Annotated in this window: 213 protein-coding genes and 2 tRNA genes (2 of these 215 only partly in view); 66 read left to right on the top strand and 149 right to left on the bottom strand. The window is 41.1% G+C overall.

Features of this window, described 5'->3' with window-relative positions; translation table 11 throughout:
- The 14 genes from TW85_RS03560 to TW85_RS03495 form a co-directional block, all read right to left on the bottom strand.
- Positions 1–577, bottom strand: the 5' portion of a protein-coding gene (locus TW85_RS03560) for an acetyltransferase (protein WP_046015685.1). Its footprint begins 77 nt before the window's first position; 577 of the gene's 654 nt are visible here — the first part of the coding sequence; it begins with the start codon at positions 575–577; its stop codon lies off the left edge, out of view.
- A complete protein-coding gene (gene neuB, locus TW85_RS03555; protein WP_046015684.1) occupies positions 570–1,643 on the bottom strand; it encodes an N-acetylneuraminate synthase in 1,074 nt (357 codons plus the stop codon). Before neuB ends, TW85_RS03560 begins: the two co-directional genes overlap by 8 nt.
- On the bottom strand, positions 1,640–2,308 hold the full coding sequence (locus tag TW85_RS03550; protein WP_046015683.1) for a PIG-L deacetylase family protein: 669 nt from the start codon (positions 2,306–2,308) through the stop codon (positions 1,640–1,642). The genes neuB and TW85_RS03550 overlap by 4 nt, the downstream gene beginning before the upstream one ends.
- Before the next feature lie 17 nt (positions 2,309–2,325).
- Positions 2,326–3,495 (bottom strand): UDP-N-acetylglucosamine 2-epimerase, encoded by a 1,170-nt coding sequence (gene neuC / locus TW85_RS03545; RefSeq protein WP_046015682.1) that lies wholly within the window; start codon positions 3,493–3,495, stop codon positions 2,326–2,328.
- Between the two features lie 13 nt (positions 3,496–3,508).
- Positions 3,509–4,186: a WbqC family protein gene (locus tag TW85_RS03540; RefSeq protein ID WP_046015681.1), complete on the bottom strand. Its 678-nt coding sequence runs from the start codon at positions 4,184–4,186 to the stop codon at positions 3,509–3,511.
- A complete protein-coding gene (locus tag TW85_RS03535) occupies positions 4,183–5,328 on the bottom strand; it encodes a DegT/DnrJ/EryC1/StrS family aminotransferase (protein ID WP_046015680.1) in 1,146 nt (381 codons plus the stop codon). The genes TW85_RS03540 and TW85_RS03535 overlap by 4 nt, the downstream gene beginning before the upstream one ends.
- Positions 5,318–6,232 carry an NAD(P)-dependent oxidoreductase gene (locus TW85_RS03530; RefSeq protein WP_046015679.1) on the bottom strand — a complete coding sequence of 305 codons (915 nt, stop codon included), beginning with the start codon at positions 6,230–6,232 and terminating at the stop codon, positions 5,318–5,320. Before TW85_RS03530 ends, TW85_RS03535 begins: the two co-directional genes overlap by 11 nt.
- Positions 6,233–6,298: 66 nt before the next feature.
- Positions 6,299–7,450 carry a LegC family aminotransferase gene (locus tag TW85_RS03525; RefSeq protein ID WP_046015678.1) on the bottom strand — a complete coding sequence of 384 codons (1,152 nt, stop codon included), beginning with the start codon at positions 7,448–7,450 and terminating at the stop codon, positions 6,299–6,301.
- A gap of 12 nt (positions 7,451–7,462) precedes the next feature.
- The gene (locus TW85_RS03520; RefSeq protein WP_046015677.1) at positions 7,463–8,653 is read right to left on the bottom strand and encodes a UDP-N-acetylglucosamine 4,6-dehydratase; all 1,191 of its coding nucleotides are present in this window, start codon (positions 8,651–8,653) and stop codon (positions 7,463–7,465) included.
- Between the two features lie 129 nt (positions 8,654–8,782).
- A complete protein-coding gene (gene glmS / locus TW85_RS03515) occupies positions 8,783–10,615 on the bottom strand; it encodes a glutamine--fructose-6-phosphate transaminase (isomerizing) (RefSeq protein WP_046015676.1) in 1,833 nt (610 codons plus the stop codon).
- 108 nt (positions 10,616–10,723) lie between these two features.
- Positions 10,724–12,091, bottom strand: coding sequence for a bifunctional UDP-N-acetylglucosamine diphosphorylase/glucosamine-1-phosphate N-acetyltransferase GlmU (gene glmU, locus TW85_RS03510; RefSeq protein ID WP_046015675.1), 1,368 nt, complete (start codon positions 12,089–12,091; stop codon positions 10,724–10,726).
- Positions 12,092–12,208: 117 nt separating this feature from the next.
- Positions 12,209–13,048: a LysR family transcriptional regulator gene (locus tag TW85_RS03505; protein ID WP_052701817.1), complete on the bottom strand. Its 840-nt coding sequence runs from the start codon at positions 13,046–13,048 to the stop codon at positions 12,209–12,211.
- 38 nt (positions 13,049–13,086) lie between these two features.
- On the bottom strand, positions 13,087–13,689 hold the full coding sequence (locus TW85_RS03500) for an SCO family protein (RefSeq protein WP_046015674.1): 603 nt from the start codon (positions 13,687–13,689) through the stop codon (positions 13,087–13,089).
- Positions 13,690–13,751: 62 nt separating this feature from the next.
- Positions 13,752–14,237, bottom strand: coding sequence for a hypothetical protein (locus TW85_RS03495; protein WP_046015673.1), 486 nt, complete (start codon positions 14,235–14,237; stop codon positions 13,752–13,754).
- A 274-nt stretch (positions 14,238–14,511) separates the two neighbouring features.
- Here TW85_RS03495 and gshA point away from each other — a divergent pair, with 274 nt between their 5' ends.
- Positions 14,512–16,098 carry a glutamate--cysteine ligase gene (gshA, locus tag TW85_RS03490; RefSeq protein WP_046015672.1) on the top strand — a complete coding sequence of 529 codons (1,587 nt, stop codon included), beginning with the start codon at positions 14,512–14,514 and terminating at the stop codon, positions 16,096–16,098.
- Positions 16,099–16,157: 59 nt separating this feature from the next.
- Here gshA and TW85_RS03485 read toward each other — a convergent pair whose 3' ends face one another.
- Positions 16,158–16,562, bottom strand: coding sequence for a flagellar basal body-associated FliL family protein (locus tag TW85_RS03485; protein ID WP_046015671.1), 405 nt, complete (start codon positions 16,560–16,562; stop codon positions 16,158–16,160).
- 95 nt (positions 16,563–16,657) lie between these two features.
- On the opposite strand from TW85_RS03485, the gene TW85_RS03480 reads away from it, so the two are divergent.
- The 5 genes from TW85_RS03480 to trmB all read left to right on the top strand — a co-directional run bounded on the left by TW85_RS03480 (position 16,658) and on the right by trmB (position 20,022).
- On the top strand, positions 16,658–17,203 hold the full coding sequence (locus tag TW85_RS03480) for a disulfide bond formation protein B (RefSeq protein ID WP_052701815.1): 546 nt from the start codon (positions 16,658–16,660) through the stop codon (positions 17,201–17,203).
- A gap of 171 nt (positions 17,204–17,374) precedes the next feature.
- A complete protein-coding gene (locus tag TW85_RS03475; RefSeq protein WP_046015670.1) occupies positions 17,375–17,845 on the top strand; it encodes an Rsd/AlgQ family anti-sigma factor in 471 nt (156 codons plus the stop codon).
- 4 nt (positions 17,846–17,849) lie between these two features.
- On the top strand, positions 17,850–18,818 hold the full coding sequence (locus TW85_RS03470) for a hypothetical protein (RefSeq protein WP_046015669.1): 969 nt from the start codon (positions 17,850–17,852) through the stop codon (positions 18,816–18,818).
- A 1-nt stretch (position 18,819) separates the two neighbouring features.
- Positions 18,820–19,221, top strand: coding sequence for a DUF423 domain-containing protein (locus TW85_RS03465; protein ID WP_046015668.1), 402 nt, complete (start codon positions 18,820–18,822; stop codon positions 19,219–19,221).
- A 63-nt stretch (positions 19,222–19,284) separates the two neighbouring features.
- The gene (gene trmB, locus TW85_RS03460; protein WP_046015667.1) at positions 19,285–20,022 is read left to right on the top strand and encodes a tRNA (guanosine(46)-N7)-methyltransferase TrmB; all 738 of its coding nucleotides are present in this window, start codon (positions 19,285–19,287) and stop codon (positions 20,020–20,022) included.
- 51 nt (positions 20,023–20,073) lie between these two features.
- Here trmB and rfbF read toward each other — a convergent pair whose 3' ends face one another.
- The 28 genes from rfbF to TW85_RS03320 all read right to left on the bottom strand — a co-directional run bounded on the left by rfbF (position 20,074) and on the right by TW85_RS03320 (position 51,254).
- Positions 20,074–20,838, bottom strand: a complete 765-nt coding sequence (gene rfbF, locus TW85_RS03455) for a glucose-1-phosphate cytidylyltransferase (protein ID WP_046015666.1) — start codon at positions 20,836–20,838, stop codon at positions 20,074–20,076.
- Between the two features lies 1 nt (position 20,839).
- Positions 20,840–21,259 (bottom strand): hypothetical protein, encoded by a 420-nt coding sequence (locus TW85_RS03450; RefSeq protein ID WP_046015665.1) that lies wholly within the window; start codon positions 21,257–21,259, stop codon positions 20,840–20,842.
- A 9-nt stretch (positions 21,260–21,268) separates the two neighbouring features.
- Positions 21,269–22,363: a CDP-glucose 4,6-dehydratase gene (gene rfbG / locus TW85_RS03445; RefSeq protein ID WP_046015664.1), complete on the bottom strand. Its 1,095-nt coding sequence runs from the start codon at positions 22,361–22,363 to the stop codon at positions 21,269–21,271.
- Entirely contained in the window at positions 22,363–24,192 is a 1,830-nt protein-coding gene (locus TW85_RS03440; RefSeq protein WP_046015663.1) for a hypothetical protein, read from the bottom strand. The genes rfbG and TW85_RS03440 overlap by 1 nt, the downstream gene beginning before the upstream one ends.
- Complete coding sequence (locus tag TW85_RS03435) at positions 24,182–24,907, bottom strand: hypothetical protein (protein ID WP_046015662.1); 726 nt, start codon at positions 24,905–24,907, stop codon at positions 24,182–24,184. The genes TW85_RS03440 and TW85_RS03435 overlap by 11 nt, the downstream gene beginning before the upstream one ends.
- A gap of 3 nt (positions 24,908–24,910) precedes the next feature.
- Positions 24,911–26,101, bottom strand: coding sequence for a Gfo/Idh/MocA family oxidoreductase (locus TW85_RS03430; protein ID WP_046015661.1), 1,191 nt, complete (start codon positions 26,099–26,101; stop codon positions 24,911–24,913).
- Positions 26,098–27,912 (bottom strand): hypothetical protein, encoded by a 1,815-nt coding sequence (locus TW85_RS03425; protein WP_046015660.1) that lies wholly within the window; start codon positions 27,910–27,912, stop codon positions 26,098–26,100. The genes TW85_RS03430 and TW85_RS03425 overlap by 4 nt, the downstream gene beginning before the upstream one ends.
- Positions 27,905–28,615 (bottom strand): glycosyltransferase family 2 protein, encoded by a 711-nt coding sequence (locus tag TW85_RS03420; protein ID WP_046015659.1) that lies wholly within the window; start codon positions 28,613–28,615, stop codon positions 27,905–27,907. The genes TW85_RS03425 and TW85_RS03420 overlap by 8 nt, the downstream gene beginning before the upstream one ends.
- 154 nt (positions 28,616–28,769) lie before the next feature.
- Positions 28,770–29,819, bottom strand: a complete 1,050-nt coding sequence (locus TW85_RS03415) for an Ldh family oxidoreductase (protein ID WP_046015658.1) — start codon at positions 29,817–29,819, stop codon at positions 28,770–28,772.
- Between the two features lie 11 nt (positions 29,820–29,830).
- Positions 29,831–31,555 carry a hypothetical protein gene (locus tag TW85_RS03410; RefSeq protein ID WP_046015657.1) on the bottom strand — a complete coding sequence of 575 codons (1,725 nt, stop codon included), beginning with the start codon at positions 31,553–31,555 and terminating at the stop codon, positions 29,831–29,833.
- A gap of 11 nt (positions 31,556–31,566) precedes the next feature.
- Complete coding sequence (locus TW85_RS03405; protein WP_046015656.1) at positions 31,567–32,793, bottom strand: oligosaccharide flippase family protein; 1,227 nt, start codon at positions 32,791–32,793, stop codon at positions 31,567–31,569.
- 151 nt (positions 32,794–32,944) lie between these two features.
- A complete protein-coding gene (locus TW85_RS03400; RefSeq protein WP_046015655.1) occupies positions 32,945–33,592 on the bottom strand; it encodes an HAD hydrolase-like protein in 648 nt (215 codons plus the stop codon).
- Positions 33,589–34,329 (bottom strand): 3-deoxy-manno-octulosonate cytidylyltransferase, encoded by a 741-nt coding sequence (locus TW85_RS03395; RefSeq protein ID WP_046015654.1) that lies wholly within the window; start codon positions 34,327–34,329, stop codon positions 33,589–33,591. Before TW85_RS03395 ends, TW85_RS03400 begins: the two co-directional genes overlap by 4 nt.
- Positions 34,330–34,338: 9 nt before the next feature.
- Positions 34,339–35,940 carry an aldolase catalytic domain-containing protein gene (locus TW85_RS03390; protein WP_046015653.1) on the bottom strand — a complete coding sequence of 534 codons (1,602 nt, stop codon included), beginning with the start codon at positions 35,938–35,940 and terminating at the stop codon, positions 34,339–34,341.
- Positions 35,941–35,976: 36 nt separating this feature from the next.
- Complete coding sequence (locus TW85_RS03385; protein WP_046015652.1) at positions 35,977–37,032, bottom strand: NAD-dependent epimerase; 1,056 nt, start codon at positions 37,030–37,032, stop codon at positions 35,977–35,979.
- A gap of 96 nt (positions 37,033–37,128) precedes the next feature.
- Complete coding sequence (locus TW85_RS03380) at positions 37,129–37,683, bottom strand: sugar transferase (RefSeq protein ID WP_046015651.1); 555 nt, start codon at positions 37,681–37,683, stop codon at positions 37,129–37,131.
- A gap of 11 nt (positions 37,684–37,694) precedes the next feature.
- Positions 37,695–38,630: an SDR family oxidoreductase gene (locus tag TW85_RS03375; protein WP_046015650.1), complete on the bottom strand. Its 936-nt coding sequence runs from the start codon at positions 38,628–38,630 to the stop codon at positions 37,695–37,697.
- Positions 38,627–39,838, bottom strand: a complete 1,212-nt coding sequence (locus TW85_RS03370) for a glycosyltransferase family 4 protein (RefSeq protein WP_046015649.1) — start codon at positions 39,836–39,838, stop codon at positions 38,627–38,629. Before TW85_RS03370 ends, TW85_RS03375 begins: the two co-directional genes overlap by 4 nt.
- Positions 39,839–40,969 (bottom strand): UDP-N-acetylglucosamine 2-epimerase (non-hydrolyzing), encoded by a 1,131-nt coding sequence (gene wecB / locus TW85_RS03365; RefSeq protein ID WP_046015648.1) that lies wholly within the window; start codon positions 40,967–40,969, stop codon positions 39,839–39,841. It abuts the gene before it with no gap.
- A gap of 1 nt (position 40,970) precedes the next feature.
- Positions 40,971–41,846, bottom strand: a complete 876-nt coding sequence (locus TW85_RS03360; protein WP_046015647.1) for an SDR family oxidoreductase — start codon at positions 41,844–41,846, stop codon at positions 40,971–40,973.
- Entirely contained in the window at positions 41,839–42,870 is a 1,032-nt protein-coding gene (locus TW85_RS03355; RefSeq protein WP_046015646.1) for a polysaccharide biosynthesis protein, read from the bottom strand. The genes TW85_RS03360 and TW85_RS03355 overlap by 8 nt, the downstream gene beginning before the upstream one ends.
- 93 nt (positions 42,871–42,963) lie before the next feature.
- Positions 42,964–44,010, bottom strand: a complete 1,047-nt coding sequence (locus TW85_RS03350; protein ID WP_046015645.1) for a glycosyltransferase — start codon at positions 44,008–44,010, stop codon at positions 42,964–42,966.
- Between the two features lie 55 nt (positions 44,011–44,065).
- Positions 44,066–46,243, bottom strand: a complete 2,178-nt coding sequence (locus tag TW85_RS03345) for a peptidoglycan bridge formation glycyltransferase FemA/FemB family protein (protein ID WP_046015644.1) — start codon at positions 46,241–46,243, stop codon at positions 44,066–44,068.
- Entirely contained in the window at positions 46,240–47,580 is a 1,341-nt protein-coding gene (locus tag TW85_RS03340; RefSeq protein ID WP_046015643.1) for a hypothetical protein, read from the bottom strand. Before TW85_RS03340 ends, TW85_RS03345 begins: the two co-directional genes overlap by 4 nt.
- Positions 47,580–48,428, bottom strand: a complete 849-nt coding sequence (locus tag TW85_RS03335; RefSeq protein ID WP_046015642.1) for a polysaccharide deacetylase family protein — start codon at positions 48,426–48,428, stop codon at positions 47,580–47,582. Before TW85_RS03335 ends, TW85_RS03340 begins: the two co-directional genes overlap by 1 nt.
- Positions 48,425–49,357, bottom strand: a complete 933-nt coding sequence (locus TW85_RS03330) for a glycosyltransferase (RefSeq protein WP_052701809.1) — start codon at positions 49,355–49,357, stop codon at positions 48,425–48,427. Before TW85_RS03330 ends, TW85_RS03335 begins: the two co-directional genes overlap by 4 nt.
- Positions 49,347–50,261 carry an NAD(P)-dependent oxidoreductase gene (locus TW85_RS03325; RefSeq protein ID WP_046015641.1) on the bottom strand — a complete coding sequence of 305 codons (915 nt, stop codon included), beginning with the start codon at positions 50,259–50,261 and terminating at the stop codon, positions 49,347–49,349. Before TW85_RS03325 ends, TW85_RS03330 begins: the two co-directional genes overlap by 11 nt.
- 597 nt (positions 50,262–50,858) lie before the next feature.
- Positions 50,859–51,254, bottom strand: a complete 396-nt coding sequence (locus tag TW85_RS03320) for an H-NS histone family protein (RefSeq protein WP_046015640.1) — start codon at positions 51,252–51,254, stop codon at positions 50,859–50,861.
- Positions 51,255–51,524: 270 nt separating this feature from the next.
- On the opposite strand from TW85_RS03320, the gene TW85_RS03315 reads away from it, so the two are divergent.
- The gene (locus TW85_RS03315) at positions 51,525–53,681 is read left to right on the top strand and encodes a Tex family protein (protein ID WP_046015639.1); all 2,157 of its coding nucleotides are present in this window, start codon (positions 51,525–51,527) and stop codon (positions 53,679–53,681) included.
- 47 nt (positions 53,682–53,728) lie between these two features.
- Here TW85_RS03315 and hisF read toward each other — a convergent pair whose 3' ends face one another.
- The 3 genes from hisF to hisB are packed head-to-tail and all read right to left on the bottom strand — an operon-like array spanning position 53,729 to position 55,836.
- A complete protein-coding gene (hisF, locus tag TW85_RS03310; protein WP_046015638.1) occupies positions 53,729–54,502 on the bottom strand; it encodes an imidazole glycerol phosphate synthase subunit HisF in 774 nt (257 codons plus the stop codon).
- A gap of 52 nt (positions 54,503–54,554) precedes the next feature.
- Positions 54,555–55,217: an imidazole glycerol phosphate synthase subunit HisH gene (gene hisH, locus TW85_RS03305; protein WP_046015637.1), complete on the bottom strand. Its 663-nt coding sequence runs from the start codon at positions 55,215–55,217 to the stop codon at positions 54,555–54,557.
- Positions 55,218–55,242: 25 nt separating this feature from the next.
- Positions 55,243–55,836 carry an imidazoleglycerol-phosphate dehydratase HisB gene (gene hisB / locus TW85_RS03300; RefSeq protein ID WP_009834134.1) on the bottom strand — a complete coding sequence of 198 codons (594 nt, stop codon included), beginning with the start codon at positions 55,834–55,836 and terminating at the stop codon, positions 55,243–55,245.
- Between the two features lie 304 nt (positions 55,837–56,140).
- Between hisB and mutY the strand changes: the two genes are divergently transcribed.
- Both mutY and TW85_RS03290 read left to right on the top strand, forming a co-directional pair.
- Positions 56,141–57,190: an A/G-specific adenine glycosylase gene (mutY, locus tag TW85_RS03295; protein WP_046015636.1), complete on the top strand. Its 1,050-nt coding sequence runs from the start codon at positions 56,141–56,143 to the stop codon at positions 57,188–57,190.
- Between the two features lie 100 nt (positions 57,191–57,290).
- A complete protein-coding gene (locus TW85_RS03290; RefSeq protein ID WP_046015635.1) occupies positions 57,291–57,575 on the top strand; it encodes an oxidative damage protection protein in 285 nt (94 codons plus the stop codon).
- 76 nt (positions 57,576–57,651) lie between these two features.
- Here TW85_RS03290 and yihA read toward each other — a convergent pair whose 3' ends face one another.
- Positions 57,652–58,287 carry a ribosome biogenesis GTP-binding protein YihA/YsxC gene (gene yihA, locus TW85_RS03285; protein ID WP_046015634.1) on the bottom strand — a complete coding sequence of 212 codons (636 nt, stop codon included), beginning with the start codon at positions 58,285–58,287 and terminating at the stop codon, positions 57,652–57,654.
- A gap of 203 nt (positions 58,288–58,490) precedes the next feature.
- Here yihA and TW85_RS03280 point away from each other — a divergent pair, with 203 nt between their 5' ends.
- The 10 genes from TW85_RS03280 to TW85_RS03235 all read left to right on the top strand — a co-directional run bounded on the left by TW85_RS03280 (position 58,491) and on the right by TW85_RS03235 (position 67,218).
- Positions 58,491–59,093, top strand: coding sequence for a c-type cytochrome (locus tag TW85_RS03280; RefSeq protein WP_046015633.1), 603 nt, complete (start codon positions 58,491–58,493; stop codon positions 59,091–59,093).
- Positions 59,094–59,312: 219 nt separating this feature from the next.
- Positions 59,313–59,942, top strand: a complete 630-nt coding sequence (locus tag TW85_RS03275; RefSeq protein ID WP_046015632.1) for a thiol:disulfide interchange protein DsbA/DsbL — start codon at positions 59,313–59,315, stop codon at positions 59,940–59,942.
- Positions 59,943–59,956: 14 nt separating this feature from the next.
- On the top strand, positions 59,957–61,471 hold the full coding sequence (locus tag TW85_RS03270) for a GGDEF domain-containing protein (RefSeq protein WP_046015631.1): 1,515 nt from the start codon (positions 59,957–59,959) through the stop codon (positions 61,469–61,471).
- 179 nt (positions 61,472–61,650) lie between these two features.
- The gene (gene ubiE, locus TW85_RS03265; RefSeq protein ID WP_046015630.1) at positions 61,651–62,406 is read left to right on the top strand and encodes a bifunctional demethylmenaquinone methyltransferase/2-methoxy-6-polyprenyl-1,4-benzoquinol methylase UbiE; all 756 of its coding nucleotides are present in this window, start codon (positions 61,651–61,653) and stop codon (positions 62,404–62,406) included.
- Positions 62,407–62,408: 2 nt separating this feature from the next.
- Positions 62,409–64,052 (top strand): ubiquinone biosynthesis regulatory protein kinase UbiB, encoded by a 1,644-nt coding sequence (gene ubiB, locus TW85_RS03260; RefSeq protein WP_046015629.1) that lies wholly within the window; start codon positions 62,409–62,411, stop codon positions 64,050–64,052.
- Between the two features lie 16 nt (positions 64,053–64,068).
- On the top strand, positions 64,069–64,401 hold the full coding sequence (locus TW85_RS03255) for a phosphoribosyl-ATP diphosphatase (RefSeq protein WP_046015628.1): 333 nt from the start codon (positions 64,069–64,071) through the stop codon (positions 64,399–64,401).
- A gap of 28 nt (positions 64,402–64,429) precedes the next feature.
- Positions 64,430–64,639 (top strand): Sec-independent protein translocase subunit TatA, encoded by a 210-nt coding sequence (gene tatA, locus TW85_RS03250; RefSeq protein ID WP_046015627.1) that lies wholly within the window; start codon positions 64,430–64,432, stop codon positions 64,637–64,639.
- A gap of 3 nt (positions 64,640–64,642) precedes the next feature.
- Positions 64,643–65,035: a Sec-independent protein translocase protein TatB gene (tatB, locus tag TW85_RS03245; protein WP_046015626.1), complete on the top strand. Its 393-nt coding sequence runs from the start codon at positions 64,643–64,645 to the stop codon at positions 65,033–65,035.
- 22 nt (positions 65,036–65,057) lie between these two features.
- Complete coding sequence (gene tatC, locus TW85_RS03240) at positions 65,058–65,828, top strand: twin-arginine translocase subunit TatC (protein WP_046015625.1); 771 nt, start codon at positions 65,058–65,060, stop codon at positions 65,826–65,828.
- A gap of 205 nt (positions 65,829–66,033) precedes the next feature.
- Positions 66,034–67,218, top strand: coding sequence for a TauD/TfdA family dioxygenase (locus TW85_RS03235; RefSeq protein ID WP_046015624.1), 1,185 nt, complete (start codon positions 66,034–66,036; stop codon positions 67,216–67,218).
- A 44-nt stretch (positions 67,219–67,262) separates the two neighbouring features.
- Here TW85_RS03235 and TW85_RS03230 read toward each other — a convergent pair whose 3' ends face one another.
- From TW85_RS03230 to TW85_RS03210, 5 genes are all read right to left on the bottom strand, one after another.
- Positions 67,263–68,261 (bottom strand): GlxA family transcriptional regulator, encoded by a 999-nt coding sequence (locus TW85_RS03230; protein WP_046015623.1) that lies wholly within the window; start codon positions 68,259–68,261, stop codon positions 67,263–67,265.
- A gap of 76 nt (positions 68,262–68,337) precedes the next feature.
- Positions 68,338–70,017, bottom strand: a complete 1,680-nt coding sequence (locus TW85_RS03225) for a BCCT family transporter (RefSeq protein ID WP_046015622.1) — start codon at positions 70,015–70,017, stop codon at positions 68,338–68,340.
- 124 nt (positions 70,018–70,141) lie between these two features.
- Complete coding sequence (locus TW85_RS03220) at positions 70,142–71,110, bottom strand: 3-hydroxyacyl-CoA dehydrogenase NAD-binding domain-containing protein (protein ID WP_046015621.1); 969 nt, start codon at positions 71,108–71,110, stop codon at positions 70,142–70,144.
- 10 nt (positions 71,111–71,120) lie between these two features.
- Positions 71,121–72,011 (bottom strand): 3-keto-5-aminohexanoate cleavage protein, encoded by an 891-nt coding sequence (locus TW85_RS03215; protein WP_046015898.1) that lies wholly within the window; start codon positions 72,009–72,011, stop codon positions 71,121–71,123.
- A gap of 213 nt (positions 72,012–72,224) precedes the next feature.
- Complete coding sequence (locus TW85_RS03210; RefSeq protein WP_046015620.1) at positions 72,225–73,181, bottom strand: GlxA family transcriptional regulator; 957 nt, start codon at positions 73,179–73,181, stop codon at positions 72,225–72,227.
- A gap of 126 nt (positions 73,182–73,307) precedes the next feature.
- On the opposite strand from TW85_RS03210, the gene TW85_RS03205 reads away from it, so the two are divergent.
- Positions 73,308–73,826, top strand: a complete 519-nt coding sequence (locus TW85_RS03205) for a thioesterase family protein (RefSeq protein WP_046015619.1) — start codon at positions 73,308–73,310, stop codon at positions 73,824–73,826.
- 114 nt (positions 73,827–73,940) lie between these two features.
- Here TW85_RS03205 and TW85_RS03200 read toward each other — a convergent pair whose 3' ends face one another.
- The 3 genes from TW85_RS03200 to TW85_RS03190 are packed head-to-tail and all read right to left on the bottom strand — an operon-like array spanning position 73,941 to position 76,527.
- Positions 73,941–75,116: an acetyl-CoA C-acetyltransferase gene (locus TW85_RS03200; protein ID WP_046015618.1), complete on the bottom strand. Its 1,176-nt coding sequence runs from the start codon at positions 75,114–75,116 to the stop codon at positions 73,941–73,943.
- 22 nt (positions 75,117–75,138) lie between these two features.
- Positions 75,139–75,795 (bottom strand): 3-oxoacid CoA-transferase subunit B, encoded by a 657-nt coding sequence (locus TW85_RS03195; protein WP_046015617.1) that lies wholly within the window; start codon positions 75,793–75,795, stop codon positions 75,139–75,141.
- Between the two features lie 33 nt (positions 75,796–75,828).
- Positions 75,829–76,527 (bottom strand): CoA transferase subunit A, encoded by a 699-nt coding sequence (locus TW85_RS03190; protein WP_046015616.1) that lies wholly within the window; start codon positions 76,525–76,527, stop codon positions 75,829–75,831.
- Between the two features lie 161 nt (positions 76,528–76,688).
- On the opposite strand from TW85_RS03190, the gene TW85_RS03185 reads away from it, so the two are divergent.
- Entirely contained in the window at positions 76,689–77,585 is an 897-nt protein-coding gene (locus TW85_RS03185) for a LysR family transcriptional regulator (protein WP_046015615.1), read from the top strand.
- Positions 77,586–77,614: 29 nt separating this feature from the next.
- On the opposite strand, the gene dtd is transcribed toward TW85_RS03185, so the two are convergent.
- The 4 genes from dtd to thiI form a co-directional block, all read right to left on the bottom strand.
- Positions 77,615–78,049: a D-aminoacyl-tRNA deacylase gene (dtd, locus tag TW85_RS03180; RefSeq protein WP_046015614.1), complete on the bottom strand. Its 435-nt coding sequence runs from the start codon at positions 78,047–78,049 to the stop codon at positions 77,615–77,617.
- Positions 78,050–78,179: 130 nt separating this feature from the next.
- Positions 78,180–79,991, bottom strand: a complete 1,812-nt coding sequence (gene typA, locus TW85_RS03175) for a translational GTPase TypA (RefSeq protein ID WP_046015613.1) — start codon at positions 79,989–79,991, stop codon at positions 78,180–78,182.
- A 134-nt stretch (positions 79,992–80,125) separates the two neighbouring features.
- The gene (locus TW85_RS03170) at positions 80,126–81,688 is read right to left on the bottom strand and encodes a PAS domain-containing methyl-accepting chemotaxis protein (RefSeq protein ID WP_046015612.1); all 1,563 of its coding nucleotides are present in this window, start codon (positions 81,686–81,688) and stop codon (positions 80,126–80,128) included.
- 221 nt (positions 81,689–81,909) lie between these two features.
- Positions 81,910–83,361 (bottom strand): tRNA uracil 4-sulfurtransferase ThiI, encoded by a 1,452-nt coding sequence (gene thiI / locus TW85_RS03165; RefSeq protein ID WP_046015611.1) that lies wholly within the window; start codon positions 83,359–83,361, stop codon positions 81,910–81,912.
- Between the two features lie 339 nt (positions 83,362–83,700).
- Here thiI and glnA point away from each other — a divergent pair, with 339 nt between their 5' ends.
- From glnA to TW85_RS03140, 5 genes are all read left to right on the top strand, one after another.
- Positions 83,701–85,107, top strand: a complete 1,407-nt coding sequence (gene glnA / locus TW85_RS03160) for a glutamate--ammonia ligase (RefSeq protein ID WP_046015610.1) — start codon at positions 83,701–83,703, stop codon at positions 85,105–85,107.
- Positions 85,108–85,318: 211 nt separating this feature from the next.
- Entirely contained in the window at positions 85,319–86,383 is a 1,065-nt protein-coding gene (gene glnL, locus TW85_RS03155; protein ID WP_046015609.1) for a nitrogen regulation protein NR(II), read from the top strand.
- A gap of 17 nt (positions 86,384–86,400) precedes the next feature.
- Positions 86,401–87,828: a nitrogen regulation protein NR(I) gene (glnG, locus tag TW85_RS03150; RefSeq protein WP_046015608.1), complete on the top strand. Its 1,428-nt coding sequence runs from the start codon at positions 86,401–86,403 to the stop codon at positions 87,826–87,828.
- Between the two features lie 265 nt (positions 87,829–88,093).
- Complete coding sequence (locus TW85_RS03145) at positions 88,094–88,474, top strand: DUF3461 family protein (protein WP_046015607.1); 381 nt, start codon at positions 88,094–88,096, stop codon at positions 88,472–88,474.
- Positions 88,475–88,599: 125 nt separating this feature from the next.
- Positions 88,600–89,157, top strand: coding sequence for a Sua5/YciO/YrdC/YwlC family protein (locus TW85_RS03140; protein ID WP_046015606.1), 558 nt, complete (start codon positions 88,600–88,602; stop codon positions 89,155–89,157).
- 98 nt (positions 89,158–89,255) lie between these two features.
- Here the strand turns inward: TW85_RS03140 and TW85_RS03135 are convergent, their stop codons facing one another.
- The 12 genes from TW85_RS03135 to TW85_RS03080 form a co-directional block, all read right to left on the bottom strand.
- Positions 89,256–89,969, bottom strand: coding sequence for an ABC transporter ATP-binding protein (locus TW85_RS03135; RefSeq protein WP_046015605.1), 714 nt, complete (start codon positions 89,967–89,969; stop codon positions 89,256–89,258).
- A complete protein-coding gene (locus TW85_RS03130) occupies positions 89,966–90,850 on the bottom strand; it encodes an ATP-binding cassette domain-containing protein (RefSeq protein WP_046015604.1) in 885 nt (294 codons plus the stop codon). The genes TW85_RS03135 and TW85_RS03130 overlap by 4 nt, the downstream gene beginning before the upstream one ends.
- Entirely contained in the window at positions 90,847–92,118 is a 1,272-nt protein-coding gene (gene livM / locus TW85_RS03125) for a high-affinity branched-chain amino acid ABC transporter permease LivM (RefSeq protein ID WP_046015603.1), read from the bottom strand. The genes TW85_RS03130 and livM overlap by 4 nt, the downstream gene beginning before the upstream one ends.
- A complete protein-coding gene (locus TW85_RS03120; RefSeq protein ID WP_046015602.1) occupies positions 92,119–93,030 on the bottom strand; it encodes a branched-chain amino acid ABC transporter permease in 912 nt (303 codons plus the stop codon).
- Positions 93,031–93,130: 100 nt separating this feature from the next.
- Entirely contained in the window at positions 93,131–94,252 is a 1,122-nt protein-coding gene (locus TW85_RS03115; protein ID WP_046015601.1) for a branched-chain amino acid ABC transporter substrate-binding protein, read from the bottom strand.
- 395 nt (positions 94,253–94,647) lie between these two features.
- Positions 94,648–95,907: a divergent polysaccharide deacetylase family protein gene (locus TW85_RS25900; RefSeq protein ID WP_052701808.1), complete on the bottom strand. Its 1,260-nt coding sequence runs from the start codon at positions 95,905–95,907 to the stop codon at positions 94,648–94,650.
- A 22-nt stretch (positions 95,908–95,929) separates the two neighbouring features.
- Entirely contained in the window at positions 95,930–97,189 is a 1,260-nt protein-coding gene (locus TW85_RS03105; protein WP_046015600.1) for a S41 family peptidase, read from the bottom strand.
- A gap of 81 nt (positions 97,190–97,270) precedes the next feature.
- Positions 97,271–98,410, bottom strand: coding sequence for a peptidoglycan DD-metalloendopeptidase family protein (locus TW85_RS03100; protein ID WP_046015599.1), 1,140 nt, complete (start codon positions 98,408–98,410; stop codon positions 97,271–97,273).
- Between the two features lie 37 nt (positions 98,411–98,447).
- Complete coding sequence (gene gpmI, locus TW85_RS03095; protein WP_046015598.1) at positions 98,448–99,977, bottom strand: 2,3-bisphosphoglycerate-independent phosphoglycerate mutase; 1,530 nt, start codon at positions 99,975–99,977, stop codon at positions 98,448–98,450.
- Positions 99,978–100,080: 103 nt separating this feature from the next.
- Positions 100,081–101,007, bottom strand: coding sequence for a LysR substrate-binding domain-containing protein (locus TW85_RS03090; protein WP_046015597.1), 927 nt, complete (start codon positions 101,005–101,007; stop codon positions 100,081–100,083).
- 175 nt (positions 101,008–101,182) lie between these two features.
- Positions 101,183–102,451 carry an FAD-binding oxidoreductase gene (locus TW85_RS03085; RefSeq protein ID WP_046015596.1) on the bottom strand — a complete coding sequence of 423 codons (1,269 nt, stop codon included), beginning with the start codon at positions 102,449–102,451 and terminating at the stop codon, positions 101,183–101,185.
- Positions 102,452–102,528: 77 nt separating this feature from the next.
- Positions 102,529–104,076, bottom strand: coding sequence for an aldehyde dehydrogenase family protein (locus TW85_RS03080; RefSeq protein ID WP_046015595.1), 1,548 nt, complete (start codon positions 104,074–104,076; stop codon positions 102,529–102,531).
- Positions 104,077–104,241: 165 nt separating this feature from the next.
- Between TW85_RS03080 and TW85_RS03075 the strand changes: the two genes are divergently transcribed.
- Entirely contained in the window at positions 104,242–105,108 is an 867-nt protein-coding gene (locus TW85_RS03075) for a LysR family transcriptional regulator (protein WP_046015594.1), read from the top strand.
- A 156-nt stretch (positions 105,109–105,264) separates the two neighbouring features.
- On the top strand, positions 105,265–106,062 hold the full coding sequence (locus TW85_RS03070) for a DUF1338 domain-containing protein (RefSeq protein WP_046015593.1): 798 nt from the start codon (positions 105,265–105,267) through the stop codon (positions 106,060–106,062).
- A 43-nt stretch (positions 106,063–106,105) separates the two neighbouring features.
- Here the strand turns inward: TW85_RS03070 and TW85_RS03065 are convergent, their stop codons facing one another.
- Positions 106,106–106,792: a hypothetical protein gene (locus tag TW85_RS03065; protein ID WP_046015592.1), complete on the bottom strand. Its 687-nt coding sequence runs from the start codon at positions 106,790–106,792 to the stop codon at positions 106,106–106,108.
- A gap of 127 nt (positions 106,793–106,919) precedes the next feature.
- Between TW85_RS03065 and TW85_RS03060 the strand changes: the two genes are divergently transcribed.
- From TW85_RS03060 to TW85_RS03035, 6 genes are all read left to right on the top strand, one after another.
- Positions 106,920–107,336, top strand: coding sequence for a rhodanese-like domain-containing protein (locus TW85_RS03060; protein ID WP_046015896.1), 417 nt, complete (start codon positions 106,920–106,922; stop codon positions 107,334–107,336).
- Positions 107,337–107,346: 10 nt separating this feature from the next.
- The gene (gene grxC / locus TW85_RS03055) at positions 107,347–107,601 is read left to right on the top strand and encodes a glutaredoxin 3 (RefSeq protein ID WP_046015591.1); all 255 of its coding nucleotides are present in this window, start codon (positions 107,347–107,349) and stop codon (positions 107,599–107,601) included.
- 54 nt (positions 107,602–107,655) lie between these two features.
- Positions 107,656–108,114 carry a protein-export chaperone SecB gene (gene secB / locus TW85_RS03050; RefSeq protein WP_046015590.1) on the top strand — a complete coding sequence of 153 codons (459 nt, stop codon included), beginning with the start codon at positions 107,656–107,658 and terminating at the stop codon, positions 108,112–108,114.
- Between the two features lie 208 nt (positions 108,115–108,322).
- Positions 108,323–110,014: a hypothetical protein gene (locus tag TW85_RS03045; protein WP_046015589.1), complete on the top strand. Its 1,692-nt coding sequence runs from the start codon at positions 108,323–108,325 to the stop codon at positions 110,012–110,014.
- 63 nt (positions 110,015–110,077) lie between these two features.
- A complete protein-coding gene (locus tag TW85_RS03040) occupies positions 110,078–110,677 on the top strand; it encodes a penicillin-binding protein activator LpoB (RefSeq protein WP_046015588.1) in 600 nt (199 codons plus the stop codon).
- On the top strand, positions 110,631–111,803 hold the full coding sequence (locus TW85_RS03035; protein WP_084616084.1) for an LPP20 family lipoprotein: 1,173 nt from the start codon (positions 110,631–110,633) through the stop codon (positions 111,801–111,803). The genes TW85_RS03040 and TW85_RS03035 overlap by 47 nt, the downstream gene beginning before the upstream one ends.
- 80 nt (positions 111,804–111,883) lie before the next feature.
- Here TW85_RS03035 and TW85_RS03030 read toward each other — a convergent pair whose 3' ends face one another.
- Both TW85_RS03030 and TW85_RS03025 read right to left on the bottom strand, forming a co-directional pair.
- Positions 111,884–113,284, bottom strand: coding sequence for an MFS transporter (locus tag TW85_RS03030; protein ID WP_046015586.1), 1,401 nt, complete (start codon positions 113,282–113,284; stop codon positions 111,884–111,886).
- A gap of 49 nt (positions 113,285–113,333) precedes the next feature.
- Positions 113,334–113,714: a hypothetical protein gene (locus TW85_RS03025; RefSeq protein ID WP_046015585.1), complete on the bottom strand. Its 381-nt coding sequence runs from the start codon at positions 113,712–113,714 to the stop codon at positions 113,334–113,336.
- 241 nt (positions 113,715–113,955) lie between these two features.
- Here TW85_RS03025 and TW85_RS03020 point away from each other — a divergent pair, with 241 nt between their 5' ends.
- Both TW85_RS03020 and TW85_RS03015 read left to right on the top strand, forming a co-directional pair.
- A complete protein-coding gene (locus TW85_RS03020; protein ID WP_046015584.1) occupies positions 113,956–115,728 on the top strand; it encodes a GGDEF domain-containing protein in 1,773 nt (590 codons plus the stop codon).
- A 365-nt stretch (positions 115,729–116,093) separates the two neighbouring features.
- Positions 116,094–116,915 carry a hypothetical protein gene (locus TW85_RS03015; RefSeq protein WP_046015583.1) on the top strand — a complete coding sequence of 274 codons (822 nt, stop codon included), beginning with the start codon at positions 116,094–116,096 and terminating at the stop codon, positions 116,913–116,915.
- Positions 116,916–117,025: 110 nt separating this feature from the next.
- Here the strand turns inward: TW85_RS03015 and TW85_RS03010 are convergent, their stop codons facing one another.
- Genes TW85_RS03010 through TW85_RS02990 form a run of 5 tightly spaced genes read right to left on the bottom strand, consistent with a single transcriptional unit; the run spans position 117,026 to position 122,970 of the window.
- Positions 117,026–118,003 carry an oligopeptide/dipeptide ABC transporter ATP-binding protein gene (locus TW85_RS03010; RefSeq protein ID WP_046015582.1) on the bottom strand — a complete coding sequence of 326 codons (978 nt, stop codon included), beginning with the start codon at positions 118,001–118,003 and terminating at the stop codon, positions 117,026–117,028.
- Positions 117,996–119,054 (bottom strand): ABC transporter ATP-binding protein, encoded by a 1,059-nt coding sequence (locus TW85_RS03005; protein ID WP_052701806.1) that lies wholly within the window; start codon positions 119,052–119,054, stop codon positions 117,996–117,998. Before TW85_RS03005 ends, TW85_RS03010 begins: the two co-directional genes overlap by 8 nt.
- Entirely contained in the window at positions 119,054–120,871 is a 1,818-nt protein-coding gene (locus TW85_RS03000; protein ID WP_052701804.1) for an extracellular solute-binding protein, read from the bottom strand. The genes TW85_RS03005 and TW85_RS03000 overlap by 1 nt, the downstream gene beginning before the upstream one ends.
- 22 nt (positions 120,872–120,893) lie before the next feature.
- Positions 120,894–121,940: an ABC transporter permease subunit gene (locus TW85_RS02995; protein ID WP_157196878.1), complete on the bottom strand. Its 1,047-nt coding sequence runs from the start codon at positions 121,938–121,940 to the stop codon at positions 120,894–120,896.
- A gap of 1 nt (position 121,941) precedes the next feature.
- Entirely contained in the window at positions 121,942–122,970 is a 1,029-nt protein-coding gene (locus TW85_RS02990; RefSeq protein ID WP_052701801.1) for an ABC transporter permease subunit, read from the bottom strand.
- Between the two features lie 293 nt (positions 122,971–123,263).
- Between TW85_RS02990 and TW85_RS02985 the strand changes: the two genes are divergently transcribed.
- Entirely contained in the window at positions 123,264–124,442 is a 1,179-nt protein-coding gene (locus TW85_RS02985; RefSeq protein ID WP_046015581.1) for an MFS transporter, read from the top strand.
- 13 nt (positions 124,443–124,455) lie between these two features.
- Here the strand turns inward: TW85_RS02985 and dacB are convergent, their stop codons facing one another.
- Positions 124,456–125,946 (bottom strand): D-alanyl-D-alanine carboxypeptidase/D-alanyl-D-alanine-endopeptidase, encoded by a 1,491-nt coding sequence (dacB, locus tag TW85_RS02980; RefSeq protein WP_046015580.1) that lies wholly within the window; start codon positions 125,944–125,946, stop codon positions 124,456–124,458.
- A 237-nt stretch (positions 125,947–126,183) separates the two neighbouring features.
- Here dacB and TW85_RS02975 point away from each other — a divergent pair, with 237 nt between their 5' ends.
- On the top strand, positions 126,184–127,446 hold the full coding sequence (locus TW85_RS02975; RefSeq protein WP_046015579.1) for an MFS transporter: 1,263 nt from the start codon (positions 126,184–126,186) through the stop codon (positions 127,444–127,446).
- Here TW85_RS02975 and TW85_RS02970 read toward each other — a convergent pair.
- Positions 127,391–127,960 (bottom strand): TetR/AcrR family transcriptional regulator, encoded by a 570-nt coding sequence (locus TW85_RS02970; protein ID WP_046015578.1) that lies wholly within the window; start codon positions 127,958–127,960, stop codon positions 127,391–127,393. The two genes, TW85_RS02975 and TW85_RS02970, sit on opposite strands and share 56 nt — an antisense overlap.
- 238 nt (positions 127,961–128,198) lie before the next feature.
- On the opposite strand from TW85_RS02970, the gene trpB reads away from it, so the two are divergent.
- The 5 genes from trpB to TW85_RS02945 all read left to right on the top strand — a co-directional run bounded on the left by trpB (position 128,199) and on the right by TW85_RS02945 (position 134,462).
- Positions 128,199–129,482: a tryptophan synthase subunit beta gene (gene trpB, locus TW85_RS02965; RefSeq protein WP_046015577.1), complete on the top strand. Its 1,284-nt coding sequence runs from the start codon at positions 128,199–128,201 to the stop codon at positions 129,480–129,482.
- Positions 129,479–130,273: a tryptophan synthase subunit alpha gene (gene trpA, locus TW85_RS02960; protein ID WP_046015576.1), complete on the top strand. Its 795-nt coding sequence runs from the start codon at positions 129,479–129,481 to the stop codon at positions 130,271–130,273. The genes trpB and trpA overlap by 4 nt, the downstream gene beginning before the upstream one ends.
- A 510-nt stretch (positions 130,274–130,783) precedes the next feature.
- On the top strand, positions 130,784–131,752 hold the full coding sequence (locus tag TW85_RS02955; protein WP_046015575.1) for a TAXI family TRAP transporter solute-binding subunit: 969 nt from the start codon (positions 130,784–130,786) through the stop codon (positions 131,750–131,752).
- A complete protein-coding gene (locus tag TW85_RS02950; RefSeq protein ID WP_046015574.1) occupies positions 131,730–132,215 on the top strand; it encodes a DUF1850 domain-containing protein in 486 nt (161 codons plus the stop codon). Before TW85_RS02955 ends, TW85_RS02950 begins: the two co-directional genes overlap by 23 nt.
- 15 nt (positions 132,216–132,230) lie before the next feature.
- Complete coding sequence (locus TW85_RS02945; protein ID WP_046015573.1) at positions 132,231–134,462, top strand: TRAP transporter permease; 2,232 nt, start codon at positions 132,231–132,233, stop codon at positions 134,460–134,462.
- Between the two features lie 93 nt (positions 134,463–134,555).
- Here TW85_RS02945 and TW85_RS02940 read toward each other — a convergent pair whose 3' ends face one another.
- The 20 genes from TW85_RS02940 to radC form a co-directional block, all read right to left on the bottom strand.
- Positions 134,556–136,865, bottom strand: coding sequence for a PepSY domain-containing protein (locus TW85_RS02940; protein ID WP_046015572.1), 2,310 nt, complete (start codon positions 136,863–136,865; stop codon positions 134,556–134,558).
- Between the two features lie 84 nt (positions 136,866–136,949).
- Complete coding sequence (locus tag TW85_RS02935) at positions 136,950–137,414, bottom strand: DUF2271 domain-containing protein (RefSeq protein ID WP_046015571.1); 465 nt, start codon at positions 137,412–137,414, stop codon at positions 136,950–136,952.
- A gap of 87 nt (positions 137,415–137,501) precedes the next feature.
- Entirely contained in the window at positions 137,502–138,518 is a 1,017-nt protein-coding gene (locus tag TW85_RS02930) for a sensor domain-containing diguanylate cyclase (RefSeq protein WP_046015570.1), read from the bottom strand.
- Between the two features lie 104 nt (positions 138,519–138,622).
- A complete protein-coding gene (locus TW85_RS02925; protein WP_052701800.1) occupies positions 138,623–141,628 on the bottom strand; it encodes an EAL domain-containing protein in 3,006 nt (1,001 codons plus the stop codon).
- A 195-nt stretch (positions 141,629–141,823) separates the two neighbouring features.
- Positions 141,824–142,486: an aminodeoxychorismate/anthranilate synthase component II gene (locus tag TW85_RS02920; protein WP_046015569.1), complete on the bottom strand. Its 663-nt coding sequence runs from the start codon at positions 142,484–142,486 to the stop codon at positions 141,824–141,826.
- A 2-nt stretch (positions 142,487–142,488) separates the two neighbouring features.
- A complete protein-coding gene (locus tag TW85_RS02915) occupies positions 142,489–143,889 on the bottom strand; it encodes an anthranilate synthase component I family protein (protein WP_046015568.1) in 1,401 nt (466 codons plus the stop codon).
- 13 nt (positions 143,890–143,902) lie between these two features.
- Entirely contained in the window at positions 143,903–144,154 is a 252-nt protein-coding gene (locus TW85_RS02910) for a Trp family transcriptional regulator (protein ID WP_009834215.1), read from the bottom strand.
- A gap of 187 nt (positions 144,155–144,341) precedes the next feature.
- Positions 144,342–145,346: a Gfo/Idh/MocA family oxidoreductase gene (locus TW85_RS02905; RefSeq protein ID WP_046015567.1), complete on the bottom strand. Its 1,005-nt coding sequence runs from the start codon at positions 145,344–145,346 to the stop codon at positions 144,342–144,344.
- 107 nt (positions 145,347–145,453) lie between these two features.
- The gene (locus tag TW85_RS02900; RefSeq protein WP_046015566.1) at positions 145,454–146,692 is read right to left on the bottom strand and encodes a phosphopentomutase; all 1,239 of its coding nucleotides are present in this window, start codon (positions 146,690–146,692) and stop codon (positions 145,454–145,456) included.
- 1 nt (position 146,693) lies between these two features.
- Entirely contained in the window at positions 146,694–147,494 is an 801-nt protein-coding gene (gene deoC / locus TW85_RS02895; RefSeq protein ID WP_157196877.1) for a deoxyribose-phosphate aldolase, read from the bottom strand.
- A gap of 3 nt (positions 147,495–147,497) precedes the next feature.
- Positions 147,498–148,307, bottom strand: coding sequence for a purine-nucleoside phosphorylase (locus tag TW85_RS02890; protein ID WP_046015565.1), 810 nt, complete (start codon positions 148,305–148,307; stop codon positions 147,498–147,500).
- A 109-nt stretch (positions 148,308–148,416) separates the two neighbouring features.
- Positions 148,417–148,824, bottom strand: coding sequence for a cytidine deaminase (locus tag TW85_RS02885; protein WP_046015564.1), 408 nt, complete (start codon positions 148,822–148,824; stop codon positions 148,417–148,419).
- A 1-nt stretch (position 148,825) separates the two neighbouring features.
- Complete coding sequence (locus tag TW85_RS02880; protein ID WP_046015563.1) at positions 148,826–149,794, bottom strand: ABC transporter permease; 969 nt, start codon at positions 149,792–149,794, stop codon at positions 148,826–148,828.
- Between the two features lie 10 nt (positions 149,795–149,804).
- Positions 149,805–150,902: an ABC transporter permease gene (locus TW85_RS02875; protein WP_046015562.1), complete on the bottom strand. Its 1,098-nt coding sequence runs from the start codon at positions 150,900–150,902 to the stop codon at positions 149,805–149,807.
- Positions 150,899–152,458 (bottom strand): ABC transporter ATP-binding protein, encoded by a 1,560-nt coding sequence (locus TW85_RS02870; RefSeq protein ID WP_046015561.1) that lies wholly within the window; start codon positions 152,456–152,458, stop codon positions 150,899–150,901. Before TW85_RS02870 ends, TW85_RS02875 begins: the two co-directional genes overlap by 4 nt.
- A gap of 304 nt (positions 152,459–152,762) precedes the next feature.
- Positions 152,763–153,755 carry a BMP family ABC transporter substrate-binding protein gene (locus TW85_RS02865; protein ID WP_046015560.1) on the bottom strand — a complete coding sequence of 331 codons (993 nt, stop codon included), beginning with the start codon at positions 153,753–153,755 and terminating at the stop codon, positions 152,763–152,765.
- A 261-nt stretch (positions 153,756–154,016) separates the two neighbouring features.
- The gene (gene mutM, locus TW85_RS02860) at positions 154,017–154,832 is read right to left on the bottom strand and encodes a bifunctional DNA-formamidopyrimidine glycosylase/DNA-(apurinic or apyrimidinic site) lyase (RefSeq protein WP_046015559.1); all 816 of its coding nucleotides are present in this window, start codon (positions 154,830–154,832) and stop codon (positions 154,017–154,019) included.
- A 107-nt stretch (positions 154,833–154,939) separates the two neighbouring features.
- Positions 154,940–155,110 carry a 50S ribosomal protein L33 gene (gene rpmG, locus TW85_RS02855; RefSeq protein WP_009834226.1) on the bottom strand — a complete coding sequence of 57 codons (171 nt, stop codon included), beginning with the start codon at positions 155,108–155,110 and terminating at the stop codon, positions 154,940–154,942.
- Positions 155,111–155,121: 11 nt separating this feature from the next.
- Positions 155,122–155,358 (bottom strand): 50S ribosomal protein L28, encoded by a 237-nt coding sequence (gene rpmB / locus TW85_RS02850; RefSeq protein WP_046015558.1) that lies wholly within the window; start codon positions 155,356–155,358, stop codon positions 155,122–155,124.
- A gap of 185 nt (positions 155,359–155,543) precedes the next feature.
- Positions 155,544–156,218, bottom strand: a complete 675-nt coding sequence (gene radC / locus TW85_RS02845; protein WP_046015557.1) for a DNA repair protein RadC — start codon at positions 156,216–156,218, stop codon at positions 155,544–155,546.
- Between the two features lie 109 nt (positions 156,219–156,327).
- Between radC and coaBC the strand changes: the two genes are divergently transcribed.
- From coaBC to slmA, 4 genes are all read left to right on the top strand, one after another.
- Positions 156,328–157,542: a bifunctional phosphopantothenoylcysteine decarboxylase/phosphopantothenate--cysteine ligase CoaBC gene (gene coaBC, locus TW85_RS02840; RefSeq protein ID WP_046015556.1), complete on the top strand. Its 1,215-nt coding sequence runs from the start codon at positions 156,328–156,330 to the stop codon at positions 157,540–157,542.
- Between the two features lie 31 nt (positions 157,543–157,573).
- Complete coding sequence (gene dut / locus TW85_RS02835; RefSeq protein ID WP_046015555.1) at positions 157,574–158,032, top strand: dUTP diphosphatase; 459 nt, start codon at positions 157,574–157,576, stop codon at positions 158,030–158,032.
- A 294-nt stretch (positions 158,033–158,326) separates the two neighbouring features.
- Complete coding sequence (gene argB, locus TW85_RS02830; protein ID WP_046015554.1) at positions 158,327–159,232, top strand: acetylglutamate kinase; 906 nt, start codon at positions 158,327–158,329, stop codon at positions 159,230–159,232.
- A gap of 68 nt (positions 159,233–159,300) precedes the next feature.
- Positions 159,301–159,894, top strand: coding sequence for a nucleoid occlusion factor SlmA (slmA, locus tag TW85_RS02825; RefSeq protein WP_046015553.1), 594 nt, complete (start codon positions 159,301–159,303; stop codon positions 159,892–159,894).
- Between the two features lie 75 nt (positions 159,895–159,969).
- On the opposite strand, the gene pyrE is transcribed toward slmA, so the two are convergent.
- Complete coding sequence (pyrE, locus tag TW85_RS02820) at positions 159,970–160,617, bottom strand: orotate phosphoribosyltransferase (protein WP_046015889.1); 648 nt, start codon at positions 160,615–160,617, stop codon at positions 159,970–159,972.
- A 118-nt stretch (positions 160,618–160,735) separates the two neighbouring features.
- On the opposite strand from pyrE, the gene TW85_RS02815 reads away from it, so the two are divergent.
- A complete protein-coding gene (locus tag TW85_RS02815; protein ID WP_046015552.1) occupies positions 160,736–161,512 on the top strand; it encodes an exodeoxyribonuclease III in 777 nt (258 codons plus the stop codon).
- Positions 161,513–161,574: 62 nt separating this feature from the next.
- Here the strand turns inward: TW85_RS02815 and TW85_RS02810 are convergent, their stop codons facing one another.
- From TW85_RS02810 to TW85_RS02735, 16 genes are all read right to left on the bottom strand, one after another.
- On the bottom strand, positions 161,575–162,480 hold the full coding sequence (locus TW85_RS02810; protein ID WP_046015551.1) for a D-hexose-6-phosphate mutarotase: 906 nt from the start codon (positions 162,478–162,480) through the stop codon (positions 161,575–161,577).
- Between the two features lie 230 nt (positions 162,481–162,710).
- A complete protein-coding gene (locus tag TW85_RS02805; protein WP_046015550.1) occupies positions 162,711–163,670 on the bottom strand; it encodes a diguanylate cyclase in 960 nt (319 codons plus the stop codon).
- Positions 163,670–164,680: a response regulator gene (locus tag TW85_RS02800; protein ID WP_046015549.1), complete on the bottom strand. Its 1,011-nt coding sequence runs from the start codon at positions 164,678–164,680 to the stop codon at positions 163,670–163,672. The genes TW85_RS02805 and TW85_RS02800 overlap by 1 nt, the downstream gene beginning before the upstream one ends.
- Positions 164,681–164,997: 317 nt before the next feature.
- Entirely contained in the window at positions 164,998–166,167 is a 1,170-nt protein-coding gene (locus tag TW85_RS02795; protein ID WP_046015548.1) for a GAK system CofD-like protein, read from the bottom strand.
- 5 nt (positions 166,168–166,172) lie between these two features.
- Entirely contained in the window at positions 166,173–168,143 is a 1,971-nt protein-coding gene (locus TW85_RS25295; RefSeq protein ID WP_052701798.1) for a GGDEF domain-containing protein, read from the bottom strand.
- A 19-nt stretch (positions 168,144–168,162) separates the two neighbouring features.
- Positions 168,163–169,635 (bottom strand): 5'-nucleotidase C-terminal domain-containing protein, encoded by a 1,473-nt coding sequence (locus tag TW85_RS02785; RefSeq protein ID WP_046015547.1) that lies wholly within the window; start codon positions 169,633–169,635, stop codon positions 168,163–168,165.
- A gap of 271 nt (positions 169,636–169,906) precedes the next feature.
- Entirely contained in the window at positions 169,907–171,136 is a 1,230-nt protein-coding gene (locus tag TW85_RS02780) for an extracellular solute-binding protein (protein WP_046015546.1), read from the bottom strand.
- A gap of 114 nt (positions 171,137–171,250) precedes the next feature.
- Positions 171,251–173,221, bottom strand: coding sequence for a beta-galactosidase (locus TW85_RS02775; RefSeq protein WP_046015545.1), 1,971 nt, complete (start codon positions 173,219–173,221; stop codon positions 171,251–171,253).
- A gap of 3 nt (positions 173,222–173,224) precedes the next feature.
- A complete protein-coding gene (locus tag TW85_RS02770; protein WP_084616081.1) occupies positions 173,225–174,106 on the bottom strand; it encodes an SMP-30/gluconolactonase/LRE family protein in 882 nt (293 codons plus the stop codon).
- Positions 174,106–174,747: a 2-dehydro-3-deoxy-6-phosphogalactonate aldolase gene (locus TW85_RS02765; RefSeq protein ID WP_046015544.1), complete on the bottom strand. Its 642-nt coding sequence runs from the start codon at positions 174,745–174,747 to the stop codon at positions 174,106–174,108. The genes TW85_RS02770 and TW85_RS02765 overlap by 1 nt, the downstream gene beginning before the upstream one ends.
- A complete protein-coding gene (locus tag TW85_RS02760; RefSeq protein WP_046015543.1) occupies positions 174,744–175,763 on the bottom strand; it encodes a 2-dehydro-3-deoxygalactonokinase in 1,020 nt (339 codons plus the stop codon). Before TW85_RS02760 ends, TW85_RS02765 begins: the two co-directional genes overlap by 4 nt.
- Positions 175,760–176,539, bottom strand: coding sequence for an SDR family oxidoreductase (locus TW85_RS02755; protein WP_046015542.1), 780 nt, complete (start codon positions 176,537–176,539; stop codon positions 175,760–175,762). Before TW85_RS02755 ends, TW85_RS02760 begins: the two co-directional genes overlap by 4 nt.
- Positions 176,539–178,326, bottom strand: coding sequence for an IlvD/Edd family dehydratase (locus TW85_RS02750; protein WP_238326156.1), 1,788 nt, complete (start codon positions 178,324–178,326; stop codon positions 176,539–176,541). The genes TW85_RS02755 and TW85_RS02750 overlap by 1 nt, the downstream gene beginning before the upstream one ends.
- Positions 178,327–178,361: 35 nt before the next feature.
- Positions 178,362–180,494: an alpha-galactosidase gene (locus TW85_RS02745; RefSeq protein WP_046015541.1), complete on the bottom strand. Its 2,133-nt coding sequence runs from the start codon at positions 180,492–180,494 to the stop codon at positions 178,362–178,364.
- 4 nt (positions 180,495–180,498) lie between these two features.
- A complete protein-coding gene (locus TW85_RS02740) occupies positions 180,499–181,350 on the bottom strand; it encodes a carbohydrate ABC transporter permease (protein ID WP_046015540.1) in 852 nt (283 codons plus the stop codon).
- Positions 181,350–182,225 carry a sugar ABC transporter permease gene (locus TW85_RS02735; protein WP_046015539.1) on the bottom strand — a complete coding sequence of 292 codons (876 nt, stop codon included), beginning with the start codon at positions 182,223–182,225 and terminating at the stop codon, positions 181,350–181,352. The genes TW85_RS02740 and TW85_RS02735 overlap by 1 nt, the downstream gene beginning before the upstream one ends.
- Positions 182,226–182,505: 280 nt before the next feature.
- Between TW85_RS02735 and TW85_RS02730 the strand changes: the two genes are divergently transcribed.
- From TW85_RS02730 to TW85_RS02715, 4 genes are all read left to right on the top strand, one after another.
- Positions 182,506–183,288 carry an IclR family transcriptional regulator gene (locus TW85_RS02730; protein WP_046015538.1) on the top strand — a complete coding sequence of 261 codons (783 nt, stop codon included), beginning with the start codon at positions 182,506–182,508 and terminating at the stop codon, positions 183,286–183,288.
- Between the two features lie 57 nt (positions 183,289–183,345).
- On the top strand, positions 183,346–184,449 hold the full coding sequence (gene ugpC, locus TW85_RS02725) for a sn-glycerol-3-phosphate ABC transporter ATP-binding protein UgpC (RefSeq protein WP_046015537.1): 1,104 nt from the start codon (positions 183,346–183,348) through the stop codon (positions 184,447–184,449).
- A gap of 103 nt (positions 184,450–184,552) precedes the next feature.
- The gene (locus TW85_RS02720; RefSeq protein WP_046015536.1) at positions 184,553–186,553 is read left to right on the top strand and encodes a methyl-accepting chemotaxis protein; all 2,001 of its coding nucleotides are present in this window, start codon (positions 184,553–184,555) and stop codon (positions 186,551–186,553) included.
- A 181-nt stretch (positions 186,554–186,734) separates the two neighbouring features.
- The gene (locus TW85_RS02715) at positions 186,735–188,921 is read left to right on the top strand and encodes a hypothetical protein (RefSeq protein ID WP_046015535.1); all 2,187 of its coding nucleotides are present in this window, start codon (positions 186,735–186,737) and stop codon (positions 188,919–188,921) included.
- A 139-nt stretch (positions 188,922–189,060) separates the two neighbouring features.
- Here the strand turns inward: TW85_RS02715 and TW85_RS02710 are convergent, their stop codons facing one another.
- Entirely contained in the window at positions 189,061–189,690 is a 630-nt protein-coding gene (locus TW85_RS02710) for an isochorismatase family protein (protein ID WP_046015885.1), read from the bottom strand.
- 326 nt (positions 189,691–190,016) lie between these two features.
- Between TW85_RS02710 and TW85_RS02705 the strand changes: the two genes are divergently transcribed.
- Positions 190,017–190,541 carry a hypothetical protein gene (locus TW85_RS02705; RefSeq protein WP_046015534.1) on the top strand — a complete coding sequence of 175 codons (525 nt, stop codon included), beginning with the start codon at positions 190,017–190,019 and terminating at the stop codon, positions 190,539–190,541.
- Between the two features lie 58 nt (positions 190,542–190,599).
- Here TW85_RS02705 and TW85_RS02700 read toward each other — a convergent pair whose 3' ends face one another.
- The gene (locus TW85_RS02700; protein WP_162197489.1) at positions 190,600–191,379 is read right to left on the bottom strand and encodes a 4'-phosphopantetheinyl transferase superfamily protein; all 780 of its coding nucleotides are present in this window, start codon (positions 191,377–191,379) and stop codon (positions 190,600–190,602) included.
- A 273-nt stretch (positions 191,380–191,652) separates the two neighbouring features.
- Here TW85_RS02700 and TW85_RS02695 point away from each other — a divergent pair, with 273 nt between their 5' ends.
- Positions 191,653–191,895: a glutaredoxin domain-containing protein gene (locus TW85_RS02695; RefSeq protein WP_046015533.1), complete on the top strand. Its 243-nt coding sequence runs from the start codon at positions 191,653–191,655 to the stop codon at positions 191,893–191,895.
- A gap of 140 nt (positions 191,896–192,035) precedes the next feature.
- On the opposite strand, the gene TW85_RS02690 is transcribed toward TW85_RS02695, so the two are convergent.
- The 7 genes from TW85_RS02690 to ugpB form a co-directional block, all read right to left on the bottom strand.
- Positions 192,036–192,839, bottom strand: coding sequence for an HAD-IIB family hydrolase (locus tag TW85_RS02690; protein WP_046015532.1), 804 nt, complete (start codon positions 192,837–192,839; stop codon positions 192,036–192,038).
- 7 nt (positions 192,840–192,846) lie between these two features.
- Positions 192,847–193,605 (bottom strand): DeoR/GlpR family DNA-binding transcription regulator, encoded by a 759-nt coding sequence (locus TW85_RS02685; RefSeq protein WP_046015531.1) that lies wholly within the window; start codon positions 193,603–193,605, stop codon positions 192,847–192,849.
- A 35-nt stretch (positions 193,606–193,640) separates the two neighbouring features.
- Entirely contained in the window at positions 193,641–194,372 is a 732-nt protein-coding gene (locus TW85_RS02680) for a glycerophosphoryl diester phosphodiesterase (RefSeq protein WP_046015530.1), read from the bottom strand.
- A gap of 55 nt (positions 194,373–194,427) precedes the next feature.
- On the bottom strand, positions 194,428–195,492 hold the full coding sequence (ugpC, locus tag TW85_RS02675; protein ID WP_046015529.1) for a sn-glycerol-3-phosphate ABC transporter ATP-binding protein UgpC: 1,065 nt from the start codon (positions 195,490–195,492) through the stop codon (positions 194,428–194,430).
- Positions 195,493–195,497: 5 nt separating this feature from the next.
- On the bottom strand, positions 195,498–196,346 hold the full coding sequence (ugpE, locus tag TW85_RS02670; RefSeq protein WP_046015528.1) for a sn-glycerol-3-phosphate ABC transporter permease UgpE: 849 nt from the start codon (positions 196,344–196,346) through the stop codon (positions 195,498–195,500).
- A gap of 55 nt (positions 196,347–196,401) precedes the next feature.
- Positions 196,402–197,277, bottom strand: a complete 876-nt coding sequence (ugpA, locus tag TW85_RS02665; protein WP_046015527.1) for a sn-glycerol-3-phosphate ABC transporter permease UgpA — start codon at positions 197,275–197,277, stop codon at positions 196,402–196,404.
- A gap of 118 nt (positions 197,278–197,395) precedes the next feature.
- Positions 197,396–198,694: a sn-glycerol-3-phosphate ABC transporter substrate-binding protein UgpB gene (ugpB, locus tag TW85_RS02660; RefSeq protein ID WP_046015526.1), complete on the bottom strand. Its 1,299-nt coding sequence runs from the start codon at positions 198,692–198,694 to the stop codon at positions 197,396–197,398.
- 474 nt (positions 198,695–199,168) lie between these two features.
- Here ugpB and TW85_RS02655 point away from each other — a divergent pair, with 474 nt between their 5' ends.
- Complete coding sequence (locus TW85_RS02655; RefSeq protein WP_046015525.1) at positions 199,169–200,785, top strand: Na/Pi cotransporter family protein; 1,617 nt, start codon at positions 199,169–199,171, stop codon at positions 200,783–200,785.
- A gap of 40 nt (positions 200,786–200,825) precedes the next feature.
- Here the strand turns inward: TW85_RS02655 and TW85_RS02650 are convergent, their stop codons facing one another.
- Positions 200,826–202,778, bottom strand: coding sequence for a bifunctional diguanylate cyclase/phosphodiesterase (locus tag TW85_RS02650; RefSeq protein WP_046015524.1), 1,953 nt, complete (start codon positions 202,776–202,778; stop codon positions 200,826–200,828).
- A gap of 199 nt (positions 202,779–202,977) precedes the next feature.
- On the opposite strand from TW85_RS02650, the gene TW85_RS02645 reads away from it, so the two are divergent.
- Positions 202,978–204,060, top strand: coding sequence for a site-2 protease family protein (locus tag TW85_RS02645; RefSeq protein WP_046015523.1), 1,083 nt, complete (start codon positions 202,978–202,980; stop codon positions 204,058–204,060).
- Positions 204,061–204,078: 18 nt separating this feature from the next.
- Here TW85_RS02645 and TW85_RS02640 read toward each other — a convergent pair whose 3' ends face one another.
- From TW85_RS02640 to TW85_RS02620, 5 genes are all read right to left on the bottom strand, one after another.
- Positions 204,079–205,506 (bottom strand): deoxyribodipyrimidine photo-lyase, encoded by a 1,428-nt coding sequence (locus TW85_RS02640; RefSeq protein ID WP_046015522.1) that lies wholly within the window; start codon positions 205,504–205,506, stop codon positions 204,079–204,081.
- Positions 205,503–206,267: an SDR family NAD(P)-dependent oxidoreductase gene (locus TW85_RS02635; protein WP_046015521.1), complete on the bottom strand. Its 765-nt coding sequence runs from the start codon at positions 206,265–206,267 to the stop codon at positions 205,503–205,505. Before TW85_RS02635 ends, TW85_RS02640 begins: the two co-directional genes overlap by 4 nt.
- A complete protein-coding gene (locus TW85_RS02630; protein WP_046015520.1) occupies positions 206,264–207,466 on the bottom strand; it encodes an NAD(P)-binding protein in 1,203 nt (400 codons plus the stop codon). The genes TW85_RS02635 and TW85_RS02630 overlap by 4 nt, the downstream gene beginning before the upstream one ends.
- Before the next feature lie 284 nt (positions 207,467–207,750).
- Complete coding sequence (locus tag TW85_RS02625; protein ID WP_046015519.1) at positions 207,751–208,569, bottom strand: AraC family transcriptional regulator; 819 nt, start codon at positions 208,567–208,569, stop codon at positions 207,751–207,753.
- A gap of 20 nt (positions 208,570–208,589) precedes the next feature.
- A complete protein-coding gene (locus TW85_RS02620; protein ID WP_046015518.1) occupies positions 208,590–209,195 on the bottom strand; it encodes a LysE family translocator in 606 nt (201 codons plus the stop codon).
- A gap of 214 nt (positions 209,196–209,409) precedes the next feature.
- On the opposite strand from TW85_RS02620, the gene TW85_RS02615 reads away from it, so the two are divergent.
- From TW85_RS02615 to TW85_RS02590, 6 genes are all read left to right on the top strand, one after another.
- The gene (locus TW85_RS02615) at positions 209,410–210,339 is read left to right on the top strand and encodes an NAD(P)-dependent oxidoreductase (protein ID WP_046015517.1); all 930 of its coding nucleotides are present in this window, start codon (positions 209,410–209,412) and stop codon (positions 210,337–210,339) included.
- Complete coding sequence (locus tag TW85_RS02610; RefSeq protein WP_052701793.1) at positions 210,336–211,874, top strand: aldehyde dehydrogenase family protein; 1,539 nt, start codon at positions 210,336–210,338, stop codon at positions 211,872–211,874. Before TW85_RS02615 ends, TW85_RS02610 begins: the two co-directional genes overlap by 4 nt.
- Positions 211,875–212,056: 182 nt before the next feature.
- Positions 212,057–212,845: a serine O-acetyltransferase EpsC gene (epsC, locus tag TW85_RS02605; protein WP_046015516.1), complete on the top strand. Its 789-nt coding sequence runs from the start codon at positions 212,057–212,059 to the stop codon at positions 212,843–212,845.
- 2 nt (positions 212,846–212,847) lie between these two features.
- Positions 212,848–213,744 carry a VOC family protein gene (locus tag TW85_RS02600; protein ID WP_046015515.1) on the top strand — a complete coding sequence of 299 codons (897 nt, stop codon included), beginning with the start codon at positions 212,848–212,850 and terminating at the stop codon, positions 213,742–213,744.
- 3 nt (positions 213,745–213,747) lie between these two features.
- On the top strand, positions 213,748–214,929 hold the full coding sequence (locus TW85_RS02595; protein ID WP_046015514.1) for a M20 aminoacylase family protein: 1,182 nt from the start codon (positions 213,748–213,750) through the stop codon (positions 214,927–214,929).
- A 55-nt stretch (positions 214,930–214,984) separates the two neighbouring features.
- Complete coding sequence (locus tag TW85_RS02590; RefSeq protein ID WP_046015513.1) at positions 214,985–215,896, top strand: LysR family transcriptional regulator; 912 nt, start codon at positions 214,985–214,987, stop codon at positions 215,894–215,896.
- 115 nt (positions 215,897–216,011) lie between these two features.
- Here the strand turns inward: TW85_RS02590 and TW85_RS02585 are convergent.
- The 5 genes from TW85_RS02585 to TW85_RS02565 all read right to left on the bottom strand — a co-directional run bounded on the left by TW85_RS02585 (position 216,012) and on the right by TW85_RS02565 (position 218,905).
- Positions 216,012–216,087: transfer RNA gene (locus TW85_RS02585), tRNA-Phe, on the bottom strand.
- Between the two features lie 124 nt (positions 216,088–216,211).
- Positions 216,212–217,105, bottom strand: coding sequence for a DMT family transporter (locus TW85_RS02580; RefSeq protein WP_046015512.1), 894 nt, complete (start codon positions 217,103–217,105; stop codon positions 216,212–216,214).
- A 221-nt stretch (positions 217,106–217,326) separates the two neighbouring features.
- On the bottom strand, positions 217,327–217,641 hold the full coding sequence (locus TW85_RS02575; RefSeq protein ID WP_046015511.1) for a hypothetical protein: 315 nt from the start codon (positions 217,639–217,641) through the stop codon (positions 217,327–217,329).
- Between the two features lie 18 nt (positions 217,642–217,659).
- Positions 217,660–218,373 carry a sterol desaturase family protein gene (locus TW85_RS02570; protein ID WP_046015510.1) on the bottom strand — a complete coding sequence of 238 codons (714 nt, stop codon included), beginning with the start codon at positions 218,371–218,373 and terminating at the stop codon, positions 217,660–217,662.
- 456 nt (positions 218,374–218,829) lie between these two features.
- Positions 218,830–218,905, bottom strand: a tRNA-Phe gene (locus TW85_RS02565).
- A gap of 131 nt (positions 218,906–219,036) precedes the next feature.
- Here TW85_RS02565 and trmL point away from each other — a divergent pair.
- Together trmL and TW85_RS02555 are read left to right on the top strand one after the other, a co-directional pair.
- Positions 219,037–219,513 (top strand): tRNA (uridine(34)/cytosine(34)/5-carboxymethylaminomethyluridine(34)-2'-O)-methyltransferase TrmL, encoded by a 477-nt coding sequence (trmL, locus tag TW85_RS02560; protein ID WP_046015509.1) that lies wholly within the window; start codon positions 219,037–219,039, stop codon positions 219,511–219,513.
- Between the two features lie 53 nt (positions 219,514–219,566).
- Complete coding sequence (locus TW85_RS02555; RefSeq protein ID WP_046015508.1) at positions 219,567–220,670, top strand: potassium channel protein; 1,104 nt, start codon at positions 219,567–219,569, stop codon at positions 220,668–220,670.
- Positions 220,671–220,735: 65 nt separating this feature from the next.
- Here the strand turns inward: TW85_RS02555 and TW85_RS02550 are convergent, their stop codons facing one another.
- The 11 genes from TW85_RS02550 to TW85_RS02500 all read right to left on the bottom strand — a co-directional run bounded on the left by TW85_RS02550 (position 220,736) and on the right by TW85_RS02500 (position 229,499).
- Positions 220,736–220,987, bottom strand: coding sequence for a YfhL family 4Fe-4S dicluster ferredoxin (locus TW85_RS02550; RefSeq protein WP_009834292.1), 252 nt, complete (start codon positions 220,985–220,987; stop codon positions 220,736–220,738).
- A 35-nt stretch (positions 220,988–221,022) separates the two neighbouring features.
- Complete coding sequence (gene coaD / locus TW85_RS02545) at positions 221,023–221,529, bottom strand: pantetheine-phosphate adenylyltransferase (protein ID WP_046015507.1); 507 nt, start codon at positions 221,527–221,529, stop codon at positions 221,023–221,025.
- Between the two features lie 166 nt (positions 221,530–221,695).
- Positions 221,696–222,241: a YggT family protein gene (locus TW85_RS02540; protein ID WP_046015506.1), complete on the bottom strand. Its 546-nt coding sequence runs from the start codon at positions 222,239–222,241 to the stop codon at positions 221,696–221,698.
- 1 nt (position 222,242) lies between these two features.
- Complete coding sequence (gene proC / locus TW85_RS02535) at positions 222,243–223,079, bottom strand: pyrroline-5-carboxylate reductase (RefSeq protein ID WP_046015505.1); 837 nt, start codon at positions 223,077–223,079, stop codon at positions 222,243–222,245.
- Between the two features lie 59 nt (positions 223,080–223,138).
- Entirely contained in the window at positions 223,139–223,828 is a 690-nt protein-coding gene (locus tag TW85_RS02530) for a YggS family pyridoxal phosphate-dependent enzyme (RefSeq protein ID WP_046015504.1), read from the bottom strand.
- Positions 223,829–224,111: 283 nt separating this feature from the next.
- The gene (locus TW85_RS02525) at positions 224,112–225,251 is read right to left on the bottom strand and encodes a GGDEF domain-containing protein (protein WP_046015503.1); all 1,140 of its coding nucleotides are present in this window, start codon (positions 225,249–225,251) and stop codon (positions 224,112–224,114) included.
- A gap of 130 nt (positions 225,252–225,381) precedes the next feature.
- Complete coding sequence (locus TW85_RS02520) at positions 225,382–226,659, bottom strand: dihydroorotase (RefSeq protein ID WP_046015502.1); 1,278 nt, start codon at positions 226,657–226,659, stop codon at positions 225,382–225,384.
- 1 nt (position 226,660) lies between these two features.
- On the bottom strand, positions 226,661–227,671 hold the full coding sequence (locus TW85_RS02515; RefSeq protein WP_046015501.1) for an aspartate carbamoyltransferase catalytic subunit: 1,011 nt from the start codon (positions 227,669–227,671) through the stop codon (positions 226,661–226,663).
- 257 nt (positions 227,672–227,928) lie between these two features.
- Entirely contained in the window at positions 227,929–228,423 is a 495-nt protein-coding gene (pyrR, locus tag TW85_RS02510; RefSeq protein WP_046015500.1) for a bifunctional pyr operon transcriptional regulator/uracil phosphoribosyltransferase PyrR, read from the bottom strand.
- A 51-nt stretch (positions 228,424–228,474) separates the two neighbouring features.
- On the bottom strand, positions 228,475–228,930 hold the full coding sequence (gene ruvX / locus TW85_RS02505) for a Holliday junction resolvase RuvX (RefSeq protein WP_046015499.1): 456 nt from the start codon (positions 228,928–228,930) through the stop codon (positions 228,475–228,477).
- A gap of 2 nt (positions 228,931–228,932) precedes the next feature.
- Positions 228,933–229,499 carry a YqgE/AlgH family protein gene (locus TW85_RS02500; RefSeq protein WP_046015498.1) on the bottom strand — a complete coding sequence of 189 codons (567 nt, stop codon included), beginning with the start codon at positions 229,497–229,499 and terminating at the stop codon, positions 228,933–228,935.
- 251 nt (positions 229,500–229,750) lie between these two features.
- Here TW85_RS02500 and TW85_RS26130 point away from each other — a divergent pair, with 251 nt between their 5' ends.
- Both TW85_RS26130 and TW85_RS02495 read left to right on the top strand, forming a co-directional pair.
- Positions 229,751–229,906, top strand: a complete 156-nt coding sequence (locus TW85_RS26130) for a hypothetical protein (RefSeq protein ID WP_157196876.1) — start codon at positions 229,751–229,753, stop codon at positions 229,904–229,906.
- Positions 229,907–229,996: 90 nt separating this feature from the next.
- On the top strand, positions 229,997–230,686 hold the 5' portion of the coding sequence (locus TW85_RS02495) for a 2OG-Fe(II) oxygenase family protein (RefSeq protein ID WP_046015497.1). 150 nt of this gene lie beyond the right edge of the window; the window shows 690 of its 840 coding nt (coding positions 1–690); the start codon lies at positions 229,997–229,999; its stop codon lies off the right edge, out of view.

The raw sequence follows: 230,686 nt of genomic DNA, 5'->3' as shown, positions 1-230,686 counted from the left end.
CTGCTCCAATAATCGAGCCTAACTCTAGTTTAACTTTCTGAATAATTATCGAGCCAGCACCAACATAAACACTATCTTTTGTTTCAACTTGACCACATAACGTTGCTTTAGGAGCAATATGATTATAGGAACCTATTCTGCAATCATGCTCAATCAGAGCACCAGTATTAATAATACTATGGCTACCTACAGTAGCACCTGTCTGAATAATAGCCATAGGTAAAACCTGAGCACCTGCATCTATACTGGCGTAGGGAGAAACGTATGAGTTACTTGCAACTACGGTCTCAAACCTATACCCCAAAGCAAGAAAGTACTCATTAATTTCCCGTCTAAAGCTCGATTTCGGCATAATTCCAATGCCGTTTACTAAAAGCACTTGTTCTTTATCGTATACCAATACATCTTCATCTTTTTTTAAATGTATAATTCCTTTAAACACTGAACGTTGACAAATATCTTCTGGGCTTACGACCGCAATGATTTCTCTTCCTTGATTAAGTAAGATTTCAGTGATAACAGAGGCATGCCCTCCTCCACCGATGATTACAATAGGAAGCAAAGGCTCATCACTCAATGATCAGCTCTCCCGCTTTGTAGCTTTTGTTCGCTTTTTGTCCGATCAATTCCCAATAACGATATGGTGACAAACCTGTACCTGGGCGCTTAATTACGAGATTTGACTCCATTAATTCTGCACCCTCCTTAATATCTGTTGCTGCCACTAAGCTTTTTCTCGCTACAGCCTTATTCTTAACTTCAGATACACTAGGTATTTTAACGCTTGATCCTAAAGCAACTTCAATTTGGCGAATCGCTTTTACCATCGCCTCAAGCTCTTGTGGCTCAAGAGATGCTTTGTGATCAGGGCCTTCCATATTTTTATCTAACGTAAAATGCTTCTCTACTAACACAGCTCCACGAGCAACTGCTGCAATTGGAATTGTTATTCCTTCACTATGATCAGAATAACCTGCTGTCAAACCAAATGCTCGCCCTAATGTATCCATTGCTTTCAAGTTAATTTCTTCCATTGGCGCTGGATATTCCGTCGTACAATGAAGTATCGTCACTTTCTCTTTTAACGCTTTTTGACCTGCTTCTGACGAATAAGCTTCTTGAAAAGCTAGCATGGAAGGTTGTACTTTTTCATCCGTTATGTAACCGAAAGCAATCACTCCAAGCGCGGTCTCTATTTCAGAAAGGGTCGCCATGCCAGTAGAAACAATAAGGTCACAACTCGTTCTAGCATGAGCTAAAACTAACGGTGCATTAGTTAATTCGCCCGATGGTAACTTCAATCGCTTTAAACCTAAGTCGTTGACTAAAAAGTTTAAACTCTCAGAGTCAAATGCGGTTGACAAGAATTCAATACCGAGTGAATTACAGTACTCTACTAATTTGTGGTGAGCTTCATATGACAACTCCAAGCGACTAAGCATTGCCAACTGAGATTCCTGCTTTTGGGTATTTATTACTTGATAATCAGCTTGATTAGCTTCTTTAGTAACCAAATCCTTAGCTTTAAACGTTTGAAACTTAACAATGTCTGAGCCAGCTTTATGTGCTGCATCTACAAGCTCAAATGCTAATTTTTCATCACCATTATGATTTACACCGGCTTCAGCAATAATAAGAGTCATAAGATTTCCTTAATTAGCATAAAAGCCTCTGCTGCTTCTGCATTACATTGCGCTCCTCGGACATAAGCCAGTGATTCCAGTGCCTTAGAAGAGCGAGGGAAAGGAAATTCACGAACTTCTGATTCAAAAATATTCAAAACTTCTAATTTTTTATCAATTGTCCCAGCAATATCGATAAAAATATTTGGGCGGAACCCACCATCTTCTGGCTTCATACCAAAATCAGTTTCTGACATAGTTTCATAAGCTATTACCTTCTTGATGAAAGGGTAGCGAAATGATTTAGTTGTGGCCATTACTGCATCGAAGACGATTTCATGGTCACTATGTGCATCATTCCTATATACGGTAAAAACCTGCTCAGGCTTTATCATGTCAACAATATTACTAATAGGCCCTATAACATCCCCCAATGGAAGCGTTTCAAGTCTTGCTGGCGGAAGTTTTAGTTCATGAATACCTTTAAAGCCGTATGCTCTGGATACCTGTTCTATTTCATTCTCTCTTTTCTCAATTTGACTCAATGAGAAGCCAGCTTCAATGCTCATTCCAGTAACTAGAAGCCAATGAACTTCATAACCAAGGCTAATTAGTTTTAGTATTGTTCCACCACAACCTAACGTTTCATCATCAGCATGGGGAGCAACGATTAAAACCTTTTTCATTTTTCCGTCCTATAAAACTACAATGTTTTTTTCTTTATTAGCCAAGAGTCATCATCAAAATCAATAGACTTTAAGAAAGAAACTATTTTTTTATCCGCGTCTCCATCTCCATATGGGTTCGTCATTAACTTCACTTCTCCCCTATATTTTTCATCGAATACAGCTTTTTTTAATGCTTGAATGATTTCTGCTTTATCATATTCAACAAAGTCGACATTGCCAGCATTAAGGCGACCCTTTTGTCTTTCTCCGACATTAACAACCGGCAATTTGTAAAAAGGAGCTTCTAAAATTCCCATACTAGAATTGCCAATTAAAGCTAAAGAGTGTCTCATAACATTTACAAAGAGTTCACGATTTAAAGTTTTAAAGAATTTAATATTTGGATCGTCAAGCTCATCAATAACATTTAAAATATCATACGACCCCGGATCTGTATTTGGATAAATACCCACCACTTTCAATCCATTAGTAGTAGCAAATTCCTGAACGGACTCTACCGTCGTCACCATTTGTTTATAAGTGTCATCTTTTGTTGACGATAGCGGGTGCTTTAACAAAACAATATAATCCTCTAAATCAAAACCAAGTGCAGTTGACAGCTCAGTTTTTGACATGTGAGGTGTATCTATCAAGTTCCTCAGCGCTGGGTTACCACTAAAACAAATTCGATAAGGCTCTTCACCTAAGGCGATTAAGTTATCTGCATACTTTTGTGCCAATGTGAAATGAATATGAGCAAGTTCACTACAAGCAAAGCGAATAGGATCATCAGAGTTTCCATACACTGTATCCCCTCCTGCAATATGAGCAACCCTAACATCCATATAATTGCCAACAATACAGCAAGCTATACTTTCCTCCCTATCCCCAACGAAAAGAATGCAATCAGGCTCCTCTCTCTCAACTGTTTGAGAAAGAGCAGCAACAAGAAGCCCCACCCCTTTACTACGTTGTGTTTTACGATTTGTCATCAGAAGATAGTCAATTTTATCTACTATATTAAAACCATCTTCCTTAATTTTTTTCCATGTATTACCATGCCAGTCAGAAAGATGAGCGCCTGTTACAACCAATTTGACTTCAAACTCATCTTCTTTTTGTAATTGCTTTAATACCGGGTACAAAATATCATATTCTGAACGAATACCAGTAACAACTAAAATTGTTTTCTTTTTATTTATCATAGTTATACATTTCTTATGGTTTATGTAGATAATCTTTGATTGTATTTTTATCCACATTAAAAAGCATATCTAAAATGGATAGATTTGGAATAAATTCCCCGTGTATTTGTGTATAAACAGGGTTAATCGATACCATATACTCAATTTTAATTTCTGCCGCTGAAAATTCATCCTCATTTAAATACGCTTTACTCCCAACCCCACTAAGGTAGGTTGTTGCCCCCAAAGTAGAGCAAATATCCATAACCAATGCAGATTTTTCACCCTGACATTCTAACTCAGACATCAAAATCACTTTAGTACTAATATCTAACTGTTCAAGAACATAAACCATGAAAGCATTATTTATTTCATGCAATAATGAAAAATCAGATTGATATAACTCTTTGAAGAAATCGCAATAATCATCCCAATACGGAGCTTTGCCATATGCCTGACTTAGCGATTGAAAATGTTTTTTCTTCCACTTTTCATCTGCAGTTTTCTTATCCTTTATCATATCATCAATATTACCGGATACAGGAATTGTCAACCAAAAATCGCCAGCCTTATTTCGTACTTTATTACGATTTTGAACTCCGTTTTTTTGATACTGAACATTATCCATTACTACAAAGACATCTGACTGGGCAATTTTTTTAAAAAAAGCTGGCCATGGCAAATATTGGCTCTGGTGAATGCTCACTATCATCTTGGCACCTCAGCTAAAACAACCTTTATAAACTCATCCGCAATAAACTCAGCATCCTCTAGCGTAATTGAAAAATGTATAGGCAAACAAATATGGGTTTGGGCATAAGCTTCTGATAACGGCAGCATACCTTGTTCATTACCATACATTTCTTTAAAAACTGGCTGTAAATGGACTAACGGGCTATAGGCCCAATCAGTTTTAATTGCGTTTTCAGCCATTTTAAGTTGGATATTTTCGCGATCAATATTGGCGCCTAACCTGATCCAGTAACGCCAGTAAGCATGAACTATACCATCAGCTATCTCGGGACCCTCAGCAAGATTATTTGAAAACAGCACCGATAACTTTTCGTTATATATTTTAGCAACAGCATTGCGGTGAGATATAAATTCATTTAAACGGTTCAGCTGAGTAAGCCCTAAAAGGGCCTGAAATTCGGTCAGTCTTAGATTGGTTCCGATGCAATTAAACAGCTCACAATCTGCATCCATGTCTTTACCACGATGTCGAATGCTGTCACACTTTTTAGCCAACTCAGGGTTGTTGGTGGTAATCATACCACCCTCCCCAGTCGTTGTATTTTTTGTAGAAAAAAAAGAAAAACAAGCTGCATCACCCAGATTACCTGCATATACACCATTAATTGATGCACCATGCGCGTGCGCAGCATCTTCAATCAAATAAATATCGCGTTCATTAAGATATTTTTTAATTTCAAAAACATCATCATGAATGATACCCGCAAAATGCACCAACATAACGGCTTTAGTATTTTTCGTGATACGCTGTTTTAGATCACTAAAATCAAGTATGAAGTTTTCGTTAACTTCACAAAATACAGGTCTAGCACCCACTCGTACTACACTCGATCCCGTAGCTATGAAAGTTTGCGCTGGAACAATAACTTCATCAGCAACTCCAATCCCCATGGAGGTAAGCACAGTTTCAAGTGCGGCAGTGCAAGACGTTACCGCAATTGAGTGCTGAGCTCCTATGGTTTGGGAAAATTTCTGTTCAAACTCATGGACATATTTCCCCATGCTTAACATGCCATTACCACGCAGAAAGTCTTCTGTTTTAGAAAGAATATCCTGAATGTCACTTTCATAAAAAAAAGGGAACGCTGTATTATACTTCACTCTTCATTTCCTCTACATAACGCAAAATGCCTTCACTGACTGACATAGTATTAATGCTTAATATTGATTTCATTTTTGTTAAATCTAACAACACATCACCATCATTGGCCAATGCCTTTGAAACCCTTGTAATTTGAGATGTAGATTGCAGAGCTTTAATCACGTCATTAGCTATGTCAAATGTACTCATAGAATCATTACTACCAACTAGTAAAGTCAATGTTTTTTCAAGTTGGCTCTGAAATTCAATCGTCCGCCTTATTGCTTTGACGGCATCAGATACATGTAATACATTCCTTAAACTTTTACCGTGATTAAAAACGTCAATATCTTTGTTAGCAACAGCCTCTTTTAAATATGTATATAAAAAACCACCAAAATGATTTCTACCAAAGACGGAAGGAAACCTTAATACAGTTGTCTGTGGCGAACTAAGATCACTTTTAGAATAGATTTGAATTAGCTGCTCACCAGTATATTTACTTAAACCATAAAAATTGGTAGGAGACACATTACTAGATTCTTTAATTACACCAGCAAATGAAAAGTCATATAGAGAAGTACTTGATACTGTTATAAATTGCTTAACACTTGCATCCTTGGATTTTTGCCATAACAAACCAACCATCTCAGTATTAGATAAATAATAATCAGCCCACTTCAATTCGTTTCGCGGCTGCTGGGATGCTAGATTGATAACCACATCAACATCAGAAAAGTCTAGCATTTCCAAATTTTGCAATAAATCCAGTCCAATAAAAGTGAAGCTAGGATTATTTAAAGCTTTGGTAGATAAATAACCATAACTCCGACTAACCCCTATCACATTATTGTTACATGATAATAAATCATCTACTAGATGACTACCAATAAACCCACTTGCACCAGTAACCACTACTCGCATCCTACTTCCTTATACATTACCAATATTACTAATTACAGACATATAAACAGCCTAAAGATGTTGTTCTTAACAGCCTCTAAGCACGGGAGTGCTGGGAAGGTTAATCAAATGCGCTTCAATAAATTTGGATTGAATTAGATCACCACATATGGCGTTTTCAAACATTGGCAATCTATGCATAAGTTGCCAAATTGGCCGAGTCATCACGCCTACTGTATTCGTTTCTTTGAGAATATGTTCCCGCAGCTTTACATCCGAGCATATGATCGCATTTAGCCAATAATTTGACTTCGCATATTCTGGTTCAATAACAAACTTCAATTCAGAGCCAGCAAAGAAGTGTCGGTATTGGTTAGCAAGCTCTCGCTTCTGCTCAAGATATGTATCAATCACTTCCATCTGTGCGCAGCCAAGAGCAGCATTCAGGTTAGGCATACGGTAGTTAAAACCAGGCTCATCGTGGAAGAACTCATAAGGATGAGGAGCTTTGGCTGTCGTCGTGACATGCTTGGTTCGAACTCCTAGCTCCTCTGTTTTACATAAGACCATACCACCACCACCAGTAGTAATGATCTTATTACCATTGAAACTGACGGCACCAAAATCACCAACAGTACCAGTATGCTTACCTTTATAAAAAGAACCTAGGCTTTCTGCAGCATCTTCGACTAAAACAAGATTCCATTCGAGGCAAACTGCAACTAACTCATCGAGCTCAACAGGGTGGCCAAAGGTATGCATAGGGACAACAGCTTTAATTCGTTTACCTGTCGATTTATGAATGCAACCCGTTTCGGTTATCTCGGCATGCTCACTTAAGAATGCTCTGACAGCTTTAGGACAAAGCCCCAAACTTACTGGAGAAACATCCACAAAAATCGGCTCAGCCCCCATATGATACAGTGCATTACAAGTTGCAACGAATGTCAGAGCTTGCGTTATAACAAGATCTCCCTGTTTAACATCAGCCATATACAAAGCCGTATGTAATGCCGCAGAGCCATTAACGGTCGCTACTGCTTTAGCGGAGCCTGTATACGTTTCAACCTTTTGCTCAAAATCATCAACAAACTTGCCAACGCTAGAAACAAAGGTGCTGTCAATCGCTTCCGTTACGTAGGCTTTTTCGTTGCCATTGAACGCTGGTGCGTGCAGCGGAATAAATTCGTTTGTTTTGTAGGTATCTCTAACAAACTCAATAATAGATGTCACTTTCACTAGTCCCTCCGCTTACATCTTGTTATCGAGATATTTACCGGTTTCTTTGTGCCCAAAATCAGGAATCATTGTAAAAAAGAGTTTTACTATTTGCTCCTTAGTCCAAGCTCGATTTTCTTTCATCTCTGAAATACTATTTTCAAACAAAGAAAGTAGCTTTTTATCATAAAGAGGGCCATTCTTGATGATACCTAGATTTACAAATCGAGACATATCTAATTCTTCTTCGTCTGTAAAAAACTCTTCGAAGTCTTTCTCACCTGTTGTATCACTAGTAGTAAATAGGCATGGCCACTTTCCTTGTTCAGGAAGTGTATAAGCTAACTGGCGCGCCTCTTCTTCTGTTTCACATAGATGAGGTTCATAGCCAAGTTGCTCTAAATACTTCACTGCAATTTCTGCGAACGAAATGAGATGTAAACTTTCGCTTAACTTAGGAAAAAAAATGTCACGATTTTCACCAAAAATACAAGACATTAAACATAGCTCACCAGACTCTTGAGGTGTCACGAAGTACCGTTTGATATCATTTGGAGCCACGATGGGTTGATGCTTTTGAATTCGCTGGTTGAAACCATGTAACAATGAGCCGTCGGAGAAAGCCACATTAGCAAATCGCGCAGTTGAGATTGAAATCTTCTCACTTTTACGCATTAGGAACATTTCCATAATACGCTTTGATGCTCCCATCATATTAACAGGATTTGCAGCTTTATCTGTCGAAACACAAAAATACTTTTTAGCACCTGAGTCAATAGACTGTTGAATGGTTTTATCTGTATTAAAAACATTTACATCAATCATACGCATCAACGTATAAGGGTCTTTTTCACTTCGAACATGTTTTAAAGCAGACAAGTTTAAAACATAGTCAAACTTACCATCTGCTGCAATAAATGCATCATACTCCAGAGAACCAATATCTAAAGCAAACGTCCGAAAATCTCCATCAATATATCCAAATGAGCTACGAAGATCTCTAACTAACTCTACCATGTTATTTTCACTAATATCCACAACATGCAATTTTTTAGGATTACGCTTAAAGATTTCTTTTGTTACTGCTTGACCAATAGATCCCGCACCACCAAGCACAAGAAACCTAGAGTTACTGACTGATAAAAAAAGCTTTTCCTCAAACTTCAGAACGTCACTAGAAAACAGTCTTTGCTTTCTTCCAATAAGCGACAATATATTTGACATTAAGCTTCTCCATTTTATTTTTTAAATACTCGACACACTTTTTCTAATTTTAAAGTAAGTAATAATTTATCTTACATATAAATTGATAAAAACAACTAAGTCCTTTTACCAGAATCTAATAAAAATAAACTACTCAACCGTCACAGATTTAGCTAAATTCCTAGGCTGATCCACATCCGTACCTTTAACTACAGCAACATGATAAGACAATAACTGCATTGGAATGGTATGAACGATTGGCTCTAGTATTTCAGGCACTTTTGGCACTTCTGTAAAGGTGATAGCGTCTTCGTTGTGCAGGTCAGTTGATTTGTCAGCAAAGATAAACAGTTCACCACCACGTGCACTAACTTCTTGAAGGTTAGATTTTAACTTATCCAATAAATTATTGTGAGGCACCATGGTTATAATTGGCATACTTTCATCAACTAACGCTAAAGGCCCGTGTTTTAATTCACCTGCGGGGTAAGCTTCAGCGTGAATGTAAGAGATCTCTTTAAGCTTCAACGCACCTTCAAGTGCAATCGGGAACATAGGCCCACGGCCTAGAAATAAAGCGTGATGCTTATTCGCAAACTTGTCTGCCACATTTTTAATATGTGAATCTTGCATTAAAGCAGCATCAACATGAGCCGGTAGATCACGCATCGCTTGAACAAGTTCAGCTTGCTTAGCTTCTGGAAGACCTTGCTCTACAGCAATGGCTACACTCGTGATTAGAAGAGCTGTCAGCTGAGTTGTGAATGCTTTTGTAGACGCCACACCAATTTCTGCGCCAGCATTAGTTAACAGTGTTAACGCAGATTCACGCACCAAAGTACTCGATGGCACATTACAGATTGCCAAAGTTGTGAGATAACCTAGCTCTTTTGCCATACGAAGGGCTGCCAAAGTATCTGCCGTTTCACCAGATTGAGAAAGCGTTAAAAACAACGTATTTTTAGGCACAGCAACCTTGCGGTAACGATATTCACTTGCAACCTCAACCGTACAAGGAAGGCCAGCTAGATCTTCTATCCAATATTTTGCCACCATACCTGCATGATAACTTGTCCCACACGCAACGATATGAATGTTTTCAATATCCCTTAAAAAAGCAGAGTCAGCACCAAAGCAACTAGTTAAAACTTTATCCTTACTGATACGCCCTTCAAGACATGCACTGATAACAGCAGGCTGCTCATAAATTTCTTTCATCATATAGTGGCGATACTCACCTTTATCGGTCGCATCGACATTATGATTAAACACATGAACAGGTCGTTCTTGTTGCTCACCGCTCACATCATAGATAACAACAGCCTCTCGGCTAGCGTCGACTACATCACCTTCTTCAAGGAAGATGAACTGGTCAGTAACATGCAATAAAGCCAGCTGATCTGAAGCAACAAAATTTTCCTCAATACCAACACCAACAACAAGGGGGCTACCTTTACGTGCAGCAATAAAGCGTTCTTTTTCAGATTTATGAGTAACCGCGATCGCAAAAGCACCTTCTAGTTGAGACAATGCCGCTTGCACAGCTGATAAAAGGTCAAACTGATTCGCACGCTTAAGTTCAGCATGGATAAGGTGAACAATCACTTCCGTATCTGTCTCAGATTTAAATTGATAACCTTGTTCAATCAAGCTATTACGCAATACTTCATGGTTTTCAATGATACCGTTGTGAACAAGCGCTAAATCATCACTAGAAAAATGAGGATGAGCATTCGCTTCTGTGGGCTTACCATGTGTTGCCCAGCGAGTATGAGCAATCCCTATTTGGCCATCTAACGGTGTAGACTCAAACTTATCTTTTAAAGCCTGAACTTTACCCACAGCTCGGTGAGAATAAACACCCGCTTCATTATTAACCGCTACACCTGAAGAGTCATACCCTCTATATTCAAGACGACTCAAACCTTCAATTAAGATTTTTGAAACATTTCTTTTTGCTATTGCAGCAACAATTCCGCACATAATATTTTCCTTAACAACACCTTTAAACAAGATATGTTTAAAGCATGCTTAATCTTTTAATCATTCAATAAATATTATTTTTAAAATAATTTTTTTAAAAAGCCGTTCTTATGATTTCTTTTTAACAGGTTTTGGCCAGTTATCTTTATTTGTCTGACGTGCTCTGGCAAAAGCTAATTGATCTTTATGCACTGTTTTTGTCACTGTTGATCCAGCAGCAATAGTCGCACCTTCACCAATTTCAACAGGGGCAACTAAAGAAGTGTTAGAGCCAACGAATACACCATCACCAATTTGAGTTAGCGACTTGTTAACACCATCATAGTTGCAGGTTATCGTACCCGCCCCAACATTCACCTCTTCACCCATTTGGGTGTCGCCTACATAACTAAGGTGACTAATTTTGCTGCCTTTTCCAATAATCGCTTTCTTTGTTTCTACAAAGTTTCCAATTTTGGCACCTTCTGCCAATTCGGAGCCAGGTCTTAGGCGAGCAAAAGGACCTAAATTACAGCTATCGCCTACCTGACTATTCTCAATCAAGGTATTAGAGTTAATAACAGTATTATCACCAATCACACAATTCTTAAGGTGGCAGTTGGCAGCGATAGAAACATTATCACCAAGCTCAACATCACCTTCAAAGATACAATTAACATCGACTTGACAATCCATGCCTATTTTCAATTTTCCCCGCAGATCAAATCGAGCAGGGTCAACAAGCGTTAAGCCTTCAGCCATAAGCGTTTCTGCTTGATTTTTTTGCAGCTCTCTTTCTAACTGAGCCAATTGAATTTTGTCATTCACGCCAGACACTTCCGCTTCTGAGCTTGGATGTACAGTGACTATCTCAACACCATCTCGTGCCGCCATGGCGATAACATCTGTCAAATAATATTCACCTTGAGCGTTATTACAGTTCAACTGAGATAACCAAGGAATGAGTTTTTGATTTGGCGCTAGCAAAATACCAGTATTCGCTTCTTTAATTTCTTGCTCAGTCTCAGAAGCATCCTTTTGCTCTACAATTGCCGTTACTTTGCCAGCTTCATTTCGCACAATGCGACCGTAACCTTGCGCACTATCAAGAACGACAGTTAATAACACCAAGGTATTTTCGTTTGCTAGCGATGCCATTTTTTGCAAAGTTTCAGAACGAATCAGTGGAACATCACCATATAAGGTCAACGTCATACCGTCTGGATCTAAACTATCAACAGCTCGCTTAACCGCATCGCCCGTTCCTTTTGGGTTATTCTGCCAAACTAAGTTAGCGCCAAAGCTCTGACACGCTTCTGCAACAGCATCACCTTGATGCCCAACGATAAGGTGTAAATTAACATTACCAAGTGTCGTAGCCGTATCTAATACTCGTCTTATCATAGGTACACCCGCAATATTATGGAGCACCTTAGATTTATTTGACTTCATTCTGCTGCCTTTTCCGGCAGCTAAGACTACGACATCCTGATTCATAAACACCCCAAAGAATTATTATCTTTCATTATTAATTTAATATTTTGCAATTAAACCTTGAGCGTTAAACCAAAACAACCCAAATTGTCATAAATAAAATGACAAGTAATTAACTATTTAACTTTTAAGGATATTAATAAATAACTCAGCGCTATTATTTTGCCCTTCTGGGTTTTCAATATGCGCATAGACAGGACAGGATAAAATAGAATCATTAATTAAGTTCAAGGAACACAACTTACTCGACACCAACTCACTTTCTACTTCACATAGAGGCAAATAGGCGTAACCTATTCCACTTTCAACCATAGCAATTGCAGCAGGGATATTGGCAACCTGAAAAGTATCATCGCTCATTAAATGGCTATCAATCACAATTTGTCGCTCGCGTTTCAAGTCTCTAGAGCAAACCCCATCAGATTGAAAAGCAAGCTTGTGAGTTTTTGAAACAACAGCAACCATCTCAAGCTTTAAAATAGAGGCAGATAAATCGCTTTCTGAGGCGTTAGTAGTTAGCTTAATACTCGTATGAGCACAATAAGGTTCGGGTTTTACTTTCGAAACAAGCTCTTCACTAAAGCTCAACCTTGTACCTGGAGACACTCTCTTAAATTCAGTAATAGCACGAAGAAGTAAAGAGTATGGGACACTGGGGCTAATATAAATATGTAGTTCATCACCCCAGTTTTGATTTAATGCATTAGCTAGATTCTCTAACTGCTCAGACTGCTGTAATAATGCACGTGAATGCTCCAGCAATATCAAGCCTCTATCCGTTAACTTAGCTTTTCGCCCTTCCATTTCAAGAATGGAAAAACCTAACTGTTGCTGCAGTTTAGTAACACTATAACTAATAGAGGACTGGCTTTTGTGTAGCACTTCAGCCGCTTGAGTAAACCCTCCAGCATCAACAACTGTGTGGAGAACTCGCCATTGTTCCAATGTTATTTTTGACATCTATCGCTCACCTTTTAAAGGAGAGTGAAGTTTAAAACCTATTGAGCTAAGGTAGCAACTATCGCCTGCGCGATCTCTTCAGGCTTTGAGTCATGATAAAGCAACTTAACCAATTCACTTTTCTTATCAATCAAGTAAAGTCTAGAGCTATGATCAACACTATAGCCCATCGCTGAATCCTCAAGCTCTACAATACGGTATACAGCACCGTATTGTTGAACGACTTTATCTATTTCCTTCTTCGTTCCTGTTACACCGACAAAACTTTCATTAAAAAAAGATACATAGTTAGACAGTATTGTAGGTGTATCTCGCTCAGGGTCTAAGCTGACAAACATCCCCTGCACTTGCTCTGCCTGCTCTGGCGTTAGCTGCTTCATTGCACGCGCGACATTAGTCAATGAAATAGGACAAACATCAGGACAATGAGTGAAGCCAAAAAACATAAGAACAAGCTTATCATCTCTAAAATCACTCAAGCTAACAGGCCCATCAACACCCATCAAAGTAAATTCACCACCTAAGGATGAGAAAGCACTATTTGATCCACTTGCTTCTTTACCTTTAAACAATGCACTGCCAACACCAGCTAAAAGCGCCAAAGCCATTAAAATAACAATACTAGTCTTTTTATTTAACATTCCATGCTTTCCTTTAATATGGATTTAAACCTTATCTTTAGAGTCAGAGAGGCAATACTCAATTAATAACCACTTTCCTGCCTCATCTCAAACTCATATCTGGCTAAATAGTTATCACCACTTTCTTGCAACGTCATATCCAGTTGCCACAACATAACTTGAGTCGTGCAAAAAGGAATTCTGAGTAAACCTACCCATTTACCATCAACAAATTGAAGCTGTGTCTCGCTAATGCCCATATACATGGTCTTACCTTGAAGAAGAAAGTGCACACCCTCTAAATTATTTTGCTCACGCCCAGTAAGCTGCTTTGGCTCAACTTCAATTTGGATTGCTTGCCCTGCTGAAAAGTCATTCACAACAGAAACAAGGTAATCCTGCTGATCAATACTCACTTCACAAACATCTTGACCAAACTGACATGCATTGGTCGAAATTTTTGTTGCATTTTCAGTATCCGCCAACACCAATTCAGCAGCATTATTCGATATCCAATATAAAAGCGGTAATGCAACAACAGATATAAGTAAAAGAAACTTAGGTTTCATCTCAAAAAACAGCCCAGAAAATTTTCAAGTTAAAAAATAAACATATAGTGATAACGCACAATAATCAGGTGACACATCATACAGAGACTAAGTTTGATTCTCACCAAATTATTCAATGACAAAAACAAGTTATATTAAGTTCAAATCATTCGGTATAAATAGCAAATATTAAGGAAAGCAAAGAGCAGAAACATAAGTCGCTTTTATCATATTGTGTCTCACCTGAAACAGAGTACAATCAGCCAATCATTTTTATTGCCTTAAGGAACTTGCCTTGTCGACCTCTTTACACAATGCCTTACAAGCACTTTCTACATATTGCATTAACGAACAAGACGCCAGTACGCTTACCTTTCACCGTGGAATAGAGCGAGAAGCACTAAGAGTAAACAATAAAGATGGCCGTGTTTCACATAAACCACACCCAATATCTCTTGGCTCGGCACTCACTCACAAATCGGTGACAACAGACTACTCAGAAGCCTTGTTAGAGTTTATTACTAGCGTTCACCCTGACGTTGAAGGTGCACTAGAAGAGCTCGACAACATCCACTTATTTGTTAGCAAAGAATTAAAAAAAGAAGGCGAGTCACTTTGGCCAGCAAGTATGCCTGGGCTAATAGATGGCGATAAAGATGTACCTATTGCAGAGTATGGCAGCTCAAATTCAGGCCAATTAAAACACGCATACCGACAAGGACTTTCTTATCGCTATGGCCGTGTCATGCAATGTATTGCAGGCATGCACTATAACTTTTCTTTTGATGAAGACTTTTGGCGCTTCCTAAAAAGCTATAAAGAAGACAACCAAACCTCATCTACCGATTTCAAATCTGAGTCTTACTTCGCTTTAATCAGAAACTTCAGGCGCAGCTCTTGGTTACTCCCTCTTTTGTTCGGTGCATCTCCTGCAATCGACAAAAGTTTTTTACCAAATGGCCACAACAAACTAACAGAAACTAGCTCAGACACCCTTATTGGCGCTAATGCAACCTCTTTAAGAATGAGTGATTTGGGCTACAGCAATGACGCTCAGGCGGATCTTTATGTTTGTTACAACGAAGTATCAACTTATATACAAACGATTCGAAATGCGATTCAAACACCGTATTCTGAATACGAAAAAATTGGCGTCAAGGTTGATAATAAATATCGCCAATTGAATTCCAACATTCTTCAAATTGAGAATGAATACTATAGCGACATTCGCCCTAAGCGAGTGGCTCAGTCCGGTGAACACCCAAGTGCTGCATTAAGAGATAAAGGGGTTGAATATATCGAAGTCAGAATAATGGACTTAGACCCTTTCTCTGCTATTGGTATGAGTAAAGATACTCTCTATTTCCTCGACACATACTTGGTTTATTGCATGATACGCGGAGATGAGAAGTTCACTTCAGAAGAGTGTGAAGCACTTAGATCTCTTCAGCAAGAAACAGTCACTCAAGGGCGAGATCTTGATAAAGTCATTCGCTTCTTAGAAGGCCCTGCTAGCATTAAAAATCAAGCAGGCATGCTATTAGATGACATTTTAGAAGTCGCCAATACACTGACTAAGCTAACAGGAAATGCAGCCTATGTTAGCGCTGTTCAACAACAAATTGACAAAATAAATCGCAAGCAAACATTACCTTCAGATCAAATATCTAATTTATCAATAGAAGAAGGTAGTTATGCTAAAGCGATGTTAGCACTTGCGAACAAGCATCAAGCTAAATGGCAGGAAGAGTCTTTAAGCCCAGAAATTGAAAGCGAATTTCAGCAAGAATCTATTGCATCTATTCAGCGTCAAAAGCACATTGAAGAGAGTGACGAGCTAACTTTTGATGAGTTCTTACATGAGTACCTCAAGCCTCAATAAGTTCAAGCCGAGATTATATCTAAGAAAGCCATAAAGATTATGGCTTTCTTACCAAGCAGTTACTGAGTTACAAAGCTAGAGAAGAGCACATCTAAAATAGGTTCTTGGCCGGTTTCTTCTTTTAGCTTTTCGTTAAGTACATCAATCGCACCTTTACGAGACTCTTCTCTCGCGATAGCTCCCTTTAGCTGATTCGCTCTAAGCTCTGATAAGTAAATAACCAAACCATCTCTTACGATTGGCATATTTGCTTCGATAATGCCTGCACTCTGGGCGCCAGAGGCTCTAATGGTAATACTTGCCTTAATATATTTGAGTCGATTATTCTCCGTCGTATAATTCACAATAAAATCTGGTCTTAATTCAATATAAACTGGCATTGATGGGGAATCATTTTCAGCAAATGCACTCGAAGCTAATACCAAGCTTGAAATAAGTAGGGAAAAAACAATACGGAATAACATGAGCTCTCTCATTTAAAGTTAAATTGACAGTATACTAACTCCCTATCAGGAGTTTTGTCAGTAGTAATTAGTTTAATAATCTTTAAGGAATTGCAATGCCTAGCAAAGAAAACCAATTGACGTTTAAAGAATCGAGTCACAGCATTTTCAAATGGCTAACTCCAACAGCCTTTCATGGGCTTATCGCATTTACCTCCTTCGCATTACTAGGCGTTGCCTTTTATATGGAGTATGAGATGGGGCTTGAGCCTTGCCCGTTATGTATGCTGCAAAGGATTATGTTCTTAATCGTTGGCATAATTGCTTTAATTTCCTTCTTACATAAGTCTAGCTCAGCAATTAGATATTACGCTCTAGCCATCACAACTTTTTCTGTTTTAGGCGCTGCTTTGTCTATTAGACACCTATATCTACAAAACCTACCTGAAGATCAATTGCCCGCTTGCCTGCCTGGGCTAAGCTATATGGTCGAAGTATTTCCTTGGCAAGAAGTCATGAGCGCTATGATTATGGGTACAGGTGAATGCGGCGATGTTGTTTGGACATTTTTGGGCTTAAGCATTCCCGGTTGGACGCTAGTCGCATTTGCAGGAATTGCCATTATAAATTTTGTAATCTTTTGCAGCTTTAAGAAACGTTAAGCTGAGACTATTTACAATTCAAATTCCCCATCATCATTGCTTGCAGCCTAGTGATGATGGGCATATGCTAGGAAGCGTTAGGACATGCGATATCTCTCAAATGCCATATCCAAATGCCATAAATAAGAGATTTATCGCTAATGATATTAATCTCAAAATGGAGTCATACTCATGTTAGAAGGTTGTAAATCTGCACAAGAACGTTGGGGTGGCGTACACGACTTAATAGATCGCTGGTTAAATGCACGCCAGGCCCTCATTATTAACTTTGTCCAACTGAAGGAACGTGGCGAGTTCACACCTTTGGATACAAACAATATTCAAAAGGTATGCGAGCAGTTAATTGATTATATCTCAACAGGCCACTTTGAGGTTTATGAACAATTAGCAAAAGAAGCTGAAGCCTTTAACGATGATGGCGCTCTATTACTGCTAAAACAATTACTACCTGAAATTCAAGGCACAACCGAAGTTGTGGTTGAGTTTAATGATAAATTTGACACAAAAGAGCACTGCAATGAATTGCTTGGTGCACTTCCATTTTCTCTACAAGCTTTGAGCCTAGTTATGGCAGAAAGATTTAGCTTAGAAGATCGCTTGATAGAAGAACTACATGAGGCCCATAGCGAGAAAAGTGCTTAATAAGATGTTGGTTAAATCCTTTTTGGTGTTTTCTTTTTCTACCTTGTTAATCGCCTGCTCATCTGGGGATGCCGTTAGCACCTCAGAATTAGCAAGCCAAGGACTTTACTCTGCTGACATTAGTGATGATGCAAAAACGTCACTAGTAGGCTCAATCCAGCATGGAGGCAGCTTATGGTCAGTCCAGAGTAACGAAAGGCGTTTCAATTGGAACCATGCAAAAGATGAGTTCACTCCTCTAATCAGTGTTGATATCGACCCTAGTGGTAGTTATGCAATTACAGGAGGAGCAAGAACATTAGTTCTTTGGAATACGGTGACAGGTAAATCTGAGGGTTTTTGGAACACACCTGGAGATATTAAGTCACTCATGGCGAATGAGAATGGTGACTTCGCCTTGGTAGGTATGGATGATCAAACTGCGCGCTACTTTGATGTTAAAAACGGAGGCATCAAACAAACCCTTAGAACAGGCGCCATCGTTCGTGCCGTCGCCTTAGATAAAGCAGGTGAAATTGCCGTTACAGGAGACGACAATTACAACGTCATACTATGGGACATCAAAACAGGTGAACAACGCCAGAAATGGCAGCTTTCAAATCGCATTGCATCTGTAGCCCTTTCATCAGATGGCAAATATGTTTTTGCTGCTGCACAGCTTGGCACAGCAAAAATTTGGTCAACAAGTTCAGGCGAAGTTGTCAGTGAAATAAGCACTGGCGGCCTAACATCTAGAAATATCACTTATGGTAAAGCAAAGTTTTCAGCTGATAATAGGCAATTATTAGTTGGCGGCATTAACAGTAGCGTAAAGTTATTAAGTGTATTAACAGGCGACACACTTAAATCTTGGACACTCAACAAAAAAGATAAATTAAGACCAACAGGTTCTTCAGTTCTTGCTGTCGCCTTCGGTTCTGGTGATAAGTATTATGCTATTGGCAGTAATGGCTTATTAAATATGCTTGATTAGAATGAATAACCTAAACCCTAATATCGCGCGCGTATTTTATATCCTTCCACCTTTACTCGGTTTAATATCTGTAGCTGCTGGAGCATTTGGCGCACATGCACTCCAGAACGCCTTACCAGACAAAAACATTGTCTGGTGGCAAACAGCGAGTGACTATCTGATGTATCACAGCCTAGCATCTCTTTTTACTTTATCTTTTTACACCAGTCTTCCCCAAATAAGGCACTGCTGCACCCTATTTAGTATCGGCAGCCTCTTATTCTGTGGCAGCCTCTTTTTTATGGCCCTCACAAGCAACAAATCTCTCGCTATTCTCACACCTATTGGCGGGCTTTTCTTTTTAGCAGGTTGGGGCTATATGATATGGCTCTTTTTAAGATTAAAAATCAAGACGACTAGCTAAACAGACCTATATTAAGCTAGGATTGCCCCTCATTTTAAATTTCCACTTATTGCATTAAAAATCATGACAGAACTCGACAAAAACCAAGAAAACAAACCCAATTTAGACGAAATTGAGCATAAGAGAACTATCCGTAGCTTTGTTGTTCGTGGCGGTAGAATGACCGAAGGTCAACAAAAAGCCTATGACGAAAACTGGGACTTTTATGGGCTTGATGTAGAAAATGGACTACTTAATTATCAAGATGTTTTTGGCCGTCAAGCAGACGTGGTAGTTGAAGTCGGGTTTGGCATGGGTAAATCCCTAGTCGAAATGGCAAAAAATGCTCCAGAAAAAGATTTCATTGGCATAGAGGTTCACCCACCAGGTGTTGCTAAGCTTATGATGACAGCCAAGGAAGAAGAAGTTAAAAACCTAAGAGTATATTGCCATGACGCAATAGAAGTGATGGCTCAATGTATCCCCAAAGCTTCTGTAAGCTGCTTTCAATTATTTTTTCCAGATCCTTGGCATAAAAAGAAACACAACAAACGTCGCATAGTACAAGCAAGCTTTGCAAACCAAATCGCTGAAATTTTAAGTGAGTCAGGTAACTTTCATATGGCAACCGACTGGGAACCTTATGCAGAACATATGATGGAAGTGATGGAAGCGCAAACAAACTACACCAATTCCGTTGGCGCAAATAAGTATCACCCAAGACCTGAGTGGCGTCCATTAACAAAGTTTGAGTTGCGTGGAGAAAAACTAGGGCATGGTGTTTGGGATTTAATCTACACTAAGCAACATAAAACACAATAGCTTTTGTAATGTGCCACTAGATTACTAGTGGCACATTACAACCTATTTGGACTAGCTTACCCAAGGAGCACCCTTCTCCCATAACTCATTTAAATAATCTCTATCTCTCTTACTATCCATGCACTGCCAAAACCCTTCATGGCAATAGCTCATTAATTCACCCATTTCAGCTGCTGTTTCTAAGGGTGCTTTTTCAAGTACAGTCGAGTCATTCTCAATTAAGTCCAAAAATTCAGGCTCTACAATCATAAATCCCCCATTAATCCAACCTTGATCAACCTGAGGTTTTTCTTTAAATTTCTCCACTTGTCCCGTCTCAGATAAAACCAACTCACCAAATCTTGCCGTTGGCCTAACTGCAGAAATAGTTACCATTTTTCCATGCGATTTATGGAAGCTAACAAGCTCATCAATATTAATATTTGATAGACCATCACCATAAGTAACCATAAACCGTTCACCATTAAGGTGCTTTTTAAGCCTCTTAATTCTTCCCCCTGTCATTGAGTTTAATCCTGTATCAATCAAAGATACAACCCAATCATTTTGTGGCCCACTTAGTTTTTCACATTCGCCAGTTGACATATTCAGTCGAAAATCTGAGTTTCTCAAAGCAATATTCGAGAAATAATCTTTAATAAAATCAGCTTTGTACCCTAAAGCTAATAAAAAATCATTATATCCATAAGAAGCATAGTGATTCATGATATGCCACAATATTGGTTTTCCACCAATTTCAACCATTGGTTTAGGAACTAAATCAGTATATTCTGCCAACCTAGTACCAAAGCCACCAGCTAATATAATAGTTTTCAAATTAATTCTCCCAATTATACTTAAAAGTATCTAAGTCACACTTTATAGACTCTGTTTCGCTATGCTCAATATCAGATATATTTAATATCAAGCTATCAACATCTGACACTCCCTTAAATGCAAACCAATAATCAGGTGGAATAGATATTCGACAGTGATTACCTTCTCCTATTACAAAGTGTTTAAATCCGCTTTCCTCGGTACCAACGACAAACTTCACAGTACCTATAGGGACAATCAAATTACATGTCATTTTTGTATGTCGTTTCCAACCCTTAATATGACCTGCTTTTATCGAAGAGAAATATGCTTCACCAAAACCTTTGAAGCTATCTTCACTTGATTTAAAAGCATGTTTTACATCCCCACCTTCAACTTGAATCACTTTTAACTTTGTAATTAAAACCTGATCATTTCTCAAAATTAAACCTCATTGATTGCTACCTAGAGATTGTATAAATAGCTTTTCATAATTAGAAATCTGCCGCAAAGTTAAAGCTTGAACATCCTCAGATCCCTGATAAAAAGATCTATACCAATCAACTGTCATATTTGTACAATCACTCAAGCTTAAAATAGCACTCCAGCCTAAAATCGATTGAGACTTATCACAGTTTAAACGTAATAACCCTGCTTCTTTCTGTTTGGGGTTAGCTTTCCCTAGTATCACACTCCCTTCATTCCACCTTGAACTCATCAGTTCTACTAAGTATCCTACAGATGCATTTTGATCTGAACTTGGACCAAAGTTAAATGCCTCTAACTCATTACTGGCCTGATTCTTTTTTAAATAATCAGCCAGTAGTAAGTAACCACCTAAGGGCTCCAAAACATGCTGCCAGGGCCTAGTTGAACTGGGGTTGCGTATGTTAACACTTTCATTGTTTGCCCAAGCCCTCATTGAGTCTGGAACTATCCTATCCGCAGCCCAGTCTCCTCCACCAATAACATTTCCTGCTCGACCAACAGCAACTTTAATTAAATCGTTATCTGAGTAAAAGCTCTTATAATATGAACGAATCCCAATTTCAGCCATAGATTTAGATGCACTATAAGGGTCAATACCACCTAATTGATCCTGCTCTCTATACCCCCAAATCCACTCTTTATTTTCATAAACTTTATCACTTGTTATCATTACACAAACTACTTCATGACTAAAATCACGCAATGACTCCAATATATTAAGAGAGCCTAGAGCATTCGTACTAAATGTAGTTAATGGATCATAATATGATGTTTTTACTATTGGTTGTGCTGCAAGGTGAAATACAAAGTCTGGCTGTATTCTAGCAACATGAGCTTTTAATTCATCTAAGTTTCTTATATCACACCGAATATCTTCTTCTAATAAATCTAATATATTACTTGCTGAAAAATTAGACGGCGACTGATATTCAACATCAGATAAACCATATACTTTAGATCCCATAGATGAAAGCCAAGCACTTAGCCAAGAACCTTTAAATCCGGTATGACCTGTAACCAAAACTCGCTTTTCTCTGAATGTTTCATTTAAAAACATCAGTTAAACTCCTTAGTTCCTATAATAGTTAACCACTTACTAGAGCCTTTGTTTGTATTAAACAAAGGTTTAGGCTTATTAAACTCTCTAGCTGAGTTCATATGATAATTTATAAGTTCGTGTAATTTTTTAGAATGACTAAAAAATGTTATGCTCTCTTGACCATACAAAGGCGACATATTTAAGCTAGAAGGCTCCACAAAACATGCAACAGAAGCCCCCATTTCCCAGCAATCAGCAGCAAAACTTGTATTAGCATCTGTAATTACTAACAATGCACTTATTAAGTCGTAGTTATCAGGTATTCTTTTTAACCAAGAATTATATAAGTTAGGTATTATTAAACGACTCGATGGATGTGGCCTATAATACACGTTAAATTTTGACAAGAAATCAACACCAAGCTGACAAATAATACTTAATAGCATTAAAGTATGTGAATCACTATATTCACCAGCAATAACTATATCACGAGTTAAACTCTTTTTATCTACAACAAACTCAATTTGACTTGACCCCATCCTATAAGACTCAACTTGTTTAATAATTGAAGCTGGCGTGTTATGGAGGTTTTTACTTGAAAACAGGCTATTTGCAGCTATTGTATGCGGCGCAAATAAGACTGACTTATCTATGGTATGAGGCTTTTGTAAACTCTGTAAATATCTGAAGTCCCAATATCTTACTGTAGCTTGTAAAGAGGCGACTATATTCGTACACCCTCTCTTCAAAGCAATATCAACCAGTGAATACTCCCAAGGTTGGTTTTCACTAATATAAATTACAGTTGAAGCAGACAAATCTTTGGGTAAAATCTGATTAGCAATATTATAAAAGACTAAAGATTTTAGATTCTCGACAGATTCGAACGAACGAACCCAATCATACTCAACCAAAGGCCACAAGGGAAAATCGCCACCTCGCTTTAATTGTCTTCTAATTTTTTTAGATTTAATGAAGCAGCCTATATGCAATATCCAAGCTTTACAAAGCCCAGAAAAGCTCAAACAATCATCCCAAAGATAATGTTTATTTGATGGTAATTTAAAAGAATTAAAACTAGAAACGATTGTATTGGCTAATTTAATGCTAGGAACTTTTGCATGGGGAACAAAAATATGAAGCCAAGCAACTTTTAACCCAGCCTTTTTCATTCCATCTGGCAGCTCTCCCCAATACCTAGAACGATATTCACCAGACTTATCAGTATTAAAGTCATACAAATAATCCACAATTACGACATCGCAATCACTAACCTTTTTACTTTCACCCTCCTTCTTATCTAAGAGTGAACGAAAATAGCGAGCAAAAAGAGATAGAAGATACGCAAAACTTTTGCCTATTATTAGAAATTTGAATCTAACAAACTGTAAAGTGTTAGTAGATATCACTTTCTGGTTTATAAATTCTGAATTGGGCACAAGCACATTTAAAACATCTTGTATCGGTTTTGGAAAGCCTATAAACTTTATTGACGAGTATGACTTAGTTTCACAAAATAGCTCAGTAGCAAGCACCTTTAATATAATATCAAAGTTTTTTGATTTTACATGATTAGAAAGCTCTGAAAAGCGAGACAGATACCATACTTGTTCTTTAAAGAGTCGGTCTATAGGGCTATCACTTTTCAATTCATTAAAAAGCGCTCTCTTTACACCATCTATAAAATCCAGAAATCGTTTTTGACATTCAACTTTATTAGAATCGATAAAGGTCATTAATGATCGGATATTAGAGCTTTCTTCAACTCGGCTCCAACAAAGGAAATCAACATTTTTTATTGGGGTATCAGCAACCCCATAATAAACAAATAAAGATTTACTCTTCATTTGCCACTAACTCATCATACCTTAACTCATATGCGCCATTATCCATATTACGAGATCGCATCAGATAATCTGCCATCATTAAATCAGACTCATCTTTAATGATTAAAGATGTTAATTTACTCACAGGGTAAGTCCCAAAAGATCCACAAAATAGTGCATGGCCTTTTTCATTGTACTCTTTGATAAAAGCACTACGACGCCACATCATTACAGAGTATACAAATGGATTTACAGGAGTTAAGTCTTGGGTTTGCGCAAAAAGCCCTTCTTTACTGTAATTTATTGGTTGGTTCTCAAAATTACAATGTACTTTTTTTTCTTCTACAGTGATTAATGAATCCAGTTTCTCATTTATAAAAAAATTAACAGCACCAGCTATTTCAGACTCAGTTTGAAAAGGAGACGTCGGGTTGACCCACACTAATATGTCCGCATCAGGGTTATTATCAAAATAGTCTTTTACAACATCATCACTTTTTGCTATAGATGAACCGAGGCTTTCGCCTCTATGATAAAAATCCACATCATGTCGTGAAACAATTTTTCTAAATATTTCATGCTCTGAGTTAACACAAACTCGATCAAAGACACCACTCTTCACAGCTGCTTCTATAGCATATGAGACCATTGGTTTATCATCAATCATACATAAATTTTTTAACCTCAATCTTGTGCTTCCATATCTTGCAGGCACCATTGCATGGACTTTACTCATAATTTAACCCTTTATAATTTCATCAACTTGAACCCATCGACCATTCTGAGAAAGACTTATATTGCAAGCTTCTACAACTAATGTACTCACTAAACTTTCTTGAAAACTAGCCCTCTCATTATTCAGAGTGTTTAATGAAATACTTCCATTTTCCAATCCGACACAATCATTGAAAAAAGTAGAAAAACATTCTACTCCGTATCCATTCCACTCTACATGCCCTTCATTGGTTCCATAAGGAGTACAAAAATAAGGATTTGGGGTACTGTAACCAACCTCATTAGAATAAAATGATACTCCTCTGTTGCTTTGATCTGATTCATAACGACCTGTAGAACCTATCATTTTTATTCGCTGATTAGACATCACTGGAGAAGTATCAGGATCTACCCAGTTAACATGAATAGTTTGAGAGAATGTTTTACTTTCTCTCGGTAGCTGCCATTCAATGACACACTGAATTGAGTCATATGTATCAACCCCGTCCTGACAGAGCCTTACTTTTTGCCCAATAGCAGATACTCTTACAGGATGCGCCCTGGTAACATATCTGATTATATCAACATAATGCACGCCTAAATATTGAAAGATATTTGTAGTTTCAACCCACCCTCTAAATACCTTAGTAGGAATGCTTAAGCGCTGACTATATTCAACTATCGAATATAAAGGTTCACCCAAATCCCCCTTGTTATATGTATCACGAAACATTTTGTTTGCTAAATCATAACGTTTATGAAACTCAACACACCCAAAGGTTTCAAACTTTTCAGATAAACAAACTAACTCAAGGGATTCGTTATATGATGGAGTTAAAGGTTTAACAACCAAAGTAGCAATTTTCTTACTAATAACTTCTTTTGCAATTGAAAAATGAAGGTTATCAGGTACAGCTATTACACACCCTAATGGGTTAACAACAGATGACAGAACATCCAAATACGCTTCATTATTGGAATGATTGTCTTCTGGATAAATAACAAACTCCAACTGACTTCCAGTCAGTTTCCTAAAGTCATTGATTTTACTTCTTATTTCATTATTATTTGAACCATTACTACCAACTAAATGTACTAAGACTTTTTTATCTTGACCTTTAGACCATTCGTTTATTGAGGGAACTACTGTACCAAACCCATCGGTATTACGACCTATAGTATACATACCTGTACCTATAACGATTATTTCAATCACACACGATCTCCCATTCCCAATTTAAGTAAAGCAGAGCCCTGATTGTAGTTCAATGCTTCAAAGCTATGATACAAACTCTGAACTGTATCGCTATAATTAACATTCGAGGTAGAAAAACATGAGTTTATTTCCTCTATATCCCTAGCCAAAGAGCTAGAATCACTTATCCAAACCCCTTTTAAAGCATTCAACTTTTCACTAAATGAACCTAAAAAAAGGTGTTTATAATCTACTTGGTCAGACCAAAGAATAACTGGTTTACCTGCAAAAAGAGCTTGCTCAATAGTCGTCGATGAGTAGCTGACTAAGGCATCAGACTGTTCTAAAAAATCTTCAAAAGAACCATCACAAAACACTCCCCAACACGTATATCCAATTAAAGCATTTTCAATTGATTTCAATGATATTCCCCAGCATGGTCTAAACCTTATTGCTACGAAAGTGTTAGGGACCTTAGAAGCTTCGCGAACAAAACTACAAATATTATCCAGATACTCATCTGTTGTTTCATAAATAATAGGCCTAAGCGCATTTGGAGGCTTGGGAGTTCCAGCATGCAGAATTATATTCATATCAGAATTTAGCCCAAAAAGCGCCTTCCTTTTAATAGAGTTAGATTTAGAGAGCTTCCCCTTCACAATTAATGGCCCAGTTTCATAAGCAGCTGTCTGAAAACAGTTTTTTTCATAAAAAGCTTTGGCTGCAGGTGTTTGAATTGCCGTATACTTAAATGGACCATCAAGCATAGTGCGTGAGTGACCAAGCCACTCTCTATCAGCTACGCTATCTGCGTTAACTATATGGGAGCCATGACTAATTAAAAATGAATTAATTTTTTGATTTTTAGTAATTATCCCTAAACATGCAGCAAAGTCTAAAGAGTGCTGACTAACCACAGCTTTAGGTCCCATACAGCTTATAACGCTCTGTATAGCAGACATATCCCTCTTCCTCTTACTTCCCCAATCTTTAATCTGAAAAGATAACCACTCACTTAACGAGCTCACACTTAATGATCCTAGATGCTCTGGAACTAACTTCAATACTCCTTCAGTTAATCGAGACGCGCCTTTATTCACCTCTATTTCGAAATTTTTAGTTGCTTTAATTGTGCTTCTTGGAGCTGGAAAGGCCATCATTTCACTATTTTTTAAGCTAAAACACTTCAAAACCTTATTTTTTATATCCTTTGAGGCACCATTTCCATATAAAAATACAACACTAGATTGTTTCTCCAGAACTGACTTAAGACCAGAGCCAGGAGAAGTAGCTAACAAACTATTCTTATGAAACAAACGTATCCACAACAGTGACAAAACAAAAAGGGTATTAGTTATACAAAAATTAACTTTATTAAGGATGCCGCAATGAAAAGCTTTTTTAATCTTTATAAACGTGCTCCGTTCATTAGTTTCAAATTTTGTTATTTTATTAATCTGAAAGTTTTCATCAAAAAAAACCTTATTACATGAATACCTTTCAATCACACTTGCAACTAAAAAAGCTTCATACAGAAGCTCTGAGACTAAAAACTTAAGATGAAACTTTAATGAGCTCTCTAACTCTAAATCAAGATTAAGCGATAATAATATGGAATTAATATCCATTGAGTGGATAATTAAATCCCTTTGATTAATGATTTTTAGCCAATGCGTATTATTAACTAATGCTGAAGACCCAATTGCGCTGACCCCCAACTCCCTCAACTCATTACGAGCATCTGGTGAGTCACTAACTATTAAGCAATCTCGTTTGATTAAATATGGGATATTTGCTTTTGAAGGTTCTCTTATAAACCATACTTCACTCATACCCACAAACATCTCTTGAGAACTTAACAACGTCATCCTGATGTAATACCGAAAGTGCACGACAGACTCTTAACGCTCTGGCCGAGTCTGAAGTCTGATTTAACCCGTGCTCATGAAATACCAAAGCATTTGGCTCATAAACAATTTTTTTACCAAGTCGACAAACTTCTAATGCCCAAAGCCTATCTTCAATTCCATTAATCCGATCATCAAAAGGAACTTTTTCCCAAACAGAGCGCTCAACTAAAGAAAAAGCATTATGGAAAAAAGGATGCTGTTCATAGATAATTCGCTCTCTACCAAAAACAGTAAGCAAGTCACGAACATCCAAGGGGTTACTTTTTTCTGTGGGTAGCTGCCTTCCAAAAACGCCAGCGGCTCCAAAAACATCGATTGACTCAATCATTTTTTCTACACTAGTGTCTTCAACAAGAATGCAATGCGCAGATAGAATTAAAACCCTAGGGCTAGTACATGCAGCCATACCAAGATTAAGAGACTCACTGTAATTGAAGACAGGTGCGTTATAATCAATTACATCAAAACCTTGCTGTAAAGCAAACTCCTTTGACCCATCTGTACTGCCGCTATCCACAAAAACAACCTTATTGGGCTGAACAGTTTGAGCTAGCAAGGAACGAGTCACCTCTGGAAGGTCTCTCATTTCATTTTTACACCGAATAAGGACATCATATGGAAGCATGTTTTTCTTCTCCTATTTTATAACTAGTTAACTCATTTAAGTTATACGGTCTATAATTAAATTTTTATCTTATGGCTTATGGAAAGAGAGTTATTATATTTTTCAACAAACACCATAACCAACTAGCTCATTCTATTTATAAAAATATTAGATCTTAATTTAAGGCTTCAGGCATTTTTAAATTGAATTCTGATGTCTTTTCAGAAAGCTGCTCTACTGTAATTAAGTCAATAGGTACTCCTGACCCAAGGCGTTTTTTCATATTTTCTATTTGTGGGTCATTTGGTAGCATTACTTTTTTTCCTTCTTGAGAAGGCTCTGAACGAACCATATCACTTAAATCAGACATCCTGTCTAAAAATAATGATTCTGAAACAGCGCCATCACACTTCATCAATACATACATCTGAGACAAATCACGCCCTTTATCCATTGGAGCACCATACATTGATTTTAGCTCTCTACCAATGGGCCCAGCAGAAAATACTCCGCATAGAATTTCAACCATTGCAGCAAGTCCAAAGCCTTTATATCCACCTGTAGCGTAAAGAGAGCTTGCTTCTATCGGGTCATTCGTACTCTGTCCATATTTATCTGCAATCACCTGGTCAGGAAGTGTTTCTCCCGTATTTTTAGCCAGAAGCACTTTGTTCCAAGGAATTTTACTGACAGCCATATCCAAACAAAATGGCTCTTCTTTCCTTCTTGGAGCAGCAAAACACACAGGGTTTGTTCCAAAAAAAGGTCTTGTACCATTTTCAGATAGCACCAAAGCATCTGCATTAGTATAAGCAAATACTAGATATCCTTTTCTCGCCGCAAATAAAGCTGTGCTAGCCATTGCGGCAGGATGACTAGAATTATGAACAGAGATTGCTGAAATGCCGTACTCATCAGCAAGACGCATACCTTCATTAATTGCAGCTCGGCCAGCAGCTAGCCCAACAGCATTATCAGCATTTAATTTTGCAATTGATGGATATTTATAGGTAAAACTAAATTTAGGCGTTCCGTTTTTACGGCCAGAGTCTAAAGAGTTAAGGTAATGAGGCAAAAGACGAATACCATGGGAGTCAACCCCTCTCAACGAAGCTTCACAAAGACCTTCAGCTACAGAGTTTGTTGTTAACTCATCACAACCAGAAGCCTGTAATAGGTCTTTACAAAGAGCAATTAATTTTGAATTTTCAAAATAGTTATACATTATTTTAAGCCTCACTTAACATTAGCAGTTTCTGCTACAATCTGTTCGAGTATGGAACTTTTTTCAATTCCATCAATTTGTTTTTGAAGTATTGCTTCAATCAACTCAGCAACTCTTATTTTATAACTTTTTTCATGATAACAAACCAAATCAGATTCTAGCTTTGTTTCATTATCATTCGTATTAATGGCCCTTAAAAATAAATCTAAGCTCTGATAACAGTTTTTATCAAAAGCATTTCCAAATATCCTTTCGTCATGCATTTTTTCAGTAGCATAAACTAACACCTTTTTCCCTGCTGCTAACAAAGTTATTGCTGGACTTGTTAGGCCGTATGTAAGAATTAAGTCAGCTGTTACTCCTTGAGAGATTGAAGCTTTTTCATGATCTATACTGAAACCCTTTGAGAATTTTTTAAATAAAAAACCATAATAATCATTATCGAATTTAGCCTTTAGGACGACATTAAAGCCAAGGAGGAGACACCTTTCAATTGATTTCAACAAAAAATCATCCATTGCTGATCTATCATGGTACAAATCTCGGTAAGTTGTATTATCATAAATAACTACTTTTCGAGTATCTGCGGAGCTTATCTCGCTTTCCGTGAGTATTTCTTGGTCACCAAAATAGCCTAAGCTTAAGTGATGACAGGATTGATCATTACTAAGACGAAATAACTGTTTATGAAACTCTCCCCAAACAAAGTTAATATCAGCCGACTTCCATAAATGAGAAAATCTAGAGCAGTTTATATTAAATCCATGACTTACAGATGAAGAGCAGGAAATAACTCTATCTTCTTTTATTAACTCACGAGTTATAAACAACTCTAACGCTTCATAATCAGTATATAAAACCCCACTTCCCGTCTTAACAAGGTACCTTTTTAGAAAAAGCCCTCTCAAATACAATCTTACTAAACTGATCATATGCTCAAAGCCTATAATCTTACCTAAAGGCAAAAGCATAATAAGTATATTAAACATCAGCTTTAAATCCTTTAAACCTATAGCATTTAATCCTATAAGCCCTTTAGACGGATCAAACTCTAGTATCAATGAGTTAGAATTGAAAGTTGGTCTGTTTTCATTAATCTTAGATCTATTTTTATTTGTTGCATGTGTAATATATATAACACCACCTATTACATTTGGGTATTTTATATAAAACGACCTCAAGAAAGCAAAAAAAACTTCTGCAGAAAGCTTCAGAAGGGAGATAGATTTTTTTATAGCACTAGCTTTCTTTAAATATCCTGACAAATACTCTTTATCATTAGTTGTTTCTTTAGAGCCCCATTTTTTCTGATACCAAATGACATCACTAAAAAAAACATGCCCTTTTAAAAAGCTCACCTGAGAATTATCCTCAAGTAATAGCTTATTAAAGCTCATGTCAAAAAAACTTTTAACATATTGCATTATAAAAAAGTAACGGGACACTTTTTTTTCAATTGCATACGAAAGCATTTTTTTAATTAAATTTTTTTTCACCTTTTTCTTTGATAAAAAGCTTAAAATAAAATCGTCAGTCGATTCAACAGCATCAGACCATATCTTATCAGATTTAAAGTTCAAAAATTCTACTGTAAAGCCCTTTCTTTCTAAGTCCGAGGCAGTTTTCTTCTCTTTTTCTTCATCAGTATTTTTAAAAAGAACATACACAGAGCCTACTTCTTCTCGCAAAAGTCTAGCCGATGAAGAACTAGATAAAAAGTCTACAATATAACCCATAACACGTTCTTCTAATTTGATTGTGAATTAATAAAATGAAAGTTCGATAAAATTAAAGATAAAACGCATCTTACTCCTACAGATATAAAAAATGAAACAGCTACTCCAATTAATCCAAAAGGCTCTACTGTAAAATAAAGCGCAATAAGATAAATTAAAAAACCTACGCCAGTAACAATGGATACTGAACCTGTTTTTTTGTAAAAAAACAGCACGTTATTTGGCATTTGATAAAAGCCCAAAAAAACAATAGAAATAAATACATAAAACATCACACTATCAGGTGCCTGATAGTTTTCTGGGAGAATAAAACTTGACACATACTTTAAAACAAAAAAAGCAATAATAGCACCCACTACAATCGCAAATAAAACTATCATTTGATGCCTTAAAAGCGAGAAGTTCTTTTTTTTATTTGCAAGTTTTTTATATAACCAAGGAACATAAGCTTTATTAAAAGCATCAAATAATAATGTAACTGGGGCAACAATTTGTAATATGGCCCCATATATTCCAACACTATCATAACCAAGATTAGCTGCAATTACCCATCTATCAACATATAAAAATGAGACCCCAAAAATTGCATGTGGCAAAAGCGGCATGCCAAAATCAAGTATTTCTTTGAGCACTCGCTTAGAAAACATAAGAACTATTAACTTATTTCGAATAAGTGAGTAAATAGCAAGAAAGGAAAAAAATAATGGCCCAATTACAGCACCAGCCATTCTCCCATCTACGCCAAATTCAAAATAAACAACAAATAAAATCACAGATAAAAATATTAAAAATGCCCCACCAACTTGATAAAAAGCATAAAATATTGGCTGCTCGAATCCTTGATATAATACAGTTCTTATTCTCACAATAAAAACAAAAAGGGAGAGTGTAATTGCCAATAAAGATTGAGAAAAAGTCAATTCTATCTCTATGATATTAAGCATCAACAATGATAGTAATGCTGCAAAGAACCAGCTTAGGAGTGCAACCAAAATCGTTAACGTGACATAAGCCTTTAGTCCTACAACTTCATTATTGACGAATATTTTTTTTAATAATAAACCTTGTGAATTTAAACCAACAAATATACCTGCTGCTGCAGAAAGTGATTGAAATATGCTAAAAACCCCATATTCACTAGGAGTCAACACTCTAGTGACGATTGGGAGCATTGCAAAGCCAATTAAAGCTGACAATATATTTGCAGCCAAATATAAAAAAACTGGCTTACTTATCACCAGTACATCTCAGCTCTAAACTTTTAATACTTTCTTTAATCATAAAAACAATACATCTAAAAACATATTAAAACTAAACTTATTTTGATAATAAGTAATAAAAACGACATTTTAGCTACAAAGACAATTCAAAAATTTGAAGCAGAAGTCTTTAACTTAATAAGCTGCCAACTTTTTCTATAGCGGTTATTTTATTTTCATCGACCCACTTTTCCCAAGAATCAACCTCAGACCAATCAGACACAAATAAAAAGTCAATATTAGCAGATATAGCAGCTTCAAAATCATACTTACTATCTCCTATTAAAATAGCAGAACTCGCAGATTCAAATGAGAAAATATGCTCTAGAATTTCGTGTTTATTTTGGGGGCTACCAAAAATCCCACCATCAAACCAGCTATCAATTCCTCTATTTAAAAACACCTCTCTTAGTTCACTTTGATCTCCACCAGAAGCAATAAACCACAGCGAGTCACTACTATGCCTAAATTCCCTTAACCCTTGAGTTAATTCACAATTCAACAGTCCTTCCTTAACGTTTTTTGCATAAGTGTCAAGTAATTCGTCTAAGTCTGGCCCACCAAAAGAGTCATTCACGATATTATTAAGAAAGTATTGAAACTTTTCATATCTTGAAATACCCCCGTTTGCAACATGATATTTAACCATTGATGATGCAGCTTCTTCTCCATAAGGCAAAGTTGATAAATAAAACGCATCAGTTTTTACTTTATTAGAATTTAATATAACGCCATCACAATCAAAAATAATTACTTGGTATTCCTTTATACTTTTCATAAATTATGTAACTCTCTCAGAGCAAGCTCCACTCTAGCTACATCCTCTGGCATATCAACAGCTAAACTATTAGGTTTGGTCTCAATCATTTTAATGCTTTTCCCAAGATCTAAAAATCTTAAAATTTCTATATCCTCAGAGGATTCGACTATACTTTTTCGACCGAAGCCAACAAATGACATTAATTCATCTTTGGTAAAAGCATAAATACATACCTGCTTTTTGTAAGACTTTGGGGCATTTTTTATTTCTTTATACCCTGGCAACGCAAGCCTTGACATATAGATCATTTCATCATTTTCGTTAGTTAAAACCTTTGGAATATTTACATTATGAGGGTCTTCATGCTCCGAAATCCATGTATACCCATTGATAATTTTATCCATAGAGCTCAACTTAGCATCTCGTATTTTGATAATATCTTCTGGACACACCAAGGGCTCATCGCCTTGCACATTAATATAAATATCAGCTTCAATCTTTTCTGCAGCTTGAGCTAAACGATCAGTCCCAGTTAGCGCATCGCTGTTTGTCATTACTACATTATACCCGCCATTAACAACCTCTTTAGCAATCAACTCATCGTCTGTCGCAACATAAGTATTTTCATGGCCAACGGCTTTAGTACAGAGTTCAGCAACCCAAAGCACCATGGCTTTTCCCAGTAAAGCAACAAGTGGCTTCCCTGGGTATCGGCTAGATTGATATCTAGCTGGAATAATAACAACACTTCGCATACAAGGCCCTTATAATAAATAAACTGAGGTTACTGGAATTGAATAGCGAGTAGGCGTAATCGAAGTTACCTCACAACGCTCTTCCTGAGAAAGATAAAGGGAGAACAAGGACTCCATTTCTAAAGTTCTAGGATCATCTGCACCATATCCATCAAATCCAGCTAAAAGTACCCTCTTAGCTTTCCCACTAGTACATATTGCCAAAGCATAAGAAATTACCAGTGAATTAGGTAAAACAGCATTTGTTTCAGAAAAACAGAACTTATTTTCTTGAACGTTAACCCCAAAATCTAAAACACTCTTTCCTTCAAGAGCTTTACAGACGTTAACTGGTAGAGCAGAAAAAGGTGTAACTAATGGTTGAGGTAGGCCCATATATTCATTACAGTCAGACAACAGTCTTACAGGGTGGCATGCAAAACGGATATCAATAAGCTCTTCTGGAATGATACTTTTAGTATTTAATGCAACAACAATTGGTTTTTCCCTTCTAATAAAGTCTTCTATCCCACCTAAATGTTCTTTTACGCCAGGGCCAGCACCTAATATTAAGACTTGCCTCCCTTTAATTAAATCTACTGGCTTCCAATTTCCTTTTGATTCAGACCTATAAAAATTTCTTGCTTCATTTAAGATTGAAGGACTAAATTTAGCTCCTCCATTCATTTTCAAATAATCTAATACAGCAAGAATATCAGCCTCATCATATCTTGAATCAGCAATCATCTCTTGAACGTAAGTCGGGTGTATACCGTACTTCCCAGAAAGATAATAATATGAATTTGATCCCCAACCATATTGATTTTTCATTGGAGCGAAATACTGCTCAATAAGCTGCATCAAAGGTATAAGCTCAAGCTTTTTCCCTAATCGTTCCGCAGCTTCAAATACCAACTCCTCTGTACGCGTATTTCCAGGTCCACGCCCCATACCAGTAACAGTAGAGTCCAACCAAGTAACGCCAACATCATTCGCAGCTAGAGTGTTCACTAATGCAAGACCTAAATTATCATGAGCGTGTATCCCAACTTCCCCTTGCCACTCTTTTCTTATTGACTGAATTACTTTTACAATGTCGTCAGGCCCCATTCCACCCATAGAGTCAGCGAAATACAACACATCAACTTCTTTGTAACGACTTGCACATCTTGCTAAAGCTTCGATTTCATCAGAAGTACGCTCTGCAATTTGCATAATATTAAACCCTACCAAGAACCCTCGTTTTTTTAGCCAAGTTGAAGCAACTAAAGCAGCTTCAAACTCGTGTACATGACATGCTACACGAACTAGATCAACAGGAGAATTTGATGAATCATTAGGAAACAGCAGTTCCAATTCATTAAAAATATCAGGAGTGCTTAATAAATCTGCGGCATTAACCATTACAGCCACTTTTAACGTTTCAGGAATTGAAAAGCGGCGTAAGTAACAATCTGTTGTAAAACCACTCGCACCTACAAATTTGTTGCTTTTAGATTTACGTAAACCTAGCTCAACAAAACTCACCCCAGCAGCTTCCATTGCTTTTAAATAATGATTCACCAGCTCTTCTGAAAAATTCCAATTATTATAATAACCACCATCTCGAAGTGTACAATCCAATACAAACATCACTTAGCCCCATTTATAAATTCAAATATGCCATTTTTATGAATAAACTTCATTATACCAACTTACAAACTTGCAAATTCCAGTCTCAATCTCTGTTTCAGGTTTAAATTTAATATCTAATATTAAGGGGTCAATATTTGCGTATGTAATAGGAACATCACCTGACTGCATTGGTAAGAGTTTTTTTATTGCTTTAGAGCCACACGCTGATTCAATTGCAGAAATAAAGCGACTAAGAGTAATGGGACGATTATTACCAATATTGTAAACATGATAAGGAGCTTGAGCTCCTGTAAAATGATGCCTAGCCTGTTGGTGCGAATCATCAACTGAGGGGGTATTATCAATCAAACCAACAATAGACTCTATAATATCATCAATATATGTAAAATCTCTTTTCATATCTCCATTATTAAATACATTGATCTCAGAACCTGAAAGTATAGCTTTAGTAAAAGAAAAATAAGCCATATCAGGCCTTCCAAAAGGGCCATATACTGTAAAAAATCTTAGCCCTGTTGTTGGAATACCATACAAGTGACTATATGTGTGAGCCATTAATTCATTAGATTTTTTCGTAGCAGCATATAAACTAATAGGATAGTCTACCTGATCTTCAACACTAAAAGGTTGTTTTTTATTCATGCCGTAAACAGAACTAGACGAGGCATACAACAAATGTTTTACTTTCGTTTTTCTACAACCTTCTAATATGTTGGCAAAGCCAACCAAATTACTATCAATATAAGCCTCAGGATTTTCAATTGAATATCTAACTCCAGCCTGTGCAGCCAAATTAATTACAACATCAAAACACTCATCATCAAATAGTTGTTTAATTAACTCTCTATTTGATATGTCAATTTTAATAAATTTAATATTTTCTGAATAGAGTTTTTCACCATTAATGCTATTTAAAAGCTTCTCGTCATCAAATTGAAAACCTAGATTTTTCAGCCTTAAACACTTAAGTTTTGGGTCATAATAATCATTTAAATTATCAATACCAATTATACTATCAACTCTACTTCTTAATGCCTGTATAAGATGAAATCCTATAAAGCCAGCAGCTCCTGTAATTAAAATTCTCATTAATTAACTTCCAAAATTTACATGAATAAAAAACAACTTTTTATTCATTAATTAAAACCCTAAACTGCCATAATATTTTAAATATTCAGTATGCATTTAATCTTTAATAATTCTATCCCCAGCTCCTTTCCCTGCAACTGTTGCAAATATATAAAAAAAGTAACGTACAACTGAAAGGGTGTTCATCATTTTTCTATCAGTTTCAGCCAAGAGCTTAGGAACAGACATATCAATGTTGTTAATTTGTGATAAACCTGTAATTCCAGGCCTTACCTGATACAAATTATAACGATCTCTTTCATCCATTAACTCATATTGATTGAATAAACCCGGTCTTGGGCCAACAATACTCATATCCCCTTTCAATACATTCCAAAGCTGAGGTAACTCGTCAATTTTAGTTTTTCGTAAAAACTTTCCAAACTTTGTAATCGATGAAGTGGATGCTAAATGACTCGCCACAGACTCAGTATCTAACTTCATTGTTCTAAACTTAACTAAAACAAACCCTTTTTTATGAAGCCCAACTCGCTCCTGAAAAAAAAGAGGTTCACCTGTATCAAAAAGCCCGAATATATAAATACAGAGTAAAATCGGTAGCCCTAATACTAGACCAATGAGTGAAATACAAACATCTAAGACTCTAATCACACAACGCCCCTTTACTTTTCATTAAACCATTTAACTGAGGAACGAACACCTTCGTCAACAGAAAATGGAGGTTCCCAATCTAAAAGTTCATTTGCTTTAGATGAATTAACTCTCAAATTTCCTACTAATCTAGCCGCAACATCACTTTTCCCCGCCAACTTACCTGCAACTTCAAACACAACTTTCGGAACTGGAAATAAAAGAGGCCTGCAGTTATTGCTTTTCCTCATTTTTGATAACAAAGATGCTATTGACAGGTCGTTACCGTCTGTAATTAAAAAAGTTTGATTAGCTGCCTTAGAATGTTCTACACATTTACAAACAAAGTCTACTAAATTGCCTATATAAATCATGCTGCGTTTATTATCTATAATACCGAATGGTAAAGGGAGCTTTCTTTTTGCTAGACTTAAAAGTCTTAAAAAGTTCCCTTTAACATTTGGCCCATATATTAAAGGAGGTCGGATTATTACAACTTCTAACCCTAAAGATTTAGATAACTCTTCAAGACAGTCTTCCGCCTCCATTTTTGATTTCCCATAAGCGTCTTCAGGTAATTTTGGAGAGTTTTCATTATACTGGGAATTATTGTGAGTCCTTTCTCCATTGACTTTTATTGAACTTATATAGATAAAACGTTTTACCCCCATACTTGCAGCTTGCTTAGCTAAGTTTTTTGTTCCAACCACATTAACTTTACGATAGTCACTTAAAGGGTCATCAGAATATTCACTCATTACATGAGCGCGAGCAGCGCAATGAATAACGACATCCACCCCCCTTAAGCAATTTGATAAATCATGACCGCTAATAAAGTCTATATCAAAATGCACTGCATCATATTTAGGCTTTGACCTCCCTAAAAGGGAAACACTATGCTTTTTTGCTAGCTCAGGATATAAAGCTGTGCCTAGGAAACCAGTACCTCCAGTTATGAGCACTTTCATTTGTATTCCTTACCAATTGTTACTTGATCTAAAATTTCATCGACCGCTGCGCTTACTGAAAATTGACGCTTCAGGAGTTCGAATGAAGCCCTCCCCATTTTCTCTCTTAGAATATCATCATGAACAAACGCCATTGCGTTAGAGAAAAAATCATCATCAAACCCATTAACCGTAACTAGACCTGCATTGCCATCATTTAGAACTTCAATAACATCATTTCCAGTATTAACGCTTCCGAGTATAGGCAATGATTCAGCCATATAGCCTAGCAATTTCCCAGGAAAGTTATGAGCACGGTGCTTACTTGAAAGGGAAAACAATCCCACGTCCACTTCTTGCAAAATATTTTTGTAATCATCTTGAGATACTGAAGGTAAAAGTGTTGTATTTTGCAACCTCCAGTTTTTTATAGTATTTGAAACTAATGTAAATTCATCACCTTGACCAACCAATAAAAAATGAGCCTCCTTGATCGGTAAAAAACGCTTCGCGAGCCTTAGAATATTACTCATATCTTGGGCATGCCCTATGTTCCCACCATAAAAGAATATTACCTTACCATTCAAAGAAAATTTTTTTCTAATTCCTGCATTAACTGCAGCTTCAGATTGCTTGACCTCCGCCCAATTCATTAACACTTTCACATTATCGTGCGACTTATACATATCATGAAAGATTTTAAGGTTAGCTTTAGATTGAACAGCTACACAGTCTGATACTTTATAATTAAAATGCTCAAAATAACGGAAATACTTAGCTATCATAGAATTACTTTTAATCATTCCTTGATCAATAACCCACTGAGGAAAAAAATCTCTAAGAACCAAATAATTATAAGCACCTAATTGCTTTAAATAATAGGCCAAGGGCCCATAAAATATCGTTGGGGAGTAGTTTACACAAAGATCAAACGCTTGGAGTCTAACGCGAGAAGCAATTGCCCTATAAGCCCTCCAGGATAACATTGTTTCATTGATAGCCCTCCTTACTTTACCCACACCTCGAGTTGGTTTTGATTTAAAACGCCATATTTCTATACCGTCTAAACAATCAACAATTAAATTCTGCTTTTGGTTCCAGCTACCCGGCGTAATAACAACAACCTGATGCCCTCTTCCAATAAGTTCTAGAGCTAAATCATAAAACATTTTTGCATGAATCTTCGTGCTTTCAGGTAAAAAGTCATCAACTAATAAAACAATTCGCAACTAATCTTTTCTCCATGTAACTTTATTAACAAAGTCCGTGTAACTAATAATAATTCGAAGAATTTTTTCTGATACATTAGGAGCAATATAATCTTGGACCTTATTAATAGTCCTTTCATCTCCCACTCCTTGCAATTCGAGAATGTTTATAGCTTGCAATATTCTCTCTATATTCATTCCAGTAAACATCACAGCACCTTCTTCAAAACCTTCCGGCCTTTCATGCGCATCTCGAATATTAACAGCAGGAAAATTTAAAATAGAAGACTCTTCAGTGATGGTACCACTATCGCTAAGTACTAACTTTGCCCCTATTTGAAGATTGACATAATCACAGAAACCTAAGGGTTTCATAAGCTTTACAAGAGAATGAAACTTTAAATTGAGTATATCGATTTTTTTTCTAGTACGTGGATGTGTAGAAACTATCACTGGCATTTGATATTTTTCAGCCAGCTCCGATAAAACTTCCACGAACGCTTTAATATTGACATCTGAATCAACATTCTCTTCACGATGAATACTCACCAAAAAATATTTCCCTTTTGATAATCCTAACTTTACTATTGCATCACTTTTTTCAATTTTTTGGGAATAATAGCTGAGCACCTCATCCATTGGGCTACCAGTCTTAATTATCATATCGGGTCTTAAGCCTTCTCTTAGCAAGTACTCCCTTGCAATATCAGTATAAGGTAAATTAATATCCGATATATGGTCAACGATCTTTCGATTGATTTCTTCTGGAACCCTCATATCAAAGCAACGATTTCCTGCCTCCATATGGAAAACAGGAACCTTTCGTCTCTTTGCAGATATCGCTGACATAGCACTATTGGTATCTCCCAATATAAGAACAGCATCTGGTTTATGATCCTGTAAAACTAAATCTGATTTTGCAATTACCTGAGCCATTGTATCTGCTGAGCTAATTCCTGCACACTCTAGAAAAACGTTGGGATTCCTAATACCTAGCTCTTCAAAAAAAATTTGATTTAATTCATAGTCATAATTCTGCCCCGTATGAACCAATATATGCTCACAAAAAACATCAAGTTTAGATATTATTCTGGAAAGCCGAATTATTTCCGGTCTTGTCCCTACAAAAGTCATTACTTTTAATTTTTTCATACTATTGAAAATACTCTATATATTCATAATGCATTTTATCAATTAAGTCTTCCCAACTAGGAGCTTTCCAGTTAACCTCAGCTCTAATCAGCTCTGAGTCTAGACTACGATCCAGCCTGAAGTCAGGAAACTTTTCAATATACGTTTCCCTCTGATACTTATCTTTTATTAAGGTTAATAACGAAAACTTGTCAATTGGCTCTGCACTTAAGTGATATAACCCTGAAAGAGACTTACTTGGAAAGACTTTTTCCATTAAAAACTCAGCAAGATAGCAAGTGGGTAAGCCCGAAAAAACAGCATTCGAGAACCCTTTCACATCAGTTTGTTGGTTTAAAAACCAATCGACTAAACTATGGTTAGAAAAGAGCTCATGTCCGATAATTGAGGTTCTTAATGTTAAATGTCCACCATAATCCACTTCACCTAATAGCTTGGAGCGACCATATAGGTCTGCAGTATCAGGCAGATCACACTCTTTATACATTCCCTTCTCACCACTAAATACACAATCTGTAGAAAAATGTATCAATTTAGACGACAACTCAGAGCAAACTAAAGCAAGTTTATGTGGTAATAGACTATTAATTTCAATTGAAGGTACATGCACCTTTGACACAGATAACTGCTTAATAAGACCAATACAATTCAAAACATAATGGGGTTTTTCTCTTTCAATAAGCCTATATAACACACCATCATCTGTGACATCAATATTACTAATAACATTATTAAACCCCATTACTGCAAGTTTATTTTTTAAATCATCATTTCTAACTGTACCAACAACGTCAATACCGGTATTACATGATAAATATCGATGTAGACTACTACCTAACATACCACTCACGCCAAGTATCAAAACCTTTTCATTCATCCGGAAAAGCCTCTTGGTTAGAAACAATTTTTTTAATGAAATCTAGCTTCAAAAGCAAAGACTTCATTTCAGCAAGATCAAGTCTTAAAGTATTATGTGAGTTATAATCTTCAGAAGAAGATAAGGACTTAGAACCCTCCTCAAAAAATTTCTCGTAATTTAAATCTCGGTTATCAGCTGGTATACGATAATACCCCCCTTGATCTTCTGCGACTAACATCTCCTCCCTACTACATAAAGTCTCATATAGTTTTTCTCCATGCCTAGTCCCCATTATATTAATGTCATGACCATCTTTACCCATTAAGGAGAGAGTTGCTTTGGCTAAATTTTCAATAGTAGAAGCCGGAGCCTTTTGGACAAAAATATCACCATTAGAGCCGTGCTCAAATGCATGTAAGACTAGGTCAACCGCATCATCTAAACTCATCATAAAACGGGTCATAGAAGGGTCTGTAATCGTGATAGGGGAATCTTTTAGAATTTGATCGACAAAGAGTGGAATTACTGACCCCCTTGAAGCCATTACATTGCCATATCGGGTTGCACAAATCATAGTGGATTTGGGAGCATTTCGTGACTTAGCTACTATCACTTTTTCCATCATAGCTTTTGATATACCCATAGCATTAATTGGATATACAGCTTTATCTGTACTAAGGCAAACAACTTTACTCACTTGATGGAATATTGCTGCTTCTAGTACATTTTCTGTTCCCATCACATTTGTTTTAACAGCTTCCAGAGGATAAAATTCACACGAAGGTACCTGCTTTAAGGCAGCTGCATGGTATACAAAGTCCACACCTCTTAAAGCATTTGAAACACTCTGAAAATCCCTAACATCTCCTAGGTAAAACTTTAATTTATCAGAAGAATAGCGCTTCCTCATATCATCTTGCTTTTTTTCATCCCTAGAGAAAATTCTTATTTCTCCAATATTTGTATTTAAAAAACGCTTCAATACAGCATTACCAAAAGAACCGGTTCCTCCTGTAATTAAAAGAACTTTATTCTCGAACATATGGCTAAAACTCCAAAAAATAATATTATGTGACTAAATTCAGGCTAGCATTAATTAAAAATCAAAAACATATTGCTATATAAGACAAAAGAGCTAAGATTCGGTTACGATCATAAATTTATTCTTTAACAAGAATTCATCACAAAAACTTTCCGCTGTATTAACCTTCAAACAATCTATTTTATAACCCATAAATCTTGCAATAGATCTTGCAATTGATAATTCAGAATATGGGTTAAATGTCTCTACTGGAGCACAAACTTCCCTTACAAAATCAAGTTCAGCTGCTAGTATTGGTAATTTACTAGCAGCAGCTTCAAGTAAAGGCAAACCAAAAGATTCATTAAAAGAGGGGAAAATCAAAGCTCTACTTACTTTATATAACTCAAACACTTCATCCCTACCAATATAGCCAACATTCTCAATATTAAGATTGTGCTTTTTAATATAAAATGAAATCTTTTCCCATAAGAGAGAGTCTCTTTCACCCAAAGTTAAAACTAATTTAGGGAAAAAACCTTTTTTTGCTAAAAACACCCAAGCCTTAACTAACCTCAAATGATTTTTATGTGCGGAACCATCAGCTACATACAAGAGCTGATCTTTTCTACATTGTATATTTTGCAAGCCAGCATCAGCCACACCACAAAAAGGAAAAACTAAAACTTTATGCTCATCTATCTTTGCATTGCTAACTAATAATTCTTTTACTAATTCAGACTGAACTATGAACTTACTAACTCTCTTAGAGAAAAAAAGTAATATATACCTTTCAAGCATATTTTTTACTCTAATTCTCATAGGAGCATTTTTTAATGCTGAAGGAGTTAGAATATTAACATTCTGAAAAAACACTTCAACTTCTGAATCGACTGCAAACAAAGGAGGTAAACTATGAAAGCACAAAACTTTATCACATGTTTTTGACTGTTTACGTAACAACAACTCTGCTTTTATTCTACCTAATAATGTTGGCGCACACTTAACTATCCTTTTATCAAGCGCTTTTAGAGTAGTTAAATCGAATCTTTCATCAAGCAGAAAAATGGTTTTACCATTAATTTCTGAAACATTAAGCAACTCTTTCTGTAGAGCAGCCCCTCCCCCAGTATGGACATTTGGCGAATAAAAGACATTCATGAATTACAAACCTTAAAATCACTTACTATAATAACAAGTAGGCAATATACCCTTCTTAGACTTTAAATCTAAATAATCTTGGGACATATAAAAAAGTACCTACATTAATATACTCTTCTCCATTAAGCCCCTGCTTAAATTTAGCAACCCCAGGTGAACCTACATGATCTATTCCACCAAGATCAAAAAGACTTAAGCCTTGCTCTTTAGAAGATAAAATGCCATTCCACAATAACAATTGGGTTACATAGTTCTTTCTACCTAACTCCGAACTCCACCCAAAAAAGTAAGTTGCTTCACCATTGCTTTCGGCAATGATAACGCCACCAATAAGCTCATTATCAGAATACACCCTTTGAACTCGCAATGTTAAGTCACTATCACCTTTAGAAGCTTCGACTAATAACTCTTTAACTAAATCTTTTGATACACTTTGAATACCAATTGAAGATAAGTACTGCTCACTTAACTCAAACACCTGCAATACATCATTAGTATTTGTACTTTCAATAAGCTCAAAATTACACCTCTCAGCTTTTACGAGTTGATTACGCCATTTTTTATTCAAAGCACCACGAATACGCTCTTCTGATTGAGAAAGGTCTATCCGAGAAGATGACCAATTAGAGTTACCAACTCTTCTATAGCCAGCTACCCACAATTTGTACATAGAACTTCCATTCAAAGGAATATTTGGTGTAATCATAAGCACATGGGCCTTAAACCAAGCCCCGTATTTTTTTCCAAGCATACTTAAAAATGCAATTTCTTTCTCTTCAGTCCCGCCAGACATAACAGGACCAAAACTAGAAGTATTTAAAGAGGTAAACATATATTTTTTCTTTCTAATATATGAGAAAAACATATTTTCATCAGATGTAGAGCGGACCTTCACCTTAACTAAAGAGCTAGAACTAGTATTAGATCTAGCTCTAGAATAAGCGAGCGATTGAACAAAAGGCCTTGGAAAGCACTCACCATCATCATTCGTTTTTACATCAACATTTAAATCCACTAACTCCAGCGTCTCTTCTTTGGCTTTTCTCCTAATTGATCGAACTAAAGCAAAAATAGCTTCTTCTGATATAGATGCATTAATAGGCAGCATGTAAGAACTTTTATAAAGTGCTAGTGCAGAGTTGGTAATATCTTTACTTATTTGCTTTGGTAGGTTGGGCCACTTTAAAACAGGCACACCAATTTGACTTAAAGCATTTCCTAAATCAAACATTTCTCCCTTCACGCCTTTCAGCTGAATAGGTAGCATATAGTCACTATCACTATGATTTACAACTATTTCAACATCATGGAACTCAGAAAATGCCTTAACAAGCTCTAGCCAAGCACACCTAACCCTAACATGCTGTTTCTGAAACACAGATACTCGTCCAACATACCTAGACAACAAAGAAAATGTTAAATCCTTTAGTTTTGGAGAGGGAATTACTTTATCTTTTTCAAACTTATCCTGACAAGTAGAGCTATTTAAAACCTGTTTATCATAACTATAACCAATAGAACCCACTAACTTTCGTGCAGACTCTTTAATTATCCATCTTAAATTTTCATGTATTCTCTTTGATGAACTATGACAATCTACATCGCCTTCTAAACTTTTAATTAGTTCTTCAGATAAGTCATTAACTAAAATATTGTCTTGATTAGCTAGACTAAAAAAAGAAATCACATCCGCATTTTTAATCACTAATGCTGAGCCTGAAGGTATATTAAACCGCTTATGTGGGCTAAAGACAGTAAAGTCTCCATACTTTCCAACATTTCCAGCCTTTATATAGACATGAGCAGCATCTTCAACTAACCATATTTTCTTACGTTTTGAGTATTCAGCAATATCTGATATCCCTGGGGCATCTATTTTACCGAAGTAGTGAACATATACTAAAACATCAAGATCGCAATTTAAATCATCAAACTGCTTTATGCATGCATGGTAGTTTAAATCTTCACCCGCATTATAAAACATCACTTCGCAACCGAACTTTTTTAGTGGGATCAGAGCGTCGTCACAGATATAACTTGGAAACCAAAATCTTGGCTTATTCCCAGTTAATGCAAACTTCCAAACAGCTATTTGCAAAAACGAAATAGAACTTCGAGACAACCATCCAACTACATCATTGGAATCAGACCAATATCGGTTTAAAGTTTCCAACGGCTCAGCTTTATTACAAAAAAAACCCAAATCAAAGGTCGGCTTTAAGAACTTTTTCATTTAATTTCCTGTTTTCTATCGCTATGCTTCGTATCAACAAAACCAATTGCCAATAACATAATACCTAAAGACATAATTATCACTGGGGACCTATGAGCCAAACTAGCTCCAACCAAAAGTACAGAAAATAAAGTTAACGCAACTTTATTTTGACGCTCTCTATTGCATAATCTTTTTGATGCAGACCAAAAAATGTATAACTGAGAAAAAACATAAAACCACCCCCCCAAAACACCAAAGTCAATTGCAATCCTCAATATATTTGAATGTGGATTTATCAACTCTCCAGGCCAAAAGCCCGACTCAGCATTTACATAAGCGACACTACCTAACCCACTACCAAGTAAGAGCATTCCTAATTCAACATTCAACAGCCGCTCAAAAAACACTGCCGCAGGATACAAGTTTGGTAACTGACCACTGAAAACAGGAGGTAAACTAGAGAAATCCTTTTCAAACACGGAAGTTAAAGCAAGAGATACACCATCAAAATATCGCTGCATTCGCTCGAAATACGACAAAGCAAACAATAAAGCTAACGAAAAAAATAGAAATATAAAAGACAGTCTAAAATGTTGAACAAAGACAAATTGAGGATTAAAAGACACCAAGAGCAAAAAAGACACAAACACACCAATAATAAATGAGAATGATTGTGTCATAAGTAAAAGAAACATTAGCAGAAAGATTTTTCTCTTTGATAACTGAAGGCTACCTCTTTTATAAAAATTTAAAAGCGCCTCAATTAACCCATAAAAAAGCAATGCTACAGCAGCATCACGAGGCTCCCCAAACATGCCATGAAACCTTACCCCTACATCAACTCCATCATAAACAGCCCTAGCTAACAAGTCATACCCAAAGGCCCCTCTAATTAAAAAATCAATTATCCCTACAATTATAGAAAAAAGGATTACCAGCCTTAAATAATTTAAAAAGCATATAAACTGATTTTTACTTTTTATTAGAAGTACAGGTAAAAAGCAAAAAACACTCAATTGATAAATATATAAAATATATTCCATCAGCGGCCGAAAGCCACTAACCTCTTCGCCATACCAGCCCAAAAGATAAGCACAAGCACTAACAATCCCAATTAGCACCACACATATCAAATATGGGAATGCTGTAAATAAAACATACTTATTTATCACTAACTTAATACTAGCAGCGTAAATCAACAAAAATGGTAGAATAAAAAATTGATATAACCTGCCAACATGCACACTAAACCCTACTCCACCGCCATTCAAAAGATTAAAGTATTGAAGCAGCTCCAAAGATAGGCACAATGATAGAAGTAAAGGAAGAATGCGTTCTTTTTCTAGTTTAAGCATTATTTAATTCTAATCATTTTTTCTATGACAGGCTTATATTGGGCATCTAACATCCCCTCTAAATATACTTCTATAAAAAACAATGGGTCTTTAAGGTTAATTGCATCTCGCATTATAAGTCCTTTTTTAGCATGAGGATAATTCCCTCCCCTAAAACCAGAATAAATATTAGAGTAGTATTTTAGTGACTCATCATGAGATGACACACATACACTTTTTGCATGACCAAATGGAAAAGCGAACTCCGTCACTTCAACTCCATTTAATTCATTTTCCAACCTTGCTCTCCCTTCTTTCAGCTCTATCAAAAGCTCATCTTCGGAACACTTAGAAATAGCTTTATGATTAATAGTATGAGAGCCTATGAGCTGGCCAGCTTCATGCAGTTCATTTACTTGCGCCCAATTCATGGGTCTTAACTCATCCCTACTTTCTTCCGTTCGTATTTTTAATGCAGCATTTAAATAGTGAAGAGACTTCTCATCATCATTTGCAGTATCTATGAAACCAGGGGATATAAAAAACAGACTATTAATACCTTTTGGCATTAAAACTGTTTCAGCAGCAGTTTTACTTGATAAAAAACCATCATCAAAGGTAAAAAGAATGCTACGTCGTTTTAATGAAAAACGCCCTAAATTATACTCTATAAAGTCTTTAGGGCTTATAAAATCCCAAGTTTTGCTAAGCTTCAAGACAATTTTATCAAGCTTCAACATCTCATCATGAGATAAGTCATGTAATATAATAACTCTTACCATTTTTTTTTCATTAAAGAAAAAGAGCCTTCTAACTTTAATAAAAGCAAAAATGGAAAAAATATAAATTAACTTTAACCAATACCTCATTTCCACCACTTCCTTTCAAATTTATACTGTCTATAAAGGCTAAAAACATAAAATAAAGGAAAGTAAAAAATGAACTCAATTGAAAGCTTAACCCTATCAAAGAAGCCTCTCCCTTTAAACAACTTAAAAGCACCTAATACTTTCCAGTTAGTTATTTCGGAAAAAGCTTTACCAAACAACGCCCTCTTATGCAGAACAGAGAGTGACGATGCACTCTTCACAAACATTTCATTGTTTGAATACATTCTAACCCAACGCAATAGCTCTATATTAAATTGCTCATTATCTGCCCAAGTACCACTTCCTTTATGAACCCGCCATGCAGATAGCACCCTAGGCACATAAACTATCTCAGAAAGAGTGCTTAAACGAACTATTAAGTCAAAATCAGCAATATGACTAAACTTATTTGAGAAACCTTCGCTTAACCGTTTAATATGCTTGACAGATAATAGTACGGACTCTAGCGAAATATAATACTTCCTAATAAGCTCTGAAGAACCTAACTCATATGGCGGATCTTCTTTGTACAAAGGCTCTCTCAACTTTTCACTAAAGAACTCTGTATTAGATATAACAATTCCAATCGAATCATTTTTTTTAAAAGCGTCCAATTGAAGAGCAAGCTTTTCAGGATACCAATGATCATCAACATCTAAAACAGCGAGATAATCACCTTCCACATACTTCCAAGCTGCAGCTCTTCCTCCTCCCAAATCAGTGTGCTCGGGAGCATAAAAATATTTAATTCTAGTGTCAGGCAGATACTCATCTAAGATCAATTTTGAATTATCAGTTGACTGATTATCCCAGAATAAAATTTCCCAGTTTGTATAAGTCTGAGAAAACACACTATCTAGAGCTTCCCTTAAATATTTTTCTCCATTATAACAATTCATGAGAATGGTAACTAATGGATCATTTTTCATTTTTGACACACCATTCAATTGTCCTATCAATTCCAACCTCAAAAGGGGTTTTTGCTTTCCAACCTAACAATTCGTTCATTTTAAGCACATCAGCAACTTGATACATCGACTCATTTTCCCTATAAGGCCTTGCCCCAAATTCAACATCCCCATTAAACTTTCTAGCGATATAATCTACAACCGAACGTATTTCAACCTCCTTCCCAGATGCAATATTTAAAATATGACCATTAGTTTTTTCGCTATGCAGCGCAAGTAAAACCCCTTCAACCAAGTCATCAATAAAACAAAAATCTCTAATTTGCTCCCCATAAGTAGTCTCTATCTTCATACCATTGATTGCTGATTTAATAATTTGAGGAATAAACCTCTCTACATTTTGACCTGGTCCGTACGTCAAGAAAACCCTTGCGATTGTAGTAGGAACCCCTTCTGAAAGGTAAAGCATTTGAAGAAAATGAGCTACTGACGTTTTTGAAAAAGAGTATGGCGATAGAGGCATTTCTCTTAAGCTCTCACTCAAAAAGCGATCACTTTGTGGATATTCATCTGCTGATCCAATATGCAAGTATTTTTTCAGCGCATTTGTATCAAGGTATTTAAATATTAAAAGCGTTGCCAATAAATGAGCTTCTATTACTTGATAACCTTTTCCAGAAATCATTAAACCGTGATCAACGCATCCCATTGCATTTATCACATAATCATATTTCTCTAAAAAAACTTTTTCAACAGATCCCTCATCAGTCATATCAACATTAATAACTTTTATACCTTGTTTAGTCAGAGCCCCAACGGAGCGCCTACCAACAACAGTGACATCCTTTTGTTGTTCAAATAATTCTGACGCAATTTTACCGCCAATATAACCAGTACCACCCAGCACCAAATACTTCCGATTCACTAACAACCTCCTCTTACAAAATACGGGAAAAAGTTACCAAATTTAATATATATCAGGCCTTTGCCAACACTTTTTCATTAACCTTAATCACGCCTAAGATTAGAAAGCAATCAATTAACAAAGCCTGAAGCCTCACTTTAACTTCTTACCGTTAAAATAAAAATAAAAAACTTCATGACGATCTTACCACTCCCCAAGAAAAGTATCAGCAAACACAAAACCCTCAACAGGAATCAATCTAATACTAAAGACCTAACTATTTCTTTTTAAGCTTAAGATCACACCTAAGCCAACTATGAAGCTTCTCATAGATAAAACTATTACTTTCATGAAAGTAAAATGCGAAATAAAGCCTCTTATGTGTTTTATTGAGACTGAAAAAAGAAGAAATAACGCCCCCCTCTCACAACACAAGAACTCCTTTTGATAAATGGCGAATATTGTAATACAGAAAAGCAAAGACCATAAAAAAACCCCTAGTAAACACTGCATGTCAGGCAATGTTCAAGAGAGGCTCTATAAATAAGCAAAACTTTTTTAGCAAAAAAGCCTGACTCTACTCTTAATAAGTCAAGCTTTGTGCTAAATCAAATACAACTATAGCTCACAGCTCTCACGGCTATTACCAGCATCAAAGTATTCTTGGAATACTTTTGGTGTGCGGCCACGTCCAGTCCATAAATGCTCTTCACCATTTACTTCCAAACGATATTTTGGCTCAACACTTTTACCTTTAGTTGCAATTGCTTTAGGTGCAGAAAGTGCAGCAATTTCATCAAGTGTTAATCCGCTTTGAGCAATAAGTTTTGCTAACTCTTCTGCTTTCTCAGTCCTTTGAGCCTCTTCAGCTTGTCGTAAGCTTTCCTCTTCCTTAAGCTTTTCTAGTGCATTAGAAAAACCAGAAATTAGATTTTCTAATTGGGCAATGGTTAATTCTTTAGCAGCAGCGCGTGCTTTTGCTTTATTGCCAGCAAGTTCAAGTAAAAGACTCATAATTATCCTCTGAATATAAAAAACGTGATAAATTAAATATAAGCACGTTACACATTAAAATCAAAATGCATTCTAAATTAAGAATTGCAAAAAATCTAATGTGTTTAATTATTTCATTTAAAAAACCGCATATATAATGTGCTTTAAAGTCATTTCATCCATTATTAAAGCCCGATTCATGAATCTATTCCTTTGAAATCATGCAAGAATAATGGATTTCTTATTTTTTTGTAAAAAGTTTGTAATGATAACTATTGGATTAAGTAATAAATGTTTAATTTAGAAAACCAACTAGTGAAAGAATTTAATATTTCTGTAAAAATTGTAAAAAACACACTTTCTCTGATTAATGAAGGTGCAAGCATTCCTTTTATTGCACGCTACAGAAAGGATCAAACTCAAGGTTTGAGTGATATTGATTTACGTAATTTCCAAATAAGACAAAAGCAATTACAAGAACTTGAAAGCAATAAAATTAAATTAATAGAGAAGCTAACAAATAATAAACAACTAACAAGCGAATTAAAAAACAGCATTCAAGCAAGCCAAACAAAAAAACAACTTGAAGAAATTTACGCCCCCTACAAATCAACCAAACTGAGTGTATTTGAATTAGCAAGAAACCTAGGCTTCGAGAAACTGGCTTTAGAATCATGGAATCACTGGACATCCTGGAATGATGCAAAACTATTAGCACACACTAGGAATATTGATGAAAATATCTCTCTCGAAGACGCTAAGACACATATTATTAACCTGATCAGTGAACCTCTATTATTAACGCCAGATTTCATACAAGCCTGTGAAACCTATATTTATAATACGGGTATGATCAACAGCCGTGTTATTAGAGGAAAAAAGGAAGCAGGTGAAAAGTACCGTGATTACTTCGACTATAGCGAGGCAATTAAAAGTATCCCCTCTCACAGAGCTCTCGCTCTTTTTAGAGGTAAAAAAGAAGGTTTTATTAAACTAGCACTCAGTTTATCTACAAATGAAATGCCCCGTTTGGCTATAAACTTTTTAAATAGTCTCAACTTAAAACATACAGTTCGACAAAATCGAACTTCTTTCATTCAAGAAGAGATTTTAAACCAGATATGGCTAACTAAAGTCCTCCCTAAAATAGAATCTAACCTATTGCTTCAATTGAAAGATAAAGCAGAAAATGAAGCATCTAAAGTTTTTGCCCAAAACTTAGAAGCCTTATTAATGGCAGCGCCTGCTGGTAACAAAAGAATCATGGCACTTGACCCTGGATTCAAAAATGGTGTCAAAATAGCCGTCATTGATGAACAGGGAAACTTTCTAAAAGATGCTGTCATCTACCCCCACCCGCCGCAAAACAAAAAACATCAAAGTGAAGAAACATTAATAAATTTAATTAAAAATTTTAGGGTTAGCTTAATCGCACTAGGAAACGGTACAGCATCGAGAGAAACAGACAAATTACTCAATGATTTAATTAAACGAGAAAATCTAGATGCTATATGTGTCACTGTCAGCGAGTCAGGAGCTTCTATATATTCTGCTTCAGAAATTGCTAGCAAAGAGTTTCCTGATTTAGATGTGACTATTAGAGGCGCAATATCTATTGCTAGACGCTTACAGGACCCCTTATCAGAGCTTATTAAAATTGACCCTGAATCAATTGGTGTAGGACAGTATCAACACGATATAAAAACAAGTCGATTAAAAGAGGCGTTGAATATTGTTATTGAGGATTGTGTTAACAAAGTAGGCGTTGACCTAAACTCAGCTTCTGCAAGTTTGTTAGAGCATATCTCTGGCCTTAGCCCAAGCTTAGCCAATAATATTGTCACCTATAGAAATGCACATGGTAGCTTTACCAATAGGAGTGAGCTAAAGCAGGTTAAAGGCATAGGCAATAAGAGCTTTGAGCATTGTGCTGGTTTTCTAAGAATTCAAACCAGTAATAACCCACTGGATGCATCTGGCGTTCACCCAGAAAGCTACCCATTAGTGACTGAGATCGCCACAAAACTTGGCTCTTCGGTAAAAGCATTAATCAGTAATACACAAGCCATCGACAAGATTAAATCGCTGCGTAGTGAGTTCCCTCACATTGATAACTATACCTTTGAAGACATTCTTTTAGAATTAGCCAAACCTGGAAGAGATCCTAGGCCTGAGTTTAAATACGCAAAATTTGACCAGGGAATAGAAAAGATTTCTGATCTAGTAGAAGGCAAGATTCTAGAAGGGGTTGCAACCAATATAGCGGCTTTTGGCGTTTTTGTTGACATTGGCGTACATCAGGATGGCTTAGTGCATATTTCACAACTAGCGAACCGCTTCGTAAAAGATCCTGCGAGCTTAGTGAAAGTTGGCGATATTTTAAAAGTGGAAGTGTTAGATGTGGACGAGAAACGAAAAAGAATTTCTTTAAAAGCCATAGGTCTATAACAACAAAACATGATCGGCTAATGATAAGCCGATCATGCCTGCAATAACTAAAGACGCATTTCTATGCCACGTTCAGCCATAAACTCTTTTGCTTCAGGAACAGTGTACTCCCCAAAGTGGAAGATACTTGCAGCAAGCACAGCATCCGCTTTACCTTGAATAACACCATCAACGAGATGCTCTAGGTTACCTACTCCACCAGAGGCGATCACAGGCACATGCACAGCTTCACTGATTGCTCTAGTAACACCTAGATCAAAACCGTTTTTAGTACCGTCTCTATCCATACTAGTTAGCAAAATTTCACCAGCGCCATAATCAACCATTTTCTTAGCCCACTCAACCGCATCTAAGCCAGTTGGCTTACGGCCACCATGGGTAAATATTTCCCATTTATCTTCTTCACCTTCTTGGCTCACTTTTTTTGCATCAATTGCAACTACGATACATTGTGAACCAAAACGTTGGGCAGCTTCTCTTACAAATTCAGGATTAAATACTGCAGCAGTATTAATACCAACCTTATCCGCTCCCGCATTCAGCATGCGACGAATGTCATCACAAGTGCGAATACCACCACCAACCGTCAAGGGAATAAATACCTGACTAGCGATGGCTTCAACCATATGAACAGTAGTTGCTCTATCATCTGAACTGGCGGTAATATCTAAAAAAGTAATCTCATCAGCACCTTGTTCATCATAACGCTTAGCAACCTCTACAGGGTCACCCGCATCACGAATATCAAGAAACTGAACCCCTTTGACCACACGGCCATTATCAACATCTAAACAAGGGATAATACGTTTTGCTAAGCCCATTTCGACTCCTCAACTCTTGCTGCCGTATATTCAGGCATAATTCAAAAACAAACTAAGGCTTGCCATCCCAGTTCAAAAAGTTCTTATAAAGCTGCAAACCATCTTTATGGCTTTTTTCAGGGTGGAACTGAACTGCAAACACATTATCTCTTGCTAAAGCGACACAAAATTCATGGCCATAATCACAGCTCCCAGCCACTTCGCTTTTATCTTCTGGCACAACATAAAAACTGTGTACGAAGTAGAAACGTGCCTGATCAGGAATATCTTTCCATAAAGGGTGCGCAATACTTTGCTTAACCTGATTCCAACCCATGTGAGGAACTTTTAACTTACTGCCATCATAGTCTTTGTGCTCTTCACCAAAGAAAAGCGCATTACCTGCAAAGTGATTTAAACAATCAACACCTTCATTCTCTTCACTATGAGACATAAGGGATTGAATCCCTACACAAATCGCTAGAAATGGCTTTTCTTTCATCGCCTTTTGGATGCTTGGCACCAAACCCGTGCTGTACATTTCACCAATACAATCACGAATCGCTCCAACGCCAGGTAATAACACTCTATCTGCAGCCTCAATAACGACTGGATCACTTGTTACTATTACCTGTGTATTCTCGTCAGCAACATGCTCTAATGCTTTTGCTACCGAGTGTAGGTTTCCCATTCCGTAATCAATGACTGCAACTGTTTTGTTACTTGCTAGTGTCATTTTTATGTCCTCTGAGCCTTACGGCTTATAAACAACCTTTAGTAGATGGCATTTGACCTGCCATACGCTCATCAACTTCTAGCGCCATACGTAGAGCGCGACCAAACGCTTTAAATACTGTCTCAGCTTGGTGATGAGTATTCTTACCACGTAAGTTATCAAGGTGAAGTGTCACTTGAGCATGGTTAACGAATCCATGGAAAAACTCAGAGAAAAGATCAACATCAAAGCCGCCGACCGAGCCACGAGTAAAAGGCACGTGCATTTCTAGTCCAGCACGGCCTGAAAAGTCGATAACCACACGAGACAAGGCTTCATCTAATGGTACATAAGCATGTCCATAGCGCTTAATGCCCTTTTTATCGCCAACAGCCTGATTAAAAGCTTGGCCTAGGGTAATGCCTAAATCTTCTACCGTGTGATGGGCATCAATATGTAAATCACCAACTGCATGGATATCCAAATCAATCAAACCATGTCGTGCAACTTGATCTAACATATGATCTAAAAAAGGCACACCTGTTTCACAGTTAAATTTACCTGTTCCATCTAGGTTAATACTTACCTTAATTTGTGTTTCAAGCGTATTACGCTCAACACTAGCGATCCGATCTGACATAGGAATTACTCTCCTGGCATTGTTGGTATTGGCTGAATCAATAAAAATAAAAGACTTCTCTCTAGACTCACTAAGAGGGTGCAACTCATACGGACTGACGTAACGAGTAAGCTGAACGACTTTCAAATTTGCATAGGATCTCGATTATATACTCAAAATGCCGCTAAAAGCAGTTATCTAAAGGAATTAAACGGGAAATTAGACCAACTTTATTTGCATATATTAAGTTCTACTTCCAGCAAAGGTTATGGCAAGCTAATTACTAGTGATATCATGCCGCCACCTTTATTTAAGTGACACAAAAATGCAGCCTATCGATAATTTTGCAGACAGAGTTTTAACTTGGTTTGATCAACATGGACGCAAAGATCTTCCGTGGCAAATGGATAAAACGCCTTACCGGGTCTGGATTTCAGAAATTATGTTACAACAGACTCAAGTAGTGACTGTTATTCCCTATTATCAGAAATTCATGACAAGCTTTCCGGATGTATATCATCTTGCTGATGCCCCAGAAGATGAAGTGCTCGCTCACTGGAGTGGTTTAGGCTATTACGCTCGCGCCAGAAACCTTCATAAAGCAGCGAAAGTGCTGGCTAATGAGCTTGATGGCACTTTTCCGGCAAGCTTAGAAGGCGTATGTGAACTTTCAGGTATTGGTAGATCCACGGCTGCTGCAATTCTATCTATCTCTCGTAATGAGCAAACGGCTATTTTAGATGGCAATGTTAAAAGGGTTTTAGGCCGTTTCCATGCAATCGATACTTGGCCAGGTGAAAAGAAAACCGAAAATGCCATGTGGGAACTAGCTGAGAGCTATATGCCGGCAGAACGTTGTGGCGATTACACTCAGGCCATGATGGATTTGGGCGCCACTCTCTGTACTCGCAGTAAGCCTCAATGTTTGTTCTGCCCTATCCAAGATGATTGCCAAGCCCTTGCCTCAGGTACACCAACAGATTACCCGATTAAAAAACCTAAAAAGAGTATTCCAACACGACAAACAGATATGTTGGTACTACAAAACCCGAATGGAAAAGTTTTGTTAGAAAAAAGACCAAGTACAGGTATTTGGGGTGGATTGTGGAGTTTGCCTGAAAGCCAAGATGAGGCCATAACGTTAGCCACAGAGCAAAGGTTTAAACTAACAGTAGAAAACCTAAGCACTCTCACAGAGTTTCGTCATACCTTTAGTCACTATCATTTAGAGATAACGCCATACTTAGCAAGCATTCAAGCCAGCGACGAAATAGGTGAAGATGGTAAATACAAATGGTATACATTAGAAGAAGCCATGGCTTTAGGTTTACCAACGCCGGTTCGCAAAATTTTGACGCCTTTATTAGATAAATAAGGCAATGAATCAAGCCAACTTTATAGCTTGAAACTTGGGGTTAAAGCCCCATTATTAAAACATTATTCATTTTTATACGAACAAGATAAGGGCCGAGAAGATGGCACAGACAGTTTTTTGCAAAAAACATCAGAAGCAGCTTGAAGGTTTAGATCGCGCACCTTTTCCCGGCCAAAAAGGAATTGATGTTCTAGAAAACATTTCAAAACAAGCCTGGCAAGAGTGGCAAGCCCTGCAAACTATGCTGATCAATGAAAAGCAACTAAACATGATGCAAGCAGACTCACGCAAATACATAATGGAGCAGATGGAAAAGTTTTTTAACAATGAAGAAACAGACAAAATCCAAGGCCATACAGATTTTGACGATATAGAAGAGCTATAAAACTTAAATCCGTAATAACAGACACAAAAAAGCCACGATTAATATTAATCGCGGCTTTTTTATAGCGTCTACAGAATTACTCTGCTTCAGGCTCAATAAACAATTCTAGATTTAGCCAAGTTGCTAATTTCAATCTAAGCTCATCAATACCATCGCCATTCAAACCGGAGAAAGTTTGTACCGTCCCTATTACCTCTAAATCTTTAAGAGCTTTAGCCACTTGCAACTTAGTTGATTTTGCAGGACCACGCTTTAACTTATCAGATTTAGTCAAAATCACATGAACTTGCATTTTATTAGACTTAGCCCAGTCCAACATCATGTGGTCAAACTCTTTTAAAGGGTGACGTATATCCATAACCAAAACGACACCAGCCAAAGAGCGGCGATTCATTAGGTAATCTTGCATATGCGCTTGCCACTTCATTTTCATGGCAACAGGTACTTTCGCAAAGCCGTAACCTGGCAAATCTATTAGACGACGATCTTCAACATTTAGCCCAAAACAGTTAATCAACTGGGTACGCCCCGGCGTTTTCGAAGTACGCGCCAGTTTCTTCTGATCAGTTAAGGTATTTAGGGCAGTTGATTTCCCCGCATTAGATCTTCCCGCGAAGGCAACTTCTAAACCTTGGTCAACTGGGCATTGGGATAATTTCTCAGCACTTTTAATAAAATGAGCCGAGCGAAAAATGGAATCAAAGGGTGTCATATACTTGATATTCGTCAATAGAGTAGGATTAGCGTTCACGTTTTACATCTGGTTGTATATAATGCCTGCTAATTTGCTTATTTACCATGTTTAAACTAGTTAAACATGCTGGAAAATCTGGTTTAATAGGCGGGCAAATTAGGTGGTGACTCTACTCGCCAGGTAAAGTCGTCACATTTTGATTGGATTGTCAGGGGCAGCGAATGAAAAAAGTACTAATTGGTATGTTGGTCGCAATGGGGGCATCTTCTGCCGCAGTAGCGCAAGGTAACCCAGAAGCGGGTAAAGAATTGACGACTGTTTGTGCAGCATGTCATGGTGCGGATGGTAATAGCGCACTTGCCAACTTTCCTAAATTAGCAGGTCAACAAGAAGGTTACCTGCTAAAGCAACTTAAAGACATCAAATCTGGCTCACGTCCTGTGACAGAGATGACTGGCTTGTTAGATGGTTACAACAACCAAAACCTAAGTGACATTGCAGCATACTTTGCTAGCAACCCAGTGGTTACTGGTCAGGCAGATCCAGAGCTTGTTGAAGCTGGTAAAGCGGTTTACCGTACAGGTAACCCAAAAACTGGCGTTCCTGCTTGTATGGCATGCCACGGTCCAGCAGGTAAAGGCCTAGGTTCAGCAGCATTTCCTGCACTTGCAGGTCAACACGCAGACTACACTGCAGCTCAGTTGAAGAAATTCCAAAGCAACGAGCGTGTAAATGACCCAGCTAAAATCATGCAAGATATCGCATTCAAAATGAATGATCGCGAAATCAAAGCGGTTTCTAGCTACATTCAAGGTTTGTACTAGTCTGCTCTTTAACCTGAGCGGAATCCAAACCTAACTCAAACCTCTGAGTGAGTGCATTACTACAGAGGCTTGAGACTAAAAAACCTCCACATGGAGGTTTTTTTGTATTTTTCCAACATTCGAATGAACTTTTGTTTGCTAGCGGAATCCTAACTTACTGCTTGCAACCTTATTGGCATAGACATGCCCCTAGTTTTTTCTAATACATAGGATGATTTCATGAAAAAGATCTTAATCACTTTAGCTGTATTACTATGCTTACCTGCATCTTTATTGGCAGCTGACTATAGTCCGGGGAACGGCTATACACTGATTAAAAACCCTGTACGTACTGCAAACCCAAACAAAATAGAAGTTGTTGAGATTTTTTGGTACGGATGCCCACACTGTTTCAGCCTTGAACCTGTTACTCAAGCTTGGAGCAAGAACATCGCAGACGATGTAGATTTTAAGTTTATGCCTGCTGTTTTCGGTCGTAGCTGGCAAGCTCAAGCTAAAGCTTATTACGTTTCAGAACTGTTGGGTTTACAAGAAAAAACACATGGCGCAATATTTAATGCAATTCATCTAGACAAACGTAGGCTAAACTCTGAAGATAAACTTGCTGAGTTCTTCACTCAATTCGGAGTAAGTGAAGCTAACTTTAAAAAGCAATTTAACTCATTTGCAGTAAATAGCCGTCTGTCACAAGCTGATGCAAAAATCAGAGCTTACGGCGCACGTGGTGTTCCAGGTTTAATCGTAAACGGAAAATACCTAGTCACAGCGCAATCTGCAGGTGGTAATAATAAAATTTATAGCGTGGTTGATTTCTTGATCGAACAAGAACGCCAAACTATGAAAAATTAATTAAGCGAGGCCCAATGCCTGATCCATCTAGTGATAACCTTGTCGAAGCCTTACGGAAGGCCGTTTCTAGAACAAGTATGATGGCTGAGGGCATGGACCCTGAGCTAGATAAAACATTAGCTCAAATCAGGCGTACAATTTCTGGTGAGGCGGACGAAAATGACGTTCGCCTCGCTTTGAAAGAAGCTGAACCAAGGTTAATCGCTGCAGATAAATCAAGAGCAGAAAGAGCCAAACTATTTAAAGACAGCTTGTTGGATCTCATCGAGTCGTTAAATAGCCTGCCAAATCATCATATCCCTAATCAAAAAAAGAGTGCGTTAGAAACCAACATTCGCTCTCACTGGCAAAGCAGTTACCAATGGCCCGCTCTTTTAGCAGAGTTTTTAATCCTAACTAAAGCGACCTTTAATCAAGAGGCGGTCAAAAAACGTTCTTTTTTCAGTCGCCTTTTTACCAAAGAAGAAACAAAATCTGAAAAGTCCGAACAGGACGTCGTTAATGATATTTCGCGCACTCTATTAAACTTGTTAGGCAATTTGGCACTTCCAATCGAATACGATGAACAAGTAAGCGAACTTAAGTCCTTGCTTGAACAGGAAAAGAAACTTCAAATTGTGCCGCAGATATTATCTGAAAGTATTAATTTAACTATGATAGCGCTAGGCTCATCTCAGCAAGAGCTAACCTCTTACCTAGGCAAACTAAATAAACAACTAGCTTCAATTAACATCAGTGTTGGCAATAGTTATAAGGCGCAAAAAACACTTTCTACCCACAGGGAAAGCTTTAATGACAAGATTCAGCAGCAAGTAAGTGAAACCTCTACCGCCGTTGATGAAGCTGACGACCTTACCGAATTACAGAAACTCATATCTGTGCGTTTAGATAATATTTCTAACACCATGACTGAGTATCAAAAGCAAATGATAGAACAAGAGAAAACTGCCACTCAATCTATCACTCAGCTCAGACAAAAAGTCTCCAAGATGGAGAAAGACAGTTCGAACTTACGAATAAACCTGCAACAAAAAATTGCACAAGCAACTACAGATACTGTTACTAACCTGCCTAACCGTAGTGCTTACCAAGACACTATCATGCCCATGTGTCAGCTAGCGCAAAAGAGCAAAAAGCCTCTAATATTAGGCGTGTTCGACATAGACCACTTCAAAAATGTAAACGACACCTGGGGTCACCTAGCTGGCGATAAAGTCTTAAACCTATTGCCTCGACAGCTGAAAAATGTCCTTTCAGAAAAAGACATGGTATTCCGTTATGGTGGTGAAGAGTTCGTATTTCTGCTCCCTAATTGCAACCTCTTGGATGCTAAAAACAAAGCAGAAGCCATTCGTGATGCCGTTGAAAAGATGCCATTCAACGTTAACGGTGAACCTGTACCTATTACTATCTCGATAGGCATAGCTCAACTAGCTACGGGTGAGTCTCACGAAGCCTTATTTGAGCGAGCTGACAAACTGCTTTATCAAGCTAAGAGTGCAGGCAGAAACAGAGTGATTAGTGAGTAACTCTGTTTTGTCAAAAATCTAATAATAATTATGTGAGATCAATAGAGTTTTTACTCATAGATCTTCATAATAGCCTTATATTTTAACCTTTAGCCGTCTTCTTCGTTTCACTTTATTAGTCAAACATGCAAAAGCGGAATACTAGTCACCCTTAAGATTAGGGTTTAGGACACATTTTCATGCAAGATCAACACGACAAAACGACACACTTTGGCTTTCAAGAAATTCCAGTTGATGAAAAAGTCGACGCCGTAGCCAAGGTTTTTCATTCTGTAGCGGCAAAGTACGACATCATGAATGACCTTATGTCTGGTGGTATTCATCGCTTATGGAAGATGCATACGATCAACCAGTCAGGTGTTCGTTCAGGTAACAAGGTACTAGACATCGCAGGCGGCACTGGCGATTTGACCCTTAAGTTCTCCCGCATTGTCGGCTCTCAAGGTAAAGTTGTTTTAGCTGATATCAATGACTCCATGCTAAAAGTAGGTCGTGACAAGCTGGCTAATCGAGGCGTTGTAGGTAATGTTGAGTTCGTTCAAGCCAACGCTGAAGCCCTGCCTTTTCCCGATAACACCTTCGACTGTATCACTATTGCATTTGGCCTTCGTAACGTAACAAATAAAGATGCTGCCATTGCTTCTATGTATCGTGTCTTGAAGCCAGGTGGTCGTCTTCTCATTCTTGAGTTCTCAAAGCCTGAATCTGAATGTCTGTCCAATATTTATGATCAGTACTCTTTCCGTTTATTACCTATGATGGGCAAGCTCATTGCCAATGATTCAGAAAGCTATCGTTACTTAGCAGAATCTATCCGCATGCACCCAGATCAAGAAACACTAAAAGGCATGATGGATGATGTAGGTTTTGAGCGCACTAGCTACCAAAATATGACAGGTGGCATAGTTGCACTTCACAAGGGATTTAAGCTGTAAAAATGTTTCAAAATTTATCACGAGCGCTACGGATACTGGCCGTAATTATACGCTTTCGTCTGGATGCTTTTTTACCTTACGACAAACTCCCTTGGTACCTAAAGTACTCGGTTGGCCTGGTTAGCCGCTTACTTAAACCCAGTAAGCGCTATACAAGAGGCGAGAGATTACGCATGGCTTTAATCTCTCTTGGGCCTATTTTTGTCAAATTTGGACAGATTTTATCAACACGCCGTGATTTACTTGATGATGATATCGCCAATGAATTGGCTAAATTACAAGATAAAGTCCCGCCATTTAATAAAGAAGAAGCGCGTAGCCTTATTGAAAAAGCCCTAGGTGCAAGTGTTGAAGATGTTTTTCAAGACTTTACCATAGAGCCTCTTGCCTCAGCCTCTATTGCACAAGTTCATTGTGCTACCTTAACCAGCGGTGAAGAGGTTGTTGTTAAAGTTATTCGACCAAAAATAGAGAAGACTATTCGTAAAGATATAGGTCTACTTTATGCCATCGCGAAACTAGTTAGAAACATCAATGATGATGGTCGTCGTTTAAGACCAGTTGAAGTTATTGAAGACTACGAACATACCATTCTTGATGAGTTAGACCTAACTAAAGAAGCCGCTAATACAGCCCAGCTAAGACGCAATTTCGAAGATTCAGACCTACTCTATGTTCCTAATATCTACTGGGATTACACTCGCCAAAACGTCATGGTAGCAGAGAAAATTTCTGGTATCCCTGTCGCTAACATTGATGAGTTAAAACAAGCAGATGTAGACATGAAGTGCTTAGCTGTTCGTGGCGTAGAGATCTTTTTCACTCAAGTCTTCGACCACAGTTTTTTCCATGCAGACATGCACCCAGGTAATATTTTTGTCGATATTACTAACCCTAAATCACCAAAATACATAGGTATTGATTGCGCCATCATGGGTAGCCTTTCCTATGAGGATAAAAGCTATCTTGCGCGTAACTTGCTTGCCTTTTTCAAACGCGATTATCGACTGGTTGCCGAACTCCATGTTGAAAGTGGCTGGGTTCCAAAAGGCACACCGGTGCACGCATTTGAATCAGCTATTCGTAGTGTTTGCGAGCCTATGTTTGCAAAACCGCTAAAAGACATTTCTTTTGGCCAAGTCATTATTGGTTTATTCCAAACAGCACGTCGCTTTAATATGGAAGTCCAACCTCAGCTTGTATTATTAGAAAAAACCCTACTCAATATTGAAGGCCTAGGTCGTCAGCTTTATCCAGATTTAGATCTATGGGAAACCGCACAACCCTTCTTAGAGCGCTGGTTAAAAGGACAAATTGGTCCACAAAGAGTCTTTGAAGAGATAAAAGTACAAGCACCAGAGTGGGCAGGACATCTACCTAAGATCCCGAATCTCGTTTATTCAGCACTCGAACAGATAAGTCATCAAGATGTTAGACATCAACAAAACACTCAAGCAATTATTAAATTAGAACAAGAGCTAAAACGTAACAATCGGATGTTACCTTTTAAAATATTAGGTGTTATTAGCTTAGTAACAGCTTGGTTAAATGCAGATGAGATTAGCCTCACCCGTATTGCAAATGCTGATTTAACTAGCTTGGCCCTATTCGCTATTGGTATATACCTGTTAGTATTAAAGAAGTAGTACAAGAGATTTTACAATGAAAGAAGAAGTATTAGCCCAGCTCGCACAAACAATTGAAGAGCGTAAAACAGCTAGCCCAGATTCATCATATGTTGCTAGCCTGCACGCAAAAGGGTTAAATAAGATATTAGAAAAGGTCGGCGAAGAATCTGTTGAAGCTATTATAGCGGCAAAAGATGCATCAGCATCTGGCGATAAGTCTGAACTTATCTATGAAACAGCTGACTTATGGTTTCACTCTTTAATCATGCTTTCTCACCTAGATTTAGGTCCAGAAGATGTTTTAAATGAACTGGCCCGTCGTTTTAACTTGTCCGGTTTGGAAGAAAAAGCCAACCGTACTAAATAACCAGATAACCTAATTTAGGAGAAAAACTATGCTTGGTGGAATCAGCATTTGGCAACTATTAATCGTTTTGGCCATTCTTATTTTAATTTTTGGCACTAAGAAGCTTAAAAACCTAGGTGGTGATTTAGGCGGTGCTGTTAAAGGCTTTAAAGAAGCCGTTAACAAAGACGAAGATGATAAGAACGCCCAAGCAAAAGCAATTGATGGCGAATCTAAAAAAGACGACAAGAGCGCATAATCCGTGTTCGATATTGGCTTCTCTGAGTTAATCGTCGTGTTTATTGTAGGCCTTCTGATCTTAGGACCAGAACGCCTACCTCACGCCGCAAAAACAGCTGGATTATGGGTTCGTAAAATACGACGAAGTATCAACTCGGTTCAACGTGAGATCAATGCACAACTAGACCAAGAAGAGCTGCAGCGTAAATTGGATTTAAATAACCAACGCATCATGCAAGAAAACCCGGCGTCCAACTCGCCAGGTGTGATTCAAAACACCATCACTCCCTTGCCTGAAAGTGCTATGACTAAAGATGAACCAGACGTGTCTAAAGAAACCTCTGCTGAAGCATCTGAGCAAACGCAAACCTCAGCCCAACCCAATGAAGCGGATAACAAATCTGTTACTGGTTAATCCCTAGATTTAAGATGTTAATATGAGCAGTGAAACACAAAATAATCAGAGCCAAGCGCCGCTAGTTTCTCACCTTATCGAATTGAGAAACCGCTTACTCAAATCTGTTTTGGCTATTTTGATTTGTTTTCTAGCGCTTTATGCCATAGCTAACGAACTATACCTAGCAATTTCAGAACCACTTAGGGCGTTATTGCCAGAAGGGAGTTCGTTAATTGCTACAGAAGTAGCTTCTCCCTTTTTAGCGCCGTTAAAGCTAACTTTTTTTGTTGCCGTTTTAATCTCCATTCCTTTTACTTTATACCAAGCTTGGGCTTTTATTGCCCCAGCCCTATACAAAAATGAAAAGAAACTCGCGATTCCTTTACTCGTTTCGAGTGTTCTTCTTTTCTATGGCGGCGTAGCTTTTGCCTATTACGTCGTATTGCCACTTGTATTTGGTTTCTTTACTTCGGTCGGCCCAAGTGAAGTAACCGTCATGACAGACATAAATAGTTACCTTAATTTTGTTTTAAAACTATTTTTTGCTTTTGGTGTTACTTTTGAGATCCCTATTGCGACTTATCTTTTGATCAAAGCGGGTGTCACAAGCGTTGCATCCTTATCTAAAAAGCGCCCTTATATTATTCTTGGCTGCTTTGTTATGGGAATGTTGATCACCCCACCTGATATCTTTTCTCAAACCCTGTTAGCTATCCCTATGTGGATGTTATTTGAAGTTGGTTTATTAGCAGGACGAACCGTCAAGGTCGAAGAAGAGAAGCCTAGTGAAGAATCCACTCAGACAGAATAAAGACTCTTACGAGCAAATTAAAAAGAGAAGCCTAGCTTCTCTTTTTTTATGGCTAAAACTTATGATTGGCGAGAAAAACACCCTCATAAATTTGTCGGATTGGTGCAATATGATGTCGACTCGGTACCACAAAAATCGTTAATCCTCGTTATAAGATGATTCAAAGAGTTACCTCTCTCATTGAAACATTAACTAGGAAAGTACAATGACATTAGCCGACGCCCATACAGAAATTGCATCATTTACCCCTTACCCTATAAAGCAAATTCCGCTAAATGTTCAACTAGGAAACGAATCGCTTTTAATCACATGGGATAACGGCCATGAGAGCGAATACCACTACCTTTGGTTAAGAGATAATTGTCATTGTTCTGAATGTATTGCCACACTCACAAGGGAGCAGGTATTTGAAATTTGTGATGTGCCAGAAACAATAAAGCCTCAAGAAGCCTACTTATCCGATGATAATAGACTAGTAATCAAGTGGGATCATGCTGATCATATTAGCCAGTATCACCCCGGCTGGTTATTCAGTCATTGTTATAGTGACAGCGCCTTGAAGGCTAAACAGTGGCACGCAAAAGTGTGGGATAAAGAAACAATACATCAAGAGTTACCCACTAATACTTGCGTCAATATCATGCAAAGCGACCAACACCTTTTAACTTGGCTAAAAGATTTAAGAGACTATGGAATAGCGCTTATTAAGAGTGTAGAAAGAGAGCCAAATACCCTGATTAAGGTGGCAAACCGCATCTCTTTTATTCGAGAAACTAACTTTGGCACTATTTTTAATGTTCAGGCAAAAGCCGATGCCAATAGTACCGCTTATACTGATTTACGCTTACCTTTGCATACAGATTTACCGACACGAGAGTTACAGCCTGGATTGCAGTTTTTACACTGCCTAGTCAACGATGCCGCAGGTGGCGAATCAATTTTGGTAGATGGTTTTAAGATAGCCGAGCATATGCGCGAACATTACCCAGAAGAGTTTGAAAGCTTATCCAGTATCCCCATGGCCTTTTATAATAAAGACAAACACAGTGACTATCGCTTTCGAGGCACAGCGATAGTGCTTGATGAAAAAAAACAGGTTATTGAAGTTCGTCTTGCTAACTTCCTAAGAGGGCCAATTGATGTACCAGGACATCAGACCATAGCCCTATATAAAGCCTACAGTTGCTTTATACGACTCACTCGAGAAGAAAGGTTTCAGTTCTTCCATCGCCTGAATAGCGGCGACCTCATCGTCTTTGATAATCGTAGAGTCTTACACGCCCGTAATGCGTTCGACCTGAAAACAGGATCAAGACACCTACAAGGTTGTTATGTCGATAGGGACGAGCTCTTATCTCGCATAAGAGTACTTGAAAGGGATGCGCTCTAAGGGTTCAAACAAAATAGAGGTTTAGCGGTTATAAAAATAGGCCGCTATTCTATGCCTGAGCGATATTGGCTGGCTGTTGTACCATAAAGCGCTCGATAACGACGGCTAAAATGCGCGGTTGAGCTAAAACCACAGGCAAGCGCAATATCTGAGATACTAAGACCAGAATCAGACAAGAGGTAGCGTGCGTGCTCCACTCTCAATTGCACATAATAAGCTGAAGGCGTTGATGCTAAATACTGTAAGAACAATCTTTCGAGCTGCCTAACTGAAATAGACAAACAGTCAGCTAGATCCGATGTGGTTAGCGGGGTTTCAATATTGGATGCCATTAACTCCAAGGCTTTTAAAATTTTAGGATGATGTAAGTTGAGTTTTTCACCTTGGCTAACCCTTTGATGATCGGCTGGATTTCGAGCCTCACTTTTAATGAGTTGCTCGCACACTAGAATCGCCAGCTCTGGTTCAAAATAGGCTTCTATTAAATACAGCATCATATCGGTTGCAGCAGTACCACCTGCACAGGTGATGCGCTTATCCTGAATTTCAAAGAGTTCGTCACTAATTTCAAGTTCGGGATAACGTTCTTGAAAAGCGGGTTTAGCTTCCCAGTGCAACGTAATTTGATAGCCCTCTAATAACTTTGCCTTAGCTAACAAATAACACCCGGTATCTAGGGCACCTATCATGAACCCGAGACGATGCAGTTCACGTAGCCATTTAATAGATTTGTCTGAAGTGTGTTTTTCAGGATGAAAGCTCGCATTCACAAAGAGGTTTCTCGGTTTCTCAGCGCTCTTTATTGATTTAGATTCTTGCAAAGCTAAACCATTACTGGCAAAAACCGCTTCCCCTTCTTCACTAAAACACTGCCACCTAAATAACGTTTTACCCGCTAAACGGTTAGCTATGCGCAAAGGTTCGATAGCAGAAAGCAGCGACGCCATAGCGTATTCAGGTAAAAGCAAAAAAGATAAGGTAAAAACCCCATCATCATCTGCAATTAAAGGCTTTTGCGTTTTTGGGTATGGCGAGGTTTGCATCAAAACTCCTAAAAAAAAGATACGACCTTGATTTTACAGCCGTATCTTAAAGTTTTAGCCAACAAGCTAAAGGTTGTTAATCTTTTACTAATTGCGTTTCGCTATCGCCTCCAGTTTTACCCAGACCACTCACTTCGCTAAAGAGAGATTTAAGGACACCTAGCGTCATCACAATAATAATCAAGCTTAACGGCAGCGCGGCTGCAATATTTGCAGTTTGCAAAGCACTTAAACCGCCAGCAACTAACAAGGCTGCTGCAACTAATCCGATAACAACACCCCAAAAGATACGGAAAACTTTTGGTGGCTCTTCATTCCCTAAGGATAGGATAGTCGTTAATACCAAGGTACCTGAATCTGACGATGTCACAAACCAGCTCATTAGTAGGAATACCATCATGGCAGATACTATCCAGCCAATAACACCTTCGCCAAAGATACCGTCAGCACTCGCAAATAAAGCAGCAGGCAAGTTCCAAGCTTTAACAAGCTCAATAATTCCGGCGTTACCCACTCCAGCACTGCTGGTTAATTCTTGGAAAAGTGCAGTGCCACCAAAGATACCTAGCCATACAAAGATAATGATAGTAGGTACTAGCAAGACACCAATCACAAACTCTCTTAGGGTACGTCCGCGAGAAATCCGCGCGATAAATAAGCCAACAAAAGGTGCCCAAGCTAACCACCAGCCCCAGTAAAAAACTGTCCAGCCGTTTTGCCATTTTGCAGGGCCATCTTCTTCTGGGAACCAGAGCCCCATTTGAACAAAGTTTGCGAGATAATCTCCTAACGAAGCACCAAAAATAGCTAATAACCAACTTGTTGGTCCGCCGAATAAAAAGAAAGCAACGACGAGAATGGAGACAATAATATTCCACTGAGAGATAATTCTAATACCGCGTCCAACCCCAGACAGCGCAGACAACACAGAAACTATGGTAATCAAAACAATCAAAACAAGTTGTGTCGGTACACCAGAATCAACGCCAATGAGCCTTTCAAGCCCAACCGACATCTGACTGACACCTAACCCCAGTGAAGTAGCCACACCAAACACACAACCTAGCACACCGAAGATATCAACAATATGCCCTATAGGCCCATAAATACGATCACCAATAAAAGGGTAAAGTGCAGAACGTAGCGCCAAAGGAAGCTTTTTACGATAAGCAAAGTAAGCTAATGACATACCAACGATGACGTAAACAGCCCAGCCATGAAAACCCCAGTGGAAAAATGTCACTCTCAGAGCATCTACCGCCCTTTCATAACCAATTGCTCCCGCACCTGCCATATCGGCATAAGGGTTATTTGGGTAACCAAACGCACCACTGTTATCCAGATAGAAAATCGGTTCAGCAACCCCAAAGAATAAGATGCCTATGCCAATACCGGCAGAAAATAGCATAGAGAACCAAGCGAAATTGCTAAAATCAGGTCGGCTATCATCGTCACCTAAACGCACGCTACCAAATCGACTAAAGACGATAAAGGCACAAACAGCGATTAGGAAAACAATGGTGACCATGTAATACCAACCAAAGGTCACTTCGATCCAGGTTCGAATACTGCCAAATAGCTCCCCAGCTAATTCTGTATTCGATCCAGTAAATAATACAAACAAGAGCACTAAGAGTGACGAACTAATCGTCATACCTTTATGCATACCTTTAAATAGCCCCGTTTGGGCCAGTTTTTCAGCTTTAAATACCCTAGACTCTGATGCTTCAAAGCCTTCTTGAGGGGTAGACGACATAAGCGTATTCTCCATTTCTATAGTTTTTATTAAGAGAGCTTTCTTTGTTACTTTTACGACTTCATTTTCACCTCTTTGGCATCCATGCCAGACCAGTCATCCTGAACTCACACATATCAAACGCTTAGCGTTTAATGCCTTTCTCCGCTCGATATTCGTCTAGTGTCTGCATAATACGAATCAGGCAATCATCACGCTCTTGCACAAGTTCATCGATGGACGCGCCATTGGCTTGTGTCAAACACCCAGCCACCATGTCATCTTTCAATTCTTGTGTCAGTTTCGGCGCTTTAAGACGCGTCCAAGGCTCTTCTAATGCATCTTCAAAGTGATCCAATAGATGTGCCATACCGCCTTGCCCACCACCTAAATGGAAGGTTAAACAATGCCCCATAATGGCCCAACGTAAACCCGGCCCATAGGCGATCGCCTTATCAATGTCTTCAACCGAACATTCTTTGTTAGCCACCATATGCAAGGCTTCACGCCATAAAGCTTCTTGTAGACGGTTACCAATAAAGCCCGGCAATTCTTTATCCATTTTGGCGACTTGTTTTTCTGTTGCTTCATAAAAAGCCGCAGTCCAGTCAACCACTTCTTGACTGGTTCTTTCACCGCCACAAACCTCACAAAAAGGCACTAGATAAGGCGGGTTAAAAGGATGACCAACGACAAATCTATCAGGCTGAGCCTCAAGCTCATTTGCCATGTCTGTCATGGCAAATCCTGACGTACTGGAAATAATCACGACATCAGCAGGAACAATACGATCAAGGTCCGCAAACAAACTACGTTTAGCATCTAGTCGCTCTGGCGTACTTTCTTGGATAACCTCAACCTGATTAGCCAAAGCATCAAGAGAGTCAACAAAACGTAATTTATCTTTGCTTGCCCCTTCTCTTAAGCCTAACTTTTCAATCGTGGGCCAAATGTTGTCGACCATGGTCAACAATTTTTCTTTTGAATTAGGGCCAGGGTCGTACGCAACAACTTCCATTCCCATGCGAAGGTAATGCAAAGCCCAAGCGCCACCAATAACACCTGTACCTATTACCCCAACTTTTGATACCTGATCCGGATTAGGACGCGCCATAATCTATCTCCTATTGAGTGCCACGTAGGCGTAATTTTTCACGGGCTTGAGTTGGGCTTAAAATACGTGCTCCCATACTCTCGATAAGATTGACTGAGCGCTCTACCAATTGACCATTTGTTGCCAACACGCCTTTACCTAAATACAAGTTGTCTTCCAAGCCAACACGGACATGACCACCTAATAAGGCAGACTGAGCAGCCCAAGGTAATTGGTTACGGCCCAAAGCAAACGCTGTCCATTGGCTGTGATCAGGCAGCATATCCACCATACCTTTCAATAAAGTAAAGTCCGGTGGTGCTCCCCAAGGAATCCCCTGACACAGCTGGAACATAGCATTGTCATCAAGCAAACCTTCTTTCATCATTTGCAGAGAAAACCAAAGATTACCGGTATCAAAGATTTCTAATTCAACCGTCACACCGAGCTCTTTAATACGAGCAGCGCCGAGGCGAAGCATGTCGGGTGTCGACACATAGACAAGATTGTTATCACCGAAATTTAATGAACCGCAATCTAGGGTACAGATTTCAGGTTTTAGCTCTTCAATATGAACAAGACGCTCGAGTCCACCGACCAGATCTGTTTCTGGGCAAAATGCGGTTGGCTTTTCTTCGGGTCCAATATAAAGGTCGCCACCCATACCAGCGGTTAGATTAATGACAATGTCACAGTTAGATGCTCGAAGACGCTCACATACTTCAGCGTAAAGGTCGACTCGTCTAGAGCCTTGCTTTGTCTCTGGATCTCGAACATGAATATGGGCAATGGCCGCACCTGCATTCCAAGCTTCTATCGCTGAATTAGCAATTTGCTCTGGGGTAACGGGCACATTCGGGTTTTTATCTGCTGTATCCCCAGCACCATTAATAGCGCAAGTAATAATGACATCTTGATTCATCATAAGGACTCTTTCATGGGTTAAATAAAAACGAGAGACAAGTCGGTATGTCTCGCTCTCATCATCAAGTGACATCAAAGTTACACCTTAAAAAAGGATAATTTTGTCTAAAATCGATGATTAATAACCTAAAAACCACAAAAAAGAAGGGATGTCGTAAATAGATACACCTATCTGTTTACGACATATTGAGATGGATATTTTGCTTTAGAGCTACCTTTCTCGGCTAGGAAGTTTGGAGAATTGCTCTTGATAACAGCGGGTAAAATGAGAAAGAGAAACAAAGCCACAAGCAGTCGCCACCGAGGTTACGCTGTCTTTAGTTTGTTGTAACATCCAGCGGGCTTTCTCTAGCCTAAGCTGACGATAAAATGCTTTTGGGGTTTGTTCTAGATGTCGTTTAAATAAACGTTCAAGCTCTCTATCTGAAATACCAATATGCTCAGCTAGCTCTGCAATCAACAGAGGCTCTTCAATATTTTGTTCCATTAATTGCACCGCTTCGAGCAAATTTGGATTGCGACTATCTAGACGAAGTTGCAAGGAACGTCGCTGAGGTTCGCTATGCTCTCTTTGGTGGGTATAAACAAGCTCATCAGCCACTAAGGTCGCCAGTTCTTGTCCATGCTGGGCTCTAATCAGATACAGCATCATATCTAAACCCGCTAAGGCACCAGGACAAGAAAAACGCTTTCTATCTATAACCAACAACTCCTGCACTAAGGTTACCTTAGGGAAAGCCTCCTGAGTTGTTTCATGGTTTTCCCAATGCATGGTGACTCGATAGCCATCTAAAATGCCCGCCGCAGCCGCAATATAAGCACCTGTATCCTGACAACCAATATCAGCACCATAATGGCTTTGCTGTCGAATAAAACCTAATAGGGCGGGTGTCGTTACCAAATCAGGGTCACTGCCTGAACAGATAATTAAGGTTTCACACTTATCTATGGCTTGAATCTGGGTATGAGTCATTATCTCAATGCTATCACTGCTTGAGATTAAACCACCGCTTTCTGAGATAAGTTGCCACTCATACAAGTCTTCTCCTTGAGTACGATTTGCATGGCGTAAAGGGTCTAACATGGAGGTTAAGCCAAACAGAGAGAAGCCTGGCAGTAACAAAAAGTGAATCTTTTGTACTTTCGTTCTTGATGGATCACCAAACAAGTTTCATCTCCTCTCCCGATTAGGATGTCGATAATAATCAATTTATATGCGACTTTAATCAATAGCATAGTTTTTTTATGCCTAGCATAGGAGCCAGCCACACCACTTTCTGAACTAGGAGAAAAAATGCCAAACCAAACTGCACTGGCTGAACAGCCAAACGAGCCTGATATGATTAACTTATTCGAAAGCCCAGTTTTACCTGAATGGATAGATTACAACGGACACATGAATGATGCCTATTATGTGGTCGCTTTTAGTCAGGCTATTGACGCCTTTATGTTGCATATTGGTCTGGATGAAACCTTTAGAGAAGAACACAGCGTTTCTATTTACACCCTACAAAGTATGGTGACTTACCTAAAAGAGGTCGCTGAAGCTGAGCCCATCATTATCCAAGGGCAATTATTAGAAAGTGATAATAAAAAACTAAGACTCTTCATGACCATGTACCACGGACAAACCCATGATGAATTAGCCACAATGGAAACCTTGTTGTTACATATGGATATGCAAGCACATAGAGCCGCACCTTTCTTAACACAGACACAAGCATTTGTTGATGAAATACAGGCCGCCCACAACCTATTAGACACACCTCCCAATGCAGGTAAAGCCATTGCGATTAGGCGCCCTAAATCTTAACGCTAGCTTTTAAAGCCGTTACTTTTTAGAGAGCTACTTTCTCAGACAAAATAAAAAGGGTGTCCAATGGACACCCTTTTTATTGATGAGCGCTACAAGAGAGCAAAAAAACGATTAGTTAGAAAGCGCTGCTGCGATTCCCATACCACCGCCAATACACAAGGTCGCAAGGCCTCGTTTAGCGTCACGTTTTTGCATCTCATGAATCAAGCTCACTAAGATACGACAGCCGGATGCACCAATGGGGTGACCAAGCGCAATGGCTCCACCATTCACATTCACTTTAGCGGTATCAAAGCCAAGCTCTTTATTCACTGTCATCGCTTGTACCGCGAACGCTTCATTGGCTTCGACTAAATCAAGGCTGGCGATATCCCAACCCAGTTTATCCAAACACTTACGACTAGCATGAATTGGCCCTGTCCCCATGATTTCTGGAGCACAGCCTGAGCTCGCAAAACCATCCAGAGTAGCAAGCACAGGTAAACCTAGTTCGTCTGCTTTCTCTTTGGTAGTGACAACCACCATAGCTGCACCATCATTAATGGTCGATGCGTTACCCGCTGTCACTGTTCCTTCTTTATTAAAAGCAGGACGAAGCTTGGCAAGTGAGGCTAACTCAGTACCATGTCTTGGCTGTTCGTCGGTATCAACAATCAGGTCATCCTTACGACGTTGAGGAACCCGAATAGGGATGATTTCTTGCTCAAATTGACCTGCTTCCATGGCCGCTTGTGCTTTTTGTTGTGAAGCCAGCGCAAACGCATCCTGATCTTCACGGCTAACATCCCATTTTTGTGCAATGTTTTCAGCGGTAATCCCCATATGGAAGTCATTAAAGGCATCCCATAGACCATCACTTATCATGGTATCTTTTAATGCCCAATTACCCATTTTTTGGCCATTACGACTATTAGGTAAAACATGTGCCGCTTGACTCATGCTTTCTTGACCACCAGCCACAACCATTTGAGCATCGCCCGCTAAGATAGCTTGAGCCGCCATTTGCACTGCTTTTAAGCCAGAACCACATACCTTATTAATGGTTAATGCAGATACAGACTCAGGCAGTCCAGCATTAAGCGCTGTTTGACGCGCAGGGTTTTGACCACAGCCTGCTGCCAGTACTTGGCCTAAAATGACTTCATCAATTTGATTCGTTAATACTGGCTGCTTTTCCAGCAAACCCGCTAATACCTGCTTACCCAGCTCAACCGCAGACAAAGATGATAAGCTGCCATTAAACGCGCCAATTGGCGAACGCCCTGCCGCTACAATTACAATTTGCATAACTTAACTACCTGTCTCTTAATTAAAACGTCATTTCTGGAACATGATCAGGCACGATCAAACGGCCTTGGGTTTTCGCTTGAATCTCTTCAACCGACACACCTGGTGCACGTTCTTTTAAGATAAAAGCACCATCTTCGATTTCAAGCCAAGCCAAATCTGTCAGTACTTTTTTAATACAACCTTTACCCGTTAGAGGTAAGGTACAGGCATCTAATAACTTAGAGTCGCCATTTTTTGATGCATGGGTCATGGTGACAATAATATTGTCAGCACCTGCTACCAAATCCATCGCGCCACCCATGCCTTTGATTAACTTCTTAGGAATCATCCAAGATGCAATATTACCGCTCACATCGACTTCAAAAGCGCCTAATACGGTGAGATCCACATGGCCACCGCGAATCATAGCGAAGGATTCAGCCGAAGAGAAAATAGAGCTACCAGACACAGCGGTTACGGTTTGTTTTCCCGCATTAATCATGTCAGCGTCTAGTTCTTCTTCCGTTGGGAAGGCGCCCATACCAAGTAAACCATTTTCTGATTGCAGCATGACCTCCATACCTTCTGGTACGAAGTTAGCCACTAAAGTTGGAATACCAATACCTAGGTTTACGTAATAACCATCTTGTAGTTCACGTGCCACTCGAATGGCCATTTGATCACGGGAAAGAGTCATAAAATCACCTATATAATTTAGAAATCAAACGCCTTATTCAGACACAGTTCGCTTTTCAATACGTTTTTCAAAGGTACCTACAATCACTCTATCCACATAAATACCAGGAGTGTGAATATGAGCAGGATCAAGAGAACCTGTTTCAACTAATTCTTCTACTTCAACCACGGTAATCTTGCCTGCCGTTGCCGCAAGTGGATTAAAGTTTTGCGCGGTATGGCGATAAACAACATTGCCATATCTATCTGCTTTCCAGCCTTTTACTATGGCAAAATCACCTGTAATAGACTCTTCTAACAGGTATTCACGACCATTAAATTCACGGGTATCTTTACCTTCTGCAACGGGAGTACCCACGCCTGTTGCCGTATAAAATGCCGGAATACCGGCACCGCCAGCACGCATTTTTTCAGCCAAGGTACCTTGAGGTGTTAACTCGACTTCCAAGTCACCTTCTAATAGCTGCTTTTCAAATAAGGCGTTTTCACCCACATAAGAAGACACCATTTTTTTGATCTGCATATCTTCTAACAAGATGCCAAGACCAAAACCATCCACACCACAGTTATTAGAAACCACAGTTAAGTTTTTGGTTTGCTTACGCTTAATTTCACTAATCAAATTTTCAGGAATACCACACAGGCCAAAACCGCCTGCTAACACTGTCATTCCATCTTCTAGACCTGCAAGGGCTTCCTCGTAGGTGTCTACTACCTTATTAAAACCAGCCATGTGTTCACCTCAAATTAATACATGCTTTATTTGATATTAGTCTGTACCATCTTCACTCATTAATTAAGTTTATAATTTTTATCTATTAATATTTTTTACTTATTAATATTTCTATTTATAGATAGCTCTTTCATTCGCATCATTAAGACTGGATAACTGACATGAATCCGAAACAACTCAAAGTCTTCCTTGCTGTGGCAAGAACCAAAAGTTTTGCCGAAGCTGCAGCCTTGGTACATATGTCTCAACCTGCGGTCAGTTTATCCATTAAAAATTTAGAAGACTCCCTTGGTGGCAGGCTCTTTACCCGCACCACGAGAACCACTCACCTCACCCCAGAAGGTGAGGCACTTATGCCAATTGCAAAGTCATTATTAGCCTCTTGGGCAGATGCGGAACATGAGCTACATCAAAGGTTTACCTTAAATATGGGGAAAATCGCCTTAGCTGCCATGCCATCTTTTGCTGCCTCCTTGTTACCACAAGGCTTGCTCAAATATAGACAAAAACACGCGAATATAAAGGTCGAGGTTCATGACGTACTCGCAGATACAGTGGTGGAGTTGGTTCGCTCAGGACAAATAGAAATTGGTATTTCCTTTGCCCCAGACAATACGCAAGATTTGAATTTTCAAACCCTGTTTAATGATAGATTCATTGCTGTCGTTCCAAGCAACAGTCCTTTAAAAGACATCAAAGAACTCACTTGGTCACAACTATTAGATTACGACTTTATCACGCTACAAAGGCCTTCGAGCGTGAGAAGTATGATTGAAGAAGCCCTGTTTAAGGAATCAATTGATTTGCAGGTCACCTTTGATGCCCACCAACTTGCCACCGTAGGTCGCATGGTCGCAGAAGGTTTAGGCGTCGCAGTAGTGCCCGCCTTATGCGAGCGTCAAATGAGGGAACAAGGTGCAATATGCTTACCCATTAAAGCCCCCATTATCGCCAGAAATGTTGGCATAATCACCAGAGCCAAAACACCTCTATCCATTGCAGCAGAGGCCATGGTCGAGACCTTAATTGAAACCTTGGCGGACCAAAATCTGAATTAAGTTAAGCACCTTCATCCAACATAAGACTCTTAGTCCAGCATAAAAGTAACTGGGCCATCATTGATTAATGCCACTTGCATGTCTGCGCCAAACTCACCTGTTGCCACCTTGTCGTGTTGCTTGCGCACCATATCGACAAACACATTAAACAAACGCTCTGCTTCAGCAGGCACAGCAGCCGTTGAAAACCCTGGTCTTAGACCCTTTTTAGTTTCAGCAGCCAAGGTGAACTGAGACACCAAGAGCACGCCACCTTCAACTTGCTTGACGTTAAGGTTCATCTTGCCCTCTTCATCGCTAAACATGCGGTATTTCAAAAGCTTATCCGCTAAACGCTGAAGGTCCGCTTCTGTATCGGCTTTTTCGATACCCACCAACACCATTTGCCCATGGTCTATGGCGCCAATCACTTCACCTGCTACAGTCACACTGGCTTGTTTTGCTCTTTGTATCAGTAGTTTCATTTGAACCCTTAATTTTTTATCGCTAATGAGATGATTGTTCATTTATCCATTAATAAATCAAGCCCACAAAAAAAGCGCCCGAAGGCGCTTTTTGAAACACTCTTAGCCGCTAGGCTAAAGGGTGCCTAACTTACTTACGACCCGCACGTTTACGTTCGTTTTCAGTCAATAGTTTCTTACGTACACGGATGCTGTCCGGTGTTACTTCTACTAGTTCGTCATCCTCGATGAACTCAAGCGCTTGCTCAAGTGTGTGACGAATTGGTGGAGTAAGCGTTAGAGCTTCATCAGTACCAGATGCACGTACGTTAGTTAGCTGCTTACCTTTAACAGGGTTAACCGCTAGATCGTTGTCACGTGAGTGAATACCGATAATTTGACCTTCGTATACTTCAACCGCATGGCCTAGGAACATACGGCCACGGCTTTGTAGGTTAAATAGTGAGTAAGCAGCTGTTTTACCTGCAAGCATACTAACTAGTACACCATTCTTACGGCTTTGTACTTCACCTACTTTAACTGGACCATAGTGGTCAAATACGCTGGTCATGATACCTGAACCAGAAGTAAGGGTTAGGAACAAACCACGGAAACCAATCAAACCACGAGAAGGCATCATGAATTCAAGACGTGTACGGCCTTTACCATCTGGTTCCATGTTAGTTAGCTCTGCTTTACGCAAACCTAGCTCTTCCATGATGGCACCTTGATGTTGATCTTCAACGTCAATAACCACTTGTTCGAAAGGTTCAGACATTACGCCGTCGATTTCTTTCGTTACAACTTCTGGACGAGATACACCCATTTCGAAGCCTTCACGACGCATTGTTTCGATCAATACAGATAAGTGAAGCTCACCACGACCAGAAACGATGAATTTATCCGGTGTGTCACCTTGTTCTACGCGCAATGCAACGTTGTGGATAAGCTCTTGGTCTAGACGGTCTTTGATGTTACGAGTCGTAACGAACTTACCTTCTTTACCAGCGAATGGAGAATCGTTAACGATGAAGTTCATGCTAACGGTTGGCTCATCTACGCTTAGAGCTGGAAGTGCTTCAACATTTGTTGGCTCACACAAGGTATCAGAGATACTTAGCTTGTCGATACCATTGATACATACGATGTCACCCGCAGTCGCTAGTTCAGTATCGATACGGTCAAGACCCATGTAGCCTTTCACGTTTAGTACTTTACCTTTACGCTCAGAACCATCAGCTGATTTAATAACAACTTGTTGGTTAGGAGAAAGCTTACCACGTGTGATACGGCCTACACCGATTACACCGACATAGCTGTCATAATCCAGTGCAGAAATCTGCATTTGGAAGTCACCTTCAGGGTCAACTTTAGGTGCTGGTACGCTATCTACGATCATTTGGTAAAGTGGCGTCATGTCTTCAGCCATTTCGTCTGGATCTTCACCAGCAATACCATTGATTGCAGATGCGTAGATAACAGGGAAGTCTAATTGCTCTTCTGTTGCGCCTAGGCTATCGAAAAGATCAAAAACTTGATCCATTACATAGTCAGGACGAGCACCAGGACGGTCAATCTTGTTGATTACAACGATTGGACGTAGGCCCTGTTCGAATGCTTTAGAAGTTACGAAGCGAGTTTGAGGCATAGGACCATCAACGGCATCAACCAATAGACATACGCAGTCAACCATAGATAGTACACGTTCTACTTCACCACCGAAGTCGGCGTGTCCAGGTGTGTCTACGATGTTGATGCGGTAGTCATTCCATTTGATGGCTGTGTTTTTAGCCAAAATGGTAATACCACGCTCTTTCTCTTGGTCGTTTGAGTCCATGATACGCTCAGCGCCTTCGTCCTTGCGATCGAGGGTACCTGATTGGCTCAAAAGTTTATCAACCAAGGTAGTTTTACCATGGTCAACGTGGGCTATAATGGCGATGTTTCTTAAATTCTCGATCACAGTAGTGTTTCTCGGCTAGCTGATAAAAAGTTGCGCGCATTATAGGCGATCTTGCTAGCAATTTGTTAAAAAAACACTCAAATAAATCACTTTATTCTGCTGTTTCTGAAAAACATCGTACAAAACAAGATGATCTAGGTCAGATTCACCCAAAATTGTCCTGCTAAGGCATCCATTTTTTGCGCTAAAGTTTGCATTTCGTTGCAAGTGTTCAAATCTTGCTTGCTGCGTGAGGCAATTTCGTTGGTTGTTTGGCTCACTTGAGACATATAACCATTAATGGTTTTTGCCGCTGCATTCTGCTCTTCCATCACTTGTGCAATTTGATCTGCATGACTATGGATTCCCTCTATACCTTGTTGCACTGCACCAATCGAGTTAACCGCATTCTGTGTCTGGGTATCACATTGATGGGCACTCTCTAAGGTATCACGCATTTGCCTTGAGGCCGCTTCAGCACTTAACTGCAAACTATCAATCGCTTTTACGATTTCATTGGTTGAATAATGGGTGCGCGTGGCTAAAGCACGTACTTCATCGGCCACCACAGCAAAACCTCGACCACGCTCCCCAGCACGAGCCGCTTCAATAGCCGCATTTAAGGCAAGCAAGTTAGTTTGCTCTGCTACATCTCGAATCACTTCGACCACAGAACTAATGGCCGAGCTTTGCGACTCTAGGTCATCCATTATATTGGTGGCGTCTTTAACTTTCGCTATCATGCCACCAACTACTTGCTCACTTTCATTCACTGCCGCTAAGCTGGCTTGCATATCCATAGCCGCTTGCCCCGCAATACTCGCCGCTTGAGTAGAGTTATGGGCCACATCACTAATAGCGCCAGACATATCGCTCATGGCACTTTCTATATGGCTAAAATCACTAGAAAGGCTCATTAGCCCCATTTGATTATCGGCAATACAATCCTGAAGATCTTGCTGCTTACGTCGTATAATTTTAGAGAAATTACTAATACGCCCAACTACGGCGGCTGTTTCACCTTTTAAACGGGTTAGTGCTAACTCTATCTGCCCAGCTTCATCTACGCGTCCAGTATAAATATATTTGGCTAAATCTGAATCTGATATTATTGCCGCTTTTTTAAGGGAGGTTTGAATTGGTTTAAATAGCCAGACTGTCACTAGGCTTGATAGCGCCAGTAATGAGATAAATTCGATTAGACTGATAAAGCTTGAAGTTTGGTTTTGCAGCAATAAAAACAAAAGGCAGAGGATAAAGCTGTTGGCTGCCAGTATTTTAGAAAAAAGTGAAAAGCGAGGAAGCTTAGTATAGCTGGGCTTTTTTCCTTGATTAAGCGCTTGATAAAGATTTTCAGCTCTGGCTTTTACCTCATCATTAGGGCGTCGCCTAACAGATTGATATTCAAGTACTTCACCCTCTTTAATAACAGGGCTAGCATAGGCATCTACCCAGTAGTAGTCACCGTTTTTACAACGATTCTTCACCACCCCCATCCAAGACTTTTGCTCTAATAGGTGCTGCCACATGTCAGAGAAAGCAGCAGCAGGCATATCAGGATGGCGAATAATATTATGCTTCTCACCCACTAGCTCATCCATACTATAACCACTGATTTTTTCAAAATCGGGATTCACGTACTGAATTTTGCTTTTTAGATCTGTGGTTGAAAGTATGTTTGCATCCGATGCAAGCAGTTGTTCATTATGAGAACTCATTTTGCCTTCCTTGTGAGATAGATCAGAGAGAAAAATATTAAGGCATTAAAAAGCCTCATTATTTGATCAACATCAAACTCACTTGGGGGCTATTGGTTACTTTTTGTCCTTTGTGTAATATTGCGTAACAAGCATTTTTTATAAAAACATAAAAAAAGCCAAAACAAGATGATTAGATCAAGTTTTGGCTTTTTAAGTGTAAAGTTGCGACTTTTCTTTACTTAAGGCAGATATACACCGACCTTTTCATGACCATTTCCGAGTAATGAAGCTGCATGTATTTTACTCATAACTCCCTTACCACAGTAAAGCAGGTGTGTTGTCTCTTTATCTAATTCTGACCACTTGCTTTCTAACGCAAAAAACGGAATTTCGATCACAGGTCGACCACTCACTTTTAGCGGCTTTTTCTCGATCTCATCTGGGTGGCGAATATCAATAATAACTTCATCTGAGACAGGTACTCGTACAATCGGCACTTCACCTTGATATTGCTTATCTACATCTTCCATTACGGTACGAATAGACACTGATTTTGCATTTTCAACGGCAGCATCTAATACAGCAAAATCAAACTTACTTTCTTCATGCTCTATTTTAGGGAGCTTAGCGCGAGTCGTTGGCTTAACAGAAATCACACCACAATATTCAGGAATACTAGCAGCGAAAGCAGCGGTACCAATTTTGGTCGCCTGATCGATAATCTCTTGTTTATTCGTTGTAATAAGTGGACGAATCACTAGCTCATCTGTCACATCATCAATCACTTTTAGGTTGACCAAGGTTTGGCTCGATACTTGTGCAACACATTCACCAGTGACTAACGCCTTTGCACCAAGATCTTCCATTACCTTACCAGCCGCTCTTAACATCATGCGCTTTAGAATAACGCCCATCTGCGAATTATCGACTTTCGTTAGAATTTCACCAACAACCTCTTCAAATGGAATAGTGACGAACTTAACCCCAATATTAGAACCGTACTTTTCCCACAGATACCAAGAAACCTGCTTCACACCTATTTCGTGGGCATCACCACCTAGGTTGAAAAAACAAAAATGGGTTTTCAGGCCACGACTCATGGTCATGTAAGTTGATACGGTAGAGTCATAACCACCTGAAATAAGAGATAAAACAGGGTCATGGGAACCAATAGGATAGCCACCTAAGCCATCTATACGTTGTTCAATAATCCAAACTCGGTTGTCTCTAATATCAATAGGTACAAGTACTTCTGGGTTCTTCAACCTTACTGCTAACGCATTACAGCGTGCTTTTAAGGTTCCGCCAATTTGGCGCTCGGCATCTACTGATGTAAAGTCATGCTGACCGACACGCTTTACACGGACTGCAAACACGGCATTTTCTAACACATCTCCATAAGAGACGATGGCTTCGTCAACGATAGCTTCTAAGGTTGTGAATTCGAATTCACGTACATATTGAAAGTGAGCAATACCCGCAATATTCGCTAATCTATGGGTAAATTCATCTCGCAGCTCATCTTTTTCAGATAACACCTCAATAAAGTCCCAGTTTCCTGTTACAACAACATTTTCGTCATGCTCTGTTAACACTTGACGAATATTCTGCCTTAGCTGTTTAACGAAGGTTTTACGGACAGGGCGACTTTTAATAGTGATTTCTGAAAAGAACTTAACAATGAATTTCATGGCTGCTTACGACTGAATAAATAATGTGAACACATTATAAAGAAAAGTCGGAAAAGCAGAAAACTATTTATTCGCACCAATAAGTGACACCCAAAATAAATTGCGCACCAAATAAGAGCATAAAGAGAGATATGTTCTATACTTATTTTTCGCATTACGGCGAGAATAAAAAATAATCGTCATAACACATTGTAAAATAAGACATTAATTATTTTTCAGGTTAGGTGGCACAGAAAATGCTTTATTTCCAATAAGAAACGCTTCATTGTGAAGCACAGCAAAAGTTATGTGAAAATTACTCACGCACTTAGGAATAAACTAAATTACTGGAGAGCTAGTATGTCAAACAAAACTCTGGCGTTAATTGCCGAACACGATGCTAAATGGGTAGACCTTCGTTTTACAGATTTTAAAGGTAAAGAGCAGCACGTTACTATCCCTGCATCTACTGTTGATGAAGAGTTCTTCGAAAACGGACAAATGTTTGACGGTTCATCTATTGCTGGCTGGAAAGGCATTAACGAATCAGACATGATCATGATGCCTGAAGACGATTCTTGCCTAATCGACCCTTTCACAGAAGAAGCAACTATTATTGTTCGCTGTACTATTATCGAGCCTTCTACAATGCAAGGTTACGATCGCGATCCACGTTCTGTTGCACTACGTGCTGAAGAGTTCTTGAAGTCTACAGGCCTTGGCGACACTGCTTTCTTTGGTCCTGAGCCAGAGTTCTTCATCTTTGACGATGTTAAGTGGAAAACTGACATGTCAGGCACCATGGTTGAAATCAACTCTGAAGAAGCTGCTTGGGCATCTAACAAGTCTTTCGAAGGCGGCAACATGGGTCACCGTCCTCGCGTTAAAGGCGGTTACTTCCCAGTACCACCAGTAGATTCTCACCACGACCTTCGTGGCGCTATGTGTGGCGCAATGGAGTCTATGGGTCTTGTGATCGAAGTACACCACCACGAAGTAGCAACAGCGGGTCAAAACGAAATCGGTGTTAAATTCAACACTCTAGTTAAGAAAGCTGACGAAGTACAAGTAATGAAGTACTGCGTACATAACGTTGCTCACGCTTATGGTAAAACAGCGACATTCATGCCAAAGCCTATCGTTGGTGATAACGGTTCTGGTATGCACGTACACCAATCTTTCTGGAAAGGCGGCGAGAACCAATTCGCTGGTGATCAGTATGCTGGTCTGTCTGAAATGGCGCTTTACTACATCGGCGGTATCATCAAACACGCTCGTGCACTAAACGCTTTCACAAACGCTTCAACAAACTCTTACAAGCGTCTTGTTCCAGGCTTCGAAGCACCAGTTATGCTAGCTTACTCAGCACGTAACCGTTCTGCTTCTATCCGTATTCCATACGTAGCTAGCCCTAAAGGCAAGCGTATTGAAGCTCGTTTCCCTGATCCAACCGCTAACCCTTACCTAGCTTTCTCTGCAATGTTGATGGCTGGTATCGACGGTATTAAGAACAAGATCCACCCTGGCGATGCAGCTGATAAAGATCTATACGACCTACCAGCTGAAGAAGCTTTAGCAATCCCAACTGTTGCTAACAGCCTAGAACAAGCTCTTGAAGCTCTTGATAATGACCGTGAGTTCTTGACTCAAGGTGGCGTATTCTCTGATGACATGATCGATGCTTACATCGCTCTTAAAACAGAAGAAGCGCTTCAAGTATCTATGACAACTCACCCAGTTGAGTTCGACTTGTACTACAGCCTATAAGACTAAAGCCTCTGGCTTTAAGTTTAATAAAAACCCAGCTTAGGCTGGGTTTTTTTATGCTCCAAAAAAGAGCACCCACCTCGCACGCACAATAATGGTGCGCTAAAATATCTAGTATTAATGACACATTATTAGGATATGACCTCTTTTAACGCTTTTATAAGATTGGTTCGTATCTTGCAAAGCTAAAGGGAAGTAAGAGGATATTAACGTGCATAGTTTACTGATTGACCATTTATCAACCGCCGTAGTAAAGCTAGATAATGAATTACTTATCGAGTACCTCAACCCTGCAGCAGAAATGCTATTAGCAGTGAGTCGTCGCCGTGTCTATGGACAAAGTATTGAGAATGTTTTCTTTGAAGACGAAGACAGCATTTCAGCGTTACATAATGCGGCTAATACGGGTTACCCTTTTACCAAACGTGAAGCCAGATTAGAAATGCCTAATGGCAAAAAACTATTTTTGGATTATACCGTCACGCCAGTAATGGGCACACTTAATAGCACAGAGAGTTTACTGATTGAGTTATACCCTAGAGATAGGATGAAGCGTATTTCTCAAGAAGACGAATTATTGGTTACACATCAAACCAGTAAAGAGCTGATTCGCGGTCTCGCACACGAAATTAAAAACCCCTTAGGCGGCATACGTGGTGCCGCCCAGCTTATTAGCCGTAGCTTTAAAGACGAAGGGCTTAAGGATTACACCCAAGTTATTATCGAAGAGTCCGATCGACTAAGAGATTTAGTGGACCGCTTATTAGGCCCAAGACAACTACCTCAAATAGAGCTTCTCAATGTCCACAAGGTAATAGAGAGAGTAAATCAACTGGTGACAGTCGAGGCGAATGAGCAGGTTCGCTTTATTCGTGATTATGACCCAAGTATTCCAGACATCATGGGGGACAGTTCACAGCTCATCCAAGCTCTACTAAATGTAGTACGTAATGCGATGCAAGCTCTGCTGCAAGATAGCTCTCAAGATAACAAAGAAGTGCGCGTCATGACGCGCACTTTACGCCAGTTCACCATAGGCTCAAAACGCCATAAATTGGTTTGTAAAATCAGCGTGATAGATAATGGCCCAGGCATTCCTGAGCCAATATTAAAGACCCTATTTTACCCTATGGTCAGTGGTCGACCGGATGGAACCGGACTTGGCCTATCTATTGCACAATCCATAATAAACCAACACCACGGCCTCATTGAATGTAAGAGTGAGCCTCATCAGACCCAATTTAATATATTGCTGCCAATTGAAAGCGCAAATTGAGGCAAGGAGAAAGTTACATGTCACAACAAGATACAGTATGGATAGTCGACGACGACAGGTCGATTCGCTGGGTTTTAGAGAAAACTCTTGAGCAAGAAGGTATTCAAGCCAAGCTATTTGATAACGCAGAGTCACTAATGAATCTGCTAGAGCATGAAAAACCAAGCGTTATTATCAGCGATATCCGTATGCCAGGCATGGACGGTTTAACCCTGCTAACCAAGATACAAGAAGATAACCCCTATTTACCCGTTATCATCATGACAGCACATTCAGACCTAGATAGTGCCGTCGCCTCCTATCAAGGTGGTGCATTTGAATACTTACCTAAGCCCTTTGATGTAGAAGAAGCCGTTAGCTTAGTAAAACGCGCTATTTTGCATCATCACAAATCTATGCCAAGCATAGAGGAAGAAGCACCCGAGCTTGAAATTGTTGAAAAAGAAATTATTGGTGAAGCACCTGCCATGCAGGAAGTGTTTCGAGCTATTGGTCGATTAGCAAATTCAAATATCACTGTGCTTATCAACGGTGAGTCAGGTACAGGTAAAGAACTCGTTGCTCATGCGTTACATAAACATAGCCCAAGGTCTGCCAGCCCCTTCATCGCTCTTAATATGGCTGCCATTCCACACGACTTAATTGAATCAGAATTGTTTGGCCACGAAAAAGGCGCTTTTACTGGTGCCAATACCTTAAGACGAGGTCGCTTCGAGCAAGCAAATGGTGGCACCCTGTTTCTAGATGAAATAGGAGATATGCCGGCAGAAACGCAAACACGTTTATTACGCGTATTAGCGGATGGCGAGTTCTATCGCGTGGGTGGTCATGTTCCCGTAAAAGTTGATGTGCGTATTATTGCTGCAACTCACCAAAACCTAGAAAGTCAGGTAACCGAAGGATCTTTCCGTGAGGATTTATTTCACCGCCTCAATGTTATCCGAGTACACCTGCCTAAACTATCAGAAAGACGTGAAGATATACCTCAGCTAGCACGCCATTTCTTAAAACGAGCAGCAGAAGAACTATCGGTAGAACCAAAAGTGCTCACCAAGGAAACAGAAGACTACCTAGCCCGTATGGATTGGCCCGGTAACGTGCGCCAATTAGAAAATACTTGTCGTTGGTTAATCGTGATGGCATCAGGACGCGAGGTTTTGGTGCAAGACTTACCGCCAGAATTGCTTGAAACCACACCAAGTGAAAACAATTATGCAAGCTGGGAAGATGGTCTGAAGACTTGGGTCGATAATGCTTTAGCACAAGGTCAAAAAGCCATTCTAGACGATGCCGTTCCTAAATTTGAACGCATCATGATAGAAACAGCATTAACACATACTGCCGGTCGTCGACGTGATGCCTCCCTGTTATTGGGCTGGGGACGCAACACCTTAACACGCAAAATTAAAGAGTTAGGTATAGATAGCAATGAGCAAGAGGACTAAGTCCTCTTCTTATTAATAACTTAAAAAATCGACCTAAATCAGCTTATTTTTTAATTAAAATGGAGTTTTCACGAATTCCATTCATTTATCCTTTAAAAACTTGCTTTCGTACCCACAATAATTTAGTAATGAACTAATGTGGTTATGAAAGCGACTTTACAGGCCTCTACCCGAGACATCAGCTTTTGAACCACACGACTTCCTGTTAAATAGGTAGGAAGGGATTTATTTTTAAAAAGCAAAATAAGCTGATAGGACAATCAATATGTATCAAACTTTGGAATCAATGGGCGTCACTAGTTTTGACGACATCGAAAAATTTACACTTCGTTATGAAAATGGATATGACGTTTTAAAAGTTTACTATCGTCGTGAAAAAGGTTCGTTACTTCCAAAAAGTAAAAAGTTCAAATTTGGTCGTTCAACAAAAACCGTACTAGCTGACGGCGGACAACAAACTTATCGCCAAGTACAAGAGCCATCTCTTGTCGTACTAAGAGCGGTTGAAGAGCTAGGTAAAATAGTTGGCAAGCAGAAAGAAGACAAGATCACTAAAGCTGAACTTGTGGAAGAGCTTGTACACCTAGAAAAAGTAATGACAAGTAAAATTGCTGAGCTAAAAGAAAAAATCGAAACAATGTCTTAAGTTAGCGTCTTCAGCAAACGCCTTAAGCAAGATATAGATGCTAGCCTCGGATGCATTTCTGGGGCTTACGTCTGTCTAGCTATTGATCACTTCTCCTATTCATATCAGTTTATAAATACCGCACCATGATAATAACGTCTGACCCAAATATTATTGCCCAAGTATTGCAACAAGGCGGCATCATAGCCTATCCAACTGAGGCCGTTTGGGGGCTTGGTTGTAACCCTCATAATCAGGCTGCTGTTATCAAGTTACTTGATATTAAGTCTCGTCCTATGCACAAAGGCATGATCCTAGTCGCTGGGAATCAAGCCCATTTAGCACCTTGGTTAGCTCAACTTAACCCAGAACTACAGAGCAAGCTAACGGCTCGTTATCCTAGCCCCACCAGTTGGATAGTACCAGACCAAGGCATAGCGCCAACCTGGGTAAGAGGAGAACATCAAAGTATTGCGCTAAGATTGAGCCAACATGAGGGGGTTCAAGCGATTTGCCAAGCATTTAATGCTTGTATTGTTTCTACATCAGCAAACCCTGCAGGGTTAGATCCTGCCCTCAGTTTAGAAGAGGTAATGGTTTATTTTAGAGATAAGATAGATGCAATTTTTGATGTGCCATTAGGGCAATCAAAGCAACCATCTCAAATAAAAAGTTTATTGGATGATCAGGTAATCAGGCAATAATGTCATATCAAATAGCTATTTGATCAGATAATTGCTTTGTCTAATTCATAAAAAGCCTCGCCTTGAATCCAAGACGAGGCTTTTTATTTTAACTAGGTTTAATGTCCGCCAAGGTAGGCATCACGAACATCTGGGTTCACCAGCAGTTCATCACCTGTTCCCGTCATGCGGATTTCACCATTTACCATCACATAACCACGGTCAGCGAGTTTTAACGCATGGTTCGCATTCTGCTCAACTAAGAAGATAGTCATACCAGACGCTGCAACTTCTTTGAGTACTTCAAAGATTTGCTTCACTACGATTGGGGCCAAACCTAAACTCGGCTCATCCAACAATAACAGCTTTGGACGACTCATAAGAGCTCGTGCAATCGCCAACATTTGTTGCTCACCACCAGACATAGTGGATGCTCGTTGATTTCGCCTCTCTTTTAAACGAGGGAAAATCTCAAACATCTTTTGCATATCTTCATCAGCATGTTTCATTCCGATTGGAATCGTCCCCATTAAGAGGTTTTCTTCCACCGACATACCAGGAAAAACACGTCGTCCTTCTGGAGATTGTGCCAAACCGTTAGAGGCCACATAGTGGGCTGACTTTTTAGAGATATCTTCTCCGCGATAAATAATTTCACCGGAAGACACTCTAGGCTGACCAAAAATAGACATCAGCAAGGTTGATTTACCTGCGCCATTGGAACCAATCAAGGTCACAATTTCACCCGTATTCACATCCAGGGAGACTTTTTTAAGGGCCTGAATTGGACCGTAATAGACATCAACATCTTTAAATTGCATTAATGCACTCATAGGCCTACCTCTTCATCTTCGTCTTCAGCACCCAAGTAGGCAGCAATCACTTTATGGTTATTCTTAATATCATCAGGGCCGCCTTTGGCAATGACCTGACCATGATCAAGCACCACTATATAGTCAGAAATATCCATCACCATACCCATATCGTGCTCAATCAAGAGCACAGTGACATTATGCTCATCACGTAAGATACGAATCATTTTAGTTAGAGCATCTGTTTCAGAAGGGTTAAGACCCGCAGCAGGCTCATCAAGACAAATGATTTCAGGATTAGTACACATAGAACGCGCAATTTCTAAACGTCGCTGCTGTCCATAAGATAGCTCCCCCGCCAAACGGTTGGCATGGGCAACTAGGTCTACCACACCAAGCCAGTAAAAGGCTTTTTGCAAAGCATCTTCTTCCGCTTGTTTGAAAGACTCAGTATTAGCAATGCCTGACATGATACTACCCTTCACTGTCATGTGCTGAGCAACCAAAAGGTTTTCCACTACAGACATTTCTTTGAACAAACGAATGTTTTGGAAAGTACGAGCAAGTCCTGCACGGTTCACTAGGTGAGAACCACCAAACATCTTATATTTAAGACGGTTGGCAAATGCCACAGGGGAAAAGTAATCACTGGTTTTAAAAGGTTCACCAAGAACCTTAATTACGCTCGTTTCTTTACCTTTCGCACCCAGAGTAATTTGCCCACCTGTGGCTTTATAAAAGCCTGTCAGACAGTTAAATACTGTGGTTTTACCTGCACCATTTGGGCCAATAAGGGCTGAAACTGAACCACGCCTAATATCAAAAGTCACATCGTTTAAGGCTTTAATACCACCAAAATGCATCACGAGGTTTTCTACTTCTAGGATATTTTCCTGTTTCATTTCAATACCCCCTTACGTGTCGCAAAACCGGTACGTGTCACCCTGACTAATCCGCGGGGTTTCCAAATCATCATAACTACCATCAAGATACCAAACATGAGGACACGATATTCCGCAAACTCCCGCAGCAACTCTGGCGCTACCGTTAAGAAGAAGGCGGCTATCACTACCCCTAAGGTTGACCCCATTCCCCCCAATACCACAATCGCAAGAATCAAAGCGGATTCCATAAAGGTGAAGGAAGACGGGTTAACAAAGCCTTGGTAGGTTGCAAAGAAAACACCAGCAATGCCGGCAACAGATGCGCCCATCATGAAAGCAGATAATTTAACCAGTACGTGGTTTAACCCCAAAGAACGACAGGCAATTTCATCTTCACGTAGGGCCTCCCAAGCACGACCAATCGGCATTTTCACTAGACGTTGCTTAACATGAAGCACGATTAACACAACAATAAATAGAATCAAGTAAACGAACATGTACTTGAAACCTGAGTTGTAATCTAGGTTGAAAAATTCATGGAATGGCGTACCGTCCCGTGATCGTCGCTTAAACTCTAAACCAAATAGTTGTGGTAGTGGCGCAGATACACCGTTAGGACCATGAGTCACGGCAGACCAGTTATTCAGGATCAATCGAATAATTTCACCAAAACCTAAGGTTACGATAGCTAGATAGTCACCATGCATCCGCAATACGGGGAAGCCTAAGATGGCGCCAGCAATAGCAGCCAAAATAGCGGCAATAGGCAACATAGACCAAAAGCCTAAACCTAAATATTCATAACCAAGCGCTAAACCGTAAGCCCCTATGGCATAGAAACCAACAAAACCTAAGTCAAGTAAGCCAGCTAAACCAACCACTATGTTTAGACCTAAACCCAGTAAGACATAAATCAAACCTAGGATAATGACTGTCAGTACATACTTAGATGCAATAAAAGGCACCATCAAGCCGATTAAGATGACAACAGGAATAATCCAGACCATATTGGATTTATAGTCGGGTGACTTAACCACGACACCAGCATCATCGCCAGAGCTGTGCTTGAAGAGAATCTCTTTACCCTTATTGGATTGCAAGAAACTTGAAATAACAAAGCGACCAATTGCGACCACTGCAACCATCCAAGCTACTCGATCAAACTCAGTGGTAAAGCCATAGCCTTGCAGAACAACACCCACTACAGGGCCAAATAGCACTAATGCCATTAAGCCTGCGATGATGGCATCTATGGTGCTCTTTTTATAATCAATTGTTGCGTTCATCTAAACTTTCTCCACCTCAGGTTTACCTAAAAGACCACTTGGACGGAAAATCAAAATAATCACAAGCAAGGAGAAAGAGAAAACATCTTTGTAGTCTGAGCTAATCAAACCAGCAAACAAGGATTCAGAGACCCCAAGAATGATTCCTCCCAACATGGCACCTGGTAAGGAGCCAATGCCACCGAGTACAGCAGCGGTAAACGCTTTAATCCCTATAATAAAGCCCACATAGAAATCAAAAGCACCATAATCTAATGTAATCAACACACCTGCTAGTGCGGCCATGGAAGCACCGATTACAAAGACAATGGAAATTACACGATCAGTGTTAATTCCCAATATGGATGCCATTTTTCTATCTTGTTGCGTCGCTCGACACATACGGCCTAACTTGGTTCTCTGAATAATGTAGGTCAGTGTACCCATGCCTAAGAAGGCCACTAACAAAATTACCAGTTTCATATAGGTGATCTGAACAAAACCATCACCAACATCAAACCTAACAGCACCGGTAAGCATGGTAGGAATACCCTGCTGGCGTGCGCCTTGGCTGATTTGCACATAGTTTTGTAATATGAGGGACATACCAATCGCAGAAATCAAAGCAGATAAACGACCGGAATTACGAAGGGGGCGGTAGGCGATTTGTTCTATAGCCCAACCATATGCGCCAGTAATGGCAATTGTGATAAAGAGAGTACCGATAATAATAATCGGGAAGGATTCTATTCCGAAGAAAGATAATAATGCGACAACAATCGCAGTAATGTATGCGGACACCATGTATACATCGCCGTGGGCGAAGTTAATCATACCGATAATGCCGTATACCATGGTATACCCGATAGCGATGAGTCCATAAACAGACCCAAGGGTAAGACCGTTAACCAACTGCTGGAGAACGATATCCATCGTAAGACCTCGTGGGGATTTTAAAAACGTAGAAATGAATCACAGCCAGCCAAGCCGGCTGTGATCTTCATGCATTATGCCAATGTAAACCAATAGAATATTAGTTTACTTGAACATAGTTACCCTGATTATCCCACTTATACATAACGTAATCAGACACTTTAAGGTCACCTTTAGAGTCGAAATCCTTAACGCCCATTACAGTAGAAACACTGTTTGTTTTCAGCCAATCAGCACCCTTGATAGGATCAAGGTCATTATTCTTAAGGGCTTCAACAACAACCTGCATTGCAGCATATGAATACAGGGTATAACCTTCTGGGTCATAACCAGATTTGATGAAGTTATCCACTACAGCTTTACCTGCTGGATAAGATTTTGGGTTCGCACCAAAGGTCATCAATACACCATCGATATATTCTGGTGAACCAGCAACAGCTGCAAACTCATTAGATACAATACCATCACCAGAAATGAAGATAGCTTTAGAACCCTGCTCACGTAGCTGACGTACTAGCGGACCAGCTTCTGAGTGAAGTCCACCAAAGTAAACAACTTCAGCATCAACAGAACGAATCTTAGTAACCAAGGCATTAAAGTCTTTCTCACCACGTGTTAGACCTTCATAAAGCACTTCGGTCACACCATAGTTGTTCAACGCAGATTTAGTTGCGTCAGCCAGACCTTTACCATAGGTATCTTTGTCGTGAATGATAGCAACGCGTTTCGCGTTTAATTCACTAATAATATAAGCGCCAGCAACATCACCTTGTTGATCATCACGTCCACATACGCGGAAAACGTTAGATAGACCACGGTCAGTTACACGAGGGTTAGTTGAGGCAGGGGTGACCATTAATACACCAGCTTCTTCATAGATATCAGAAGCAGGCATAGTTGAAGAAGAACAGAAGTGACCAACAACGCCAACAGCATCATCAGAATCTACTAAACGGTTAGCAACAGCAACGGCCTGTTTAGGTTCACAAGCATCATCAGCTTTTACTAGTTTAATCATTTCGCCATTAATACCACCTGCAGCATTAATGTCTTTAGCGGCTTGTTCAGCACCGCGCCATAATTGCTCACCAAATGCAGCATATGCACCCGTATGAGGGCCTGCTACACCAATTACAACATCCGCTTGTGCTAGAACTGATGCACCCATAGCACCAGCGATTGCGATAGAAAGTAAAGATTTTTTCACAATAGCATTTGACATTAGTCAAGCTCCTACTCATTCCAGTTTATGATTATTATATTAAAGCAAGAAGCGTTCCATTCATTGGCTCGAAATAACGAACAAATGGAACATATAAAGTGCCAGATTAACTCTGTTTCGCGACTTAATATGAGATAAACATTAATCTTTAACAAGCGGATAGGTCAACACAATTGAGTTATAAATAACCAAATAATATTTTACCAGAACAAAGGATTACAAAAGAAATTGCCTGAAAAATAAGCAAAAACTAGGCATTTCCATTGCTTTTAGCAGATTTTATACGATATACAGAAGGATATTGAGACAGATAGGTTTCGGCAGAGATAAGAAGTTTTTCTTAAAAACTTCTTATCTAAATTTTTCTAATTTCGTTTAATTAAGTTTATTGAGGCTTATTCAATGTATTCAGAAATTGAGATTAGTCTTATACCTTCATCTTCCAACTTAGTTAGTCGTTTCGATAAATAACTCATAGTCGCAGGATAAGGGTGACCAATCGCTAGCGCCTTACCACGTTTTTTCGCTATCGCGACTAGACGCTTAAATTGCCTATCTATGGCTTTTTCATCCTGAACATTATCTAGAAAGACATCACGACGTGTCGTCGTCAGATTAAATTTAAGGGCATTGGTTAAGGCAACACTATTCGGGCTAGTTAAACTATCAACAAAAAAGAGCTCCATAGGTTGGATGACTTCCATGACCCATTCCATTCTTTGAGTATCCTGCGTTAACAGGCTGCCCATATGGTTATTAATACCTTGAATACCTGGCACACTATCAATGCCAGCCTTCAGAGTCTCTTTTAGCTCCTTTTCCCCCATGCTCTTATACAGTCCGCCTGGGCCTAGCTTAAGCTCCCTCTCATTTTCCATTGGCACATGCAGGATAATGTTACGAGTTTGCTCTGTTGCAGCCAGTGCTGTTTTTTTCGAAAAAGGAGTGTGAGGCAAAATCGCCAAGGCGACTTCTACAGGTAAAGAAAGTGATTCCTCCATACCTCTACGGTTATAACCAAGGTCATCGATAATAATGCTAATACTTGGCCTATCATCAATTACAGTGACGTCTTCTGTATTAGTTTTGACTTTGTCTTGCTCAACTAGCTGAATAGCTTCAGGTTCTGAATGCTTGAGAGTAGGGAAGGTTTTTTGCCATAAAAAGTCTAAAGATTCATCTTCAGTACCAGTTAACTTGATATTAGGATAACTAGGCAACAAGGGTGTTGATGGATTAGTTGGTACTTCTGCCGTCGCTTTTGGTGTCGTTATTACAGGCCCTAGTGGCTGAGAGTTTTGTGCTTGGGCACTGTCTGCCGTTTCTTGTGGAACAATAAGAAGCTCTTTTTCAGGCTCTTTTTCAGCCACTTTCACTTCTACTTTTTCAGCCTCTGCTTCTAGCGCTAATTCAGGGCCGGCAGCTTGAGCCTCATACTCTGAATCAAGTTCACTTGATGCTGGTGCTAGTTCCTCGAGATTATCAGCCTCATCCGAGGCAGCTGCTTGCAACTCAAGTGAGTTAACAAGTGTATCTGGCTCCTCAGTGACAAGTGGGCCAGATTCAGCAGCAAAAACGAAAGAAGACGACGTTAGTAATAGGCTTACAAATAGAAGCTGCGAGCGTTTTATTGCTCGCAGAAATGGGTCAAACATAATTTCTCAACTAGTACAGGATTTATTGAGGCACAAGTTTAGGGAAGGCTTTGAGTACAGACAAGGCCTGAAACAATTGAAAGTCGTTTTTTGCAATATCATCGAAGCTATTTTCAGCATCTAGGCTATTTCTATCCTCACCGCCTAAGCCATTTGCGATATGACCACTCAAATCAGCTTCTTTAACAATAAAACCCGTATCCTGTATTACGAGGTTAGCTTGAGGCACTTCCATATCAGGAATAATACCTTGAGCCTGAATAGATCGCCCTTTTGGTGTGTAATAAAGCGCCGTGGTAAGTTTGATTGCCGAACCATCCGTTAATGGCACCACGGTTTGCACTGTGCCCTTACCAAAGGTTTCAGTCCCCATAATCACAGCACGTTTGTGATCTTGTAATGCGCCTGCCACGATTTCTGAGGCAGAAGCAGAGCCAGAGTTCACTAATACAACGGTAGGAACAGCATCTAGGTATTTCGTTTTTGTCGCATTGAATTGGGCTTTAGACATTTTATGTCGGCCATCTGTATAAACTATGATGCCATCACTTAAAAACGCATCAACAACAGAGACAGCGCCTTGCAAGACTCCGCCAGGATTATTTCTTAAGTCTAAAACCAAGCCCTCTAATGGGTGCTCAGCTTTCATACTCTCAAGCGCTTTTTGAAACTCAACACCTGTGCTGCCTTGAAATTGGCTGATACGCACATAACCCACATCATTTTCTAGCCATTTATTTGTCACACTGGCACTTTGTACTAGGCCACGCATGATATCAAAGTTTTTTAGATCGCCTTCTCTTTCTATGGTCAGATGAATTTTCGTACCCACTTCACCTCGCATGAGCACTATCACTTCCTGTAAACCCATATCATTAATTAAGGTGTCATCTATACGAAGAACAGTATCGCCTGGCAACAAGCCAGCCGTTGCAGCTGGTGAACCATCAATTGGAGAAACAATGACAAGCTGTCCTTCAATCATTTCAACTTCAATACCAACACCTGCATATTTGCCTGATGTCATTTCTCTGAATTTGGAGATTTCTTCTCGGGTTAAATATTCTGAATGCGGATCCAGTGCCGCAACCATGCCTTTTAATGCTTTGCTTAAAATTTGTTGATCAGAAAGTTCGTCCACATAGCCTTGGCTGATGGTTTCAAAAGACTCAACAAAGGATTGAATTTCCGCTAATGGGACCTGTTGCTCTTTGGCTTGCGCAACCGAGCTGCTCAACACAACCACAAGAAACGCTGTACTTATTTCTTTTAACCATTTCATACTTGAACCTCTGACTGTACCTACGATTAGCATCAAGATTGCTGTTTTGCTTACCAACCTTATTAATGCAAATAAGCAGGCTTAGCCTTGTTTGACCCACTTAAGCGGGTTAACGGGGGTACCGTTATGACGAATAGAAAAAAATAGCCCCGGTATAGTACGACCACCTGAACTCCCGACCGTCGCGACTGGGTCATTCGTATTTACCCACTCTCCGACTTCTTTGAGCAAGCTCTGGTTATAGCCATATAAAGACATATATCCATCACCGTGATCCAAAATCAGTACTAGGCCAAACCCTCTTAGCCAATCAGAAAAAATCACCCTTCCGTGGTAAACCGCATTCACTTCAGTACCTTCTTTGGCAGACAATGTAACGCCACCTAAGTTCACTTGCCCTGACTCTTGCAGTACATTTAACCGTCCTAGGGGTTTATTTAACTTACCCTTCAAGGAACTAAACGCTACCTTCTCATCAATAACAGGCATTTCTGCTAAGGCTTCTTCAAGCTTAAGCAATAGGGCTTGTAACTGTTGCTGATTACGTTTTAGCGTTTTTGCCTTATTACCTCCCGATCGAATATCCTTTTGAAGTTTAGCCAGAATCTGCTGACGCTCATTCTGTTGTTTAGCTAACACTTTGCGCTCTTCAACTAGCCGAGCTTCTTCTCGCGCTTGCTGTGCCCTATGAGAGCGCATGCTCTTTTCAATTAAGCTTAGTTCATTTACCTGTATTCCATAGCCATTAATTAAAGATTGGCGTGCTTGAGAGAAATATCGGTTGTATCTCACCATACGCATTATCTCTTCGGGCGTACGGCCATCGAGCAAAAATTTCATGCCTTCTTGCTCACCAGAACGATAAACCGCCCTTATTTGGGCGGCTATCTGTTGATTCTGTTGCTGAATACTTATTTTCAGCTTTCGTTGTTTTATGGCCAGCTCCTTGAGCTGACCATCACTCTGTTTAATATTGTCTTGAATGGTTTTAATTTGTTTCAAGAGCTCATTTATAGATTTTTCTTTACCTTCTAACTGCCCTTCAATTTGTGATTTCTCTGACTGCACCTCTTTTAACCACACATTGAGCGACTTTAATTCTTCTTGCAAAGCCTTAATTTGTTGCTCAGCTTCTGCCGCAGATTTGGGCTCTGCGGCAGACACATGTAATGAAAAGAAGGAGCAAAGACTCACAAACAAAATAAGTACCAATTTGCCCATAAAGTCGTTACCACACTCTCAATCTATTCAGATCAGGTTAATCTCGTAATAGTAAGCTACGACCTGTCATTTCGGCCGGCGCTTCTATTGCCATCATTTCAAGTAGTGTTGGCGCAATATCACTTAACGCACCACCTTTAATTGATAAACTCGCATCAGGAGAGACAAGTACCAGAGGTACAGGTTCAATCGTATGTGACGTTAACGGCTGAGTCCCGTCATCACTTAACATTTGTTCCACATTTCCGTGATCTGCAGTAATCAAACAAGCACCGCCATTCGCATCTAGAGCTTCTAATACACGACCAATACAGGCATCAACGGCCTCGACAGCTTTGACGGCTGCTTCGAAAACACCACTGTGTCCTACCATGTCACCATTGGCAAAGTTACAAATAATGGTGTCATAGGTACCAGCTGAAATAACTTCCACCAGCTTATCGGTAACTTCTGGCGCACTCATTTCAGGTTTTAGATCGTAGGTAGCAACATCAGGAGAAGGAATTAGAGCGCGCTCTTCACCTTCAAATAACGCTTCTTCACCGCCATTAAAGAAGAAAGTCACATGGGCATATTTTTCAGTTTCAGCAATACGTAATTGTGTTTTACCTAGTTTAGCAAGTACTTCACCTAGGGTGTTGCTTAGAGCAAGCGGTGGGAAAGCCACACCAGCTTTAATATCAGAGGCATATTCTGTGAAGGTAACAAATGTACCTAACTCTGGCACTGCCTTACGTGTGAAGCCTTCAAAGTCTGCTTCGGTAAAAGCACGGGTAATTTGACGAGCACGGTCAGGTCTAAAGTTTGCAAAGACAATGGCATCACCATCTTCAACCTTTACGGCATCACCAACAATTGTCGCTGGCACGAATTCGTCATTTTGATCTCTATCGTATGCGGCTAGAATTGCTTGATCAGCCGTTTGTGCTTGGTATTCAGCTTGTCCACAAACAATTGCATTGTAAGCAGTTTCAACTCGCTCCCAGCGATTATCTCTGTCCATGGCGAAATAACGGCCAGTCAAGGTCGCAATACGGCCCGTACCTAGTTCAGTTAGTTTCGCTTCAAGCTCTGCCACTGGTGTTTGTGCAGAACGAGGTGGCGTATCACGGCCATCAGTAAAACCGTGTACATAAACCTTATTAGCACCACGTTTTACTGCCATTTCACACATAGCCATAATTTGTTCGTGATGACTATGTACACCGCCTGCAGATAATAGGCCTAATATATGAACGGCTTTATCTGCTTTAACGGCTGTATCAACCGCATTTACTAGGGCTTCATTATCAAAAAACGAACCTTCGTCAATGGCTTTACCAATACGGGTGAAGTTTTGATAAACCGTACGGCCTGCGCCTAGGTTCATGTGACCCACTTCTGAATTACCCATTTGACCTTCTGGTAGACCAACCGCCATACCTGAAGTCTGAATCAAGCTATGTGGCCTTGTTTGCCATAATTTATCCCAGTTAGGCGTATTTGCCGCTGCAATTGCATTTGACTTAGATGTTTCGCTATAGCCCCAGCCATCCAAAATAAAAAGTGCGGTTGTCTTCTTCGCCATTGTACCGATACCCGTTAAGTTAAATAATCATCGTCTTTCGATACTAACACAGGCTTGTAATTTTGTTACAAGATCTCAGCGAATTAGGGCTAATTTTGGTTGATTATCCAACAACGAGAGACTCAACTTGGGTCTGTGGGTCTACCTGTTCTAACAACCAATCACGGAATGTGACGACTTGCTCTAAATCAGCTTTATTTGCAGGGTAAGAAAGGAAATATTCATGAGGCGTCATACAAGCTTCACCAAATGGTGCCACCAAAGCTCCAGAGGCAAGAGCCTCTTTTACTATCATGGTTGGCATAATCGCCACACCCATTCCAGATTTAGCGGCTTCTAACAACATATGAAAGTGCTCAAAGCCCGGCCCAGTTAAATGGCTAGCAGCTAACTCTTGTTGTGCCATCCACTCGGACCAAGCATTGCTGCGCGAAGTCAAATGCATCAAAGGAAAGTGGCTAATATCACTGCGTTTAGCTGTGTTAACCGTTAAACCTTTTTCAGCTAATAGAGCGGGTGAACAAACAGGAATCACATATTCATTCATTAGATGATGCGACACCCCTTTTGGCCAATGATCACCGCCATAATGCAAAATCACATCGACCTGTTTAGGGTCAAGATTATCGGTAACATCCATGGCATTCACCTTGATATTAAATTGTGGGTGAGCACGTTGGAAGTTAGCTAATTTAGGCACTAGCCAGAAAGAAGCTAGAGTGGGTAAGGAAGCAAGTTGTAGGGAGATTTTTTCATCTTCCCTGTGTAGCATTTTTAAGCAGGCACTTTCCATGCTATCTAGCAAGGGCACCACTTCTTTGTAATACGCCGCACCTGTCCCTGTTAATACCAAACGTTTATTAAGCCGAATAAACAGATCCCTTGAGAGAAACTCTTCAAGATTACGAATTTGTCGACTCACAGCACTTTGAGTTAAATGTAGCTCTTGGGCAGCACGGGTAAAACTCAGATGACGAACAGATGCTTCAAAACATTTGAGGGCAGTAGATGACGGTAGGTATCGGCGCATTTAAATTTGCCACAACTTGTTACATAAGAAGGTAGAAACTGTAACCGAGTTTGATCTAAGACAACACAAAAAACTGAGGAAATTAGCCATTTCTTCGAAAAAACGCCCCGAAATAGCCCAAAAATATAAAAATACTGTGATAACAATATCTAAAGCCGATTCAAACCCATCAAGATCATGTCAAAACTTGGCCATAATGATAGATATGCGCCCCAACCTCATAAAAGGAACGTTTCATTTCACGCAAAGAAACCTTGTTCACTTGAGTCATTGCAAGTGGCATTTTATGGTTTGAATTAATAAGGTGTAGAGCCAACTCTTTACCCATTACAGTGCCAGGACCAATACCTCGGCCACTATAACCAACAAGGCTATAAATGCCATCATCTAGCAAATGGCAGTGGGGTAAATGATCATGGCTAAAGGCTATCTGACCACTCCAAGCGTATTGCCAATCAAGCTTAGGCAAGTAATCAAACAATTGTTTAACCCTTTTATCAGCCCAGTCGCGTAAACGCGTATTCAACCCGGCTCCCCCCATACCACCAAAAATCAATCGACCCGATTGATCAAGACGAAGTGAACTCATCACTGTACAGGTATCCCACACACCTTCTTTGTTCGGCAAGATCCGTTTTAAAATCTCATCAGGTAACGCTTGGCTTGCAAATTGGCTATATTGAATCGGCACAAAAGACTGCTGCAGTTGAGGGAAAAGCTTTTCTGGATAAGCATTAGTAGCCATGACCACCTTATTTGCTAGTACCTCGCCACCTGAGCTCGATTTAAGCCGCCATTTTTGAGCGTGAGCATCAATACTCACTACTTGGCTATTTTGATAAATACTAACCGATTGAGATATGGCAGCTCTAGCCAACCCTAATGCATAAGATAATGGCTGTATTGTCCCTGCTCTTGGATCGAACAAGGCACCAGAGAAAGCGTTTGAACCAATGCGAGCCCTTGCCTCATTTTCATCAAGCAAAACCACAGGGGCTTGCCTTTGGTTTAACTGTAAATAACGGCTTTCTAGCTGCTTCATACCAATGCGACCAACACCCGCATGTAAGGTACCATTTCGTGTCGCTTCACACTCAATCTGATTATCATTAATCAATGAAAAAACCATATCAGGTGCTTGTGCCAGTGCCTCATAAAGCGTGTTTGATGCCTCAACACCTAATACAGCTTCTACCTCATCTGGCGGCATCCATAACCCCGCATTAACAAGACCAACATTACGACCTGACCCACCATAACCTACAGTATTTGCCTCTAACACAGCGACTCTCACACCTTGCTTAGCCAAAGTAAGCGCACAAGACAATCCAGAATAACCTGCGCCAATAATGGCAACATCGACCTGTATCGATTCACTTAAAGAAGTTAAATTAATCTGTTCTTTTGCAGAGGCCTGCCATAGGGATAAATTCGCGTCGGTCATGCTATTACCTCGCATATTAAGAAAGGCCCTGGTTAGCCTTAAGACTAACCAGAATGAGATACTCAGATCACACAGCGTTACTCGAAAACAATACCTTGAGCTAGCGGCAAATCACCACCGTAATTCACTGTATTTGTGGTGCGACGCATATAGCTTCTCCATGCATCAGAACCACTCTCTCGGCCGCCGCCCGTTTCTTTCTCGCCCCCAAATGCCCCACCAATTTCAGCACCTGATGTACCAATATTGACGTTAGCAATACCACAATCAGAACCCGCTGGAGACATAAAGGCTTCAGCTTCTCGCATACTTTCTGTGAATACAGCCGAGGATAGGCCTTGAGGTACATTGTTTTGAATTTCAATGGCTTCTTCAAACTCATCAAAAGTCAGTACATAAAGAATTGGCGCAAAGGTTTCTTGCTGAACGATTTTGGCATCATGGGCAATACGAACGATTGCAGGCTGTACATAAAAACCACCACTTGGCACGTTAGCTGTGACACGCTGACCACCAAACACCACTTCACCACCTTGAACTTTAGCTTGCTCCAAAGCAGATTGCATCGCGTTAAAGCTTTGTTCGTCCACTAGAGGGCCAACCAATGACCCTTCTACCATTGGATCACCAATAGGCAAGGAGGCATAAGATTTAACAAGTCGCGCAACTAGATCATCCACAACAGAAGAGTGAGTAATCAAGCGCCTTAAAGTCGTACAACGCTGACCTGCGGTCCCTGCTGCTGAGAAAACAATGGCTCTTAAAGCTAAATCAAGATCGGCTGTTTTCGATACTATCATGGCATTGTTGCCACCAAGCTCTAATAAAGAACGACCTAAGCGAGCGGCTACCGTTTGTGCCACTTGACGACCCATAGCCGTTGAGCCAGTGGCAGAAACAAGTGGATAAGTAGGCGCTGCCGCCATAGCTTCACCCACGTTACGATCACCAATAACCACACTGCATACGGCTTTTGGAATCTCAGGCATATCAGCCAATACTTTTTGAGCAATGCTATACATGGCAAGCGCGCAGAGCGGGGCTTTTTCAGAAGGTTTTAATAGAATTGGGTTACCACAAACTAAACCTAGCATGGCATTCCAAGACCAAACGGCCATAGGGAAGTTAAATGCAGTAATCACAGCAACAGGGCCTAACGGATGCCATTGCTCCATCATTCTATGACCTGGTCGTTCACTCACAATACTCAAACCATGTAACATCCTTGATTGGCCAACAGCAAAGTCACACACATCAATCCATTCTTGTACTTCACCTAGGGCTTCAGGCATGATTTTGCCTGCCTCCAAAGAAATTATCTGAGCAAGTTCCGTCTTATATTTACGCGCTTCATCACCAATACGGCGCACTAGCTCACCACGAAGAGGCGCAGGAATAGTACGAAAGGTTTTAAAAGCTTGGGTCATTTCTTCGTTAATCGAGTCAAGCTGATCAAGGCTCGCATTTTTGAAAGAAGACAGAGGTTCACCATTAATAGGGCTAGAGGCGGTAAAGCTATCACCTTGGCCCAACGCTTCTTGGTTACCTGTTAACACACTAAAAAAATGATCACCTTGACGAAGACGATTAATACCAATGGTTTCAAGACAAGTTAAAGTCGACATAAACACCTCAAATAGAAAAAATTGTGACGATTTCCATCAAGACTACTGCCAGCAAATACAAAGAGGAAATACACTTTTCCTAGTAATGCTCTAGTTTTTTCCTATAGCTAAACGCATACTCTTAACCAATATCACACTTTACTTGGTTTAATAGAGTTCAAAACTATGGATATTCGCAGTCTCAGGTATTTTAAAGCCGTCTATGAAGAAAGAAGCTTGAGCGCAGCGGCAAAGCGCTGCTTTGTTGCCCAGCCTTCTATCTCTGCCGCCATTGCGCAATTAGAAGAAGCATTAAAAGTCTCCCTTTTTACTCGTCACTCTAAAGGGGTCACAGCAACCGATAACGCCAAGGACTTATATCCTCATGCCTGTAAAGTCATTAATGATTTACAAGCCTTGCCTAGTCTCTTCAACACTCAACAAAGCAACCTTGATTTATCCATTTCATTAATGCCATTTTTATCAGGTTCTCTGGTCAGTCAGGTAATTAAAACCATGCTGGCACAGGTACCAAACTTACAACTCAATTTGGTGGATGAATCTGAACAAGCGGATTTGAGGTTTACCTGCCAACGCTACCTAACCAGTGAAGATATTTTCCATCCCTTGTGGGAAGACGATTATGTGCTTGCGATGGCACCAGACCATGCTCTAGCGAAACAAAAAGATATCAGCCTCAAACAAATAGACGGCTTACCTTTTATTAGTCGCACCCCTTGCGACATTATTGAGTCTTGGCATTATTTAATTCACAAGCAAGGCATTCAGGTGGATGTAAGAGCTCAGGTAAAAACCGAAGAATACGCACTCGATTTAGTTGCAGCAGGCCTTGGCATCTCCTTGATTCCAGAGCACTCAGCCAGACAAAGATCAGACATCTGCTTACGGCCACTTAATGATGCCAACTTTAAACGCCTAGTTGGTTTAGCGCATCATAAGTCGCAAAGCCTGCCAAATAGGCTCTTACAAAGTATTTTAAATAGTAAAATGGACTTGCAAAAAGCGCTTCAAAAACAAGCCCTAGAGACCTAACTGAAAACAGCAATGGAGACTTAAATAGCCATGATATAAGTCATGCCCAACTTTTTTGCATGAGAAGATGATAATTAAGCTTTTGTTAACTTGTCCTATAATTCGCTACAGTTAATGCAAGTTAAATGCAGCTCAACTGAAACAGGATACTCCAAGATGTTAGTTCAAGATTTTTTCAACTCCCTATGGCACAGCTATATTGCAGTCACACCACAAGCAAAACGCATCCAAGAATTATTTGAAAGTAAGGGTGAAAAAGTACTGAATGACCATGTGGCATTTCGTACCTTTGCGAACTCTCCTATTAGCCTAGACAAGCTAACACCTATGCTTGAGCAAATCGGCTACCAAGCCTATGGCGCTTTCACTTTTGAAAAGAAACACTTGTTTGCTAAATGTTTCAAACATTCAGATCCAACCCAACCTAAGATTTTTGTCAGTGAGCTTCTATCTCATGAACTGTCTGAGGTTGCGCAAGAGGTGATTAACAAATTAGTTAACCAAATTCCTGCACAGGTTGTTCAATCTCCAAGTATTTTTTGGCAAGGCCGTTTGTGGAGCAAGCCTAGTTACGAAGAGTATCAAGTCCTTGCTGCTGAAAGTGAATATGCGGCCTGGTTATCGACTATGGGCCTTAAAGCTAACCACTTTACTGTTAGCATCAACCACCTAGAGAACTTCGACACTATCGAAAGCGTGAATCAGCTATTGATAGATGAAGGTTATACCCTAAACGAAGTTGGTGGTCTGATTAAAGGCACACCTGAGCTTTTCCTAGAGCAGTCTTCAACTATGGCGGATAAGATTAAGTTTGAATTCTCTTCAGCTAAGAAGGTTGAAATTCCATCTTGCTTCTATGAATTTGCCCTAAGACACAAGATGGAAAACGGTGAAGTGTTTGATAGCTTTATCGAAGGTAATGCCGACAAAATTTTTGATTCTACTAATCAATAATTGCACACCAAGATTCTCTGGCACGACCAATCTGTTGGCACCACTATTTCGCGATAGTCGGTGCCAACATCATATCTAGCTGACCTGCTGCATAAATCTGCTGACCATAAAGAGTGACACTGGTAATAAAGTTTGAGCTAGGTTTATCGAGTTCTAATTGTGCAATCAATTGGTTTTCAATAAAAAGCTGATTAGCTTCACTTAAAGTCACAGCAACTCTGGGTAATACTAAACCTTGTTTCGTATAAAGCTGCCAAAGCTGCGTTTCACCTTGCACTAGATTAATCTGGCTTGGCTGTACCGCTTTGGATTTTTCCGCATTTGCCACTTTATAACCCGCATACTTAAGCGCTAAGTTCAGCTTTATGCCTTCAATATCCCCTCTTTTTCTCGCTTCAACTTTCTGATTAAGTGCGATTAACTTTTTTGTCAGCACCTCGTTTTTGTTTTTTAGTACACGATTAATTTCAACAATAGTATCTGGGTTATTGGATAGGAGAGGTAATTCAGATTGGGTCGAGGCAAGTTCACCGCTTCTTTGCCACCACTCATCGGTTAGGCGAGAGAACTGAAACTGTAATTGTGATCTTTGCTGTTTAAGCAGCTGTACTTCGTCAAGCGGCGGTTCTATTTTAGCTTGTGTTTGAGACGGTTTAACCTGACTGGTACAGCCCGTCACTAAGATAATCAGTAAGGCACCAAGACCCGCTTTTAATAATTTAGTATTCATATCCTTACGTCTTTTACCTCTTCTACTTATTCAAGTCGCCCTGAGATTCTATTTCTATCATGTACGCCCTGCTTTTGCCGTGTATAATGCCTGCAGTTTTTTGATAGGTCTAATGGGTCTTACGCGTATGATGAACCAACTAATTGAGTTTTCCACCAACCATTGGGAAATGGTTTCCCTCTTTATTGCCTTACTAGCACTTGTTATTTGGGTTGAGAAGAAAGGTGGCGCTGGTAGCTTGTCCACAGGAGAAGCCACTAACATGATGAACAACGAATCCGCTGTTGTCCTTGATATTCGTCCTGCTGCTGAGTTTAAAACTGGTCATATTACCGGTGCAATCAATATTCCAGCGACAAAAATAAAAGATCAGATGGCGACACTTGAGAATCATAAATCAAACCCCATCATCTTAGTTTGTAAAACAGGTATGACTTCTGGTGCGAGCGCGAAAGAGCTGCAAAAAGAAGGTTACACTGTCTATAAAATGCAAGGCGGTATCGCTGAGTGGCAAGGTGCCAATTTGCCATTAGTAACTAACTAGAGAGGTCAAAATGTCTCAGGTAACTATTTACTCAAGTGACTATTGTCCTTTTTGTATTAGAGCGAAACAATTGTTGAAAATGAAGCAGGTAGAATTCAACGAAATTAATGTTGATGGACAATCTGCGCTACGCCGAGAAATGACAGAAAAGAGCGGCCGTACATCGGTTCCTCAAATCTGGATCCAAGAGCATCATGTCGGCGGTTGTGATGAATTATTTGCCTTGGAACGTAATGGTAAGTTAGATGCATTACTGTCTCAGTAATGCATTAAAACCTGACTAAAAATACTAAAAAATATATAAGACTAAGGAAATACAATGGCTGAAACTACAGAAGCAGTTGCACCGCAACTTGCATTACAACGTATCTTTTTAAAAGACATCTCGTTTGAATCTCCACGTTCACCTATGGTTTTTCAGGAAGAGTGGAAACCAGAAGTTGGTCTAGAACTGAATACTAAAAGTCGTCAAGTAGGCGAAAACCTGTATGAAGTAGTATTAGAAGTCACTGTTAATGTTAAAAACAACGGCGAGAGTGCTTTCCTAGTTCAAGTTCAACAAGGTGGTCTGTTTGCCATTGCAGGTCTTGACGATCAGCAGCTACACCACGCTCTAGGCGCTTTCTGCCCAGGCACTGTTTTCCCTTATGCTCGTGAAAACATCGACGCACTTTGCGTTAAAGGCAGCTTCCCTGCCTTGATGCTTGCACCAGTTAACTTCGATGCGCTTTATATGGATAGCCTTAAGAAGCAGCAAGCTGAAGAAACATCTCAATAAATTATTGAGTGATAAAAAGAAGGGCTTAATTGCCCTTTTTTTTGTGTTATAAATAATCAACCGCAGCTTATTGTTTCCACTCACCCAGGGAAGAACATGGCAAAAACCAAAAGTGTCCGCAAGAAAAAGCCTTGTGCCCGATGTATGAAAATACGTTGGATGGTCCTTTACTGTGCCTGTATTGCCCTAATACTTGTGTTGTTTACCCATGAATATATGCAAAAAGGACTTTAGAAGCGCCTACCTAGCCCTTCTTTCTGTTTTATTTTTATCTGGCTGTGCCACTTACAATCAAGGCATCAGTGATAGCCGAGACCTTGCTAAACAAGGCCAATGGCATGAAGCCGAAGAGATTATCTCTGAGACACTAGATAGCTCGCAAGACCACCTATTACGCCTATTAGAAAAAGGGGCATTAGCTCAGTATCAAGGTGATTATGAGCGCAGTAATCAACTTCTTGAACAGGCAGAAAGACTTAGCGACACCTTCCTAGAAGAGAGTATCAGTAGCCGTTCTTGGGCTTTACTTGCTAACCCTATGCAAGGAGATTTCCAACCGACTGGCTTTGAACGTGTTTACATCAACTTTTTCAAGTCTCTCAACTATCTTGCACTTGCCGAACAAGCGAAATCTCGACAAGAACGTCAAAGCCTACTTGATGCAGCCTTAGTTGAATCCCGCCGTATTGATCTTAAGTTAAATGAAATTGCGGCACTTAACCCAAGCTATGAAGACATAGATGGCGCTAACAAGGCTTTTCTATCTAAGGCGGTGGATTGGCTTTCTGGTTTCTATACTGGCGGCATAAATAGTGATGACTATGTTTACCGCGACGATGCCTGGGCCAGGTACATGGAAGGCTTACAGTATGAAATAAGTGGCGAGTATGACGATGCTCGTATCGCTTACCAAGCCTCAGCAAACCTTTACGACAAAGGTTATACCAAGCAATATAATCTACCTAAAGATGCAGGCCAAAGAGCTTGGCTTGATACCATACGTATGATGAAAAAAGCAGGCGGTTGGCAAAGTGAATACCCAAGCCTTGCCAAAGAAAAGCTCAACAAAAAGTATCAAGCATTGCTAGCAGACTATGATAAAAAACCAGCCGAAATTATTGTTCTTGAAGAACAGGGCTTTGTGCCTGAACGAAAAGAGCTCAACTTGATGTTATATGCATCCCCACAAAGTTATTCATTAGTACTAGAGCCACTTTACACAGGCACCCACCAAGATGCGAATAATGCCTCACGCTGGTTTAGCATGGTTTATGCTGATCAGGGTTTACTAAACCTCTTTGCTAACTATCAGGCGGGGGGAGCTTGGAATACTTTTGCTGGCGTATTCACTAAACGCATTATTTTAGGCAATGCTGGCTGGCGTTCATTACGTTCTGTCGGCATAGATAAGATGCTAAGCGAAGCCCCTGTTCGCATTGCTGTCCCTTATTACGACCCTGTAGTGCTAGACAGCACTAAAACCAAACTCAGCTCAAGTTTAGCAACCTCTGGTGCTAGCAAGCATGATTCCGTACGTATGACGTCCTTGGCTGACATCACTATGCAAGTACAACTCAGCCAAGCAAGCCGTGATATCTATGAGACCTTGCTAAGGGAACTTTTGCGCAATTACTTGGCCTATAAAGTGTCCAGTGAAGTGCAAGATGAGACAGCCAGCTTGTTGCTAGGCTTTGTCGGTAAAATCGCCGTATTGGCATCCGCATCATCTGAAACTCGAAATTGGTCGACTCTGCCAGCTCAAATACGTTTAACACGACAAGCAGCGGATACAGGCTTACAGTCTCTAAATTACCAAACCAATGGTAGAAACTTCACGTTAGACCCATTTGAATTAAATAAAAACCAAATTAAAGTTTGGAATATTCGTAACCCAAACTAACTTTTGATATAACCTCATCCTAGAGATAAAGGTTTTAGACATTGCTAATAAAGGAAGCACAAAATGACTAGTTTTTCTTGGAAAACCCTTGCGGTTGGTATCCTAAGCCTGATGTTGATGGCATGTGGTTCAACCAGTGTAAAACGTGTATCAGTTGATGAAGAAATTGCTTTATCAGACCGCTGGAACGATAAAGACTCTAGCCTAGTCGCTGAAGAGATGATGACAGACATGCTGTCTTTCCCTTGGTTTAGAGATTTTAGTTTCAAAAACTCAGGCAACCCAACTGTTATCGTACAAAGCATCCGCAACAAGAGTCATGAACACATTCCTGTTGATACCTTTATCAACGATATAAAGCGCTCTCTATTACGTGCTGGCAAAGTTGATTTTGTTGCATCAGGTAGCGAACGAGCTGACATTCGTACCGAAAGAGAAGACCAAGAGCTAAATGCTGCCGAAGGTACTGCTGCACAATTTGGTGAAGAACAAGGTGCTGGTTTTGCTCTTTCAGGCACAATCAACTCTATTGTTGATTCCGATGGGGACAAGCGTGTGACCTTCTATCAAGTTGACCTAAAATTGATTGATATGACAACCAATAGGGAAGTTTGGAATGGACAGAAAAAACTTAAGAAACTTGCCGATAAGAGCTTCTTCTAACATGTGGTCCCGCTCTTTAATTCTAGTTTCTAGCTTGATGCTCGGTGCTTGCACCGAGCTATTTGTGAAATCAGATGACTCAAGCGAACCAACTCAAGTTGCTAATACAAACCAAGCAGCACCTGCCGCTAAAGCAAGCAGCAGCACGCTTAATACAGCCGCAAAAAATGCGACTCCTAGCTGGGTGTTATCACCGCCAAGTGATGCACGCTACCTTTATGGTGTTGGCAGTGTGATTCAGTCGGAAGATTTGGTCGCCGATATTAAAGGTGCACGTCAGCAAGCTAATGCAGACATGGCCAATCAGCTAAGAGTCACGGTTTCTCAAAGCAATGTACAAAGCACTCAGGTAAGCCAAAACACGTCACAGTCTGAGCAGGTGTTGAAATCCTTTTCATCAACCACGCGTATGGACACTGAGTCTTTAGTATTAGAGCAAAGTGAAACTGTTGAAAATGTGGCTACAGGCAAATACGTTTATGTACTGCAACGCCTTGATAGAGCAAAAATTACGGCGCGTTTACGTCGTGAGATAACAGAACTAGACTCTCAACTAGAAGCCATCGCCCTTGAAGCAAAAACCCAAGGTAATCTGGTTGAGCAATGGCAATCTATTTTGCCGGCTCTCCCTATCTTGTCTGAACGTGCACAAAAGCTTGATCTATTACAGCTATACAGCACAAGCGCTAACCTAGCGTCAGCTAAAAGCGAGACGATTAAAGGCTTAGAAAAGCAGCTATCTAGTCTGTTAACGCAACTCTCGATTCAAGTGAGTAGCCAATCCGCGAGAAGCCAATCTTTAATCAAGGTGCTACGCAGTGAGCTAACAGATAAGGGCTTAACCCCATCGAGTAAAGCCAGCAGCCCTCTCCGTATTAACTTGCACATTAGTACTAACAAGCAAGTAAAAGAAGGACGCACTTATCAGTTTGTTAACCTGAATGCATCACTTGATGAAGTTACCCATGATAGCTCTAAAATGTTGGCAAGCTGGAGCTTAACTGGTCGAGGTATTTCTGCCACACCAGAACAAGCCACTCAGTCTGCCTATAAAAAAGCAGCTAAATCTTTAGCCGATGAAGTTTTTACCTATTTAACACAAGGTAATTTGGCCAATGCTCAATAAGCAAAGCTAAAACCTTCTGAAAGCGACATAAAAAAAGCCTCTTATGAGGCTTTTTTTATGTCTGCTTAAAGGCGCTAAATCTAATGGATTCGACCACGAGTGAAGGAGTAATAGCAGGCGCAAAGTGCGCTGATTAAAGTCAGCACCATAACAACTCTCACCACCCATAAAAGCTGGTCTAAATTATCAGGCCCTATACTTTGACTCCCTAGCATAATCGACATCAACATCATGACGACACCTGTACTAAAGAGATTACCCATATTACGTGACAAGCCCACTAAGGCAGAGGCGATACTCAACTTATCCTTAGAAGCAGAACCGATAATGGCATTGTTGTTTGGAGAGGAAAACAAACCAAAACCTATCCCTAAAAAGATCAAACCCACAAACACATAAGTGAGAGAGGTGTCCATATCTAGCCTTAGTAATAAAGCCAACCCTAAGGCAAAACTCAAACACCCCAAAGTGGCTAAATACCTAGGTTCATATCTATCAGATAGACGACCAGAAATAGGTGCTAACACCATCATGATAAAAGTCTGTATCAAGACAAGTTGCCCGGCTTCAAAGGGCGATAATTCATGAATATATTGCAGATAGAGACTCATTAAGAAAACAATTGGAAAGTTAGCGCTATACATTAAAAAACTAGACAGAATAGAGCGACTAAACACACGATTTGCACGCAATGCACTAATACGAATAAGCGGCGACTCAGCTCGCCCCTGCTGCTTTATAAATACATATAAGAGTACGAATCCTAAAGCGAGTGAAGTAAGATGAGCCATATCCTCAACATCGGACATACCAATAAAAAAGGCACTCACCCATGCGGCAAATAATAAGCTACCTAGCTTATCAAGACGCTCAACCTGTGCCGATTTCCACTCGCCTTTTACAAAGCTAAAAATCAGCATTAAAGCAATTAACATGACAGGTGTTGGCATCCAAAACACTGCACGCCAACCAAACTCCTGCGTTAGCCAGCCACCAATAATTGGGCCACAACTCAAACCTAAATACACAGAGGACGAGGTTAAACCTAGCGCAGCGCCACGATTGGAATTAGCAAATACCGCCCCGATAATACTCATGGAAGTCGCAGTAATTAAGGCAACAGAAAAACCTTGAAACACCCTTAAAGTTAAAAGCGATGCAATATCCTGTACTAGAAAAACAAATAGGGATAAAAGAGAAAAGAGAGTTACGCCTGTGATATACATGCGCTTTCTTCCCACCAAGTCAGCTAAACGCCCAGCAGGAAGCAGCAAAACAATATTCCCCCACAGAAAACTCGTAGGCATCCAACTCACAGCACGAGCACTAGCATCCAAATCTCGAGCAATACTAGGAATGGCAATACTCGCAGCAGACATACTGACGGATGTGACAAAAATAGCCAGGCACACACTCAGTAAAGCAAGCCACCTTGCTTTAGCGTGAGTATCATAAAAGTCTTGAAGTTGTGAGGCCGTCATATCATTCCTTGTCATAAGTGCGAATTATACGGGCACTTATATAAAACCTTTATCCGTGAAGACGTTTAACAAATAAGGTGAGTGCAACAAAAACACAACAGGCAAGTAAAGCGATAAGGTTTTCTTGCATTATGGGTGAAAAGACTAAGAAGAACCCTTTACCCTTAGTAAGCGCTGAGAAGCTAGAAACAAAAAATGGACAAAGTACGAGTCGCATTACCTGAAAGAAGTTATTTTTAATACGGTCAAGATTGAGAGGCCCTGTCGCGAGTATTAAAGCCGTACCCACTATCAGCGCTATTCCCATAGAGTTAAGCCACAACCTCATATCCCAAGCAAAATAAGATGCGGCGATAACCAGATACCAAATCAAATAACACCACAGAATCAAAATACCGGTCGGCAATTGTTTTAAATATCTTAGCAGCATAACAACCCTTTTTTATTTTGTTTGTATCAATCCGTTAGCACTCTGACAACAGGCTCAGTCAGGCTAAAGTAACACATTTATGAAGACTTAAAGTAATTCAAAAAATGCGCTATTTACCTCTTTATGTTAACTCAATTACAAAGCTACAAGTTTATACAATGTCATCTAATTGTCATCAAACTAACCTAATCTTCAACCATGTCATGGCTAACTGCGTTTGCAGCCATCAATGAGGATTAGAATGCAAAAGTTAGATGTACAACAGCAGCTATTCAAAATCTTAGCTGACGAATCAATAACAGCTTACTTTCAGCCTATTTATGACCTAAATTCAGGTGAACTATATGGCCACGAAGCCTTGTCTAGAGGCCCTAAAGAGTCTGATTTACACTCTCCTTTAACGCTTTTCCAACTAGCAGAAGAAAACAATAAATTACATCAGTTGGAACTACTATGTCGCGAGAAGGCCATTGTCAGATTTGCCGAACTTGCCCTACCAGGTAAACTCTTCTTAAATGTGAGTGCTTCTTTATTGAGTTCGCCTGAACATCAAAAAGGCATGACGCTTGCCATTTTAGAACGCTTAAACATAGCCCAACATAACATAGTCATGGAGCTCTCTGAGCAACATAAATTCGAACACAATGGCCTTTCCCATGCCACCATAGAACATTATCGACAAATGGGCTTTAAAGTCGCGATAGATGACTTGGGAGTGGGTTATTCCGGCCTTCAGCTTTGGTCAGAAATTCAACCTGAGATAGTCAAAATTGATAAACATTTTATTCAGAATGTCGATCAAGACCCTGTCAAAAAAGAATTTGTTCGCGCCATGGTTGCCATAGGCAATCGTTTGAATTGCGACATCATTGCCGAAGGGATAGAAACCCCTGAAGAGCTTAATCAGCTTATTAAACTTGGCGTTAAAAAAGGCCAAGGCTATGTGCTGGGCCGCCCAACACCTAACCCTGTGGAAACTGAAAGTGATATTTTAAACGTCACCTTAAGCCGTCGCCGTTTTCAAAAACATGTGCGCGACAGTGTTATGTCTCTCTCTAAGAAAGTGCCGACACTCAAAGCAGGAGACGAATTAAAAACAGCAAGCCAGCTTTTTAGTCAATCACCTGAGATTATGGCGATTCCTATCCTTAAAGACAGCAAGCCTATTGGCGTGATTCGCCGTAGCCAGCTACATGAGTTATTTTCCACACCATACGGCAGGGCACTATACGAACACACAGATGTGAGCCAAATGCTGACTCAAGACGCCCTCATTGTAGAAAGCCATATCAGTTTATCAACCGTGTCGTTACAGCTAACCAATCAAGATGCCACCAGCTTGAATAATGAAATTATTATTACGCAACAGGGCCAATACATAGGCATGGGGAGCTTAAAAGACCTACTAAAGCAGATCACAGAATTAAAAATACAAAATGCCACTTACTCTAATCCACTCACTTTATTACCGGGTAATGTTCCCTTAAACCGTGAGATTGATGAGAGGATGCAAACAGGTCAAAATTTTTTCATAGCCTACTTCGATTTAAATCACTTCAAACCTTTTAATGATGTATGCGGTTATGCCGCAGGGGATGAAGTCATAAAGCTAGTAGGCAAGTTAATTGAAAAACATGTAAATCAAGCCCAGCACTTTATCTCGCACATTGGCGGCGATGACTTTGTGGTCATTTTTTCCGACCTCAGTTGGCAAGCAAGATGTGAAAAAGTATTAGCCGATTTTTCCCTTGGCATTCAGCAGCACTATAGCGATGCACAGTTAAAAGCCGGAGGAGTGAACGCCTTAGACCGTAACGGGGAAATGCGCTTCCATAGTTTACTCAGTCTCGCCATAGGTGTCGTTCACCTATTACCAAACCAGTGTCAGAATCATTTACAGGTCGCAGAAATTGCCGCCCAAGCCAAAAAAGCAGCGAAAAAACAAGGTGGAAACACCTGCCTATTATTTGATATGAACAAAAAACAAGCATCTAATGCGGCTTTATGCTGTTAGATGCTCTGTTACATTCACATAGCAAAGAAGACACTAATTTATGAATACGCCTCACTATAATTTTTGAGGCAGCCATTGCTTTAAGATCCATACAGACTGACTGTCCGCCCATAAAAAATACTTTTACCCCTCTCATTACCACAGCCACTCCAAGCATAGAAATAACTTGATCAATTTTTAAAAAATTTCTTCATAAACAGTACGAATATCATTATTACTAATAAATAGTCGCAGTTTGTCCCAAATTGTGTGTAAACTGAGATGCTTGGAAAAAAGCTAATTCTGCTTGAATTTGAAATATTGTGTAAATGATTTTTAAATACATACATATTAAGCTAGGTAAAACCGAAAAACAGGAAGGAATCATGCGACCAGCAAATCCAGAATACATATTATTGGCACTAAGGACTCAGATTAAGCGCAACGGCTTAACCTACCCAAATCTAGCAAAAGAACTAGATACACCACTATCAACCTTAAAGCGCCATTTACATAACCCTAACATTGCACTTGAAAGGCTACTCACCTATTGCCAAGCGGCAAAAACCAGCTTAGAAGAAGTGCATGATTTAGCTTTTGAGCTAGAGAATTCAAAACTCACCTTATTTAGCAAAACCCAGGATGAGATTTTTATTCGCTACCCAGAGTTATATGACTTCTATCGTGAACTAAGATTTAAGTCAGATAATTTTGATCAACTTCTCGAAGAATATGGTTTAGATGAGTTAAGTGTTTACCCTTATTTAAGAAGCTTAGAAATTCTTGGCATTATCAACCTCCAAGAAGGCAATAGGTTCATCTTCAAAGGCCAAAGCTTTTACAACTTCCACCCAGATTCAGCTCTGAACAAAAGGATCGAAGAATCCTTGAAGAAGCAGCTAATTAACTCAGATGCGCCCGTCAGCTTAGGCTTATCAAGAATCATGATTAGCGCCAGTGAATTAGAAGAAATTGAATCAACCATATATAAAGAAATCCTTAATAAGCACAACCGCAATATCAAAAAGGGTTTCACCTCAAAAGAATATCAAAAAGACATTATCTTCACTCACCAACCTCATAAACTGGCGACACTATCCAAAGATGGTATCAAGCCTCTTCCTAACTCCTTCTTAGCTGAATTCAAACAATCATTAAGCGAAATAGAAGCCAGCGCAGACCATTCTGATATTAGAAGATCAGCCTAACTCCCCTCTTAAGAAAACAAGCAAATCAACATATTGCCTGTTGTAAAGACTCCTTTTACGACAGGCTTGCTCCACCCAGATTGTTTTCAACCAAGATTTACCTAGGAAACCTAGTCAAGCTCATCCACTAAGTGGCAGGCAATTAAATGCGCTTCGTTTGCTAATGCCTTAAGTTGTGGCGCCTGCTCTTTGCATCTATCCATGACCTTAGGGCAACGACTAGAAAAGTGGCAACCTTGGGGTCTGTTAATGGCAGAAGGTACGTCCCCTTGTAGCACTTGTCGTGCTTTACGTTTTCTGGGGTCTGCAACAGGTATCGCAGAAATAAGAGCCTGACTATAAGGATGTAGGGGTGCCTCATAAAGGCGTTGTGCGCTCGTTAACTCAACAATTTTACCTAGGTACATTACCGCCACTCTATCTGAGATATGCTTTACCACAGATAAATCATGGGCAATAAAAATAAGGGCCAATTGCATTTCTTGCTGCAAGCTTAATAACAAGTTCATGATTTGAGCTTGCACCGACATATCCAAAGCAGATACCGCTTCATCACAGACAATCACTTTAGGTTTTAACGCTATGGCTCTGGCGATTCCTATTCTTTGTTTTTGCCCCCCTGAGAATTCATGGGGATATTTCTCCATCGCCTCAACCGGTAACCCTACTTTAACTAGAAGCTCCTCGGCCCATTGCCGCCTTTGTTTAGCATCGCCCATTTGGTGAATCTCAAAAGGCTCTTGTAAAATGTTCCCCACTGTATGGCGTCCATTTAAACTATCCATAGGATCTTGGAAAATGATCTGCATTTCTTTACGTAATGAGACCATTTGCTTCGACGTATAATGGGTTATATCCTGCCCTTGAAACATGATTCGGCCAGCACTTGGCTCCATCAATTTCAGTAGACTACGAGCTAGCGTACTTTTACCACAACCAGATTCGCCCACCAGCCCAAGGGTTTCACCCGCTTTTAAACTGAAAGAGACATCATCTACCGCATATAGATAACTGGCTTTTGAGAACCAAGAATCTGACAGCTTAATGTGCTGACTGAGATGACGAACTTCTAATAAGGTTTCAGGCATTGTTGACATCCTCTAAATGAAAACAACGCACTAAATGAGTCTCTGAATGTGAGCCTGAGTCAGCGTTGTCATAAGCCTCTAACTCTGGCTTTGAGACCTCACATTGCTCAGTACTAAATTCACATCTATTACTAAAACGACATCCCTTTGGCATGTGTGACAAGCTAGGCACATTGCCTGGTATGGCTTTTAATTGAGTTTTACTCAAGGCATCTAGCCGAGGCATAGACTGCATTAGCCCTTGGGTATAGGGGTGACTTGGGGATTCAAACAAGCTAAAGACATCTGTGTGCTCCACCACATTGCCCGCATACATAACGACAACCTGATTGCACATTTCAGCAACCACGCCAAGATCATGGGTGATAAAGATAATCGCCATACCCGTTTCAGCTTGTAAATCACGCATGAGCTCAAGAATCTGAGCTTGTATGGTGACATCCAGTGCGGTTGTTGGCTCATCAGCAATCAGGATATCGGGTTCGCAGGCCAAGGCCATTGCTATCATCACCCTTTGTCTCATACCACCCGATAATTGATGGGGATAAAGATCAAAACGTATCTCAGGTTCAGCAATACCCACCTTATCTAGCATGGCAATGGCGGCTACTTTACGAGCCTTTTTACTTAACTCGGGTTTGTGTAACTCATACACTTCGCTCAGTTGTCTGCCAATCGTATGCACAGGATTCAAGGCTGTCATAGGCTCTTGAAAAATCATAGAAATACGATTACCACGCAAAGCATAACTCTCTGGCAAACTGAGGGCTGTAATTGAGCTTCCTTGATATAAGATATCGCCGCCAATCACCTTGCCATAAGGCTGTGGTAAGAGCCCCATAATGCTGGCAGCTGTGACACTTTTACCACAGCCGGATTCGCCTACTAAACCTAATGTTTGGCCTTTTTTTACGCTAAAGCTCACATCGTCTAATACAGTGATGGGGCCAGAGTCCGTTTCAAAGCTGACAGCCAGTTTCTCTACCCTAAGGATATGCTCTGCTTCCATCCTTTTTGTATCTAATGACGCGTGCTCATGGCTATGGCTCATTAAAGGGATTCCGCCCCGTGTTTTTCAACTCGGTTAACCACAGGAAAGCTCTGCCCTGATTTTTTCGCTTTGAGCGTCTCTTTTTTCATGTCCTCATCCAGCCAAAACAAACCATATTCAAAGCCAGACTCATCCGCTAAGGCCGTACTTAACCCCACCCCTAAAGTGTTAGGCAAGCGAACATAACGCCAATGAGCTAGACGGGTATAAGGCACTGAGTAGGTAGGGATAAAACAATCACACGCCATAATTTTTTCTTGAATCTGATGGGATAACTTAGCTTTTTCCTCAACATTAAATTCGCTATCGTAGGCATCGATCAGCTTATCCATTTCTGAATCTTGATAGTTAGTAAAGTTATTGGTCTGTGGCTTGGCATTAGCAGAGTGAAAATACTGCCAATACACAGGTTTCATCCCTGCCCCCATTCCCAAAAAGACAGCTTGGTGCTTTTTCTCTAAGGCAGCTTTAAATCCTGTCGCCCCTTCAGCTAGGTTTAATTGTAAGTCTAATCCTGCTTTTTTAGCTTCTTCCCTTAATACAGTCGTTCTTGCAGAGTGAATTTTAGATTGGTAGTTCATCACTAATACAAGACGCTCACCTTGGGCATTTATCCTAATGCCATCACGATCTAAGGTGTCATAACCTGCTTGAGCAAAGTATTCAGCCGCCAGCTTAGGGTCAAAAAGCTTAGCCTGCATATTAGGGTGATCATAAACACCTTTACCTGAGCCAAAACTTTGCAGGTGAACATAATCACCAAATAAGGCCGTCTCTATCATCTTATCCACATTCATGGCATGAGTAAGGCCTTTACGCACATTGGCATCTTTCAGCAAAGGGTTTTCTAGGTTAAGCCAAATACCTGTTGCACCTTGAGGGGTATTATTAAACAGCCAAGATTTTTCAATAAACCCTTTATCATAAAGCGGCCCTTTAGCTTGGTTGTGCCATATACTAGGAAACAACATAGGAACAGCATCAATGCTGCCTTTTTCAAAATGCTTCATGGACACATCTTGGTCACGAATGATCTTTAATCTCACTCTGTCTACGTTATAACGGTTTTGATAGTAAGGGTTGTTATATCCCCACCAGTCTTTTACCTTCACAAACTCAATAGACTTACCCTTTTTCACCTTACCTAAGACATAAGGTCCAGTAACAGGTTCAGCTTTCCAGTTATAGCGCTTAATAAAGTTTTCTGGCAAACCATCTGGGTAAAAATGCTTGGGTCTAGGTGTTGCCCCTAAACGTGCTAATAAATCATCTTGAGGCAACCTATCAGCCGAATGCAGAGCAAAGGTATCCTCGTCATAAACCGTGATCCCTGTGATGCTATTAGTGTAATAGTCCTTATACCAAGGCGCTTTGGCGTTATCACTGCGCATATACTCAAATAAGAACTCAAAATCAGCCGAGCTAATGTCAGCGCCGTCCGACCAGCGGGCAGTTTTATCTAGCTTGAAATACACCGTCTTTTGGTCATCATCAAAGGCCCATTCTGTGGCCAGTGAAGGTAAATATTCCCGTGTATTCGGGTGCATCTGTAATAGGCCAGGTTGGCCATCTAATAAGAAAGGCCGAAAGGATCCGTTGGAGTCAGGCCCTATAGTACGAAAAGTCAGCGGGAAGGTGCTTAAGCGCAAGTTATAAACGCCACCTTGTTTCGCATTCTTATCTGCGAAAAGCGGTGCATCAGGGCCGGATGTCCAATTAAGGTTAGTGGGTAAAGCCGCCGCCTGAGCCAAGCTAGATAAAAGTAAAACACCTAAGCCTGTTTTCAGACTAGCTCGTAAAAAAGTCATTGTTTTCATACCTTTATTCCTAAGCAAGAAATTAACGATAACGAGTATATTTTTTAGGATCAAAGGCTTCTCTCACCCCTTCTCCGATAAAGGTCACCATGGTTAATACCAAGACAATGGCACTGACCACAGAGGCGCCTATCCAATAGGCATCCATATTAGATTTCCCCTGCTGTAGTAAGTCTCCCCAACTAGGGGTTGGAGGCATCAAACCTAAGCCTAAATAATCCAATGCGGTTAAAGCACTAATATTAGCCACCACACCAAAGGGGGCTAAAGTCACTATCATCACCATAGTATTGGGTAAAATGTGTTTCAAAATAATACGCCACAAACCTGCACCTTGGGCTCTTGCAGCTTGCACATATTCTCGTGCTTTTTCCTTATAGGTTAGCGTACGCATGTACCAAGTAATGCCCATCCAACCAAACATTACATTAATTAAAACAAAGAGAAAGAAACTGGGTTGGATAATTGAGACAAGAATCATAATGACATACAAGAAAGGCACCATGGACCAAATTTCTATGCCTCGCTGCATCAAGAGGTCAAACTTGCCACCCATGTACCCCATTAAACAGCCAATCACGACGCCTATGCTATAACACAGGGTAAGGGTTAATAGGGCAAACCAAATGGCGATACGAAAGCCATAAACCAAACGTGCCACCACATCTCGCCCTAATACATCGGTACCGAGATAATGACTGTCCTGCCAAGATGGAGGATTAGGCGGATAATTAACGCCATCAAAGTCTTGCTCGAACGCATTCCAAGGCACAGGTGGCATCAGCACCCAATTTCCTTGATCTTCTTCGGAAAACGTTTGTGCTAACACACGATAGTCCACCTCATAGGCGTAATCTAAACCAAAGTCTTCCCCTGTATTTACACCAGTATAAGTAGGGAAATACCATTGGCCTTGATAGCTCACCATCAGAGCTTTGCTGTTAACAAAAACTTCTGCAATACAAGACAGTAGAATCAATAAGGAGAGAATAATAAAAGAATAGTAACTGCGCTTTATCTGACGAAAGCGCATTAGCTTTTTTTGAGTGAGCGGATTAATACTAAACACCTTAGGCTCCAAACTTCACTCTAGGATCAACCAATGCCACACATAAATCTGACAAGATATTCCCCAACATTAACAAGATAGAAGACACAGCTAAGATCCCCATCACCACGGGGTAATCTCTTTCCATCAGAGCGTCATAACCTAGCAAGCCAATGCCGTCGATATCGAATACCACCTCAATCAAAAAAGAGCCTGCTACAAACACAGACACCACATTGCCTAAATGGCTCGCGATCGGGATGACACTGTTGCGAAAGGCATGTCGTGTCACCGCCTGTTTAAATGACAAGCCTTTTGCCATGGCTGTTTTCACATAATCCGCCGCTAGATTTTCTAACAGGCTGTTTTTCATTGTCATGGTAAGAATGGCGAAATCCCCTATGACATAACAAATCATTGGCAAAACAGCATGTTGAGTGATATTCCAAACCTTGTCCCAGAAATCTAAATAATCAAAATCATCCCCAACAAAGCCCCCCATAGGCAGCCATTCGAGCTGAAAAGAGAAGATACTTATTAAGAGAACCGCAACAACATAGTTAGGTAAGGCATAGCCCGTGAATATCATCACAGAGCTGACATTATCCATCTTGCCACCATGCTTCAGGGCCTTTAATACCCCTAAAGGAATGGAAACCAAATAGCTGATAATAAAGGTCCAGAATCCATAAAATAAAGAGATGGGGAGACGTTCGACTATCATGTCCCACACGGGTTCATAATAGCGACTGGATTCGCCAAGATCTAAACGGACTAAGCGATTTAGCCAGTCCCAATACGCCTCTATAACAGGTTTATCTAACCCATAAAAAGCATTCAGTTCATCGATTTGATCTTGTGACAGGGTTTGAGAGATTTGAGAATTAACCGCACGGCCACCATCTTGAGTTTGCTGCTGCATTTGCGCAATCATACGCTCCACTGGGCCGCCAGGCACAAAACGTGTCATGGCAAAGACCAAAAGCGTCACGCCGATAAAAGTCGGAATGATGAGCAACAAACGACGAAAGAAATAAGCCTGCAAATACATACCTCATAACAAAGACTTAAAGTTTATCTTACTCCTAACTTACCTCATTCAGCCGGGATAACGAAGCGCTATCAGAGTAAAGAAAACACCGAATAAGAGATATCCTCTAAATAATAGGAAGTAAAATAAAAATGGTGTAGCAAGCAGGGTTAAATCGTCTCATCAAACTGAATCTGGCGCTGGTTTAATTGCATTTTTTTCATCGAAACTTTTCCCTAACAAGAGAGCTTTTGCATTATGATGATAACTCATAGTAATAAGCTTATGTAAAAGTCACATAAAAGGATGGGTGTATGTTGGGGATCAGTGTTTGGGGATTAGCCTTAGGTCAGGCCCTATTAATTACGGGAAACATTTTATTGGTCTCAGTGACGGCCCTGATTGGCCATAAACTCAGTCCAAATCTTGGTTTGGCCACCTTACCCATTGCTCTTCAATTCCTTGGCTTAATGGGAGTTACCTTACCTGCTGCTTTACTGATGCGTCATCTTGGCCGTAAGCGTGTATTTTTAATCGGTAACCTAATTGGCGTTGCTGGTGCATTCCTCGCTTACTACTCACTTTCCATCAATCATTTCGCGCTTTTCTCAAGCTCAACTTTTTTGCTTGGGGTGGCCATAGGTGTGGGGCAGCAGTATCGCTTTGCAGCGATAGATAACTGCCCTGAAGGCAAAGCCCCGCAAGCCATCAGTTTAATCATGGCAGGGGGTATTCTCGCTGCCTTTTTAGGCCCGAACCTTGCTGTTTGGGCGGAGTTTTTAGTACCTGATACCCAATACATTGGCGCTTTTGCTGCGTTAATTATCCTTTATATCAGCACCACTATCTTGGTCGCTTTATTGCCGTTGAAAAAACCAACCTTAGAAGAGCAATCTGGCACGCCAAGATCTTATATAGAGCTTTTAAGCCAGCCAGATTTAATCGCTGCCGTGGTTGCAGGCGTTATCGGTTATGGGGTCATGGTCTTAGTGATGACAGCCACACCACTCGCCATGCAGGGTTGTGGCTTTGATTTTGGTAGCACCGCCAGTGTTATCCAATGGCATGTGTTAGGCATGTTCGTCCCTTCTCTCTTTACCGGCAAACTGATTGCCCGTTTTGGCACGACTAGGGTGATTCAAGCAGGTTGCTTGTTCTTGTTAGCGGCCTTGATACTCAACCAGTTCGGCATCACCTATTGGCACTTCTTCTTTGCCCTAGTGATGTTAGGTGTCGGTTGGAACTTTACCTTTATTGGTGCCACCAACTTGCTAAGTAAAACCTACCAACCAAGTGACAAGGCTAAGGTTCAAGGTTTAAACGACTTCTTAGTATTTGCCTTTGCCGCAATCGCCAGCATGTTGGCAGGTTATTGGCAAAGTGCCCTAGGTTGGGAGATGCTAAATATGCTGATGATCCCAGCTGTGATCATAGCCATGGCCTGTGTATTTTTCAGTACTAATAAAAGCAAGCAACAAAATGCACTTGCCTAAACCAATAGGTTTTTTACGGCCCAAAGCCCTGAGTTAAAAAGCCTGTCTCAAATTTAAACAGAGCTAACTCCTCGACACTAAATTTGGCAGGCTTAACCGCTTTAGACTTAGAGAACTGATTCACCATAAAAACAAAAGGTCTTAATTTAAGGCCTTTAGCTTCATCTGTTACTTGCACAAAACCAGCCAAATTCACCACCCCTTGCATAGAGCCAGATTTGGCTAAAACACGTCCTTTTAACATGTCATGTTTTAAGCTTTCTCTGTTTTTTAACGTGCCGGATTGTGCTGCGATAGGCAGTGCCTCAACTAACCAAGCGAACTTAGGATGAGATAACCAAAGCTCCAAAACCTGATACAAACTAGTGGCATACAGCAAGTTTTCACGAGATAAACCTGACCCATCTCGTACCACCAAACCTTGGCTATCTATCTGATTTTTATCTAATAAAGACATAAGCGCCAAGCTTCCTTTTTGATAGGCATCAAGCGCTTTAAAACTGGCAGCACCTGCGTTTTCACTTAAAACATATTGATGACCGGACGCCTTAAATAAAGCATCTGCAACCAAGTTATCTGACCTTTGCAGCATCCGCGCCACCAACTTAGTTAATGGCGCAGAATAATGCGTGATGCGCTTAACACTCTTATCATTGTCTACGAGCCAAGAAGGTGCTTGATCAATAAAGCTAACCTCTATCTCAGAACCGAACCCCAATAAGGCCAGCTCTTGCATGAGAATATGCTTAAAAAAGGCATTCGCCTCATTAGCTGAAAAACCTAAAGGCAAGGTTTTCCGTTTTTCATCAAGACAGCCAGTCAATCGATAGTGATTAGCACCTAATACCTTAAGCAGTACCTGGCAACTTTCGGCTTGGTTGGTGGCGAGGGTCACCACTTGGTTTTCGACAGTCAAAGGTGAATTGGGGGTCAGGTAAAAGTGAGCTAACTGCTCTGGCTCTGTTGCCTTCAAATTACCAAAAACACAGTTTCGATTGATCATGGCGGCACTCGTTGGTGCGGCAAAACAAATACCATGATCATTCCACACTTGCCCTAAACTCCAAGCATGACCTTGATAACGACTCGCATCAATTTCGACCTTATCCAATTTTTTCACTCCCGCTTTAGCAAGTGTCATCAGCAAGGCATGTAGATCTTTCTGCGTGAAACTCGGATCACCTGTGAGCGTAAGCGTTAAAGGTCCTGTTAATCGGCCTTGGTTGAGGGTTTTCTCTTCATAAGCAAGTTCGGTTTTAAAACGGTAGTTTTCGCCTAAAACCTCTGTAGCCAAGGTTGCAGTGAATATCTTCATCAAGCTTGCAGGATTAGCAAGGTACTGGGTGTTTTGCGAATGCCAATCAGACTGAGTAATGACAAGCGCGCCTTTAGGGGCATTGCTTAATAGGGTTTGAGACTGGGCAGCCATGCTAATTAAACAGGTTAGAAAGATGAAAGCGGCCTTGAAACATCCTTGCTTAAATTGTGTTGCCATTTCAACCATTCTGCATCCTGCCCATTCAATCTTGAAAGAAAAACATCTTAGCAGCCCTAGGACTTAACCACTAGCTAAGCAAGATTAACCCTCAGAGGGAACTGGCTATTGCTCTTTCTCTGCACTAACATGACGGCCTATTTCGATATTTAACGAGGGAAGCTGAGAATAAGTCCACCCGCCTCAGCGTTTGGATAAAAGCCTGAGATTTAATCGCAGCTTCCCTAGGAAATCAGGACACCTTGCATGGATAAGCAACAGATCTTTTCATTATTAAAACAAGGCAATGTTACCAAGATAAGTATTGCCTATTTCATCTCATTTTTTGGTACGGCTATGGCACCTATCGCCATGGCGTTTGGTGTGCTTGAACTAACAGGTTCAACCAAAGACTCAGCCATTGTCATTGCAGCACCTATTACAGGTTCGATTATCATCATGCTTCTTGGTGCTGCGATAGCCGATCGCACGTCGCGCAAAGCCATGATAGTGGTCGCCGACATTATTGCCATGCTGGCTCAATTGATCATTGCCTGCTTGTTTATTTTTGAGCTGGCTAATATCGTCAACCTCACCATTTTAATGCTAATCAATGGCGTTGCTTTTGGCCTGCATGCCCCAGCTGCCATGGGTTTAATTCCACAGTTGGTGAAGAAAAAGGACTTGCAAGGCACCAATGCTATTGTTGGCATAGCACGTAGCAGCGCTATGATCTTAGGCGCCGCCGCCGGAGGGATTTTAGTCGCAACCTTTGGTGCTGGCATGACCTTATTAATTGATGCAGGCACCTTTGCCCTAGCCACTTTTCTCGTGATTAGTCTACGCCCAAGCAAGCAAATCAAAAGTCAGGGTGAGTCCATTATTCAAGAACTCAAACTTGGCTGGAAAGAGTTTATTAGCCGAAAATGGCTATGGGTGATTGTGGTGCAATTCTGCTTTATTGTGGCATCCGTTGAAGCTGTCTATGGCTTGATCGGCCCTGCTGTTGCAAGGGATCAAATGGGAGGCGCCGCCGATTGGGGGCTTATTGCAGCGGCCATTGGTGTCGGCACTATTGTTGGTGGTATTGCGTCATTCTATATGCGTTTTACTCACCCTCTGAAAGTCGCTACCTTGACCTCTTTTAGCTTTAGTTTCATTAGCTTAGCTTTAATTATGCCACTGCCATTACATTGGATTATGCTGGCTGCGTTTCTAGGGGGAATCGGCTGGGAGATGTTTTCGATTCTATGGACAACGACCTTACACCAAGCAATTCCCAGCCATATGCTTTCTCGTGTCAGCGCCTATGACCATATTGGTTCCATTGGCCTTGCGCCTCTGGGTATCGTGGTCGCAGGCTTCTTATATGAATCATTAGGCTTTCAAATCGTTCTCATACTTTGCGCTTTGACCGTCATTATTCCGACTGTCTGGGTTTATTGCGTACGCGAAGTCAGAGAGTTCGAAATCGCTAATCTTGAGACAGAAGAGAGTCCAGAAGTGCCGTCAGCTCAGCCGACAAATTAGCACCTTGTGTTAGTGCCTGACCCTCATATAGGTTAGGCATTAACAAGGCCTCTTTACTGGTCGCTTTCAATACATAAATTTGCGCGGGACTAAGGGGCTTATCGAATCCAGTCAAAACAGTATCTAGCGCCTTATCAAATAAGGCCTCCAATTGTTTGAACAAGCCAACGCTTGCCTCCTCCATCTTATGACTCTCCCCCAACATAATACGGTATACCGCCAGACGGTTTTTATCAGCAAGCCAAACATCCCATACTCTTAACCACTGTTGCAAAGGCGACTGAGCCTTATCATTGACATCAGCAAGGTCAGTCTCAGCATTTTCTAAGATGCGTAATAAAGCCTGATGCCAGAGAATCTGCTTACTGGAAAAATTACTGTAAACCGTCGGTTTAGAGACTTCTGCCGCCACAACCACCTGATCAATACTCGTGCCTTGATAACCCACTCGGCTAAACAGTGTCAGAGCGGTTTCAATAATGTGCGACTTCTTTGAAGGGCGACCACGGGCCATAACACTTTCCTTTTCTCAAAAACTATTTACAAGAACTGTTCACAAAAACTATTCACAAAAAACGATTGCCTATCTAGGCAGATAAACTAAGCAAGCTAAATCAACTAGTTAAGCATGCATTCAAAATTATTATCAAGACAGGGCTTGACCAAATTTGATTATCACATTAAATTAACTAAACGGTATAGTTAATTAATTAACTGAGCGTTAAATTAATCACTCACTTTGAGGTCACACAATGAAAAGCGAAAACGGCTTTTACGGACAATATGGCGGCAGCTATATTCCAGAGATTTTGTACAGCAGCCAGCAACAGATTCTTACCACCTTTGAAGAAGCGAAGAATGATCCTAGCTTTGTGGCAGAACTGCATAAGCAATGGCAGCAGTATTCTGGTCGTCCAACGCCTTTGACTCATTGTGAGAATCTCACTCAGCATCTAGGTGGCGCCCAGGTTTACCTAAAACGTGAAGACCTAAATCACTCAGGCGCTCACAAGATGAATAATGTGATTGGCCAAGGTTTATTGGTTAAACGCATGGGTAAAAAACGTGTCATTGCTGAAACAGGTGCAGGCCAGCATGGTATCGCAACGGCCTTGGTTGCTTCTCGATTAGGATTAGAGTGCACCATCTACATGGGCGCTAAAGACGTGGCACGCCAATACCCGAATGTCTTTTGGATGCGACAGTTAGGAGCCACAGTCGTGCCTGTAAAAACAGGCTCACAAACCTTAAGAGATGCTTTAGATGAGGCTCTACGTGACTGGTCTTCAAGCTATGAAGATAGCCATTATTTAATTGGAACAGCCTGTGGCTGCGCACCTTTCCCTGAAATGGTGACCTATTTTCAGTCGGTTATAGGCCAAGAAGTACAGCGCCAATCATTAGCTCAATTCGATCAACTACCTGATCGACTTTATGCTTGTGTAGGCGGCGGCTCTAACGCATTAGGCTTATTTACGCCTTTCTTAGAAGATAAGGAAGTGGAAATGGTCGGTGTAGAGGCGGCGGGTCGTGGTATGGATATGGGTGATCACTCAATTCGTTTATCACACAACCTAGGCCAAGCAGGCATTGCCCAAGGTTTTGCCAGTGTTTTCCTACAGGATGACCAAGGTCAGCTACAGGAAACCCACTCAATCGCAGCGGGATTAGACTATGTTGGGGTGTCGCCAATTGTTGCTCATTTGGCAGAAACACAAAGAGTCCGTATGAGCTATGCCAATGACGAAGAGGTTTTGGCCGCCTGCTCATTACTCTTGCAAAAAGAAGGCATTATCCCAGCACTGGAGTCATCACACGCTCTCGCGGTTGCCTTTAAAGAAGCAGCAGACATGCGACCTGATCAGCACATAGTCATTAATTTATCTGGCCGTGGTGATAAGGATATTTTCAACGTAGCCAAAGCCTTTGACGATAAAGAGTTTGCGCCTTTCTTAGAGGAGTACCTTAAAAACTATCATGAACAAGATGCCGTTCAGGATCTATCTGAGAGCCTATCCCAGGAGACAAATGCATGAGCCAGTTAGCTAATTTTATTAATGCCAAGCAACCATTAACAAGCCAACCTTTGGCCATGACACACGTTATTTATGGTTACCCTAGCATAGAAGCCAGTCTTGAATGGATGCAAACCTTACTTGAAATGGGCGTCGAGACTTTAGAGGTTCAGTTCCCTTTCTCGGACCCAGTGGCAGATGGGCCAAGCATAGTTCAAGCCTGCCATAAGGCATTAGAATCCGAACCTAAAATGCAGCAATGTTTAGCCGATCTTGGGCGTTTAGGACGGGATTTTCCAAACTCTAAAATTTTGTTAATGAGCTACCTCAATCCGGTTTATCGCTTTGGTATTAGCAAGCTCGTAAAAGAAGCGGCTGAACAGGGTTTAACTGGGCTAATTCTGCCAGATTTACCCATTGAACACGCGGCTGAGTACCAAGACGCCTGTGTCGAACATAACCTAGACGCCATCTGGTTAATCACACCGAATATGCCAAAAGAGCGCATCAAGCAGATCGCGACTCAAGCCACTGGCATGTTGTATTGTGTGAGTCGTTCTGGGGTGACGGGACAGAAATCCAGTTTGCAAACCGAATTTGATTTAGCCGCCTATTTGGCTGAAATACGCCAGCATACGGATGTTCCATTAGCCGTTGGTTTTGGCATCAGATCACCACAACAGGTAGCAGAACTAACAGGTCTAGCAGATATTGCCATTGTGGGTTCAGCTTTGCTCGACGCACACAACCAAGGCGGCATTGCCACAGGTAAAGCACTGGTTGCGAATCTTTTCCCTCAGCTAAAAAAATAAATTCACAACCTATCTATTCATTGTAAAAACAGAGGTAGTCCTTATTAAAAATAGGCAGGACTACTTCTCTTTTACACTGCTTTTCTCTATTAAATCACAAGCTAAAACCCATCAAATTCATAGCGAAATATAGACTTTTTCAAGCCGATTAAAGGCTCAAAAACATCATTCCTGAACCTTATTTTAATTTATATATAAACAAAAAAATTGCATATGTATTTTGTTTAGCCTTTACGTTTTTATTTTTATTTTATTGTGCTTATATGATTTCGATAACAAAAACTAATCAGTTGATAAGTTTGCTTTCTGATATTTAATTAGTTTTCTTGGGAGATGTTAAGAGCCAGATAAGCGTTTGGTTTTTATAACTTTTTAGTAATTTCTCAATTCAATTAAGCAATCCGAGTGATCTAGTTTATTTCAAATATGAACCAGAAGTTAGTATGTAAATTAATCAATTTTGAATCATCGCAATTGTGTTTCATAGTATTTATAAACAAGGAGAATAAGATGAAAAAGATAATAAAAACCCTGCTTATTTCAACAGGCTTGACTGTAGGTTTAGCTTCAAACCTTGTCGTTGCCCAAGAACGAGTCTTTTTTGGTATAGCAACAGGTGGTACTGGAGGAACTTACTACCCTCTTGGTGGCATGCTCGCTCAGGTTATCTCAAATAATACTGAGCTTGATAATAAAAAATTATCCGCGACGGCAGAAACAGGTAACGCCTCCGTTGCTAATGCTAGCCTACTAGGTCGCCGCTCTATTGAATCCGCCTTTGTTGCCGCTGACGTTTTAAACTCGGCTTACAATGGAATCAATCAATTCAAAAACAAACCGATTAAAAATATTAGAGCGCTTGGTGCGCTTTACCCTGAAACAGTTCAACTAGTCGCTCAACCTGGGTTAACTCGCTTTGAAGATCTAAAAGGCAAAAGTGTGAGCTCTGGTTCACCAGGCTCTGGTCAATGGCAGCTACTTGGGGACTTGCTTGCGTCTCATAACATGACACGTAAAGACATTAAGGAAGATTACTCTTCTTTCTCACAATCTGCTGAGAAACTTAAAGATGGCAACCTAACCGCCTCACTAATCACAGCAGGCTCACCGACAGCTTCCATTGTTGAACTTTCAAACGGTCATGATATCAGCATCATCCCACTAACAGGTCCAGCAATCGATAAGCTACAACAAAGTCAGCCTTACTATGCCAAAGCCGTATTACCAGCGGGTACTTATAAAGGTGTGGATAAAGATATCGAAACACTTGCTGTAAGAGCTATCTGGGCAACTCATGCAGATCTAGACGAAGATGTTGCTTATGCTGTTACTAAAGCACTTTTTGAGAACACGGATACCTTAGCGAAAGTGCATGTGAAAGGAAAAGAGATCAGTATCCAAACCGCTCTCGAATCTGTATCAGTACCACTTCACCCAGGAGCAGAGCGCTACTATCGTGAAAAAGGCATTATTAAATAAGCTTTTATACTGTCTAGGTGCGGTTGCCATTGGGTCAACCGCGTTACCTGCTTCGAGTACTGCTCTGCAAATCAGTCAGTCTCGAAGTGAACAGGATTTACAGTGTATGGAACTTAAAGACGCTCAATTTGAGTTGTCATTTATCCATTCAGTATCTCTTACGCCTGTCATAGATAAATATCAAATATTAGAGACCAATAACGGATTCAAAATACGACAAACAGAAGAGGTATTTTTGGAACATGGCCAAGGTTTACCCTCACTAACTCAAGAGCCAGATGCGCTCTCATTTGAGCTCATTAATGGAAGTTTTGTGCTCAAGATGAATAGAGAGATTAGCAACTTGATCGTTCGCACCGATGCAAGATTTGAAAATAAGCTTAGGACTGGAAGCAAAAACATTAATTTAAACAAGTGGCCTGATACGGGTTTAAGAATTACCCCTATAACAAGCTGCCATTAAGAGTTGATCATTACCATGAATAATAACGCACGCGTAGACAAAGCAAACGATGAGGCTGACCTAAGCCAAAGTGAGCTAGATAATCTCATAAAACAATATGATAGTGAGAGCAATTTCAGAGAGACTCGTGGCCTTTTAAAAGCCTTCATCACACTTGCATGCGTGGTATTAAGTGCTTTCCACATTTATACGGCAGGCTTTGGGCTGCTCAATGAGATTTCTCATCGCTCTTTGCACCTTACCTTTATTATGGGACTGCTATTTCTTATTTTCCCAAGAAAGGCACCAAAGAAAACAGTTGTCGGGATTGGCCTTGGGCTAGCTTATGCGTCATTTTATCTGCTCGTAGCACATCAACTTGCTTCCGCTTTAGCCAATCAAATTCCGAGTTGGCAGTTTTACAGCATCTACGCCTTCGCTGGAATAATGGCGCTTTCTGCCCTTCCCTTACCTTTATTAGGGGGTCATGGAAATAAAATAAGCTGGTTAGATTGGCCGCTTGCGATTCTAGGTGCATCCTTTTCTGGTTACCTCGTTTTCTTCTTCGAAGATATTTTCATTACTAACATTGGCTTCCCTCAAGCAAATGATTATTTGATGGGTGGCATAGCCATTTTATTAGTGCTTGAAGGCGCTAGACGTACCATGGGTGAGTCACTTTCTATTATTGGTGTAGTGTCACTAATGTACGCAATTTTAGGCCCAGAACTACCCGGTGTTTTAGCTCACCGAGGCTATGACATTATCCGTTTAGTCGAGCATTTATATTTAGGTACAGAAGGTATTTATGGCATAGCCATTGGGGTGGTAGCAACTTATGTATTCCACTTTGTGCTTTTTGGCGTTCTTGCTCAGGCATCAGGTTTAGGCCAACTCTTTATTGACCTTGCGACTGTCCTTTCAGGGCGCTATGTCGGCGGTCCTGCTAAAGTTTCAGTGGTATCGTCAGGTTTCTTTGGCATGATCTCAGGCTCACCTGTTGCCAATACAGTGACAACAGGTGCCTTCACTATCCCTATGATGAAGAAATACGGATTTAGTGGTCGATTTGCTGCTGCGACTGAATCCGCTGCATCCTGTGGTGGGCAAATTACTCCACCGATTATGGGAGCATCAGCGTTTGTGATGTCTGAAATGTTAGGCATTCCATACAATGAGCTGATTCTAGTGGCGATTATTCCTGCTGCATTTCACTACCTAGCCACCCTTTGTATGGTTCACTTTGAAGCTAGACGCCTTGGCCTAAAAGGTATTCCTGCCGAAGACATTCCAAAGTTCAAAGATGTGATGGCGAAACATTGGCACCAAACTATCCCTCTAATAGTCATGGTGAGTATGCTGCTAATGCAGTTCACGCCTTTCTTAGCTGCTTTCTGGGGTATCATCTTAACCATAGTTTGTTCTTATATTCCTATGCTAATTCGCCCTTTAGGCTTTACCAAGCTTGATAGTGAAAGTGTTCTAACACCAAAACGCCTCATTGCAGGTCTAGAAGAAGGGGCAAAACAGTCAATTGCGATCACAGCCGCTTGTGCATGTGTTGGCTTCTTATTAGGTGTTACCACACTTACAGGGCTTGGTTTTAAATTCTCTGGTGCCATTGTAGGTTTAGCGACTGACTTCGGTACTTGGCTATCCTTTGTTGTGCCATTTGAATTACTAGATCAGTCGAGTAGCGTGTTATTTATTGCCCTTATTTTAGTCGCTGTGGCTTGTATTTTGATGGGTGCAGGGATACCAACAACCCCAACTTATATCATCTTGGCGTCTATTGTGGCCCCAGCGCTAGATAACTTTGGTATCGCATTATTAGCCTCACACTTCTTCATTTTTTATTATGGTGTGCTTGCTGATGTTACCCCTCCTGTCGCCTTAGCGGCTTATGCGGGGGCAGGTATTTCGGGCTCAGACCCTATGCCAACTGGGGTAACGGCTTTCCGTTTATCCATGGGTAAAGCCCTTGTACCCTTTATGTTTATTTACGCGCCTAGCCTATTATTCTTGGACTTTAATACCCTTGAATTTGTTTTGGCTATGTTCAGCGGTATTCTATGCATAGTCGCCTTATCAGCGTCTTATATAGGCTTCTTTAACGCTCCAATAAGTAAGCTGAATAAGCGTTTGTTAGCTATTTTTGGTTTGGTACTGGTAGGTAATAATCCTTTAACCATTTTGGTAGCTAGCTGTATCGTGCTATTCATTCTGTTTAAAAACCATCAACAAGGAAAACTAGCGTTGCAGGTGTAATCCTCGATTTAAGCTATGACCTAATCATAAAAAAGGTGCCATTCGGCACCTTTTTTATCTCTTTCTTTAGTGATAAATCGAGTTTACAGAGCCCTAATACACATCCTGAACATAACGCCCTGCTTGCTCTAATTCAGAAACCGTTAGCTGCTCTTGTTTCAGAATCTTATCCAGTGATGCTCTTACTCCATCAGCCATCACCTTGCTACCACAAACCATAATTTGAGCGCCTTCTAGAATGCGTTTAGAAATATCCTTGGCATCATCCGTTAATAGGTTTTGTACATATTGAGGTTTAGCAGATCGCGAAAAGGCGAGTCGAAGCTGCTTTAATCTTGATGTGGCTAAGGCTTGGCTCAAATTATCCTCATAGATAAAGTCCGAATTTTGCAATCTACCACCCCAGTAAAGGTAATAAGGAACTTGTTTCTCGTTTTGTTTGATAAACCCCTGTAACGGCGCCATTCCGGTACCTGCCCCTATCATGATGACTGAGCTTGCATCTTGAGCAGGTCTAAAAGAGGCTTTCTTTTGGATAAAGGCTTGTATCGAATCCCCTTCTTTTAGGCCATGTAAGAAACCAGAACATTCCCCTTCAAGCTGTTTACGTACACAGATTTCTAGCATGCCATCTTGATCACAGCTGGCTAAGGAGTAATAGCGAACAAAGTCAGAACCCGGTGGCATGATGCCCACTAAATCACCCACGTCAAACTTTGGCCACGGCATGTCAGGGGTTAAGGCAAAAGCCTCATCAATTGATGGATTCAAGACTGCCTCGGGGTCAGTTCCCGCTTTAAAACGAAGAATCCTAACAGGGGCATTTACTTCATCACCATAGTGGTTTTGTTCAACAAGTTGCATCTGAAATGGACTGACTTTTTTCTTATCTAATTTCAAACATAGACTTTGATTAAGGCAGGTAGAGACGTTTTCTATCCAAGTTTCCAAGCTCGTTTGGCAAAACTTATCAATCGCGGTTAAAGGCAACATTTGCTTAAAGCCCTTCTTGGCAACTAAGGCTTCAACCTGCTTCGCAAAACCAATAAAGTGCTTAAATTGGCTATCACCAAAGCCTAGGACATTGACCTGACAATCTTCTAGTAAGCTAAGATTTTTGGCTTTTTCCAAGAAAAGTGAAGCACTTGAAGGCGCTTGACCTTCACCATAGGTAGACGTCATGAAAAAGACATGCGTTGCCTTGGCATATTGCTCTTCTACCTGGTTCATTTTATTTAGATGTACCTTGTTACCCGCTGTGATTAACGCCTGTGAAAACTCCAGCGCAAAACGCCAAGTACTCAGACCTTCACTACCCGTCAAGATGACAATGTTTGCCTCTTGTGCTTCTACATAGTTTTGTAGATTTAAGCTATCTGTCTGCCCAAACGCCTTCGAATTAATACGTTTACGTACCCAAATGATGATGCCAGTGATACCAATAATAGGCAGTGTCAGGCTCGTCAGACCTAAGAAAAGTGTCCAAAGCCCCATGCCTTCACCAGTATGAAGCGCACTAATAAATTGACTGATCTGATAGAAACTTGAATGGGGTTGAAAATCTAACCAAAGTCCCGTGTCGGGGTGAATATAACCTAGGCCAAACTGAGTCTCTAAAGTGTAAACAGAACTAGGGTCATCAGCATAAGGGAACTCAAGGCTAACAAGTTCACTTGCATCTACTTCTTTAAGTGCTGGTAAATGAGAGATAGGTAAGACTTGCCCATTCCCTCTCTCCTCTAAAAAAAACGGCTCTAAAGAGGATAGCTCAACAAAAGCTGGCTCAGGGTAATCTAGCTCAGCAGAGTTTGCCTCTGGCAACAAAGAGAAGGTTGTCGCACTTAAGTAAAGAGCAGTAGTGGTCAAAACTAAGCTACCGACTAAGGCAAAACGGCTCAATTCAATATGAAGCTTTTGACTTGTACTGCCTTTGGCTAATTTAAAGAAGTGTTTGATGCCTCCAAGGCGTCGAATCATTAACAAAAGTCCACTAATGCTCAACGCAAGTAAAGCAAAGGCAACAGCAGCCACCAGCATTCTGCCAGCATCTTCCATTTGCATAGAACGGTGAAAGTTTTTCATCCAGTTATAAAGATCAGACCTTTGATATGCTTGCACTTTTAAACCTGTCACAGGATCAATTTGGTCTTCCCCATAGCTCTGATCATTTGAGTAGGAGACTAAAAAGAGTCCGTTTTGTGTTCGAGTTAATTGCTCTGCACCTGGATAATCTTGTTTTACTTTATCCGCAAGTGTCGCTAATGAAGTCTGACCAAGATTTAACTTAGGTGCTGTCGCCGCTTCGTTTAGGGTCTCTAAAGATAAAATACTGCCAGATAAGGCAATCAGAATAATAAAGAGGGTGGCAGGAATCGCGAGCCAAGTATGAATTAAACGAGACATAAGTCCTCCTAATAGCCAGCCTGAAAAGGGGGAAACAAACTGGCTATAGAACTGGGTTAAAAGACGCTAAAGGAGTAATAAAGGTTAAAAGCGATAGACAAACGATTTGACATAACCCTTACCTGATACGGCTTGACCAATGCCTTGTTGAGTTAAAGGTACAACAACATCAGAGGGCACATCTCGTTTATCTTCGACCGAGGTATCGATATGGATAAAGTAATTTGAGTCTATGTATTTATCATCGATAGTGACAAAGAAGTTTCTGCTACGATTTTTGAGCAAACTTGCACCTGTTTTGCCATCAAACTTTAACGAGCGGTTGGCACGTTTCCAATCTCGCAAATGCTTCTGATACTTTTTCTTACGGCCTTCTACTGCAAGGGTTTGAACCAGACGACCATTAGCATCCATTAAATAAACTGCCACATAGGCGCCATCTCCGTTATACCCTTTCATGGTAAGCTGCATATCAACTGACTTTGCAAAGGCAGAACTAGATAGCCCGAATACGGCAAGGAAAACGATTAAACTTTGAATGGGTTTCATGAGTATCACTCCTTCTTTAGATTAAGAAGGAGTATAAGGAGCGAACCTTAAGCCAGACTTAACGCATTTTAATCTGGCAAAAAACCTTTAGTTACTCTTTTTAAATGAGCGTTTGTTGCGGTACATATCAATATCGGCATGTTTTATCATTTCAGAAATAGGTTGATAATTACCTTTTTTAGACTCAGCAATACCAATTGCCATGGTCACCTGATAGTCACTAAACAATGCTTTTTGCGACTCAGCAAAGTGCCGAGTTACCCTGTCAATCAGTACTTTCGCGCCGTCTTCGCCTGTCCCCACTAGCGCCAAGATAAACTCATCACCACCACGTCTACTGGCAATATCCGCTTCTCTTAACTCTTGGCTAAGTACTTCGGCTAATAAGCATAACAACCTATCTCCCATGTCATGACCATAATGATCATTCACATATTTAAAGTTGTTAATATCAATAAACAGAATACAAATTGGCTCGCGCTTTCGTTTAGATTGTTTGAGCGCTTGGCTTGCCAAATTATCAAACAAACTTCGGTTTGTTAAACGTGTAAGCGGGTCATGGGTGGCATTAAAAGTCAGTTGGTTTTCAGACCTTTGTTTTTCTATCACCACACCAGAGATATGAGCAGCTAGAGTCAGGATCTCCAATTCTTCTTCTCTTGGCGTGGCCTTACTGGAACTATAAATCGCGAAGGAGCCGTACATTTCTCCTTTAGAAAGCACGATAGGTACGGACCAACAGGAACCTAGATTAGCTTTCTTTACCAGGTCCCGAAACACTACCCAATTTTCATGAGTGGTGACATCGTCAACTATCACGGGCTTATTACAAAAAACGGCTGCGCCACAGCTCCCTACTTTGGGTCCAATTTTTAAACCTTCAATCGCATCGTTATAAAAGTCAGGCAGTTTATTCCCAACCGTTAAATGCAGGGTATTATCATGAGGGTCCAATCTGAGAATACTGGCAAAACGTTCCTCATCTAGGTCCTCAATAATGGACTGTAAGGTTTCGAATATTTGACACTGAGATGCACCAAGCGCTATATCTGAGAGCACTTCGGCACAACGTCTGTAGGCATCTAATAAAAAGCTATGTTCCATTACCTTCCTCGCTGCTGCTTTAAACGACTCGCCGTTTAAACAGTATCAAGTTTCTAATATATGTCATTAAAATAGGTGATATCAATCCACCTATTTATTTCGTCTCACATTTTTGGCGAATTCGCTTGCTCATGTGCAATACGCACAATTTCTTTCACTATCATGGGGTACCCCATAAAATAGCCTTGAAATAAGTCACAACCAAAGCGTTGCAACATAAGCAGATGATCATTTCTTTCTATCCCTTCTGCAATCACCTCAAGTCCCAAACTATGCCCCATTGTGGTAATTGTCAAAGCAAGAGGGTGGTGATCACCATGTCCTGATAAATTTTTAACAAATGATTGGTCTATTTTCAGTTGATCAAAAGGTAACTGCTGTAAATAAGACAAAGACGAATAACCTGTTCCAAAGTCATCAAGGGAGAGAAGCACACCCAGTTTTTTTAAGGCGTGCATCTTTTCTAAAATATTCATCTTGTCATTGATTAACATGCTCTCTGTTAATTCAAACTGCAAAAGTCTTGCCTGAGCCCCTGTCTCTTCTAGTATCTGCTCCACCAGCTCAACAAAGTTATCCTGAGAGAACTGTAAAGCACTCACATTGACTGACATTTTGACCTGTTTTAATGCTGGATCTTCCTGCCATAAGGCCAAGGTTTGGCAGGCTTCTCTTACCACCCACTCTCCGATGGGAATGATTAACTTTGACTCTTCTGCTAATGGAATAAACTGAGCGGGAGAAATAACACCGTCCTCTGGGTGCATCCAACGTATCAAAGCTTCAACGCCTCTCATACTGCCAGAACGATCAAACTGAGGTTGGTAATGCAAGAGGAACTCTTGTCTATCCAGCGCTTCTCGCATTGCCGCTTCTAAGTTGACCCTTTGCAGTATCTTTTCTTGCATTTGCGGAGAGTAAAAACAGTAACGATTACGGCCTGTTGATTTTGCCTCATACATAGCCAGTTCCGCATGTTTAAAGGCATCAAAAACCTCATTGATTGAGTCATCAATTTCGGTAATGCCGATACTGCTGGAAATATAAAAGTGGTCTCCATCAATCTCAAAGGTTCTAGAAATAGCATCATTGAGATTAGCCGATACACGCTTGGCTCGATAAAGCGCTCTGCCTGGATCAAAACTGATATCGACTCCTTCAAGCAATATGATAAATTCATCACCACCAAAGCGTGCCACCATATCCGTCTTTCTCACCACATCCACTAGCCTTAATGCCACTTGCTGCAATAGCTTGTCACCTACAGAGTGACCTCTACTGTCATTAATATTTTTAAAGTGGTCCAGATCAATAAAGAGCAAGGCATGACGAATTAAAGGGGCATAATGTCCTTCAACACTGACTTCTTCGGTTACAAATTGAGCTTGATGAATGAGTTGCTCAACCTTTTCAGAGATCATTTTTCGGTTTGGTAAGCAGGTCAAAGAATCATAAAAACTTAACTGATTAATCATCTGCTCATTTTGTTTGGTTAAACTGATGTCCTTGATAATAAAGACATAATAGAGAGGTAGGTTTTCATCACTATACACAATCGAGATAGTCGTCAGCTCTGGCGCAATTTCACCGCACTTTTTACGGTTCCAAACCTCCCCTTCCCAATAACCAAACTCTTCTAAATGGTTATAAATTTTACGAAAGAAAGCATCATCATGGCGGCCAGACCTTAAAATACGTATGTCTTCGTGGATAACTTCTGTTTCTTGATAGCCAGTTATACGCTGGAATGCCTTATTCACTCTCACTATCTTATGCTGCAAATCTGTAATTAAAATACCGTCTTGGGTATTAAAAGCAGTCGCGGCAATTCTGAGTTCGTTCTCTGATTTTTTACGACGGCTCACATCTCTCGCTAGCGCCACAAAACAAGGGCGATTTTCTTCGACCCTTTCCGTAAAAGACACGGATAATTCAAACCAGTACTCACTCTCCCCTAACTCAAGACAAAAGCTATTGCCCTCTGAATACCCTTTAGCTTGCGCTTCTTCAAACGAGTTTTTATAAACACTGACCGCCTCTAAAGGGAACAGCTCCATCAAATTACGGCCAACAATGTCAGGACCAAACTGACTGGCTAATAATTTGTTGGGAAAGTGGCAATGCAAAACCTCGCCCTTATCATCTATCTCAAGTAAGAGGTCTGGAATGGCTTCAAGTAACCCCAACAAGCGCTTATTGGCATGAGTCATATCTTGAGTACGCTGCTTAACTACCTCTTCTAAGCCTTGCTTGGAAATATAAATATGCCTTAGCAAACCAACAAGCCCAGCAATTAACAGACTAATCAAGGCTGTCAGCAGTATCTCGCCTTTTAACCTAGACCAAGAGGACCAACCAGACACAGGCACCAACTGCAGCTGCCAGATGTCATTAGGCACCTTGATATCTATATTGACCGAATCATTAAAGTCCACAGAAGAAGAGTCTGTAATCAGCACCTCTTGCTGAGCTAGACGTTTGACCAGCCGATATTCATAACCTTGCTGACTTAACTCCTGAAAATTGGCCTTGTTAAGCAAAGCACCTAAGGTCACAGCCACATTGGTAAAACCCCAAAACTCATTTTCTCCTTGAGCATTAGGCAAAAGCACAGGCCAGCGGCCGATAATAGCGACGCCCCCTTGTACCATTTTCACAGGCCCAGCCAAGGTTAACTTACGAGAAGTCCGTGCCTTATTAGCTTCTTCCTGTTGTTGCTTAAATTTCAACTGATTCAGGCCAACCGATGCCTCATTACCCGCCATGGGGTAAACCAGCTTGATAATGCCATTCGGCGATAAGGTAAAGTGGGAAACCACAGGGTAAATTTGATGCAGACTTTTAGCATAAGAATCAAAGAAGCTCAGATCCCCATTTGTTTCTTTGACCATTGCAGCCAGAGCATAATTTGCCGACATATTATTGGCTATGGTGGTATTTATCAGAGCAGCATGATTCTGCCCTAATGCCAGAGCCGATGCCTTGTGACCTTCATATGCCAGCGCCTCAACTTGTTTTAATACAAAGAAAGACGTCACCATGCCAACGAATAATAAAACGAAAAAAATTCTACGTGGTGAAAGCAGTAACCGACGAACATAATCACGCATAAGGTTAGATAGTTACCTAATAGACGCTCCGTGAATACCCAAGGCTAACAAGCCCGCTTGTGAACTCTGTTCAGTAAAAGAATAGCAGATGAAAAAGAGAATGCTGGCTTCAAAGCGAAGCGAATTTATCTAAGTATAAAAAAGCCCCGAAGATGTCTCTTCGAGGCTTTTTAGAAAATAGAGGCTTAATGCAGATTACACCTGAAACAAGAAGTTCCTGATAAGGTCTTTACCGCCTTCTGTCGCAAAGGATTCTGGGTGGAACTGAATACCTTGGATTGGATACTCTTTGTGGCGTACACCCATGATTTCAAAATCACCACCAGCACGAATCACATCTAAGTTAGTAAAGTCAGCTTCTGCCAACTCACCCACACTAGAGGTCACCTCTAAAGCTTCAGGGAAACTTTCGTTTTCTGCTACCAGCGAGTGGTAACGCATGATTTCTAGCTGATCAGGAATGTCTTTAAAAATACCTTCACCGTTGTGCGCTATCGGACTCGTTTTACCATGCATAGGTAAAGGGGCTTTCACCACCTTACCACCAAACACATGCACCATACCTTGCATACCTAAGCATACGCCCATCATAGGGATGGTTTTACCGAGATCACGGATAATGTCCGCACACACACCAAAGTAGGCTTCATCATCAGGAGAACCCGGTCCTGGTGAGATAATTATGCGATCAGGTGACAGGGCTTTTAGTTCTTCAATGCTGACTTCGTCATTACGCTTCACTACGACACTAAAGTCTTGAATATTGCCACGCATTTTCTCACTGGTAAGAATCTCACCAATGAACTGATAAAGGTTGTAAGTAAAAGAGTCATAGTTATCAATAATATAAACCTTCATGCCTATTCTCCTTTCGTCTTTTCAGTTGGGGCAAATTGATCAAGTACGCGCTTGGTTCCGGCGAACTTACGTTGGATTTCTTCGTATTCATCTTCGGCGTTGGAATCAAACACATTACCACCACAAGTTTGCACATAGGCTTTTTCGCCATTAGCAAACACAGTACGAATTGGGATAGCAAAGGTACAATCACCGTTAAAGGAGAAATGACCGACTGCACCGCCATAAGGGCCACGACCTTCACCTTCAAGATCATCAATAATCTTCATGGCTTCAATTTTAGGGGCACCTGTTAACGTACCTGCTGGGAAGTTACTCGCAAGACCTGAGAACATGTCTTCTGTTTCTGCCATGATGCCCACGATTTCGCTGGAAATATGCTGCACATGACTAAAGCGTTTAATGTCCATCAAGCTACGTACTTTTACCGTTCCAAATTGCGCCACACGGCCAATATCATTACGGTGTAGGTCGACTATCATATTATGTTCGGCAATTTCTTTTGGATCATTCAATAAGGCACGGGCCAAGGCTCTGTCTTCTGTTTCATTTGCCCCACGTTTAGCCGTACCTGCAAGCGGGAAGGTTTCCATTTCACCTTGGCGTAAACGGAAAAGTAGTTCAGGGCTAGCACCAATGACTTTCTGCTCATTGAATTTTAGATAGTACATCTGAGGCGATGGATTCACTTCACGCAGTTTTTCATAGATATTGATGTTATCGCCTTCTAGGGTGAACCACTTTTTAAAGCCCACTTCTGTCTGGAAGATCTTACCGTCAATAATATCTTGTTTGACCTTAGCCACGGCCTTAGCGTGATCAGCTTTTGACATAGACTCGCCGGTTGATGTCACTACTAATGGGCCATTTTCAGGGGTTGGCTCAGCCAACATACTTTCAATCAGGTCCATGCGACTGTCTTGATAGTAGAAGTAAAAAACTTCACCCGTCATCTTGTCGAGAATCAAACCATCCGTATAAAGGCCGAATTTAAAGGCTTCAAACATATCACTGACATTAAGGCTCAAGCTTGGCTCAAAATAGTTCATGGCATCATAACCAACATAACCAGTTAAGCCACCTGAGTATTTACGCGACAGGATATTCTGCGGCACAATTTCACGCAGCAAGTAATAAGGATTATCGCTCTGGTAGCTTTGCGAAGAACCATCTCTTTCTTCAATGGTTAATGTATTGCCTTGCGCCCAAAGTATTTTTTCCGGGTCAAAACCTATGATGGAATGGCGTGAGATGAAGCTATCTTCACCCAAAGATTCCAACATAAAGCAGGTATCAAAACGCTTTTCGACTTTTTTAAACAAATCAAAAAAATCACAATCTGCCGTGACATTCACATAGTGAGGCTTTCTCGGCAACTTAATGGCTTCTGGTTTTACACTCATGTTTATATCCATCTTATTGCTCATCTTTATCTGATGAGGCTTGTTCTAATTCTTTTAAGGCTCTCGAACCTCGCGTCACGGTCGCTATGCCGACACCCAGTTGTTTGGCAATTTCTCGTTGCGGCACACCTTCTTTGAGCATGGCAAATATTTGCAAACGTTTGCTCATTTCGAGCACTTCACTTGGGGTCAGAAGCCCAGTCAGCTTGTTCTGCATCTCGTCATCTGAGCTTGCACTTCTTAAGTAGGTGATTAGATCTTTCACTCTTTACTCCACCTAATAGCTAAACGCCATTTATCTAATATGCGCACATAATACCGTATTCATGTACTAGTACAATAGATTTTCAGTTTTTATTCTCATCTATGCTACTTCTCTTATATGAATTATTGATATTAGGCATAAAAAAGGCCGCCTAAGCGACCTTTCATTTCACGCAATCCTAAGGTTTTTAGGAGGCAGCTGCTTCCCAATCCGTTAATAACTGCATCATGGTAAAAGAATCTTGAGGGCGTGCCGCAGGGCGCGCAAGTTCAAGTAAACCTTGTTCTAAAGCTTCACGTACCTGAGTCACTTGTGAAACAAAACCATTTCCGGGCGCGTCCACCTCAATATGTTCGAATTCGGTTTCATTCCCTTCCCCATCATATTTGGCGAAGTAGATTTTGTTACCACTTGCTTGGGGTAACCAAGGGTTTGATTTCAGCTCGAGATAACCTTCGCTACCTAGAATGCTGAAGCTTGAGTACATGCCAAAGTCTTCTGCTGTATGTAGTTGCGCTTGTACACCATTGTTAAATAAGAAGTTAGCACTGGTATCACAGATATTGCCGTCTTTACCACGACGACCAAACGCCTGAATCTGATAGCCAGAGAAAATATCATCACCAAAGGCTTGCTGCATAACCAGATGCATAAGAGAAAGTGGGTAACAGCCTAAGTTATATAGGGTTCCTTTACTCTCTGGGTTCACAAATTCACTGATAGCCGCACAGTAGTTACCGCGTATCACCTTAATCTCACCAATCGCTTTGGTTTGCAGCAGTTGGCTGATCTTTTGCGCAAAAGGGTGAGTTAAGTACATCAAGCCTTCCAGAAAAAAGACTTTATGTTCAGCCACAGCATCTAATGCCACTTGGGTTTTTGCCATATCCACAGACAAGGACTTTTCACATAAGATTGCCTTACCTGCTTGCGCCGCTTTAATCACATACTCATGGTGCAAGTGATTCGGCAAAGCAATGTAGATAACATCTACTTGTGGATCTGCAATCAAGGCATCGTAATCTTGATAGACCTTGTCGAAGTCATACTTATCGGTAAAGTCATTTAAAGGCGCAAGAGAGCGACCTGCAACAGCATATAAATGTGTGTTGGCCTCAGCTAAAATCGCGTCCGCCATCACGGCTGAAATAAAGCTGGTACCTAGAATACCCCAGTTAAGTGGTTTTGACATATTTCCCTTCTTTTAATTAGATACATTAATCACCAATAAATAAAATCGCTCATAAATAAAAACGCCCATAAGGACGTTTTTATTTATTCATAATAGAGATTGCTTAGCTATAAAAAGCTCTCGCCATAACCTAGCTTGGCTAATCCTAAATGAGAGGCAATGCTCTGACCAATATCAGCAAAGCTCTTACGCGTGCCTATGCTGGTTGACTCAGCATCGATCCCTGCTTCAATGCCAGGACCAAAGCAAATCACAGGCACATGCTCACGGGTATGGTCCGTGCCAGGCCAGGTTGGATCACAACCATGATCGGCACTGATAAAGACTCTATCCCCCGGCTTAAGCGCCGCTTCGATTTCAGGCAAACGGGCATCAAAGGCTTCTAATGCGGCGGCATAACCCGAAACATCTCGTCGATGTCCGTAAGAAGAGTCAAAGTCGACAAAGTTAGGGAAAATAAGGCTATTATCAGGTGCAGTATTAATGCTCTCAATTGTGGCATCTACTAGATTCATCAAGCCCGTTGCTTTCACCTTATGAGTGATACCAGAATGAGCATAAATATCGGCAATTTTGCCAATACTAATCACCTGTCCACCGGCGTCGGCAAGATGGTTTAGCACTGTCTTGGCTGGCGGCTCAACCGCAAGGTCACGACGATTTCCCGTACGAGCAAAGTCATCTGCATTCGTACCAATAAAAGGTCTCGCGATCACTCGGCCTATGTTCATCTTCATTTCATCTAATAGATCACGAGCAATCTGACACAAGGTCAATAAACGCTCTAATCCAAAGCTTTCTTCATGGGCTGCTATTTGCAGCACACTGTCAGCAGATGAATAGATGATAGGGAAATCCGTACGCATATGCTCTTCACCTAAACGAGCAATAATTTCCGTACCCGAGGCATGACATTCACCTAAAACACCTTCTAGCTTGCCGCGTTTTGATAGCTCTGCCATAAAGTCAGCAGGGAAACATTTAGGCGTATTAGGAAAGTAGTCCCAATCAAATAAGACAGGTACGCCCGCAAGCTCCCAATGGCCACTTGGGGTGTCTTTACCACTACTTAGCTCTTGTGCATAACCATGCAAAGCATCCACAGGACCACGATAATCAAAGCCTTGTGGATAATTTCCGGTACTGGCTTTCGCAAGATGCCCAAGGCCTTTTTTCTCTAAGTTAGGTAACTTAAGTGGGCCTGTTCGACCCACTTCAGCTTGACCTTCTGCACAGGCTTTTGCGATGTGACCAAAGGTATCAGAACCCACATCACCAAAGTCTGCGGCATCATGTGCCGCACCCACACCAAAAGAATCCATCATCAAAATGATTGCTCGGCTCATACTAGTATGCTCCTGTCGTGATTCCGTCGCTTGCTTCACCCATTGCCTCTAATAAGGCTTTTAAAAGTGAGCTTGTACCAAAACGGAAAGTGGTCGCAGTTAACGCCTCTTTACCTAGCTTAGATTCTAGCAAAGTCAGGTATTCTCTGACGTCAGCAATCGTCTTCACGCCACCAGCTGGCTTAAATCCAATTGCTTTTTGGCTGTCTATGATTTGCGTTAGCATAATATCAGCCGCCTCAGGTGTCGCATTAACTGGCACTTTACCGGTTGAGGTTTTGATGAAATCAGCGCCTGCAGCAATTGAAATCTGACTCGCCTTAGCGATCAGCTCAGGCGTTTTTAATTCACCTGACTCTATGATGACCTTAAGTGTTTTTTCACCGCAGGCAGCCTTACAAGCCTTCACAAGCTTATAACCAATAGACTCATTGCCATCCAGTAAAGCGCGGTAAGGGAAAACCACATCGACTTCATCTGCACCATAAGCAAGACAGGCTTTTGTCTCAGCAACAGCCGCCGCTAAGTTATCCCGTCCCTGTGGAAAATTACTGACAGTGGCTATCTTCACATCTGTGATATTAAGACGAGCCAACTCTTGTTTTGCCCAAGGAATGAATCTTGGATAAATACATAAAGCCGCGACTTTGCCAACAGACTCAATTTGCGCTTGCTCACACAGGGCCGAAATTTTGGTTTCTGTGTCATCATCATTCAAACTGGTTAAATCTAATAGACCAAGAGCCAGTTTTGCGAGTTCGGCATCCGTCATTTCAGTAACAGATTTTACTTGATCAGACATGACTTAACTCTCCAACCAAGCGATAACCAATTTACTCAATTCTGCCGCCGCTTTTTGGCCTTCATCTAAGGTTTCTTCATGGCTTAATGAGTTACCTGACATGCCAGCACCTAGGTTGGTGATAGATGAAATTGCCGCAACCTTCATACCACAATGACGCGCTACGATAGTTTCTGGCACAGTACTCATACCTACCGCATCAGCACCTAAAGTACGGAACATACGAATTTCTGCAGGCGTTTCAAAGCTTGGCCCTAATGCCCACACATAAACCCCTTTAAACAGGTTAATGTTAAGCCCTTTTGCCACCTCATTAATGCCATCACTTAGCTCAGGATCATAGGCGCGAGTCATGTCTTGGAATCTAGGTCCAATGCTGTCGTCATTTTCACCTACTAACGGATTAACGCCAGAGAAATTAATGTGATCTTCGATCAACATCAGGCTGCCTGGCCCCATATCTTCGTTCAAGCTACCAGCGGCATTAGTTAACAATAGGGTGTCACAACCAATCAGCTTTAAAGTACGAATCGGGATTTGCAGTGTTTCAGGAGCAATACCTTCATACACATGGAAGCGGCCCTGCATGCAAGCCACTTCTTTGTTACCTAAGCGACCAATAACTAAACGACCTTTATGGCCATGAACGCTTGATTTAGGGAAGCCAGGGATTTCACCGTAAGGGATATAGATAGGATCTTGGATTACTTCAGCTAATGAGCCCAATCCACTTCCTAGAATGATAGCAACCTCAGGTTTGCGGTCACCGATTTTTTGTTGCAAATCATCTGCACTTAATTGATAAGCCTTCATACACGTCTTTCCTTTTTAATTAAAGTAAGCCACTCCTGTGATAAGTACGCGGTTCCTTGGCGATTTTGATTAGCGCTCTCCCTCTTGGAAAGCGCCAATATCGGGCCTGTTATTTTTTCAAATTTTCAGGCCCAAATGAGAAGGGAAGAAGCTCTTCCATTGATAGGGTTTTGCGTACGCCTTCTGGCCCGCAAATATGTATTTGAGTATCAGAGGTTGAGAACTCTCTGATTTTTTGACGGCAGCCACCACAAGGTGTGACCAACTGTTCACCATTACCCAATACATAAATATTGTCTATTTTCTGCTCACCATCAAGCACCATAGCTGAAATCGCACCAGCTTCGGCACATGTACCTTCAGGATAAGCGGCGTTTTCAACATTACAGCCAGAATAAACCTTGCCGTTTAGTGTCTCGATAACGGCACCCACTTTAAACTCTGAGTAAGGCACATAGGCCTTACTCATTGCTTTATTCGCTAGCTCTACTGCTTTTTTCACATCAAGAGATGACATACTAGCCTCGCTCTTTCACATAAGGTCGACCGACAGCTTTCGGCGCAACCGCCTTACCGATAAAGCCAGCAAGTAATAATACCGTCAGTACATAAGGTAATACTTCGATAGCCTGTACTGGTACTTCACCGATACCTGGTACTTGAACACCTTGCATACGTACCGCAACAGCATCTAGGAAACCAAATAACAGACAAGCAAACATCACAGGAACTGGACGCCATTTACCGAAGATCAAAGCAGCCAAAGCGATATAACCTTTACCAGCACTCATATCTTTCAAGAAGCCTGCATTATGAGCAGTCGATAGATAAGCACCCGCTAGACCACATAAGATGCCGCAAATGATCATGGCACGATAACGTATAAAGGCAACACTGATACCCGCCGTATCCACCGCATGAGGGTTCTCACCAACAGCACGTAAACGTAGACCGAAACGAGTTTTGTAAATAATCCAAACCGCAAGAGGCACAATCGCGAAGGCCAGGTAAACCAAGATGTTGTGGCCGCTTAATAGCTCTGAATAGATCAGACCTATTACAGGCACATCCGCCAATGCATCAGCAAATGGGAAAGTAATAGACGTAAATCGTGCATCACCTGTCAAAGCCGGAGTTTGACCACCTTGACTGAACCAATCAAGGCCTAAGGTAACGGTGAGCCCGGCGACTATTGTATTAATCGCTACACCACTAACAATGTGATCACCACGGTGGGTAATACAAGCAAAACCATGAATTAACGCTAGGGCAACCGACGCGATAATGGCAAAAAGTAAACCTATCCAAGCAGAACCAAATACGGCCGCCGCTGCCGCCGCAGCAAACGCAGCACCAAGGATTTTACCTTCCAAACCAATATCAACGATACCAGAGCGTTCGGCAAATAAACCTGCTAAAGCAGCAAGGATAAGAGGTGTAGATACACGTAATGTCGCATCTAGAATAAGAATAAGTGTTTCAAACATCTGCTATCTCCTAAGCTGCTGAAGTACGGGTGAAGAAAGCTTCAACACGATCTTTACACATATGTTCTAGTGCACCAGAGAACAGGATAACTAGACCTTGGATCACAACTACGATTTCTGGTGTGATGCTTGGAATTTCAAACGCTAACTCTGAACCACCTTGATAAAGCGCACCAAATAATATCGCGGCAAGGATAATTCCGACTGGGTGATTACGACCCATCAGAGACACAGCAATACCAGCAAAACCAAAACCCGCGGTAAAGTTAAGCAATAGACTGTGCTGAACACCCATGATTTCGTTCAGGCCAACAAAACCAGCCAAAGCACCCGAAATCAACATAACCCAAATAGTCACCTTGCCATTATCAATACCCGCATAGATAGCAGCAGTTGCGTTAGTTCCTACGGTACGTAACTGGTAACCCCAGCGTGTATGCCATATCAAGCCCCAAATCAGAACACAGCAAATTAGCGCCCAAAGGAAAGAGGCATTAAGCGGTGATTGCTCAATGTTAATACCAATGGCTGCTAGCATTTCATGCATGTATGGCAGCCAAGCAGATTCTTCGAAAGTACGGCTGTTAGGAGACATACGACCTTCCTGTTTAAGCCAGTTCACCATCAGATAAACCATCAAAGAAGACGCAATAAAGTTAAACATGATAGTGGTAATTACCACGTGACTACCACGACGCGCACTTAGATACGCAGGGATATACGCCCAAGCAGCACCAAACGCAGCACCACCAATAATAGCTAGCGGAACAATCACGTAGAAAGGCATAGTTTGGTCGAATGCGAGACATGCCAGTCCCACACCTAAACCACCTATATAAGCCTGTCCTTCACCACCAATGTTGAAGATACCGGCTTTAAAAGCGATGGATACAGCTAAACCAGTGAAGATAAGGTTAGTGGCATAATACAGGGTATAGCCAATGCCTTCTTCATAACCAAAGGCACCGTACACTAGGTAGCCTGCGGCTTCGATTGGGTTTTCACCTATGGCTAAAATAACCAAGGCTGAGACCAAAAAGGCCAACATAATATTAATAAACGGAATAAGGGCAAGATTCACCCAAACCGGAACTTTCGGCTGACTCATGCTTGGCCTCCTGCTGTTTCTTCTTCGTTCAAGGCGTTTGCCATCATCAAGCCAAGTGTGCGTTCATCCGCTTCCTTAGCATCAATTTCGCCCACAACCGCGCCATCAAACATGACGATAATTCGGTCACTTAAGGCCATAATTTCATCCAGTTCTACAGAAACCAGTAAGATCGCCTTACCTGAGTCTCTCAATTTAACAATTTCTTCATGGATGTTTTCGATCGCACCAATATCCACACCACGTGTTGGCTGGCCAATCAATAACACATCTGGGTTTTGCTCTACTTCACGGGCAATAACAATCTTTTGCTGGTTACCACCAGAAAAGTTAGCCGTTTTCAAGAAAGGATCCGCAGGACGAACATCCCACTTTTGCATACGCTCATTACACTCATCTAACATAGCTTTACGGTCTAATAGGATTTTACCGTTATACGCCTCAGAGTTGTGGTAACCCAAGATAGCCGCTTCATAAGCTTCAAAGCCAGTGACTAGGCCCATCTTATGGCGATCTTCTGGCACATGGGCCATTTTTAGATCACGCATTTGCGATGCATTTTTCTTATTCTTGGCGGTAATCACTTCACCATTGAAATGAATCTCACCGCCAGTCAGTGGCGTGATACCAGATAAGGCATTTAACAATTCGCTTTGGCCGTTACCAGATACACCGGCAATACCAACTATCTCACCCGCTTTTAACTCAAGGCTGACATCTTTAAGGCGCTTAACCCCTTGCTCATCAAACCAGCTTAAGTTTTTAGCAGAAAGGGCTACGTTTGTTGGTTTCGCCTCTTCTTTATCCACCACTAGTCGAACTTTCTTACCGACCATCAGTTCTGCAAGTTCTTCTTTATCCGTCTCAGCCGTTACCCTGTGGGCAACCATTTGGCCTTGACGCATAACAGAGACATTGTCTGTTGATGCCATGATTTCACGTAGTTTGTGAGTGATAATCATGACTGTCACACCCTGCTCTTTCAGGGATTGTAGAATTCTAAACAGGTGATCTGCTTCTTGTGGGGTTAATACCCCTGTCGGTTCATCCAAAATTAGGATTTTCGCACCACGATAAAGTGCTTTTAAGATTTCAACTCGTTGTTGTAAACCAACGGGTAAATCTTCAACAACCGCATCCACATCAACATCTAGATTGTATTCTTGTTCTAGTCGCTTCAACTCTTTACGGGCAGCGTCTAAACCGCCTTTAAGCATGGCGCCACCTTCGGCACCTAGAACAACATTTTCTAGCACTGTAAAGTTTTCAACCAACATAAAGTGTTGGTGAACCATACCAATGCCGAAACGAATAGCATCTTCAGAGGTGCGGATATTAACAAGCTCACCCCCCACTTCAATATCACCAGAGTCTGCTTCGTAGAAGCCATAAATGATGCTCATTAAAGTGGACTTCCCTGCGCCGTTTTCACCAATAATGCCGTGAACCGTGCCAGCAGGGACTTGAAGACAAATGTCTTTATTGGCTTGGACTGCTCCAAAGCGCTTACTAATATCGCGCAATTCGATCGCGTATGGGCTTGTAGTATTATTCATAAGAATTTGTGATTTATCTGCGGTTAATTATAGATAGCCATTTTTAACATTGTTCAAAATACACTCAGAACAAGGATCTAGCCACCTTAGTTTGCTGCATTTATTTATTGATGAACTAACACCTAACTTTATACAGGCTGATAATCTGACTTAAAAAGAACTTAATCTTTATATAAGGGCTAAGCATTAGCGTCTAATGTGCTATCTGCAACAAAAGTTTCTTGTAAACACATTAGTTTCAGAAATTTATTCTAAGCAAAAAAAACAGCCGTCTGCTTATGACAGACGACTGTTTCTTATTAGATTAGATGTCGCAAGAGTTGTTGGACATGTAATCATGAACTGAGATAGTTCCATTTACGATATCAGCACGGATAGCTGAAATTTTTGCTTTCATCTCGTCTGATACAAGCGCTGCGTTGTTGTTATCAAGCGCCCAATCAACACCACCTTCAGCAAGACCTAGTACAGTCACACCAGGTGCCCAAGAACCGTCTTTCGCTGCTGTATAAGCATTGTAAGCCGCAAGGTCAACACGCTTAACCATAGAAGTTAGCATAGTGCCTGGTTGAATGTGGTTTTGGTTTGAGTCAACACCGATAGCGAATTTGCCATCGTCTTTCGCTGCTTGGTAAACACCGATACCAGTACCACCAGCGGCTGCGAATACTACGTCTGCACCTTTAGAGAATTGACTCTTAGCCAATTCAGAACCCTTAGTCGGGTCATTGAAAGCAGAAGGAGTAGAACCAGTCATGTTTTGGAATACGTCTGCGTTAGAAGAAACGTATTTAACGCCTTGCTCGTAACCACAAGCAAAACGACGGATAAGAGGAATATCCATACCACCAACAAAACCAACTTTGTCAGTTTTAGATGCCATAGCCGCTAATGAACCTACTAGGAACGAACCTTCGTGCTCTTTAAAGACGATAGATTGAACGTTAGGCAAGCCAACAACCATGTCGATGATGGTAAATTTAGTGTCAGGGAAGTCTTTAGCAACTTTTTCAAGAGCAGATGCCATAGAGAAACCCACAGCAACGATTGGAGAGTGTCCACGTTTCGCCAAACGACGAAGACCCTGTTCAACCTGAGCTTCGTTTTTCGGTTCAAATTCACGAACCTGTACACCAGAATCCTGAGTGAATTTAGTAATACCGTTGTAAACACCTTCGTTGAAGGATTTATCAAATTTACCCGCTTGGTCGTATACGACAGCAGGTTTGATATCTGCAGCTTGAGCCGAAGCTGCAATTGCTAGCGCCGTAGCGGATGCAAGAAAGACACCTTTCATTAGAATTCCTCTTGTAGTTATTAGTATGTTTGTAACAGCATTTTAAAAAGATGCTGCCTAACTGGTCAAAAATAAACTTATTACACCATTATCGCAATCCAAAGTGACATTAAAGCAGGGAAAAACCCATTAAACTTAGTCGATTTGTGTTTTTTTACTACATAATCGTGTAATTTGAGACCAGTTCAGGTTCCAACGTGAATCAGCATATCAAAAATTTTTCCAATTGGTAAAACTTTTTTTCAACTGTTTACAAAATAATCATCGCTGACATTCTTTACAGTAAACCGTGCTTCTCTGTCCCAGTCGGATTTCAAGCAAGTCTGTCTCGCACTTAACGCAAGGTAAACCTGCTCGCCCATAAACATTCAGTGATTGTTTAAAATAGCCAGGTTTTCCATCACCACCTACAAAGTCCTTCAACGTTGTACCTCCTTGTTCAATTGCCCTAGCTAACACTAGCTTGATGCAATCTACCAAGACAGCCAAGCGCTTTGCACTGACTTGTCCGGCCCTTCTATTTGGTTTAATTCCAGCCATAAACAAGGCTTCGTTGGCGTAGATATTTCCCACACCAACCACTTGTTTGCTGTCCATAATAAAGGTTTTCACTGCCTGAGTTTTTCCTTTAGCTCGGGCAGCCAAATAAGATCCTGTAAAAGTATCTGATAGAGGTTCAGGTCCAAGACTTTTTATTAAGCTGTGTTCAAGCCAATCCTCTTGTGTCCAGAGAATGGCGCCAAAACGTCTTGGATCTGTATATCTTAACCATTGGCCTGAACTGAGTTTAAAATCCACATGATCATGAAATAAAGGGGGAGTCTCTGCCGGTACTAAATACAAGCTACCTGACATTCCCAAGTGGATAATAATGGTGCCTTTCGCCGTATGAATGCCTATGTACTTACCTCGACGCGAGAGGGAAGTCACTTTTTCACCCGCTACTTGATCAACAAACTCTGGCGTGATCGGCCAACGAAGTTGCGCCTGACGTATTTCGACATCAAGGATATGCTGGTCTTGTAGATGGGGCTGGATACCACATTTAGTGGTTTCGACTTCTGGTAATTCAGGCATGGTGAAGGTTATTTTGACAGTTTATCTAGGTAGCCCAAATTATAGGGGCTGTTACCTATACAAAAAAACCGGCCTAAGCCGGTCTTTTTTGTATAAAGAATTGAAAATTATTTAATTTTCGCTTCTTTGTACATTACATGCTTACGAACAACAGGATCGAATTTTTTAAACTCCAATTTATCAGGAGTATTTCGCTTGTTTTTATCCGTAGTGTAAAAATGGCCAGTACCAGCAGATGATACCATGCGAATTAGATCGCGAGCGCCTTTAGATGCCATGGTTCAGCTCCTTATACTTTTTCGCCGTTAGCACGAAGGTCAGCAAGAACTGCTTCGATGCCTTTTTTATCGATAATACGTATACCTTTAGAAGACACACGTAGGCGTACAAAGCGATTTTCGCCTTCTACCCAAAAACGGTGCCAGTGAAGGTTTGGCAAAAAACGACGCTTAGTGCGACGCTTTGAGTGAGAAACGTTGTTACCCGTAACTGGGCGTTTCCCTGTAACTTGACATACGCGAGACATAATATAATACCTTATATTGCTATCCAGAATTGTTGGAAGTGTGCTTCACTCCCTCAGGCGGAGCATGACTTGAAATAAGTCAAAAATATCCCGTACCGAGGAATAGCGGCGCGAATTCTCCCATAACCCTTGGTGCTTCGCAATTAATTTGTTAAAAAATGATCAACTAAAGCACAATTTTTCCTTCACACATGACCTCTTTCAGCCAAAGAAATAGGCTTTCCATCCCCAATCACAAAGTGATCGAGCAGGTTAATATCCATAAGCGAAAGGGCTTGTTGCAGTTTTTGCGTGATATAAATGTCTGCTTGGCTGGGCTCAGAGACGCCAGATGGGTGGTTATGGGCAAGAATGCAGGCTGCTGCGTTATATGCCAGCGCCATTTTTACCACTTCCCTTGGATAAACTGCCGCCGCATCTATGGTGCCATAAAAAAGCTCTTGGTAATGAATTAACCTATGCTGGCTGTCTAGAAACATAACCGCAAAAGTCTCTCGACTTGCCAACCTTAACTTGGCTTTTAAAAAGAGCTGCACACTATCAACACAGGTAAAGACGTCATCTTTTTCTAACGTCTCATGAAGATAGCGTTTACTCATCTCAACTACCGCTTGAAGTTGCGAAAACGTTGCTTCGCCCAACCCTAAGCAGGCACAAAATTCTGATTTAGAGGCTGAAATTAAAGCCTGCAAACTGCCAAAATGCATTATCACTCGACGCGCTAGCTCAACTGCATCAATTCCTTGCGTGCCTGTACGCAAAAAGATCGCCAAAAGCTCAGCATCAGATAAAGCTTGCGCTCCTTGTTTTATCAATTTCTCCCTCGGTCTTTGCGCCTCAGGCCATTGCTTGATACCCATGAAGTCCTCCTTGATCCATGTTAATCTTGCTAATTTGAGAACCTATGCCAACTTCCTTGGTCTCAACTACTCACTTATAGTCTACAAACGAATTGAGAAGCATAGTTTTATGTCTGCACTTGCGAACAAAAAGATATTATTGGGTATTACTGGCGGTATTGCAGCCTACAAAAGCATTGAATTAGTCAGATTGCTAAAAAAAGCAGGTGCAGATGTGCAAGTAGTACTCACTGAAGGCGCCAAGGCCTTTGTTACTCCTATGACATTACAGGCGGTTTCTGGTTTACCCGTTCGCACCAGTTTATTGGATGTGGACGCCGAAGCTGGCATGGGCCACATTGAACTTGCTAAATGGGCTGACCTTATTATTATTGCCCCAGCCTCAGCAGATTTCATTGCTCGCCAAACACAAGGTATGGCAAATGACCTCCTAAGCACCCTTTGCCTTGCCACCACAGCTGACATTTGGCTTGCTCCTGCCATGAACCAAGCCATGTGGTCAAATCCAGCCACGCAAGACAATATAAAACGCTTACTCCTAAGAGGCGTAAAACTTATTGGCCCTGAATCTGGTGATCAAGCCTGTGGCGATGTGGGTTATGGCCGTATGAGTGAAGCAGCAGCCATTTTCAAAGCCCTTGAACAGAGCCAAGTAGAAGATTTGCCTTTATCCGGCCAACATTGGTTAATTACCGCAGGGCCAACGATGGAAGCCATAGATCCAGTGCGTTTCATCAGTAATCACAGCTCAGGCAAGATGGGCTATGCTTTAGCAAATGTTGCCCACTCTTTAGGTGCAAAAGTCTCTTTGGTGAGTGGACCTGTCGCTGTTAAAGCGTCTACAGAGGTTGAGCTGCATCCGGTAAAATCAGCGTTAGACATGCTTGATAAGTGTCGAGAGATTGCCGCTAATAATCAGCCAGATGTTTTCATCGGTGCTGCTGCCGTTGCCGACTTCAGATTAAAAGAAGTGGCCTCGCAAAAAATGAAAAAGCAGGCAGACTCAGATGAAATGCAACTCACCTTAGTAAAAAATCCTGATATCATTGCCACCATGGTATCTGAACAACAAGCTAAGTTTGTTGTTGGCTTTGCAGCTGAAACCCAAAACCTACTGGCTTACGCGAAAGATAAACTCACTCGCAAAGGTTTAGACCTTATTATTGCCAACGATGTTTCTCGTGCTGATATAGGATTTAACCAAGATCAAAATCAGGTCACTGTGGTCGGTAAAGATCAAACATGGACACCAGAACAAGCGGCTAAAACTGAACTAGCAAAATATTTAGTTACTCTCATTCAGAGCCAGTACCAAGTACATTAACCCAATTCATTTAGGCTTAGACATAAAGATCATGAAACAAGCGATTCAACTAAAAATTGTTAACGACAAAATTGGCACTGACATCCCTCTTCCTAGTTATGCAACAGAAGGGTCTGCAGGCCTAGACTTACGAGCTTGCCTAGACGAAGCAATTAACCTAAAGCCAGGTGAAACAACACTGATTCCAACTGGCCTATCTATTTATATTCAAGATCCAGGCCTTGCAGCGACTATCTTGCCTCGTTCAGGTTTGGGCCATAAGCATGGTATCGTTCTAGGTAACCTAGTCGGTTTAATCGACTCTGATTACCAAGGTGAGCTAATGGTGTCTTGCTGGAACCGTGGTCAAACTGAATTCACAATAGAAGCAGGCGAGCGTATTGCTCAACTGGTTTTATTACCTGTTGTACAGGCTGAGTTCGATATTGTGACTGAATTTGAAAGCAGCGATCGTGGTACAGGTGGCTTTGGTTCAACTGGTACCAAATAACAATTAGTTACACATAGCGATCAAAAACCAAGATTTCATTTTGATCGCTTCTTACTTCCCCGCAATTTCTTAACCTCTAGATACAAAAGCAAACGCGCTTAAGCCAAAGTTTCAGTAGTTTATAGATAAATATCACGTTATTATTCTCTAAGTATTCGCTTACGTGCTTAGCCCCAAAATCTAGCACTTAGCCTTACTAATATCTTTATAGCATTCTTTAAAAACATAATAATTATATGATTCTCAACAGAGTCCATGACTTTGTATGAGCTTAACTTTAGGAGCCCTAATTTCATGCCTTTAACGCGTGATTCTGCATTAGAAATTGCCAGCGTACTGAGCGAATCTTTACCTTACATACAACGTTTCTCCGGCAAGACCTTAGTTATCAAATATGGCGGTAACGCGATGACAGATCTAGCACTTCAAGCTGGATTCGCACGAGACATCGTTTTAATGAAACTGATTGGTATCAACCCAATTGTTGTACATGGCGGTGGCCCTCAAATTGGTAAGCTTTTGCAAGAACTCAACATCGAATCTAAATTCATCAACGGCATGCGTGTCACAGATACACGTACCATGGACGTAGTTGAGATGGTTTTAGGCGGTCAGGTCAATAAAGGCATAGTTAATTTAATTAATAATGCTGGCGGTAAAGCAATTGGTCTAACTGGTAAAGACAGTGGATTCATCCAAGCCAAGAAACTCTTTGTTAAGAGCCAAACAAGCCCGGGCGCAGCCCCAGAAATTGTTGATATTGGTCATGTGGGTGAAGTGGACTCTATCGATACTAGCGTACTTAAAATGCTAGAAAACAGTGACTTTATCCCTGTCATTGCACCAATTGGTGTTGATGCTGAAGGCAACTCCTACAATATCAATGCGGATTTAGTAGCGGGTAAAGTTGCAGAAGCAGTTAACGCTGAAAAGCTGATGCTACTGACCAACATCTCAGGTGTTCAAGATAAAGATGGCAATGTTTTAACCGGCTTAAGTACTGCCCAAGTTGATGCGTTGATCGCTGATGGCACCATTTATGGCGGCATGCTACCTAAAATCAGCTGCGCACTCTCTGCAGTTAACGCAGGTGTCACCAGCGCCCACATTGTTGACGGTCGTGTTCCCCATTCTACCTTGTTAGAAATCTTTACTGATGAAGGGGTTGGTACCTTAATTACCAACAAATCATTAAATTAGGCTATTAGATATTAGGTTTGTGCAAGGGACAGCTCGCCTAAAGCACTATTTTGATATTGGAAAACATTATGAGTAATAAGAAGATTGACCGTCGCACCCAGATACTTCAAGCATTGGCTCAAATGCTTGAAAGCAGCCCAGGTGCACGGATCACTACAGCAGCATTAGCAAAGCAAGTCGGCGTTTCAGAAGCGGCTTTGTATAGACACTTTCCAAGTAAAGCAAAAATGTTCGAAGGCTTGATTGAGTTTATTGAAGACAGCTTATTTTCGCGGATTAATCGTATTATTCAGGAAGAAGACGATGTACAAACTAAGGTGCAATTGATTTTACAATTAACTTTAGGCTTTGCAGATCAAAACCCAGGTATGTGCCGATTATTAACCGGTGATGCCCTTGCTGGCGAAACAGAGCGCTTACGTAAGCGGATTAGTCAGTTATTTGAACGTATTGAGACACAGATTAAACAGATTCTACGTGAAGCTGAGCTTAAACAAGGTTTACGCACTAGCATTAGCGTTGCTGCCAGCGCCAATTTATTGGTTGCTACAGCAGAAGGAAAGATTCGTCAGTATGTACGTAGCGAGTTTAAAAACAAAGCAAGTGCACATTGGCCTGAGCAATGGAAATTATTATCTCAAAACCTAATAGTTAGCTGTTAATAGCAGAGAATTAAAATACAATAGGACGTAGAGAAAACTACGTCCTTATAGGCATTAGATGCTTATTATGATTTATTAGATACCGTATTGATCACGATATGCTTTTACCGCTTCAAGGTGCTGAGAGAAAGCCTCAGAATCTTGTTCCGCTAAATAAGTCATAATGTCATTAAGAGAGACGATACTGATAACAGGCATAGCAAAGTCGCGCTCGACTTCTTGAATGGCAGACAACTCACCTTGTCCACGTTCCTGTCGATCTAGAGCGATAAGCACACCCGCTGGTGATGCATTTGCTTCAGAGATGATGGCCATCACTTCACGAATGGCAGTGCCTGCAGTAATAACATCATCAATAATCATGATGCGGCCTTTAAGTTCCGCACCAACAAGACTACCACCTTCACCGTGTGCTTTTTTCTCTTTGCGGTTGAAAACATAAGGGGTGTCTACATTATGATGATCATAAAGGGCAACAGCTGTTGTTGTTGCCAAAGGAATACCCTTATAGGCTGGCCCGAACAAAACATCGTAAGGGACATTCGCTTCAACCAAAGCGGCAGCGTAAAAGCGACCTAGTTTGGCAAGCGCTTGACCTGAGTTAAACAGTCCAGCATTAAAAAAATATGGACTCACTCGACCAGATTTAAGGGTAAATTCACCAAATTTCAGTACTCCCTGAGAAATGGCGAATTCAATAAATTCTTTTTGGTAAGGTTTCATACCTGGCTCCAAAATTGCATTAATAAACGAAAAGCGTGCTTCTAGAAGGCTCGCGAACAAAGCCTCAATTAAGATAGGCGCTAATATAACACATGGCATTGAATTGTAGGGACCAGAAATGAAGGTCATAAGCCTTAATGTAAACGGTATCAGACAAGCAGCAGATCGCGGCTTTTTTGATTGGATGGTAAAACAAGACGCAGATGTAGTGTGTCTACAAGATATTCAGGCAGAAGAAGCCAGCTTAAACGATAACGTCTTTTTTCCAGCAGGGTATAACACGTATTTTTTTGACTCATTAAATGACCCTGACACTGCAGGCGTAGCGATTTATTGTAAGAAGATGCCAAAAGCCATCATGACAGGCATAGGCTTTAGTGAATGTAACTTCGAAGGCCGATTCATTCAGGCAGACTTTGACAAAGTGAGTATCGCCTCTTTCTTGGCTCCTCATGGCTCTAATCACGAACAAGAGTTACAAGATCACAAATACGCTTTTATGGAAGGTTTTAAGAATCACCTAATTAAAACTCGCCGTAAGCGCAGAGAGTTTATCTTCTGTGGAACAGCAAATGTTGCCCGCTCTCCTATTGATGTCAGCAGCTGGTTTGTGAATCAGCGTAACTCAGGTTTCTTGCCTGAAGAGCGTCAGTGGATCAACGAGATATTTAATGAGCATGAATACATAGATGCTTATCGCCAGATCAACAAGCAAGACAAACAGTATACTTGGTGGCCAGATTATGAGCGTGCTTGGAAATTAGATGAAGGTGGTCGTTTGGATTATCAAATTACTACGCCGGGCTTAAAACAAGTAATACGCTCAGGTAGCGTATACAAAGACCAGCGCTTTGCTGACCATGCACCACTTATCATGGAATATGATATCGATTAATAAAAAAAGGGCATTTAATATGCCCTTTTTTTGGTCTTAATATTGTCCCGTCCTGAATAAGGTTAGTGCTTTTCCCATTTTACTTTTAGCTTAAGCTGATGAATCGATCCTGGTGTTAAGGTATAGGCATTGGACAATGCATTAGCGCTTTCAACACATACAAAGTTTAAGTATTCATCATCTTGTAAATCAACACGTTCTTTTGCTCTTTTCGCGCCTGGGTTCCACACCACAGTACTCACTGCGCCCTCTTGGCTTATGGTAAGAGTACGACCAAAAACAGGATCAACTAAAATACTGGTATCTGGCGTATCTAGATAGACTCGATCTAACTCGGTGCAAGGTTGAATAGAGCCAGACTGAACCGATGAAATCCCTTCAAACTTATCTTGATACTGACAGGTCTCTAAACCTTTCACTTCAGCCTGTTCACTATTACCCACATTAAAGTAAGTATGTAGTGCTTCAGAAATTTGCACATCATTATCGGATAGGTTGGCAGCAGAGAAGTTAACTTCGAAGCCATCACCTAATCGAAATACTAGCCTTAGCTCGAATGCATCCGCCCACATATCTTCAATCAGAGGATGTTGCTCTGACGCGAGCTTTAACTGAATTTTAACATCACCATTTTTAAAGTGCCCAGCTTCCGCCAGCTGCCAACGAAAGTATCGAGCAAGCCCATGGGCAGGCAAATCTTTATTCGTCTCATGCGCCCCAAACCAAGGCCAACAAACGGGCACGCCCATATGGATTCTAGAAAAACGTGAATCACGAGTTTCTTGGCTAGATTGGAACAATAGGTCTTCTTCACCTTCTGGTATGAAGCTAACCAAGTGACCACCCCAAAGTGCAATACGGGCACTAAAGCCTGGCTGTTCTATTAAAATTTCATCACAACCGCGAAGACTCGTCGGGGTTAACATTCCCCCTACCATTTCTAGTTCTTCCATCAATTGCTTGTCCATTTAACTCTCCTCAATTAGCCGAAGCAGCATATTAGCGATAAGCTCACTAAATTAATATAAGACCATTTGAGGTTTACTTAGGTTTAATTCACTAGTCTTGATATAGGTTCATATCAAACTGTCGCACCCAATAGGTAAACAGGGCCTTAAAATACAAAATATAAGGGGAACGCTTGCATAAAAAAAGCCCTGAAATAATCAGGGCTTTTTTAGCGATCATTTTTTGTATTTTATACCGCACCTTCGGAGCAATTCCCACCCTTAGTTTGTGCAGCGAATAATGCTTGATCTGCTCGACCTAACCAGTCTTCTGAAGAGGAGTCCGTCTCACGAGTTTGAGCAACACCAAAACTCATGGTTAATTTGATATCCCCTTTTGAGGTAGCAAACTTAGTGGAGGCAACGCGTTTCGCTAACCCTTGGCTATATTGTTCGGCTTTCACCTGAGTCACATTGGTTAACAGAATTGCAAACATACCACTGGTAAAGCGGCTGACAAAATCACCTGTACGTACCGACTCGCCGAGTAATTCAGCCACCTTCTCAAACACTTCATCACCCACACTATAACCATGCTCTAGATGGAATTGCCTTAAGTTATCAACTTCCATCAAGATAAGAGAATGATTGGTGCTGGTGTCTTCTTGAAAAGCAGTAAAATTGGTAGCGAGTACATGCTCAAGGCTGGTTCTGTTTTTAAGACCAGTCACCATGTCATTGCGCTTAACATAGTCCAACTTCACATTCACACTGGAAAGAGAAACTTTACTGGTAGCGATGTCAGAGACATCATAAATAACCATGCATAAGTGTTTAATTGAGCCATCAACATGGGAAATCGGTCTCAAAGTCACATTCTGGTACATCTTATCAGCCAAACTAGTAATCGGGCGATAAGAGGTAAATGGGAATAGGTGTGGCATCTGTTCCCAAGAGATATAAAACGGTGTCTTTAATGACTTAACGTTATTCAGCTTGTTCTTTAGCCATTCTGCCGGAATATTTTCAAACATAGAAAAAAGCGGCTTACCTTTAGCACTAGAAGACGTAATGCCTGAATGGTTTTCCATAAAGCCATTCCACAATTCAACCTCAAAGTCTGTATTCAGTACCACTAACCCCACATCGATTGTTTGAATCATATCAAACAGCCAATGTAGTTCTAACATTTCATCTACTGCACTCGACATTATTCGTCCTCCGATAAGTAAGAGAGTAGATTCTCAAGTGTGGCCACTGAGTCTTCTGTAAACAATAAAATCAAATCACAGCTCACTTGATAGTTTTCAACCTCATAGGTAATTTCTACTGCTAGGGTTTGTTTCCACGCGGCCTTCTTCGCATTGATAAGATGATCATTCTTAACATGTTGCCCTAATACAACAGGGTGGCTGTCGCTAAAATCAATATTTAGCTGGCGGGCTAAAGCTAAAATGAAGGGCCCAACCAAAGCCGAAGACACATCCATCAATAATTCTACTTCTGAGTTCTTATTAAGCTTCTCTTGGTAACCCAATAATTTTGCCATATCGGGAAAGCTTGAATCAGAAAATACCAATAGTGCTTCAAGCGCAATGCCTGTCGCCACAAAACCTTGAGAAACCGCTGAATAACGATTGCTTTCACCGTTATAGCCTAATGCCATTTGCAGTTCGCTCACTTCTAGCATATTCACATTAGGCACTGGCAGTTTCACAAACACGCCTAACATATCGGCAAGCACACTAGCGGCACGACCCATAGCAACGTTCGAGACTTCTTGCAGACAATCGTTTAATGAGAACTCTATGCCCTCATCTTCCATGGTTAAATGAGAATCATCATTTGACTCATCGCCCATAAAGCCATGTTGTTCAAGAGCCGCACGTATTATGTCTTTCGTGGCAGGCTTTTTAAGGAAATCAATTGCCCCCAATGACTTAACTCTTTCAAGCGCTTGTGCTTGAACATCACCAGACACGACGATCACCTTGGTCGCCATTTGAGCTTGTTGCATTCTTTCTAGGGTTTGATAACCATCAAGCACAGGCATGTTTAAGTCTAAAAACATTAAACTTATGTCTTCACTTCCCAGAATTTCTAATGCTTGCTCACCATGTTCAGCAAACAAAATTGTGACCGTCCAATCTGCCGGCAACAACTTTGAAAGCTGTTTTCTCGCTACACTGGAATCATCACAGATAAGAACTTTGGCACTCATGAAATCTCACTTTAGGTATAAAACTATTAGGCTTAAACCATTAACTTATGAATATTTAAACTATATATTGATATGCTTATTTTGCACGTTTATTAGAATTTAAATTAAACTTTAACGGTTACTAGCGGCAATAAACAGTAATGGAAAGTACACTTGGTTATCATTTGTAACCATCATCAAGCAGGTAAGGATAAATTAATAATTTGCTTAGCGAACTGTGTCATCCTTAATGGCCGCTATTATGCTTATTTCCTGTTCAAAAACTAGTCAAAGCCATCCAATAAGGCCAATTATTTACAATAAAATATCAAAAAAACTCAGAGTATCGAGATTAACGCTTCTGATAACTTATTTTCATGATATTTATGCGCTTTTTCATCCGCAATATCCGCTCTTATTATTGTAACGCCTAAAGCTTCAATTTCATTTAGCCCTGTATAAGAAAGCTTTTCATCGATTAATAAAAAATCTAACGCGCCTAATGAGCCGTGTTCATTTTCCCCTTTATGAACAAACCGAATTATAGTTTCTACCTGTTGTAACAAGGTTAAGCCATATTGTTCAGGATCATTTCCTAAGTTAGGAATATAAATTTTAGGGTTAGGGTTTGCTAAAATAGCCTCAGCAACGCCTTCTGGCACCAAGTTAATTAAAACACTGCTATAAAAACTACCAGGCGGATAACAAATTAAATCGGCGTCTTGAATCATTTTATGCCTATCATGGCCTAACTTAACCACAGCAGGTTTAGAACTTATTAGATTTTGCGTTAAATAGATTTCTTTTACCGCAGAAGAGATGGCACCACATTCTTTACCTGTCATCCTATGTTGACCCACCAAGGATTCACCATTTTCTAACAGGGTCACCATATGGTGCGAGGTATCCGTAATCGTCTTCACTTCTCCTAGCACTTTGACTAAGCGTGAGAAAAGAAAAATAATAGGATCTATTTTTTGCTCATTATTTAAATATCCACCTGCAATGATGAGATTCCCAATACTGGCGCCTCTTAAATCAAAGTCCTGGCTGATACTTGCATTCGTAATTGAGAGTTGAGTCTGAATAAGCTCTTTTAAAGGTGACGTAATTTTAGTCATAAAAGGGTGTTCACCAGACTCCAACCTTTGTAGCTCTTGCCTTAAGGTCTGATTGTCCTGATCTGGATTCAAACGATAATGAAACAAGTCATAAACATCAGGCTGACCTAATACGGTTTCATCGGCTAGAGCCATCAGGCGGCTACGTATATCGCCCACAGCAGGCATATTAAATTCATCACGCAACTTGGCCGAACTACCACCAGAATCAAACGGGGTAACCAAATGAATAGAGTTATGGGTATAGTTTTTGAGAGAACGGCTGATTTTATTTAATGCAGAGCCGCCACTAAAAAATAAAATACGCGGCCCCAATTCAGGCATTTTTTGAGACCTACCGATACGAATAGGATCAGGAATTTGCAATTTTCGCCAAATACTTGGCATAAAGACTAACCTTCTAATTCCAATGGGGTACTTTGGTCGATTAATTGATTACGGCCACTACGTTTCGCTATATATAACCTTTGATCGGCTAATTCAAAACAGGCTCTTGGGTGAGTCACTGTTGGCTCATCTTTAATCGCAACCCCTATACTAACCGTTACTCGCTTAAACTCAGATGTTTTATGGATAATATTTAAATCGTGTACCTGATTAATAATTCGCTGGGCTATATCACTGACATCCTCAGGAGAGCGATCAAACAGCACTAATAGGAACTCTTCACCGCCATAGCGCAAAGCCACATCCTTATGTTGGCAGAAGCTTGCAATAGTTTGAGCCACAGCTCTCAGTGCATCATCACCACTTTGGTGCCCATAGCTATCATTATAAGCTTTAAAGTTATCAATATCGCACACTAGCATGGCGAAGGATTCATCTGCCGATTGCTGCTCCAATAAATCCAAAGTAGAAGCATAAATTTTACGATTATATAAACCTGTTAAAGCATCTTTTTGCGACTCTTTTTCCACTAACGAAATCGTTTCCTTAAACTCTTTCGCAGCATTTTCTCTATCGGTTACATCGACAAGACTAATCAGGCTAGATTCCTTACCTTCCCACAGAATAGTCACGGAGGAAACATCAAACCACCTCTGCCAAGACTCACTGTAAAAACTCTTTAAAATAATGGAACTTGTATGCCTAATCAGTCCATTGCGAGTAATGGCTTTGGAAATTTCGGCAGGAAGCTCACCCACATTGCGCATTTCAGTGCGATCAAATAATCGAGGGAATGACTGATTGTGATAAACAATTTGCTCATCTTGCACAATCGCAATCCGTAACTTTGAAAATTTAATAACATTAGCAAGTTGCTCACTTGCCTGCTTTAGCTGATTACGTTGACTATCAATTGTGGTGAGATAATTACTCAATTGAAATGCAATATCGCCAATTTCGTTTTTCAGATCGAAATTTTGTAGGTCATACTTATTTAAGTTGCCCGAGCGAATCAAATTGCTCAGCATAATCAGACGTGAGAACAAGATCTCTTTTAGATAAAGCAAAGATAAAACAAAGAGAATTAAGCCAAAAACGATAATCACAAAATAATTAAAACGAGTCTGATCTATGGTTGATATCAATTCATTTGCTTTGGTTTGTACTTCCTGACTTTTCTGGTCAAACAAGCGTAAACTGTCTTCAGTTATACCATCCAATAGAATTTGATTCTGGGTGGTAATGCTAGATAGCTCCTTACGCTTCTCCTCCCTTACTTTAAGTTGATAAAACAGGCCAACATCGCCCATTATTTGCTGCAACAACGCCTGATCATCTGCTTCCAATAAGTGTTTAGAAGCTTTGTACTTTTCAATAATTCTTTTTATCTTTTTTTCAGAAGCTGAGATTTCAAATAGTTTTGTGCTCGAGGATAAAAGCGAGATTTCTTTTGAAATAGGAATCCAAATTTGACGGTGTAATAAGCTGCCATTTTCCATACTATCCAGTGAATTGGATAGAATTAGCTTAATGTTTTTCGCTACTTGCTGGCTTTTAATAATGTGTTGATTTTGAATATGAGATGTCGCCTCTAAACTCTTCGTTAGCTTCATTAAAATCGCTAAAAGATGTTCTGTAGACTCGCTATCGCTAAGACGTTCTAACTGTTGTGCGAGTCCTTTCAGCAAATAATTAATTTCAGCCGACACAATACGTAACTCTGCCTGAGAGTCTGACTCAGCCATTTGCGTCATCAAGCCAGACAAGGAAGTAACTTGTATTTGTATTATTGAGGCAGCTTCCATAATTGGCAGCTGCTCTTGTGTATTATGGACTATGGTATTTTCAAAGGTTTGTAACCTATCCATAGAAATCCAATTCATCATACCAATGCAAGCAAACATGAGCACAAAACCAACTAACATTTTGAATTTCAAAGAATGGAAAAAATGTTTTGGTAATGATTCAAACTTCATTAGAACTCCTGAGCTAACCTTATTCAGGTGTTAAATCTTCTAAACGGCCATCAAGCGCTACATTCACATTTTCCTGACGCTCAATATAATCCGACACTATCGTCCATAACAGGCGAGTCTCTTTTAAAGTATAGGACTCAGATTTATCTTTAAACATCTCATATTCATCTCCACCTTTTAATAAGTAGCCGGATAAAGATAGCGTGTAGTGACGCTCTTCGAGTGGTTTTCCTGCAACATTAATTTCTAATACCCGATCGAAAGGCTGACGCGATAAGTCATAGCTTACATTAAAGCCAGAAATCTGAAGGAAACGCCCTGATAAAACATCCACCTTACTTAAGGAGTTTTCCATCATGGCGAGAATCTCATCGGCATTCACTTCAATGGTGTGAATATGATCACCAAAAGGAAGTTCGCGATTAATATGAGAACGCTTTAATATTTGCCCAACTGGATACTCTCTATAGCCTCGGATACTACCACTATTAATGACAGCTAATTCGGTTTTTGCATAATCTCGCATGCTGTCAGCAAACAAATTACCTATTGCAGCTTCTTTTGTACGAATATTTTCACGTAAAGAATTAAGTGGCGAAGCAAGAACACCTAGTTCATATTCTAAAATAATATTCAGCCTATCTATATACCTTTGCACGGTTTGATCAACAGACTGACTTTCTTGATTATCTCGATAGCTTTCAATACGCCCACTTGCTTGAGCATGTTTATCCTTAAAATCAATCACAGCGAGATCACCATCATGGCCGCCACTAAATACTTTTATTGGTGTTGAGCGAGTATCAATATAGTCATCACCCTCTTTCGCTACCAAAACTAAATCAAGCGGCTCATAAGCACTGTCATCAAGTTTTTTAATTACATCATTTTCGGTAATTAAAATGACTTTATCAGCCCCTTCTTCTCTTAATGTTTTATCTAGCTGCTGAATTGAGTCAACAACATTTAATACTGACACCTCTCCCTGTAAATACGTCAGATTAATAGAGTCATCCAATATTGTTATAAATCCAAAACTAACATCACCGGCATCTAATAAATAATGTGGAAAAGTACCTTCTACTGGCTCATTGGTGCGCTTATCAAGTAAGTTAGATAACACCATAGGAAAACTAGCTTCACTGGATCTTAATGTCAGTTGATCAATGCCGTTAGCAAACTCTCTTTGATTTACGGCAAATAGACTTACTTGCATATGATTAAGCACATCAATCATATGCGCGCCAGAATCATAGTTAGATAAGGCATTAGGAAACAAGCTATCCCCACCATGGATAAAAAGCACTTCTCCATCACTATCTTGTCTTAACTCGCTGACAAAGCCTGCCAATCGACTCAGGTTTGGTTTTTCTGGGGCAATCAATATGTCGGGTAAATTAGAAGTAAACACCAAGCTTGCTGCCATGCTATGAACAGAGCAAAACATACTTGATAGAATAAGAGAGACTGTAAATAAAACACGCTCTTTCATAACAATTACCTTACATTGATTCAGGTTCTAAGTATTTATCAAAAAGCCTGATCTAACTATGCTTATTTTGTAACATTTAAGGTGACTTAGTAAGTTCTTTGCGCATTTTCAAGCTAATTTCCAATCAATTAGCCTTCAACCTAATAAAAAGCTTATTACTAAATATTCAATTAAACAGAGCAGCTAATAAGGTGAGAGCATTTTATACTGCCCTAAAACGACAAAAAGCAGCACTCTAATAGAGCACTGCTTTTGCATCACAAATGAAAGTTTATTTCACTTTAAAAGTACGCTTACGCACTTTCTCAAGACGCTTCAAAATCGCATCCAAACGCTCAGGTTTAACCATAAACTCTTGGAAACCTTTCATACCTTCCTTCGCCATACTCGGAGCAGTATCTCGGTCGTAGAACTGAGCAGTACCCGCAGCATTTGATAACATATTCACACCTTTATTAAGGAAGTAGTTATCAACAGCTTGCGCATCCTTATGCGGCGGTATTTGTAACAAGGCAGCATTAACCAAAGTTTGGTTGTCAGCTCGCGCCATAAATTTCAAGAACTTACGAGCGTCTTCTTTGTTCTTAGCTTTGCTAGGAATATGCACTGTATCCATAGGCGCATCTTCTGCCATAGGAATACTTGGATCAATTTGTGGGAATTGGAAGAATCCCATTTTGCCATCCAACTCTTTCGGGAAGTTAGGCGTAATGAAATTACCAATTAAGTACATAGCAGCATCACCGTTATACATAAATGGCTGAGCTTCTTGCCAAGAGTATGAAGCATGGTTTTCTAAGAAATAACCAGGTTCAACCAATTGCTTCCAGTTCTCGAAAGTTTTACGTACACGTTCGTCTGTGTAAGGGATTTTGCCATCCATTAGATCAATATGAAATTGCAGACCATTAGTACGTAAGTTCAGATAATCGAACCAACCCGCCGCAGTCCAAAGGTATTTTGTACCGATCGCAATCGGAGCAATTTTATCTGCTTTCAATGCCGCAGAGACAGCTAAAAACTCATCCCATGTTTTTGGCTCACTTAGGCCGCGAGCTTCAAAGATATCTTTACGATAGTAAACGCCCCATTGGTAATAAGTGTATGGAATACCCCATTGTTTATCATCAATTGTCATGGCAGCTTCTGCTGTGCTCATGCTTGAGTGAAGATCTTCGCTATCCCAAATATCACTCACATCTTCAAACATGCCACGTTCAACAAAGGTCTTCATACGGTTACCCGCATACCAGAAAACCAAATCTGGTGGAGACGTTGCTAACCAGTTTCGTATTGCCGTTTTATAACCTTCTTTGTCGTATAAGTTGTACTTAATTTCGACATCCGGATTTTCAGCGGTAAATTTTTCAACGATTTCAGCAAAAGCTTTTTTCGGCGCTGGATCGGCCTGGTCTGAGTTAATGACAAGCGTACCCGCTTGTACCGACCAAGCTGCTGCAGCCATAGCTGTACCAGCAATTAAAGACTTAATGGTTTTCATGTTGAGTAGATCCTCACTTTTATTTTTATAAAACGGAACACGGTTTCAGTATTAAGTAAATTTTCACTTTCGTCAATAAATGAAACCCAGTTTCAGTTTATTTTTTGTACATTTTTACGATTTCAACCAGATACTGATACCCGCCGGCGCAACCTGGGCTTGTCCAATCAAGCAAGTTGCCCCTAATGGCACATAATTCGCTGCGCTTTGTCCGTAATTAAAGACAAATATCAGCTTGCCGCGATGGCGCATTCGCACACCTTTAGGTAAATAATAGACAGGTAATTCCGCCTGTCCCGCAAGCTTTTCAAAACAGCTTTTTAACAAGGCCTTGTCCAAACAAGCACCTAAATAAAAACGCTTATCCTCACCCACAAGAACAGGCTGACCTTGTTCATCCTCAAGATGAACGGCTAACTCAGTATTTATTTGCTCACGCCAATGTTTAAGCTGACCTTGCCCCCAAGCACCATTAACAGAGGGCTGGGTATGCTCAGGTAAGGCATCAACTCGCTCAACTTGAAGCGGCATTAATGTTTGTAGTTTGCCAGGCGCCAGTTCATCTGGAATTTGATAATCAGACGTTTTACTGCCAGAGCGCGGTCCAACCAATAAAACACCTTCAAATTTATCAAGCGCCTTTTGCAGCATGTCATCAATCACGACCTGCGCTGGTAATACCAACATTTTATAAGCACTCAAATCACTCTTAGGCGAGATAATATCGATACTTAAACCAAGCTCTCTTAGAGATTCATAAACACGGTAACACCAGAACAAATAACGATATGCCTGAGACTGAGGCTGAATATCCAACGCCCAACAGGCATCGTAATCAAACATCAAAGCAACGCTACCGGCACTTGGCAAAGCTTCTAGTTCATCCTTATCTAGACCCAATTGCTGGCTTAAATGATTAATTTCATCGGAAACTTGCTGAGCCTCAAAAGCCGCTTCTGCTTTAGAAGCATCAGGCCTTAATAAACCAGAATGCATTTGCTCTTGGGCAAATGGGGCTTGTCGCCAGCGGAAATAAGAGACTAATTCAGCCCCATGGGAAAAGGCTTCCCAAGTCCAAAGTCTTACCGCACCATCGGCAGGGGTTGGGTTATGGGGAGCCCAGTTAACCGGCCCCGGCTGTTGTTCCATAATCCAAAGGCGCCCTTTACCACAGCCACGATATAAATCGTGATGGAAAGCACCAAAGTCAGGATGACCTGTACGTAAATACGTTTGTTTTTCTTCGTCTTGGTAAATCGCTTCTTGATCAAGAAAGCCAAGGGGATAAGTATCCCAACTTGCTACATCTAGATCTTGCCCCACCTTGTGATGGTCAAAAGCGGTAAAGAACCCCATATAGTTATGTACCAGATCTCGCCCTGGAGAATACTCACGCAAGATATCGGCTTGTAACTTGTTATAGGCAACCACTTGGTCAGAACAACAGCGATGGAAGTCTAATCTATGGGCAGGATTAGCCTCTGTAACCGTCAGATTAGGCAGCTCAATTTCGTCAAAGCTTGCATATTCCATGCTCCAGAAAACATTACCCCAAGCCTGATTGAGGGCCTCAATATTTGAATATTTCTCTGCTAACCAAACTTTAAAGGCAGCAAGATCCACATCGGCATAACTTAAAATAGTATCGTGACAACCGTATTCATTATCCGTTTGCCAAGCGACAATCGCATCATGAGCACCGTAACGCTTAGCCATATCCGTCACAATTCGACGACACTCTTGGCGGTAATCAAGGCTCGCAAAGCTATAATGACGACGAGAACCAAAACCTCTTGGTTGGCCTGCTTCATCACAAGCGAGCATACTAGGATGCTTATCCACCAGCCACTTAGGTGGTGTGGCTGTTGGTGTCCCTAAAATCACTTTAAGTCCAGCATTCCCTAAGACTTCCAGAGCATCGTCTAACCAATCCCAGGTATATTCACCCTCAACACCTTCAAGGCGACTCCAGCTGAACTCACCAATACGCACATACTCAATGCCTATCTCAACCATGGCTTTAACATCAGTCTGCCAACGAGATTTAGGCCAATGCTCAGGGTAATAACAAACACCTAATTTCATACTTTATGCTCCAGCAAACGCTTGGCCCGGCGCGCCACTTACGTTTATGCCTAAGGTTTTAAATAAATTAATGGCGATGACTTGTCCTGCAAAAGGCTTATCCGCAGGGTTTGCCTCACCTACACTGGCTGAAGTGACAAATAAAATATCCCCCTTCTCTCCGCCAAAGGCACAGCTTGTTGGGCACTTAAAAGGCAGATCAATAACATGCTTTGTCACCCCTTCTGGGGTATAGCACACTACTTTTCCTGCGCCCCACATGGCATTCCACAGATTGCCATCAGCATCTAAACAAGAGCCATCTGGACCAAAGCCCTCTGGTGTTTTGACAAAAGCAGCATCACTTCTTACATCTCGAAAGTTAGGCCAAGGGAAAGCATGTATTTCCCCTTTCATTGAGTCAGCAAAATAGAAACGCTCGCGAGAGTAGTCCCAAGCAAGCGTATTGGAAATGCCAATATCATCTAATAAACAGGTCTTTTGACCCGTTTGATCAACTTGCCAAAGACGGCCCGTTTTTAGTGTTTCATCATCATCCATAGAGCCAACATAAAGCACACCATCCTGATCACACTTAGCATCATTAAGACGATTATTAGGTCTATCTTCATCAAGCTTGCACAGATACTCTAAGACTTCTGTTTCAGGATCAAAATAAGCAACGCCGTCTGCTAGACAAAGTAATAAGCGGTAACTTTGAGTAGTGAATACCGCTGAGACTTTTTGATCGAAGCGCCAACTTTTTCTTAATCCACTGGACTGATGCCAACACCAGACTTCTTGTCCTAGAATGTCCACCCAATATAAAGCTTGGCTGCGCTGACACCAAAATGGCCCTTCGGCCAATTGGTGCTGCTTAATACTCACAGAGGTCATGGATAACATTAGCGTGCTGCCTCAGAAATAGCCTGCCAACCAGCAACAAATGCTTTGGCATTTTCAGATGTAGTCGCCACGCTTTGACCTGCCTTATACAAGGCAGACCCTAAGCCAAACCCCTGAGCGCCCGCATCAATATAAGCGCTCATATTGTCAGGTGTTACACCACCTACTGGGCAAATTCGAACACTTTTTGGGACAACCGCACATATAGCAGAAATGACTTTCGGTGATGTCATAGCCTCAGCGGGAAAAAGCTTAATCGCATCCGCTCCAGCTTCCATTGCCGCAAAAGCTTCGCTAGCGGTAAAGAAACCAGGGAAAGCATATAAACCTGACGCTTTTGCAGTTCGAATCAGCTCCACATCCGTATGCGGGCAAACCATAAGTCCAGCCCCTATTTCGACAAGCTTCTCAACTTGTTCTTTACGCATTACAGTACCAGCACCAATTAAAGCTTTATCACCATATTTTTGCTGTAGCATTTCAATACTTTTAAAAGGCTCAGGCGAGTTAAGAGGCACTTCCAAAATACTAAAGCCTGCGTCAATCAAAGCTTCAGCATGGCCCAATACCTCTTCCGGTTTAATTCCTCTAAGAATAGCAACCATAGGTAATTGGGCCATTAATGTTGAAAAGTCTTTCATTGATTACACTCCCCTAAATTTCGTTCTTGGTTATAAGTTTGAAAGCAGCCTTGGTTTTGCTCTGCTAAACACTTGAGGCCGCGAATACTGGCTTCTCCCGCCTCAATAAAAAGATGTTCCACCCCAAAAAATTCCAAGGCGATGGCATATCTATCACACAGAGCTCGACTACCAATAAGATGTACTTTTTCAGCCTTTTCAGTGTTAGAAGCTTGTATCGAAATAGCCTTTAACATGTCCATTGCATCATGACCTATGACAACACCAGACAAGTAATCCCGCACTTGATCAGGGCTAAGCTCATTACTGATGTAATTACTGCGCACACTAAAGAGATGGTGCAATAGTCCACCTTGTTGCTGACTGGTAGCTAAACCTAATTTAAAGGCCTCAGCATCTAAGGTTTCTGAGCTAGGTAAACCTCTGACCAAGCTGGAATCACGATTGATATTGGCAAATAGCTCACCAGAGAAAGTGGTAGAAAATTGTTTGATTTGCCCTTTCTCAATACGCACCCACTTACAGTGAGTACCCGGCATGCAGCACAAAACATCTTCATCGGATTGCTGGCTTTGTAACCAATCAAGCACACCTAATAACTGGGTTTCTTCACCACGCATTATGTCGTTACTGCCACTGATACCAAGTCCTTGTAAGCCAGGTACGATGGCCACAGGGCAATCTAGATCCGTCTCTAACCAGTGCAGTTTTTCACCTAAGGTATCTAGGCTAAGCGGGCAAGTTTGATATTCAACTTCTTGCCAACCAGTGCGACTGCCTACCATGCCGGCCATCAAAATAGGCAAACCTTGCTGAAACCAGTCGCCCGCTAAATTAGTCAGCACGGTTTCAAACTGGCCAGGTACAACATTTAGAATGCCTTTATTACTCTCCCTGTGATCGAGGGAGTTGCCATCGTGATCAAGCAAATAAGCACGTAGATTTGACGTTCCCCAATCAACAGCAATACAGAGATAATCCTGTACTCGCGCTGATTCCTGAGACCCTGTTTTCATAAACGGCCACCATCTACCACCAGGCTTTGCCCAGTAATCATGCGGCTATCATCGGCTGCCAAAAAGAGCACAAGATCCGCCACATCTTCTGGCTGAATCTTTTCCTGTAATGCTTGTTGCTGCATTAACTCAACTTCTGCCTCTGGCGTCAGCCAAAGGGCTTTTTGTTTCTCTGTCATGACCCAACCAGGTAGTACGGTATTGACTCGTACCTTAGTTGGTCCGAGCTCTCGTGCTAACCCCTTGGTTAAACCACTTATGCCTGCTTTTGCTGTGACATAACCTGGGTAACCACTTAGGCCTAACATCCAAGAGTTAGAACTCATATTAATAATGCTGCCACCACCGGCTTCAGCCATAAGTGGTGCCACTTTCTGTGCCGCAAAAAAGTGGTGTTTCAAATTAACCGCCATACATTGATCAAACTCATCTGAGCTTAACTCTGCCAAAGTATGTCTATGATCATTCGCGGCATTATTAACTAAGGCACGAATCGCTCCCCAGTCATCAAGTCTTGCTTGTATTTTGCTTTTTAGCATCTCAATATCAGTGAGATCCACCAGCTCAAAATGCGCCTTTAGAGATTGAGAGTTAAGGCTTTGGGCGAGCTTGTTACCGGCCTCTTCATCAATATCAAAGAAGCTCACAGCACAGCCTTGTTTTGCCAAAGCAATAACCAAGGCTTCCCCTATTCCCGATGCACCACCAGTCACTAAAACATGGCGTCCATCCAAACTAGGGTAATGGGTTGAATTTTCTATTTGAGCTTGGGACATTAATGAGACTCCCTTTTGACAACAGAACCACTTTTACCTACTAGGAAGTCAAGGTCAGCCCCTTGGTCAGCCTGTAGAACATGGTCGATATAAAGCTTGGCGTAACCCCTATGATATTCACTTTCTTCCGGCTGCCATTTGGCTTTACGGGCTTGCATGTCTTCATCTGAGATATGCAAATGTAGACTGCGACCCGCCACATCTAAGGAGATCTCGTCACCATTTTCAACTAAGGCTAAAGGGCCACCAATAGTCGATTCTGGTGCAACATGTAACACCACGGTACCAAATGCTGTGCCACTCATACGGGCATCACTGATACGCACCATATCGGTAATACCTTGCTCTAATAACTTGCTTGGTAGTGCCATGTTGCCCACTTCAGGCATACCGGGATAACCCTTAGGACCACAGCCTTTGAGTACCATGATTGAGTTCGCATCTATGTCTAACTCAGGGTCATCAATGCGGGCTTTATAATCTTCAATGTTTTCAAACACCACGGCTTTACCCTTGTGCTGTAACAAAGCAGGCGTAGCAGCACTTGGTTTAATGATGGCACCCAGCGGTGACAGGTTACCGCGTAACACAGCAATACCTGCTTTTTCTCTCAATGGATTATCTAAGGTTCTAATCACATCGTCATTGAAGCACTCAGCTCCTTGCATAGATTCGCCTAAGCTCACACCCGTGACAGTCTTAGTATCCATATCAAAGAGGTGACGCATTCTTTCAATCAAAGCAGGGAAGCCACCAGCATAATGGAAGTCTTCCATGAGATATTTACCCGATGGCATTAGGTCAACAAGACAAGGAATTTCAGCCCCAATTCTGTCCCAATCATCTAGGCTTAAGTCCACACCAACACGGCCAGCAATGGCTAATAAATGCATCACAGCATTGGTTGAACCACCCACAGCAGCATTGGCTCGGATCGCATTTTCAAACGCAGGCTTGGTTAGAATATCAGACGGTTTTAGATCTTCTTTTACCATTTCAACAATACGTCGACCGGTAAGGTGAGAAAGCGCTTGGCGTCTTGCATCCACTGCAGGCAAGGTACCGTTTTCTGGTAAAGACATGCCCAAGGCTTCAACCAAGCAAGACATAGTTGAGGCTGTCCCCATCGTCATACAAGTACCGCGAGAACGAGACATGCCAGACTCAGCACGCATGAACTCGTCAAGGCTCATATGTCCACCACGCACTGCTTCACTGAATTTCCAAACATCGGTACCAGAACCAATATCTTGGCCACGATACTTACCATTTAGCATAGGGCCAGAAGACACTATGATAGTAGGTAAATCGACCGAGCAGGCACCCATCAGTTGCGCAGGCGTTGTCTTGTCACAACCTCCTAATAACACCACGCCATCGATGCCGTAAGCACGCATAGACTCTTCCACATCCATGCTCATCAAGTTACGGAATAACATAGCGGTCGGCTTCATTTGGGTTTCGCCCAAAGACATCACGGGGAACTCAAGTGGCACACCACCGGCTTCCCATACACCACGCTTCACATATTCAGCCAGCTCACGCAAATGAGCATTACAAGGAGTGAGCTCACTCCAAGAATTACAGATACCAATAATCGGTCTGCCATCAAAGCTATGATCAGGTAAACCTTGGTTCTTCATCCAACTACGGTGAATAAAGCCATCTTTATCTAACTTGCCATACCATTGCTGACTTCTTAATGGTTTACCTGCGCTAGGTTTCTCATCATCAAGGTTAACCAGATTTAATTCTTCTAGTGTGGATGGCTTCTTGTTATCAGTCATTTGATCTTTCCTCGTGAATACTTAAAACAGCGTACTCAGCATGCTTCTATTGCCAGCAACAGCAGAGATTCTGGGTCTAAAATGGGTAATTGCAGGCCTAGCTTGGTTAAGCTGGCACCATTGAGAATGAGGTCTTGCCCCCACCAAGCAGGCATAGCTTTCATTAAATGATTAGGAATAGGACTATGCTCTAGCACCTTGACCCTATAATTTTGGGTAGGAACTAAATTAGGCAACTTCAGCGGTAAAGGTTGCGCCTGTTTTGGCATGGTCATTTGGCAATAAACCAGCACACCTTGAGTCGCCGCATCATTCACTGCCCAGTTCGCTTGAGCACAGCCATCAGCACTTGGTAAGCGCCAATTGTTGCCCTTATGAAGCAAGTCACGATTCGACTTATAATGGTTTATCCAACTGGTAATATTCGCCTTTTGCTCTGGATTGGCTTCTAACAAATTCCATTCGATACCTAGATGCCCAAGCATGGCGGTGCCTGCTCTAAAATTAACATCATGAATACGACTGGTTGTGTGGCTCTTATCAGGGCCAATATGAGACCCCATCACTTCCGGTGGGAAGAAATAACTAAAACCACGCTGGATAGATTGCCTTTCTAAAGCATCATTACAATCTGATGCCCAAAAACGCTTACAGTAAGCCAAGATACCAAAATCAACCCGAGCACCACCCGAAGAGCAAGATTCAAACTCAACCTGTGGAAAAGCCTCATTAAGTTCGCCAAATAAACGATATAAGGCCTGCACTTGTGCATGAGCTTTAGGCGCAAGGTCTGTTCCCGCTTGGCTATAATCACGGTTCATATCCCACTTCACATAAGCAATATTGTGATCGCCTAGTAAGCTGAAAAGTCTTTCGCGAATATATTGGTAAGCCTCAGGATTAGCGAGATCCAACACCATTTGATAGCGGCCCATGACATTAGAATAGTCACTTAATTGCAGGGCCCAATCAGGGTGTGCTCGATATAGGTCTGAATCTGGGTTCAGCATTTCTGGCTCAAACCAAAGACCAAACTCCATCCCTAGCTTGTTCACATGGTCAATGAGGGGCGTTAACCCTTGCGGGTATTTCGCTTCATCTATATACCAGTCACCCAGGGCAGCTCTTTCGCCATTACGGCCTTTAAACCAACCATCGTCTAAAATATAGCGCTCTACTCCAACCTCAGCCGCCGCATCAGCTAATGCTTTTAACTGCGTCATATCATGGTCAAAGTAAAAAGCTTCCCAAGTATTTAGGTGAACAGGCCTTGGCTTTTCAAGCTTTAGAATACTACGAGCATGTTGGTGAAACGCCTGACTCATTGGGTTTAAGCCAGCGTCACTGTTACTAACTAAAAGGTCTGGCGTCGAGATTGACTCACCTTTTTTAAGCTTAATTTCACCCGCTAAATAGAGCGCTTCTGCCTGCACATATCTATGGCCTTCCAAGGTGTAATCTGCTTTTAATCTGTGATTACCACTTATAGCAAGGTGCAAACCATAGACATCCCCTGAAAGCTCAGAGAAAAACTCATCTCCGACAATCAGCGAAGGGAAATTTGCGTGAGAATTACGCCCAGCACGGTTTTCCTGTACCCAGGTATCAAACCATGGAGAAATCTGTTGCTGAAACTCCTGACACCAGCGCCCATAAAAGCTCATACGTTTGGTAAAGTGAACGGGAACTGGCATGGTCAAAGCCAGACGCTGAACATCTAGCTCCCCTTCACCTAAGTTAGTCACTCTCAGGCTTTGCTTGAACATACCTTCTTGAGTTAAGCCTAAACTTAGGCAGACACTTAATTGAGCAAGATTATCAGACAAAAAAAGCTGATAACCCGCATCACGGCTTAATACCTTATCTAAGGACCAACGTGGTGCCCAAGTTGGCCTGTCGTTCGCGGCAATCTCCATAGCAGGAGAGCCTTGCCAACCCTTGCCCGCTTCTGGCAGTAAAGACAAAGGTGCAGGTTCATCCAACATAGCCTGTGGAATACTGGTTTGCTGGCTCAATCTTAGCGCAGCAAGATCAGTCTCTAGCGGCAAACTTGTGGCAAAATAAACAAGTTCGGGCGCACCTTCTTGAGGACAATAAATGACTAGGGCTTTACCTGCCACATCTTGTCGAAGAAAATCAGATTGCAAGTTCGTTTGTGTATTTGTCATAGCATTAACCCTTAGTCGCGCCGAGTGTCAGGCCTGCGATAAAGTGTTTTTGCATGGCGAAGAAAAGAATAACAGGCGGTAATGCCGCAACAATTGACCCTGCAGAAATCAGCTGCCAAGAAGCTAACCATTGTCCCATCAAAGCACTAATGCCGGCAGTCACTGGTCGTACTTCATCACTTTGTACTAGCACTAATGCCCAGAAATAATCATTCCAAATAAAGGTAAAGATCAGAACAGACAAGGCTGCAATCGCAGGTCGTACTAGCGGTAAAACCACATGCCAGAAGATCTTCCATTCACTTACCCCTTCAACACGCGCTGCCTCTATCAGTTCATCAGGTAAACCAACAATAAAGTTACGCATAAAGAGGGTACAAAAACCGGCTTGGAAGGCCACATGGAACAAAATCAAACCTGTCGCTGTATCGTATAGACCCATAGAGATAGTCAGGTCACGTACAGGAATCATCAGAATTTGAAAGGGTACAAAGTTGCCACCAATAAAGGTCGCAAACAAAAGGACATTACCGCGAAACTTAAACTTAGCTAAGGCATAACCCGCCAAAGTAGAGATAGCAACGGCACCGATAACAGCAGGCACAGTAATCATGATGGAGTTCAAAAGGTAACGCGCCATTGGCGTCGAGGTGAAAACTTGAGTGTAGTTCTCAAGTATCATCCACTGCTCGGGAATGCCCCAGTAGTTACCCATATTAATATCAGCAACAGAGCGAGCTGATGTCATCATTACCGCAATTAAAGGCAATAGCCACAGAATAAGGGCAACCCAGATCGCAGCGCGATAACTGATATTGACCGATTTTGATAATTTTTCTATTGGAGTTGGAAACATTAGGCTTTCTCACTCTTCAGCATGCGCCATAGGAAGTAGGCAATATAAACATCCATAATTAGGAACAAGACAGTTGCAATAGCAGCACCGTAACCGACGCGATAATTGAAAATAGACTGCTCATACATGAAATAGGCAAGTACATTTGATGAACCAAAAGGTCCACCTGCCGTCATGGTCGCCACCAAGTCGAAACTACGCAAAGCTCCAATGACAGTGACAACGATTGCGATAAAAGTCGCTGGTTTTAATTGAGGCAAGATCACATGCCAAAGCATTTTCCAACCGTGCGCCCCATCAAGACGAGCTGCTTCTAATTGGTCTGGACTTAGGTTATTTAAGCCTGTGAGATAAAGAATCATGCAGTAAGCGATTTGTGGCCAAAGACCTGCTGCGATAATGCCAAAGGTCACCCAATTCTCATCGGATAACACAGCAATAGGCTCAAAGCCTAAACTGGTAAGGGCAATGTTAAACAAGCCGTAACTTGGGTCGTAAAACCAAGCGAACACAAGACCAACAACAACTTGAGAGATAACAAAAGGGAAGAAAAAGAGGGATTTAACTAATCGAATGCCTAAGACTTTTTGATTCAAAAATAAGGCAACAGCCAAACCCAAAGGCGGTGCTAACATGTAAAACACCATCCAATAGATGTTGTTTTTCAAAGCTAACCAAAACTGTTCATCTTCAAACAGTTCAAAATAGTTATCCAAACCTACAAAGGTCTTATCACCCAAACCGTCCCATTCATAAAAGCTTAATAATACGCTTTGACAGATGGGCAAGATCACATAAACCACAAACATTATGAGTGCAGGTGCTAAAAATAGCACAGGCATCCATTGCTGCTGTCTGCTGTGGAGCTTCTGCATGAAGAAATCACCTCTTATTTTTATCATTATTTGATGCCCTTAAAAGACGCCTGACATCACTTAAAATCAAATAATGGAACATAGTTTCAATTTTTGCAAGTTTTAAAATTCTCCCTAGTATCTTGACATTCTCATGTTTAGTACAAATAATGGAATGGAGTTTCATTTTTTGTTTTTTGTTTAAATATGTCACTTTTATTAATTAGGTTTGCTAGCCATATTCAGCGCAAGAGTAGATACTAAGCACCACTTTCATAAACCGAATTTTAAGGAGAAAAGAATGGCTGATACCGACGCTAAGTCCGGCGGCTCTTCGCTAAGCAAAGCCCTTATGGTTTTAAAAGAAGTGTGTTGTGCCCAAGATCCAATGCGCTTTGCAGACCTAGTGGAACGCTCTGAATTACCTAAAGCCACCGCCCACCGCATACTCAATACCTTAGTCGATGAAGGCCTAGTTCGCTTTGAAGATCACTCACAGCTTTATCATCCAGGTTACGGCCTGCTGGAACTTGCTCATAAAGCTTGGTCTAGCATGGATATCCGTGATCTAGCTGCTGACCAAATGAAAGCTCTTTGGCAAGAGACCGGTGAAACTATTCACCTTGCCGTACTGGATAGAAGCGAAGTGATTTATATAGATAAGGTGGAAAGCCAAAAAAGCCTTCGCTTATTCTCAGCGGTAGGTAAAAAAGGCCCAGCTTATTGTACGGGTGTGGGCAAGGCGATGATTGCCTACCTAGGTGAAGAAGAATTGGCAGACACCATTAGCAAGCAAAGCTTTATCAAGCACACAGACACCACACTTGATACAGAAGAAAAACTAAGAAATGAATTAGAAAAGATTCGCCAAACTGGCGTGTCCCTCGATATGCAGGAACACGAAGAAGGCATTCAATGTGCGGCTTCAGTGATTTTTAATTATCGCAACGAACCGATTGCAGCGCTAAGTATCACAGCACCTGTTTTTAGGGTAAATGATGAGCGTTTTGAATTATTTCAAAAACGCATAAAAGAAGCCTGTCAAGAAGTATCCAAACGTATGGGGGCCATGGCCTCCGCGTGATGTTGAGCTAAAGGCGTCACGCTTTAATCAAGCAAAACTATTAGGGTTTAACAGAAAATGGCAACCATAAAATTAAAAAATGTCATCAAGCGTTTTAATGAAGTTGAAACCATACACGGGGTAGATCTGGACTTACAAGACGGCGAATTTGTTGTTTTTGTTGGCCCATCAGGCTGTGGTAAATCGACTCTTTTAAGGCTTATTGCAGGACTTGAAGATATTACTGACGGCGATTTGCTAATCGGCGATGTCAATATGAACCAAGTCGCTCCCGCAGACCGCGGTGTTGCCATGGTTTTCCAATCTTATGCCCTTTATCCTCATATGACTGTTGAGGAGAATATGAGTTTTGGCCTTCGTATGAATGGCGCTGACCCAGCTTTAATCAAAGAAAGGGTAAGCCATGCAGCAGACATTTTGCAGCTTAAATCTATGCTTAACCGTAAGCCAAAACAGCTTTCAGGTGGACAAAGACAAAGGGTTGCAATTGGTCGTGCCATTGTGCGTGAACCAAAAGTTTTCTTGTTTGATGAGCCTCTTTCTAACCTTGATGCTGAATTACGTGTCGATATGCGTATTCAAATTGCTAAGTTACACCAACAGCTTAGTGCCACCATGGTTTATGTCACCCATGATCAGGTTGAAGCGATGACACTGGCCGACAAAATCGTTGTTCTTAAAGACGGTAATGTTGAGCAAGTAGGCTCACCTATGGCTCTTTACCATAATCCAGTAAATGAATTTGTTGCCGGCTTTATTGGCTCACCAAAAATGAATTTCTTAGATGCTAAAGTCAGTGCCGTCAATGCACAAGACCTCACTATCAGCATTGGTGATCAACAGATTACCCTGCCAGCTATCGCGAATACTTGTAGTGTTGGCGACAAGGTCAAAGTCGGCGTTCGTCCAGAACACCTAACCGCTCATGACGAAGACTCTAGCTTTAAAATCCAAGTGTCAGTAGATGTAGCAGAACATTTAGGTGGCGTGAGTTTCTTATATGCTAGCTACCAAGGTAAGAGTTTAACCCTTGAAGTATCAGGTAATGACTTAAGCCGACACGGTGATCTCATTGATGTTGGTGCACAACTTTCTCATTGCTACTTATTCAATGAAAAAAGCCAATCTATTCTCGAAAGGCCTGTGCCAAGCCGCAGCTAACTAAGAAGGCGTAACCCTCTGGGTTACGCCTTTTTTTATCCCTTATAACTCATATACGTTAAACAAGGTGTTTGCTTCCAATTGTCGATAGGTGGGTCCTAAGATGAGAGTTACTGTTGTCCAAAAAACCGTTATTGGCTTTATTATCTTGTTATTGCTCATGCTTTCCCAAGCGGTTGTGAGCTTTATGAATCAAGCAAGTCTCTTGTCCCAGCAAGCATTCCAGCTCGATTCCTTGATGCCTATTAGCAATAACATCAACCAGTTATCCAAGCAGCTACTACAGGCAAATAAGCTCACTATGCAGCACTTGTCCACCACAGAAGCGACGCAAAGACAAAGCATTCAGACTGACTTTGAAGAGATTAGAAACCAATTTAGCCAAACGCAAACATTACTTGAACAACAGCTAATTGATTACCCCGAATTAGAAGACCAGCTAGCTTTGGCTCTCCCTGCCAGCGAGCAAACCTTTGGCTTAGGTTTAATGCTACAGAATGACAACAACCTTAAAAGCAGCCAAGAGGCAGCACTCGTCTCTGCCTTAGAGAATTTCAAAGAAGAATGGGAATTTTATAATTCGGATGTAGAAGAACTAACGCTAGATTTAAGCCCAGATGAGGCCTTATCTGACCGTTTTAGCTTTCAATTTATGGATCAAATCAACAGTGAGTTTGTTGGCGATATCAATATCACCTTGGCCATTAGTGACAAATTTGAATATGAACGCGTACTAGCACTACAAACAGACAGATATGCCGCCATGTTAAACACTTTAAAAGAGTTAGGCAGCTATCGCGATCTCATTCTCGATAGGATGCAGTTTTATATCGACTTCATGGACTTCACTCTAAAAGACCCAGACGGTGTATACGCCAAGCTAGCGCCAGTGATAGCCCAGCAGAATCGCAGCGTGAATTTACAAAAATCTCTTGCCGAACAAGTAAATTTAGCAGACATTCACTTCTCTCAATTAAGCCAAGCAATTAAGAGCCTGTCTCAGCAAACCTACGAATCCACCGTCAGTAGCAATCAGAACTACAGCCAAATACAAACCATCTTTTTGGTAATTTCATTTAGTGCTGCACTCTTTATTGGTTTCTCGACAGTAAATAGCATTAGACGCCCCTTATCTTTAATCATGAAGAATCTAGCGAAAATGACTCAAGGGGATTTAACTAACAATATCCATCTCAACAAAACCGATGAATTTGGCCAAATTGCCACTCAAATAAATACATTAAGAAACAAGCTTATTGATATTATTCAGCAACTTGCGAATGTTTCAGAAGAGGTTGCTGGGGTTAGTCAAAAAACGAGTTCCAATAACCAAAAAACCGACAAACAGATTAGCTATCAGCACCAAGAAACCAATGATATGAAAAGCTCCATTGAAGAGCTTCATAACTGCGCTAGCCAGGTAGCTAATCATGCTCAGACCTCTAACCAAGAAGTACAGCATTTGCATAAATTGGCGCAAGCAAATAGTCAAAGTATTAACAATAACAAACTATCGGCAGACAGAATGGGCATTGAAATGCAGCAAGCCAATCAATCCATTGCTTCTTTAGTTAAAGAAATTGCAGGTATAGGGGATATTGTCAGCAGCATCCAAGACATTACCTCACAAACAAACCTGCTAGCACTAAATGCCTCTATCGAAGCCGCCCGTGCTGGTGAGCATGGCCGTGGATTTTCCGTTGTCGCAGATGAAGTAAGAACCTTGGCCAGCAGCACTCAAACTGCCACTCATGATATTGAAAGCATTGTCGAACAGCTAAAACAAAGTGCGGACCAAGTACTCAAGGCAATGGCCACCAGCCAGTCAGAAACCGAATCCATGGCCAATATCGCCGAGCAAATTAACGCCTCTTATAGTGAGCTCAGTGAAGCCATCAATGCAGTCAATGCATCCAACCAATCCATCAGTGAAGCTGTCCAAGTGCAAAACACACAAGTGGACTCTATTAATGAAAATATCCAACGCATTGTGACTGTAGCAGATGATATTGCGCAATCCTCTCAAGCCAATAACCAACACAGCCAAGACTTAGAAAGCTTAGCAAGCAAGCAAAAATCCTTAGTGAATGCTTTCAAGCTCTAATAGAGAGCAAAGACCATCAAAAATCATTAACAAAATATTTATTGTCAAAATTCATTTTATTTTTTTGACAATAAATATTTTGCCAACTAGCTTTATCTCATCTGTATTCCTTTTCAGGTTTGGCGTTCTAGCCACATTTGAAAGCTGTATTGGGTACTAAAATCCAGATCAGGGATGAGGCATGCCATTATTAACCAAGCCCACTAAAGATAAGAGTGAAGAACAAGAAGACCTATCTAAGGTCAGTATTTATTCTTCTTTATTTTCAATTATTTACCAAAAAGCGAAACGCTTTTTAGTGCACCTAGGCACTAGCAAACGCAGTCAGATAAAAGAGCAAGAACACCTATTAATACGGGGCTATAAAGGCGCAGGTAAAAGCCTTTTAATCAAACAGCTGGCTCAGCATTTGACAGAAAACGGGAATCAAACCTCAAGCCAAGAGCCCAATACGAAAACGTCTCTCATAGTGAGGCTTAACGAATATGAATACGGTATTCGCTCTATCAAGGATCTATGCTCACGTATCAGAAGTAAATTAAGAAGCACCCATTCAATAGAACTAGCTGAACACTTCCACCCTAAAGAAAACATTAGCTGGCCTAGTCTGATTGAAGAGATAAACAACACCAATAGCAGACTGATTCTCTTGATAGACAACTTAGATATTCTTTTAAAACAACTAGATAAATCTGACAATTTATTTTTTGTCAAAAATATACTAACGATTGAACAGCCATATTATCGCTTGATTGCCAGTTGTCAGAAGGATAGCCAATTAGCCCAACCCTTTGTCAGCTTGGATATCCCACAATTAGACAAGACATTGGCCTATAAACTACTGATTAGTTTGCTTCATAAAGACATGCTGCATAAAGCGCCAAGCCAAGCTAACAAGGCCCTGAAGAATCAATCGAGTGAGAAGCAATCAAGCGAGGGACAATCTAGTGAGGGACAGGTCAACGTAGAGCAAAAATATCAAGTTGAGCAAAACTGCCTCAACTTTACAGCTAACAAGTTAGAGGCGGTAAGGCGTTTTGGCCATGCCAACGCTCAAACACTAGAGTATTTTTCCCAAGCCTTATTAGATACCAGCCTACAAACCAGTCATCACTATTTGCGTTATGTATTACGTCATTATCAGGCTCAATATGACTTTAAAATGCAGCACCTTTCCTCTCAGCAACAGCTAATAGTGCATACCCTAGCCAGCCATTGGCAGGCCATCAAGGTAGCCCAGCTTACTCAAGAGTGTGATCTTGCCAGTAAAACGATTTCGGCCCAATTAACCCAGCTAGAAAAACAAACTTGGGTAGAGAAAATCCCCAGCCAAAATAAAAATCTCTTTTACCGAATCACGGACAAGCGCTTTCATATCAGTTACTTAATGCGCTTTTCTTCTCCACAAACACAAACGTTAATTACCCACAGCCTTAATACGCTAAGTTATTTCAGTCTGTCGATTCCCTATATGGACGAATACAAGGTTCAACAAAATAACACAGTGGTTCGCTCTCGCTTGCAATCACTGGCTTATCAGGAAGCTCTTAAAACAAATGAAGATGTTAGCCAGACAGAGCTAGAAGCATTATTTCATCATGCATTTTTACAACAAGGCGAAGGTGAAATAGACGGCCAAGCCTACTGCGACAGTGCTAGCCAATACTTTAAGGCGCACTTACCGGGCGAGCGCTTAAGTTTTTTATTAACCGCTGCAAGCAAGGGTTATGAGCAGGCTTACCTAGGTTTATTGAGCCTATTTGATTTAGCTAATACAGAACTTGAGGCCAACCTTGCTTATCGTATCAAGTTAGCCATTTGCCAACTGGCTCAATCTAAGGGTTTTAACGTTGAAGATAAGCTGGTCTCCCTATATCTCAGTCATGCACAAGAAACAAAGCAGGCTTACCGGCTATCCATGCAAGTCGTCATTGTGCAGGCGCAAGAGACCTCTCCTTTGCTCTTAATCCAAGCAAGCTTTGCCACCCTATTAGAAGGCTGTCGTAAGCAATCTCATTCTTTATTAATGAGTTACCTCAAATTCAAGACCCTAAAAAATGAGCAAGAAAGGATAAATATAGAAGCTGAATGGACGTTAGAAGAGACTTGGTTAATGGAGTTATTACTCCTTTTAATAGCCAAAAAGGAGTGGGATTTTTTTGATCGGCTTATGTCTGAAAATAGTGAGAAAAACACCTACTTAAGAAGCTACTTTTTACCTATTTACCATGCATTTCTTGTCCTTAAACCAGAGTTATCAGATCACCAGAAAGATGAGCAACTGGCTCGGCCAATCGAGTTATCCGATGCCTTACCCCTAATAATCAATGCTGTTAAAGAGACAAGGAGAGTCTACCTAAAACAGTAAAACACCTTTTTAAATCAATGAGTAAAGAACACTATAAGAAGAATAAAGAAAGGGGGAAATAAAGCTGCTATTAAAGAGCAGCTATTTCTAGGGAAGGTGAACAAACCAAAGAAGCTTGTCATCTTCCCTAGGTATTTTTTTAACTAGCGATCTCACTCACTGCCTGTTCTAGGCTTTTCACCGAACCACAGCGTCCTGTTACAAAACCCAGTGTGCCTTGATGCTCTTCCAAGCTAAAGTCTGCAATCGCGTCACCAATAACAAAAGACTTTATATCCATCATAAAAGCATCCAGCGCTGTTGCTTGCACACCTATGTGTCCGTAAATTCCGCACACAATTAGCTGATCTCGACCTTCTTCTTTAAGAAAATCTAGCAAAGGTGACTTTTTAAACGCACTGTAACGCCATTTAGTATATTGAATGTCATCACTTTCTGGCGCTAACGCCTCGATAACTTGGGTATCTTGCTTTAAGCCTGGCCCCCAAAAGTCTGTAAGTAATGCTCGTTCTTCTAAATCTTGGTTTGCTGGCTGCGCCGTATAAATGACAGGAATACCAGCGGCTTTAGCGACTTTCTTCAGTTTCGCAATATTTTCAACAAGGGCTGGCACAGGGCTGGCTTGTGTATCAAAGAAATTCACAAAGTAATCTTGCATATCATGAACAAGCAGCACTGCCTTTTCTGGGTCAATTGTCCATTTAACCTTATTCGCAGGAAAGGTTTCTGTTGCAGGCAGTTCATACTGAGCAATTCTTGGGATAGCCATTGTCTTTCATCATCCTTATTAAGTTTAGCTTTTATTGATAATAATTATCATTCGCGCAATATTAAATCAGTCTGACATCCAAAAGCAATTGATAATACTTTTTATTAAAGGCATAGGTTATCCAAAATTCTCAAATCTAAAACTTACCTTCACAGCAACTACAAACAACACAATTAGTCATTAAACTACTATCAAAATTAATTAGTTATAACTAATTTAGAGAAATGAAACGTTTCGTAAATTGAGTTGAATCTCATTCAATTGAAGATTAAATTGCTACGCATAGTAAGCGTTTTTTAAAAAAGTAATATAAATAAGGAAGTTAAATGTTTAAAACATGCGCAGCAATCTCTACAGCTTTATTATTAACAGCTTGTGGTTCCAATGTTAACTACACTGATGTTGGCCAAACTTACTTTGAAACTGAAGCGGCTAAATACTCAGAGGTGCAAGTTTCTATTAATAGCGAAAACGAAATAAAAGCGACTGGTGCAGGTTACATGTCTAATGCCGAAGTTGAGCAGTACGTAGGGAGCAAGGTAAGAGATTATTTAAATGATAATGATCTTAATGCAAAAAATAGCGTTGATGTAAAAATGAATATTCGAATTGAGCGCATCTATTCTTGGGGTGGAACAGCTCTAGCGAAATTAAGCTATTTTGCAGATGTAAGCTTAGTTAGTAATGGTGAACAATTAGGTTATTACAATCGCTCAGGCACAGTTAGTGACCAATCAGTAGGCGGGAACTTCAATACTATATTCGCAAAGAATGATGCCAATGATGAGCCTAAATATATTGACTCAATCGTAAGCTACATTCTTGAGGATCTGCCAACTAAACAGTTGTAAATTAAATCTTATGGAGATGAAGTTTAATAACAATATTAGGCTTCTTCTCTCTCAACTTTCAAGTCCTGCCATCGAAAAGAGCTAGTGTGAACCAACTTCGACTACCAGTTATTTTTTCGAACTCAATTGGTAGTGAAAAATACCTCACATTGAGCTCTTTACCTGCTTTCCAAACATGATTTAAAGACGAAACTAGGCGAAATTTTAAGTTTTTTTCAATGGGATCAAAATTAATTAACTCGCAGGCTTCAAAGCCAAAGTACTCGCCAACACTAAGATACAAGGCTTTAAAAATCGACTCTTTTGCTGAGAAAATCAAGGTGACAAAACTTTTATTGTCAAAGTCATCAGGCTTATGATTCAGCCGTTTTTCTTTCTCTGTCATGATTTGACCCGATACATCACGGGCCAAACTCTCAGTCATCTCTTCTTCAATATCGATTCCGATACCTAGGTAACGACCTTTATCTTGAACCAACACAGCCATGGCAAAGCGACTAGAGTGACTAATGGCACCCAACACGCCTTGAGGCCACAAGGGCTCTCGGTTCTTACCCGTAGCAACCTCTTTATTCGCTATCTCGATAGCAAACTTGTGCTCCAACTGCTTCAAACCTTCGTTGGCACAGAAACGACCCGCTAAATACTCGCACTGGCGCTTAAGCACTGCTCCGTCTGCCACATTAAGCACAATGCCTTGTTTTACTAACTCGCCCCTCAACTCTTCCCTAAACTCTTCAGATACCTCAAGCACGATTAAGTGAGCAAACACATCGTGTGGCAAGACCTGCTTTAAAAACACATTAAGTTGAGATGAGAGAGGTGAGGAGTCGGGCAAAGCAAAATCCTTGTGAGAGTAAAGCATGACTGAAAACAGTAAAAGAAATTGAGAATGATTCTTATGAGGTGAATACTAACCTTTGCAAGATTCTATGCCAATTAAAGAAAAACCAAGTCAAAATAGCTAAAACCTAACACGTAATTAGTTTTAATTAATTTCACCTAACGACTCTAATTCCCTATTATGACTACATCGCTTAAGCACTGGCCAAACGCACTGCTAAGCACTCAGATTAAACAGTCAGTTTTACAAGATTAAGAGGAATAGATTATGTCTCGTTATACAATTTTTGGTCATGATAATTGTGGTTTTTGCCGTCGCGCTAAGCAGCTTTTAGACGAGCAAGGTTTGCCTTACCGTTATGTAAATATTCATGATGAAGGCATTACCCAAGATGCGCTGTCAGCACTGGTTGGCAAAGAAGTACGCACTGTACCTCAAATTTTTAAAGGCAAAGACTATGTGGGTGGTTTTGATGATTTGAATGCGAGCTTAGATACTCAAGCGGCATAATTTCGCATAGGCTCATACAGATTGACAAACAAAAGTGATGCGCAAACGTGATGCAGAAAACATAAAGCCCTTCGTTCCCCTTGTGATGGGCTTTTTGCTTTCTAAAACGGGAGATCTAGCAGCAATTGATCTATAAAAATTTATTTATTCAACAACTTAGCAGCAAGTTCAGCAAAACCATGGCCGCCTGGGTTATGGGTGATCCAACTAGGTTGATGTGTCATATTAGCTAGATGCTTACCTATATTCGCCACACCAACACTGATTGGGAATTGAGCAAACATACTCTCATCATTTGGTGCATCACCCACATAGATAACTTGCTCTAGCATCTCTTTATGACTCAATCCATAGTGCTGTTTTAGCACTCTTTCAGCCATGGCAAATTTATCATAATCACCGTGCCAGATATTTATATGAATCGAGCTCGCTTTAGCCTGTATACCCTGATCATAGAGCTTTGCAAGCAAGGCATCTCTAAGCTCTGGTAAAGGTGGATTCTGATCTTGTGCGTAATCAACCGCCACATCGGTTAAGCGATAAGCTTGATCTTGCGCCAGCTTTAAAGGCGCGAATTTAGGTAATAAGGCTTCTACTTCAGACAGTAGCGTCAGCTTTTTTGCCTGCATTTCTTCAGCAGTATGCCAGTAATGATAATCTAATTTTCCTGAAATCTGTTTCTGTAAAAAACAAGCACCGCCTTCTGTTATCACTCCTGAAACAGGCCATATTCGCGCCATTAGATCAGACCAGCCAGCACAACCACCCGTCACTGGAATCAAGACATAACCTGCTTGAATTAGGTCACTCATCGCTTGATAAGTTGCTGTGGGTAAGTCGGACTCCCAAGTGAGGGTGTCGTCTACATCCGTCAATATATATTTGATCGGAGCCAGCTGAGTGTTACTTAATTGCTCAAGGTTTACTATCTTTTTATCAGGCATGAGTTATCTAATCTATCAGGTTTAAATCTACATTATGACGAGCTAACAGAGCGGCTTGTTCAGCGCTCACTGAGTCAGTAAAGAATTGATTTATATAGCTAAAAGGCTGAACTCTCGCCATCGCCTTACGCCCCCATTTGTGTTGGTCGCAGACCAGCACATTATGTCGACTTTGCTCTATGATGACACGACTAATAGCCGCTTCTTCTGGGTCAAAATCAAGCACCCCCATTTCTTCGTCAAGGCCACCACAACCTATGATGCCGAAATCAAAATAGAACTCACGTAGAAACTCAATTGTCTCTACACCAACTAAATCCCGATGAGAATGACGCATCTTGCCACCAGCTACTCTGACCTGAATATTAGGATAAGCACACAAGATGCCAGCAACCGTTAGGTTATTGGTGAATACTTGCAAGTCCTTATGATTCGCTAACGCTTTAGCCACATATTCCACTGTGGTTCCTACACCAAGTACCAAGGAGGCCCCATCAGGAATTTGAGCAACTAACGTGTTGGCAATTTTCTGTTTTGCATTGCCATTTAAATATTGGCGGTTATCAAAAGGCAGATTCTCAGCGGTCGACATCAAGGTTATGCCCCCATGCTGACGGCGAATCAGATGTAATTCGGCCAGATGGTTCACATCCTTACGTATAGTCTGAGAAGAAACGTCAAAACGTTCCACTAGGGTCTCAATCGACAAATAATCAACCTGTTGTACCCAGTTAAGAATTTGGTTTTGACGCTCACTTAAACTCATTAGATTTTTCCGCTTTGTGGCTATCAGCCAGCTGGTTATTTAATGCCGGTATTAAAAAAGATGCTTGGATCATCGGTAATGACAGCATCCATGCCCCACGACCAGTGGTCTACCACAAGCTCTGGGTCATTGGCTGTGTAACAAAAGAGCAGATATCCTGCTTCTTTAATGGCCAGTGCCGTTTCTTTCTTAAGTAAAGAATGGTCACAGTTAAGGCTAAAGGCTTGGATGTTAGCCAATGTTTCAGACCAGTTAGCCGGAATGTCTTCGTACAGCTGTCCTAGTCGTAAATCCGCATCTAAGCTGCGTACTCGCACTAATACCGCTTCATTGAAGCTTGAAATACATAGTTTAGACTTATCTTTCCAGTGTTCAGCCAAAGTAGCCATAACAGCAGGTACTATGCTGTCTACATCTTCTTGCTCATACTTGATCTCAAGATTCAAAGACAAACCTAATGCTTGGATATGTTCCAAGGCTTCAACCAAGGTAGGAATTCTTTCATTGGCAAAGGCTTCATCAAACCAACGACCTGTATCTAAGGTTTTTAACTCAGCTAACGTCTTTTCTTTTACTAGGCCAGTGCCGTTTGAACAGCGATCTAAGGTGTCATCATGATAGATAACCAAGCCATCGGCCGCTAAAGTGACATCAATCTCAACCCATTGGGTACCAGCTTTCGCTGCCGCGCTGATTGCTGCTAAGGTATTCTCTGGTGCAATCTTAGCTGCCCCTCTGTGTCCCATCACTTTTGTTTCAAATGTCATTATTCTTTTTCCTAAATAAAATCCAGACCTATAAAGTAGGCCTAACTCGACCTAATTATGGGAGTCTTTGTTGAGTATTTGCATCAAACAAGTGCCATTTATCCTGTGGCGCTTGCAAGCAAATTTCACTATTAATCTCAGGTTGATGCGGGCCAGACAAACGCAAAACTAGATCCTGGTTCACCCCATCAATGGCGCCATATATTAGGGTTTCTGCCCCTAAAGATTCAACTGCTTTTACGCGCATTTTGAAATCCGCATCCTGTTCGCAAACAACAAGATGCTCAGGACGAATTCCCCAAGTCACTGGGCCATTGAATTCATGCTGAGTTTTCAATAAAACGCTTTCATTTTCGCCTAATATCAAGTTATTTAAGTCTAACGTCGCCGAAAACAGGTTCATAGCAGGAGACCCAATAAAAGCCGCCACAAAAGGGGTTGCAGGGCGCTCATACAACTCAAGCGGTGAACCGATTTGCTCAGCATGGCCTTGATTCAGTACCACCAGCCTATCTGCTAAGGTCATAGCCTCAACCTGATCATGGGTCACATACAAGGTCGTTGTTCCTAACTTACGTTGCAATTGGCGAATTTCGACTCGCATCTGCACTCTAAGTTTGGCATCTAAGTTAGATAATGGCTCATCAAATAAGAAAACCTGTGGATCTCGCACCATGGCACGCCCCATGGCAACCCTTTGTCTTTGGCCACCAGACAGCTGCTTAGGTTTACGTTCCAATAAATGAGTCAAGTCCAGCATCTTGGCAACTTCATTTACTTTTTTCTCTATGCTTCCTTTATCCACGCCACGGTTTTTAAGGCCGTAACCCATATTACCAGCCACTGTCATATGGGGATAAAGCGCATAACTTTGAAATACCATGGCAATATCACGATCAGCAGGCTCTCTATCATTCATACGAGTGCCATTGATGCTCAACTCACCATTAGTAATGGTTTCAAGCCCCGCAACCATGCGTAATAGCGTCGATTTACCACAACCAGATGGCCCAACTAAAACAATAAATTCACCATCTTTGATATCCAGGTCGACCGCTGGAATCGCATGAAAACCATTTGGGTACTTTTTGCCCACTTTACTTAAAACAACTGCAGCCATGGTGCTTACTTCTCCGAATCAACTAAACCTTTAACAAACATTTTTTGCATGCCGATAACGACAGCAACCGGGGGTAACATGGCTAAAATTGTGGTGGCCATAATGCTATTCCATTCGATTGCGCCATCTGCAACCGACACCATACGTTTAATACTCATCACCAAGGTGTAATAAGCATCATCTGTGGTGATCAACAAGGGCCAAAGGTATTGGTTCCAACCATAGATAAACAAGATGACAAACAAGGCCGCAATATTGGTGCGAGTCAGTGGCAATAGGATGTCAAAGAAAAAACGAACAGGACCTGCTCCATCCATACGGGCCGCTTCTACCAATTCACCAGGCATGGCCATAAAGGCTTGTCTGAATAAGAAGGTCGCCGTTGCACTGGCAATAAGAGGTAAGGCTAAACCTGTGTAAGAGTTAAGCAAGTTAAGCTTAGCAACCACTTCATAAGTTGGCAGAATACGTACTTCAACAGGTAGCATCAGGGTCATAAAGATGAGCCAGAAACATAAAGACCTGAACGGAAAGCGAAAGAAAACAATCGCATAAGCCGATATCAAGGAGATAGCAATCTTACCAAATGCGATTGCAATCGCCATGACCAGCGAGTTAAACATCATTTTCCAAACAGGGACATCTACCCCATTACCTGCCGCACTAAAGAGCACAGTCTGCCAAGTTTCCGTAGCATAGTTACCAAACCAAAGTGGCACACTACCTTGACCAAAAGCTTCAGCAGGGTGAGTCGAAGCAACAATCGCAACCCAAATAGGCAGTGCGACGGCAATAATGCCTAAAATCAAAACGCTATGACTAATAAAGGTTAACCAAGGGCGATTCTCTATCATACTGGTCTCCTTAGCTTGCTTCTCATCAGTTCTGTTATCAATTTAAACTGTTTCATTAATACTGTACCTTGCGTTCAATAAAGCGGAATTGAACCACTGTCATTAGGCCAACTATCATCATCAAAATAACTGACTGAGCAGCGGAGCCGCCTAAATCAAGACCCACAAAACCGTCTTCATAAACCTTATAAACCAATATCTTAGTGCTCTGACCTGGACCACCTGCTGTGGTGGCATCGATAACACCGAAGGTTTCAAAGAAGGCATACACAATATTCATCACCAGCAAGAAAAAAGCGGTTGGCGATAACAGAGGAAAAACAATATCCCAGAAGCGTCTTACAGGACCGGCACCGTCTATCGCAGCAGCTTCAATCAAAGAACGCGGAATAGCTTGTAATCCTGCAAGGAAAAACAAGAAGTTATAGCTGATTTGCTTCCAAGTAGCGGCAATGACAACCAGGATCATGGCATCGCCACCATTAACAAAGTGGTCCCACTCTATGCCCATGTATTCAAGCCAAAGGGCAATCGGCCCTTGGGCTGGGTCAAAGAGGATCCACCAAAGTACACCCGCCAAAGCAGGCGCTACCGCATATGGCCAAATCAATAAAGTTTGGTACACCATTTGCCCACGAATAATGCGATCAGCCATGGTAGCTAAGACTAAAGCAATCGATAAGCCACTGACGGCAACAGCCATACTAAAAACAAATGTTACGCCAATGGAGTTGTAGTAATAAGGGTCTTGTAGCAGCTCGATAAAGTTTTCAAACGCAACAAATTCACGACTAAGGCCAAATGCATCTTCCTGATAGAAAGCTTGCTCTATGGCTTGTCCTGCTGGCCATAAAAAGAAGACTAAGGTCACCAAGAGTTGTGGTGCGACCAAAAGCCAAGGCAGGGTTTTGTGGGGGAAAGTTACAGTCATGGTGTTTCCAGAAATCGGTTTTAGCGGTGGCTCTCATCCTATTCTTTTAAAACAATAGGATGAGAGCTGTTACGATAACAATCAGGTATTCAAACGAGAGAGCTCGTTTTCAGCTTGATTATTTGTTCGCTTTTTCAAACTTAGTCAACATCATGTTGCCGCGTTTCACTGCATTATCCAGTGCAGATTGAGCATCGGCTTCACCATTCCAAACGGATTCTAGCGCTTCATCAATCAGACCACGGATCTGGATAAAGTTACCTAGACGTAAACCTTTGGTATTTTCAGTTGGTGTGCCCACTGTCATTTGTTGTACCGCAACTTCTGTACCTAGGTTTTTAGCATAAAAGCCTTCACCCTTAGTCAGATTGTAAGCCGCTGTCGTGATAGGCAGGTAACCACTAAACTGGTGCCAATCTGCTTGTACATCAGCAGATGAAAGGTAGTTTAGGAAAGAGGCAACACCCTTGTACTCTTCTGACTTATGACCTTTAAGTACCCATAAAGATGCGCCACCGATAATGGTGTTAGAAGGTTGTTTCACTTCACTTGCCCAGTAAGGCAACTCAACAACACCAAAGTCGAACTTGGCATTTTTCTTAATACCCGCATAACCCGCTGAAGATTCAGTGTACATGGCACAATCTTGGCTGTAGAACTTAGCTGCACCATCGTTACGACGACCAGAGTAGCTGAAGATGCCATTTTGCTGCCATTCACCCATCTTGCTCACGTGCTTCACTTGCAGAGGGCTGTTAAAGGCTAGACGAGTGTCCATGCCGCCAAAACCGTTTGCTTTGGTTGCAAAAGGTTGGTTATGACGTGAACTCATGTTTTCTAAATGAACCCAAGATTGCCATGCTGTGGTGAAACCACATTTAGCGCCAGATGCTAGTAGTTTCTCACCTACGCTTTGCATTTCTTCCCAAGTCTTTGGCGGTGTAACACCGGCTTTAGCAAACATAGCTTTGTTGTAATAAAGCACAGGAGTAGAACTGTTGAATGGCATAGACAGCATATTACCGTCATTGTCTGTGTAATAACCCGTCACGGCACTTAGGTATTTGGAACCGTCAAAGGCTTGTCCTGAATCACGCATTAACTTATGTACAGGGTAAATAGCGCCTTCAGCCGCCATCATACTTGCTGTACCTACCTCGAAAACCTGCACCAATTCAGGCTGTTGCTTAGCACGAAACGCCGCAATGGCTGAGGTCATTGTTTCAGAGTAATTACCTTTATAAGTTGCTTTCACTTTGAAAGCATCCTGTGAGGCATTGTAATCAGCAACGATTTCGTTAACTTTTTCTCCAAGCGCGCCACCCATGGCATGCCACCACTCAATTTCAGTCGCAGCAAAACCAGAACTAGCAATAGATGCACCTAACAACAGGGCAGATAATTTACGTTTTTGCATAACAAGGCTCCTCGTATGAGCTTATTTTTGTAATTCGAGGCGAAATTTAACAATCAAATATGACACTTCTGTTTAACCAAGAAGGTCTAAATCGATCAAAAAAGAAGCAATAATTGATTCCGTTTTATGTTTTACCTAACTTTAGTTTCAAATGAAAGCTATAATTTACTTTCGAACGAACATTTTTTGTTTAACTTGCAATTATCATCATCAAAAAGCTCATATGAAATCAAATTTATTTTCGTTTAGTTACAATTAATTTTCGTTTTGAAGGCAGGTTTTTGTAAATTTAACAATTTTGTAACATTTAAGATTGATTTTCGTTCGAAACAATGAAAACCTTAAAAAGCATAAATTTGAAACTAAACTATCTGATTTACCTTGTTTTTTTGCTAAAACTTGGGGATTTTCGCCCTCACGACTTAAGATTAATGTGTGGCTATTCGGAGACTTTTTCACGACTGGAAGATATAAATGAATGAACTAATACACCTAGCGGGCGCTATTGCACTGTTACTTTGGGCAATACGCATGGTTAAGACAGGCTTTGAACGTGCTTATGGACGACGCTTAGAAAACGCGATACGTCTGATGACACGCAACCGGCCTCAAGCCATGATGTTAGGTGTTGTATCAGCTGCCGCACTGCAATCTGGAACAGCAGTTGTACTTCTTGCCGCAGGTTTTGTTGCCTCAAGCGCACTCGGTATTATTCCCGCTCTTTCCTTAGTTGTCGGTGCCGAAATTGGCTCTAGCCTGATGGCGCTTATCCTAAGTTATGACTTATCACTCTTCTCTCCCTTTTTATTATTAATTGGTTACATCAGTTTCCAACGCGCCAGTAAAAGGCGATTCAAATACTGGGGCCGTATTTGTATGGGTCTTGGCCTGTTACTACTTGCTTTAAGCCTAGTGTCACAAGCAACGGCGGGCATGCGTAGTGGTAATGGCATGGATATTTTATTGAGTATTCTGGGCCATGATGCCGCGCTAACCCTCTTTTTGGTCGCTCTCTTTACTTGGATAGTCCATTCCAGCTTGGCGGTCATCTTGATTGTGGCAAGCTTGGCAAGCTCTGGCGCTATCCCACTGGATATGTCCATCATGATGGTACTGGGTGCCAATGTGGGTGGTGCGCTGCCAGCACTCAGTTCAGGCTGGAGTTTAAATCAAAAAGGCCGCTTAATTATTATCGGCAACCTTGTGATTCGCATTGGTGTGGTGTGTATTGGCTTAGCCGTTTACTTCTTAGAAATTAGCCAACTCATTTCATTAGAAGCGATGGGCTTAAGCTCACCTATGGTGTTCCACTTATCGATCAATATGTTAAATGGCATGCTTTTCCTCGCCAGCTTGCCATTATTAGCCCGTACATTAGAAAGCTATTTCCCAGCGCCAGAGGCAAGTACAGAAACTAAGTCCGTCAGCGCCGTTTATTTATCACAAGATGATATTGGCCACCCAGTTAGAGCCATGGCCAATGTACGTAATGAAACACTGAGAATTGCTGATATTGCTTTTCAGATGTTAGAAGGTATTCCAGAGGCCTTTAACAATGCTAAGGGCATCTCTAAGGTGAAAAATCTAGATGATGATATCGACCATATTCACCGTGAAGTAACCTATTACTTGTCTTCGATCGAGAATTTAAAGTCCACCAAGGAAGCTCAGAATAACTGGCAAGATGCCTTTAATTTCGCCACTAACCTTGAGCATGTGGGAGATATTGTCGATGCCAGCCTAATGGTCTTAGCCCGTAAGAAGCACAAGGCAGGCATAGCATTTTCCGAAAGTGGGCAACAAGAGCTGGACGCCCTATTCGAAGAGTTGTTTGAGATATTCCGTTTATCCCAAGCGGTTTATGTATCGCAAAATCCAGGGCTTGCTAATGAGTTAGTCGATGCTAAGCATGTGTATCGCAACAAAATTATTTTGTGTCGAGAGCAACATACCCAAAGGCTAAGGGAACAGATTTCAGCAAGTTTAGAGTCGTCTCAAATTCATGTGGATATCTTGCGAGATTTACAGCGGATTTGTTCTTTACTTGTCGCGACAGCCTACCCCATTATCAAACGCGATGGCTTTAACTAGAAGCCACCGCGATAAAACTGGAACAGACTAGGACACTCAGCTAGCCGATTTCTATCACTCTTGGAGAAATGGGCTGGCTCTTAAAGAACATAAGGGACTGAGGTCGAGAGAACCAATAACCTTGATGCAGATTAATACCTAAAGCCTGAACAATTTCTTTTTGCTCTTGGGTTTCAACTCCCTCCACCAAAGTGGTCTTGCCTAGGGATGAAATAAGTCGATGGATATAATCTATGGTGCGGCTGTCTTTCCCCACTTGCTCGACAAAAGACTTATCAATTTTCACCACATCAGCGGGAATCTTATGTAGGTAAGCCAAAGAGGAGTAGCCAGTACCAAAGTCATCAATGCTAATACCCACACCTAATTTATGTAGTTGATTAACATTACTGTCTTCATCATCTATGCCATCTAATAAGGCCGTCTCTGTTAGCTCAACAATCACATCTTGTGGCGTAAGCCCAGCTTGAATGATCTTCTCTTCCAAACTGCTAACAAAATCAGCCTGTGCGAGATGCAGACCGGATATATTAATCGACATGCGAATGCTGTCATCTGAGCCCTCACGGAACTCTTTAAGATCTTGCAAGGCCTGCCTGATAACCCAGTTTTCTATGCTATGTATCAGACCGGTGGATTCCGCGATACGTATTGTCTCATCAGCCGAAATATAACCTAGAGACTCACACTGCCATCGAATAAGCGCTTCATAAGAATCTATTTTATTGGTGCCAACATGATAAATAGGCTGATAGTGCAAACTCAGTTCACGGTTTTTAATGGCTTGAGAAAGGTTCTGCGCCAGAATCCCCAGCCGCTTGTTCTCTTTCTCCATACCAGGACGATAACAAACAGCACGGCGCTTACCCGTTCGTTTTGCCATATACATGGCAGCATCGGCGCAACTGATAATCTCTTGGGTAGTAATACCGTCTTGTGGGTAAATTGCCGAACCGACACTGGCAGCCACATCCATAGGCACACCAAACTCACCATAAAAGGTATGAGAAACAGCGTTCAAGAGCTTCTCGCTTAAAACATCGATAGGCAATGGCAACTCATCCAGTTCACAGGTCCAAATAAACTCATCACCACCAAAACGACAAGCATGACCTTTAGAAAATATGGTTGCCGATAAGCGAGCAGACACAGATTTAAGCACCTGATCACCACAAGCATGACCAAATGAATCATTGATCATCTTAAAACCATCTAGATCGAGGTAAAAAATAGCAAAATGTTTCTTCTCATCACGATAACTTTGTAGGCGATCGAACAGGCCTCGACGGTTTAATAAACCAGTCAGCAGGTCTGTATGGGAGTCTTTTTCGAAAGCTCTTTCTTGTAACTTGCGGTTATGAATATTGTATTGATGGATTAGGATTTTTTTCACACCATCTTGCGAGGACAAGGTAGCGTCTAGGTGGTACCAGACTTCCATCCCTTGGCGGCGACATAAAACATCGCCCTTGAACTGACCGCTGGACTCTAAGCTGGTGTAAATTTGAGCCAGTTTGCTGCCCATGACAATCAACTCATCCAACCTAATGTCTTCTGAACCTATGTCTTCTTTGAAAGGTGGGTTGGCACTGATAAAGGTGCCATCTAGCTGATAGCTCGACATCATCACAGTCGAACCAACTAACTCCATATCTGGGATCAGATCTAAGGTAAGGGCTTCACACAGCATGGCCATACGACCATCTTTGAGCACATGCCCGCTCATGATTAATAAGGCTTTTTTGACGATATCTTTAGGCGTAAAAGTCCAAAATTCGCCTCGTGTTTCGCCCCTTCGAAAAGCCTGCTGGTAGTCTAATAAGCTAGACCTTACCGCATCCGAAGAGCCAACTTTGAAATCTCGTGTGCGCAGTTCTTCAGGACTATCCGCTTCCCAAAGATCCAATGCTTTTTCATTCGCCCAAGAAATACAGAAATTATCTATATCATAAACCCAGACGGCTGTTTTTAATTTACTAAAAGGGTCATTCATAACTGGCTTTAGTTTTTATTGTTTGTGTTGAGTCCATTTCACTCAATCATAGTAACAAGAGCATAAAAAACTGAACACTCGAATATGTGTAAATTCACATAAATCCACAATTGTGAAACAAATGTTTTATACCCTAACTTGTCACACGGCATTTTTTGATGATAATGAGCCCTCATCACACAAATGTAGGACAATTGCAGTGCAATTACTCAGTATAGATTGTTTGGGCAAAGAGCTAAGATTAGAAGGCACTTTATCTGGTTGGCAGGCATTATTTTGGGATAATCAGTTAGTCTCAGAGAAAAACGCCAGTGCAGATCCAGACCCTATGTCGAACCATAGCTTTAGCCTACAAAATGGCGAGACAGAGTATCTATGTGAACTAAAATGTCAGTTAGATTGGCAACCCTTTGGTTTTGAGTACGAGCTCAAAGTAAATCAAGAGATGGTTAGCTCTAACCGTGTACAACAGTCCGATATCGAAAAACAGGTCCCTGTAGAAAGGCAAGGGCCGAAAGAGAAGATTAGCCCCTTTGGTTTAATGTCCTTAGCCTTTAAATTATTTAAGAGTGTTAAGGTCATCAAGGCCTTATTGGTTGCGGGTAGTTTAGCCGCTTATTCTTGGCTGTTTTCACTGCCTTTTGCTCTGGGTTTAATCCTCTGTCTTGTGGTACATGAATATGGCCATATTAGAGCAATGAAATACTTTGGCATGAAAACCAAAGGCATTTATCTAATCCCCTTTGTGGGCGGTTTGGCACTCTCAGAAAATAAAATAAACACCCGCTGGCAAGAAGTAGTGATTGCCATAATGGGGCCTTTCTTCGGTCTGCTCTTATCCTTAGCCAGCTTAGTTATTTACTGGTTCACTGGCATAGAAATGTTTGCTGGGCTCGCGGTTTATAATGCCCTACTTAACCTCTTCAATTTATTACCTATTTTACCATTAGATGGGGGGCATATTATGAAGAGTATTACCTTCTCCATGCACTCTGTGGTGGGCTTGGTATTATGTATTCTTGGGGCGGCATTAGGTGTACTGACGAGTTATTACTTTGGCCTAGCCTTACTGGCTCTTATGCTTGCGATCGGTAGTAGTGAAATCATGATGGAATGGAAAATGCGCAAGCATAATCAGCTATTACCGCTAGATAGGTATGGGCAAATTTTCTCTATCGTTTGGTATCTGGGCACCATGATTGCCCTAGCCAGCATTATTTATGTGCTAGGCCAAGGCGATAACGAAGCCCTCTCACTTCCTATGAAGATACTTGGTAGCTAAAACCGAGTAAAAAAGTGCTTATTTAAGTGATTTGAATGCCTCTAATGCGGCTTCGCGGGAGGCTTTTAAATCAATGATAGGGTGAGGGTAAGTCTCTCCCAATTTAACGCCAGCCTCTTGCAACACGAGTTCAGGAGCCTCCCAAGGGGAGAATAGGTACTTTTTCGGTAACAAGGAAATTTCGGGTACAAACCTTTTAATATACTCGCCTTCCCCATCAAATTTCTGCCCTTGTACCACAGGGTTAAATATCCTGAAGTATGGGGCGGCATCTGCACCAGAACCTGCAACCCACTGCCAACTGGCACTGTTGTTGGCAAGATCCGCATCCAATAAAGTATCCCAAAACCAGCGCTCACCGTGATGCCAGTGAATACGCAAGTTTTTAACCAAAAAGGAAGCAACAATCATGCGTACCCTGTTATGCATATAACCTGTTTGCCATAGCTCTCGCATACCAGCATCAACCATGGGAATGCCTGTTTTTCCTTGTTGCCAAGCCCTGAGTAACGCGCCTTCATGGGTTCCATCGTCTGCCAACCAAGGGAAGTCATTAAACTTAGGTTGAAGGTTTTGAGTAGGTAAGTCTGGATTCGAAAACAATTGGCTATAGGAGAATTCACGCCAACCAAGCTCACTACAAAAATGATCGACGTGCTCATTATCTGCTTCTCTTTGCGCCCCATACCAGAGCTGATTTGGCGAGATCTCACCAAAATGAATATGAGGAGAAAGGCGTGTCACAAAAGACTTTGAAGGGATATTACGACCTTCTTTATAATTGGTTAAGCCTTCTTTTAGGAACTGAAAAAACTGACTTTGCGCCTTGTCTTCCCCTATCTGCCACAGGCCTTTAAATGCCTCATCCCAAGCCACTTTTGGCAAGAGGTTTAAACGCTCTAAGGTCTGACAGTTATCATCAGCAAGATAAGCATCATTATTGTCAGGTCGGGGTAAAGGCTCCCTTGGCATTTCAGCTTTTAAGCAACCTTTACGATAAAAAGGTGTGAAAACTTTATATGCTGTGCCGTCCGGCTTTTTAATCTGCCAAGGCTCCCATAGAAGCGACCCATTATAGCTTTCGACTTGAATACCCTTCTCTTTCAGTGCCAGCTTAATCTTCTCATCTCGTCGCATGCGCCAAGGTTCATAACAGCGATTCCAAACCACATGCGTCACACCAAGCCTTTCAATAAGCGCTATCAGCACCTGAAGTGGCTCACCCTTATACAAGTTTAAACGTCCAGCGAGTGTGGTATCTAGCGCAGTTAAAGAATGATGTAACCACCAGCGGCTGGCTCCTCCCATCGCCCATTCGTTAGCATTCTTATCATCAAGAATATAAATAGGCAGAACGTTTCCTTGGTTAACCGCTGCCATTAATGCAGGGTTATCAGATAGACGCAAGTCTTGGCGAAACCAATGAATCACTAAAGGTCTGTTCATGGGGCTATCTCCTGACCATCCCAAGCAAAGCATTTACCCGTTTGACTGGGAGTTAACTCTAATAGGGTGTCCAATAAATAATTTGCTGAATCAAGAGGTCGAAAGAGCTTACCTGCAGGGACATTGGCCTGAAAAGGCTTAGATAAATCACTGTCTACTGTGCCTGGATGCAAGCCCACTATGACGGCGCTCTTGTTACGTCTTGCGGTTTCAATGCCCGCATTTTTAATCACCATATTAAGGGCAGATTTAGAAGCACGATAAGCATACCAGCCACCTAAAGCATTATCAGAGATACTGCCCACTCTGGCTGATAAGGCGGCAAAAACCGAGGCTGACTTTTTACTTAGTTGCGGAATAAAATGTTTGGCCAAAAGAGTGGGCGTAATGCAGTTGGCTTGATAAAGCGCCGTCATTTTTTCAGCCGATAAGTCTTTCAATGATTTCTCTGGCATTAGCCCTCCTTGATGCAATATGCCAGTCGCCACTATGACTAAATCAAGCGGGCCCGTTTCTGCCGCCAAAGCAGCACATTTCGCGATTGACTCTTCATCCTCATATTCAATTCTAGCTTCTTGATATCTATCTGATTTTTCACTAAAGGAGTGAGAATGAGAAGTACGAGAAAAACCATAAATACTCGCCTCAGGAAAGCGGCTAATAAGCGCCTCAACGAGGGCATTACCTATGGCACCAGAGCAGCCAAGGATGACAACTTTTTTAATATTGACAGCTTTAAGAGTCTCTTCGAAAGTGCTCATATCCTCTCCTCTTGCTGATTTAGATCAGAATTTATAAGTTCTTGATTCATAGCATTAAAAAGACTTTGAGCACTGTTAAGGGCTCCTGCAACGTCACCAGAATCTAACCAGTCTCCACAAATCCCTAGATTGGAATCTGTATCTAAAATGTAAGAGAGGCTTTCATCTGAATCCACCCTATGCCGAGCTAAACGCCAGTAATGGGACGTTAAAATACGCACAGGATCATGAATGGCAAACTGTAAACAGAAGGCTTGGGCCATCTCTAAAGCAGCTTCTTCGTGAGAAACACCCTCTTGTTCTTGTGCCTTGGCCCATTTAGGACAGCTTTCTAGCATCCAGATATCTTTATCGGTGGCATGATTGACCGCCTCATGCAAAATGCTTTTATAAGATAAACGAGTCGCTTTCGCTAAAATGCCATGCCCACCTTGATACACACCAACCCTGTGATCAAAGAAAGTATTGGTTTCTATAGCACAAACATACTGCCCCAAACTCATCTCAGAAGCCGTTTTAACGCTTTGATATTCTGCTGATTTTTCAAATAATGCTGAGGCAGTTAACAAGTCTAAGGCTTGCTCAGCAGGGCTGGTGATAACGACCTTATTGGCCATCACAATAAGCTCCCCCTCCTCATCGTATAAGTACCATACCGAACTCATTTGATTAATTTGGCTGACCCGGCAAGAGGTAATTTGTCTAACCCCAGTTGCCATATGTTTGTGCCAAGTGTTCATAGAAGGAAATGCAGTCAGCTCGAAGGCTGGCTCTTCAAGGTGCTCAAAGGCTTCGAACCCAAAGTGACAAGTCTGATAACGCCAAGAGGTCAAAACACCGGCTTCTTGCCAAGTATGAATGCGATCTTCAAGGGCCTTATATTTAATAGATTCTGGCGAAAATGACGCGGCCCCCATATCAAGGCTTACTTGATGTTCGTTATTCGGGCTCTTGTTAGACAGACTATTTGGAGAAGCCGATAAAGGCGCAGAAACCGTTACACGCCTGCGACTACAACGCCCTCCTAGACCACGGCTTTTTTCAATCAAAACACAATTTATATCTGCTTCCTGCAACAAGTTCGCCATCAAACACCCTGATGTCCCTGCTCCGATAATCGCAACATCAACACACTCAGCGGATGTTTCACGACTCGCAGCTTCTTCTTTTATAACAGGTATTTCACTTTCAAAAGACATAGCCCTCTCCACTAGACCCATCAAGTTGTACAAAAACAGATAGCTATCTATACAATTAAACATTTTGTATAAGTTTATTCTTGTACATAAACCAAAAATGTACAAGAATAAATTTTATAATAGTGAATGATAAAGTTTAGCTTGTTAGTTTGAAGGCGGTATTTGAGGCGAGAGTTTTGATGGTGAATAGATGAATCTAGTATGAGTTTTTTACAATTAGGTATTGCTTACTAAAAAAGAAATGAAGTAAATAACTTAAAGAAATAGCCAGCAAGATTTTGACTTTACACAAAAAAAGACTGGTAGTGTCTTGGGGTTATGGCCATACGTTTTTTGAAATGTCGTTGAAAGTGACTTTGATCTGCAAAGCCTAAATCACTTGCGGTATCGATCAGGCTTCGGCCATCTTGCAGTAGCAGTTTGGCTTTCTTGATACGCTGATCTAGCTGAAAAGCGTGGGGGGATTGACCATAGGCCTGTTTAAAACTGCGTACTAGGTGATAACGGCTCAAACCCACTTCTTGGGAGAAATCATCCAAGGCAATATTTTGCTCTAGGGCGTCCATTATCATGTCTTTAACACGGCTAACTCGATTAATATCAGGGCGAATCAGGTCTGGATGTATGGCATATTTGGCTTCAAAGGAATGTTGTATATAGTCTAGTAACAAGCACTCGGCAGCCAGCAGGTCATTCTGTGATAACAAGCTATTAAAAAGCTGCTCAAAAAGTTGGTAACTTCTCGCATCTCTCTGGTAATTGTCATCAAATGGCAAGAAATCCCAAGCATCTCCTTTGAAAATCTCGTGTTGTTGCTGTCCCACATAATTCGCATCTAAGAAGAGCATACGATAGGACCATTCACCATCGGCAGGGTTACAAGAATGCGCATCGCCAGGGTTTATGGTAACCGTATCCCCTTGGATGATGTCATTGTGCTTATGCAGGTTTTGATAGTTAGCTCGGCCTTTATCTATCACTCCAAAGGAGAACTCATCATGGCTGTGAGTCTGATAGCAGGCACTTGAACCATTGGCTTGACGTAATTCAGCATAGGGCAATAAAGGGCTTTTCTTGAAAAAGACCGTATCGTCTTGAGCCATTTACTACCTCCTTGCTTTGGTTAAAAACTAACCGTCATTAAGACAACTAAGATTACTAACAAGATCGCCATAAGTCGATTAAATAACACCTGCTGCTTAGCGTTAGATAAAAAGCGACGAATGACGTCTCCCATCAAGGCCCAAGAACCAATCCCAATAAAACACATAAAGAATGAGACAAGACAAAAAGCCAAGAGATACAGATAGTAGGGGTTATTCACATTCACAAATACTGCCACCCCAGACATAGACACTAACCAAGCTTTTGGGTTGAGCCATTGACTTAAAGCCCCCTGTAATAGGCTAGGAGGTGATTGTTTCTGGCTTTCATCTTCCATGGATTGCACAGGTGCTGAGGCGATTTTATACGCCATATAAAGCAGAAAGGCAGAACCACACACTTGTAGCACTTGGCTCAAGCTAGGAAAGGCAAAAAGCAGTTGGCTTAAGCCAATACCCGCTAAAAATACAATCAAGGTATACGCCAGCGTTGCGCCAATCACATGGGGAAGGGTACGTTTAAAACCGAAACTGGCTGCGGTTCCTGTGGCAATAATATTCACAGGTCCCGGGGAAATCGCGCCTATCAGGGCAAATAGCATCATAGAAATAACGACAGCAAACATTTCAGCATCCTCAAAAGGTTCTCACACGATATGAATGCTTGCAGCTTAAATCAGCCTCATTTGAAAAGATTGAACGTTATTGCGCTGCGCCAAAACTCATACTTTATTTTGTGTTGCGAAAATTAGAACAATAAATTCATTTTCAACTACTTATTCATAACAGAGAGATTAGTAAGAATGGCATGAAAGCTAAGTAAAGAATTCAGAGGTAGCTATGACAGAAGTGAATACGAGTAAAAAAGTGACGGGCGCAACCGTCGGCATTATCGGTTTAGGTAGCATGGGCTATGGCATGGCTAAAACCCTGATACGAGAGGGCTTTCATGTCATAGGGACAGATCTTGGCGAAGAGCAAAAGCGAGCAGCCCAAGCTTTGGGCGTCACCATAGCAGCAGATACAAAAGCGCTTTGCCAAAGCTGCCAAGTGATTATTCTGTCTCTGCCTATGGCTAAACATGTGCAGGCGGTTATCAAGGGTGAGGGCGGCATTATAGAAAACGCGCAAGCCAATAGCTTGATTATGGATACGTCTACCTCTGAACCTGAGGTAACACGCGCTCTAGCAGCTGAGTTAGCGAGTCATGGCCACCAGCTTTTAGACAGCCCAGTCAGTGGCGGTCCAGCAGGCGCAGCGGCTGGCACCATGGTGATGGTAGTTGGAGGTGAAATTGCAGCCTTACAAAGAGCAGAACCTTTCTTAGATGCGCTAAGCAGCAAGGTGGTGCACCTAGGTGAATCTGGCAATGGCCATGTGGCTAAGTTAATCAATAACCTGCTATGCGCTGCCCACCTTGTGACCACCGCCGAAGCCATTTCTCTTGGTAAAAAAGCCGGGCTTGATCCAGAGGCGTTAATTGCAGGTTTAAATGCGGGTTCAGGCCGAAGTGCGGTGAGTGAAGTGAACTTTCCTCGCTGGATTTTAAATGAGGAATTTAACTCAGGTTTTACCATGCAACTTATGCGTAAAGATGTGCGTCTTGCTAAGCAGTTGATAGAAGACATGGGGTTAAGCTTGCCAATGGCAGAGCAAACTTCGTCAATTTGGCGTGAAAGTGCAGACAATATCGCCGATCAGGACGACTTTAACTGCATCATCAAAAATATAGACCAGATCAATGAACACCCAAAAGGAGAAGAGTCATGAGCCTTAATATCCAAAAAAACGGAGAGCAAGAAGTCGAACAACTTCTAATCACACTTTTAGGTGATAGCCGCTTTGGCAGTTGGGTAGCGGGTGAAATGGCTTTAGGTAAAGGCGAAACAATTCATCTGACTAACCCTGCCACAGGCCAGCACTTTATGAGTTACCAGGATGCAGGCGAAGCCATTGTGCAGGCTGCTGCGGATGTGGCTATATTAGCGCAAAAGATTTGGTGGACGAAAACAGCAACCGCCAGAGGCCAGATTATGTGGGCTTGTGGCGCAAAAATACGCCAAGTCGCAGAAGAAATTGCCCAGCTAGAGTCTATTTCAGCCGGTAAGCCCATTCGAGATTGTCGAGTAGAGGTCGCTAAAGTCGCGGATATGTTTGAATACTATGGTGGCTGGTGTGACAAGATGACAGGTCAGGTTATCCCTGTTCCCACTAGCCATCTGAATTACACACGTCACGAACCTTATGGTGTGGTCACTCAAATTACCCCATGGAATGCTCCTGTCTTCACGGGTGGTTGGCAAATAGCACCAGCCATTTGTGCCGGCAATGCCGTGTTACTAAAACCCTCTGAATTAACCCCTTTAAGCACAACTGTATTGGTTAAATTGATAGAGGAGGCAGGTGTACCCAAAGGTTTGGTCAATGTCATTAATGGCTTAGGCCACACCACAGGCGCCGCAGCTATTGCGAACCCAGCAACGAAAAAAGTCGTTTTTGTTGGTTCACCTAAAACAGGCGGCATCATAGCTGCAGCATCCGCCCAAAGAGTGATTCCTTGTGTACTTGAGCTAGGAGGCAAGTCTGCCAATATCGTCTTTAATGATGGAGATTTAGACAGAGCCGTCGTCGGCGCACAAGCAGCCGTTTTTGCAGCGGCGGGACAAAGCTGTGTCTCAGGTTCACGCTTATTAGTACAAAGAGGGGTTTACGCAGAAATGGTCGAGAGGCTTGCTTCTGCGACCAGCAAAATTCCAGTTGGTTTGCCTTGGCTAGACGACACCATGGTAGGCCCAATTAATAACTTAACCCAATACCAGCATATCAATCATTTGGTTAATCAAGGGGTTGCTGAAGGCGCTGTAGTTGCTAGCGGAGGCTGTCGAGCGGATATCCATGGCGGTGAAGAAGGTTACTTCTATCGTCCCACCGTATTAGCTGACGTTGATAATGCCATGGCCGTGGCACAAGAGGAGATCTTTGGCCCTGTAGTCTCTGTCATTCCTTTTGATGATGAGGATGAAGCCGTTGCCATTGCTAACGCAAGTCGCTTTGGTCTAGCGGGAGCAGCGTGGACAGCGGACGTAGGTAGAGCCCATAGAATGGCAGCTCAAGTGAATGCCGGCACTTTTTGGGTGAATAGCTATAAGGCCATCAATGTTATGTCGCCTTTTGGTGGGTTTGGCGAGAGCGGTTATGGCCGTTCAAGTGGCTATGAAGGCTTGTTGGAATACACACAAACCAAGAGTGTTTGGGTTGAAACCGCCAGAGATGCGGCGATTCAATTTGGTTATTCAATAGAGTAAGTGCAACCTCATCTTTTCACGATGAGACCCTAGCGTTTCTGCTATCTCTGGTTCACAGGATATGACAGAAGCGCACTTTTTCAGCGCCTTGTTTTAACTAGTGCTTGTTTTAACTAGTGCTTGTTTTAACTAGCTCTTGTTTTAACTAGTGTAAGGGGCGCTGCTTTTTATTCGGAGGTAAGATGGCCGATTTTAAACGCGAAGTAGACACAGAAAATCTTTGGCAAAGGATTCTTGAGGAAGCGCAAGCGATAGCAAATGAGTTTGAGCTACTAAGCTGCTTTTATCAAAGAAACATCCTTCAACATCCTAGCTATCAGGCAGCGCTTGCTTATGTACTTGCAGAGAAGCTAAGCGACTCTCCAGAGCAAGTAGCAACATGGCAAGACACATTAGAAGCCGCCATGTTAGCTGAGCCTAAGATATACCAAGCCGCCTTGGCAGACCTTTTGTGTCAATTACAAACGAATGCCTCTATCAAGGATCATTACACTCCCTTATTGTACTTTGGTGGCTATCAAGCCCTTGAGTGTCATAGGTTTTCTCACTATTTTTGGCACCATAATCAAGAGGCACTCGCCTTGTATATTCAGGGCCGCATGGTCTCTCTCTTTGGGGTCGATATACACCCAGGAGCGAAAATAGGTGCTGGCATCTTTATGGATCACGCGGTGGGTATCGTAATAGGCGAAACGGCAGTTATTGAAGATGATGTGACTTTGTTCCAAAGTGTCACTCTAGGCGGCACAGGAAAAGGTGAGGGCGATAGACACCCGAAAGTCCGTAAGGGCGCTTTTATCGGCGCGGGCACTCAGGTATTTGGCAATATCGAAATTGGTGAAAACGCCAAGGTAGCAGGGGGCACTGTGGTGGTAAAAGCCGTTGCGGCTAATACTACAGTAGTTGGTAAAGTTGCTCAGCCGCTTGCATCACATACGCTCAGTTCAAACATAAAAAAGCATAAGGATTAGGCATGGCTAAGAATCATCTTGGAATAGATCACCCTCTGGTTGCAGTCAAGGATATGGACAAGGCCTGTGAAGACTTTGCTCGCTTAGGCTTCTTTATTAACCCAAGACACCATCACCCTTGGGGAACAGACAACCACTTGCTTATGTTTCCTGAAAACTTTATCGAAGTGATCAGTATTTATGACGCTTCTAAATTGGATCAGAAAAATGAGAAAGGCTTTGCCTTCGGCCGCTTTATCAGTGATTCCTTAGTGCGTAAAGAAGGCTTAGCTTTAGTCGCACTGCACAGTGAAGATGCTAGGCAAGATCATCAATTAATGCAGGATAGGCAAGTCGAAAACCAAGGCTTAGTGGATTTTCGTCGTATCGCCCACAGACCAGATGGCAGCGAGGAAGAAGCCGTTGTCTCCCTTGTTATGCTGATTAATACTGAGTTTCCGGCTATTTCTCATTTCTTTTGTCACCAGCACAAGCCCCATCTAGTCTGGGTTAAAGACTGGATGACACATGCTAATGGCGCAAATGCCATTACCAAAGTCAGTTATGTGGCAAACTCGCCAGGAATCCTTTATCCAAGGTTTGTCGGTATCTATGGTGAAGAAGCGGTAACACTTACAGAAGACATGTTAGAAGTGAGTACAGATAGAGGCGATTTTGAAATATTCACACCAGCACAGGCTCAAATAAGATTTGCAGGTGTAGAGGTACCTATTACCCCTGAACAAGAGCCGAGTGGTGTCGCGATTCGCGTCACAACGCACTCTATTACCAAGGCGAAAGCCCATTTGGATAAAAATCAGGTAAGCTACCACACCACAGAAGAAGGTGGCTTGCGCATCCCGGCAAGCTATGCGGGCAATACCATTATTGAAATATACCCAGAAAAAGCTGAGGACTAAGGCATGTCATTCATCCCAACCGAAGGGGAATTACACCAGACTATGCGCCAGTGGCGCAGAGATCTCCACGCTCATCCCGAAACCGCCTTTGAAGAACACAGAACGGCGGCCAAAGTGGCCGACCTACTAACGAGTTTTGGCTTAGACGTCACCACAGGCATAGCCGAAACTGGGGTAGTGGCCACGCTTAAAGGCAAGCAAGAAGGCCCTAATACTATCGCCCTAAGAGCCGACATGGATGCACTTCACCTAGAAGAGCTTAACGCTTTCGACCATTGCTCTAAGCACAAGGGCAAAATGCATGGTTGTGGTCATGATGGCCATACGGCTATGTTGTTAGGCGCTGCGAAATACCTTGCTGAACATAGAGATTTCGCAGGCAGTTTAGTTTTTATCTTCCAACCCGCGGAAGAAGGTGAAGCCGGCGCTAAACGTATGTGTGAAGAAGGTTTGTTTGAGCGTTTTAACATAGATGCGGTTTACGGCATGCATAACTGGCCAGGGTTAGAAGAAGGGCATTTTGCCGTCCATGATGGCCCTGTTATGGCCTCTATGGATGTGTTTGATATCAAGATCACAGGCAAAGGCTGCCACGCAGGCATGCCACATATGGGCGTCGACCCTGTTGTGATAGCAGGGCAGTTAATCACTTCGCTACAAAGCATCGTCTCAAGAGTATTAAACCCACTTGCATCTGGTGTCATCAGTATTACCAAGATGCAAGGAGGCGATGCCTATAACGTAGTACCTGACAGTGCCACCTTATCTGGTACCTGTCGTGCCTTCTCTAAACAAACTCAGAATTTGCTTGAAGCAAATATGCGACAACAAGTCGAAAACCTGTGCCAAGCTTATGGGGCCGTGGGAGAGCTAGACTATCGCCGTGTTTATCCCAGTACCATTAATGATAAAGAGCATAGTGAAACCTGTGCTTTAGTGGCTAATTCGCTCGTTGGTAGCGAAAAAGTAGAGCGCAACCTAGACCCAAGTATGGGGGCAGAAGACTTTGCTTTTATGCTAGAGCAAAAACCTGGGGCTTACATCTGGATAGGCAATGGTAGCGCGGAAGGTGGTCGTGGGTTACATAACCCCTACTATGATTTTAATGACAAGGTACTGGCCTTAGGCGCAAACTTTTGGGTGAAGTTGGTACAACATAAGCTCGCCATTAATAGCGAGCGCTAGTCGCTAATTAATCAACGGCCACAAGCTAATCAACACAGCCTCATAGGGAGAAGCAATGAAAGAGATAAAAGAACAGCGCCTTGCTTACCTCTATGAGGCCGTGAGCCTAGGCACGGTAAGAGCCGCAGCTGACAAGCTCAATTTAGCCCCATCTGCGGTCAGTCGACAAATTGCCTTACTAGAAGAAGAACTCGCCTGTACCCTAATAGAAAGACACCGAAAAGGTGTAACCGCAACAGAAGCTGGGGAAATACTACTCAGCTATTATCGACAGTCTTTATCTAGCGAAGAAACCTGCTTAGCCAAGTTACAAGCGTTAGAAGGCTTAGAAAGAGGCCATATCAAGCTCGCAGTGGGAGAAGGCTTCGTCAGTGATCTCATGTCTGGTCCTTTACCTGAATTTAATAAACGCTACCCAGCTTTAACGCTTTCTATCAATATGGGCGGCTCTAACGAAGTGATTCGCCAAGTAGAAGAAGACGAAGCCCACATGGGTTTGTTATTTCATCCAACCAGCCAGCCTAATATTCGCTCTCAAGCCATTAGCTGCCAGCCCATTTGCGCCATAGTCTCTCCTGACCACCCAATTACTCAGCTAGAAAGACCACTGAGTCTAACGCAATTATTAGACTATCCCGTTGCCTTGCAAGAGCCGCAATTTGGTATGCGACAACTGCTAGCCATGGCGGAGTTTCAAGAGAAGGTACGCTTTAAGCCAGTTTTAACCACAGACTCTATCGCGGTATTAAAGCAGTTTGTGCGCTCAGAAATGGGCTTTACCTTTATGCCGGCCTTTGTCGTCTCAAGGGAAATAGAAGATAAGCAGCTTGTGGCAATTCCTATTGATAATCAGCTTCTTGCCCAAGGAGAGGCCCACATGATCACACGGCTTGGTCGTCAATTATCAGTAGGTCCTCATCAGCTATTACAACATCTGAGCGCTTGGATGAAAGCCTTTAGTGAATAACGCATTTAGAAAGAAGCTTTCTAAGAAGAGACAGACAATGAGAGCTGCTTTGAAAGAAAAGTGGTAATTTAAACCAAAAAAAGGCCAGCTATGAAAAGCTGGCCTTTTTGAATGATGGTGCCCTGACGCGGAATCGAACCACGGACACGAGGATTTTCAATCCTCTGCTCTACCGACTGAGCTATCAGGGCAATCGCGCAGCATTATATAGGATGTTTTGCGAAATCGCGACCTTATTTTTCAGTATCTTAGCGTCACTTCTCATTACAAAATAAAGTGCTCAATTAACACACAACAGTTAACCCTTTTTAAGCTTTAAAAAGAGGCTCGTTTCTTAAACACTTTATCCATAAAAGGCAGAAACGCGCTACTAATAATGATAACAACGCCCACCACAGCTAGCTCATTAGGTAATTCACTAAAGAGAAAGTAGCCCAATATCAATGAGTAGATCATTTTGGCATATTCAACATTAGCCACAATATTGGCTTCAGCAAGTTTGTAAGCACTAACACCAACCCACTGAGCGATAGATGAGATAACACCCACGAGTACGAGTAAGAGCCACTGGGCTGCTGTGGGCCATTGCCAGACGAACAAACTAGGAATAAGCGCAATCAAACCAACAAACACGGCTTGGTAAGTCAGCAAGACAGTACGAGATTCTGTTTTCGACATCTGACGCACACAGACCACAGCAATCGCAGCCCCTAAAGCCCCACCTAAACCTGCCAAGGTATACAATAAAGATACTGCTTCAAAACTGGGTTGCACCACCAGCATGACACCCACAAAGCCCACTAAGACAGTCACAACCCGGTTCACACCGACAGATTCGGATAAAAAGATTTTGGAAATGATGGCAACAAATAACACTTGAGTAAAACCAAGGGCAGTCGCATCTGCCAAAGGCAAATTACTAACCGTGACAAAGCCTAGGTACAAAGCTAAAAAGGCACCTAAAATACGTAACAGATGCAGTTTTACTTTGGCAGGTTTGAGCAATACATCTAACGACACCCAGATAGCTGGCATCAGTACCAGAATAAACACGAGCTGGCGCACAAGGAGAATTTGAAACAGGTCTATTTGCTCGCTGAGAATTCGCACTAGGGCACCCACACATACAAATAGGCACGTAGAGACTAAAGCGAGAGCCACGCCCTGCAAGGGTTTGGGTAATTGATATTGTTTCATGAGACTGAGCATAATTGATTCACCTTATTCAACTGGATAGGTATTTTCAAGGTGTCACCAATAGACAGGTCAATGGAAATTTTAGAGGAAGCAGAGTGATAGATTATATAGAAGTCTGAGTTGAAAACCCTATTAGGCAAATTCACTTTCAAGTGATTATAGTTTAACTTAATTATTAAAAGTGAAATAAATAAAAATTGCCCTTTATAAAGGACAATTTTTACATCTAAAAGTCACACAGGAAAATTAATCACTATGTACTTTACATTGAAGTGATTCGCCAATTTATTCATGTTGGTAATACAGATAGATTTACCCTTAAAAAATTGATGTAGATAGGAGGAGGAGACATCAGCCATTTCAGAAAGTAAATTAAAGCTACCTTTTCGCATCCGGCCATCTATTTCTTGTCTATTGATTAGAAAGTCAGCCATTCTTAAACGCAATACAGCTTCAAGCTGGTCAACCCCTATAGCATCAAACTCAAGTAATACATTGGCTCCGAGCTTGTTTTCGATACTCGCATCTCTTTTTTCAATAGCGTCCATTTCTTCCCTTACTTTAGATTATTTTTTAAAACGTAAATAAGGCCAAGCTTGGCCTCTATCCTTAAAGCCTACCGAGACATGCTTAGTGCTAGGAAAGGCTACTGTATTAAAAAGCGTGTCCCATAGTGTAAGCGGACTATAGTTGCTTTTATGTCTACCTTTCTCGTGATGCAGTAAGTGTTGTTCAGGGGTTTGAATGACATAGCCTAGTATTTTTAGCCTTTTTTGTAAACGAATATTGCTATGGTGAAATATTTCTAAACAACCCTCGATAACTAATGCTATAGCTACAGCTTGTGCACTCACATCTAAAATCAACTTACCGATAAATAACAAAACTAAGGTATTAGCTATCATCTCTAACGGATGGCGATAAAAAGCGATTCGAGAATCCATATGGGAAGGTGAATGGTGCATTTTATGTAAGTATTCCCATGCTGGATACCATGCATGCTTAACCCTATGTGCCCAATAGTTAATAAATGAGTAAATAAGATAGAAGAGAGTACCTTCGGTTAAATAGTTAACTGAAAGAGCTTGTCCTATCCCGTTTACGCTAAACCAGATAAAGAAGAGAACCTGTGCCCAAATAGCTGCACTAGTACAAACAAAACTCCATGCACCGGTGAAACCAGTTTGTATGGGATGAGTGAGGTGGGGAAACCGCCTTTCGACAATGAAGAAAAAAGCAAAAACGCTTAACTGAATCAGTAACAAATTTACATAAAACATTATAACAACTCCTTTGATAAATGAGTTGTCAGAGTAGTGTTTTAAGAGAATGAAATTAATGTTTTTTATCTAGTTAATGCCTGTTTTATGGGGCCTATACTCCAATTATTTATAATTTTCAGTAAATCGCAAATTAGCGAATCAGAAATGTAACTTTATGTAATACCTTATTACCTAGGAGCTAATGCTCTTACTTAATTAAAATATCTATAAAGGTTTAAAAAGAAGCTATTTTGGTAATGAAAAAGTATAAATTAGTGTGCCTTTGATGCTAATTGAATTTAACTTTTTCCAAATAGCTTTTTATAGGGTGATGTTCTCGCACTCTTAAGCTAAAGCAATAAAAAAGCCCCACAGACCAAGGCCTATGGGGCTTTTTGCTTTTGCAAATTGCTCTATTTGCGAAAGTCTGAACGAAAAAAGGCCAGCTTGAAAGCTGGCCTTTTTCGGAAATAATGGTGCCCTGACGCGGAATCGAACCACGGACACGAGGATTTTCAATCCTCTGCTCTACCGACTGAGCTATCAGGGCAAGTGCGGCGTATTATATATGAGACGGCTTAGTCGTCAACCACTTTTTTAAATAATTTTGATTTTTTTAACAATGACTTAGCTATCCTTGAATTTCTGATAATATGCAGCCTATCTAAAGAGGCCCAATTTATGCTTAATATTGTTTTGTACCAACCGGAAATTCCACCAAATACAGGTAATGTCATTCGCTTATGTGCCAATACTGGCTATAGGCTACATTTGATCGAACCTTTAGGTTTTGATTTAGACGAGAAAAAAGTACGTCGTGCAGGCTTGGATTATCATGAAGTAGCCCGTGTAAAACGTCACAAAGACTGGCAAGCTTTTGTCGACTCTCAAGAAGAGTTAGGCAATGTTTATGCGTTAACGACCAAAGGCTGCAAGATTCCGAGTGAAGTTAAGTTTGAAGAAAATGATGTCTTGGTATTTGGTCCAGAAACCCGTGGTTTACCCATTGAGTTTATCGAAGCCTTACCAGAAGAGCAGAGACTAAGACTGCCTATGCAGCCTAATAGCCGTAGTTTGAACCTGTCTAATACGGTTGCCATCATGGTGTATGAGTCTTGGCGTCAGCTGGATTATGCTATGCCAGCAGAATTAGACTAGAGGCGAGTTAACGACTAGCGAATAGGATTAAGTAAGAGGGGTGATTCACTAAAATGCATTCATTTTGGTCAAGTTTCAGGAGGAAAAGAAAGCGTGGTGATTTTCGTAAGCGTGTCTTTATGCATGCTGCTCGAGATTTAAAAACCCGATTTCTATTATTAGCCTTGGTATTAGCGGCCCATAGCATCGCTATGGTGTTATTCGAAGAGATGGATTGGTGGCAAGCATTCTGGCTTACCATGACGTCGGCAAGTACCACGGGTTATGGTGATATTTCTGCAGCCAGCTTTTGGGGGCAAGCCACCACCATAGTGCTGATTTACGGATTAGGCATAGCCTTACTTGCACAGATTGCCAGTGATTACATTGAGCTTAGAATTCAAAAGAAAGAGATGGGCATTAAAGGCCAATTGGAGTGGGAAAACATGCATGACCATTTGTTAATTATCAATACCCCGACTTTATACACTGAATCCTATTTAGAGCGTTTGGTTGATCAGGTATGTAACACTCCTGATCTTGAAAATACGCCTATTCAGTTTTTAACGCCTGACTTTCCGGAAGGCTTGCCACTTAGCTTACGAAGCTTTGGTGCGGTTCACCAGACAGGTGAAGCCACTAATGAAGGTGCGTTAGAAGCCTGTAGTGCTGAAAAAGCCAAGTTTATCGTGGTACTGAGCCCTGATAGCCAAAATGCTCACAGTGATAGCCTCGTCTTCGATATTCTTCATCGTATTAAAGCACTTAATAGCTCAGCCTATATCTTAGCTGAGGCAGTTAATGACCATAATAGAGCTAGATTTAAAGAAGCGGGCGCTAATGCGGTTATTCGTCCTGTCAGGGCTTATCCTGAGATGCTGGTACGTTCTCTTATCGCCCCAGGCACAGAGCAAGTACTCGAAGACTTATTCCGTCACCAAGGGGATCACACGGTGCGTTTGCAAGTCACTATTCGTGATACGAGTTGGGCCGATGTCGTAATTACTTTGATGAAAGCAGGAATTGGTACGGCTTTGGGTTATGAAAACACTCAAGGTGAGATAGTGACGCAGCCAAAAGCTAAGTTAGAGATCCAAGCAAACTCTCTGATCGTTATGGTAGATGATGATAATGCTTTGCCTGATAAGCAGAGTTTGCAGGCACTTTTTACTCACTAAATAAAACCGCATAAAAAAAGCCAGCACTGGATTCCAGTACTGGCTTTTTTTATGCAAACTATTTGCTACAGCTGGCCTGTCAGGGTCAGGTATTTTTCCATTAGCTGTTCTTCTGTTTCCTTATGATTAGGATCAAGAGGAATACAGTCTACTGGGCAGACTATCTGACATTGTGGCTCATCATAATGCCCCACACATTCGGTGCATTTAGCTGGCTCTATTTCATAGATTAGCTCACCTGGGTAAATGGCCTCATTAGGACATTCAGGTTCACACACATCACAGTTGATGCATTCGTCAGTAATTTTTAGAGACATAATAATTTCCTAACGCTAACGACTATCTATTCAGCCTATTTGGCTTCGGATTCAGCTTTTAAGCTTAGATAGCGTGCTTGCAATACAGATTCCACTTCAGGATGAACAAACAAACCAAAGTCGCCACCTAGAGAAGCAATCTCTCTCACTAGTGTAGATGAGATATAAGAGTGTTTTTCAGAAGGTGTTAAAAATAAACTTTCAACATCTGGTGCTATCACTCGGTTCATATTCGCTAGTTGGAATTCGTATTCAAAGTCAGAAACCGCACGTAGTCCACGCACAACCACTTGCCCATTTACTGAACGAGTAAATTCAGTTAGCAGGTTATCAAAGCCAACCACTTCAACATTTGGTAAATGGCCTAATACTTTGCGCGCTAAGGCAATACGTACATCATGATCTAGCACTGGGCGTTTTTTAGGGCTAGCCGCCACTGCAACAACCACTTTGCTAAATAAACGTGCAGCTCTCTCAACCAAGTCGGCATGGCCATTGGTAATAGGGTCAAATGTTCCAGGGTAAACCGCAATTGCACTCATAGCACTCATCCGAACTTATATTTTAAAGGAGGAAACAGTGAATAACACACTTTGTTTCTACACATATTTTCCATCAAAGGCGCGCATCATATCGAATAACGCCCTTGTACTCAATTCACCTGATTAGATACCTGACATTAACTCAGGGCTATAATCATAGAAAACCTTATATCACACCGAAGCCTGCTAGCATCTGTTTAGCAAAGGTAATTCCTAAGAAAATAAAAATAGGAGAGATGTCTAAGCCACCTAAATTAGGCACAAAACCTCTCACAAAGCGGTATAGGGGCTCGGTTATTTGTTGTACTAAGAGCGCACCAGGATGGCTTGCCGTCGGTGCAACCCAGCTTAAAATCACCGAAATCAGCATAGCCCAGAAATATAAATCCAATAAGTGGTAGATCACACCAACAAAGGTATAAATAAAATATTGAGAGACATCGGCTTTATAACCCACCCAGAGAAAGACCACGGCAACCGTAGCCAATTGCACTAATAATGCGAGTACAACAGAAGCAGAATCTACACGCGCTACAGAGGGCACAAACTTACGTAAAGGCAACACAAGTGGGTTCGTGGCTTTTACTATTCCCTGACTGATCGGGTTGTAAAAATCAGCTCTGGTTAGTTGCAGTAGCAACCTTAGTAAAACCACAAACAAATACAGGTTTGCTAATGTTTTAATTAGAAAAATAATAGGATCTGACGTCATTTTATGAGTCCTTATTCTCTGTCGTTGAGGCAAATAAAGTCGCCATTTCATTCGATCGATTAATACAAGCCTGCATTGCCTGATCCACTATCAGATCAATATCACTCGCTTCAAACGAGTTAAGCGCTTGTTCTGTTGTCCCATTCGGGGAAGTAATATTTTTGCGTAGTTGGCTTATATCTTCACTGGTTTCTGTCACCATCCTAGCAGCACCTAACATAGTATAAGATGCCAATTTACGACAAGATGCTTCGTCTAAACCTTGTGTTTGACCACTTTTGATCATGGCTTCTAAAAAGCGAAAGAAATAAGCGGGAGCACTGCCAGAAAGAGCCGTTACCGTGTGCATCTGCTTTTCGTCTTCCACCCACAAAGAGTCTCCGACACTCGCAAATAACTCAGTCACCCAATCTTTATGGGCATCTGTTACTTTGTCATTGGCAATTAAGCCTGTCATACCAGAACCTAACTGTGCAGGTGTATTTGGCATGCTACGTACAATAGCGACATCGCCTAGCCAATCGCTTAAGCTCTCTAAACCTAAACCAGCGGCAACAGATAAATACACTTGGTCTGGGCTAATGACTGACTTAAAACCAGCGATGACATCAGCCATTTGCGCTGGTTTTACACACAAAACCACCACATCCGCTTCAGCGACTGCGGCATTATTGTCATCAGTCATATTGATGCCAAGCTCTTGGGTGAAGGCCTGACGCTTTTCCTCACTCCTTGCTGTGCCAGTAATTAAGTCTGCTGGATAACCATTTTGAATCAGGCCACGTATGATCGCGCCTGCCATATTGCCTACGCCGATAAAAGCGATGCTTGCTTGCATGTTAGTTCCTAATCTCAATCATCAGGTTTGCCCTAATGATAATCTAAATTCTAATAAACCTAAGTGTAATCTCTGGCGCCAAATATAGCGGTACCTATACGTACCATGCTACTACCACTGGCAATCGCCGCTTCCATATCACCCGACATACCTATGGATAGGGTGTCGATTGTGTCGTATTTATCAGCCAGTGCCTGATAAGCCTGATACAAAGGCTTATAAGTTGTGAGCTGATCGTCTAATGAGGTTTGTGGTGCAGGTATTGCCATCAAGCCTCGAAGGATAAGATTGGGCTGATTGTTCACTATTTCAACAAGTGAATCTAATTCGGTGAGTAAAATACCGGATTTAGAGGCTTCTCCACTAATATTTACCTGAATACATACATTCAAAGGCGGTAAGTCTGCTGGCCTCTGCTCACTTAAACGTGTAGCGATTTTTTCTCTGTCTATGGTGTGAACCCAATGCATTGACTGGGCAACAATACGGCTTTTATTTGATTGTATCGGTCCAATAAAATGCCATTCAATATCCGTTAGATGAGCCAGTTGTTGGCTTTTATCCGCCGCTTCTTGCACATAGTTTTCGCCAAACATCCTCTGCCCTTGTGCATATGCGTCTTCAATCGCTGAGGTGGGCTTAGTTTTGCTTACAGCAAGTAGGGCAACACTGTGCTCAACTCTTTGATACTTTTGTTCGAGCTGTGCTATTTGCTGTTTCGTCTGAGAAATATTTTCGGCAATAGCCATGGAGAATCGTCACTCCTAACAGAAAATTGATGAAATAATTTAGGCGGGTGTGGGTAGTTTTTTATCTTTACCAAGATGTCGGTAATTCAAAAAGACTAGGTTATTTCTGCTTTGTTCAGTATACAAAAACCATCTTGTCTAATGACGCTATCTAATAACCTGATTAGATAGCAACTGAACGAATTGAATAATATGCCTAACCTAATGTAAATCATTGGTGTCATGGGTTAACCCGACACCAGCGCTCACACTCGCAATAAGTTAGGCATCATATCACTATTTATTAAAAGTCATATAAATCTGCACTGCTTTTACAGAAACGGCCATGGTATTCAATGCAATACTTTTGTTCTTCTGTAGCATTATTCTTGGCATGAGTCGCCGCCGAATAAAGCTCGGAGAAGCTTGAGTGCTCAGGATAGTAGCTAATCCCTAACGAAAGCGTGATGTTATAACTTTGGCCTTCGATAACAATCGCTTCTTCCATGCTTTGTAAAATCTTATTGGCAATAATTTCAGAGTCTTCCAAATGCTTAACTCTTAAGGCCATCACAAATTCAGCATCACTAAAACGTGCTAATAAGTCATTATCGCGCACACTTTTTTGTAGGCGCTTAGCAACTACCTTCATGATGCTGTCTTTAATGTCTTCTGCTGCGGGTGCGCTAAAGTCTTTAGACTGATGAGCTTCTATCACTATCACTGATAAACGTTGGAAATGACGCTTTGCGTCTTTCAACATCATTGAGAAGTTAGTATTAAAGTTATAGCGGTTAGCTAAGCCAGTGGAAGGGTCGTGGTTGGCAGAGTTAAGTAAACGTGTCTGCGCATTCTGTCTTAGGCTAGACAAATGCAACATATGCATAAGGCAATCAAGTAGACGCTTAAAGACATTAATGTTTTGAGATTCAGAACTAGGCGCAAATACAACCATGTAACCTAAAAAGCCTTCATCTTCGAAGTTGAAAGGCTGAGCAATACACACATCAACGTCGTATTGATTTAATACCCTATTCCACTCACGCCATGCTGGGTTTTGAGTTAGGTTTGGCACAAATAACAGACATTCTTTTGATTGCTCAAGATGGTTAGTAAAGTACTGCATAGGAAAGTCTTCGATCACACCAGAAGGCGTCGCCAAATCATGTTCTATACCAGTACCTGCTTCTACTCGCCATTGAGAGCCAGTTTCGTCGACCAACATTAAACAGGCTTGATAGCTTGGAAAATAACGCTCTATTTGATCCATCATTCCATCGAAGATGGTCGCCGTTGGGGCACCTTCTGCAATGTAGTGAAGAATCTGGTAGCTTGAGTCGTAAATCAGCGACATAGCATCGCGTTCATTACGGACCTGTTCCAACTGTTGTTCCAGCTGGGCTATTTTAACTTGCATGTCATGCTCTGATAATTGGTTTGTCATGTAATCCTGGCCATTAGGTTGAATCTATTACCCTTAAACTAGATTAACTCTACACAACTAAAAGTAAAGCTATCAAGCGTAAGCTTTTTTTCATTTCAATTACAATTTGTTAACAGTCATACTGACTTAACTAATTGATAGGAAAAACTTTTTGTCCTGAAAGGTAGGTAGAGACCACTTTACCTATCAGGTTTTCTCCAATCCAAGGTGAGTTTTGACCCTTGGTTTTACGGTTAGATCCAGACCATTCCCATCTTTGGGTACTATCAAACAGCACAAGATCTGCATAGCTACCAACAGAAAGTGAGCCCGCCTCAATTCCTAAACAAGATGCAGGCCCTTGGGTTAAGCAAGTCAGTAGTAAATTAAAGTCTAAATCCCCTTCATCCATCAGAGTCATAGCGAGTGGCAAGAGTATTTCTAAATTTGCCATGCCAGGCTCTGTGGCAGAGAAAGGCGCTATCTTAGCCATTTTTTCATGGGGCTGATGGTCAGAACAAATCGCCGAAATGACGCCAGCTTTTATCCCTTCGATCAGAGTTAATCTATCGTCCTCAGACCTTAATGGAGGCAATACATGATAGTGGCCATCGAACTCACTTAACACGTTTTCAGTGAGTAAAAGGTTATGTAATGCCACATCTGCCGTCACATCTAAGCCAGATGCCTTTGCATCGGCAACCATCTCTACAGCTTTAGCTGAACTTAAGCGAGCAAAGTGAGCTTTCACCTTAGTTTTTTCAATCAGCATCAGATCACGAGCAAGTGCGATCGTCTCAGCGGTTTCAGGAATACCGGATAAACCATGCATAGTTGAGACAACACCTTCGTGAGCACAACCGCCGTCTGACAGACTAGTTTCATCAGGGTGAAAAATGACTAATAAATCATGAGTTGAGGCATATTCTAAAGCACGAGATAGCACCTTAGTATTCACCATAGGGTGTCTATGGTTGGAGACAGCCACACAGCCAGCTTCAGTCAAAGCAACCATGTTACTTAACTTTTCACCTTCAAGGCCTTGGGTTAACGCCCCAATAGGCAGGACATTAGCGCGTCCTGACTCAAAGGCTTTATCTTGGATTAGAGCCGCAACTGCAGGAGTATCAACGATAGGTTTAGTATCTGGTTGGCAAACCAGTGTGGTTACACCACCAGACGCTGCGGCTAAAGTTTCAGATGCTATGTTACCTTTTTGAGTATAACCAGGTTCACGCAGAGACACGGCAAGATCGATTAAACCAGGCAATACCCACTGGCCACTGGCATCTATCGTTTCATCAGCAACAAAGCCTGCAGGAGCATCCCCTAAAGCGACGATTTTTTCATCTTCAATATAAAGGTCTAATTCCGCATCCAGTTCTTGGCTAGGGTCAATAATACGACCATTCTTAATACACGTTTTCATATTAAACCGTTTCTCCTGTGGATGACGCCTGTTGCTCTTTTTCCTGTAGCTGGCCGCTCATAGCCATGGACAAGACAGCCATACGCACAGCAATGCCGTTTGTTACCTGATTCAAAATCACTGAATGCTCACCATCAGCAACCTCAGAGGAAATCTCTACCCCACGGTTAATCGGGCCTGGGTGCATGACTATCGCGTCAGGTTTCGCCCACGCCAGCGAGGCTTCTGTCAAACCATAAAGACGATAGAATTCACTTTCACTTGGTAGCAAAGCACCTTGCATTCGCTCTTTTTGCAAACGCAGCATTATGATGACATCAACATCTTCAAGACCGGGCTCTAATTCATGGAAGACTTCTGCCCCCATTTCTTTAAAGTGCTCAGGCACCAAGGTTTTAGGACCTATCAGCCTTACTTCATCAACCCCTAAGGTATTCAATGCATGGATCTGAGAGCGGGCAACACGTGAGTGTAAAATATCACCCACTATGGCGACTTTAAGTCCTTCAAATTTTTCTTTATGGCGACGGATAGTCAACATATCCAACATAGCTTGCGTAGGATGAGCGTGACGGCCATCTCCAGCGTTTATGATGGCAACATTAGGCGTACAGTGCTCAGCAATGAAGTGTGGTGCACCGCTATCCGCATGACGCACGATAAACATATCACTTTGCATAGCTTCAAGGTTTTGTAAGGTATCTAGTAGAGATTCACCTTTCGAAGTCGCTGATGTTTCGATATTGAGATTGATGACATCAGCAGACAAACGCTTTGCTGCTAGTTCAAAAGTGGTACGAGTACGAGTGGAGTTTTCGAAGAAGAGATTAACAACTGTTTTACCGCGTAGTAGCGGTACTTTTTTAACCGATTGCTCACCCATGCTTAAAAATGAGTCGGCGCGATCTAGTATTTCGGTCAATATGGATTTATCTAATCCATCAAGCGTTAGAAAGTGCTTAAGTTGACCCTGATCGTTTAATTGTAGTGCCCGAGATTCGGAGCGCATCATGCTTAATGTCCTCAACTGGAAGACGATCCCGCCTTATTCTAATCATCTCGCTAAAATGATAGGAAAATGCCCAGTGCAGAAGCTACCCTGGGCATGACAATTTGACGTGAACTCTTTAATGATAATGTCTAATTTGCATCTTTTTATATCTCTTATTTAGAGTTATAAATGACTAAATTATTTTGCGCCAAATAAGATAACGCCATGTACTAATTGTCGTACTTGTTGCTACAAAAAGAAAGCGAGAAAGCCTAAGTTTATGTCTCAATTAAGGAAACTTTTATCGGATCGGGCCCAGATAGCTTAACCCTTTGGTCAGGATTTAAGTTTAACACCTGCCCAACCACATCGGCTTTAATTGGCAGCTCACCTTGATCAAGATCATAAAGAATTGCCAAACTAATACTCGCAGGTCTGCCGTAGTCAAAAATCTCATTCATAGCAGCACGAATTGTTCTGCCAGACATCAAAACATCATCAACTAAAATGATGTGTTTATCTTCCACACTTGGCAATGAAGTCTGCTTAATTTTTGGATGTAACCCTGCACGCGTAAAATCATCGCGATAAAAAGTAATGTCTAAGGTCGCTAAAGGAACATCCGTCACTAGTTTTTTAAAGAGGCGCTCTGCAACCCAAACACCTCCTGAGTGAATTCCCACCATTACTGGGTTTTCAATTTTCTTATCCTGACAATAAGATAAAAGAGCATCTGACATTTGCTCCAACGTTGCTTCAATATCCAGGTTCATGCATTAATCTCTATTTGCTCGCTATGATACGTTTGCATCATGATGGAAATACTATCCTTGGTTTTCTAAAAACCAAGATTCTAAAATCATTTGCGCTGCCAAACCGTCAACAGAGTTTGCTTTAAAATTACGGTTGCCGCCTTCTTTAATGACTTGGCCTTTAGCTTCATAGGAGGATAATCTCTCATCCATCATGTAGCTTGGCTTGTTGTAACGCCCGTGCAAACGATTAGCAAACTTCTTTGCTCTTTGACACATTTCGTTTTCACTGCCGTCCATATTGAGAGGTAAACCCACAACAAAGCCATCCGGTTGCCATTCTTTTACAACAGCAGCAATAGTATCCCAGTTTGGAATACCATCACGCGCTTTAATTGGGTTTAGAGGTGTGGCGGTTGCCGTAATTTCTTGACCTACGGCAATGCCAATTCGAGTTGTTCCAAAATCGAACCCTAACAGGGTTCGAGCGGAGTTTTTATTGACGTCAGAAATCGACGTTATATTCATATTTAACAGTGTCCTACATCCGATGAGAGATAGTTCATATCAATCCCTAACACCTTGGTCGCTGCTGAGAACTGAAGATCACTTGGTGTATTAAATAATACGTCCAAATCAGCTTCACATACTAGCCAAACATTATTACTTATTTCATCTTCCAATTGCCCTGCCGTCCAACCAGCGCAACCTAAACTAATTAAAAAGGATTCAGGCCCTTCACCATGGGCGATGTTTTCCAGTGTTTCCAGTGCAGCAGATAGAGCAACCTCCTCAGTAACAGGTAATGTATTAACCCAAGTTTTATCACTGGTGTGAAGGATAAAACCCCGTTCAGACTCGACCGGACCACCATTATAAATTGGCTCATTCGCCAGGTGGGGAGTGTTGATTTGTATTCCTAGGTGATTCGCTAATTCAGTAAAGTCAATTTTTGATGGACGATTAATAATAATCCCCATGGCACCTTCTGCAGTGTGTTCGCAAATGTAGGTAACCGTTTGCTGAAAATTAGGATCATTCAGCTGGGGCATGGAGATTAAAAAGTGATTTTTCAGGGACTCAAATGCATTTTTCATAATACGACCCTCTTATTTTTTAAAATAAAAAATCAAACTGAATCAGGCTTAAGTTAGCAAACAATCACTGCTAAAAGCCTGAGTGAACTCTCGCTATTAACTTTTGCAGTATAGGCCAAGTCTGTCAATTCCCCAGACTTGAAATAATTTTTTTCGTTAACTAGCGCTTTAAAACTAGCTTACCTAAAGGTACACTTGCTAGTAGTTAATTCAATTTAACCTCTTTATTTCCCCTTTTTAGGAATTCCGTAATGCAAATCGCAGACTTCATCCCATCATCAGAGCAAGGTAAGGCATTCATGTCTAACCCACGCTTAGATACGGTGGATTTGGCAAGTTGGCAACGTCATTACTTCGCTGAAGCCATCGATATGCGGATGTTCTTTCACAGCGGTTGGTCATCTTAAGCCACTCTTTCAACTACAGTTACATTAACTCTCCACGTCTCCTTTTGGTACGACGTGCAATAACTCGTTTTGAAAATTTAGGATCTACCCATGAAATTAGAAGCCGTTGACTATACAAGTGCTACAGCACAACAAGATTTTGTTAAATCCCTACACGAAACAGGTTTTGGTGTTTTAAAAAATCACCCTATACAACAAGAACTTGTGAGTAATATTTACCAAGCTTGGCAAACATTTTTTGATAGCCAAGAAAAGAATGACTACCGCTATAACGTGGGCACCCAAGATGGTTACTTCCCACCAGATGTATCAGAAACGGCTAAGGGCCATAGTAAAAAAGATATCAAAGAATACTTTCATTACTACCCTTGGGGCCAATGCCCAGCAGAGCTAAAAGAGCAGCTTGCACAATATTATAAAGAAGCCAATAAACTCGCTTCAGAATTACTAAGCTGGGTTGAAGCACACACACCAAAAGATGTAGCAAAAAACTACTCTCAAAACCTATCTAGCATGGTAGAAGATAGCGAACAGACACTGTTACGTGTTTTGCATTATCCACCACTTAAAGGCGATGAAGAGCTAGGTGCGATTCGAGCAGGTGCACACGAGGATATTAACCTTCTGACTGTTTTACCCTCTGCTAATGAGCCTGGTTTACAAGTTCAGAAGCAAGATGGCAGCTGGATGGATGTACCTTGTGACTTTGGTACGCTTATCATCAACATTGGCGACATGCTACAAGAAGCATCTGATGGATATTTCCCATCGACTTCGCAT

This window comes from Marinomonas sp. S3726 (assembly GCF_000967665.1).
GTDB lineage: Bacteria > Pseudomonadota > Gammaproteobacteria > Pseudomonadales > Marinomonadaceae > Marinomonas.
This window is presented reverse-complemented; position numbering and strand designations above follow the sequence as displayed.

Excerpts from the sequence above, each read along its gene's own strand:
- TW85_RS03040 (WP_046015588.1), top strand. The coding sequence starts at position 110,078 with ATGACTAGTTTTTCTTGGAAAACCCTTGCGGTTGGTATCCTAAGCCTG.
- TW85_RS03090 (WP_046015597.1), bottom strand. The coding sequence starts at position 101,007 with ATGCGCCGATACCTACCGTCATCTACTGCCCTCAAATGTTTTGAAGCA.
- TW85_RS03130 (WP_046015604.1), bottom strand. The coding sequence starts at position 90,850 with ATGAAACAGGAAAATATCCTAGAAGTAGAAAACCTCGTGATGCATTTT.
- TW85_RS02540 (WP_046015506.1), bottom strand. The coding sequence starts at position 222,241 with ATGACGTCAGATCCTATTATTTTTCTAATTAAAACATTAGCAAACCTG.
- ugpB (WP_046015526.1), bottom strand. The coding sequence starts at position 198,694 with ATGCAAAAACGTAAATTATCTGCCCTGTTGTTAGGTGCATCTATTGCT.
- rfbG (WP_046015664.1), bottom strand. The coding sequence starts at position 22,363 with ATGTTTTTAAATGAAACATTCAGAGAAAAGCGAGTTTTGGTTACAGGT.
- TW85_RS02955 (WP_046015575.1), top strand. The coding sequence starts at position 130,784 with ATGAAAAAGATAATAAAAACCCTGCTTATTTCAACAGGCTTGACTGTA.
- TW85_RS02685 (WP_046015531.1), bottom strand. The coding sequence starts at position 193,605 with ATGAGTTTAAGTGAGCGTCAAAACCAAATTCTTAACTGGGTACAACAG.
- TW85_RS03185 (WP_046015615.1), top strand. The coding sequence starts at position 76,689 with ATGAATCCGAAACAACTCAAAGTCTTCCTTGCTGTGGCAAGAACCAAA.
- hisF (WP_046015638.1), bottom strand. The coding sequence starts at position 54,502 with ATGGGCTTAGCAAAACGTATTATCCCTTGTTTAGATGTTGATAATGGC.
- rpmB (WP_046015558.1), bottom strand. The coding sequence starts at position 155,358 with ATGTCTCGCGTATGTCAAGTTACAGGGAAACGCCCAGTTACGGGTAAC.
- TW85_RS03220 (WP_046015621.1), bottom strand. The coding sequence starts at position 71,110 with ATGGCGCGTCCTAATCCGGATCAGGTATCAAAAGTTGGGGTAATAGGT.
- TW85_RS02630 (WP_046015520.1), bottom strand. The coding sequence starts at position 207,466 with ATGTCTTTTGAAAGTGAAATACCTGTTATAAAAGAAGAAGCTGCGAGT.
- ruvX (WP_046015499.1), bottom strand. The coding sequence starts at position 228,930 with ATGAATATAACGTCGATTTCTGACGTCAATAAAAACTCCGCTCGAACC.
- TW85_RS25295 (WP_052701798.1), bottom strand. The coding sequence starts at position 168,143 with ATGAAGTTTGAATCATTACCAAAACATTTTTTCCATTCTTTGAAATTC.
- TW85_RS03255 (WP_046015628.1), top strand. The coding sequence starts at position 64,069 with ATGAAAGAAGAAGTATTAGCCCAGCTCGCACAAACAATTGAAGAGCGT.
- TW85_RS02795 (WP_046015548.1), bottom strand. The coding sequence starts at position 166,167 with ATGCCAAGTATTTGGCGAAAATTGCAAATTCCTGATCCTATTCGTATC.
- TW85_RS03350 (WP_046015645.1), bottom strand. The coding sequence starts at position 44,010 with ATGAATGTCTTTTATTCGCCAAATGTCCATACTGGGGGAGGGGCTGCT.
- trpA (WP_046015576.1), top strand. The coding sequence starts at position 129,479 with ATGAGCCAGTTAGCTAATTTTATTAATGCCAAGCAACCATTAACAAGC.
- hisH (WP_046015637.1), bottom strand. The coding sequence starts at position 55,217 with ATGACACTAGCAAGTAACAAAACAGTTGCAGTCATTGATTACGGAATG.
- TW85_RS03100 (WP_046015599.1), bottom strand. The coding sequence starts at position 98,410 with ATGGGCAAATTGGTACTTATTTTGTTTGTGAGTCTTTGCTCCTTCTTT.
- TW85_RS03230 (WP_046015623.1), bottom strand. The coding sequence starts at position 68,261 with ATGCAAACCTCGCCATACCCAAAAACGCAAAAGCCTTTAATTGCAGAT.
- TW85_RS03195 (WP_046015617.1), bottom strand. The coding sequence starts at position 75,795 with ATGACTCTTTCCCGTGATCAAATGGCCATTCGAGTGGCACGTGAACTA.
- TW85_RS03290 (WP_046015635.1), top strand. The coding sequence starts at position 57,291 with ATGGCACAGACAGTTTTTTGCAAAAAACATCAGAAGCAGCTTGAAGGT.
- TW85_RS02885 (WP_046015564.1), bottom strand. The coding sequence starts at position 148,824 with ATGTCATCTCTTGATGTGAAAAAAGCAGTAGAGCTAGCGAATAAAGCA.
- TW85_RS03205 (WP_046015619.1), top strand. The coding sequence starts at position 73,308 with ATGCCAAACCAAACTGCACTGGCTGAACAGCCAAACGAGCCTGATATG.
- TW85_RS03075 (WP_046015594.1), top strand. The coding sequence starts at position 104,242 with ATGGATATTCGCAGTCTCAGGTATTTTAAAGCCGTCTATGAAGAAAGA.
- pyrR (WP_046015500.1), bottom strand. The coding sequence starts at position 228,423 with ATGAACCTGGATATTGAAGCAACGTTGGAGCAAATGTCAGATGCTCTT.
- TW85_RS03435 (WP_046015662.1), bottom strand. The coding sequence starts at position 24,907 with ATGAGTAAAGTCCATGCAATGGTGCCTGCAAGATATGGAAGCACAAGA.
- dacB (WP_046015580.1), bottom strand. The coding sequence starts at position 125,946 with ATGGTTGAAATGGCAACACAATTTAAGCAAGGATGTTTCAAGGCCGCT.
- dtd (WP_046015614.1), bottom strand. The coding sequence starts at position 78,049 with ATGAAACTACTGATACAAAGAGCAAAACAAGCCAGTGTGACTGTAGCA.
- TW85_RS02765 (WP_046015544.1), bottom strand. The coding sequence starts at position 174,747 with ATGAAAGACTTTTCAACATTAATGGCCCAATTACCTATGGTTGCTATT.
- TW85_RS03410 (WP_046015657.1), bottom strand. The coding sequence starts at position 31,555 with ATGGGTTATATTGTAGACTTTTTATCTAGTTCTTCATCGGCTAGACTT.
- TW85_RS03485 (WP_046015671.1), bottom strand. The coding sequence starts at position 16,562 with ATGTTATTCCGTATTGTTTTTTCCCTACTTATTTCAAGCTTGGTATTA.
- TW85_RS02730 (WP_046015538.1), top strand. The coding sequence starts at position 182,506 with ATGGCTGATACCGACGCTAAGTCCGGCGGCTCTTCGCTAAGCAAAGCC.
- TW85_RS03475 (WP_046015670.1), top strand. The coding sequence starts at position 17,375 with ATGTTAGAAGGTTGTAAATCTGCACAAGAACGTTGGGGTGGCGTACAC.
- TW85_RS03355 (WP_046015646.1), bottom strand. The coding sequence starts at position 42,870 with ATGTTCGAGAATAAAGTTCTTTTAATTACAGGAGGAACCGGTTCTTTT.
- TW85_RS03115 (WP_046015601.1), bottom strand. The coding sequence starts at position 94,252 with ATGTCAAATGCTATTGTGAAAAAATCTTTACTTTCTATCGCAATCGCT.
- mutY (WP_046015636.1), top strand. The coding sequence starts at position 56,141 with ATGCAGCCTATCGATAATTTTGCAGACAGAGTTTTAACTTGGTTTGAT.
- TW85_RS03315 (WP_046015639.1), top strand. The coding sequence starts at position 51,525 with ATGTTTAATTTAGAAAACCAACTAGTGAAAGAATTTAATATTTCTGTA.
- TW85_RS03140 (WP_046015606.1), top strand. The coding sequence starts at position 88,600 with ATGATAATAACGTCTGACCCAAATATTATTGCCCAAGTATTGCAACAA.
- TW85_RS03550 (WP_046015683.1), bottom strand. The coding sequence starts at position 2,308 with ATGAAAAAGGTTTTAATCGTTGCTCCCCATGCTGATGATGAAACGTTA.
- TW85_RS03480 (WP_052701815.1), top strand. The coding sequence starts at position 16,658 with ATGCCTAGCAAAGAAAACCAATTGACGTTTAAAGAATCGAGTCACAGC.
- TW85_RS03465 (WP_046015668.1), top strand. The coding sequence starts at position 18,820 with ATGAATAACCTAAACCCTAATATCGCGCGCGTATTTTATATCCTTCCA.
- TW85_RS03505 (WP_052701817.1), bottom strand. The coding sequence starts at position 13,048 with ATGTCAAAAATAACATTGGAACAATGGCGAGTTCTCCACACAGTTGTT.
- TW85_RS03335 (WP_046015642.1), bottom strand. The coding sequence starts at position 48,428 with ATGAGGTATTGGTTAAAGTTAATTTATATTTTTTCCATTTTTGCTTTT.
- TW85_RS02805 (WP_046015550.1), bottom strand. The coding sequence starts at position 163,670 with ATGTCGAGTGCAGTAGATGAAATGTTAGAACTACATTGGCTGTTTGAT.
- TW85_RS03120 (WP_046015602.1), bottom strand. The coding sequence starts at position 93,030 with ATGGATATCGTTCTCCAGCAGTTGGTTAACGGTCTTACCCTTGGGTCT.
- TW85_RS03420 (WP_046015659.1), bottom strand. The coding sequence starts at position 28,615 with ATGCTTCCATATGATGTCCTTATTCGGTGTAAAAATGAAATGAGAGAC.
- gpmI (WP_046015598.1), bottom strand. The coding sequence starts at position 99,977 with ATGGCGAAGAAGACAACCGCACTTTTTATTTTGGATGGCTGGGGCTAT.
- TW85_RS02875 (WP_046015562.1), bottom strand. The coding sequence starts at position 150,902 with ATGAGTCAGCCGAAAGTTCCGGTTTGGGTGAATCTTGCCCTTATTCCG.
- TW85_RS03270 (WP_046015631.1), top strand. The coding sequence starts at position 59,957 with ATGCCTGATCCATCTAGTGATAACCTTGTCGAAGCCTTACGGAAGGCC.
- TW85_RS03190 (WP_046015616.1), bottom strand. The coding sequence starts at position 76,527 with ATGGCTGGTTTTAATAAGGTAGTAGACACCTACGAGGAAGCCCTTGCA.
- TW85_RS03415 (WP_046015658.1), bottom strand. The coding sequence starts at position 29,819 with ATGTATAACTATTTTGAAAATTCAAAATTAATTGCTCTTTGTAAAGAC.
- TW85_RS03400 (WP_046015655.1), bottom strand. The coding sequence starts at position 33,592 with ATGAAAAGTATAAAGGAATACCAAGTAATTATTTTTGATTGTGATGGC.
- ugpE (WP_046015528.1), bottom strand. The coding sequence starts at position 196,346 with ATGATAGAGAATCGCCCTTGGTTAACCTTTATTAGTCATAGCGTTTTG.
- TW85_RS03390 (WP_046015653.1), bottom strand. The coding sequence starts at position 35,940 with ATGTTTGTATTGGATTGTACACTTCGAGATGGTGGTTATTATAATAAT.
- TW85_RS02500 (WP_046015498.1), bottom strand. The coding sequence starts at position 229,499 with ATGAAAAATGCATTTGAGTCCCTGAAAAATCACTTTTTAATCTCCATG.
- TW85_RS03345 (WP_046015644.1), bottom strand. The coding sequence starts at position 46,243 with ATGAAAAAGTTCTTAAAGCCGACCTTTGATTTGGGTTTTTTTTGTAAT.
- TW85_RS02520 (WP_046015502.1), bottom strand. The coding sequence starts at position 226,659 with ATGAAAACGTGTATTAAGAATGGTCGTATTATTGACCCTAGCCAAGAA.
- TW85_RS03030 (WP_046015586.1), bottom strand. The coding sequence starts at position 113,284 with ATGACGGCCTCACAACTTCAAGACTTTTATGATACTCACGCTAAAGCA.
- TW85_RS03425 (WP_046015660.1), bottom strand. The coding sequence starts at position 27,912 with ATGAGTGAAGTATGGTTTATAAGAGAACCTTCAAAAGCAAATATCCCA.
- tatC (WP_046015625.1), top strand. The coding sequence starts at position 65,058 with ATGAGCAGTGAAACACAAAATAATCAGAGCCAAGCGCCGCTAGTTTCT.
- coaD (WP_046015507.1), bottom strand. The coding sequence starts at position 221,529 with ATGAGTGCAATTGCGGTTTACCCTGGAACATTTGACCCTATTACCAAT.
- radC (WP_046015557.1), bottom strand. The coding sequence starts at position 156,218 with ATGGGTATCAAGCAATGGCCTGAGGCGCAAAGACCGAGGGAGAAATTG.
- trmL (WP_046015509.1), top strand. The coding sequence starts at position 219,037 with ATGCTTAATATTGTTTTGTACCAACCGGAAATTCCACCAAATACAGGT.
- TW85_RS26130 (WP_157196876.1), top strand. The coding sequence starts at position 229,751 with ATGCAAATCGCAGACTTCATCCCATCATCAGAGCAAGGTAAGGCATTC.
- TW85_RS02780 (WP_046015546.1), bottom strand. The coding sequence starts at position 171,136 with ATGAAAACCATTAAGTCTTTAATTGCTGGTACAGCTATGGCTGCAGCA.
- deoC (WP_157196877.1), bottom strand. The coding sequence starts at position 147,494 with ATGTCTGATCAAGTAAAATCTGTTACTGAAATGACGGATGCCGAACTC.
- yihA (WP_046015634.1), bottom strand. The coding sequence starts at position 58,287 with ATGACACCCTTTGATTCCATTTTTCGCTCGGCTCATTTTATTAAAAGT.
- TW85_RS02530 (WP_046015504.1), bottom strand. The coding sequence starts at position 223,828 with ATGGCTATTGCCGAAAATATTTCTCAGACGAAACAGCAAATAGCACAG.
- TW85_RS02735 (WP_046015539.1), bottom strand. The coding sequence starts at position 182,225 with ATGCAGAAGCTCCACAGCAGACAGCAGCAATGGATGCCTGTGCTATTT.
- TW85_RS02935 (WP_046015571.1), bottom strand. The coding sequence starts at position 137,414 with ATGAAACCCATTCAAAGTTTAATCGTTTTCCTTGCCGTATTCGGGCTA.
- TW85_RS02635 (WP_046015521.1), bottom strand. The coding sequence starts at position 206,267 with ATGAGCACTTTCGAAGAGACTCTTAAAGCTGTCAATATTAAAAAAGTT.
- TW85_RS02900 (WP_046015566.1), bottom strand. The coding sequence starts at position 146,692 with ATGAGCCGAGCAATCATTTTGATGATGGATTCTTTTGGTGTGGGTGCG.
- glmU (WP_046015675.1), bottom strand. The coding sequence starts at position 12,091 with ATGAATCAGGATGTCGTAGTCTTAGCTGCCGGAAAAGGCAGCAGAATG.
- TW85_RS03025 (WP_046015585.1), bottom strand. The coding sequence starts at position 113,714 with ATGCTGCTAAGATATTTAAAACAATTGCCGACCGGTATTTTGATTCTG.
- TW85_RS03540 (WP_046015681.1), bottom strand. The coding sequence starts at position 4,186 with ATGATAGTGAGCATTCACCAGAGCCAATATTTGCCATGGCCAGCTTTT.
- TW85_RS02785 (WP_046015547.1), bottom strand. The coding sequence starts at position 169,635 with ATGAAAGAGCGTGTTTTATTTACAGTCTCTCTTATTCTATCAAGTATG.
- epsC (WP_046015516.1), top strand. The coding sequence starts at position 212,057 with ATGGCCGATTTTAAACGCGAAGTAGACACAGAAAATCTTTGGCAAAGG.
- TW85_RS02755 (WP_046015542.1), bottom strand. The coding sequence starts at position 176,539 with ATGTCCCAAGCTCAAATAGAAAATTCAACCCATTACCCTAGTTTGGAT.
- ugpC (WP_046015537.1), top strand. The coding sequence starts at position 183,346 with ATGGCAACCATAAAATTAAAAAATGTCATCAAGCGTTTTAATGAAGTT.
- TW85_RS03145 (WP_046015607.1), top strand. The coding sequence starts at position 88,094 with ATGTATCAAACTTTGGAATCAATGGGCGTCACTAGTTTTGACGACATC.
- TW85_RS03000 (WP_052701804.1), bottom strand. The coding sequence starts at position 120,871 with ATGAAAACAATGACTTTTTTACGAGCTAGTCTGAAAACAGGCTTAGGT.
- TW85_RS02655 (WP_046015525.1), top strand. The coding sequence starts at position 199,169 with ATGAATGAACTAATACACCTAGCGGGCGCTATTGCACTGTTACTTTGG.
- TW85_RS03065 (WP_046015592.1), bottom strand. The coding sequence starts at position 106,792 with ATGAATACTAAATTATTAAAAGCGGGTCTTGGTGCCTTACTGATTATC.
- TW85_RS03010 (WP_046015582.1), bottom strand. The coding sequence starts at position 118,003 with ATGCCTGAAACCTTATTAGAAGTTCGTCATCTCAGTCAGCACATTAAG.
- glnA (WP_046015610.1), top strand. The coding sequence starts at position 83,701 with ATGTCAAACAAAACTCTGGCGTTAATTGCCGAACACGATGCTAAATGG.
- TW85_RS02610 (WP_052701793.1), top strand. The coding sequence starts at position 210,336 with ATGAGCCTTAATATCCAAAAAAACGGAGAGCAAGAAGTCGAACAACTT.
- TW85_RS02930 (WP_046015570.1), bottom strand. The coding sequence starts at position 138,518 with ATGGAACATAGCTTTTTATTAGATGCCTACAGACGTTGTGCCGAAGTG.
- TW85_RS02870 (WP_046015561.1), bottom strand. The coding sequence starts at position 152,458 with ATGAATAATACTACAAGCCCATACGCGATCGAATTGCGCGATATTAGT.
- TW85_RS02970 (WP_046015578.1), bottom strand. The coding sequence starts at position 127,960 with ATGGCCCGTGGTCGCCCTTCAAAGAAGTCGCACATTATTGAAACCGCT.
- TW85_RS02905 (WP_046015567.1), bottom strand. The coding sequence starts at position 145,346 with ATGTCAAAACCACTTAACTGGGGTATTCTAGGTACCAGCTTTATTTCA.
- ubiE (WP_046015630.1), top strand. The coding sequence starts at position 61,651 with ATGCAAGATCAACACGACAAAACGACACACTTTGGCTTTCAAGAAATT.
- TW85_RS02925 (WP_052701800.1), bottom strand. The coding sequence starts at position 141,628 with ATGCGTGATTATGTTCGTCGGTTACTGCTTTCACCACGTAGAATTTTT.
- TW85_RS02555 (WP_046015508.1), top strand. The coding sequence starts at position 219,567 with ATGCATTCATTTTGGTCAAGTTTCAGGAGGAAAAGAAAGCGTGGTGAT.
- TW85_RS02515 (WP_046015501.1), bottom strand. The coding sequence starts at position 227,671 with ATGATGCGCTCCGAATCTCGGGCACTACAATTAAACGATCAGGGTCAA.
- livM (WP_046015603.1), bottom strand. The coding sequence starts at position 92,118 with ATGAACGCAACAATTGATTATAAAAAGAGCACCATAGATGCCATCATC.
- glmS (WP_046015676.1), bottom strand. The coding sequence starts at position 10,615 with ATGTGCGGAATTGTTGCTGCAATAGCAAAAAGAAATGTTTCAAAAATC.
- ugpA (WP_046015527.1), bottom strand. The coding sequence starts at position 197,277 with ATGACTGTAACTTTCCCCCACAAAACCCTGCCTTGGCTTTTGGTCGCA.
- glnG (WP_046015608.1), top strand. The coding sequence starts at position 86,401 with ATGTCACAACAAGATACAGTATGGATAGTCGACGACGACAGGTCGATT.
- TW85_RS02710 (WP_046015885.1), bottom strand. The coding sequence starts at position 189,690 with ATGGCTATCCCAAGAATTGCTCAGTATGAACTGCCTGCAACAGAAACC.
- TW85_RS02525 (WP_046015503.1), bottom strand. The coding sequence starts at position 225,251 with ATGACAAACCAATTATCAGAGCATGACATGCAAGTTAAAATAGCCCAG.
- TW85_RS02590 (WP_046015513.1), top strand. The coding sequence starts at position 214,985 with ATGAAAGAGATAAAAGAACAGCGCCTTGCTTACCTCTATGAGGCCGTG.
- TW85_RS03020 (WP_046015584.1), top strand. The coding sequence starts at position 113,956 with ATGCAAAAGTTAGATGTACAACAGCAGCTATTCAAAATCTTAGCTGAC.
- TW85_RS03015 (WP_046015583.1), top strand. The coding sequence starts at position 116,094 with ATGCGACCAGCAAATCCAGAATACATATTATTGGCACTAAGGACTCAG.
- TW85_RS03375 (WP_046015650.1), bottom strand. The coding sequence starts at position 38,630 with ATGAAAGTGCTCATAACTGGAGGTACTGGTTTCCTAGGCACAGCTTTA.
- TW85_RS03500 (WP_046015674.1), bottom strand. The coding sequence starts at position 13,689 with ATGTTAAATAAAAAGACTAGTATTGTTATTTTAATGGCTTTGGCGCTT.
- TW85_RS02920 (WP_046015569.1), bottom strand. The coding sequence starts at position 142,486 with ATGAAGGTTTATATTATTGATAACTATGACTCTTTTACTTACAACCTT.
- TW85_RS02600 (WP_046015515.1), top strand. The coding sequence starts at position 212,848 with ATGGCTAAGAATCATCTTGGAATAGATCACCCTCTGGTTGCAGTCAAG.
- TW85_RS02815 (WP_046015552.1), top strand. The coding sequence starts at position 160,736 with ATGAAGGTCATAAGCCTTAATGTAAACGGTATCAGACAAGCAGCAGAT.
- TW85_RS02915 (WP_046015568.1), bottom strand. The coding sequence starts at position 143,889 with ATGAGTGTAAAACCAGAAGCCATTAAGTTGCCGAGAAAGCCTCACTAT.
- neuB (WP_046015684.1), bottom strand. The coding sequence starts at position 1,643 with ATGACTCTTATTATTGCTGAAGCCGGTGTAAATCATAATGGTGATGAA.
- TW85_RS03035 (WP_084616084.1), top strand. The coding sequence starts at position 110,631 with ATGGACAGAAAAAACTTAAGAAACTTGCCGATAAGAGCTTCTTCTAAC.
- TW85_RS02690 (WP_046015532.1), bottom strand. The coding sequence starts at position 192,839 with ATGCCTGATAAAAAGATAGTAAACCTTGAGCAATTAAGTAACACTCAG.
- TW85_RS03330 (WP_052701809.1), bottom strand. The coding sequence starts at position 49,357 with ATGAAAAATGATCCATTAGTTACCATTCTCATGAATTGTTATAATGGA.
- ugpC (WP_046015529.1), bottom strand. The coding sequence starts at position 195,492 with ATGGCTGCAGTTGTTTTAAGTAAAGTGGGCAAAAAGTACCCAAATGGT.
- secB (WP_046015590.1), top strand. The coding sequence starts at position 107,656 with ATGGCTGAAACTACAGAAGCAGTTGCACCGCAACTTGCATTACAACGT.
- trmB (WP_046015667.1), top strand. The coding sequence starts at position 19,285 with ATGACAGAACTCGACAAAAACCAAGAAAACAAACCCAATTTAGACGAA.
- rpmG (WP_009834226.1), bottom strand. The coding sequence starts at position 155,110 with ATGGCATCTAAAGGCGCTCGCGATCTAATTCGCATGGTATCATCTGCT.
- TW85_RS03085 (WP_046015596.1), bottom strand. The coding sequence starts at position 102,451 with ATGACCGACGCGAATTTATCCCTATGGCAGGCCTCTGCAAAAGAACAG.
- TW85_RS02760 (WP_046015543.1), bottom strand. The coding sequence starts at position 175,763 with ATGAAAACAGGGTCTCAGGAATCAGCGCGAGTACAGGATTATCTCTGT.
- TW85_RS03215 (WP_046015898.1), bottom strand. The coding sequence starts at position 72,011 with ATGAATCAAGATGTCATTATTACTTGCGCTATTAATGGTGCTGGGGAT.
- TW85_RS03320 (WP_046015640.1), bottom strand. The coding sequence starts at position 51,254 with ATGAGTCTTTTACTTGAACTTGCTGGCAATAAAGCAAAAGCACGCGCT.
- coaBC (WP_046015556.1), top strand. The coding sequence starts at position 156,328 with ATGTCTGCACTTGCGAACAAAAAGATATTATTGGGTATTACTGGCGGT.
- TW85_RS03070 (WP_046015593.1), top strand. The coding sequence starts at position 105,265 with ATGTTAGTTCAAGATTTTTTCAACTCCCTATGGCACAGCTATATTGCA.
- TW85_RS02945 (WP_046015573.1), top strand. The coding sequence starts at position 132,231 with ATGAATAATAACGCACGCGTAGACAAAGCAAACGATGAGGCTGACCTA.
- TW85_RS02640 (WP_046015522.1), bottom strand. The coding sequence starts at position 205,506 with ATGAACAGACCTTTAGTGATTCATTGGTTTCGCCAAGACTTGCGTCTA.
- TW85_RS25900 (WP_052701808.1), bottom strand. The coding sequence starts at position 95,907 with ATGTTTGACCCATTTCTGCGAGCAATAAAACGCTCGCAGCTTCTATTT.
- TW85_RS02750 (WP_238326156.1), bottom strand. The coding sequence starts at position 178,326 with ATGACTGATAACAAGAAGCCATCCACACTAGAAGAATTAAATCTGGTT.
- tatA (WP_046015627.1), top strand. The coding sequence starts at position 64,430 with ATGCTTGGTGGAATCAGCATTTGGCAACTATTAATCGTTTTGGCCATT.
- TW85_RS03470 (WP_046015669.1), top strand. The coding sequence starts at position 17,850 with ATGTTGGTTAAATCCTTTTTGGTGTTTTCTTTTTCTACCTTGTTAATC.
- TW85_RS02620 (WP_046015518.1), bottom strand. The coding sequence starts at position 209,195 with ATGTTTGCTGTCGTTATTTCTATGATGCTATTTGCCCTGATAGGCGCG.
- TW85_RS02550 (WP_009834292.1), bottom strand. The coding sequence starts at position 220,987 with ATGTCTCTAAAAATTACTGACGAATGCATCAACTGTGATGTGTGTGAA.
- TW85_RS02880 (WP_046015563.1), bottom strand. The coding sequence starts at position 149,794 with ATGTTTGAAACACTTATTCTTATTCTAGATGCGACATTACGTGTATCT.
- TW85_RS02745 (WP_046015541.1), bottom strand. The coding sequence starts at position 180,494 with ATGACAAATACACAAACGAACTTGCAATCTGATTTTCTTCGACAAGAT.
- TW85_RS03005 (WP_052701806.1), bottom strand. The coding sequence starts at position 119,054 with ATGAGCCATAGCCATGAGCACGCGTCATTAGATACAAAAAGGATGGAA.
- TW85_RS03045 (WP_046015589.1), top strand. The coding sequence starts at position 108,323 with ATGAATATATGCAAAAAGGACTTTAGAAGCGCCTACCTAGCCCTTCTT.
- TW85_RS02865 (WP_046015560.1), bottom strand. The coding sequence starts at position 153,755 with ATGAAAGGTGTCTTTCTTGCATCCGCTACGGCGCTAGCAATTGCAGCT.
- TW85_RS02975 (WP_046015579.1), top strand. The coding sequence starts at position 126,184 with ATGGATAAGCAACAGATCTTTTCATTATTAAAACAAGGCAATGTTACC.
- TW85_RS03360 (WP_046015647.1), bottom strand. The coding sequence starts at position 41,846 with ATGAATGAAAAGGTTTTGATACTTGGCGTGAGTGGTATGTTAGGTAGT.
- pyrE (WP_046015889.1), bottom strand. The coding sequence starts at position 160,617 with ATGAAACCTTACCAAAAAGAATTTATTGAATTCGCCATTTCTCAGGGA.
- TW85_RS02705 (WP_046015534.1), top strand. The coding sequence starts at position 190,017 with ATGTTTAAAACATGCGCAGCAATCTCTACAGCTTTATTATTAACAGCT.
- neuC (WP_046015682.1), bottom strand. The coding sequence starts at position 3,495 with ATGATAAATAAAAAGAAAACAATTTTAGTTGTTACTGGTATTCGTTCA.
- slmA (WP_046015553.1), top strand. The coding sequence starts at position 159,301 with ATGAGTAATAAGAAGATTGACCGTCGCACCCAGATACTTCAAGCATTG.
- TW85_RS03200 (WP_046015618.1), bottom strand. The coding sequence starts at position 75,116 with ATGCAAATTGTAATTGTAGCGGCAGGGCGTTCGCCAATTGGCGCGTTT.
- TW85_RS02985 (WP_046015581.1), top strand. The coding sequence starts at position 123,264 with ATGTTGGGGATCAGTGTTTGGGGATTAGCCTTAGGTCAGGCCCTATTA.
- TW85_RS02580 (WP_046015512.1), bottom strand. The coding sequence starts at position 217,105 with ATGCTCAGTCTCATGAAACAATATCAATTACCCAAACCCTTGCAGGGC.
- TW85_RS02990 (WP_052701801.1), bottom strand. The coding sequence starts at position 122,970 with ATGTATTTGCAGGCTTATTTCTTTCGTCGTTTGTTGCTCATCATTCCG.
- TW85_RS03385 (WP_046015652.1), bottom strand. The coding sequence starts at position 37,032 with ATGAGAATTTTAATTACAGGAGCTGCTGGCTTTATAGGATTTCATCTT.
- TW85_RS03440 (WP_046015663.1), bottom strand. The coding sequence starts at position 24,192 with ATGAAGAGTAAATCTTTATTTGTTTATTATGGGGTTGCTGATACCCCA.
- trpB (WP_046015577.1), top strand. The coding sequence starts at position 128,199 with ATGAAAAGCGAAAACGGCTTTTACGGACAATATGGCGGCAGCTATATT.
- TW85_RS02575 (WP_046015511.1), bottom strand. The coding sequence starts at position 217,641 with ATGGACGCTATTGAAAAAAGAGATGCGAGTATCGAAAACAAGCTCGGA.
- proC (WP_046015505.1), bottom strand. The coding sequence starts at position 223,079 with ATGCAAGCAAGCATCGCTTTTATCGGCGTAGGCAATATGGCAGGCGCG.
- TW85_RS03225 (WP_046015622.1), bottom strand. The coding sequence starts at position 70,017 with ATGTCGTCTACCCCTCAAGAAGGCTTTGAAGCATCAGAGTCTAGGGTA.
- hisB (WP_009834134.1), bottom strand. The coding sequence starts at position 55,836 with ATGTCAGATCGGATCGCTAGTGTTGAGCGTAATACGCTTGAAACACAA.
- ubiB (WP_046015629.1), top strand. The coding sequence starts at position 62,409 with ATGTTTCAAAATTTATCACGAGCGCTACGGATACTGGCCGTAATTATA.
- TW85_RS03135 (WP_046015605.1), bottom strand. The coding sequence starts at position 89,969 with ATGAGTGCATTAATGCAATTTAAAGATGTTGATGTCTATTACGGTCCA.
- TW85_RS03275 (WP_046015632.1), top strand. The coding sequence starts at position 59,313 with ATGAAAAAGATCTTAATCACTTTAGCTGTATTACTATGCTTACCTGCA.
- TW85_RS03530 (WP_046015679.1), bottom strand. The coding sequence starts at position 6,232 with ATGCGAGTAGTGGTTACTGGTGCAAGTGGGTTTATTGGTAGTCATCTA.
- TW85_RS02625 (WP_046015519.1), bottom strand. The coding sequence starts at position 208,569 with ATGGCTCAAGACGATACGGTCTTTTTCAAGAAAAGCCCTTTATTGCCC.
- TW85_RS02680 (WP_046015530.1), bottom strand. The coding sequence starts at position 194,372 with ATGACATTTGAAACAAAAGTGATGGGACACAGAGGGGCAGCTAAGATT.
- TW85_RS03235 (WP_046015624.1), top strand. The coding sequence starts at position 66,034 with ATGACATTAGCCGACGCCCATACAGAAATTGCATCATTTACCCCTTAC.
- dut (WP_046015555.1), top strand. The coding sequence starts at position 157,574 with ATGAAACAAGCGATTCAACTAAAAATTGTTAACGACAAAATTGGCACT.
- TW85_RS02720 (WP_046015536.1), top strand. The coding sequence starts at position 184,553 with ATGAGAGTTACTGTTGTCCAAAAAACCGTTATTGGCTTTATTATCTTG.
- TW85_RS02770 (WP_084616081.1), bottom strand. The coding sequence starts at position 174,106 with ATGTTATCCATGACCTCTGTGAGTATTAAGCAGCACCAATTGGCCGAA.
- TW85_RS03280 (WP_046015633.1), top strand. The coding sequence starts at position 58,491 with ATGAAAAAAGTACTAATTGGTATGTTGGTCGCAATGGGGGCATCTTCT.
- TW85_RS02695 (WP_046015533.1), top strand. The coding sequence starts at position 191,653 with ATGTCTCGTTATACAATTTTTGGTCATGATAATTGTGGTTTTTGCCGT.
- TW85_RS02650 (WP_046015524.1), bottom strand. The coding sequence starts at position 202,778 with ATGAATGACCCTTTTAGTAAATTAAAAACAGCCGTCTGGGTTTATGAT.
- TW85_RS02570 (WP_046015510.1), bottom strand. The coding sequence starts at position 218,373 with ATGTTTTATGTAAATTTGTTACTGATTCAGTTAAGCGTTTTTGCTTTT.
- TW85_RS02800 (WP_046015549.1), bottom strand. The coding sequence starts at position 164,680 with ATGAGTGCCAAAGTTCTTATCTGTGATGATTCCAGTGTAGCGAGAAAA.
- TW85_RS02595 (WP_046015514.1), top strand. The coding sequence starts at position 213,748 with ATGTCATTCATCCCAACCGAAGGGGAATTACACCAGACTATGCGCCAG.
- TW85_RS03060 (WP_046015896.1), top strand. The coding sequence starts at position 106,920 with ATGATGAACCAACTAATTGAGTTTTCCACCAACCATTGGGAAATGGTT.
- mutM (WP_046015559.1), bottom strand. The coding sequence starts at position 154,832 with ATGCCTGAATTACCAGAAGTCGAAACCACTAAATGTGGTATCCAGCCC.
- TW85_RS02940 (WP_046015572.1), bottom strand. The coding sequence starts at position 136,865 with ATGTCTCGTTTAATTCATACTTGGCTCGCGATTCCTGCCACCCTCTTT.
- wecB (WP_046015648.1), bottom strand. The coding sequence starts at position 40,969 with ATGAAAAAATTAAAAGTAATGACTTTTGTAGGGACAAGACCGGAAATA.
- TW85_RS02740 (WP_046015540.1), bottom strand. The coding sequence starts at position 181,350 with ATGTTTCCAACTCCAATAGAAAAATTATCAAAATCGGTCAATATCAGT.
- grxC (WP_046015591.1), top strand. The coding sequence starts at position 107,347 with ATGTCTCAGGTAACTATTTACTCAAGTGACTATTGTCCTTTTTGTATT.
- TW85_RS02615 (WP_046015517.1), top strand. The coding sequence starts at position 209,410 with ATGACAGAAGTGAATACGAGTAAAAAAGTGACGGGCGCAACCGTCGGC.
- thiI (WP_046015611.1), bottom strand. The coding sequence starts at position 83,361 with ATGAAATTCATTGTTAAGTTCTTTTCAGAAATCACTATTAAAAGTCGC.
- TW85_RS03395 (WP_046015654.1), bottom strand. The coding sequence starts at position 34,329 with ATGCGAAGTGTTGTTATTATTCCAGCTAGATATCAATCTAGCCGATAC.
- TW85_RS03080 (WP_046015595.1), bottom strand. The coding sequence starts at position 104,076 with ATGTCGACTTTAACTTGTCTTGAAACCATTGGTATTAATCGTCTTCGT.
- TW85_RS02810 (WP_046015551.1), bottom strand. The coding sequence starts at position 162,480 with ATGGACAAGCAATTGATGGAAGAACTAGAAATGGTAGGGGGAATGTTA.
- TW85_RS03520 (WP_046015677.1), bottom strand. The coding sequence starts at position 8,653 with ATGTCAAATATATTGTCGCTTATTGGAAGAAAGCAAAGACTGTTTTCT.
- TW85_RS03495 (WP_046015673.1), bottom strand. The coding sequence starts at position 14,237 with ATGAAACCTAAGTTTCTTTTACTTATATCTGTTGTTGCATTACCGCTT.
- TW85_RS02890 (WP_046015565.1), bottom strand. The coding sequence starts at position 148,307 with ATGAAGGCTTATCAATTAAGTGCAGATGATTTGCAACAAAAAATCGGT.
- argB (WP_046015554.1), top strand. The coding sequence starts at position 158,327 with ATGCCTTTAACGCGTGATTCTGCATTAGAAATTGCCAGCGTACTGAGC.
- TW85_RS02715 (WP_046015535.1), top strand. The coding sequence starts at position 186,735 with ATGCCATTATTAACCAAGCCCACTAAAGATAAGAGTGAAGAACAAGAA.
- TW85_RS03105 (WP_046015600.1), bottom strand. The coding sequence starts at position 97,189 with ATGAAATGGTTAAAAGAAATAAGTACAGCGTTTCTTGTGGTTGTGTTG.
- TW85_RS03340 (WP_046015643.1), bottom strand. The coding sequence starts at position 47,580 with ATGCTTAAACTAGAAAAAGAACGCATTCTTCCTTTACTTCTATCATTG.
- TW85_RS02775 (WP_046015545.1), bottom strand. The coding sequence starts at position 173,221 with ATGAAATTAGGTGTTTGTTATTACCCTGAGCATTGGCCTAAATCTCGT.
- TW85_RS03170 (WP_046015612.1), bottom strand. The coding sequence starts at position 81,688 with ATGAGTTCTCATAATGAACAACTGCTTGCATCGGATGCAAACATACTT.